General features: G+C 62.3%; 225 protein-coding genes, 1 tRNA gene, 8 pseudogenes and 1 riboswitch (1 of these 235 cut by a window edge). Of the genes and pseudogenes, 119 read left to right on the top strand and 115 right to left on the bottom strand.

The window, feature by feature from the left end; all coding sequences use genetic code 11:
- Both BC363_RS33280 and BC363_RS06300 read right to left on the bottom strand, forming a co-directional pair.
- A pseudogene (locus BC363_RS33280) lies at positions 1–304 on the bottom strand (IS630 family transposase); its annotated part reaches 183 nt to the left of the window's first position; the annotation flags it as partial.
- Between the two features lie 893 nt (positions 305–1,197).
- Entirely contained in the window at positions 1,198–1,449 is a 252-nt protein-coding gene (locus tag BC363_RS06300) for a transcriptional regulator (protein WP_065784458.1), read from the bottom strand.
- Positions 1,450–2,102: 653 nt separating this feature from the next.
- Between BC363_RS06300 and ugpB the strand changes: the two genes are divergently transcribed.
- The 4 genes from ugpB to BC363_RS06280 all read left to right on the top strand — a co-directional run bounded on the left by ugpB (position 2,103) and on the right by BC363_RS06280 (position 6,277).
- Positions 2,103–3,413 carry a sn-glycerol-3-phosphate ABC transporter substrate-binding protein UgpB gene (ugpB, locus tag BC363_RS06295; RefSeq protein WP_244519813.1) on the top strand — a complete coding sequence of 437 codons (1,311 nt, stop codon included), beginning with the start codon at positions 2,103–2,105 and terminating at the stop codon, positions 3,411–3,413.
- A 72-nt stretch (positions 3,414–3,485) separates the two neighbouring features.
- Positions 3,486–4,367, top strand: a complete 882-nt coding sequence (gene ugpA, locus BC363_RS06290) for a sn-glycerol-3-phosphate ABC transporter permease UgpA (protein ID WP_065784460.1) — start codon at positions 3,486–3,488, stop codon at positions 4,365–4,367.
- Positions 4,368–4,376: 9 nt separating this feature from the next.
- Entirely contained in the window at positions 4,377–5,225 is an 849-nt protein-coding gene (gene ugpE / locus BC363_RS06285) for a sn-glycerol-3-phosphate ABC transporter permease UgpE (RefSeq protein ID WP_065784461.1), read from the top strand.
- Positions 5,225–6,277 (top strand): sn-glycerol-3-phosphate import ATP-binding protein UgpC, encoded by a 1,053-nt coding sequence (locus BC363_RS06280; RefSeq protein ID WP_065784462.1) that lies wholly within the window; start codon positions 5,225–5,227, stop codon positions 6,275–6,277. The genes ugpE (BC363_RS06285) and BC363_RS06280 overlap by 1 nt, the downstream gene beginning before the upstream one ends.
- 133 nt (positions 6,278–6,410) lie before the next feature.
- On the opposite strand, the gene BC363_RS06275 is transcribed toward BC363_RS06280, so the two are convergent.
- From BC363_RS06275 to BC363_RS35790, 10 genes and pseudogenes are all read right to left on the bottom strand, one after another.
- A complete protein-coding gene (locus BC363_RS06275) occupies positions 6,411–7,340 on the bottom strand; it encodes a nucleotidyltransferase and HEPN domain-containing protein (protein ID WP_065784495.1) in 930 nt (309 codons plus the stop codon).
- A gap of 151 nt (positions 7,341–7,491) precedes the next feature.
- Positions 7,492–8,493, bottom strand: a complete 1,002-nt coding sequence (locus BC363_RS06270) for a TRAP transporter substrate-binding protein (RefSeq protein ID WP_065784463.1) — start codon at positions 8,491–8,493, stop codon at positions 7,492–7,494.
- 21 nt (positions 8,494–8,514) lie between these two features.
- The gene (locus BC363_RS06265) at positions 8,515–10,398 is read right to left on the bottom strand and encodes a TRAP transporter large permease (protein WP_065784464.1); all 1,884 of its coding nucleotides are present in this window, start codon (positions 10,396–10,398) and stop codon (positions 8,515–8,517) included.
- Positions 10,388–11,197 carry a bifunctional hydroxymethylpyrimidine kinase/phosphomethylpyrimidine kinase gene (gene thiD, locus BC363_RS06260; protein ID WP_065784465.1) on the bottom strand — a complete coding sequence of 270 codons (810 nt, stop codon included), beginning with the start codon at positions 11,195–11,197 and terminating at the stop codon, positions 10,388–10,390. Before thiD ends, BC363_RS06265 begins: the two co-directional genes overlap by 11 nt.
- A complete protein-coding gene (gene thiE / locus BC363_RS06255; protein WP_065784466.1) occupies positions 11,194–11,856 on the bottom strand; it encodes a thiamine phosphate synthase in 663 nt (220 codons plus the stop codon). Before thiE ends, thiD begins: the two co-directional genes overlap by 4 nt.
- Positions 11,843–12,583, bottom strand: a complete 741-nt coding sequence (locus BC363_RS06250; protein ID WP_065784467.1) for a hydroxyethylthiazole kinase — start codon at positions 12,581–12,583, stop codon at positions 11,843–11,845. The genes thiE and BC363_RS06250 overlap by 14 nt, the downstream gene beginning before the upstream one ends.
- Positions 12,580–13,424: pseudogene (locus BC363_RS06245) on the bottom strand (ABC transporter substrate-binding protein). The gene BC363_RS06250 and the pseudogene BC363_RS06245 overlap by 4 nt, the downstream one beginning before the upstream one ends.
- A 121-nt stretch (positions 13,425–13,545) precedes the next feature.
- On the bottom strand, positions 13,546–14,289 hold the full coding sequence (locus BC363_RS06240) for an ABC transporter permease (protein ID WP_065784468.1): 744 nt from the start codon (positions 14,287–14,289) through the stop codon (positions 13,546–13,548).
- A 141-nt stretch (positions 14,290–14,430) separates the two neighbouring features.
- A riboswitch (TPP riboswitch) is annotated at positions 14,431–14,533 on the bottom strand.
- 721 nt (positions 14,534–15,254) lie between these two features.
- Positions 15,255–16,250, bottom strand: a pseudogene (locus BC363_RS06235) (IS110 family transposase).
- Positions 16,156–16,626 carry a lysozyme gene (locus BC363_RS35790; RefSeq protein WP_244519814.1) on the bottom strand — a complete coding sequence of 157 codons (471 nt, stop codon included), beginning with the start codon at positions 16,624–16,626 and terminating at the stop codon, positions 16,156–16,158. Before BC363_RS35790 ends, BC363_RS06235 begins: the two are co-directional and overlap by 95 nt.
- A gap of 72 nt (positions 16,627–16,698) precedes the next feature.
- Here BC363_RS35790 and BC363_RS35335 point away from each other — a divergent pair, with 72 nt between their 5' ends.
- Positions 16,699–16,851 carry a hypothetical protein gene (locus BC363_RS35335; RefSeq protein ID WP_202618544.1) on the top strand — a complete coding sequence of 51 codons (153 nt, stop codon included), beginning with the start codon at positions 16,699–16,701 and terminating at the stop codon, positions 16,849–16,851.
- 233 nt (positions 16,852–17,084) lie between these two features.
- Here BC363_RS35335 and BC363_RS06225 read toward each other — a convergent pair whose 3' ends face one another.
- Positions 17,085–18,278 carry a polysaccharide biosynthesis/export family protein gene (locus tag BC363_RS06225; protein ID WP_065784472.1) on the bottom strand — a complete coding sequence of 398 codons (1,194 nt, stop codon included), beginning with the start codon at positions 18,276–18,278 and terminating at the stop codon, positions 17,085–17,087.
- Positions 18,279–18,438: 160 nt separating this feature from the next.
- Here BC363_RS06225 and BC363_RS35055 point away from each other — a divergent pair, with 160 nt between their 5' ends.
- Complete coding sequence (locus BC363_RS35055; RefSeq protein WP_161952440.1) at positions 18,439–18,594, top strand: hypothetical protein; 156 nt, start codon at positions 18,439–18,441, stop codon at positions 18,592–18,594.
- Positions 18,595–18,708: 114 nt separating this feature from the next.
- Here the strand turns inward: BC363_RS35055 and BC363_RS36295 are convergent, their stop codons facing one another.
- Together BC363_RS36295 and BC363_RS36290 are read right to left on the bottom strand one after the other, a co-directional pair.
- Entirely contained in the window at positions 18,709–18,936 is a 228-nt protein-coding gene (locus BC363_RS36295; RefSeq protein WP_348272172.1) for a hypothetical protein, read from the bottom strand.
- A 53-nt stretch (positions 18,937–18,989) separates the two neighbouring features.
- A complete protein-coding gene (locus BC363_RS36290) occupies positions 18,990–19,277 on the bottom strand; it encodes a lysozyme (RefSeq protein ID WP_348272173.1) in 288 nt (95 codons plus the stop codon).
- 135 nt (positions 19,278–19,412) lie between these two features.
- Between BC363_RS36290 and BC363_RS35695 the strand changes: the two genes are divergently transcribed.
- Entirely contained in the window at positions 19,413–19,550 is a 138-nt protein-coding gene (locus BC363_RS35695; protein WP_210183661.1) for a hypothetical protein, read from the top strand.
- 426 nt (positions 19,551–19,976) lie between these two features.
- Here BC363_RS35695 and BC363_RS33270 read toward each other — a convergent pair.
- The 9 genes and pseudogenes from BC363_RS33270 to BC363_RS06180 all read right to left on the bottom strand — a co-directional run.
- Positions 19,977–20,165 (bottom strand): annotated as a pseudogene (locus BC363_RS33270) (transposase); the annotation flags it as partial.
- Between the two features lie 50 nt (positions 20,166–20,215).
- Positions 20,216–20,532: pseudogene (locus BC363_RS33265) on the bottom strand (GDP-mannose 4,6-dehydratase); the annotation flags it as partial.
- Between the two features lie 49 nt (positions 20,533–20,581).
- Positions 20,582–21,139, bottom strand: coding sequence for a dTDP-4-dehydrorhamnose 3,5-epimerase (gene rfbC, locus BC363_RS06210; RefSeq protein ID WP_065784475.1), 558 nt, complete (start codon positions 21,137–21,139; stop codon positions 20,582–20,584).
- A 173-nt stretch (positions 21,140–21,312) separates the two neighbouring features.
- Positions 21,313–22,338 carry a sulfate/molybdate ABC transporter ATP-binding protein gene (locus BC363_RS06205; protein WP_065784477.1) on the bottom strand — a complete coding sequence of 342 codons (1,026 nt, stop codon included), beginning with the start codon at positions 22,336–22,338 and terminating at the stop codon, positions 21,313–21,315.
- Positions 22,335–23,228 (bottom strand): sulfate ABC transporter permease subunit CysW, encoded by an 894-nt coding sequence (gene cysW, locus BC363_RS06200; protein WP_065784479.1) that lies wholly within the window; start codon positions 23,226–23,228, stop codon positions 22,335–22,337. Before cysW ends, BC363_RS06205 begins: the two co-directional genes overlap by 4 nt.
- Entirely contained in the window at positions 23,225–24,046 is an 822-nt protein-coding gene (gene cysT, locus BC363_RS06195; protein WP_065784481.1) for a sulfate ABC transporter permease subunit CysT, read from the bottom strand. The genes cysW and cysT overlap by 4 nt, the downstream gene beginning before the upstream one ends.
- 93 nt (positions 24,047–24,139) lie before the next feature.
- Positions 24,140–25,126 carry a sulfate ABC transporter substrate-binding protein gene (gene cysP, locus BC363_RS06190; protein WP_065784483.1) on the bottom strand — a complete coding sequence of 329 codons (987 nt, stop codon included), beginning with the start codon at positions 25,124–25,126 and terminating at the stop codon, positions 24,140–24,142.
- Between the two features lie 160 nt (positions 25,127–25,286).
- Positions 25,287–26,105: a sterol desaturase family protein gene (locus BC363_RS06185; RefSeq protein ID WP_083223562.1), complete on the bottom strand. Its 819-nt coding sequence runs from the start codon at positions 26,103–26,105 to the stop codon at positions 25,287–25,289.
- A 115-nt stretch (positions 26,106–26,220) separates the two neighbouring features.
- Positions 26,221–27,366, bottom strand: a complete 1,146-nt coding sequence (locus BC363_RS06180; RefSeq protein WP_065787367.1) for an ISAs1 family transposase — start codon at positions 27,364–27,366, stop codon at positions 26,221–26,223.
- A gap of 168 nt (positions 27,367–27,534) precedes the next feature.
- On the opposite strand from BC363_RS06180, the gene BC363_RS06175 reads away from it, so the two are divergent.
- A complete protein-coding gene (locus BC363_RS06175; protein ID WP_065783325.1) occupies positions 27,535–28,005 on the top strand; it encodes an aminoacyl-tRNA deacylase in 471 nt (156 codons plus the stop codon).
- A gap of 213 nt (positions 28,006–28,218) precedes the next feature.
- On the opposite strand, the gene BC363_RS06170 is transcribed toward BC363_RS06175, so the two are convergent.
- The 5 genes from BC363_RS06170 to BC363_RS06150 form a co-directional block, all read right to left on the bottom strand.
- Positions 28,219–28,295, bottom strand: a tRNA-Arg gene (locus BC363_RS06170).
- Between the two features lie 159 nt (positions 28,296–28,454).
- Entirely contained in the window at positions 28,455–29,936 is a 1,482-nt protein-coding gene (locus BC363_RS06165) for a HAMP domain-containing sensor histidine kinase (protein WP_065783324.1), read from the bottom strand.
- Between the two features lie 22 nt (positions 29,937–29,958).
- On the bottom strand, positions 29,959–31,383 hold the full coding sequence (locus tag BC363_RS06160) for an FAD-dependent oxidoreductase (protein ID WP_065783323.1): 1,425 nt from the start codon (positions 31,381–31,383) through the stop codon (positions 29,959–29,961).
- 16 nt (positions 31,384–31,399) lie between these two features.
- Positions 31,400–32,200 (bottom strand): TVP38/TMEM64 family protein, encoded by an 801-nt coding sequence (locus BC363_RS06155; RefSeq protein WP_065783322.1) that lies wholly within the window; start codon positions 32,198–32,200, stop codon positions 31,400–31,402.
- Positions 32,201–32,444: 244 nt separating this feature from the next.
- The gene (locus BC363_RS06150) at positions 32,445–34,448 is read right to left on the bottom strand and encodes a methyl-accepting chemotaxis protein (protein ID WP_065783321.1); all 2,004 of its coding nucleotides are present in this window, start codon (positions 34,446–34,448) and stop codon (positions 32,445–32,447) included.
- Positions 34,449–34,836: 388 nt separating this feature from the next.
- Here BC363_RS06150 and rpmH point away from each other — a divergent pair, with 388 nt between their 5' ends.
- The 5 genes from rpmH (at position 34,837) to BC363_RS06130 (ending at position 38,797) form a co-directional block, all read left to right on the top strand.
- Positions 34,837–34,971, top strand: coding sequence for a 50S ribosomal protein L34 (gene rpmH / locus BC363_RS33260; protein WP_012706673.1), 135 nt, complete (start codon positions 34,837–34,839; stop codon positions 34,969–34,971).
- Between the two features lie 20 nt (positions 34,972–34,991).
- Entirely contained in the window at positions 34,992–35,390 is a 399-nt protein-coding gene (gene rnpA, locus BC363_RS06145) for a ribonuclease P protein component (RefSeq protein ID WP_065783320.1), read from the top strand.
- Positions 35,390–37,186, top strand: coding sequence for a membrane protein insertase YidC (yidC, locus tag BC363_RS06140; RefSeq protein WP_065783319.1), 1,797 nt, complete (start codon positions 35,390–35,392; stop codon positions 37,184–37,186). Before rnpA ends, yidC begins: the two co-directional genes overlap by 1 nt.
- 194 nt (positions 37,187–37,380) lie before the next feature.
- A complete protein-coding gene (gene yihA / locus BC363_RS06135) occupies positions 37,381–38,034 on the top strand; it encodes a ribosome biogenesis GTP-binding protein YihA/YsxC (protein ID WP_065783318.1) in 654 nt (217 codons plus the stop codon).
- 223 nt (positions 38,035–38,257) lie between these two features.
- Positions 38,258–38,797, top strand: coding sequence for a DUF1269 domain-containing protein (locus BC363_RS06130; protein WP_053248837.1), 540 nt, complete (start codon positions 38,258–38,260; stop codon positions 38,795–38,797).
- 46 nt (positions 38,798–38,843) lie between these two features.
- Here BC363_RS06130 and msrB read toward each other — a convergent pair whose 3' ends face one another.
- From msrB to BC363_RS06110, 4 genes are all read right to left on the bottom strand, one after another.
- Positions 38,844–39,338: a peptide-methionine (R)-S-oxide reductase MsrB gene (msrB, locus tag BC363_RS06125; RefSeq protein WP_065783317.1), complete on the bottom strand. Its 495-nt coding sequence runs from the start codon at positions 39,336–39,338 to the stop codon at positions 38,844–38,846.
- A 217-nt stretch (positions 39,339–39,555) separates the two neighbouring features.
- The gene (locus BC363_RS06120; protein WP_244519812.1) at positions 39,556–40,080 is read right to left on the bottom strand and encodes a fasciclin domain-containing protein; all 525 of its coding nucleotides are present in this window, start codon (positions 40,078–40,080) and stop codon (positions 39,556–39,558) included.
- A 238-nt stretch (positions 40,081–40,318) separates the two neighbouring features.
- Positions 40,319–41,044 (bottom strand): anti-sigma factor, encoded by a 726-nt coding sequence (locus BC363_RS06115; RefSeq protein ID WP_065783315.1) that lies wholly within the window; start codon positions 41,042–41,044, stop codon positions 40,319–40,321.
- A complete protein-coding gene (locus tag BC363_RS06110) occupies positions 41,041–41,580 on the bottom strand; it encodes a sigma-70 family RNA polymerase sigma factor (RefSeq protein ID WP_065783314.1) in 540 nt (179 codons plus the stop codon). The genes BC363_RS06115 and BC363_RS06110 overlap by 4 nt, the downstream gene beginning before the upstream one ends.
- Before the next feature lie 156 nt (positions 41,581–41,736).
- On the opposite strand from BC363_RS06110, the gene argB reads away from it, so the two are divergent.
- Entirely contained in the window at positions 41,737–42,624 is an 888-nt protein-coding gene (gene argB, locus BC363_RS06105) for an acetylglutamate kinase (protein WP_053248842.1), read from the top strand.
- A 281-nt stretch (positions 42,625–42,905) separates the two neighbouring features.
- Here argB and BC363_RS06100 read toward each other — a convergent pair whose 3' ends face one another.
- From BC363_RS06100 to BC363_RS06085, 4 genes are all read right to left on the bottom strand, one after another.
- On the bottom strand, positions 42,906–43,673 hold the full coding sequence (locus BC363_RS06100; RefSeq protein WP_065783313.1) for an isocitrate lyase/phosphoenolpyruvate mutase family protein: 768 nt from the start codon (positions 43,671–43,673) through the stop codon (positions 42,906–42,908).
- Positions 43,670–44,749: a trifunctional transcriptional activator/DNA repair protein Ada/methylated-DNA--[protein]-cysteine S-methyltransferase gene (locus BC363_RS06095; RefSeq protein WP_065783312.1), complete on the bottom strand. Its 1,080-nt coding sequence runs from the start codon at positions 44,747–44,749 to the stop codon at positions 43,670–43,672. The genes BC363_RS06100 and BC363_RS06095 overlap by 4 nt, the downstream gene beginning before the upstream one ends.
- Positions 44,750–44,819: 70 nt before the next feature.
- Positions 44,820–45,734 carry a DMT family transporter gene (locus BC363_RS06090; RefSeq protein WP_065783311.1) on the bottom strand — a complete coding sequence of 305 codons (915 nt, stop codon included), beginning with the start codon at positions 45,732–45,734 and terminating at the stop codon, positions 44,820–44,822.
- 59 nt (positions 45,735–45,793) lie between these two features.
- Positions 45,794–46,585, bottom strand: coding sequence for a sterol desaturase family protein (locus BC363_RS06085; protein ID WP_065783310.1), 792 nt, complete (start codon positions 46,583–46,585; stop codon positions 45,794–45,796).
- A 156-nt stretch (positions 46,586–46,741) separates the two neighbouring features.
- Between BC363_RS06085 and BC363_RS06080 the strand changes: the two genes are divergently transcribed.
- Both BC363_RS06080 and BC363_RS06075 read left to right on the top strand, forming a co-directional pair.
- Positions 46,742–47,455, top strand: a complete 714-nt coding sequence (locus BC363_RS06080) for a pyrimidine 5'-nucleotidase (RefSeq protein ID WP_083222708.1) — start codon at positions 46,742–46,744, stop codon at positions 47,453–47,455.
- A gap of 128 nt (positions 47,456–47,583) precedes the next feature.
- Positions 47,584–48,105, top strand: a complete 522-nt coding sequence (locus tag BC363_RS06075) for an EF-hand domain-containing protein (protein WP_161952439.1) — start codon at positions 47,584–47,586, stop codon at positions 48,103–48,105.
- A 411-nt stretch (positions 48,106–48,516) separates the two neighbouring features.
- On the opposite strand, the gene BC363_RS06070 is transcribed toward BC363_RS06075, so the two are convergent.
- Positions 48,517–49,416: an LOG family protein gene (locus BC363_RS06070; RefSeq protein ID WP_065783307.1), complete on the bottom strand. Its 900-nt coding sequence runs from the start codon at positions 49,414–49,416 to the stop codon at positions 48,517–48,519.
- Between the two features lie 310 nt (positions 49,417–49,726).
- Between BC363_RS06070 and dapD the strand changes: the two genes are divergently transcribed.
- From dapD to BC363_RS06055, 3 genes are all read left to right on the top strand, one after another.
- The gene (gene dapD, locus BC363_RS06065) at positions 49,727–50,584 is read left to right on the top strand and encodes a 2,3,4,5-tetrahydropyridine-2,6-dicarboxylate N-succinyltransferase (RefSeq protein WP_065783306.1); all 858 of its coding nucleotides are present in this window, start codon (positions 49,727–49,729) and stop codon (positions 50,582–50,584) included.
- Between the two features lie 4 nt (positions 50,585–50,588).
- On the top strand, positions 50,589–50,972 hold the full coding sequence (locus tag BC363_RS06060) for a DUF805 domain-containing protein (protein WP_065783305.1): 384 nt from the start codon (positions 50,589–50,591) through the stop codon (positions 50,970–50,972).
- Positions 50,973–51,128: 156 nt separating this feature from the next.
- Positions 51,129–53,087, top strand: coding sequence for a DEAD/DEAH box helicase (locus tag BC363_RS06055; RefSeq protein ID WP_065783304.1), 1,959 nt, complete (start codon positions 51,129–51,131; stop codon positions 53,085–53,087).
- Positions 53,088–53,178: 91 nt separating this feature from the next.
- On the opposite strand, the gene BC363_RS06050 is transcribed toward BC363_RS06055, so the two are convergent.
- The gene (locus BC363_RS06050; protein WP_065783303.1) at positions 53,179–53,496 is read right to left on the bottom strand and encodes a multidrug efflux SMR transporter; all 318 of its coding nucleotides are present in this window, start codon (positions 53,494–53,496) and stop codon (positions 53,179–53,181) included.
- Between the two features lie 89 nt (positions 53,497–53,585).
- Between BC363_RS06050 and BC363_RS06045 the strand changes: the two genes are divergently transcribed.
- Positions 53,586–53,981, top strand: a complete 396-nt coding sequence (locus BC363_RS06045; protein WP_065783302.1) for a helix-turn-helix domain-containing protein — start codon at positions 53,586–53,588, stop codon at positions 53,979–53,981.
- A 2-nt stretch (positions 53,982–53,983) separates the two neighbouring features.
- Here BC363_RS06045 and BC363_RS06040 read toward each other — a convergent pair whose 3' ends face one another.
- Positions 53,984–54,895, bottom strand: coding sequence for a LysR family transcriptional regulator (locus BC363_RS06040; protein ID WP_065783301.1), 912 nt, complete (start codon positions 54,893–54,895; stop codon positions 53,984–53,986).
- Positions 54,896–55,035: 140 nt separating this feature from the next.
- Between BC363_RS06040 and BC363_RS06035 the strand changes: the two genes are divergently transcribed.
- The 5 genes from BC363_RS06035 (at position 55,036) to BC363_RS06015 (ending at position 62,438) form a co-directional block, all read left to right on the top strand.
- Complete coding sequence (locus BC363_RS06035; RefSeq protein ID WP_065783300.1) at positions 55,036–55,860, top strand: alpha/beta hydrolase; 825 nt, start codon at positions 55,036–55,038, stop codon at positions 55,858–55,860.
- 84 nt (positions 55,861–55,944) lie between these two features.
- Entirely contained in the window at positions 55,945–57,150 is a 1,206-nt protein-coding gene (locus tag BC363_RS06030; RefSeq protein WP_065783299.1) for an efflux RND transporter periplasmic adaptor subunit, read from the top strand.
- A gap of 139 nt (positions 57,151–57,289) precedes the next feature.
- Positions 57,290–60,475 (top strand): multidrug efflux RND transporter permease subunit, encoded by a 3,186-nt coding sequence (locus tag BC363_RS06025; RefSeq protein ID WP_065783298.1) that lies wholly within the window; start codon positions 57,290–57,292, stop codon positions 60,473–60,475.
- 186 nt (positions 60,476–60,661) lie between these two features.
- Complete coding sequence (gene dapE / locus BC363_RS06020; RefSeq protein ID WP_065783297.1) at positions 60,662–61,855, top strand: succinyl-diaminopimelate desuccinylase; 1,194 nt, start codon at positions 60,662–60,664, stop codon at positions 61,853–61,855.
- Positions 61,842–62,438 carry a hypothetical protein gene (locus BC363_RS06015; protein ID WP_065783296.1) on the top strand — a complete coding sequence of 199 codons (597 nt, stop codon included), beginning with the start codon at positions 61,842–61,844 and terminating at the stop codon, positions 62,436–62,438. Before dapE ends, BC363_RS06015 begins: the two co-directional genes overlap by 14 nt.
- Before the next feature lie 60 nt (positions 62,439–62,498).
- Here BC363_RS06015 and truA read toward each other — a convergent pair whose 3' ends face one another.
- From truA to def, 3 genes are all read right to left on the bottom strand, one after another.
- Positions 62,499–63,242 (bottom strand): tRNA pseudouridine(38-40) synthase TruA, encoded by a 744-nt coding sequence (truA, locus tag BC363_RS06010; RefSeq protein ID WP_065783295.1) that lies wholly within the window; start codon positions 63,240–63,242, stop codon positions 62,499–62,501.
- A complete protein-coding gene (gene fmt / locus BC363_RS06005; protein ID WP_065783294.1) occupies positions 63,242–64,177 on the bottom strand; it encodes a methionyl-tRNA formyltransferase in 936 nt (311 codons plus the stop codon). Before fmt ends, truA begins: the two co-directional genes overlap by 1 nt.
- Before the next feature lie 147 nt (positions 64,178–64,324).
- Positions 64,325–64,849, bottom strand: a complete 525-nt coding sequence (gene def / locus BC363_RS06000) for a peptide deformylase (RefSeq protein WP_065783293.1) — start codon at positions 64,847–64,849, stop codon at positions 64,325–64,327.
- Positions 64,850–65,000: 151 nt separating this feature from the next.
- On the opposite strand from def, the gene BC363_RS05995 reads away from it, so the two are divergent.
- The 3 genes from BC363_RS05995 (at position 65,001) to BC363_RS05985 (ending at position 70,135) form a co-directional block, all read left to right on the top strand.
- On the top strand, positions 65,001–66,194 hold the full coding sequence (locus tag BC363_RS05995) for a DNA recombination protein RmuC (protein ID WP_065783292.1): 1,194 nt from the start codon (positions 65,001–65,003) through the stop codon (positions 66,192–66,194).
- Between the two features lie 52 nt (positions 66,195–66,246).
- Positions 66,247–67,146, top strand: a complete 900-nt coding sequence (locus BC363_RS05990; protein WP_065793283.1) for a ribokinase — start codon at positions 66,247–66,249, stop codon at positions 67,144–67,146.
- A 592-nt stretch (positions 67,147–67,738) separates the two neighbouring features.
- A complete protein-coding gene (locus BC363_RS05985) occupies positions 67,739–70,135 on the top strand; it encodes a methyl-accepting chemotaxis protein (protein WP_065783290.1) in 2,397 nt (798 codons plus the stop codon).
- A 72-nt stretch (positions 70,136–70,207) separates the two neighbouring features.
- Here BC363_RS05985 and BC363_RS05980 read toward each other — a convergent pair whose 3' ends face one another.
- Complete coding sequence (locus tag BC363_RS05980) at positions 70,208–71,152, bottom strand: nucleoside hydrolase (RefSeq protein ID WP_065783289.1); 945 nt, start codon at positions 71,150–71,152, stop codon at positions 70,208–70,210.
- A gap of 158 nt (positions 71,153–71,310) precedes the next feature.
- Between BC363_RS05980 and BC363_RS05975 the strand changes: the two genes are divergently transcribed.
- Both BC363_RS05975 and BC363_RS05970 read left to right on the top strand, forming a co-directional pair.
- Positions 71,311–71,742 (top strand): Hsp20 family protein, encoded by a 432-nt coding sequence (locus BC363_RS05975; RefSeq protein ID WP_053248867.1) that lies wholly within the window; start codon positions 71,311–71,313, stop codon positions 71,740–71,742.
- 47 nt (positions 71,743–71,789) lie between these two features.
- Complete coding sequence (locus BC363_RS05970) at positions 71,790–72,047, top strand: DUF1150 family protein (RefSeq protein ID WP_065783288.1); 258 nt, start codon at positions 71,790–71,792, stop codon at positions 72,045–72,047.
- A gap of 118 nt (positions 72,048–72,165) precedes the next feature.
- Here BC363_RS05970 and trmB read toward each other — a convergent pair whose 3' ends face one another.
- From trmB to mutS, 17 genes are all read right to left on the bottom strand, one after another.
- The gene (trmB, locus tag BC363_RS05965) at positions 72,166–72,864 is read right to left on the bottom strand and encodes a tRNA (guanosine(46)-N7)-methyltransferase TrmB (protein WP_065783287.1); all 699 of its coding nucleotides are present in this window, start codon (positions 72,862–72,864) and stop codon (positions 72,166–72,168) included.
- Positions 72,865–72,961: 97 nt separating this feature from the next.
- On the bottom strand, positions 72,962–74,200 hold the full coding sequence (gene metK, locus BC363_RS05960) for a methionine adenosyltransferase (protein WP_065783286.1): 1,239 nt from the start codon (positions 74,198–74,200) through the stop codon (positions 72,962–72,964).
- 197 nt (positions 74,201–74,397) lie between these two features.
- A complete protein-coding gene (locus BC363_RS05955) occupies positions 74,398–74,814 on the bottom strand; it encodes a helix-turn-helix transcriptional regulator (RefSeq protein ID WP_065783285.1) in 417 nt (138 codons plus the stop codon).
- A gap of 146 nt (positions 74,815–74,960) precedes the next feature.
- Positions 74,961–76,556 carry an apolipoprotein N-acyltransferase gene (gene lnt / locus BC363_RS05950; RefSeq protein ID WP_065783284.1) on the bottom strand — a complete coding sequence of 532 codons (1,596 nt, stop codon included), beginning with the start codon at positions 76,554–76,556 and terminating at the stop codon, positions 74,961–74,963.
- Between the two features lie 230 nt (positions 76,557–76,786).
- Positions 76,787–77,950, bottom strand: a complete 1,164-nt coding sequence (locus BC363_RS05945; protein WP_065783283.1) for a hemolysin family protein — start codon at positions 77,948–77,950, stop codon at positions 76,787–76,789.
- An 11-nt stretch (positions 77,951–77,961) separates the two neighbouring features.
- Entirely contained in the window at positions 77,962–78,468 is a 507-nt protein-coding gene (ybeY, locus tag BC363_RS05940; RefSeq protein ID WP_065783282.1) for an rRNA maturation RNase YbeY, read from the bottom strand.
- 18 nt (positions 78,469–78,486) lie between these two features.
- Positions 78,487–79,542 carry a PhoH family protein gene (locus tag BC363_RS05935; RefSeq protein ID WP_065783281.1) on the bottom strand — a complete coding sequence of 352 codons (1,056 nt, stop codon included), beginning with the start codon at positions 79,540–79,542 and terminating at the stop codon, positions 78,487–78,489.
- 26 nt (positions 79,543–79,568) lie between these two features.
- On the bottom strand, positions 79,569–80,966 hold the full coding sequence (gene miaB, locus BC363_RS05930) for a tRNA (N6-isopentenyl adenosine(37)-C2)-methylthiotransferase MiaB (RefSeq protein WP_065783280.1): 1,398 nt from the start codon (positions 80,964–80,966) through the stop codon (positions 79,569–79,571).
- A 71-nt stretch (positions 80,967–81,037) separates the two neighbouring features.
- Positions 81,038–81,829: a lysophospholipid acyltransferase family protein gene (locus BC363_RS05925; RefSeq protein ID WP_065783279.1), complete on the bottom strand. Its 792-nt coding sequence runs from the start codon at positions 81,827–81,829 to the stop codon at positions 81,038–81,040.
- A gap of 93 nt (positions 81,830–81,922) precedes the next feature.
- Positions 81,923–82,420 carry an N-acetyltransferase gene (locus BC363_RS05920; RefSeq protein WP_065783278.1) on the bottom strand — a complete coding sequence of 166 codons (498 nt, stop codon included), beginning with the start codon at positions 82,418–82,420 and terminating at the stop codon, positions 81,923–81,925.
- Between the two features lie 6 nt (positions 82,421–82,426).
- The gene (tsaB, locus tag BC363_RS05915) at positions 82,427–83,086 is read right to left on the bottom strand and encodes a tRNA (adenosine(37)-N6)-threonylcarbamoyltransferase complex dimerization subunit type 1 TsaB (RefSeq protein ID WP_065783339.1); all 660 of its coding nucleotides are present in this window, start codon (positions 83,084–83,086) and stop codon (positions 82,427–82,429) included.
- A 122-nt stretch (positions 83,087–83,208) separates the two neighbouring features.
- Positions 83,209–83,775 (bottom strand): NifU family protein, encoded by a 567-nt coding sequence (locus tag BC363_RS05910; protein ID WP_065783277.1) that lies wholly within the window; start codon positions 83,773–83,775, stop codon positions 83,209–83,211.
- Positions 83,776–83,880: 105 nt separating this feature from the next.
- Positions 83,881–84,372 carry a universal stress protein gene (locus tag BC363_RS05905; RefSeq protein ID WP_065783276.1) on the bottom strand — a complete coding sequence of 164 codons (492 nt, stop codon included), beginning with the start codon at positions 84,370–84,372 and terminating at the stop codon, positions 83,881–83,883.
- 52 nt (positions 84,373–84,424) lie between these two features.
- Positions 84,425–85,489, bottom strand: a complete 1,065-nt coding sequence (trpS, locus tag BC363_RS05900) for a tryptophan--tRNA ligase (RefSeq protein WP_065783275.1) — start codon at positions 85,487–85,489, stop codon at positions 84,425–84,427.
- A gap of 243 nt (positions 85,490–85,732) precedes the next feature.
- Positions 85,733–87,337 (bottom strand): murein biosynthesis integral membrane protein MurJ, encoded by a 1,605-nt coding sequence (gene murJ, locus BC363_RS05895; protein WP_065783274.1) that lies wholly within the window; start codon positions 87,335–87,337, stop codon positions 85,733–85,735.
- Positions 87,334–90,177, bottom strand: coding sequence for a [protein-PII] uridylyltransferase (locus BC363_RS05890; RefSeq protein WP_083223489.1), 2,844 nt, complete (start codon positions 90,175–90,177; stop codon positions 87,334–87,336). The genes murJ and BC363_RS05890 overlap by 4 nt, the downstream gene beginning before the upstream one ends.
- Positions 90,178–90,379: 202 nt before the next feature.
- Positions 90,380–93,124 carry a DNA mismatch repair protein MutS gene (gene mutS / locus BC363_RS05885; RefSeq protein WP_065783273.1) on the bottom strand — a complete coding sequence of 915 codons (2,745 nt, stop codon included), beginning with the start codon at positions 93,122–93,124 and terminating at the stop codon, positions 90,380–90,382.
- A 103-nt stretch (positions 93,125–93,227) separates the two neighbouring features.
- On the opposite strand from mutS, the gene BC363_RS05880 reads away from it, so the two are divergent.
- A complete protein-coding gene (locus BC363_RS05880) occupies positions 93,228–95,513 on the top strand; it encodes an NADP-dependent malic enzyme (RefSeq protein ID WP_065783272.1) in 2,286 nt (761 codons plus the stop codon).
- An 80-nt stretch (positions 95,514–95,593) separates the two neighbouring features.
- The gene (locus tag BC363_RS35050) at positions 95,594–95,770 is read left to right on the top strand and encodes a hypothetical protein (RefSeq protein ID WP_161491392.1); all 177 of its coding nucleotides are present in this window, start codon (positions 95,594–95,596) and stop codon (positions 95,768–95,770) included.
- A 91-nt stretch (positions 95,771–95,861) separates the two neighbouring features.
- Here BC363_RS35050 and BC363_RS05875 read toward each other — a convergent pair whose 3' ends face one another.
- From BC363_RS05875 to BC363_RS05855, 5 genes are all read right to left on the bottom strand, one after another.
- Positions 95,862–96,752 (bottom strand): GNAT family N-acetyltransferase, encoded by an 891-nt coding sequence (locus BC363_RS05875; protein ID WP_065783271.1) that lies wholly within the window; start codon positions 96,750–96,752, stop codon positions 95,862–95,864.
- 120 nt (positions 96,753–96,872) lie between these two features.
- A complete protein-coding gene (locus tag BC363_RS05870; RefSeq protein WP_065783270.1) occupies positions 96,873–99,140 on the bottom strand; it encodes an ATP-binding protein in 2,268 nt (755 codons plus the stop codon).
- A 56-nt stretch (positions 99,141–99,196) separates the two neighbouring features.
- The gene (gene lspA, locus BC363_RS05865) at positions 99,197–99,688 is read right to left on the bottom strand and encodes a signal peptidase II (protein ID WP_065783269.1); all 492 of its coding nucleotides are present in this window, start codon (positions 99,686–99,688) and stop codon (positions 99,197–99,199) included.
- Entirely contained in the window at positions 99,685–100,545 is an 861-nt protein-coding gene (locus BC363_RS05860; protein WP_025425692.1) for an RNA methyltransferase, read from the bottom strand. The genes lspA and BC363_RS05860 overlap by 4 nt, the downstream gene beginning before the upstream one ends.
- Positions 100,542–101,696, bottom strand: a complete 1,155-nt coding sequence (locus tag BC363_RS05855; RefSeq protein ID WP_065783268.1) for a class I SAM-dependent rRNA methyltransferase — start codon at positions 101,694–101,696, stop codon at positions 100,542–100,544. Before BC363_RS05855 ends, BC363_RS05860 begins: the two co-directional genes overlap by 4 nt.
- Positions 101,697–102,012: 316 nt before the next feature.
- Here BC363_RS05855 and BC363_RS05850 point away from each other — a divergent pair, with 316 nt between their 5' ends.
- Positions 102,013–102,471: a carbon monoxide dehydrogenase subunit G gene (locus BC363_RS05850; protein WP_065783267.1), complete on the top strand. Its 459-nt coding sequence runs from the start codon at positions 102,013–102,015 to the stop codon at positions 102,469–102,471.
- Positions 102,472–102,598: 127 nt separating this feature from the next.
- Here the strand turns inward: BC363_RS05850 and BC363_RS05845 are convergent, their stop codons facing one another.
- From BC363_RS05845 to sppA, 3 genes are all read right to left on the bottom strand, one after another.
- Positions 102,599–102,943 (bottom strand): DUF1049 domain-containing protein, encoded by a 345-nt coding sequence (locus BC363_RS05845; protein ID WP_065783266.1) that lies wholly within the window; start codon positions 102,941–102,943, stop codon positions 102,599–102,601.
- 84 nt (positions 102,944–103,027) lie between these two features.
- Positions 103,028–103,330 carry an integration host factor subunit beta gene (locus BC363_RS05840; RefSeq protein WP_025425688.1) on the bottom strand — a complete coding sequence of 101 codons (303 nt, stop codon included), beginning with the start codon at positions 103,328–103,330 and terminating at the stop codon, positions 103,028–103,030.
- Positions 103,331–103,459: 129 nt separating this feature from the next.
- Positions 103,460–104,419 carry a signal peptide peptidase SppA gene (gene sppA / locus BC363_RS05835; protein WP_065783265.1) on the bottom strand — a complete coding sequence of 320 codons (960 nt, stop codon included), beginning with the start codon at positions 104,417–104,419 and terminating at the stop codon, positions 103,460–103,462.
- 261 nt (positions 104,420–104,680) lie between these two features.
- Between sppA and lptC the strand changes: the two genes are divergently transcribed.
- The 6 genes from lptC to ptsN all read left to right on the top strand — a co-directional run bounded on the left by lptC (position 104,681) and on the right by ptsN (position 109,956).
- Positions 104,681–105,349, top strand: a complete 669-nt coding sequence (gene lptC / locus BC363_RS05830; RefSeq protein ID WP_065783264.1) for an LPS export ABC transporter periplasmic protein LptC — start codon at positions 104,681–104,683, stop codon at positions 105,347–105,349.
- A 14-nt stretch (positions 105,350–105,363) separates the two neighbouring features.
- Positions 105,364–105,924 (top strand): LptA/OstA family protein, encoded by a 561-nt coding sequence (locus tag BC363_RS05825; protein WP_065783263.1) that lies wholly within the window; start codon positions 105,364–105,366, stop codon positions 105,922–105,924.
- Between the two features lie 13 nt (positions 105,925–105,937).
- Positions 105,938–106,756 (top strand): LPS export ABC transporter ATP-binding protein, encoded by an 819-nt coding sequence (lptB, locus tag BC363_RS05820; protein WP_065783262.1) that lies wholly within the window; start codon positions 105,938–105,940, stop codon positions 106,754–106,756.
- 143 nt (positions 106,757–106,899) lie between these two features.
- Positions 106,900–108,459 carry an RNA polymerase factor sigma-54 gene (gene rpoN, locus BC363_RS05815; protein ID WP_065783261.1) on the top strand — a complete coding sequence of 520 codons (1,560 nt, stop codon included), beginning with the start codon at positions 106,900–106,902 and terminating at the stop codon, positions 108,457–108,459.
- A 290-nt stretch (positions 108,460–108,749) separates the two neighbouring features.
- A complete protein-coding gene (gene raiA / locus BC363_RS05810; protein ID WP_065783260.1) occupies positions 108,750–109,319 on the top strand; it encodes a ribosome-associated translation inhibitor RaiA in 570 nt (189 codons plus the stop codon).
- 172 nt (positions 109,320–109,491) lie between these two features.
- Positions 109,492–109,956: a PTS IIA-like nitrogen regulatory protein PtsN gene (gene ptsN, locus BC363_RS05805; protein WP_053248898.1), complete on the top strand. Its 465-nt coding sequence runs from the start codon at positions 109,492–109,494 to the stop codon at positions 109,954–109,956.
- Positions 109,957–109,975: 19 nt separating this feature from the next.
- On the opposite strand, the gene BC363_RS05800 is transcribed toward ptsN, so the two are convergent.
- Positions 109,976–110,782: a LuxR family transcriptional regulator gene (locus BC363_RS05800; RefSeq protein ID WP_065783259.1), complete on the bottom strand. Its 807-nt coding sequence runs from the start codon at positions 110,780–110,782 to the stop codon at positions 109,976–109,978.
- A 239-nt stretch (positions 110,783–111,021) separates the two neighbouring features.
- Here BC363_RS05800 and BC363_RS05795 point away from each other — a divergent pair, with 239 nt between their 5' ends.
- Positions 111,022–111,789: an SDR family NAD(P)-dependent oxidoreductase gene (locus BC363_RS05795; protein ID WP_065783258.1), complete on the top strand. Its 768-nt coding sequence runs from the start codon at positions 111,022–111,024 to the stop codon at positions 111,787–111,789.
- A 13-nt stretch (positions 111,790–111,802) separates the two neighbouring features.
- On the top strand, positions 111,803–113,038 hold the full coding sequence (locus BC363_RS05790) for a D-arabinono-1,4-lactone oxidase (RefSeq protein WP_065783257.1): 1,236 nt from the start codon (positions 111,803–111,805) through the stop codon (positions 113,036–113,038).
- A 65-nt stretch (positions 113,039–113,103) separates the two neighbouring features.
- On the opposite strand, the gene grpE is transcribed toward BC363_RS05790, so the two are convergent.
- On the bottom strand, positions 113,104–113,715 hold the full coding sequence (grpE, locus tag BC363_RS05785) for a nucleotide exchange factor GrpE (RefSeq protein WP_065783256.1): 612 nt from the start codon (positions 113,713–113,715) through the stop codon (positions 113,104–113,106).
- A 164-nt stretch (positions 113,716–113,879) separates the two neighbouring features.
- Positions 113,880–114,959 carry a heat-inducible transcriptional repressor HrcA gene (gene hrcA / locus BC363_RS05780; protein ID WP_065783255.1) on the bottom strand — a complete coding sequence of 360 codons (1,080 nt, stop codon included), beginning with the start codon at positions 114,957–114,959 and terminating at the stop codon, positions 113,880–113,882.
- Positions 114,960–115,220: 261 nt separating this feature from the next.
- Between hrcA and rph the strand changes: the two genes are divergently transcribed.
- The 4 genes from rph (at position 115,221) to hemW (ending at position 118,366) form a co-directional block, all read left to right on the top strand.
- The gene (gene rph, locus BC363_RS05775) at positions 115,221–115,940 is read left to right on the top strand and encodes a ribonuclease PH (protein WP_065783254.1); all 720 of its coding nucleotides are present in this window, start codon (positions 115,221–115,223) and stop codon (positions 115,938–115,940) included.
- Positions 115,941–115,957: 17 nt separating this feature from the next.
- Positions 115,958–116,377, top strand: coding sequence for a VOC family protein (locus BC363_RS05770; protein ID WP_065783253.1), 420 nt, complete (start codon positions 115,958–115,960; stop codon positions 116,375–116,377).
- A gap of 40 nt (positions 116,378–116,417) precedes the next feature.
- Complete coding sequence (rdgB, locus tag BC363_RS05765) at positions 116,418–117,065, top strand: RdgB/HAM1 family non-canonical purine NTP pyrophosphatase (RefSeq protein ID WP_065783252.1); 648 nt, start codon at positions 116,418–116,420, stop codon at positions 117,063–117,065.
- 119 nt (positions 117,066–117,184) lie between these two features.
- Positions 117,185–118,366: a radical SAM family heme chaperone HemW gene (hemW, locus tag BC363_RS05760; RefSeq protein WP_065783251.1), complete on the top strand. Its 1,182-nt coding sequence runs from the start codon at positions 117,185–117,187 to the stop codon at positions 118,364–118,366.
- Positions 118,367–118,407: 41 nt separating this feature from the next.
- On the opposite strand, the gene BC363_RS05755 is transcribed toward hemW, so the two are convergent.
- From BC363_RS05755 to BC363_RS05720, 8 genes are all read right to left on the bottom strand, one after another.
- Positions 118,408–119,022 carry a glutathione S-transferase gene (locus tag BC363_RS05755; protein WP_065783250.1) on the bottom strand — a complete coding sequence of 205 codons (615 nt, stop codon included), beginning with the start codon at positions 119,020–119,022 and terminating at the stop codon, positions 118,408–118,410.
- A 113-nt stretch (positions 119,023–119,135) separates the two neighbouring features.
- Complete coding sequence (locus tag BC363_RS05750) at positions 119,136–119,504, bottom strand: DUF1801 domain-containing protein (RefSeq protein ID WP_065783249.1); 369 nt, start codon at positions 119,502–119,504, stop codon at positions 119,136–119,138.
- A 27-nt stretch (positions 119,505–119,531) separates the two neighbouring features.
- The gene (locus BC363_RS05745) at positions 119,532–119,945 is read right to left on the bottom strand and encodes a DoxX family protein (RefSeq protein WP_065783248.1); all 414 of its coding nucleotides are present in this window, start codon (positions 119,943–119,945) and stop codon (positions 119,532–119,534) included.
- A gap of 41 nt (positions 119,946–119,986) precedes the next feature.
- On the bottom strand, positions 119,987–120,853 hold the full coding sequence (locus BC363_RS05740; RefSeq protein WP_065783247.1) for a nuclear transport factor 2 family protein: 867 nt from the start codon (positions 120,851–120,853) through the stop codon (positions 119,987–119,989).
- A 63-nt stretch (positions 120,854–120,916) separates the two neighbouring features.
- Positions 120,917–121,399: an SRPBCC family protein gene (locus BC363_RS05735; RefSeq protein ID WP_065783246.1), complete on the bottom strand. Its 483-nt coding sequence runs from the start codon at positions 121,397–121,399 to the stop codon at positions 120,917–120,919.
- 77 nt (positions 121,400–121,476) lie between these two features.
- On the bottom strand, positions 121,477–122,751 hold the full coding sequence (locus tag BC363_RS05730; protein ID WP_065783245.1) for an RNA polymerase sigma factor: 1,275 nt from the start codon (positions 122,749–122,751) through the stop codon (positions 121,477–121,479).
- On the bottom strand, positions 122,748–123,122 hold the full coding sequence (locus tag BC363_RS05725; protein WP_065783244.1) for a YciI family protein: 375 nt from the start codon (positions 123,120–123,122) through the stop codon (positions 122,748–122,750). Before BC363_RS05725 ends, BC363_RS05730 begins: the two co-directional genes overlap by 4 nt.
- Before the next feature lie 199 nt (positions 123,123–123,321).
- A complete protein-coding gene (locus tag BC363_RS05720; RefSeq protein ID WP_065783243.1) occupies positions 123,322–124,284 on the bottom strand; it encodes a DMT family transporter in 963 nt (320 codons plus the stop codon).
- A 143-nt stretch (positions 124,285–124,427) separates the two neighbouring features.
- Between BC363_RS05720 and gcvA the strand changes: the two genes are divergently transcribed.
- Positions 124,428–125,312 carry a transcriptional regulator GcvA gene (gene gcvA / locus BC363_RS05715; protein ID WP_139110175.1) on the top strand — a complete coding sequence of 295 codons (885 nt, stop codon included), beginning with the start codon at positions 124,428–124,430 and terminating at the stop codon, positions 125,310–125,312.
- 57 nt (positions 125,313–125,369) lie between these two features.
- On the opposite strand, the gene dnaA is transcribed toward gcvA, so the two are convergent.
- The 4 genes from dnaA to mutM form a co-directional block, all read right to left on the bottom strand.
- Complete coding sequence (dnaA, locus tag BC363_RS05710) at positions 125,370–126,917, bottom strand: chromosomal replication initiator protein DnaA (RefSeq protein WP_083222711.1); 1,548 nt, start codon at positions 126,915–126,917, stop codon at positions 125,370–125,372.
- A 938-nt stretch (positions 126,918–127,855) separates the two neighbouring features.
- Positions 127,856–128,122, bottom strand: coding sequence for a 30S ribosomal protein S20 (rpsT, locus tag BC363_RS05705; RefSeq protein WP_053248916.1), 267 nt, complete (start codon positions 128,120–128,122; stop codon positions 127,856–127,858).
- Positions 128,123–128,314: 192 nt separating this feature from the next.
- Complete coding sequence (locus BC363_RS05700) at positions 128,315–129,088, bottom strand: enoyl-CoA hydratase (RefSeq protein ID WP_065783336.1); 774 nt, start codon at positions 129,086–129,088, stop codon at positions 128,315–128,317.
- A 53-nt stretch (positions 129,089–129,141) separates the two neighbouring features.
- Positions 129,142–130,032 carry a bifunctional DNA-formamidopyrimidine glycosylase/DNA-(apurinic or apyrimidinic site) lyase gene (gene mutM / locus BC363_RS05695; protein ID WP_065783241.1) on the bottom strand — a complete coding sequence of 297 codons (891 nt, stop codon included), beginning with the start codon at positions 130,030–130,032 and terminating at the stop codon, positions 129,142–129,144.
- Between the two features lie 173 nt (positions 130,033–130,205).
- Here mutM and ubiE point away from each other — a divergent pair, with 173 nt between their 5' ends.
- The 5 genes from ubiE (at position 130,206) to BC363_RS05670 (ending at position 134,788) form a co-directional block, all read left to right on the top strand.
- A complete protein-coding gene (gene ubiE, locus BC363_RS05690; RefSeq protein ID WP_065783240.1) occupies positions 130,206–130,982 on the top strand; it encodes a bifunctional demethylmenaquinone methyltransferase/2-methoxy-6-polyprenyl-1,4-benzoquinol methylase UbiE in 777 nt (258 codons plus the stop codon).
- Between the two features lie 4 nt (positions 130,983–130,986).
- On the top strand, positions 130,987–132,561 hold the full coding sequence (gene ubiB, locus BC363_RS05685) for a 2-polyprenylphenol 6-hydroxylase (protein ID WP_065783239.1): 1,575 nt from the start codon (positions 130,987–130,989) through the stop codon (positions 132,559–132,561).
- A gap of 224 nt (positions 132,562–132,785) precedes the next feature.
- Positions 132,786–133,295 (top strand): GNAT family N-acetyltransferase, encoded by a 510-nt coding sequence (locus tag BC363_RS05680; protein ID WP_065783238.1) that lies wholly within the window; start codon positions 132,786–132,788, stop codon positions 133,293–133,295.
- Between the two features lie 168 nt (positions 133,296–133,463).
- A complete protein-coding gene (locus tag BC363_RS05675; protein ID WP_065783237.1) occupies positions 133,464–133,721 on the top strand; it encodes a hypothetical protein in 258 nt (85 codons plus the stop codon).
- Between the two features lie 287 nt (positions 133,722–134,008).
- Positions 134,009–134,788: an SDR family oxidoreductase gene (locus BC363_RS05670; protein WP_065783236.1), complete on the top strand. Its 780-nt coding sequence runs from the start codon at positions 134,009–134,011 to the stop codon at positions 134,786–134,788.
- 9 nt (positions 134,789–134,797) lie between these two features.
- Here the strand turns inward: BC363_RS05670 and BC363_RS05665 are convergent, their stop codons facing one another.
- Positions 134,798–135,658 (bottom strand): LysR substrate-binding domain-containing protein, encoded by an 861-nt coding sequence (locus BC363_RS05665; RefSeq protein WP_065783235.1) that lies wholly within the window; start codon positions 135,656–135,658, stop codon positions 134,798–134,800.
- A gap of 131 nt (positions 135,659–135,789) precedes the next feature.
- On the opposite strand from BC363_RS05665, the gene BC363_RS05660 reads away from it, so the two are divergent.
- The 5 genes from BC363_RS05660 (at position 135,790) to BC363_RS05640 (ending at position 140,233) form a co-directional block, all read left to right on the top strand.
- Positions 135,790–136,278: a heme-binding protein gene (locus BC363_RS05660; RefSeq protein ID WP_065783234.1), complete on the top strand. Its 489-nt coding sequence runs from the start codon at positions 135,790–135,792 to the stop codon at positions 136,276–136,278.
- A gap of 260 nt (positions 136,279–136,538) precedes the next feature.
- Positions 136,539–137,132 carry an ankyrin repeat domain-containing protein gene (locus BC363_RS05655; RefSeq protein WP_065783335.1) on the top strand — a complete coding sequence of 198 codons (594 nt, stop codon included), beginning with the start codon at positions 136,539–136,541 and terminating at the stop codon, positions 137,130–137,132.
- Positions 137,133–137,146: 14 nt separating this feature from the next.
- Complete coding sequence (locus BC363_RS05650; RefSeq protein ID WP_065783233.1) at positions 137,147–137,617, top strand: nucleoside deaminase; 471 nt, start codon at positions 137,147–137,149, stop codon at positions 137,615–137,617.
- 206 nt (positions 137,618–137,823) lie between these two features.
- The gene (locus BC363_RS05645; protein WP_244519809.1) at positions 137,824–139,167 is read left to right on the top strand and encodes an MFS transporter; all 1,344 of its coding nucleotides are present in this window, start codon (positions 137,824–137,826) and stop codon (positions 139,165–139,167) included.
- 100 nt (positions 139,168–139,267) lie between these two features.
- Complete coding sequence (locus BC363_RS05640) at positions 139,268–140,233, top strand: cation transporter (protein ID WP_244519808.1); 966 nt, start codon at positions 139,268–139,270, stop codon at positions 140,231–140,233.
- Between the two features lie 37 nt (positions 140,234–140,270).
- On the opposite strand, the gene BC363_RS05635 is transcribed toward BC363_RS05640, so the two are convergent.
- The 3 genes from BC363_RS05635 to BC363_RS05630 all read right to left on the bottom strand — a co-directional run bounded on the left by BC363_RS05635 (position 140,271) and on the right by BC363_RS05630 (position 142,582).
- A complete protein-coding gene (locus BC363_RS05635; RefSeq protein WP_065783231.1) occupies positions 140,271–141,884 on the bottom strand; it encodes an ABC-F family ATP-binding cassette domain-containing protein in 1,614 nt (537 codons plus the stop codon).
- A 231-nt stretch (positions 141,885–142,115) separates the two neighbouring features.
- Positions 142,116–142,238 carry a hypothetical protein gene (locus BC363_RS36195; RefSeq protein ID WP_274533949.1) on the bottom strand — a complete coding sequence of 41 codons (123 nt, stop codon included), beginning with the start codon at positions 142,236–142,238 and terminating at the stop codon, positions 142,116–142,118.
- A gap of 164 nt (positions 142,239–142,402) precedes the next feature.
- The gene (locus BC363_RS05630; RefSeq protein WP_065783230.1) at positions 142,403–142,582 is read right to left on the bottom strand and encodes a hypothetical protein; all 180 of its coding nucleotides are present in this window, start codon (positions 142,580–142,582) and stop codon (positions 142,403–142,405) included.
- Between the two features lie 398 nt (positions 142,583–142,980).
- Here BC363_RS05630 and coaBC point away from each other — a divergent pair, with 398 nt between their 5' ends.
- On the top strand, positions 142,981–144,201 hold the full coding sequence (gene coaBC / locus BC363_RS05625; protein ID WP_065783229.1) for a bifunctional phosphopantothenoylcysteine decarboxylase/phosphopantothenate--cysteine ligase CoaBC: 1,221 nt from the start codon (positions 142,981–142,983) through the stop codon (positions 144,199–144,201).
- A gap of 212 nt (positions 144,202–144,413) precedes the next feature.
- Here coaBC and BC363_RS05620 read toward each other — a convergent pair whose 3' ends face one another.
- Positions 144,414–145,220, bottom strand: a complete 807-nt coding sequence (locus BC363_RS05620) for a class II glutamine amidotransferase (protein ID WP_065783228.1) — start codon at positions 145,218–145,220, stop codon at positions 144,414–144,416.
- A gap of 275 nt (positions 145,221–145,495) precedes the next feature.
- Between BC363_RS05620 and BC363_RS05615 the strand changes: the two genes are divergently transcribed.
- The 7 genes from BC363_RS05615 to BC363_RS05585 all read left to right on the top strand — a co-directional run bounded on the left by BC363_RS05615 (position 145,496) and on the right by BC363_RS05585 (position 154,393).
- A complete protein-coding gene (locus BC363_RS05615) occupies positions 145,496–146,626 on the top strand; it encodes a Gfo/Idh/MocA family oxidoreductase (RefSeq protein ID WP_065783227.1) in 1,131 nt (376 codons plus the stop codon).
- 116 nt (positions 146,627–146,742) lie between these two features.
- The gene (locus BC363_RS05610) at positions 146,743–147,606 is read left to right on the top strand and encodes a MurR/RpiR family transcriptional regulator (protein WP_065783226.1); all 864 of its coding nucleotides are present in this window, start codon (positions 146,743–146,745) and stop codon (positions 147,604–147,606) included.
- Between the two features lie 115 nt (positions 147,607–147,721).
- The gene (gene iolC, locus BC363_RS05605; protein ID WP_065783225.1) at positions 147,722–149,659 is read left to right on the top strand and encodes a 5-dehydro-2-deoxygluconokinase; all 1,938 of its coding nucleotides are present in this window, start codon (positions 147,722–147,724) and stop codon (positions 149,657–149,659) included.
- Positions 149,660–149,746: 87 nt separating this feature from the next.
- Entirely contained in the window at positions 149,747–151,600 is a 1,854-nt protein-coding gene (gene iolD / locus BC363_RS05600) for a 3D-(3,5/4)-trihydroxycyclohexane-1,2-dione acylhydrolase (decyclizing) (RefSeq protein WP_065783224.1), read from the top strand.
- A gap of 246 nt (positions 151,601–151,846) precedes the next feature.
- Complete coding sequence (gene iolE, locus BC363_RS05595; protein ID WP_065783223.1) at positions 151,847–152,746, top strand: myo-inosose-2 dehydratase; 900 nt, start codon at positions 151,847–151,849, stop codon at positions 152,744–152,746.
- Positions 152,747–153,064: 318 nt separating this feature from the next.
- Complete coding sequence (gene iolB / locus BC363_RS05590) at positions 153,065–153,865, top strand: 5-deoxy-glucuronate isomerase (RefSeq protein ID WP_065783222.1); 801 nt, start codon at positions 153,065–153,067, stop codon at positions 153,863–153,865.
- Between the two features lie 123 nt (positions 153,866–153,988).
- Entirely contained in the window at positions 153,989–154,393 is a 405-nt protein-coding gene (locus BC363_RS05585) for a GFA family protein (RefSeq protein WP_065783221.1), read from the top strand.
- Positions 154,394–154,399: 6 nt separating this feature from the next.
- On the opposite strand, the gene BC363_RS05580 is transcribed toward BC363_RS05585, so the two are convergent.
- Positions 154,400–155,104, bottom strand: coding sequence for a DUF2268 domain-containing putative Zn-dependent protease (locus BC363_RS05580; RefSeq protein ID WP_065783220.1), 705 nt, complete (start codon positions 155,102–155,104; stop codon positions 154,400–154,402).
- Between the two features lie 232 nt (positions 155,105–155,336).
- On the opposite strand from BC363_RS05580, the gene BC363_RS05575 reads away from it, so the two are divergent.
- The 4 genes from BC363_RS05575 to BC363_RS05560 all read left to right on the top strand — a co-directional run bounded on the left by BC363_RS05575 (position 155,337) and on the right by BC363_RS05560 (position 158,521).
- Positions 155,337–156,149 carry an AraC family transcriptional regulator gene (locus BC363_RS05575; RefSeq protein ID WP_065783219.1) on the top strand — a complete coding sequence of 271 codons (813 nt, stop codon included), beginning with the start codon at positions 155,337–155,339 and terminating at the stop codon, positions 156,147–156,149.
- A gap of 180 nt (positions 156,150–156,329) precedes the next feature.
- Positions 156,330–157,232 (top strand): DMT family transporter, encoded by a 903-nt coding sequence (locus tag BC363_RS05570; protein WP_065783218.1) that lies wholly within the window; start codon positions 156,330–156,332, stop codon positions 157,230–157,232.
- 34 nt (positions 157,233–157,266) lie between these two features.
- Complete coding sequence (locus tag BC363_RS05565) at positions 157,267–157,995, top strand: phenylalanine--tRNA ligase beta subunit-related protein (RefSeq protein WP_065783217.1); 729 nt, start codon at positions 157,267–157,269, stop codon at positions 157,993–157,995.
- A gap of 157 nt (positions 157,996–158,152) precedes the next feature.
- Positions 158,153–158,521, top strand: coding sequence for a hypothetical protein (locus tag BC363_RS05560; protein ID WP_141690229.1), 369 nt, complete (start codon positions 158,153–158,155; stop codon positions 158,519–158,521).
- 48 nt (positions 158,522–158,569) lie between these two features.
- Here the strand turns inward: BC363_RS05560 and BC363_RS05555 are convergent, their stop codons facing one another.
- Positions 158,570–160,153, bottom strand: coding sequence for a peptide chain release factor 3 (locus tag BC363_RS05555; RefSeq protein ID WP_065783215.1), 1,584 nt, complete (start codon positions 160,151–160,153; stop codon positions 158,570–158,572).
- Positions 160,154–160,243: 90 nt separating this feature from the next.
- Here BC363_RS05555 and dut point away from each other — a divergent pair, with 90 nt between their 5' ends.
- Positions 160,244–160,717, top strand: a complete 474-nt coding sequence (dut, locus tag BC363_RS05550; protein WP_065783214.1) for a dUTP diphosphatase — start codon at positions 160,244–160,246, stop codon at positions 160,715–160,717.
- 63 nt (positions 160,718–160,780) lie between these two features.
- Here the strand turns inward: dut and BC363_RS05545 are convergent, their stop codons facing one another.
- On the bottom strand, positions 160,781–161,218 hold the full coding sequence (locus BC363_RS05545; protein ID WP_065783213.1) for an Lrp/AsnC family transcriptional regulator: 438 nt from the start codon (positions 161,216–161,218) through the stop codon (positions 160,781–160,783).
- Positions 161,219–161,351: 133 nt separating this feature from the next.
- Here BC363_RS05545 and BC363_RS05540 point away from each other — a divergent pair, with 133 nt between their 5' ends.
- The gene (locus BC363_RS05540) at positions 161,352–162,266 is read left to right on the top strand and encodes a DMT family transporter (protein WP_065783212.1); all 915 of its coding nucleotides are present in this window, start codon (positions 161,352–161,354) and stop codon (positions 162,264–162,266) included.
- Entirely contained in the window at positions 162,263–162,568 is a 306-nt protein-coding gene (locus BC363_RS05535) for an NIPSNAP family protein (RefSeq protein ID WP_065783211.1), read from the top strand. The genes BC363_RS05540 and BC363_RS05535 overlap by 4 nt, the downstream gene beginning before the upstream one ends.
- A 79-nt stretch (positions 162,569–162,647) precedes the next feature.
- Here the strand turns inward: BC363_RS05535 and BC363_RS05530 are convergent, their stop codons facing one another.
- The gene (locus BC363_RS05530; RefSeq protein WP_065783210.1) at positions 162,648–163,280 is read right to left on the bottom strand and encodes a LysE family translocator; all 633 of its coding nucleotides are present in this window, start codon (positions 163,278–163,280) and stop codon (positions 162,648–162,650) included.
- Between the two features lie 277 nt (positions 163,281–163,557).
- Here BC363_RS05530 and BC363_RS05525 point away from each other — a divergent pair, with 277 nt between their 5' ends.
- Together BC363_RS05525 and cysK are read left to right on the top strand one after the other, a co-directional pair.
- Positions 163,558–164,175 (top strand): LysE family translocator, encoded by a 618-nt coding sequence (locus BC363_RS05525; protein WP_065783209.1) that lies wholly within the window; start codon positions 163,558–163,560, stop codon positions 164,173–164,175.
- Between the two features lie 138 nt (positions 164,176–164,313).
- The gene (gene cysK, locus BC363_RS05520) at positions 164,314–165,282 is read left to right on the top strand and encodes a cysteine synthase A (protein WP_065783208.1); all 969 of its coding nucleotides are present in this window, start codon (positions 164,314–164,316) and stop codon (positions 165,280–165,282) included.
- A gap of 90 nt (positions 165,283–165,372) precedes the next feature.
- Here the strand turns inward: cysK and BC363_RS05515 are convergent, their stop codons facing one another.
- From BC363_RS05515 to rsmI, 9 genes are all read right to left on the bottom strand, one after another.
- Positions 165,373–166,905, bottom strand: a complete 1,533-nt coding sequence (locus tag BC363_RS05515; RefSeq protein ID WP_065783207.1) for a YifB family Mg chelatase-like AAA ATPase — start codon at positions 166,903–166,905, stop codon at positions 165,373–165,375.
- Positions 166,906–167,092: 187 nt separating this feature from the next.
- The gene (gene gshB, locus BC363_RS05510; RefSeq protein ID WP_065783206.1) at positions 167,093–168,040 is read right to left on the bottom strand and encodes a glutathione synthase; all 948 of its coding nucleotides are present in this window, start codon (positions 168,038–168,040) and stop codon (positions 167,093–167,095) included.
- 289 nt (positions 168,041–168,329) lie between these two features.
- Entirely contained in the window at positions 168,330–169,322 is a 993-nt protein-coding gene (locus BC363_RS05505; protein ID WP_065783205.1) for an endonuclease, read from the bottom strand.
- Positions 169,319–170,434, bottom strand: coding sequence for a sn-glycerol-3-phosphate ABC transporter ATP-binding protein UgpC (ugpC, locus tag BC363_RS05500; RefSeq protein ID WP_065783204.1), 1,116 nt, complete (start codon positions 170,432–170,434; stop codon positions 169,319–169,321). The genes BC363_RS05505 and ugpC overlap by 4 nt, the downstream gene beginning before the upstream one ends.
- A 63-nt stretch (positions 170,435–170,497) precedes the next feature.
- On the bottom strand, positions 170,498–171,340 hold the full coding sequence (gene ugpE / locus BC363_RS05495) for a sn-glycerol-3-phosphate ABC transporter permease UgpE (RefSeq protein ID WP_065783203.1): 843 nt from the start codon (positions 171,338–171,340) through the stop codon (positions 170,498–170,500).
- Between the two features lie 10 nt (positions 171,341–171,350).
- Positions 171,351–172,346, bottom strand: a complete 996-nt coding sequence (locus tag BC363_RS05490; RefSeq protein WP_141690228.1) for an ABC transporter permease subunit — start codon at positions 172,344–172,346, stop codon at positions 171,351–171,353.
- A gap of 5 nt (positions 172,347–172,351) precedes the next feature.
- On the bottom strand, positions 172,352–173,650 hold the full coding sequence (locus BC363_RS05485) for an extracellular solute-binding protein (RefSeq protein WP_065783202.1): 1,299 nt from the start codon (positions 173,648–173,650) through the stop codon (positions 172,352–172,354).
- A gap of 159 nt (positions 173,651–173,809) precedes the next feature.
- The gene (locus tag BC363_RS05480) at positions 173,810–174,178 is read right to left on the bottom strand and encodes a YraN family protein (RefSeq protein WP_065783201.1); all 369 of its coding nucleotides are present in this window, start codon (positions 174,176–174,178) and stop codon (positions 173,810–173,812) included.
- Positions 174,168–175,097 (bottom strand): 16S rRNA (cytidine(1402)-2'-O)-methyltransferase, encoded by a 930-nt coding sequence (gene rsmI, locus BC363_RS05475; protein ID WP_065783200.1) that lies wholly within the window; start codon positions 175,095–175,097, stop codon positions 174,168–174,170. Before rsmI ends, BC363_RS05480 begins: the two co-directional genes overlap by 11 nt.
- Positions 175,098–175,352: 255 nt before the next feature.
- Between rsmI and dnaN the strand changes: the two genes are divergently transcribed.
- From dnaN to BC363_RS35330, 7 genes are all read left to right on the top strand, one after another.
- Entirely contained in the window at positions 175,353–176,471 is a 1,119-nt protein-coding gene (dnaN, locus tag BC363_RS05470) for a DNA polymerase III subunit beta (protein WP_065783199.1), read from the top strand.
- Positions 176,472–176,691: 220 nt separating this feature from the next.
- Positions 176,692–177,294: a phospholipid N-methyltransferase PmtA gene (gene pmtA, locus BC363_RS05465; protein ID WP_065783198.1), complete on the top strand. Its 603-nt coding sequence runs from the start codon at positions 176,692–176,694 to the stop codon at positions 177,292–177,294.
- Between the two features lie 12 nt (positions 177,295–177,306).
- The gene (locus tag BC363_RS05460) at positions 177,307–177,891 is read left to right on the top strand and encodes a histidine phosphatase family protein (protein WP_065783197.1); all 585 of its coding nucleotides are present in this window, start codon (positions 177,307–177,309) and stop codon (positions 177,889–177,891) included.
- A gap of 7 nt (positions 177,892–177,898) precedes the next feature.
- Entirely contained in the window at positions 177,899–178,603 is a 705-nt protein-coding gene (gene pyrF / locus BC363_RS05455) for an orotidine-5'-phosphate decarboxylase (RefSeq protein WP_065783196.1), read from the top strand.
- Between the two features lie 140 nt (positions 178,604–178,743).
- Positions 178,744–179,031, top strand: coding sequence for a DUF1330 domain-containing protein (locus BC363_RS05450; protein ID WP_065783195.1), 288 nt, complete (start codon positions 178,744–178,746; stop codon positions 179,029–179,031).
- A gap of 121 nt (positions 179,032–179,152) precedes the next feature.
- Positions 179,153–180,133: a complex I NDUFA9 subunit family protein gene (locus tag BC363_RS05445; RefSeq protein ID WP_065783194.1), complete on the top strand. Its 981-nt coding sequence runs from the start codon at positions 179,153–179,155 to the stop codon at positions 180,131–180,133.
- Between the two features lie 239 nt (positions 180,134–180,372).
- Entirely contained in the window at positions 180,373–180,534 is a 162-nt protein-coding gene (locus tag BC363_RS35330; RefSeq protein ID WP_115418676.1) for a hypothetical protein, read from the top strand.
- Between the two features lie 206 nt (positions 180,535–180,740).
- Here the strand turns inward: BC363_RS35330 and BC363_RS05440 are convergent, their stop codons facing one another.
- On the bottom strand, positions 180,741–181,547 hold the full coding sequence (locus tag BC363_RS05440) for an undecaprenyl-diphosphate phosphatase (RefSeq protein ID WP_065783193.1): 807 nt from the start codon (positions 181,545–181,547) through the stop codon (positions 180,741–180,743).
- A 162-nt stretch (positions 181,548–181,709) separates the two neighbouring features.
- Here BC363_RS05440 and BC363_RS05435 point away from each other — a divergent pair, with 162 nt between their 5' ends.
- The 10 genes from BC363_RS05435 (at position 181,710) to BC363_RS05390 (ending at position 193,297) form a co-directional block, all read left to right on the top strand.
- Positions 181,710–182,402 (top strand): glutathione S-transferase family protein, encoded by a 693-nt coding sequence (locus BC363_RS05435; protein ID WP_065783192.1) that lies wholly within the window; start codon positions 181,710–181,712, stop codon positions 182,400–182,402.
- An 11-nt stretch (positions 182,403–182,413) separates the two neighbouring features.
- Entirely contained in the window at positions 182,414–183,586 is a 1,173-nt protein-coding gene (gene queG, locus BC363_RS05430) for a tRNA epoxyqueuosine(34) reductase QueG (RefSeq protein WP_065783191.1), read from the top strand.
- A complete protein-coding gene (locus BC363_RS05425) occupies positions 183,574–184,449 on the top strand; it encodes an SDR family oxidoreductase (protein ID WP_065783190.1) in 876 nt (291 codons plus the stop codon). Before queG ends, BC363_RS05425 begins: the two co-directional genes overlap by 13 nt.
- A gap of 470 nt (positions 184,450–184,919) precedes the next feature.
- The gene (locus tag BC363_RS05420) at positions 184,920–185,294 is read left to right on the top strand and encodes a septal ring lytic transglycosylase RlpA family protein (RefSeq protein WP_065783189.1); all 375 of its coding nucleotides are present in this window, start codon (positions 184,920–184,922) and stop codon (positions 185,292–185,294) included.
- A 137-nt stretch (positions 185,295–185,431) separates the two neighbouring features.
- On the top strand, positions 185,432–186,721 hold the full coding sequence (locus BC363_RS05415) for an RsmB/NOP family class I SAM-dependent RNA methyltransferase (protein ID WP_065783188.1): 1,290 nt from the start codon (positions 185,432–185,434) through the stop codon (positions 186,719–186,721).
- A gap of 210 nt (positions 186,722–186,931) precedes the next feature.
- Positions 186,932–188,212 (top strand): imelysin family protein, encoded by a 1,281-nt coding sequence (locus BC363_RS05410; RefSeq protein ID WP_065783187.1) that lies wholly within the window; start codon positions 186,932–186,934, stop codon positions 188,210–188,212.
- Positions 188,213–188,260: 48 nt separating this feature from the next.
- Positions 188,261–189,802 carry a di-heme oxidoredictase family protein gene (locus BC363_RS05405; RefSeq protein WP_065783186.1) on the top strand — a complete coding sequence of 514 codons (1,542 nt, stop codon included), beginning with the start codon at positions 188,261–188,263 and terminating at the stop codon, positions 189,800–189,802.
- A complete protein-coding gene (locus BC363_RS05400; protein WP_065783185.1) occupies positions 189,802–190,926 on the top strand; it encodes an imelysin family protein in 1,125 nt (374 codons plus the stop codon). The genes BC363_RS05405 and BC363_RS05400 overlap by 1 nt, the downstream gene beginning before the upstream one ends.
- A gap of 206 nt (positions 190,927–191,132) precedes the next feature.
- The gene (locus BC363_RS05395) at positions 191,133–192,122 is read left to right on the top strand and encodes a magnesium transporter CorA family protein (protein ID WP_065783332.1); all 990 of its coding nucleotides are present in this window, start codon (positions 191,133–191,135) and stop codon (positions 192,120–192,122) included.
- Between the two features lie 83 nt (positions 192,123–192,205).
- On the top strand, positions 192,206–193,297 hold the full coding sequence (locus BC363_RS05390) for a DUF1513 domain-containing protein (protein ID WP_065783331.1): 1,092 nt from the start codon (positions 192,206–192,208) through the stop codon (positions 193,295–193,297).
- A gap of 9 nt (positions 193,298–193,306) precedes the next feature.
- On the opposite strand, the gene BC363_RS05385 is transcribed toward BC363_RS05390, so the two are convergent.
- Positions 193,307–193,861, bottom strand: a complete 555-nt coding sequence (locus tag BC363_RS05385; RefSeq protein ID WP_065783330.1) for a GNAT family N-acetyltransferase — start codon at positions 193,859–193,861, stop codon at positions 193,307–193,309.
- Between the two features lie 96 nt (positions 193,862–193,957).
- Between BC363_RS05385 and BC363_RS05380 the strand changes: the two genes are divergently transcribed.
- From BC363_RS05380 to BC363_RS05360, 5 genes are all read left to right on the top strand, one after another.
- On the top strand, positions 193,958–194,398 hold the full coding sequence (locus tag BC363_RS05380; protein WP_065783329.1) for a TspO/MBR family protein: 441 nt from the start codon (positions 193,958–193,960) through the stop codon (positions 194,396–194,398).
- A 90-nt stretch (positions 194,399–194,488) separates the two neighbouring features.
- Complete coding sequence (locus tag BC363_RS05375) at positions 194,489–194,941, top strand: PaaI family thioesterase (RefSeq protein ID WP_065783184.1); 453 nt, start codon at positions 194,489–194,491, stop codon at positions 194,939–194,941.
- Positions 194,938–195,576, top strand: a complete 639-nt coding sequence (locus tag BC363_RS05370) for a 5'-methylthioadenosine/S-adenosylhomocysteine nucleosidase (RefSeq protein WP_065783183.1) — start codon at positions 194,938–194,940, stop codon at positions 195,574–195,576. The genes BC363_RS05375 and BC363_RS05370 overlap by 4 nt, the downstream gene beginning before the upstream one ends.
- Before the next feature lie 94 nt (positions 195,577–195,670).
- Positions 195,671–197,233, top strand: a complete 1,563-nt coding sequence (gene guaA / locus BC363_RS05365; RefSeq protein ID WP_065783182.1) for a glutamine-hydrolyzing GMP synthase — start codon at positions 195,671–195,673, stop codon at positions 197,231–197,233.
- A gap of 13 nt (positions 197,234–197,246) precedes the next feature.
- A complete protein-coding gene (locus BC363_RS05360; RefSeq protein ID WP_065783181.1) occupies positions 197,247–197,993 on the top strand; it encodes a class I SAM-dependent methyltransferase in 747 nt (248 codons plus the stop codon).
- A gap of 93 nt (positions 197,994–198,086) precedes the next feature.
- On the opposite strand, the gene BC363_RS05355 is transcribed toward BC363_RS05360, so the two are convergent.
- Positions 198,087–198,692, bottom strand: a complete 606-nt coding sequence (locus tag BC363_RS05355) for a TetR/AcrR family transcriptional regulator (RefSeq protein WP_065783180.1) — start codon at positions 198,690–198,692, stop codon at positions 198,087–198,089.
- 110 nt (positions 198,693–198,802) lie between these two features.
- Between BC363_RS05355 and BC363_RS05350 the strand changes: the two genes are divergently transcribed.
- From BC363_RS05350 to BC363_RS05325, 6 genes are all read left to right on the top strand, one after another.
- Positions 198,803–199,858, top strand: coding sequence for an aldehyde reductase (locus BC363_RS05350; RefSeq protein ID WP_065783179.1), 1,056 nt, complete (start codon positions 198,803–198,805; stop codon positions 199,856–199,858).
- Positions 199,859–199,935: 77 nt separating this feature from the next.
- The gene (locus BC363_RS05345) at positions 199,936–200,346 is read left to right on the top strand and encodes a nuclear transport factor 2 family protein (protein WP_065783178.1); all 411 of its coding nucleotides are present in this window, start codon (positions 199,936–199,938) and stop codon (positions 200,344–200,346) included.
- 169 nt (positions 200,347–200,515) lie between these two features.
- Entirely contained in the window at positions 200,516–200,845 is a 330-nt protein-coding gene (locus tag BC363_RS05340) for a metalloregulator ArsR/SmtB family transcription factor (protein WP_065783177.1), read from the top strand.
- Entirely contained in the window at positions 200,842–201,306 is a 465-nt protein-coding gene (locus BC363_RS05335) for an SRPBCC domain-containing protein (protein WP_065783176.1), read from the top strand. Before BC363_RS05340 ends, BC363_RS05335 begins: the two co-directional genes overlap by 4 nt.
- Positions 201,307–201,483: 177 nt before the next feature.
- Positions 201,484–201,897 (top strand): GFA family protein, encoded by a 414-nt coding sequence (locus tag BC363_RS05330; protein WP_065783175.1) that lies wholly within the window; start codon positions 201,484–201,486, stop codon positions 201,895–201,897.
- A gap of 134 nt (positions 201,898–202,031) precedes the next feature.
- On the top strand, positions 202,032–202,607 hold the full coding sequence (locus BC363_RS05325) for a hypothetical protein (RefSeq protein ID WP_065783174.1): 576 nt from the start codon (positions 202,032–202,034) through the stop codon (positions 202,605–202,607).
- A gap of 192 nt (positions 202,608–202,799) precedes the next feature.
- Here the strand turns inward: BC363_RS05325 and BC363_RS35785 are convergent.
- Positions 202,800–202,916: pseudogene (locus BC363_RS35785) on the bottom strand (glutathione S-transferase family protein); the annotation flags it as partial.
- Between the two features lie 167 nt (positions 202,917–203,083).
- Between BC363_RS35785 and BC363_RS05320 the strand changes: the two are divergent.
- Positions 203,084–204,145: a succinylglutamate desuccinylase/aspartoacylase family protein gene (locus BC363_RS05320; RefSeq protein WP_065783173.1), complete on the top strand. Its 1,062-nt coding sequence runs from the start codon at positions 203,084–203,086 to the stop codon at positions 204,143–204,145.
- Positions 204,146–204,199: 54 nt separating this feature from the next.
- On the opposite strand, the gene BC363_RS05315 is transcribed toward BC363_RS05320, so the two are convergent.
- A complete protein-coding gene (locus BC363_RS05315) occupies positions 204,200–204,673 on the bottom strand; it encodes an Lrp/AsnC family transcriptional regulator (protein WP_065783172.1) in 474 nt (157 codons plus the stop codon).
- Positions 204,674–204,903: 230 nt separating this feature from the next.
- On the opposite strand from BC363_RS05315, the gene tatA reads away from it, so the two are divergent.
- The 5 genes from tatA to BC363_RS05290 all read left to right on the top strand — a co-directional run bounded on the left by tatA (position 204,904) and on the right by BC363_RS05290 (position 208,309).
- Positions 204,904–206,073 (top strand): tyrosine aminotransferase, encoded by a 1,170-nt coding sequence (tatA, locus tag BC363_RS05310; protein WP_065783171.1) that lies wholly within the window; start codon positions 204,904–204,906, stop codon positions 206,071–206,073.
- Positions 206,074–206,103: 30 nt separating this feature from the next.
- A complete protein-coding gene (locus BC363_RS05305) occupies positions 206,104–206,724 on the top strand; it encodes a YitT family protein (protein WP_141690226.1) in 621 nt (206 codons plus the stop codon).
- Between the two features lie 82 nt (positions 206,725–206,806).
- Positions 206,807–207,166 (top strand): ArsC family reductase, encoded by a 360-nt coding sequence (locus BC363_RS05300; RefSeq protein ID WP_065783169.1) that lies wholly within the window; start codon positions 206,807–206,809, stop codon positions 207,164–207,166.
- A 16-nt stretch (positions 207,167–207,182) separates the two neighbouring features.
- Positions 207,183–207,656, top strand: coding sequence for a Cys-tRNA(Pro) deacylase (ybaK, locus tag BC363_RS05295; protein ID WP_065783168.1), 474 nt, complete (start codon positions 207,183–207,185; stop codon positions 207,654–207,656).
- A gap of 68 nt (positions 207,657–207,724) precedes the next feature.
- Positions 207,725–208,309, top strand: a complete 585-nt coding sequence (locus BC363_RS05290; RefSeq protein WP_202618541.1) for a dual specificity protein phosphatase family protein — start codon at positions 207,725–207,727, stop codon at positions 208,307–208,309.
- Between the two features lie 108 nt (positions 208,310–208,417).
- On the opposite strand, the gene BC363_RS05285 is transcribed toward BC363_RS05290, so the two are convergent.
- Positions 208,418–208,873: a MarR family winged helix-turn-helix transcriptional regulator gene (locus tag BC363_RS05285; protein WP_065783327.1), complete on the bottom strand. Its 456-nt coding sequence runs from the start codon at positions 208,871–208,873 to the stop codon at positions 208,418–208,420.
- Positions 208,874–208,958: 85 nt separating this feature from the next.
- Between BC363_RS05285 and BC363_RS05280 the strand changes: the two genes are divergently transcribed.
- From BC363_RS05280 to BC363_RS05265, 4 genes are all read left to right on the top strand, one after another.
- Positions 208,959–209,633 carry a glutathione S-transferase family protein gene (locus BC363_RS05280; RefSeq protein ID WP_065783167.1) on the top strand — a complete coding sequence of 225 codons (675 nt, stop codon included), beginning with the start codon at positions 208,959–208,961 and terminating at the stop codon, positions 209,631–209,633.
- Positions 209,634–209,710: 77 nt separating this feature from the next.
- Positions 209,711–210,595 carry an MBL fold metallo-hydrolase gene (locus tag BC363_RS05275; RefSeq protein ID WP_065783166.1) on the top strand — a complete coding sequence of 295 codons (885 nt, stop codon included), beginning with the start codon at positions 209,711–209,713 and terminating at the stop codon, positions 210,593–210,595.
- An 80-nt stretch (positions 210,596–210,675) separates the two neighbouring features.
- Positions 210,676–211,929 (top strand): aminopeptidase, encoded by a 1,254-nt coding sequence (locus BC363_RS05270; protein ID WP_065783165.1) that lies wholly within the window; start codon positions 210,676–210,678, stop codon positions 211,927–211,929.
- Complete coding sequence (locus BC363_RS05265; protein WP_161952438.1) at positions 211,926–212,729, top strand: pyrroline-5-carboxylate reductase dimerization domain-containing protein; 804 nt, start codon at positions 211,926–211,928, stop codon at positions 212,727–212,729. Before BC363_RS05270 ends, BC363_RS05265 begins: the two co-directional genes overlap by 4 nt.
- Before the next feature lie 76 nt (positions 212,730–212,805).
- On the opposite strand, the gene BC363_RS05260 is transcribed toward BC363_RS05265, so the two are convergent.
- Positions 212,806–213,681, bottom strand: a complete 876-nt coding sequence (locus tag BC363_RS05260) for an EamA family transporter (protein WP_141690239.1) — start codon at positions 213,679–213,681, stop codon at positions 212,806–212,808.
- 101 nt (positions 213,682–213,782) lie between these two features.
- Here BC363_RS05260 and BC363_RS05255 point away from each other — a divergent pair, with 101 nt between their 5' ends.
- The gene (locus BC363_RS05255; protein ID WP_065783162.1) at positions 213,783–214,277 is read left to right on the top strand and encodes a MarR family transcriptional regulator; all 495 of its coding nucleotides are present in this window, start codon (positions 213,783–213,785) and stop codon (positions 214,275–214,277) included.
- Between the two features lie 9 nt (positions 214,278–214,286).
- Here the strand turns inward: BC363_RS05255 and BC363_RS05250 are convergent, their stop codons facing one another.
- Together BC363_RS05250 and xseA are read right to left on the bottom strand one after the other, a co-directional pair.
- A complete protein-coding gene (locus tag BC363_RS05250; protein ID WP_065783161.1) occupies positions 214,287–214,877 on the bottom strand; it encodes an NAD(P)H-dependent oxidoreductase in 591 nt (196 codons plus the stop codon).
- A 333-nt stretch (positions 214,878–215,210) separates the two neighbouring features.
- A complete protein-coding gene (gene xseA, locus BC363_RS05245) occupies positions 215,211–216,809 on the bottom strand; it encodes an exodeoxyribonuclease VII large subunit (RefSeq protein WP_065783160.1) in 1,599 nt (532 codons plus the stop codon).
- A 176-nt stretch (positions 216,810–216,985) separates the two neighbouring features.
- On the opposite strand from xseA, the gene BC363_RS05240 reads away from it, so the two are divergent.
- Positions 216,986–217,213, top strand: a complete 228-nt coding sequence (locus tag BC363_RS05240) for a hypothetical protein (RefSeq protein WP_065783159.1) — start codon at positions 216,986–216,988, stop codon at positions 217,211–217,213.
- Between the two features lie 122 nt (positions 217,214–217,335).
- Here the strand turns inward: BC363_RS05240 and BC363_RS05235 are convergent, their stop codons facing one another.
- Entirely contained in the window at positions 217,336–218,115 is a 780-nt protein-coding gene (locus BC363_RS05235; RefSeq protein ID WP_065783158.1) for a helix-turn-helix domain-containing protein, read from the bottom strand.
- A 128-nt stretch (positions 218,116–218,243) separates the two neighbouring features.
- On the opposite strand from BC363_RS05235, the gene BC363_RS05230 reads away from it, so the two are divergent.
- Positions 218,244–218,651: a hypothetical protein gene (locus BC363_RS05230; RefSeq protein WP_065783326.1), complete on the top strand. Its 408-nt coding sequence runs from the start codon at positions 218,244–218,246 to the stop codon at positions 218,649–218,651.
- Positions 218,652–218,936: 285 nt separating this feature from the next.
- Here BC363_RS05230 and BC363_RS05225 read toward each other — a convergent pair whose 3' ends face one another.
- The gene (locus BC363_RS05225) at positions 218,937–219,923 is read right to left on the bottom strand and encodes a Gfo/Idh/MocA family oxidoreductase (RefSeq protein ID WP_065783157.1); all 987 of its coding nucleotides are present in this window, start codon (positions 219,921–219,923) and stop codon (positions 218,937–218,939) included.
- Positions 219,924–220,201: 278 nt separating this feature from the next.
- Between BC363_RS05225 and BC363_RS05220 the strand changes: the two genes are divergently transcribed.
- Complete coding sequence (locus BC363_RS05220; RefSeq protein WP_065783156.1) at positions 220,202–221,152, top strand: aldo/keto reductase; 951 nt, start codon at positions 220,202–220,204, stop codon at positions 221,150–221,152.
- A 16-nt stretch (positions 221,153–221,168) separates the two neighbouring features.
- Positions 221,169–221,642: a GNAT family N-acetyltransferase gene (locus BC363_RS05215; RefSeq protein ID WP_065783155.1), complete on the top strand. Its 474-nt coding sequence runs from the start codon at positions 221,169–221,171 to the stop codon at positions 221,640–221,642.
- On the opposite strand, the gene BC363_RS05210 is transcribed toward BC363_RS05215, so the two are convergent.
- Entirely contained in the window at positions 221,594–222,229 is a 636-nt protein-coding gene (locus BC363_RS05210) for a hypothetical protein (protein ID WP_065783154.1), read from the bottom strand. The two genes, BC363_RS05215 and BC363_RS05210, sit on opposite strands and share 49 nt — an antisense overlap.
- Before the next feature lie 105 nt (positions 222,230–222,334).
- Positions 222,335–222,430, bottom strand: a pseudogene (locus tag BC363_RS34160) (LysR family transcriptional regulator); the annotation flags it as partial.
- On the opposite strand from BC363_RS34160, the pseudogene BC363_RS34155 reads away from it, so the two are divergent.
- The 3 genes and pseudogenes from BC363_RS34155 to BC363_RS05200 form a co-directional block, all read left to right on the top strand.
- Positions 222,426–222,581 (top strand): annotated as a pseudogene (locus BC363_RS34155) (aldo/keto reductase); the annotation flags it as partial. The pseudogenes BC363_RS34160 and BC363_RS34155 sit on opposite strands and share 5 nt — an antisense overlap.
- 105 nt (positions 222,582–222,686) lie before the next feature.
- Positions 222,687–223,046, top strand: coding sequence for a nuclear transport factor 2 family protein (locus BC363_RS05205; protein WP_065783153.1), 360 nt, complete (start codon positions 222,687–222,689; stop codon positions 223,044–223,046).
- 134 nt (positions 223,047–223,180) lie between these two features.
- Positions 223,181–224,530, top strand: a 1,350-nt coding sequence (locus BC363_RS05200) for an IS1182 family transposase (RefSeq protein ID WP_065793285.1), incomplete at its 3' end; no start/stop codon positions are given.

Here is a 224,530-nt window from a genome sequence, read left to right as displayed (position 1 = left end):
GGCATCCGGATAATGGGCATCGACGAGATCGCCCATGCAGTGGGCGAAGTCGTCGGCCGCGCGCCGTTCGGTGACTTTCACCTTGCGCCAGGATCGGTGTGCGTCGAGGAAGACAGACAGATTGGCAGTGCCGTTGCGCTTATACTACGCGGTCGTAGCGCTTCAACCTTCCCGGTACGGCCGGGATCGGCTGGCGCACCTCGCCGATAAGCTGGGTCGGGCTTTCGTCGAAGCACACCACCCGCCGCATTGGGTCGGTTGTCTCGGCATAGAAGTCGAGCACATCCTCCATGCGCGCGACATACTCGGTGTCAATGCCGACTGAAATTTCCCCAAAAGTGCCGAAGTAAAATTCCCCAATTATGCCGACGTGGACGGCATGGAGAATTGGGTATTTTTCGGCGGCCGACCTCTTGGGCGTGGCGGCGGGGCCGAACAAGACAATGGATCGCGGCAACCTCAAGGTGGCGCCTCGCGCCGGCTTGAACGGGCCTACAAGACGAAGTCAGGCCGACCCAATCGTGCGCGGCTCCCGCCGGCGCGCGATGTACTCACGTCGGTCATGCTGCACGAACCAGACAGGGATGAGCGTACCAGGCGGCGGCCGCATCGCGGCCAGAGCCCGTTCGCGCGCGGCTTGACCGGTTAAAAGGGTCGCCGCAGGAGGTCCAGCGAAAGCGCCGGCCGCAGGCCGGGGACCGGGACCGACTACCCCCGGCAAGCCGCTCCGCTTTCCCGAGGGATTCACCTTCTGCGACCAGGCGACCTCGCCCCGGCAGACACACGCTATTCTATTCGTAAATGTGCGCGTTAGAAGCACATCAAGGTCGACCTACTTGTCCGAAATGGCAGTTTTTTCGGAGATCGCCACTAGGTCGTCCATGAGCCTAACCGGCAGATCCATCCGCTCGTGCAGAATGCTCATGACACCCAGATCGCCGTTGTCCAGTCCGCGGAAGAACACATAGTGGCGCTCGTAACGGCTGAAATACGCGTCTCGTTTTAGATCCTCGGAAACTACCCGTCGCGGTGGCAGCTTCCACCAAATCAGCCGATCGTCGCATAACCGCTGAAAGTGGGTATGCAGGCCGGTAATATAAGGTCACTGCCTGCTGTTCGCCCCGCGTTTCGACAGTATCACGCCAAATCTTGTCCTGGGCGGCGTCCGCGCGGTGAAAAAACCGAAATGTACGCATATCAACGGCGTCGATTGCGGCGGATTACGTCCTCCGCGGTCACAGTGACAAACGCACTGTCATCAGCACGCATGGCCGGAGCCAGTTCCTTTTGTAAGGTTTCCCATGTTTCGTCACGAGTCTGCAAATCGCGACGGATAAGCGCGCGAATGTATTCGCTGGCGTTCTCATAGAGGCCGTCATCACCGATTTGCTGCTGCACATGAGCCTGCAATTGGCCACCAAACTTTACATGAATGCTTCCCGAAGCCATTGGCGTATCCTTTTCCTTGCCTTTGAGCGTAAGGCCCGTAGCACATATTGTCGATATTCATCACGGACACAAAAATTCAGCGTGCGTTGGCGGCACCATAGAGCGTGCCGGCCGCCACTTCGCCGCGCGCTGATTGTTCCCGAAAGCGAAATTCCCGCCGAACGCCAATCGATGAGAAAATCGCCAGACCGCTCTCAATGTCGGCAGCTGCAGGTATTTCGACCGGGCGCACGGCTTCATCCGAGGATGGAACGTGGTGACCAAGGACAATACGGCATCGACCGTCTGGGCCGACAGCGCCTAAGCGACTTGGAAGCTCTGTGCGCAAAGATCGAACGACGTTGTGAGAATGTTGCGCAGGCAGCTGACGATTTGGGGATCAACGCCAAGCTGGCCTTTTGTAGGTTGCGAACGAAACGGTAGGCCTCAGCCTGCACAGACCCACTGAAAGCATCCACAAGAACTGGGGCTGAGAAACACTCCCAGCGGTGGCCAGTGGAATGCGTGTTCTATTGTCATATTTTCGTTGCATATTCATTTCATTTCGTTTCTACTACTTTTTGGTTTCGCAGCGAAGGTTGTGCAAGCTTCGATCGAGGAGGATCGATTTCGCCGGGCGTGCCAAATGCCCTGCCTTTTGAGAAATGGGAGGAATCATGTTCAGAAATTTGAACTGGACCGTTGTGGTCGCGTCCGCATTTTCAACCGGCCTTGCTTCAAACGCATTGGCCGCCACCGAGCTTTCATGGTGGCATGCCATGACCGGCGCCAACAACGAAGTTGTCGACAAGCTCGCAAAGGAATTCAACGACAGTCAGACCGCCTACAAGGTGGTTCCGGTCTTCAAGGGCACCTACCCCGAAACGTTGAACGCCGGCATTGCCGCGTTCCGATCCAAGCAGGCGCCCGCCATCCTGCAGGTCTTTGATGCCGGTAGTGGCGTGATGCTCGGCGCCGAAGGCGCAATCCTGCCGGTGGTCGACGTGCTTCAGAAGGGCGGTTACGAATTCAACAAGGATCAGTACCTGCCCGGTATCGTCGCCTATTACTCGAAGGCTGACGGCACGATGCTGTCATTCCCCTACAATTCGTCGTCGCCGATCCTCTATTACAACAAGGACGCGTTCGCGAAAGCTGGGCTCGATGCCGAGAAACCGCCGAAGACCTGGCCGGAAGTGTTCGACGCAGCCAGGAAGATCAAGGCGAGCGGCGCTTCGGCCTGCGGCTTCACCTCCACCTGGCTGACCTGGATCCAGACCGAGAACTTTGCAGCCTGGAACAACGTGGCTTACGGCACCAACGAGAACGGCCTCGCCGGTCTCGACGTCGAACTGAAGATCGACGCGCCGCTGTTCGTCCAGCATTTCCAGGCGATTGCCGATCTCGCCAAGGACGGCACGTTCCGATATGGCGGCCGCACCTCGGAGGCCAAACAGCTCTTCATGTCGGGTGAATGCGCCATCTTAACCGAATCCTCCGGCGGCCTCGGCGACATCATCAAGTCCGGCATCAAATACGGCATCGGCCAGTTGCCCTATTACGATGGCAACGGCCCGCAGAATACGATTCCGGGTGGTGCAAGCCTCTGGGTGTTCGCCGGCAAGTCCGACGATGAATACAAGGGCATCGCCGAGTTTTTCAACTTCCTGTCGAAGACCGAAATCCAGGCACGCCTGCATCAGGTCTCGGGCTATCTGCCCGTCACGCTTGCAGCCTACGACGAAACCAAGAAGTCGGGTTTCTATGAAAAGAACCCGGGCCGTGAAACGCCGATCCTGCAGATGATGGGCAAGGCGCCGACGGAAAACTCCAAGGGTGTGCGGCTCGTCAATCTTCCCCAGGTGAGAGACATCCTCAACGAGGAATTCGAGGCGATGCTCGCCGGCCAGAAGGATGCGCAGGCGGCCCTGACCGAAGGTGCCAAAAAGGCGAATGCCGCAATCGCGGCTGCCATCGGAAACTAACGACGCAACAGCAGACCTGCCCCGGGTGCCACCCGGGGTGGGTCCTCTCCTCAAGCAAAGAAGGGGGTTGCTTTGCAGCCTGTCGTCTTTCCCAATAAAATCCTGCCTTATCTCCTGCTCGCACCGCAGATCGTGCTCACGGTCGTTTTCTTTTTCTGGCCAGCCAGCCAGGCACTTTACCAATCGGTGCTTCGCGAGGATCCGTTCGGCCTGAAATCCGGATTCGTCGGCCTCGCGAACTTTCGCGCTGTGCTCTCAAATCCGGACTACCTGCATTCCCTAGAAGTGACAGTGGTCTTCAGCCTGGCGACGGCGCTTCTGTCGATGGCCGTGGCCCTGCTGCTGGCAACGGCGGCCGACCGCGTCGTTCGCGCCCGAAACATCTACCGCACGCTTCTCATTTGGCCCTATGCGGTAGCGCCGGCCGTTGCCGGCATGCTGTGGCTGTTCATGTTCAATCCGGCGATGGGCACATTCGCCTACATCCTGCGGCGGAACGGTTTTGCCTGGGACCCGCTTCTGAACGGCGATCAGGCCATGGTCCTGGTCATCGTTGCGGCCGCCTGGAAGCAGATCAGCTACAATTTCCTCTTCTTCGTCGCCGGTCTGCAGGCGATCCCGAAATCGCTGATCGAGGCAGCATCGATCGATGGCGCGCGGGGCGCGCGGCGCTTCTGGACGATCGTCTTCCCGCTTCTGGCGCCGACGACCTTCTTCCTGCTCGTGGTCAACACGGTCTACGCCTTCTTCGACACATTCGGCATCATCCATGCCGTCACCGGCGGCGGCCCGGCAAAGGCGACTGAAACGCTCGTCTACAAGGTCTATAATGATGGCTTCGTCAATCTCGACCTCGGCAGTTCCGCGGCCCAGTCGGTCATCCTCATGGTCATCGTCGTCGCACTGACGGCGTTCCAGTTCCGCTTCGTCGAGAAGCGGGTTCACTACTCATGAGGCGCGCCGATGATTGAAAAACGTCCCATCGCCAATTTCATCGGTCACCTCGTGCTGATCATCGGTGTCATCATTGTCGCTTTTCCGATCTACTACACCTTTGTCGCCTCCAGCCGAACCTCGGTCGAGATCATCCGTCCACCGATGTCCTTGACCATCGGCGATCATCTGACCGAGAACTACACGGAGGCAATGTCCGGTGGGGTCGAGCGCGTGGTCGGCGTCAGCCTTGAACGGCTCTTGTTCAATTCGACCGTCGTTGCCATTGCGATCGCGGTCGGCAAGATCGTCATCTCGTTCCTGTCGGCTTTCGCGATCGTGTTCTTCCGCTTTCCGCTGAAGATGGTTTTCTTCTGGATGATCTTCATTACGCTGATGCTTCCGGTCGAGGTGCGCATCCTGCCCACATACAAGGTGATCGTCGACCTCGGCCTGATCGATACCTATGCCGGCCTGACGCTGCCGCTGATGGCGTCGGCGACCGCGACATTTCTCTTCCGGCAATTCTTTCTGACGATCCCGGGAGAGCTGGTGGAAGCGGCCCGCATAGACAATGCCGGACCCTTTCGCTTCATGCGCGACATCCTGCTTCCGCTTTCGAAAACCAACATCGCGGCACTGTTCGTCATCCTCTTCATCTATGGCTGGACCCAGTACCTCTGGCCGTTGTTGGTGACCAACGATGCCAAGATGAACACCATCATCATCGGCCTGCGTCGCATGGTCGATTTCACCGACGCCTCGACGCCTTGGAACTATGTGATGGTGACGGCGATCCTGGCGATCATCCCGCCAATTCTCGTTGTCGTTTTGATGCAGCGCTGGTTCGTCAAAGGCCTTGTGGAGACTGAGAAGTAATGGCTCAAATTACACTGAACAACGTCCGCAAGATCTATGGCGGCAACATCGAGGCGATCAAGGGCGTCTCGCTCCAGATCGACGATGGCGAATTGGTCGTTCTCGTCGGCCCTTCCGGATGCGGAAAGTCGACGCTTCTGCGCATGATTGCTGGGCTGGAAAGCATCAGTTCCGGCGAGATCGTCATCGGGGACAGGACAGTCAATGATCTGGAGCCGGCTGAACGCGACATTGCCATGGTGTTTCAGAACTACGCGCTCTACCCGCATATGACTGTTCATCAGAACCTTGCCTACGGACTGAAGAACCGCAACACCCCGAAGGAGGAGATCGAGCGTCGGATCGCGATTGCCGCCAAGACCCTGGAGATCGAGCAGTATCTACACCGCAAACCACGCCAGTTATCCGGCGGCCAGCGCCAGCGCGTGGCCATGGGACGGGCGATCGTGCGCGAACCGGCGGCGTTCCTGTTCGATGAGCCACTGTCAAATCTCGATGCCAAATTGAGGGGGCAGATGCGCATCGAAATCAAACGCTTGCAGCGGTCTCTTGGCACGACAAGTGTCTACGTCACGCATGACCAGATGGAGGCGATGACGCTTGCCGACAAGCTGGTGGTGGTCAACGGCGGACAGATCGAGCAGGTCGGATCGCCGATCGAACTCTACGAAAAACCGGCAACGACGTTTGTCGCAACGTTCATCGGTTCACCGTCGATGAACCTGCTCAAACATGCAGAAACCCTGGACGGGTGGTCAATCTCACCCAACGTGCCGAAACCAGCAGGCGCATTCACGATCGGCATCCGGCCGGAAGACCTGGCCGTCTGCGAAGTCAACGCAGCAGGGTTTGATTTCACCGCAAACGTTCGCATCGACAGCATCGAGCTTGTCGGAGCTGAAAGCTATGTCCATGGCAAGTTCGCCAATGGTCAGGATCTCGTGTTTCGCGTACCCGGTCGATCGGTGCGACAAATCGACGATCATGTCACCGTCGGGGCGATGGCCAAGGACCTGCATGTGTTCGATGAGAGGGGCCGGCGCGTGGCCTAAAACCAGCAGGACTTGGCGGGCGGAGTGGCCGGCTAAGGCCGCTTCACAGTGCTGTTTAGCGCCCTACCCGCGTTTCGATCGAAAAACTAACGAAGAATATCAAGATCACAGCACAACTATCTGATATCGCTTTCTATTCTCCCATCTTCCTGGCGCTTTCGATTTCTGCATTGAGTCTTTCCAGATGGTTACGGCAGGTTTTTTCTACAAGATCGATCAGCGTCTCCGTCAGGTCCAGTAGCCACACCAATGCTTCCTCGGTAATTTCATAATGCTGAGAATAACGTGCTTTTACATAGGCTTCGTTGACGATATTAAACCATGAAACGAAACGCTGCTGATCAGCCCTCCAGACCTCAGCCAACTCCCTGTGCTGCTCTTCTGCAAGACCGCGCAGGAATTTCAGATTGTGGGATGCCGGGCTGTGGTTCGTCAGTACCAGTAACACGGTGGCGTAGGCTTGCTCGATTGACTGATGCAACAGAAAGGAGGCCTCTTTCCACATGCTCGCCGTCGCCGCGGAACGAGAGAGCTGCAGAAAGTTAACCGCAGTAACTATCCGGGTTTCGTAATGCTCTTTCGCCACACGATGCGCATCTGCCGGTGTCAGCGGTTTCGGAATTGCTAAAGGCTCATCATCGAGTTCGTAGAGCACTACGCCGTCCCGCCGAATGTCGACAAAGAAGTACCGTCCGTCATAGAGAGCGGTATTCACTTCGCGGCGGGAGTGCACGATCAAGCTAACCGGTGTTTCAACTCCGGAGAGACGCAGCAATCGGTCCTGCGCCTTCGCCCAATAACGCCCGAAATCCGTCAACTTGCTGTTGTTCACAACAACAAGGATATCGTAGTCCGAGCGGTAACCCTTTTTCGTGTGCGGCTCATCCACCCAATTTCCACGCCCGTAAGAACCGAACAAAATGATCTTCAGTATGCGGCCGCGTTTCTTGAAGTCGGCGGAGCCGTCTTTCAGTGCATCCTCGAACTCCTCATGCAGTACCTCCACGACGCGAGCGAGTTCGCGCTGCTTACGCTCAGGAAGATGAGCGATGCTCGATTTCATCGGCGCGTGGTTGTGTTGTGGACCCTGCATTCGTCAACCTGTGGCATGCGATTCGCAACACTTTAAACCGGGGGCAACGGCGTGAGAACCCTAACAATATTATGAAACAGCAGGAGGATTTCAGTTTTAGCGCCTCACCAGCCAATCTATCTTAACCCGTTGCCTGCACGGCTTCGACCACCTCCATGCCACCCACTTTATCCGCGTACGCCGCCCATACATTTCGTGCGCCCGCGATCCACTGGTGTCGGTCCTCGGCGGCGTTGAAGCGCGCACCGGCAGCTTTCGCCAACTCGACCGAGGCCACCTCATCGGCAACGATCAGTTCGTTGAAATACCGTGCACCCTCGATGGCAGCATCCCGGAATGCCTCCCTTTCCTCAACCGTCAGGCCGCTCCAGAAGGGCTTGGCAAAAACGAGAGCACCGGATGCCCAGATGTGGCCGGTTTCGATCACGTCAGGCACGACTTCGTAGAGCTTGAAGCCGGCATAGGCGGATTTCGTCAAGTCCATCGCATCGACGACATCGGTCGCAAGCGCATTATAAGTTTCGGTGATCGGCATGCCGACCGGGACGGCGCCGAAACTCTCCCACAGCGTCGCATGTAGCGGGCTCTGGATGACGCGCAATCTCTTTCCAACCACGTCACCGGGACGCGTCAGTTGTTCCTTGGCAAGCAGATGCCGGGCACCGTAGTTGACATAATCTCCAACGATGAAACCCTCCCCTTCAAGCTTCGCTTTCAGCGCATCTCCGGGCTTCGAGGCGACCGTCGCGCGGACATGGTCGGCATCGCGGAAAAGAAATGGCATATCGAAGAGCTGGCTTTCGGGCGCCCAAGCAGACAAGGCGGAGAGAGTGGAGAGGCTCCCCTGGATGGCGCCGAGGCGCAGACCCTCGTTGACATCTTTCTCGGCCCCAAGGACCGCGTTCGGGACAATGTTGAAGGCAAACCGCCCCGGAAGTGCAGCTTCGACGAGGTCACGGATCTTGAGCCAGACCTTGGTTTCCGGCTTGTTTTCTCCCAGCAGCGAAGCGATGAGCACCGGACGTGCGGCCACGGCCCGACCCGTCAAAGCCGGGGCGGCAAATGCTGCGGCGCCGGTAGCAAGCAGGCTCAAATTGAACGCACGACGATTAAGGCGAAGCATTTCCAATCCCTCCCTAAGGGTTCAAAAACAGGCAACGAGTGCTGCGGAAAAACTGAGAAGTGCCAGCGCCGACAGCAGCGCAACCAGATAGGGCCGCGACGCGGCAAACAGCGCGACAACGGGGACACCGGAAGCATTGCCGACGGTCTGCACGAGGATTCCGACAGGTGGCGTCAATCCGCCGATCATCAGATTGACGACAAGGATGACGCCGAAATGGATAGAGCCGATACCGGCAGAGACTGCAACCGGCAGCGTGAGCGGCGCAAACAGCAGGATCGCCGCGCCGATATCGAGGAACAGTCCAACGCCGAGGAGCAACAGGTTGAGCGCGGCAATGACGAGAAACGGATTGGATCCGAGCCAAGCCGCCGCCGATGAAACCTGCGCCGCGATGCCATCGACCGCGATCAGGAACGCGAAGGGTGCTGCCGAACCGATCAGCAGCAGGATCGCGGCAGTTTCGCGCGCCGATTGCCGGAAGGCGGCAGCGATTTCTTGAACCGCTGTTCGCTTCAAGACGGCTGCAATCAGGGTGTAGGCGGCCGCAAGTGCTGCCGCTTCCGTCGGTGAGACCACGCCGGCGCGAATGCCGGCAACAACAATCATGCCGAAACCGAAGGCGGGTAGCGCGCGCACGCCAAAGCGCCAGCATTCAGAAGCTCCGGTCCTATCGGGGTTCGCTGTCGTCGCGCCGTACAGATGGATGGCGACCGCAAGCGTTGATGCCATGACCAGGCCTGCAACAAACCCTCCAGCCAGGAGCTTACCGGTCGACAGGTCCGCGGCGGCCGCCAGAATCAGAAAGGCGATCGATGGCGGGATAATATTGTCGAGCACCGAGACGGCGGCGATCAGGGCGCCAGCGCGCTCTGGAGGCGTCCCGCGGGCCGTCAGTTGCGGCATGAAAGCGGCTGTACCGAACGCCGCATTGGCGATCGACGATCCGGAGGCCCCCGAGAAAAGCACGCCGGTCAGCAGCACCGTTTGCCCGAGCCCGGCGCGCCGATGGCCAACAAGGGCGGAGGCAAAGCGAACCAGGTCGCTGGCGATCCCCGACGCTGTCAAAAGCGCACCTGCGACTAGAAAGAACGGAATGGCGGTGAGTAGATAACGCGCCAGGCCGGACAATGTGGCGGCCGCCATCGCTTCCTCCGGCATTGGCGCGCCGAAGGCGACGGCAACATAGGCCGCAGCGATGAAGGCATGGGGTAGCGGCGTTCCCGAGAATATTGCAGTAAGCGCAAAACAGCAAAGCATGACGCTGGGCGATGCCAGGACCAGGGCCGGCGCGGCGCCGACCGCCCAATGCAATCCGGTGGCAATCGCTAGCATCAAAATGAACGCAACAAGCAGCTTTTCTACGAGGTGGCGGAGCAGGATCGCGACGATCGCCAGCACTCCTCCAGTTCCCAGCATGGCCGGGCGCAGTCCTTCGGAGAGGCCGAGCGACGGCGAAACACCTCCAAGCTCCAGTGCGGCCGTGCCACTGCCGGATATCAGCACGACGCAAGCAAGCAGGGTGATGGCGCCGGAGAACAGCGCGCGCAGATCCCGGGCAGCGAAGCAGTGTTTTGATGAAAGCGGCTGGGTGCTTCCATGCCCAGACTTTAGCTTTCCGTTACGCAGAGTCGGCGCGTGACGATGACCGGAGTTCGATCGTCCGTCGAAGAGATCAAGTCGCAATCCCTTCGAAGTCGAGGCAAGCGGCAATCCGATTGAGACGAGGGCTACCAACAGCCAACTCGCCGCCTCTTCCGCGCCGGAAAAGCCGCTTGCCGCCGCATATCGGAGAACGACCGAGAGCGTGACTGTTGCGAGCAGGACCGCAAGCAAAAGTGCCCCGGCAAACTCGAGCGTTCGCTCCAACCGCAGCAATAGCACTTGGGCGATGCTAACGAGCATGAGGTTGCCACCAGCGATGGAAGTGATGGACCGGTCCCCGGCCCTGCCCGACTTTCAGATCGCCAGCCGCAACGATGGCACGATGCAGATAGTCTTTGGCCGCGATAACAGCCTGCGCGAGCGGCAATCCGTTTGCGAGCCCGGCAGCAATCGCTGCCGATAGAGTGCACCCCGTGCCGTGGTCATTCGTTGTTTCGATGCGCGGCGCCGTTAACCGAAGCGGGTCCCCGCCGTCGAAGAAGATATCCGTCGCCTCGGGGCCGCGTCCATGTCCGCCCTTGATCAGCACCGAACGCGCGCCGGCCCTCAGAATGATCTCGGCCTGGTGGGTCATCTCTGCCTCATCCGTTGCGATCGCGCGCCCAGTCAGCAATGCCGCCTCCGGCAGGTTAGGCGTGGCGATCAGCGCCAACGGCAGCAGTTGCTCTCTCAGCGCCGCAATGGCATCCGGACGCAGCAGCGTGTCACCGGATGTGGCGACCATCACAGGATCGAGCACGGCCATCTTGCCGTATCGGCGAAGTCCGTCGGCTATGACCGCGATCGTCTCTCCGCGAGACACCATGCCGATCTTTGCGGCGCCAACAGCAAGATCCGAAAACACCGCGTCAATCTGAGCCTGGACGACCGCTGGCGAGATATCCTCGACCGCCGTTACGCCTCTGGTGTTCTGCGCCGTGATCGCAGTGATCACGCTTGCTCCATAGGCACCGAGAGCGGAAAAGGTCTTCAGGTCTGCCTGGATGCCCGCCCCGCCGCCGGAATCCGAGCCCGCAATGGTGACTGCAATAGCGGTCATCGCGAAGCCTCCCTCAGAGCTAAGTCGACACCAGCGCGCAACTCACGCGTGGCCGCTGCCGGGTCCAAAGCGGCGAAGATCGTGGAAATGACTGCGACGCAATCGGCTCCGACGGCAACGACGTCAGCGGCGCGCTGCACATTGATGCCTGCAATGGCTCCGACAGGCAGATCCGGCTTAGCCGCCAGAAGCGTCGCACGAAGCCTGGCGAATCCTTCCAGGCCGACCGGCGGATCGGGGTTATGCTTCGACAGCGTCTCATAGACCCCACCGATGCAGGCATAGTCGATCGACGAGGCGATCGCGGCCCGTGCGTCCTCTTCGTTCTTAACCGTCAGACCGATGATCGCAGCATCGCCCATAATCGAGCGAGCCTTTATCGCATCCATATCGTCCCGGCCGAGATGCACGCCATTAGCGCCCGCCGCGAGCGCCACATCGACGCGATCATTGATGACGAATGGCACGCCGGTTCCGGCAAGGGCATCGCCGATTGCCCGCGCCTGTTCGATCATCTCGCGTGTCGAGTTCGTCTTGTCGCGATACTGGATCAGCGTCGCGCCATTGAGGGCGGCGATACGCGCCAGATCAGCCAAGTGCGCCTTGTCTCCAAGGCGCGCATCGACGAGGGCATTCAGGCGATAATCAACCTTCGGCATGGGAAATCCTGGCATTCGCAATGATATCCTCGGGGCGGAGCGCTGCGAGCGCATCGCGGAAGAGTGCTTCGAACGTGCCTGGGCCACTCGACCTTTCCGCCGCGATTTCGGCGGCAATGCCGCTCGTCAGCAACGCGCCTGTCGCGGCCTTCAGCCGATCCGGCTCGACGGCCATGAAGGCTGCAATCAAGGCACCCGACAGGCAGCCCGTTCCCGTCACTTGAGCCATGAGAGGGTGGCCGTTCTCAACCCGGATCGTGTGCCGATCCAGCGTAAGTTCGTCGATCGGCCCGGTCTTGATCTTCAGCACACCATCGACCTCACCGATGATCTCCATCTCGCTGGCATTGCCGCGAACACCGGAAGGTCCAGAGGCGATGAGCTCCCGGGCGAAGGCAAGCCGCGACGGCGAATAATCGCAATGCACGGGATCGACGATCCACGGCTTGTCGACATCACGCGCAACGGCGGTCGCCAGGCGGATCGCCGTTCGCCGCACTTCATCAAGCGTACCGAGGTTGACGACGAGCGAATCGGCGCGCCGGGCAAAGGCCTCTACCTCTTCGGGGGCCGATGTCATCGAGGGGACCGCGGCCACAGCCGCCAGGCCATCAGCGACGAACTTCTGCACCACCGTGTTCATCAGGCAATGCACACGGGGACGGCGCTGCCGAACAAGCGCCAGCGATGTAGCAGCATTTTCGACAAAGTGCGCTGTGTCCGTCATCGAATTTCCACCGCGATATCGTCGACATCAGGTGCCTGGCTAATCAGCCCGCTTTCAGCAAGGAATTTACCAAACCGCTCATAGCGACCGCGATCGAGCGCGGCCGGCCGCTTGGCGAAGCGCGGCAGCGTGTCCGTGAATGCGCTGCGGTTGAGTTCGTCGTCAAGATTTGGATAGGCTTTGACAAACAGCTTCCACGCTTCTTCAGGGTGATCGCCCCCTGCTCCACCGCGGCCAGGAATGGCCGCAATCGCTTGTCGGCGACCTTCGCCTTGTCGGTGACGAAGACGAGCTCGTCATAAACAGGCACGCCGTGTTCCTCAGGGAAGAACGATCTGCCCTCGTGCCCTTCAAGACGCATCTGCGTCAGCTCAAAATTCCTAAACCCCCCGATCGTCGCATCGACCTTGCCGGCGATCAGCGACGGCGACAGGGCGAAATTGACGTTGACGAGCTCGACATCTTCCTTCTTGAGGCCGGCCGAGGCGAGCATCCGACCGAGCATCGCGTCCTCGAAACCGGAGACGGAAAAGCCGATTTTCTTGCCCTTCAGATCGGCAAGGTCGCGGATCGGACCATCGTCAAGGACGGTGACGGTGTTGAGCGGTGTCTCGACCAGCGTACCCACCCGAACGAGCGGCAAACCAGCGGCATGATCGAGATAGAGGTTTGGCTGATAGTGCACGCCGATATCGGCCTGCCCCGCTGCAACGAGACGCGGCACGCTCGAGGGATCCGCCGGGGGGATGAGTTCGACCTCGAGCCCCGCCTTGTCGAACAAGCCGAGCTGTTTGGCGACCACGATCGGCGCATGGTCGGGATTGACAAACCACTCCAGCATCACCGTGAGCTTCTCGGCAGACGCCGAGCCGGCCGAAAAGACGACGCCTAGAGCAAAGCTGGCGGAAAGCAGAAGTTTGCGGGCCATGATTATGCGAACGCTCCCAATTGATCTTAGAAATTCAGGTTTCTCGCGCCCAGTGCGCGAGTGGACGGGTTGCCTCATCGACGAGAAGCCTAAGTGTGACCGCAAGCACGGCAAGAATCGCCATGGCAGCGAAGACGACGTCGGTCTGCATGCGGGCATTTGCCTGGACGATCACGAAGCCAAGCCCAGCAGATGCGCCGACCCATTCGCCGACGACAGCACCGAGCGGAGCCAACGGGGCTGCGACACGCAAGCCAGACACGAGCCCCGGCAGCGCCAGCGGTAACCGCACAAACCGCAACGCCTGCCAGTGACTCGCTTTGGTCAGCGCGACGGCATCAAGGATCTGCGCATCTGTACGGCGCAGGCCATCAGCGAATGCGGAAACAATCGGAAAGAAGATGATGATGGCCGCCATCACGATCTTCGAGGCCATGCCGAAGCCCAACCACAGCACCAATAAAGGCGCGATCACGAAGACGGGAAAGGCTTGAAGGACGAGTACGAAGGGCCAGACAAGCTTTCCGAGCCGCGGAAAAGCTGCGAGCCCGATAGCCGTCGCAGCGCCGAACGCCGTGCCAACCGCGAGGCCGGCCAGCATTTCGGCAATCGTCACCAAGCTTTGATCGAGAAGAAATGCCGGCTGCCGCACAAAGACGGCAAGTACCTCGAGGGGCGTCGGCAACAGATAGCGCGGCAGGGCGAAAACAAGCACCGCCAGTTGCCAGAAGACAGTAAGGACAGCAAGGCTGCGAACAAATGTGAACGCCAGGCGCATCGCCGGTCAGCCGACGCAACAACCCGGACGAAATGCAACCCCGCCATCCGGCGGCAACTTGGCAAAAGACAGCATCGATCGATCTCCAGACAAAACATCACGGAGACCCAGGTGAAAGCGAAGACGCGATTAGTTTGCCGAAAGCGGCTCTTTTCCCGTTCCTACGCCGGCATGACCCGGATCAGGTTCAAGGGTCCGGCTCACCGCCATCTCAGCACTGTAAAGTGCTCCCCTCGGAATACTTGAATCAATGGGAGAAATTCGAATGACTGTCAACGGCACTTCTGAGAAATTGGTCTTCCTAGACCGCTAAAACCCCCGAAACGTCAATGCTGTTGTCAATTTTTTCGCCGAATCCAGTCATCGGCGACGCCTGCATCACTCAAATAATAAAAAACACGAAAATGGACCATCCGCAATAAGCATTCGAGAGAACAAAATCATTTCCAGTACTACAAGAATTAACTCCAATATCACTATATAACTATAAATTAAATTTACGCTTTAATTCATCGAAGCGCGCTGTCATTCGATATCTATCACGAGATATACAATGAAGATCTACACACAAAAACGTGGAGAAAGCCATTATTTCTTCATAAATATCCCGAAGCGCCTAAGGCGCAACACTGGGAAAACCTCGATACGACAAATGAGGATGTGGCACGCCGAAAAGTCCTGGATCGGCTTGGTTAGTGGAGAGGCAGATTCGCGACTGCAGACATACCGAGCTCGGCGCAAATCACGTTTCCCGTGATGAAGGAAACGGCGAAGAGCCACGCGGATGGTTGTCAAGCTTAACATCCTTGCCGGGGTCATGGTCCTTTCCGAGGTCGTTGCCTCATGATGATGTTCGGGCCGGGCGCTTCAACGTGTGCAACGGCGTGCCTGTTTGGCCACCAGCCGATTGACCGAAGTCACCGCAACCACCGTCCCGGCGGGGACATCGCAGACCCGCTTGGGGCCTACAAACTCGTAGAGAAAGTCAGGCTCCTTTTCCCGGAACTCCATTCAAATGTAGTGCCATCCACCCAGATGCAATGAAGGATGACGGCAAGCTTCCGAGCAACAGCGACTTGCGCCTTTTTCATCCCAATGCGTTTCGCAAGCCGCAGCCCCCATGCCTTCAACGAGCACCATTTCTTGGTGCGATGTAGTAGGACTGACGCAGCTTCGAACAGATAGGTCCGTAAAAGGCGATCGCCCCATTTTGAGGTCTTTCCGTTGGTGTCGGTCTCCCCCGATTGTTTTCGCCTGGGCGTCAGACCAAGATAAGCACCAATCGTCGTGGCCGATCTGAACCGACTAGGATCATCGATGGTGTGGCGGAATGTCAGCGCCGTAATCGCGCCGATGCCGGGCACAGTCATCAGCCGGCGGATTGTTTCATCGGTGCGAGCAAGTCCTGCCATCCGTTTATCGAGCTTTTCCTGTTCACGACAAACTTGCTCATGAATGGAAAGCAGCGGTTCGATGACATCCCGAAGAACATGGCCGGTATCAACTAATTCTACGACCTTACGCCGGAACATCGATCCGATAGCACGCTCGAAGAGCAGGCCATACTCCTTTAGCATCGCCCGGATCTTATTTTCCAAATCACGTCTTATTTGGATCAAGCGCGAGCGGGTCACGAGCAGAGATCGAACCTGCTGACTTTCAGCGCTCTTGACCTTCACCTCCCTGTACCAACCGATACGAACCAGTTCAGCCAGACCGCGGGCATCGTTCTCGTCACTCTTGTTCATGCGCACCGACAATGCCGCTTTCGCATGCCGTGCGTCGATGCAGACGACGGGAAGATCTATGCGCGTGAGCTCATGCCACAATCAACTCGACATGGCGCCGGTCTCAAAGCCGATGCGTTCAGCGCAAGGGGCCCTCTTTCTGATCAGTTCTGCCAAGGCTCCAGGATTTGACTTCGCCCTGCCTTCGAAGATCATTCGGCCGGTCTCGTCCACGACACAAACGGCAGTTTCTCGCTGCGATACATCCAGGCCAACATAGTGTTTCATACGGTGGTCTCCGTCGAAAAATGGTGCTCAGATATTGAGCGTTACCCGAAGGACGAAGGCGAGCAATTACGTCATCGTGTCCAAAATTCTTGACCAGGCCCGACACCCGCTCCTCGAACATGGCGAGGTCGGCCAGCAGGATCTCTTCCGCCTTGGCCTCCGTGATAACTATGGTCGGCGTGACCGTCGGCGCGCCGGCCGCGCTTGTGTGGCCGTAGCCGATGGTCCAGATGCCACCGACATCTTGATAGGCTTTGGTCTTCAGGCCTTCCCATTGTTTGACGAGCGCAAGGCCCGCCGCGTTGATGCGTCGGTTGTTCATAAGCTTTTCCTTTTTGTTAAAAGGCATGGCCGATCATCACCGCAACGGCATGAAGCCGCTGGAGTGGAGCAGATGGGCTATGATTGGGATGGCGCGCGCTGGCGCCGGATGAAGGTGGCGAGATATGGAACCGCCGTCGCCTTGGCGGGTCTACTGGTCGCAGTCGCGACGCAGATCGTAACGCGGGCGCTCTCAGACGCAAAGGGCCCCTTCTCCTACGAATAGGTGAAGAGGCCCCGTCTGAGCGTTCGAATTCACAGACGCGCCGCTTATAACCGACGTGTTCAGGATTTCTAGTCCTACGCGCAAGGAATTACTTCCGATTCCCAAGCACGACTTCGAAAGCGACGGGAAGAGTTTCCCGAGCAATGTGTTGATCCTTATTTGTTTTTGGGAATAGAAAAACCCCGCTCGATGGCGGGGCTGCATGATCAGATTGGCAAGCGTTTGGCGTGGGTTTAGTCCGACGCCATGTCTGCGGCCTGATGGGCAACCGATACGCCCGAATTGGCTACCTGCAATGGTTGCCCTACGATACCCAGGAACTTCGCGATGTCCGTCGAGAGATGGCGCGACACGTAAATGATGTCTCGATGTTTCACCGGGAACTTCTGGCCGGCGAGCAAGCTATCCGGGCGGCCCATATCCAAGCGGTAGACCATTGGAACTCGACCAATTCTATCAGCGCGCAGCCCTTTCCGAAGCATCGCGTCATAGCGTGATCTGCCAAGAACAGCAGCGGCCACTTCGGGCTCTTCGTATCGGAACACGAAGAACCCCTTCTGGTCAGACGCATAGTCGCTGCCGCCACGTCCCAATCCTACAGCCTCGATCAGGCTGAGGTCGCGTGAACCGAATACCCCGCGTCCGCTTGCCGCAACGGCGCCCATGATGGTGAACTGTCTTGGATCCTGGACGAGTGTAATTTCGTCGCCCGGCTGGACCCAGATGTTTTCACCCGGGTTGTCGATGACCGCGCTCACTAGAGCCGTAGCAGACTTCTCCCCTCGGGTAATGGTGACGAAAGTGTCATACGCCTCACCACGAGGGCCGCCCGCTTTCGCGATGACATCGGTCAGCTTGTCGCCGGCCAGATTGAGTGGGATAACAGATGGGCGGTTGACGGCGCCTGTGACAATGGTTTTACGAGAGGCCGTGTCGGTGTTTTGGATGATCACGTCTGGCTCGATGGCCTTACCTTCGAGCGACCGAACGATCTCTTGCCTTGCTTGCTCGAGGGTGAGGCCAGCGAGCCGAAGAGCTCCAACGTAGGGAATCGACCCTTTTCCGTCTGGCTGGACGACGATCTCTATGTTTGCTGACTTCGACTTCGAAGTGGAGAAGAGTCCGTTTTCTCCTGCCTCGAAGATAGACACGATGAGTCGGTCGCCGACGCCGATGGTCGCGCGCGCAACACGCCCGCCGCCGAGACCAAACCTCCGATTGAGCGGGCCGCTCGTGTAAGCTGAAACAGTTTCAGCGGATTGGCTATCAACATCTACGATCTCGTAAACGGTTGCGCTCTCACGCTTTAGCTCAGCGGCAGACTTACCAGCATCTGAAAGGATTGAACCTGCCAGAGGCCCTTCGCCCGGAACTGCTTGGCAGGATGCGAGTGTCGAAACGAGCAACAAGACACAAATGCGATTCAAGATTTATCTCCTAGGAGGCCGTGCCGCAATTAGCACGCGACGTCGCAGCCCGGCAATGCCCCAGAGTCACACTCGCCGTTGTTGGCGCTAAGAACCTGACCTGATACTACAACGCTGGAAGAGAAGATTGTCGATAGGAGATACCCAAGGAACCCTTCACATGCAGAAGTACGACGACGCTGCCAGCGCCTATGCAGTGCAGGTGGGCGAGCACTCTCAGGCCGTCGACATTTGCGGGCTGCGAAGTCGCACAACCCGTCAGGGCAAGTGTCATAGTCAAAGCGAGAATCACCCGCTGAATGTGCCGCCGCATTGATCTGCCTCTCGAATGCATTTGTGATTGATCGGACGCCATCCTCGCGGATCTCAAGAACGGTCCAAGTGATGGCGGCGAGCACGAGCACGCCGCAGAGGATTTTCGGCCAGAGGATCATGCTGGATCGAGCCGCTTGCGGATGAATAGGAAAGCGCCGCCTGCAAACGACGCGACAATGATGCCGGCGAGCCAGCTGACGTTTTCCTTCGTCACGACGTCAGGCGCTTTGGCTGCGGCCAGCTGCGCGTTGGTCGGGAAAAACGCCCCCTTTGCCCACAAGCCTGCCTCGGCAGAGCGGCGGTTTACCAGCCCCTGCACCCGCTTTTGCCGGCGTTGACCCACTTCATCAGCTCGGCCGGCACGGCGTCATAGTCGCCAGCGTAGAGCCGCTTCAGTCACGTCGACTTGTGCAGCTTGCCGATGTTGAAGTCGAAAGAGACGAGAGCCGCGAACTGGTTATCGGCTAGGGGCACCTTGACCTGGCGCGGCAGCCGCTCCTCGAACATGGCGAGATCGGCCAGCAGGATCTCTTCAGCCTTGGCGTCGGTGATCACCATCGTCGGCGTCACAGTCGGCGCGCCGGCCGCGCTGGTATGGCCATAGCCGATGGTCCAGATGCCGGCGACGTCCTGATAGGCCTTCGTCTTCAGGATGGTTGGCCCAACATGGGTTCGACTGGTCACCACGTTGATCACTGCCAGGCTAAGAAATGCGGTTAGCTTCAAACCAATGATCGTAAGGCGTCACCCAATTGAGGTTGTTTTCGAGAGATTCGGGCGCTAAGAAAAACGCACAGGATTCGACTAAAGGTTTATTTAATGGATAATCAGCAACGCCAACGTGAACCCGAAGAGCGCGAAAAAGCAGACCCGCGGCAGGACGATCGACCGTTCGACCCTTGGGAGGAGGCGTTTAAGCGTGACTTTCAGAAACATGAACGCGAGTTCGACTTCTGAAGGCGGTCGATGCGATGGCACACGCCGAAGCGAAATGCGGACGTTCTGAACTAGCAAATTTGTCCTCTATTGAACTTGTCTCCGACGACCAGTATGCGATGGCGCTGATCGGTTACGAAATCGTTCTTGCGCAACCAGAAGCGTGTTTCCACATCTCCAGCATAACGCCACGCAGACACCAGAAGTCGACGCGGCCCACGCGATTGCCCGGCTGGTATACCTAGCAAAGTTTCACTGACGGGCTACGTCAGAGATTGACGGTACTCAGCCACATGACGTCAATCTGCTGATCAGTGAGGCCAAGCGCTGCGCCTACAGTCGCGCTCAGCGGATGCATTCGATTGAAGGCGGTCGCATATTCCCATTCGATCCGGGCCTTTTCCTTGTCAGCGCCATCCGGCAGAGCGTCGATCGCTGCCTCGACCAGGAGATGACGAGATTGACGTCGGTGAGGCCCCGGCGCGCTAAATCGCGCAGGAAAGAGGTCCAGAACGGTTCGGCTTTGGAAGGGCCGATGTGCAGGCCGACGATCTCCCTTTTCCCGTCCGAATTGGCCGCCACCGCAATTATCGCCGCCACCGAGACGATGCGACCGCCTTCGCGCACCTTCAGATAGATGGGGATGGCTAGGCGATACGCGCCTTACCGCATCTCAGCTCGTGTGATAACTGGGCCCAGTAGACTCGGGCACATTCGAGCATGTTGAATGTTCCAAGCACGTTGCTTTCCACAGTGGAGCGGTCCACGTGGCTCTCCGCAGCCAAATGCATTACCCGGTCGGGTGGGAAACTCGAGAAGGCCTGCGAAACCGCCTGACCATCATATATGTCAGCTTTAAGAAAGCGGTAGCTGGGAACTATGTAAGCGTCGCAGCATGGGTTAGCTTGTCGACGTTGAGCACCTCGTAACCTTTGTCCACAACGAGATGACGAACCAGTGCCGAGCCAAAAAAACCCGCTCCACGTGTGACCGAAACCCGCATATTTTGCCGATCTCGGAATTCCTTGTTGGTCCAATGCGTCTGCGCTTGCTCAGTACGCAAAGCTGACGCGGAGTTCGGTCAGTCTCGGTAACTTGAGATCCTTGTCAGAAAGGTTCGCAACATCCGCTGTCACCGGCCAATTGATCGCTACGTCTGGATCGTTCCACAACAGCCCACGGTCATGCTCAGGACTATAGTAATTGGTCACCTTGTAGCTGATGACAGTGTCCGGTTCTAATGTGCAAAATCCATGCGCAAAGCCTGGAGGAATCCATAGCTGTTTAGCGTTTTTCGCCGACAACTCCGCCGTCAGGAATTGCCCGTAGGTCGGCGAACCGATGCGGATATCCACTACCGCATCGAGAAGCGAACCAGCTACACAAGAAACGAGCTTCCCTTGCGCACGTGGATTGATCTGAAAATGCAGCCCACGAACGGTGCCCGATTGCGCAGAGTATGAACAGTTGTCTTGGACGAAGGCGAAAGAACCTACTTCTGCTTCGAATTCAGCTTGTCGATACGTTTCCATGAAGTAACCACGAGAATCGCCGATCTTTTTAGGCGTGATAATTACCACACCCTGAATTGCGGTCCGTTCGTAAAGCATGTTGTCTCTATCGTCATTGATCTAGGATAAGTGTGAACCACATCGGTCAGGTAAGCGCAATACGCGTGCGCGCGGCCGTCCATCGATCACGCGCTGTGGAGGCACCGAGGACGCCGCCTCGTGTTCGTTCACAGTGCTTTCCAAGGTCCCTACGCCACGACGTGCGCACGCGGTTAGATATCTCTCGGGAAAACCTGCGGGTTCCTAAGGATAATGCCAGCCCGCCGAGACAAATCGGGTTCAGCCTGATCAGGGCTTTCAAACTCCACTCGAACACCATCTTTGGTCGTGCCAACAACAGTCAATCCATCGGGTCGATGTAAGATACGCTCGATATCCACGGGAATACCGCCAGCATCCTTCTGCCAAATAGTATCTCTAGGTCTTACAAAGACGTCGACAGGACCACTTTCGGTAGACGCGATACCAGTTGCCGTCTCGCCAACAAAAACGAAACCGTCCCTTGCGACGCCTGGAAACTTGTTCACGTCCCCGAGAAACTGCGTAACAAATGGCGAGCCCGGATGTCGACAAACGTCCGCAGGAGTTCCCTGCTGTATGATCTTGCCTTCATTGAGGATGACTACACGGTCGGCAAGATCGAGCGCCTCCTCCTGGTCATGCGTCACGAACAGGGTCGTGATTCCGAGCTCATCGTGGATCTCGCGCAGCCAGCGGCGCAAGTCCCGGCGGACATTGGCATCGAGCGCGCCGAACGGTTCGTCGAGAAGTAGGACTTTCGGATCAACTGCCAGTGCGCGCGCGAGTGCTACGCGCTGACGCTGACCGCCCGAAATCTGGCCGGGGAAGCGCGCACCAAACCCTTCGAGCTTTACCAACCGCAGGAGTCGTGAGACACGTGTCGCGATCTCTGACTTGCTGCGCTTTGTTTTGGAGACCTTCATGCCGAAGGCGATGTTCTCGGCAACCGTCATATGCGGGAAGAGCGCGTAGTGCTGGAAAACGAAACCGACGCGGCGGTCGCGCACTGGGATATCGGTCGCGTCCTGGTCCCCGAAGTAGATGTGGCCGCCATCGGCATATTCGAGCCCGGCCACCATGCGCAGGATCGTCGTCTTGCCAGAGCCCGAAGGGCCGAGGAGCGCCACCAGTTGTCCGCTCTCGATATCGAGCGAAACGCCATGCACGGCGCGGAACGTGTCGAAGGTCTTTACGACCTGGTCGAGACGGATTTTCATGGGGGGGTTCCTGCATTGGGTTCGTTAGTCGCTGCGGCAAGCGCCGGCCGGCGACCGGCACCGCGGCGCTCCAGCGCAACCTTGGCAATGATGGTGACGACGGCGAGCGTCGCGAGGATCGAGGCGGCCGCAAAGGCGCCGGCCGCCTGGTAATCGTGATAGAGCAGCTCGATATGAAGCGGCAGCGTGTTGGTCTGGCCGCGAATATTGCCGGAGACCACCGAGACTGCGCCAAACTCGCCCATGACACGGGCGTTGCATAGAACGACACCGTAAAGCAGCGCCCATTTCACATTGGGAAGCGTGACGGAGAAAAACGTGCGCCAGCCTGAGGCTCCAAGCGAGGTCGCAGCCTCTTCGAGGTCCCTGCCCTGCGCCTGCATCAGCGGAATGAGCTCGCGCGCAACGAACGGCGCTGTCACAAACATCGAGGCAAGGACGATTCCCGGCAACGCGAAGAGGATCTTGATATCCGCCGCCTCAAGCATCGGGCCAAACAGCCCTTGCAGACCGTAGACGAAGAGATAGGCGACGCCGGCGACGATCGGCGATATCGAGAATGGGATCTCGATGACGACGAGCAGGGCCCGCCGTCCCCAGAAGTCGAACTTCGTGATCGCCCAGGCGGCAGCAAGACCAAAGGCAGTATTGACGGGAACGGCGATCAAGGCGGTTGCGACCGTCATGAAAATGGCGTGGCGGGTATCCGGATGAGCGATCGTGGCACCGTAGGCCCTCACACCCTGGCTGAAAGCTTCGACGGCAATCACAATCAGCGGCGCGAGCACTAAAATGGCGCCGAAAAACAGCGTCGTGCCAATCAGCACGCGCCGTATGATTGGTCCGTCACCGACGCGCGGCGGTTTGCGTCTGGTCGGCGTCATCGTCAAGACCTCGCGGTATAGCTCAAGGCACGGGCCTGCAGAAGATTGGTGGTGGCCAACATCAGGAAAGCGGTGATCAACAAGACGGAGGCGATCGCGGCGGCCGCCTGATAGTCGTATTCCTCAAGCCGGATGAAGGCGAGCAATGCAGTGATTTCCGTTTCCATCGGTTGGTTTCCGGCAATAAAGATGATCGCCCCGAACTCCCCCAGCGACCGGGCGAAGGACAGCGACAAGCCCGCAAGCAGCGCCGGCATCAACAACGGCAGGATGACGCGCACAAAGATAGCGCTATCCGAACCGCCAAGTGATTGCGCTGCCTCTTCCAGCGCAGGGTCGAGGTCTTCAAGCACCGGCTGCACGGTGCGAACGATGAAGGGCAGGCTGGTGAAGCACATCGCCACCATGATGCCGAGCGGCGTGTAGGCAACCTTGATGCCGAAGGGTGCGAGAAGCGCACCGAACCAGCCGTTCGATGCAAAAAGGGTCGTCAACGCGATGCCGGCAACGGCAGTCGGCAGGGCAAAGGGCAGATCGACGATCGCGTCGATGATCCGACGTCCGGGAAAGCGGTAGCGAACAAGCACCCAGGCAAGCGCCAGGCCGAACACGAGGTTGAAAGCGGTGGCGACAAGTGCCGAAAGCACGGTGACGCGGTAACTGGCAACAGCGCGCGGCGAAGAAACGATCGCCCAGTATTCCGAAGGTCCAAGGCTCGCCGCCTTGAAGGCAAGCGCCACCAAGGGCAACACGACTATCAGCGCGACATAAAAAAGGGTGATGCCCAGCGACAGAGGCAGGCCGGGCAGGACATTGCGTTTCAAGGGATCGCCTCCACGACGGCATGGCTTTCATTCATGGCAGGACCCGGCGAGCGGAACTCGCCGGGTAAAGTAGATTGGTCTTGCTTTCGCAGCTCAGCGATTGCCGTAGATCTGATCGAGCGCTGCACCCGAAGCGAAGTGTTCCTCCTTGATCTTGCCCCAACCGCCGAACACGTTTTCGACCGTCACGAGGCGGATCTCCGGAAACTGGTCCTTGAACTCCGCCGCCACTTTTTCGTTGTGGACGCGGTGGCCGTATTCAGCGGCAATCTTCTGGCCCTCCTCGGTGTAAAGGAAATCGAGATAGGACTTTGCCAGTTCACGCGAGCCGCGCTTGTCGGCCACCTTGTCGACAACGGCGACCGGGAATTCTGCCAGCAGGCTGACGGAAGGCACGACGCTTTCGAACTTGTCGGTGCCGTACTGCTTGGCGATCGAGCGGGTTTCCGCCTCGAAGGTGATGATCACGTCGCCGATCTCGCGCTCGACGAAGGTCGTCGTTGCTGCGCGGCCGCCGGTATCGAAGACCGGTACGTTGTCGAAGATCTTCTTGACGAACTCTGCGACCTTGGCCGGATCATCCTTGAAGGCTTCTTTCGCATAGGCCGTTGCCGCCAAATAGGTGTAGCGCGCATTGCCCGATGTCTTCGGGTTCGGGAAGACCACCTTCACATCGTCACGCGCAAGATCGCCCCAATCCTTGATGCCCTTTGGGTTGCCGGCACGCACCAGGAAGGACGGGAAGGAATAGAACGGCGAAGCGTTGTTCGGAAACTCCGTCTGCCATCCCTCAGCGACGAAGCCGTTCTTTGCCAGGAAGTCGATATCGGTCACCTGATTGAAAGTGACGACGTCCGCCTCCAGGCCCTCGACGATCGCGCGCGCCTGCTTCGAAGTGCCGGCATGGGACTGGTCGACGGTGATGCCCGGATGCGCCTTGATGAAGGCTTCGTTCTCGGCCGCAAAAACTTCCCGCGCAACGTCGTAGGAGGCATTGAGAAGGGTGGTCGGTGCTTCGGCAAGGGCCGGTCCGCTCAGGAGCGCGACAAAGGCGGCGCCCGCGATCAGCAGTTTCTTCATGGGTATCTCCGGTGGAATAGAGGCGGCAGGTTAAAACAAACCTATCGGCCGCTACAGGAGACGACGAGGCACCGTGATCTTAGGTTGTTTCTCGAACGGGAAAAATCACCTAACGAACTCGGATATCAGAGAAAATGGCTTTGCGGCTGTGGCCCAAAAACTAGCGATCCGAGGTTGGCGTCGCCTCTTGTGCAGGAGCTAACTGCGACGGCCGCTTGAGGCTGATGGCGGGCGCCTCTCCTTCGAACGTCTCCACCCTGCGGTCATAGACCGGCGAGATCGTGCCGAGAACGCGATCCCAGAAGGAGAAATAGTTGGCGTAGTTGTATTTGAACTCGGCGTGATGCTGGTCGTGATAGGTGGTGCACAGCAGTGGCCAGGGATAACGCGCCGTCGGCGAGGCAAAATATTCGAAACCCGCATGCCCGAACGTGCCGTTGATCTGGTCGAACAGCCGATGGGCCAGCAGGATCAGCGGCGGAAACGGCACCAGGAAGACGATCACAGCGTAAAAGCCCTGCGACAGCGCGGTATCGACGAGGCCAATCGAATCGTTGCTCCACACGGTCGGGGCGACGCTGCGGTGATGCAGCAGGTGATACTTGTAGAACAACTTTGTGTGCAGCAGCCGGTGCGCGAAATAGAACCAAGCGTCGAACAGCACCATGCACAGCAGGAAGAGCGGCACGGCCGTCCACCAGTTGAAGGCCCAGGGCGCGAATAAAGTCCAGCCCTGGTACTGGGCAAAAAGACCGATCGCCACCGACGTGCAGGTCACAAGGATCGACGCCATGCTCTGGCGGATCTCGACCGCTTTGCGTTTCTCGCCCCGCCGCCCCTTCTGGATGCGCCGCTCCGGATTACGATCATTGAGCCAGGTGATGCCGTAACCGAGCGCAAAATAGAGAAGCACCGTCGCGGCGTAGATAACTGCGAGAATGGCGAGAAAAGTCAGGGTGCCCTGGACGAACGCGTTCAAGTGGAGATCCGGTGCTGTAGCGTGGGAGACAGGCAGAATACCTGACTATACCGAGCAGGCGAGCCAAGGCAAGGGAAGCGCCTGACTTACCACGGCCCTGAATCCAGGTTAACGGTCAAGCTGCGATGATTTCGGCCATGTATTGAGGGTTTCGGCCGGCTTTGTTTCGTCTGAGCTTGATGCTGCGCTTGTCTTTATGGCTTCGAACCATGTTGATGGCGAAGTGGCGGACGATGGCCATGTTGGCGGGCCCATGTCCGGTTCGAGATCGGGCGGCGTCCTCGTTGAAGGTGACGTCGAGCACCCAGTGCAGCGAGTTCTCGATGGCCCAATGGCCGCGGATGGCCTCGGCGAACTGGAGCGCGGTCATCGAGCGCGAGGAGATATAGAAGCGGACCTGGCTGCTTTTCCTGGACTTTTCATAGACTTGCGCTTGCACCTTGATGATGGTGGCGATGGACGGGAGGCGGTATTCGCCGGGAAAGCGCCTGTCGCCGGAGAGCCAGTCGATTTGCGTGGAGACGGTGACCCGCCGCTCTTCGACCCGGCCATGGCCCTTGTCGACTTCGATGACGGTTGAGGTGAGGTTTTCCGGAGCATCGGCAAAGAAGCGCTCGATCTCGCCCATCAGACCGGGCTGGTTGGCCTTGGCTGCCAGCAGGTAATCCGCGCCCGCATCGAGCACCGCCTGGGCGGTTTTGGCATTGCAGGCAATGGCGTCAATGGTCACGAGTGCGCCCTTCAGGCGATCCTTCTCGGCCAGCCGTTCCAGCAGCAAGGGGATGGTGTCCTGCTCGCAGCTTGCCGTCGCCACCGCCTCCTGTCCGAGAACCAGCCGTTCGCGGGTGGCGAAAGCCGAGACGAGATGCAGTGCCGCCCGGCCATTGGAGCGGTCATGGCTGCCGCGCGAGGTTTTTCCGTCAATCGCCACCAGCGCCGGAGCATCGGGGCGAAGCGTCGAAGCCCACGACATGAAGCAATCCGAAAAGAGCGCCGGATCGATCCGGTTGAGCAGGATGCGCAGCCAGCGCGAGCCGGGTATGCCATGGTGATAGGGCAGAAAACGCCGCAGGAACGGCAGGTTATCCTCGCCCCATTCGACAATCTCGTCGAAATCGTCACACGCCCCGATCGTGCCGCAGACCACCAGCAGAAGCACCTCCGGCAATGGATGGGCCACCCGCCATTGCTCCCGCTCATCCTCAACCAGCCCAAAATGGTCCAGCAAAACCCGCAGCCGCGGGCGATCATCTTCAATCATGTCGGCCTCCAGATCACCAACACTCTTGAATCAGACTCGTACGCTTCCCGAAATCCCCGTTAACCTGAGTTCAGGGCCGTGGTGGCCGCAGGCTCGTCGTTGACTTCGCAGGTGATGAGAGGAGAATGTCCCTTTATGCGTCACAACGTGAGACGAAGGGCGCCAACTATGACTATCGCAAGGAAACTTCAGGACTATATCGACGGCGAAGGGGTCGCCTACGACACCGTCGCCCATCATCGTACAGCGACAACCAGCCAGTCGGCGCGAGCTGCGCATATCCCGGGCAGCAGACTGGCCAAGTCAGTCGTCGTACACCACGAAATGGGGTACGTCCTCGCCGTTGTTCCGAGCACGCACCGGATCGAGCTCTCCACATTGCAGAGTGTTATGAACAAGCGCCTTGGCCTCGCCTCGGAGGAGGAGGTCAGTTCGCTTTTCGCCGATTGCGACATTGGCGCGGTGCCGCCGATCGGATCAGCCTACGATGTGCCGATGATCCTCGACGAAAGCCTCGGCGACGCCAGCGACGTCTATTTCGAAGGCGGCGACCACAAAACACTGGTGCATGTCACCGGGCCTAACTTTCGCAGCCTGATGAAGGATGCGCAGGTCGCTCGCTTCAGCCACCTACCGTAGACGCGACGATCCTGCATCGTGCGCCTCGCAGCGGTCGACGCGGAGTGGTGCCTGCGGGGGGCCCAGAGAGCGTGTTGGAAGCCACGCCTTCACCTGCGATCTTTAAAGTTCACGGAGGACTGAAAGACTGGCACAGAAGAACGCACCAAAACATAGGTGTGAACGTCTAGGGAATGCTGAGGAATGTGCCTTCAGTTAAGGCTTTGAAATTGTTGGCGCACCCGAAGAGATTCGAACTCCTGACCCCCAGATTCGTAGTCTGGTGCTCTATCCAGCTGAGCTACGGGTGCGTTCCGAAGCGGCGAACCGCTTGCGTGGCGATCCTCTAAAACGTCCTTCCGGGGATTGCAAGCGCCTTTCCCGAAAAAAGTTTCATTTTTACGACGGAAAGGTCTGAAGCTGTGGATTGGCAAGGCGATATCGGCGTCCGATATCGCCCGCAAACCCCTTTAATGGCGGGCTTTTGAGCGAAACGCATCGAGCGGCACCGGGCGATCCGGTAATTCTATGCGAAAAAGCGTTCCCGGCGTCGGCTTCTCGACCAGAGCGATCGTTCCACCATGGGCGAGCACCAGTTCGCGCGCAATCGCCAGGCCGAGGCCGGTGCCGCCGGAGCGTGCCGAGCCGCGGAAGGCGGCAAAAAGGTTCTCGCGCGCCTTCGGCGGCATGCCTGGGCCGGTATCGTCGACGGAAATGGTGACGACGCTGCCCATGCGCATCGCCGAAACGCTGACGACGCGTGGCCGGCCGTCCCCGGCCTCGTGATTCGTCAGGGCCTGGACGGCGTTGCGGCAGATATTGTGCACCACCCGGAACAATTGCTCGCTGTCGGCATCGACCTCAAGGTCGTCCTGCACCTGAATCTGGAACTCGATGCCGGATTGCGGATCGATCGAAAGCAACTCGGCGACATCGGAGACCAGCGGCCTGAGTGCGACGAAACGGCGATGCGGCTCGGCCTCGGTCGTGCGGCCGTAGGAGAGAACCTCGCGGGTATAGCCGACGGCGCGATCGATCGCCCGCAGCAGCGTCGGCGCGAAGCGCTTGACGACGGGATCGTCGACATCGGCGAGACGGTCGGAGATCAGCTGCGCGGACGACAGGATGTTGCGCATGTCGTGGTTGATCTTCGACACCGCCAGGCCAAGCTCGGCAAGGCTCTTCTGCTGCTTCAGCGTCTTCTGCAGCTCGCGCTGCATGCTGGCCAGATGCTGGCCGGCGACCGCCAGTTCGTCACGCCCCTCCGGCGGAACGAGCACGCGCGCCGGATTGGAGGGATCGTCGGAGAATTCCTGCATGCTCGCCGTCATCCGCCGGATCGGCACGATCAGCATCCGGTTGATGGCAAGAAAGATCAGGGTCGCGGTAATCAGCGAGATGATGATCGACAGGAAGAACACGTTGCGGGAATAGACGAGCATCGCCTTGTGCAGGCTGGCGTCCGCCATCACCAGTTCGATCACCGCGTCGCTTTCACCGAGCGGCCCATAGACGCGCACCACCCGGTCGCCACCGAAGAGCAGCGTATCGAACGCATCGCGGATCGCGGCAAAGGCAGTGAAATTGGCAGTGTCGTATTCGCCGTCGATCTCGGAGGGCATGTCGGCGGCGGCGATCATCCGCGAGGCATCCTTGCGGCGAATGACGATCGCTTTGGTGCCCGTCGCCATCAGCGTGTCATCCTGCACGTTGCGCGGCAGCTCGACATTCTGCAGGCCGTCGACGACGACGGCAGCGGCAGCGACGGTGTTCAACCGATCCTGCAGCCAGCGGATGCGCATGTTGGCAACCGAGGGCACGAAGATCAGCACCTCGGCCAGCATGACGAAAACGATCGTCAAAAGCAGCAGCTTGCCCGAAAGCCCGCGGAAGAAGCCCGCTGCGGCTCGCGGCGCTTCACTCACCGTCGTCGGCTGCGCCCCTTCGCTCATCGTCCCGAAAATTCCCTGTCCGTCAGCCGAAATACCGCAAGGCCCTGATGGCGGACCGTACGACGGCAGTCTTCGCCAAGGGCGCATAATAGGAGATGACCGCCTGTTTTCCAATCTCGGAAAGGGTCGGATAGGGTGCGACATAGCCGCGAACCTGCTTGAGCGTCATGCCGTTGGCGACCGCAAGCGACCACATGTTGATCAGCTCCCCTGCGCTGGCGGCGGCTATGCCAACACCGAGGATGCGTCCACGGCGGCCGACGACGATCTTGATCAGGCCCGCCTCGATCCCGTCGGTGCGGGCGCGATCGCTCGTGGCAAGATCGGTCCTGATGATGTCGACGGCGCCGAGTTTTTGCCGCGCCTCGGCCTCGCTCAATCCGACCTCGGCGATTTCCGGATCGGTATAGGTGACCCTCGGCACGATCGCCCTGTTTTCGCGCGCCGGCAGCCGAAACAGCATCTGCTGCAGCACGAGCCGTGCATGGTAGCTCGCCACATGCGTGAACTGCAGTCCGCCTGCAGCATCGCCGATCGCGTAGACCCGGCGATTGCTGGTCCTGAGATCCGGCCCGACCTCGATGCCCTTGTCGCTGTAGTCCACACCGGCCGCAGCAAGGCCGAGGGATGCATGGTTCGGACGACGGCCTGCTGCAATCAGGAGATCGCTGCCTTCAACTTGGAAAGCGCCGCTTCCGTTTTCGCACCGCAGAATGATCCGGCTACCGACGTGTTCGGCCGCCAGGATCGTCGTTGCCTCGTGCAGGACCACGCCCTCGTGCCGAAGCGCGGCAATGGCGATCGAGGCCAGCTCCGGATCGGCGTCCAAAAGCGCCCGTCGGCTTTCGATGACGGTGACGTCGGCACCGAGCCGGCGATGGGCCTGCGCCATCTCGATGCCGATCGGTCCCGCACCGACAATGACCAAATGAGCCGGAAGCCGGGTCAGATCGAACAGGGTCTCGTTGGTCAGGAACGGCACGGTTTCCAGGCCCGGAATGGGAGGGACGGCAGGCGAGGAGCCGGTGGCGATGACGAAACGCCGGGCACGGATAAGGTGATCGCCGGCAGCAACGGTGTTCTCATCGACGAACCGGGCGGAGGACTGCAGCACCTCGACGCCGAGCTCGGTAAAGCGCTCGACGCTGTCGTGCGGCGCGATGCCGGCGATGACCGCCTGGATGCGGGCATGAAGGCGCTTGTAATCGACGACGGGCTCGCTTGCGGTCAGGCCGAACCCACCCGCCATGCGGATCGCCTGCGCGTGCCTGGCGGCGGCGATCAGCGTCTTCGACGGCACGCATCCATGGTTCAGGCAATCGCCGCCCATCAGCCCGCGCTCGATCAGCACCACGGGAACGCCGAAGGCAGCGGCGCCCGCCGCCACGGAAAGTCCGGCGGCACCGCCACCGATCACGCAGATATCCGGATTAATGACCTTCGCCACGCCTGCCCCACGCCCGTCAAACAGCCTTGCGGCGCGACCATACTCGCTTGAAGACGAGTGGCAATGCCGCAATGAGCGCAAGTGCCACAAGCGCCAAAGTCAACTTCGGCGTGGCGAAATCCGAGAATGACAGCTCGCGACCGGCAGCGGTCGAGCGGGCAATCACCTCGTCGAGCCCGCCGCCGAGCCAGGCATAGGCGAAGGTGGCGGGAATGATGCCGATCAAGGTTGCCATCGCGAACGTCCTCAATCTCACCTCGAAAAAAGCCGGCGCGATGTTGACGATGAAGAAGGGAAAGACCGGCGCCAGCCGCAGGACGAGAAGATAGAGAAACGCATTGCGGCAGAACCCATCGGAAAAACGCGCGAGAAACGGCCCGGCGCGCCGCCGCAAGAGATCACCGAACACGCTGCGGGCCGCCAGAAACAACAGGCATGAGCCGAGCGTCGCGGCAGCAACGACGAGAAGACCGCCACCGGCATACCCGAAGAGAAAGCCGGCAAAGATCGTCAGAACCGAGGCGGCTGGGACCGAGAAGGCAACCACCGCGACATAGACGAGGAAAAACAGACCGGCCGCCTGAAGCGGATAGGCTTCGACATAGAGGCGCAACGCCTCGCGGTGATGGACGAGTGCGCTCAGCGAGAGATAACGCTGAAGACCGAAGGCGTAGGCGGCAAAACCGCCGGCGACAAGCAGGGCCAACAGCACCAGGCGCCACGCGATCTTGCCGCGGTCTTCGGGCGAGCCCCCGTCAAGCGCCTGCGGCGGCGTTGGGCGGGCATCCCCGGCTCTGTTGATGGCGCTTCGGTGCATGTGATTTCGTTTCTTGGAAAACTCTGTCCTTGCAGTATCGGGAATCCATACCGGGCACCAATAACGAATGGTCGCGTCGCAAAACGTCAGCGTGAACGGACCGACAAGACAACTCACGTTGCCGTGACACAACAGTCGCGGCGGCGGCACCCCTGCCTTGATCGCAGTTTTTCCAGGGAAAACGCCCGCGGAGACGTCAGTCGTCCGCGGGCGTCAATGGTTGCGATCCGTCAAACCGGTCGGATCAGAACTCTTCCCAGTTGTCCCTGGCGACGGCAGCCGAGGATCCGCCGCTGAAGGCGCGGGCGACGTTGCCCATCATCCGGCGCGCGGGCGATTCCACCGGACGGCTGGTTTCCCTGGCCGGCGCAATCGTGCGCGCCGCCGCAGCGCCATCGAGCTTGAAGTAGGCGATCAGGCTCGCCAGGTTGTTGGCTTCCGCCGACAGCTTGTGGGTCGCGGCATTGGCCTCTTCCACCATGGCGGCGTTCTGCTGAGTGACCTGGTCCATCTGGTTGACGGCGGTGCTGACTTCGCCGAGACCGGTCGACTGCTCGCGCGCAGCCGTGGCGATCGAGTGGATATGATCGTTGATCTTGAGCACGCGCTCCTCGATCTCGCCAAGCGCCGAGCCGGTCTCCTGCACGAGCCGGACGCCGGTTGCGACTTCCGAGCCAGACTTCGAGATCAGGGCCTTGATGTCCTTGGCGGCACTCGCCGCCCGCTGGGCCAGCTCGCGCACTTCCTGGGCGACGACGGCAAAGCCCTTGCCGGCATCACCGGCACGCGCCGCCTCGACGCCGGCGTTGAGCGCCAGCAGGTTGGTCTGGAAGGCGATCTCGTCGATGACGTTGGTGATCTGGCCGATCTCGCTCGATGCCTGCTCGATCCGGCCCATCGCCTCGACCGCATTGCGCACGACAGCGGCGGATTCGGCAGCGCTTTCCTTGGCTTCGTTGACCATCACGGTCGCTTCCTGCGCCCGCTCGGTCGAGCTCCTGACGGCCACGGTAATCTCGTCGAGAGCGGCGGACGTCTCTTCAAGGGCGGCGGCCTGCTGCTCGGTGCGCTTCGACAGATCATCGGCGGCAGAGCGAAGCTCGGACGAATTGCCGTTGATCGAGTCCGTGGTGACACGCACTTCGCGCAGCGTCTTCTGCAAGGTCGACAACGTTTCGTTGACGTTCTTCTGCAGCTCGGCGAAGGCGCCCTGGAAATGACCGTTCATGCTCTGTGTCAGGTCGCCGCCAGCAAGGCTGGCGATGACGCGGCGCGTTTCGGCAATGCCGGCATCGACGCTGCCGACAAGTTCGTTGACGCTCGACGCAAAGCGGTTGAGATCGTCGTTCTCGTAGTCCTTGCCGATGCGCTTGGTGAAGTCGCCGGCGGCCGCAGCCGAGACGACGACACCGATGCTCGTCTGCAGATCGGCGCTCTTTTCGCGCAGCGCCGCTTCCTGGGCGTTGAGATCGCGAACGGCAAGGCCGTTCTGCTTGAAGATCTGCACAGCCGCAGCCATTTCGCCGATTTCGTCCTTGCGATCGGCAAAGGGCACGTCGGCGGAAAGGTCGCCGCCGGCCAGCAGCTTCATCTTGCCGGTGAGGTCGAGGATCGGCCGACTCAGATGGTTGGTGCCGATGTAGAAGGCGGTGCCGATACCAACGGCAAGCCCGAGCCCGGCGATGCCGAGAATGATGACGATGACCGAACGCTCGAACGAGGCGATGTCAGCCTTGACGGTCTCGAGCGTTGCAAGGTTGGCTTCGACGACGGCGTCGATCTCGGCCTGGAACGCCTTGCGGTTGGCGCGGTTGGCATCGGTGTTGCCCTGTTCGTTGGCCGCCTTCGGAGAAACCTCCTGGCCGAGACGCGCTGTTTCGACGCGGAACGTCTTGAACTCCTCGGCGCGCTTGGTCAGCGCATCGAACGAGGCGAGCGTTTCGGCCGGCACGAGCGGGCGCCATTCCTTGAACAGCGTATCGATCTTTTCGAGGTTCTTCAGAATGCCCTCTGCAAAGGGCTTTGCTTTTTCGATGGTCGGCGCTGCGTAAATCCCGCGCGCTTCCATGACGACGCCGGTCACCAGTCGATTGAGGTGCTCGCCGTTGAAGGCGCGCTCCGAAGCGTTCTGATACTGATGGAACCGATTGTTGTATTGAGAAACGACCAGCAGCGACATGCCTGTCACCGCGATCGCCAGGAGGCTCATCACCCCGACGATCAGATTGATCTTACCACGTATTTTCATCCCTGCCTCCACGACACCGCAAGACTTGTCCGGTTATCGGAAGGGTCGCGGCCTCATTGCACCACAGCCACGCTAAAATATGCATGGTTAATAAAGATCGCCGTGGACAGCCGGCATTCTGGGGAGTGCCGGTTAGCGCTCTGTTTACCAGTCTGAGATAGCGCGTTGCGGGTTGCGCGTGCGAAATCGGCCCGCCACGGAGAACGGGATCCGATCACTTTTGCCCATCGAACGGGCCGCATGATTGACTTTCCGGGAAATTTGCCTTTATAAGCCGCGCACGTCCGGCCAAACCTGCCTGCCCGACAGGCGGAGCTATGTCTGGAACGTAAACGCTCCTTGCTACAGGCAAACCCAAGAAGGGCCGCACACCGCGGTATTAAAATAAATGAAGCGTACTTACCAACCGTCCAAGCTTGTTCGCAAGCGCCGTCACGGCTTCCGTGCACGCATGTCCACCAAGGGTGGCCAGAAGGTCCTCGCAGCCCGCCGGGCTCGTGGCCGCAAGCGTCTTTCGGCTTAAGCCGAAGTTGCCCGAAACCAGTGTCCGGGCACATGACGTCAGATAAAGACAAAACGACTGTCGGGCGGCTGAAAAGCCGTCCGCAGTTTTTGGCCGTTCGGGCAGGAGAAAGCCGTAGAGGCCCGCTGTTTCTCCTTGAAGTGCTCGACCGCAACGATCCGGAGGGCGAAGCCCGCGTCGGCTTCACCGTTACCAAGAAACACGGCAATGCCGTCGAGCGAAACCGGATGCGCCGACGCCTGAAAGAGGCGGTGCGGCTTTCCGCCGGGTTTGCAATGAAACCCGGACACGACTATGTGATTGTCGCGCGACGCGATCTCCTGAATGCCCCCTTTCACGCCTTGACCCGGGGGCTTGGCGAGCGCATCGAAAACAAGCCGAAACAGAAGCGGCCGCCGGCCGGTTCCAGGAAACAATGATGGAAAAAAACCGCAACTATTTCGTGGCGATTGGCCTGTCCGTGCTGATCCTCGTCGCCTGGCAGTTCCTTTACGTCAATCCGAAGATGGAAAAGGAACGCATCGCTGCGGAAGCGCTGCAGGCCCAGCAGGCTCAGCAGGCCCAATCGCAGCCGGGTACAACGGCCCAGCAGCCGGCGACCGGTCAGGCCCTGCCTGGCGGCACAGTTCCGGGAACGGGCGAAAACCGCGACCAGGCGCTGGCGAAGTCGGCCCGCGTTGCGATCGACACCCCGGCGGTTTCCGGTTCCATCAACCTGACCGGCGCACGCTTCGACGACCTCAAGCTCAAGGCCTACCACGAGACCGTCAGCAAGCAGAGCCCGATCATCACCCTGTTCAGCCCGGCCGAGACCACCGACGGCTACTTCACCGAAATCGGCTATGTCGGCGATGCGGCAAGCGGCAGCGTGCCCGGCCCGCAGACCGTCTGGACGCTTTCGGGCGGCGACAAGCTGACGCCTTCGACCCCGGTGACGCTCAGCTACACCAACGACAAGGGCATCACCTTCAACCGGACGATCTCGGTCGACGAACGCTACATGTTCCAGGTGGTCGACAGCATCAAGAACGGTACGACTGAGCCGGTGTCGCTGTCGTCCTACGGCCGCGTGACGCGCTTCAACAAGCCGACGACGCCGAGCGTCTACGTTCTGCATGAAGGCTTCATCGGCGTCATCGGCGATCATGGCCTGCAGGAAGTCGGCTACTCGAAGATCGAGGACGATAAGGCAATCGAGCCGGGCAAGGCGACCGGCGGCTGGCTCGGCATCACCGATAAATATTGGGCTGCAGCGGTCGTTCCGCCGCAGGCAACGCCTTACGAGACCCGTTTCTCGCACTTCACCGACGGCCGCGCCCGCTACCAGAGCGACTACAAGAGCGACGCAATCACGATTGCGGCCGGTCAGTCCTCGGAACTCAAGAACCTCGTTTTTGCCGGCGCCAAGGAAGTTCCCGTCGTCGACAACTATGAAGCCGCCTATTCTATCCCCAACTTCGACAAGCTGATCGACTGGGGCTGGTTCTACTTCATCACCAAGCCGATGTTCAAAATGATGGATTACTTCTTCCGTCTGTTCGGCAATTTCGGCATCGCCATCCTGACGACCACGATCGTCGTCAAGCTTCTGTTCTTCCCGCTCGCCAACAAGCAATACGCTTCGATGGCGAACATGAAGAAGGTTCAGCCGAAGATGGAAGAACTGAAGAAGAAGTTCGGCGACGACCGCATGGGCCTGCAGCAGGCGATGATGCAGCTCTACAAGGAAGAGAAGATCAACCCGCTCGCCGGCTGCTGGCCGATCCTCATCCAGATCCCGGTGTTCTTTGCGCTCTACAAGGTGATCTACATCACCATCGAGATGCGGCACGCGCCGTTCTTCGGCTGGATCCACGACCTGTCTGCGCCGGATCCGACGACGCTCTTCAACCTCTTCGGCCTCCTGCCGTTCGACGCACCGTCCTTCCTGCATCTCGGCGTCTGGCCGATCATCATGGGCGTCACCATGTTCGTGCAGATGCGCATGAACCCGACGCCTCCGGATCCGACCCAGGCGATGCTGTTTACCTGGATGCCCGTGGTCTTCACCTTCATGCTGGCATCGTTCCCGGCTGGTCTGGTGATCTACTGGGCCTGGAACAACACGCTTTCGGTGCTGCAGCAGTCGATCATCATGAAGCGCCAGGGCGTGAAGATCGAACTGTTCGACAATCTGAAGAACCTGTTCTCGAAGAAACCCAAGCCGGCGGAGTGACGCCGGCAAACCAAGCCTTCAAAAGGCCCCGGACCTTAAAGGTCCGGGGCCTTTTTGTTCGTCCCGCTGTTCTCATCGGCGAACGGCTGCCCCGGTAAATCCGGCCGGTTCGTTAGCTGCGCCGTGCCGAAAGCTTGACATCGCCGGCCAAAACCGTGAAGCCAAGGCCAATCTTGACGAAGGAATGAAGACCGATGGCCGACACAAAGACAAAAGACGACAAGCCGCTGTTCGGCCGGCCGTGGATTTTCATTCGCGGCGTCCCGGCGATGAAGTTCCTGCCGCCGGAAGGGCCGACCGAAATCGCCTTCGCGGGCCGCTCCAATGTCGGCAAGTCGTCACTGATCAATGCGCTGGTCGGCCAAAGGGGACTGGCGCGCACATCCAACACCCCCGGACGCACTCAGGAACTCAACTATTTCGTGCCCGACGGCTATTCCGGCGAAGCGGGCGACCTGCCGCCGATGGCGCTGGTCGACATGCCCGGCTACGGCTATGCCCAGGCACCGAAGGAGCAGGTGGATGCCTGGACCAAGCTGGTGTTCGACTACCTGCGCGGCCGCGCGACGCTGAAGCGCGTCTATGTGCTGATCGACTCCCGCCACGGCATCAAGAAGAACGACGAGGACGTGCTGTCGCTGCTCGACAAGGCAGCCGTCTCCTACCAGATCATCCTGACCAAGACGGACAAGATCAAGGCCGCCGGCGTGCCGCGGCTGGTTGCCGAGACGCTCGAGAAGATCAAGAAGCATCCCGCCGCGTTTCCCGAGGTGCTGTCGACCTCGTCGGAGAAGGGTGAAGGCATCGACGAGCTTCGCGCGACGATCGAGCTTGCGCTTTCGCGCTGAGAGCGACAATCGCCCTCCTGCATAATTCCTTAAATCGGAATCGATTTAAGGCGAAAATTATGCGGCACGGTTAAAGCGTTACAGCGTCCTTAGCGCGTCATGTTTGACGCGCGGCGCTGTAAAGTCTTTGATCTCCGTCACTACCCTGACATGCAAACCGCTCTATCTCTGCCGTGCAGTCGCGCGCTTCCTTGCGCGATAGCGTCAAGGATAGGAGAGACACATGTCCGATTTGATCGTTGTGGGATTCGATACGCCTGAAGAAGCCGACAAGGTTCTCGTCAAGCTCGCCGGCCTCAAGAAGGAATATCTGATCGATCTCGAGGACGCCGTCGTCGTCGTGCGAGACGCGGAAGGCAAGGTCCACCTCAAGCAAAGCCTCAACCTGACCGCGATCGGGGCGACCTCTGGCCTCTTGTCCGGCTCCATATGGGGCGGACTTGTCGGGTTGCTGTTCCTCAATCCGCTCGCCGGTTTTGCCATCGGCGGCGCGCTTGGCGCCGGTGCCGGCGCACTTTCCGGTTCGCTGACCGACTACGGCATCGACGACGAATTCATCAAATCGCTCGGCAACACCATCCCGAACAACTCGTCGGCGCTGTTCATCCTGGTGCGCAAGGTGCAGCCGGAAAAGGTTCTGGCCGAATTCTCGGGCCTGCGCGGCCGCGTTCTGAAAACATCGCTGTCACCCGAGCAGGAGCAGAAGCTCCAGGCGGCACTCTCCGACGCCCAGACGCCTTCGCCGCAAGCCGGCACGTTCTAAGTGCGACGTTCCTGCGGGCGCAGTTCTTTGCCCGCAGGAACCACTGTCAGGCGCTGGCCGGCACGAAGGTCAACGCGAAACCATTGATGCAATGGCGCTTGCCGGTCGGCGGCGGACCATCGTCGAAGATGTGACCGAGATGTCCGCCGCAACGATGGCAGTGACATTCCGTGCGCGTCATGAACAGTGACGTGTCCTCGCGTGTCGCCACGCCGCCGGGCAAGGACTGCCAGAAACTCGGCCAACCCGTGCCGCTGTCATATTTGGCTTCGGACGAATAGACCGGGAGCGCGCAGCCGGCGCATTGAAAGGTGCCCTTACGCTTTTCATTGTTGAGTGCGCTGGTAAACGGACGCTCGGTGCCCTCCCGGCGCAGGATCCGGTACTGCTGGTCTGTCAGGATCGCCCGCCATTCAGCGTCGGTCTTGGTGACCTCGAACGTTTCGCCGGAGGCAGCGCGCGCCGGAAGCGGAAGGCCCTTCGCCAGCGCGATCGCGCTCAGGGTTCCGCCGAAGATCAGAAAATTCCGCCGGTTCACGATCGAACCCTCCTTGTCATGCCCTTCGCGCCGCCGAGGTCGAAGATAGCCGCCGGCCGGTCACCCGGCAAAACAAGACCGATCAAAGCGCCGTGAAGGAGCAGAGTTGAAAAGGCCACCGATCGCAAGCGATCGATGGCAGGAGCGCCGGAGCCACGAGACCTCCGGCGGCGGATCGCCTGCGAATGTCCGCCGCGGCGATCCGGAGGAAGTGGAAGGGTCAACCCTTGGGCAGCAGCACCTTGTCGATCACGTGGATCACACCGTTCGACTGCTTGACGTCGGCGATGGTGACGGTGGCCGTGCCGCCGGTCTCGTCGGTGAGCGTGATCTTGCCGCCGTCATCCTTGGCTTTCAGAACGCAACCGCCGACCGTCTTGACGTCGTGTTCGCCGCCATCGTCCTTGACCATCTTGGCGATCGCCGACGACATCGCATCGGCGGAAACGACATGGCACGTGAGGACCTTGGTCAACTTGTCCTTGCTTTCCGGCTTCAGGAGCGTGTCGACCGTGCCGGCCGGGAGGGCGTCGAAGGCCTCGTTCGTCGGCGCAAACACCGTGAACGGGCCCTTGCCCTGCAGGGTCTCGACCAGGCCGGCAGCCTTGACCGCCGCAACCAGCGTGGTGTGATCCTTCGAGTTGACGGCGTTTTCGACGATATTCTTGTCCGCATACATCGCCGCGCCACCGACCATCGGGTTTTCGGCATGGGCGATTGCAGCACTCGCGGTCAGTATGGCCATGGCTGCGAATGAACGGATACCAAAGGGGAACATCTTAGTCTTCCTTCCTGTTGAACCTGTCAGGGAGGCGACACCCAGCCGCCTCGTTGAAACTGCCGTTCCCTCCTCGGGAACATGACAAGCAACGGAAGCCTTGGAAAAAGAGTTTCAGGAAATTTCGGATTGCCGATCGGTTTGGCGAAAAATCACGTTGGACGCGGCCGAGGCTACGGAAACGGGAAGGAGCGCGCGTGCTGATTTAGAGATCGCGGGCCTTGCCGAGTGCGATGATCGGGCCGGTGGCCGATCCGGTCGGCGAGCCGCCGAGCGGCTCGATGCTGACGGCAAGAACCGAGCCTCGCGAAAATTTCGCCCGCATGGCCGGGGCGATGATGATCTCGCCCTCACCGGTCTGGGGCAGCACCCCGAGGGAAACGGCCGGATTGTCGCCGTTGATGAGCCACAGTTCCAACGACTTCTGCTTCGCCTGCCGCGTGGCAACGGGCGTCACCCTCAGATGGCCGGAATCCCGATCGAAACGGGCGACGAGATCGACCGAAATACCTTTGCCGGTCATTTCGGCGACAAGCGGCCGGCCGCCGGAGGGCGGCGCAAACAGGCCCGCCATGGACGCGCCCATGATGGCGACCGCCGCGAGCGAGGCGAGTGCCAGGCCGCGCCACAGGGCAAGCGATTGCCAGAGACCCGCCCGCACCGGGACCGCGGTTGGCGACGACGCCGTTTCGAAAAGCCGGCGCTCGATCGCGGCGAACGTCCGTGCCGGCGGCACGACGGGATCATAGGCTTCGTCGAAGGAGGAAAGGTTGTTTTGCCAGCGCGTGACCATGGCGGCGAAGTGGCGGTCGGATGCAAGGCGAGCCTCGACCTTGCGGCGGTCGTCGGCGGACAGCACGCCCAGCACATATTCCCCGGCGATCACTTCGTCGCGGCGGAAATCTCCTTTGTCGGGGGTGGACGCTGTCATCGCTCCATGCACTCTCTCAACTTCAACAGGCTGCGCCTCAACCAAGTCCGCATCGTGTTCAGCGGCACAGCATATATTTCAGCCAGTTCCTGGTAACTCAGACCTTCGACATAGGCGCGCCGCACGGCGTCCGCCCGATCGTTCTCGAGCTCCTCCATGCATGCATCGATACGCCTGCCTTCTGCTCTGATCACTGCCGATTTTTCCGGATCGGCAGCAGGATCAGCCAAATCATAGGCTTCGTCAATCGCGTTGGCGATGGGTTTGCGCGCCCGGATCACGTCGATGGCGCGGTTGCGCGCAATTGCCGCCAACCAGGACATCGGCGTCGGCTGGCCGGGAGAAAAACGGTCGGCGTGCTGCCAGATTCTGACGTAGATTTCCTGCAGCGCTTCTTCCGCTTCACTCCGATCTCCAAGGATACGCAGACAAATGGCGAAAAGTTTCGGACTGGTCAGCCGGTAAAGTTCGGTAAAGGCCGCGCGATCCCTGAGCGAAACACGGCCGAGCAGTCCGGAAATTTCGTCGTCGATCATTGCCAACCCGACCCGATGCATTCCTGAGACAGGACATAGGGCACAAATCGCGATCCGCCAGCGTGCATCGTCATTGCTGTTTTATGTTGCTCGCCGATCATTCCATCGACCGGGAAGTTGCGCTAAACAGCAGCCGGTATTTTTCGAGGGTCCGCCATGTCCGCCAATGAAAGTGAAATCCAGGCACGCCTGCTTACCCAGGCCCTGCCCTACATGCAGCGTTACGAGAACAAGACGATCGTCGTGAAATACGGCGGCCACGCCATGGGCAATGCCGAACTCGGCCGGGCCTTTGCAAGCGACATCGCGCTGTTGAAGCAGTCGGGCGTCAACCCGATCGTCGTGCATGGCGGCGGCCCGCAGATCGGCGCGATGCTGACGAAGATGGGCATCGAATCGAAGTTCGAAGGCGGCCTGCGCGTCACCGACGAAAAGACCGTCGAGATCGTCGAGATGGTTCTGGCCGGCTCCATCAACAAGGAGATCGTCGCCCTCATCAACCAGACCGGCGAATGGGCGATCGGCCTTTGCGGCAAGGACGGCAACATGGTCTTCGCCGAAAAGGCGCGCAAGACCATCAAGGATCCGGATTCCAACATCGAGCGCGTGCTTGATCTCGGCTTCGTCGGCGAGGTGGTCGAGGTCGACCGCACGCTGATCGACCTGCTTGCCCGCTCGGAAATGATCCCGGTGATCGCGCCGGTAGCGCCCGGCCGTGACGGACACACCTACAACATCAACGCCGACACCTTTGCCGGCGCCATCGCCGGCGCGCTGAACGCCACCCGTCTCCTGTTCCTGACCGACGTTCCCGGCGTGCTCGACAAGGAAGGCAAGCTGATCAAGGAACTGTCCGTGGCCCAGGCACGGGCGCTGATCGCCGACGGCACGATTTCCGGCGGCATGATCCCGAAGGTCGAGACCTGCATCGAAGCGATCAAGGCCGGCGTCCAGGGCGTCGTCATCCTCAACGGCAAGACGGCGCATTCGGTGCTGCTCGAAATCTTCACCGAGCGCGGCGCCGGCACGCTGATCGTTCCCTGATCGACAGCACGACGAGAAGCATGGAAAAGCGGGATACGGTGTTCGGGCCGTGTCCCGCTTCCATTTTGGGCCGATTCTTTACAGCGCCGCGCGTCTATTTAGACGCGCAAAGGTCGCTGTAACACTTTGAGTTGCTGCATAATTTTGCCCTTAAATCGATTCCGACTTAAGGAATTATGCAGGAGTGCGTTTCCGGTCTAAGCTAGCCACAGAAGCGCTCTATCTCCTCGTTTCTGCGCACTTCCTGACGGAAATCCGCTTCGCGCATGTCCTGGAAATGCTCAGGCCTGGTAAACGGCCTGGGCTTCCTGCTTCAACTTTTCGATCATCGCCCGGTAGGGGAACGGGCCATAGCTGACGCGGGCGACGCCGGCGCCGGCCAGCGTCTTCAGATCCGGCGCGCCGGGCCGCATCATCACATTGACCGGCAGGCTCGAGGCGGCACAGACCTTGGCGATCAGCCCGGCATCGACCAGCCACGGCACGAAGAAGCCGCTGGCGCCGGCGTCGGCAAAAGCTTTTCCGCGTGCAATCGCCTCGTCGACGAGGCCGGCATGGCGGGCGGAATCGCTCTCTTGCAGGAACAGATCGGTGCGGGCATTGATGAAGAAAGGCACGCCGCGGCGGTCCGCCATCTCGCGGATCGCGCGGATGCGGGCGGCCTGCTTTTCGACCGCATGCACGCCTGATTTGCCGACCACCTGATCCTCGAAGTTGATGCCGATGGCACCGACGTCGATGAGACGCGAGACGTTGGCGGCCCCCGTTGCCGGATCGTCGGAATAGGCGCCCTCGAAATCGACCGTGACCGGCAGCTCCGTCGAGCAGACGATCAGCCGTGCGATATCGGCAAGCAGCGCGAGCGGAACCTTCTCGCCATCGCCGAACCCGTGCGCGGCGGCAATCGACCAGCTGCCGGTCGCGAGCGCCTTGGCTCCAGCTTCGGCGACGGCCTTGGCGCTGCCGGCGTCCCAGATGTTGTAGAGCACCACCGGATCGCCCTTGCGATGCAGAGCGGCGAATTCAGTGGCCTTTTCAGTCTGGTTCATTGCATTTCCTCCGCAAACAATCCCACAGGTTTCATCTTGCCTTCGTGCCGGAGCAGCCATTGCTTGCGCCACAACCCACCGCCGTATCCCGTCAGCGAGCCATCGGAGCCGATGCAGCGGTGGCAGGGAATGACGATGGCAATCTGGTTGGACCCGTTGGCTTTGGCGACGGCACGTACGGCCTGGATCGTATCGACCTCGCGCGCGATGTCACCATAGGAACGCGTTTCGCCGAGCGGAATTTTCACGAGCTTCGCCCAGACCGCGCGCTCGAAGGCGGTGCCGCCAAGCGCCAGCGGCGTGCGGAACTCTGCGAGTTCGCCCGAGAAATAGGCCTTCAGCTCCGCTTCCATCTGGTCGATCGGCGCGGTGCGGCCCGGCACGATCGCCGAGCGGGTCTTACGCTTCAGGTTCTCCAGCTCGGTCGGCAGCGCCTTGCGGTCATGAAATTCGAGGATATGCAGATGCGTCTTGTCGGCGACTACCACCATCGGTCCGAGCGGCGTATCGATGCGGTCGGCAAACAGAAGCTCGCGGCCCTGCGACATTGCCGGCGCTTCGCCGAGCAATTTGGCAAAGGCGGCGCGAAAGCCGCTCGGCGATTCGTATCCAGCGTCGATCTGCGCATCGATGACCCGGCCGCCCTCGGCGAGCTGCCTTGCGGCAAGGCCCAGGCGTCGATGTCGGGCCAGGTCGAGAAAGGTGATGCCGAGGTTGCGCTTGAAGGCACGGCGAACGGTCGAGGGATCGTGTCCGCGCCGAACCAGGTCGTCTTCGGTCCAACGGCGCTCGGGCGCTGACTCCAGCGCCTGCAGCAGGTCATCGACCAGCGGATCCTTGGCGCCGACGGTCGCGAGCGGTTTGCAGCGCTGACACGGGCGAAAACCGGTCTCGAGACAGGTGCCGATCGAGCCGACGAAGATTGTGTTCTCGCGCTTCGGCTTGCGGGCGGGACAGGAGAGGCGGCAGAAAATGCCCGTCGTCTTGACGCAGACGAAGGCTGCGCCCTCGTATTCGGTGCTGCGCGCAATCAGCGCATCGTAGAGCGTTTCGTCGGAAGGAAGGTCGAACAACATGCAGCCTTTCTACCATGCCTCCGACGGGGCGGGCGCCGGTTTTCGGGCGTCTATTTTTTCCGGCGACAGCTCAGAGAAGGATGAGCGTCACCACACCGAGCACGATCAGGAGGCAGCCGACGAGTTCGAGACGATTGATCCACTCGCGGAAGATGAAGAAGGACGAGGCGAATGTGAACAGCATCTCGATCTGCGCCACCACTTTCACGATCGCCGCCTGCTGCAGCGTCATCGCCATGAACCAGCCGAAGGAAGCGGAGGCGCCGACGAAACCGACGACGAAGGCAGGCTTCCACGCAGCGGCGATGCGCTTCAGCTCGGCCGGTTCGCGCAGCACGATCCAGATCAGCATGACAGCCGTCTGCAGCAGAATGACGAAGCCGAGCGTGAAGCTGGCCTGCATCATGTAGTCCGGCGCCGGCAGGCTGGGCGCCAGCGCCAGCGAGGCCGAACGATAGGAAACGGCCGAAAGCCCGAAGAACGTTCCAGAGAGAAGGCCGATGCCGGCGGTGCGGCTGAAAACCGAGGTGACCAGCGAGCGCGGGCTGAGCGTCGTGCGGGCAACCGAAATCAGCATCACGCCGACGACGGAGATGGCGATCGCCACCAGCGTGCCCTCGCTTGCCCTCTCCCCGAGAAAAATGAGGCCAAAGAGCGCTGCCTGGGCCGGCTCGGTGCGCGAATAGGCGGTTCCAACCGCGAAATTGCGGAAGGAGAACAGGTGCACGAGCAGGAAGGTCGCGGCGATCTGCGCCAGGCCGCCGACCACCGCCCAGAGAAAGAAGGTGCCGTTCGGCACCGGCAGCGGATGGCCCGCCACGCGCCAGAGCACGAAAAGATAGAGAAACGCAAAAGGCAGGCCGAAACCGAAACGCACGAAGGTGGCGCCGGTCGTGCCCATGACGCCCTTCAGATGTTTCTGCATGGCGGAGCGGACATTCTGAAGGAAGGCCGCAGCGACGGTGATGAGTACCCAGGATTCCATGGCTGCGAGCTAGCATGCGGGTCCGGATGTTGCCAAGAACTCAGTGCAGCCGCAGCGCTTCAGTCCAGCTTTTCCTCAGCCTCCACCAGTTGGGCGGGCTGACTGAATGTAAGCGGAGGCCCCTCCTCCTCGAATGTCTTCACGCGCTGGTCGTAGTGTGGCGAGATCGTGCCCAGCACGCGATCCCAGAAGGAGAAATAGTTGGCGTAGTTGTACCTGAAGCCGGAATGATGCTGGTCATGGAACGTCGTGCACAACAGAGGGGACGGATAACGCGCCGTCGACGAGGCGAAGTACTCGAACCCGCAGTGCCCGATCATGCCGTTGAAATGTTCGAACAGTCGGTGTCCGATGAGGATCGCTGGCGGAAACGGGACGACGAAAACGATGACGGCTGAAAAACTCTGCAAAAGGAAGTTGTCGAAGACATCCTCCGAATAGGTGCTCCAGATCGTCGGTGCGACGCTTCTGTGATGAAGGGCGTGCAGCGAATAGAGCCACTTGGTGTGCAGCAGCCGATGCATGAAATAGAACCAGGTATCGTAGAGGAACATGCACAGGATGAAGAGCGGCGCCGCCGCCCACCAATTGAAGGTCCAGGGTGCCGGCGCCCAGCCCTTTTGCTGGGCGTAGAGGCCGATCGTCAACGGCAGGCAGGCGCTGAACATCGACGCCAGGCTCTGGCGGATCTCCGCCTTGCGGCGCTTGTCAGAACCGCGTCCCTTCTGAATCTTTCTCTCTGGATTGCGCCCGTTGAACCAGGTGAGGCCGTAGCCGAGAGCGAAATAGGTAACGACTGTCGTGGCGTAAAACCCGAACAGAAACAGCAGATAGAACAGTTCGTCCGACATTGGCATCTGCCGTCCCAGGTCAAAAACCGCGCCGGCCGAAAGATGCCATGCCGTTTTGGCAAGTCAAAGTGGAAATGTGCACGTCGGCAGGACAACCCACGCTCGGACGTGCATTTTGTCGTTTGCCGCCATTCACCGCCATGTCATAAGGCGGTCATGAAAAAGCTCGACCGCCTGCCGACCCACGACGAATTCGCCCATGTCACCGACTGGGTCTTCGACCTGGACAACACGCTCTACCCGCATCACGTCAATCTGTTCTCGCAGATCGACCGCAACATGACGGCTTACGTTTCGGCGCTGCTGTCGCTCGAGCCGGCGGATGCGAAGAAGCTGCAGAAGGACTACTACCGCGACCACGGCACGACGCTCAAAGGCCTGATGATCCATCACGGCATCGACCCGAACGACTTCTTGGAAAAGGCGCATGCGATCGACTACAGCATCGTGCCGCCGGACCCGACGCTGGGTGAAGCCATCAAGGCGCTGCCGGGGCGCAAGTTCATCTTTACCAACGGCAGCGTCGCGCATGCGGAGATGACCGCCCGCGCGCTCGGCATTCTCGATCACTTCAGCGACATCTTCGATATCGTCGCTGCCGATTTCGTGCCGAAGCCGGCCGGCGAAACCTATGACAAGTTCATGAGCCTGCACCGGGTCGATACTCGAAATGCCGTGATGTTCGAGGACCTGCCGCGCAATCTCCTGGTTCCGAAAACGCTTGGGATGAAGACGGTACTATTGGTGCCGCGCAACTTCGAATACGAGTTCGCCGAATCCTGGGAGCAGTCCGGAGACGAGGACGAGCAGATCGATTACGTCACCGAGGATCTCGCCGGCTTCCTCAGGCGCGTGGTCGCCGACCTCTGACGTCGACACAATTTGGCCAGGGAAAAACCCCTTTCCGGCCAAAGACTTAAATTACCAAAGTTTAACTGGTGCCTGTCTTCCAGCGGCCTATCATTCGTTCAGGGATAACCCGATCGAAAGGAAGCATGATGCGGAACAGAACCCTGATCCTTGGCGTGACCGCCCTTGCCGTCGCCATCACCGGAATGGCTGCGCCATCATTTGCCGCCAGAGAAAAATTGACGCCCGAGCAGCGGGCCGAACGCATGATCAAGCGACTGGACACAAACAGCGATTCCAAGGTTTCGCTTGACGAGTTTCAGGCGCGCATGACCACGAACTTTAGGACCTTCGACACCAATGGCGATGGCCAGATCAGCGCCGACGAGATGAAGGCGAAGCGCCAGGCGTTCAGCGACGCCCGCAAGGCCTGGCATGAAGCCAAGGCCAAGGAAGGCAAGGAACGCGACGCGGCCCTTGCCCAGCTTAGGGAAGCACGACCGGCCATGGTCCCCGGTATGCGGCCCAAGGCCTTCAAGCGGGTCGACACCGACGGCAACGGTTCCTTAAGCGCTGCCGAAGTCGCAAGCGCGAGCGAGAAGATGTTCAAGCGCCGCGACAAGAATGGTGACGGCGTCATCGAGGCCGCCGACTTCAGCAAGAAGATCTAGAGCGCTTCTGGCTCAGACGGAGTCGCAGAAACGCTCTATCCCTTTGTTTTTACGCATTTCCTGACGGAAAGCCGCTTCGCACTTTTCCCGGAAATGCTCTACTGCATGATTCCTTAAATCGGAATCGATTTAAGGACAAAATTATGCAGCAACTCAAAGTGTTACAGCGACCTTTGCGCGTCTAAATAGACGCGCGGCGCTGTAACCCGGATGACGACACCATCCCCTGCCCGGTGGAGCGTGTCGTCTGCGTGGCGCCTCCCCCTCGCATCGGACGCGATTGCAAGGGGGAGGCGTGAATTGCCGCAAGTTCCCATCCTCCCGAAACGACAACGCCGCGCGTCAACTCGAGAACGCGCGGCGTTGTTTATGCATCGGACGAGTATTCCGCCCTCAGGCGGGTACGGCTTTCTATCGTCTTCCGTTTGCCATCGGCACAGCTTTGGAATCGACGGTTTGATAGAAGCTGGAGATAATCTCCCAGGCTTCTTCGGCAGTGTCTACGAACCGCAGCAAGTCCACATCATTCGGTGCGATCGTGCCGAACTCGGCGAGCGCCTCGAAATTGATGATGGTGCGCCAAAATTTCTCGCCGAAGAGGATCAACGGTACCAGAGCCATACGTCCGGTCTGCATCAGCGTCATCGTCTCGAACAGTTCGTCGAGCGTTCCGAACCCACCGGGGAAGACCACCACCGCCTTCGCGCGCAGCAGGAAATGCATCTTGCGGATAGCGAAATAGTGGAAATTGAACGACAGCTCGGGCGTGACGAAGCGGTTCGGCGCCTGCTCGTGCGGCAGCACGATGTTGAGGCCGATCGACGGAGCGCCGACGTCGTCTGCGCCGCGGTTACCCGCCTCCATCACACCCGGGCCACCGCCCGTGACAACCACGTATTCCTTATGGCGCAGCTTGGCGGAATGCTCAGAGCAAAGCCGCGCGAACTTGCGCGCCTCGGCGTAGTAGACCGAGGCAGCTTCGAGGTTCTTGCGCTGGGTATCGTTCTTGGCCGCCCAGGCATTGCCACCGGGCTCGGGAATGCGAGCGCCACCGAACATCACCACGGTCGAGTTGATGCCGTGCTCTTCCAGCATCATCTCGGTCTTCAACAGCTCGAGCTGCAAACGCACCGGGCGCAATTCTTCACGGCAGAGGAAGTCGTCGTCGATGTAGGCCAAACGATAGGCCGGCGAGGCCGATTGTGGCGTGAGCGGAACGGTCTGCGCCCGTTGCCGGCTCTGCGAGCTATCCGCCAGCGGATCCCAAACCCCATCCTTACGGCGCAGACTGCGCTTCTTCATGCGTGCCATGCTATCGTCTTTCCCGTCGCGTTCCGGACAATCGGCATCTCGGGCGGACGCGTTCTGTCCCGTTTCATCGGTCATGAATGCCCCTGATGCCGGAGTCGTCCGGGCTTGCCAAGCCCTGCCGGGACAGGCCGCGCCAAAAAGCAGTTCAACTTTTCCGGACCGGGCCTCGGGCGCCATGCATTCCAGCCGGTGTAGAACACCATGGCTGTTCATCGCGTCGCTGCTTAATTTTGTCCTTAAATCGATTCCGATTTGCGGAATTATGCAGTAGAGCTTTCGCAGGATAACCGCTGAACTTTAAGGAATTCCGATGACGAACCACAACCTCGCCGCCCTGTCGCAGACGATCGACACCGCCTTTGATGATCGCGATTCCGTAAACACCGGAACGCGCGGCGCGGTGCGCGACGCCGTGGAGACGGCACTGAACCTGCTCGACAGCGGCAAGGTGCGGGTGGCCGAGCGTGGCGCCGACGGTAACTGGACCGTCAATCAATGGCTGAAGAAAGCCGTGCTGCTCTCCTTCCGTCTCAACCCGATGGAAATCGTCCGGGGCGGCCCGGGCGAATCCGTGTGGTGGGACAAGGTCGCTTCCAAGTTCGACGGCTGGAGCGTCAACGAATTCGAGAAGGCCGGCTTCCGCGCCGTGCCGAACTGCGTCGTGCGCCGCTCGGCCTATATTGCGCCGAACGCGATCCTGATGCCGTCCTTCGTCAACCTCGGCGCCTATGTCGGCGAAGGCACGATGGTCGACACCTGGGCCACCGTCGGCTCCTGCGCCCAGATCGGCAAGAACGTGCATCTCTCCGGCGGCGTCGGCATCGGCGGCGTGCTGGAGCCGATGCAGGCCGGCCCGACGATCATCGAGGACAATTGCTTCATCGGCGCCCGCTCCGAGGTCGTCGAAGGCTGCATCGTGCGCGAGGGCTCGGTTCTCGGCATGGGCGTCTTCATCGGCAAGTCGACCAAGATCGTCGACCGCGCCACCGGCGAAGTGACCTATGGCGAAGTACCGCCCTACTCCGTCGTCGTCGCCGGCTCGATGCCCTCGGGCTCGACCATGGGCAACGGCCAGCCGGCTCCGAACCTCTATTGCGCCGTCATCGTCAAGCGCGTCGACGAGAAGACCCGCTCCAAGACCGGCATCAACGAACTGCTTCGAGACTGATCCGATGACACCGGAGGGGCGGCAGCCGAGCATGACCTGGCTGTTCTTCAGCCCCTCCGGTCGCATCACCCGCCTGCCGTTTTTCCTCTCCTGGCTTTTCTGGCTGCTGATCGGCGGCTTTGTCGTCGCGCAGATGTTCGCCAATGAGAGCCACAAGACCGCGCTGGCGCTCTGGACGCTGGCGCTGATCGTGTCCGGCATCGTTTCCACGCTTTCGATCGCCATGCTGGCAATCAAGCGGCTGCACGATATCGGCTACCCCGGACCACTCGCGCTCTGCTTGTTCATCCCGGTCTTGAGCCCCATCGTCTTCATTGCGCTCTGCCTCTGGCCGGGCATCCAAGGCCCGAACGAATTCGGCCAACGCAGCGACGAACCCGGCGCCTGAGCGGCGCACTGTACATTTCAGGCCCGAACGCGTATGTAGCGCGCCATGAACAGGCCGGCGACAAGATGCTGGCCGCGGCAATCGGCGCCTGATGACGACCTGATCCAAGGTCTTGTTCGTTTACCGGCGCGAAAACCGAAATCCGAAAGACGAGAGATGACAGAATTCGAAGGGATCGCGCCTGCGATCGCCGAGGCGTTGGCAAAACGCGGTTACAACGAGTTGACGCCGGTTCAAAAGGCGATGCGCGATCCGGATCTGGCGGGCAAGGATGCACTGGTGTCGGCCCAGACCGGCTCCGGCAAGACCGTCGCCTTCGGCCTGGCGCTGGCCCCGACCCTGCTTGGCGATCAACGCCGCTTCAGCGCGGCCGGCGCGCCGCTGGCGCTTGTCATCGCACCGACACGCGAACTGGCGCTGCAGGTCAAGCGCGAGCTCGAATGGCTCTATGAGCAGACCGGCGCGACGATCGCTTCGTGTGTCGGCGGCATGGACATGCGCACCGAAAAGCGCGCGCTGGAGCGCGGCGCCCACATCGTCGTCGGCACGCCCGGACGCCTTTGCGACCATATCCGCCGCAACTCGCTGGATATTTCTTCGTTGCGTGCCGTCGTGCTCGACGAGGCCGACGAGATGCTCGACCTCGGCTTCCGCGAGGATCTCGAGTTCATCCTCGAGGAATCCCCCGACGAACGCCGCACGCTGATGTTCTCGGCAACCGTGCCGCGCTCGATCGCGACGCTTGCCAAGAACTATCAGCGTGACGCCGTGCGCATCAGCACCGCTTCGGAGCAGAAGCAGCATGTCGATATCGAATATCGCGCGCTGACCGTTGCGTCGAACGATCGCGAAAACGCGATCATCAACGTCCTGCGCTACTACGAGGCGAAGAACGCCATCGTCTTCTGCTCGACCCGTGCGGCCGTCAATCATCTGACCGCCCGCTTCAACAACCGCGGCTTCTCGGTCGTGGCGCTGTCGGGCGAACTCAGCCAGAACGAACGCACGCACGCGCTGCAGGCCATGCGCGACGGACGCGCCCGCGTCTGCATCGCCACCGACGTGGCCGCCCGCGGCATCGACCTGCCCGGCCTGGAGCTGGTCATTCACGCCGACCTGCCGACCAACCCGGATACGCTTCTGCACCGCAGCGGACGCACCGGACGCGCCGGCCAGAAGGGTGTCAGCGCCTTGATCGTGCCGATCAACGCGCGCCGCAAGGCCGAGCGCCTGCTCGAAAACGCCCGCATCACCGCCAACTGGGCCCGCCCGCCGTCAGCCGACGAGGTCAGCCGCCGCGACGACGAGCGCCTGCTTGCCGACACGAGCTTTGCCGAACCGATCCGCGAAGACGAAGAAGAGATCGTGCGCGCCCTGATCGAGCTTCACGGCGCCGAACAGATGGCTGCCGCCTTCGTGCGCCAGTTCCGCTCGGGCCGGTCCGCCCCGGAAGACCTGATCGAGGTCGCCGTCGGCGACAGCCGCGCCAAGCCGCGCCGCGACGAGAAATCTGCGCCGCGCGAAGACTATGACGCGCCGCGCGCCGATTTCAGCGACGGCAGCTGGTTCTCGCTTTCGGTCGGCCGCAAGCAGAATGCCGAGCCGCGTTGGCTGATCCCGATGCTGTGCCGCCACGGCAAGCTGACCAAGCGCGACATCGGCGCGATCCGTATGCAGCAGGAAGAAACCTTCGTCGAGATGACGGCAGAGGGTGCCGAGCGCTTCCTGTCGGCGATCGGCAAGGAGGCCATGCTGGAGAAGGGCATCCGGGTGAAGACGCTCGCCGGCGCACCCGATCTGTCGCAGCAGCGCCAGGAGAAGCCGAGCTTCTCGAAGGACAAACCGAGCTTTTCCAAGGAGAAATCGGGCTTCGCCAAGAAGCGGCCGTACTCTGACGATGCCGCGCGGAGCGACGAGCGCGGCGACTTCAAGCCGAAGCGCAAGTTCGATAAGAAGCCGGGCTATTCCGCTGGCCCCGCCCACACCGAAGACCGGCCGCCCGAAAAGCGCGACGACAAGCCCTGGACCAAGAAAAAGGCCAAGCCGAATGCCGGCAAAGACGGCGGCTTCAAGCCCAAGCCCAAGGGCAGCAACGCCAAGAACCGCCAGAGCTAAGCTCGACGCGCACACGCCGTCACAGAACATCAAAAGCGCCGCGATCTGATCGCGGCGCTTTTTTTGTCCGGGATTGGGAAGGCTTGCCGCGTCAGGCTTCGAGGAAGCGAAGGCCGGCGACGGCGACGATGATCATGGCGATGCAGGTGATCCGCATCCAGGAGACGGGATCACCGAACAGCACGATGCCAAGCACGGTAATGCCGACGGAGCCGATGCCGGTCCAGGCGGCGTAGGCGGTGCCGGCCGGCAGGTCGCGCATGGCGATCGTCAGGAGGTAGACGCTGCCCAGAGCCGCCGCAATGCCGACGACGCTCGGCAGCAGTTTCGTCCAGCCTTCGGCATATTTGAGCGCCAGGCCCATGATGATTTCAATCAGGCTCGCCGCTATCAGGATGATCCATGCCATTACCGTCTCCATCAAAAATTTTCATCTGGAGAACAATCTGGTAAGACAGGCACCGAAGAGCAATTACGCACCTTTTGGTAACTATAGAAATGGCGACCGACCTGACTGAAGCGCCCTTTACCTCCATCCCGGATGTCTTCGACCCGGCTTGCTCCTCACGCCATGCGCTCGAGTTGATCGCCAGCAAATGGGCGATGCTGATCATCTCGGCGCTTGAGGAGGGGCCCATGCGCAACGCCGCATTGATGCGCCGCCTCGGCGATGTCTCGCAGAAGATGCTGACCCAGACGCTGAAGGAGCTCGAGCGCAATGGCCTCGTCATTCGCGAGGACAAGAAGACCGTGCCGCCGCACGTGGAATACAGCCTCAGCCCTGTCGGCCGTTCGCTCAGCGAAACCCTGCTGGTGCTTGATCGCTGGGCCGAAACGCATTTCGGCGCCCTCGATGCAGCGCGTGAACGCTACGACGCCGAGCGAGGAAAATAGTTCTATTCACCGTCGAGCTGCGACTGGGCGACGACTTTCACCACCCAATCGGCAAAGACCCGCAAGCGGCTGCTCAGGTGCCGGTTGGGCGGATAGACGAGATAGATCGGCTCCGGATCGATCTGCCAGTCGGCGAGCACCGGGACCATCGTACCGGCGCGCAGATCGTCGCGCACCATGAAGTGCGGCACCTGGATAACGCCCAGACCGGCGCGCGCGGCGGCAAGATAGGTGGTCGCCTCGTTTGCCGCGACGCTGTAACGACCCTGGATCTCCATCTCTTCGTTGCCGCGCCGGAAATGGTAAGGCATCTGCTGTCCGGTCTTCGACATGAAGTAGCCGACGACAGAGCAATTCTTTGCGAGGTCAGAAGGATGCTGCGGCATGGCGTGCCGCTTGAGATATTCCGGTGAGGCGCAGGTGATGAATTTCATCTCCGTGATGCGTCGGGCGATCAGCGACTGGTCCGTGAGCGCACCGCCACGGATGGCGCAATCGACATTCTCCGCCAGATAGTCGACCGTGCGGTCGGAAACGCCGAGATCGATCTGGATATCGGGATATTTTCTCTGAAACTCGGGAAGTGCTGGAACGATGATCAGGTTGGCGAAGGCACTCGCCGTCTCGACACGAAGCCGCCCCTTTGGCAGACCCTGGGCGATCGAGAGACTGCCGTCCAGTTCGTCGAGGTCGGAGAGCAGGCGGGCAGCGCGTTCGTAGTAGAGCGCGCCATCGGGCGTCACCAGAACCCGCCGCGTCGTACGGTTGAGCAGTTTGGTGCGCAGGTGCGCCTCCAATCCCTGGATGAGATTGGTGACGGTCGCCTTGGGCATATTGAGCGAAGCGGAAGCACGCGTGAAATTGCCGGTTTCGACAACGCGGAGAAACGCGCGCATGGCCGTGATCTGGTCCATTTTCAATAGCCGTGATTGTTCGAGATATTGAATAGTGTAGTCGGATTGGACGGACTATTCCAGACAGAAGACAATGTTATTCTCCCATCATGGCGGGTTGCCGCCTCATGTGGGATGGCCCCGTGGCAAAGGCAAGAGAGATGGGTGAACGCTTTACAGTAGAGACGATGCAGACGGGCAAAGGCTCGTGCCCGGCACGTGTCTATCGTGGCGAAACGCTGCTCAATCCGCCACCCGTGGTGTTGCACCTGCATGGCGGTTCCTTCGTCGGCAGTTCGATCGCCGCCGGCGAGCGGGTGGCCACGGCGCTTGCGGCAGCCGGGGCCATCGTCATCTCACCGGAGTATTCCTCGGCCTGCCTCAATCCGTTTCCTGCCGCACTCGACGTCACCTATTCCATGCTTTCCTCGATGCGCGCGCGGTGCCCGCAATTCGCGCACAAAAAGTCGATGCTGTTCATCGCCGGCGAGGAGGCGGGCGGCAACGTGGCGGCCGGTGTGGCGCTGATGGCCCGCGACCAGTTCCTCACCGACCTCAAGGGGCAGATCCTCCTGTCGCCGATGCTGGATCCATGCCTGGCGACCGCGTCGTTTCGCAAATACTGTCCTGAGGCTTCGGTGCAATCGATCGCCGAGGGCTGGCAACGGTATCTCGGCGAATGCGGTGGCTTCACGCATCCCTATGCGGCGCCCGCGCACTGTACGCGGTTGGCCGGCCTTGTTCCCTCGCTGATCCTGACCAGCGAGGAATGCCCGATGCGCGACGAGACTGCGGCCTATGCAGACCGCCTTCGCCAGGCGGGTGTGAGCGTTCAATCCCATATCCTTCCCGGTCGTGCCGGCTGGATACCGGAAAACACGGTGAGCACGGAAACCTGGGCATCCCAGGAAGAAACGATTACCGGCATCTTTTCCCGCTTCTTTCAACAGGCGGGGGCGAAGCCGGCGGAAATGACGATGCGTTAGGCGAGGACGACAGGGCCGCGAGCCTTTTCCCTTCGCCGAAGACAGCAGCAAAAAAGCCGGCTCCCAACCGGCAAGGAGAGAAAAATGACATCGACAGTGACCCGCCGGGCCCTTTGGGGCGCCGGCCTGAGCATCCTATTGTCCACCGCTGGCGCAGCCGCCGTTCTTTTGGGCCTGCCGCAGCATTTTGAAGCGGATGCCGCAACCGAAACGGCAGCCGCCCCGCCGCCGGCGGTGCCGGTTTCGGTGGCCAAGGCGCAGTCGCGCCGCATCACCACTTGGGAAGACTTTTCCGGGCGGCTCGAAGCGATCGAACGCGTCGAGGTTCGCCCCCGTGTCGGCGGCGCCATCCTCCAAGCCCACTTCCGCGAGGGCGCATTGGTGAAGAAGGGCGACCTGCTGCTTACCATCGACCCCGAGCCCTATGCCGCCGCCGTCGACCGGGCCGCAGCTGAGGTCGCAGCTGCCGAGGCGCGGGTGGCGCTCGCCAAGACCGAACTTGACCGCGGACGCAAACTCGTGACCACGAGCGCGATCCCGCAAAGCGGCGTCGACCAGCGGCTCAGCGCCTTCGACGAGGCGCAGGCAAGCGTACGCTCCGCCAAGGCGGCGTTGCGGACGGCCGAGCTCGACCTGGAATACACCCAGGTGAAAGCACCGATTTCCGGCCGCGTCGGCCGGTTGGAGGTGACCGCCGGCAATCTCGTTGCTGCCGGCTCCGCCTCGCCGGTGCTGACGACGCTTGTTTCGGTTGACCCGATCTATGCAAGCTTCAGCGCCAGCGAAGAGGTGGTCACCACTGCACTCGCCCGGCTCCAGGCTTCGGCCGGCGGCAGCGCGATCGAGCGCATCCCGGTCCAGATCGGCACCGCCGCCGACGAAGGCACGCCGATTTCCGGGCATATCCAGCTCATCAACAACGAGGTGGATGCGGCGACCGGCACGATCCGGGTTCGCGCCGCACTCGAGAATGCCGACGGGCGGCTGATCCCGGGCCAGTTCGTGCGCATTCGCATCGGCGAACCCGAGCCCGAAGAAAAGCTCGTGATCAGCGATCGCGCCATCGGCTCCGACCAGGACAAGAAGTTCGTGTTCGTCGTCGGCTCGGACAACAAGGTGGAATACCGCCAGGTGACGCTCGGCCCGAACTCCGACGGGCTGCGCATCGTCGAAAGCGGCCTGAAGACCGGCGAGAACATTGTCGTCAACGGCCTGCAGCGGGTGCGCCCGGGCGTGCTCGTGGCACCGCAGCAGGTGGAAGAAACGACGGCGTCGATCGCCACCAAATAGGACATGACGGCATCCACTTCGGCTGTCGCCGAAGTGGATGGGCCGCCCAGACATCACTCTGCAGATCCCGGCGCGTGGCGAGTATTCTCGCCGCGACGAAAGGAGATTTGCCTGAACTCGTCCCAAGGGGGATACGTCAATGAACTTCTCACGCTTCTTCGTCGACCGCCCGGTCTTCGCGGGCGTTCTCTCGGTCCTGATCTTCGTGGCCGGCCTGATCGGCATGACCGGTCTGCCGATCTCCGAATATCCCGAAGTCGTGCCGCCGCAGATCGTCGTGCGGGCGCAATATCCCGGCGCCAACCCGGCAGTCATCGCCGAAACCGTGGCAACGCCACTCGAGGAACAGATCAACGGCGTCGAAGGCATGCTCTACATGCAGAGCCAGGCGACGGCCGACGGTCTGATGACCCTGACCGTCACCTTCGAACTCGGCACCGATCCAGACCAGGCCCAGCAGCTGATCCAGAACCGCGTCGCGCAGGCCGAGCCGCGCCTGCCCGAGGAAGTGCGTCGTCTCGGCGTCACGACCGTCAAGAGCTCGCCGGACCTGACGCTCGTCGTGCACCTCTTGTCGCCCAACGGCCAGTACGACATCAACTACCTGCGCAACTACGGCGTCCTCAACGTCAAGGATCGGCTCGCCCGCATCGACGGTGTCGGCCAGGTGCAGATCTTCGGCGGCGGCGACTATTCGATGCGCATCTGGATCGACCCGCAGAAGGCTGCCGAACGCGGCCTTGCGGCGAGCGACGTGGCCAACGCCATCCGCGCGCAGAACGTCCAGGCGGCTGCCGGCGTCATCGGCGCCTCGCCGTCGGTTCCGGGGCTCGACCTGCAGCTCTCCGTCAATGCGCAGGGCCGCCTGCAGACGCCTGAGGATTTTGCCGACATCGTCGTCAAGTCGGGCGCCGGCGGCGAGGTCACGCGCCTCGGCGACGTCGCGCGTGTCGAGATGGGTGCTGCCGACTACTCGCTGCGCTCGCTGCTCGACAACAAGGCCGCGGTCGGCATGGGCGTCTTCCAGGCACCCGGCTCGAACGCGATCCAGATCTCGGAAAACGTGCACAAGGCGATGGCTGAGCTGAAGCTGACCATGCCTGACGGCGTCGACTACGAGATCGTCTACGACACCACCCAGTTCGTGCGCGCCTCGATCGAGTCCGTCATCCACACCCTGCTTGAAGCGATCGCGCTGGTCGTCATCGTCGTCATCGTCTTCCTGCAGACCTGGCGCGCCTCGATCATCCCGCTCGTGGCGGTTCCGGTGTCGATCGTCGGCACCTTCGCGGTGATGTATGTCTTCGGCTTCTCGATCAATGCGCTCAGCCTGTTCGGATTGGTGCTGGCGATCGGCATCGTCGTCGATGACGCCATCGTCGTGGTCGAAAACGTCGAGCGCAACATCGAGCAAGGTCTGTCGCCGATCCAGGCGACCTACCGGGCGATGCAGGAGGTTTCCGGACCGATCATCGCCATTGCGCTGGTGCTCGTCGCCGTGTTCGTGCCGCTTGCCTTCATCACCGGCCTGACCGGGCAGTTCTACCGCCAGTTCGCGCTGACGATCGCCATCTCGACGGTGATCTCCGCCATCAACTCGCTGACGCTTTCCCCGGCCTTGGCCGCCCTCCTCCTGCGCGATCACCACGCACCGAAGGATTGGCTGACCCGCGCCATGGACAAGGTGTTCGGCTGGTTCTTCCGCGGCTTCAACCGCTTCTTCGGCCGCAGCTCGGAAGCCTATGGCCGCGGCGTCGGCAGGATCCTGTCGCGCAAGTCGCTGATCATGGGCGTCTATGTCGTCCTGCTCGGCGTCACCTTCGTGCTGTTCCGCGCCGTTCCCGGCGGTTTCGTGCCGGCCCAGGACAAGCAGTATCTGATCGGTTTCGCGCAGTTGCCTGACGCAGCGACGCTCGACCGCTCGGAAGACGTCATCCGCCGCATGAGCGACATTGCGCTCAAGCATCCCGGCGTCGAAAACGCCATCGCCTTCCCCGGCCTGTCGATCAACGGCTTCACCAACTCGTCGAACTCCGGCATCGTCTTCGTGGCATTGAAGCCGTTCGAGGAGCGCACGACGCCCGAGCTTTCGGGCGGGGCGATCGCCATGCAGCTGAACCAGGAATTCGGCGCGATCCAGGACGCCTTCATCGCCATGTTCCCGCCGCCGCCCGTCCAGGGTCTCGGCACCACCGGCGGCTTCAAGCTGCAGATCGAGGACAAGAACGGCCTCGGCTACAAGGCGCTGGACGAAGCGGCCAAGGCCTTCCTCGCCAAGGCCTATCAGACGCCGGAGCTGGCCGGTCTCTATTCGAGCTACCAGATTAACGTGCCGCAGCTCTATGCCGATCTCGATCGCGTCAAGGCGCGCCAACTCGGCGTCGAGGTGACCGATGTCTTCGAGACACTGCAGATCTATCTGGGTTCGCTCTACGTCAACGACTTCAACGCCTTCGGCCGCACCTACAGCGTTCGCGTTCAGGCCGATGCGAATTACCGCAGCCACGCCGACGATATCGGCAAGCTGAAGGTGCGCTCGCAATCGGGCGAGATGATCCCGCTGTCGGCGCTGTTGAAGGTCGAGCAGACGGTCGGCGCCGAGCGGGCGATCCGCTACAACGGCTTCCTGTCGGCCGACATCAACGGCGGCCCGGCACCGGGCTTCTCCTCGGGCCAGGCCCAGGCCGCCATCGAGAAGATCGCTGCGGAAACGCTGCCGCCGGGCATCTCGTTCGAATGGACGGATCTGACCTACCAGCAGATTCTTGCCGGCAATTCGGGCATGCTCGTCTTCCCGCTGGCGCTGCTGCTCGTCTATCTCGTGCTCGCCGCCCAGTATGAGAGCCTGACCCTGCCGATCGCGATCATCCTGATCGTGCCGATGGGCATCATGGCAGCCCTTGCCGGCGTCTGGCTGACGGGAGGCGACAACAACGTCTTCACGCAGATCGGCTTGATCGTGCTTGTCGGGCTTTCCGCCAAAAACGCGATCCTGATCGTCGAGTTCGCCCGCGAACTGGAACTGTCCGGCAGCACCGCCGTCCAGGCGGCAATCGAGGCGAGTCGGCTGCGTCTGCGGCCGATCCTGATGACCTCGATGGCCTTCATCATGGGTGTCGTGCCCCTGGTGATCTCCACCGGCGCCGGCGCCGAAATGCGCTCGGCCATGGGCGTCGCGGTCTTTGCCGGCATGATCGGCGTCACCGCCTTCGGCATCTTCATGACGCCGGTGTTCTACGTGCTGATTCGCAAGCTTTCGGGCGAGCGGCCGTTGAAGCACGCCGGAGCGCATATTGAAGCACCTCATCTCGCGCCTGGAGAATGAGGTAACCCTGCCCCTATATGCGCTTCGAGCGGGCCGGATCTGATCCGGCCCGCTTACGTTGAAGACAGACGGATAGTCTCAGCCGCCGGCTGCACGTCCATCCTGCGTGACAGCCGCGCAACGATCGGATAAACCAGCACCCTCAATCCCATTGGCCCAAGCGCCACGGAGACGGCATATCGCTACATGACCTCGACCAATCCGATCGCCAATCTCGCCACTCTCATCCGTTGCCCCTCCGTTACGCCCGCCGAAGGCGGTGCGCTCTCGGCGCTCGAAGCCATGCTGAAGCCGCTCGGCTTCGTCGTCGACCGGGTGACCGCGAAGGACGTGGGCACGCCCGATATCGAGAACCTCTATGCCCGGCTTGGCAGCGATGGGCCGCATCTGATGTTTGCCGGCCACACCGACGTGGTGCCGGTCGGCGACGAAAGTGCGTGGACCCACGGCCCGTTTTCCGCCGACATCGCCGGCGGCGAAATGTATGGCCGCGGCGCCGTCGACATGAAGGGCGGCATCGCCTGTTTCGTGGCAGCGGTTGCCCGTCACATCGAAAAGCATGGAGCCCCGAAGGGTTCGGTTTCCCTTCTCATCACCGGCGACGAGGAAGGTCCTGCCATCAACGGCACGACGAAGCTTCTCGACTGGGCAGCCGCCAAGGGCGAGCGCTGGGATGCCTGCCTGGTCGGTGAACCGACCAATCCCGACCGGCTCGGCGACATGATCAAGATCGGCCGGCGTGGGTCGCTTTCGGGCCGGATCACCGTCAACGGCGTTCAGGGCCACGCGGCCTACCCGCATCTGGCGGACAATCCGGTGCGGGGCATCCTGCAACTGACGCAGGCGCTGATGGATCCGCCCTTCGACAACGGCACGGAAAACTTCCAGCCATCCAACCTGGAAGTGACGACGATCGACGTCGGCAACAGCGCCGTCAACGTCATTCCGGCAAAGGCGAGCGCCGCCTTCAATATCCGCTTCAACGATACCTGGACCGCCGAGAGCCTGATGGCGGAGATCGTCGCCCGGCTCGACCGCGCGGCGGCTGATGGCGCGCTGCGGGCGGGTCGCGATCCGGTCAGATACGAGATCACCTGGAACGAGCGCCCGAGCCACGTTTTCCTGACGCGCAACAATGCGCTGATCTCATCGCTGTCGGGCGCGGTCGAAGCGGTCACCGGCCAGCAGCCAAAGCTTTCGACCACCGGCGGCACCTCGGACGCGCGGTTCATCAAGGACTATTGCCCCGTCGTCGAATTCGGCCTCGTCGGCCAGACCATGCACATGGTCGACGAGCGCGTCGCCGTCGCCGACCTTGAAACGCTGACGGGCATCTACGAAACCTTCATCGCCCGATGGTTCGGCCATGCCGCCGCTTGAGGAGGTCCTGGCCTATATCAAGGGCCTCTGGCTGCTGGTCCAGGGCAATGGCGAGGGTTTCCGCTGGCTCGATTTCAGCGAGAGCGGATTGTGGCGCTCGTTTACGGCCATGCTCTGGTGCCTGCCGGCCATCGCCGTCACCTGGGCATCCTGGCGGCTTTATTATCTCTCGGCCATGCCGACCGGCACCACTGTTGGTTTCAGCTTCGTCTTCAAGCTGCTGGTCGTCGACCTCGTCAGCTGGTTGCTGCCGCTCGTCTTGATTTTCATCCTGGCGCGCCCGCTCGGCTTTGCCGCGGCCGTGGTGCCGATCGTTGTCACCACCAACTGGCTTTCCGTGCCGTTGTCCTATGCGATGGCGGTGCCGGCAGCGATCCGCCTGGTCATTCCCGGCAGCGAGGGGCTGACAAGCCTGATCTGGCTGGTGCTGCTCTTCGTCAGCATCGGCGTGCTCTTCCGGCTGCTGCGCATCATCACCGGAAACCAGGTCTTGCTCACCTCGGCGCTGACGGCGCTCTTCCTGCTGCCGTCGATGATGTTGGGCGAGGTGCTGCAGCAGTTCTTCGGCCTGATCCCGAGCTGACAAGCAACACGACAGCACCCGAAAAGTGTCGCGCGCCCTCTGCGCGCGACTGGCCATGTCTCAATAATCGACCTGCATGAAATAGAGCCCGTCAGGCGGCGCCACCGGGCCGCAGGCCTTGCGATCGCGTGCTTCGAGCACCGTCTGCAGCTCGTCCGGCGTCCACTTTCCCTCGCCCACCAGCTTCAGCGAGCCGGCGAAGGAGCGGATCTGATTGTGCAGGAAGCTCTGCGCGGTAGCGCGAATTTCGATCAGGTCGCCGGACCGGGTGACGTCGAGGCGGTCGAGCGTGCGCATCGGGCTTGTCGCCTGGCAATGGGCCGAGCGGAAGGTGGTGAAGTCGTGATGGCCGACGAGCCGCTGCGCGCCTTCATGCATCGCGTGGTGATCAAGCGGCTTCGGCACCCACCAGGCGCGCTTCGCCTCCAGCGCCAGCGGCGACTGTCGGCAGATGATCCGATAGAGGTAATGGCGGCGCAGCGCCGAAAACCGCGCGTCGAAGGCGTCGGGAACTTCCTGGGCTTCGAGGATCGAAACGCCCTCGCCGGCCATGCCCAGATGCGCATTCAGCGCATTGCGCAGCGTGTGGGGTTTCCACTGGCGCGTCAGGTCCGCATGCGCCACCTGCCCGACGGCATGCACGCCGGAATCGGTACGCCCGGCCCCGCGGATCGAGACGGTTTCGCCGGTCAGCGACAGGATCGCCTTTTCGATCGCGCCCTGAACGGAGGGGCCGTTGTCCTGCCGCTGCCAGCCGACATAGTTCGAGCCGTCATATTCGACGGTCAGTCGAAAGCGCGGCATCAGCCAACCCTCGTGCCGGCGGCGATCGGCGTGCCGCGCAGGAAATCGGCAACGGCAAGCGCCTTGCCACCCGCCCGCTGCAGCCGCGTCGGCCGGACGGCTCCTTCGCCGCAGGCAATGGTGAGATTATCGTCGAGCACGGTTCCGGCGGCCCCGTCACCGGTCACGCGCTCGGAATTCAGAACCTTGACCCGCTCCGGCTTGCCGGCGATGTCGAGCTCGAACCAGGCGCCCGGAAAGGGTGACAGGCCGCGAATGTGGTCGTGCACTTCGCGCCCCGTCCGGGCGAAATCGATGCGGGTCTCGGCCTTGCTGATCTTGGCGGCGTAGACGACGCCCGCCTCCGCCTGCTCGGTCAGCGGCAGATCATCCGCTTCGAGCTTGCCGATCGCTTCCTTCATCAGGTTAGCGCCGACCTGCATCAGCCGATCGTGAAGCTCGCCAGCCGTCATCGTCTCGCCGATCTGCACCGCCTTGGTGAGTGCGACCGGGCCGGTGTCCAGCCCCTTGTCCATCTTCATCACCATCATGCCGGTCTCATGGTCGCCGGCCATGATGGCGCGCTGGATCGGAGCCGCACCGCGCCAGCGCGGCAGGAGCGAAGCGTGGCCATTGTAGCAGCCGAGCCGCGTTCCGGTCAGGATCACCTCCGGCAGCAACAGGCCATAGGCGACGACGACGGCGACGTCGGCGTCGAACGCGCGGAAGGTCCGGCGATCGGCTTCATCCTTGAAATTGACGGGCGTGAGCACGGGAACGCCCAGCAGCTCGGCGGCCTGGTGCACCGGCGACTTCTGCAGATCGAGCCCCCGGCGTCCGCCGGGCCGCGGCGGCTGGGTGTAGACGGCAACGATCTCGTGGCCGGCTGCCGCGAGTGCGGCCAGCGTCGGCACGGAAAATTCCGGCGTACCCATGAAGATGATGCGAAGCGACAAGGCGGATACTCCGACCGTTTGAAATCAGGCCCCTTCAAACGGGTTTACGCGCCTCAAATCAAGCCCCTCGATCGCAAAGGGCTGCCGACGGCACCGTAAGGACGATCAGATCGCCTTAGAGGACGATCAGATCGCCTCGGAGGACGATCAGATCGCCTTGGCGCCGCGGGTCTTGGCGGCCTTGGTGAACTTGCGGATCACCATGTCGCGCTTGAGCTTGGAGATGTGGTCGATGAACAGCACGCCGTTCAGGTGATCGATCTCGTGCTGCAGGCAGGTCGCCAGCAGGCCATCGGCCTTGACGATCTGCTCCTTGCCGTCACGGTCGAGGTGCTTGACGGTGACCATCGCCGGGCGCTCCACTTCGGCGTAATAGTCCGGAATGGAGAGGCAGCCTTCCTCATAGACCGAGAACTCGTCGGAAGAAGCGACGATTTCGGGATTGATGAAGACGCGGGGGGTCTTCTCGTCCCCTTCCTTGGAGACGTCGAGCACCAGCATGCGCTTCGCTACGCCGATCTGGATGGCAGCGAGCCCGATGCCCGGGGCATCGTACATCGTTTCGAGCATATCGTCGGCCAGGCGACGGATGTCGGCATCGATGGTTTCGATCGGGGTCGAGACCTGACGCAGGACAGGATCGGGGAGAATGATAAGCGGCTTGATCGTCATGTTGCTCCCATAACCGATCTTTCCGTCCGGGTGCAAGAAAATTGGCGCGCACCCTGCAGACGTCCCGGCAATGTCGCCTCTCGTTAACCGCGCCGGATGAATGTTCTTGTTTTGATCTATCGTTGAAAAGAGAATCTGTTAGGCTTGCGGCATGGAACCTGCGCCAATTTCGTTCGATCAGCCCGTTTTTCTCATCGGCACCGTGCCGGTCACCGTCGCCCATCTCTGCATGGTTCTGGCCGTGCTGGCGGTCGGCTTCGTGTTGATGTCCGTTTCGCGGCGGCGGCGGGCTGGCGACGACGAGCGCCATGAACAGATGGCCATGCTTCTGGCGGCGCAAACGGAAATGCAGGGCCGCATCGCGGCGATGGCCGACGTGTTCGGCACCCGTCAGGCGGAACTGAACCAGACGCTGAGCCAGCGGATCGACGGCATGACGCACCGGATCGGCGCCTCGATCAGCGAGCAGACCAAGGCGACGCACGAAAACCTGCGGCGACTGCAGGAGCGTCTGGCGGTGATCGACACCGCCCAGAACAACATCCAGTCGCTGGCAAAGGACATGGCCGGGCTGCAAGCCATTCTTTCGAACAAGCAGACACGCGGCGCCTTTGGCCAGTCGCGCATGGAGACGATCGTCGCCGACGGCCTGCCGATGGGCGCCTTCGCCTTCCAGACGACGCTTTCCAACGGCGCCCGCCCGGACTGCACCATCCGCATGCCGAACGACCAGCCGCCACTGGTGATCGACGCGAAGTTTCCGCTCGAAGCCTGGAACGGCATGCGGGACGCGGCAACCCCGGAACGCCGCCAGCAGATGGCGCAACTCTTCCGCCGTGACATGGAGGTGCATGTCCGCGATATCGCCAGCAAATATCTGATCCCGGGTGAGACGCAGGAGACGGCATTTCTCTTCGTACCGTCCGAATCGATCTTCGCGGAGATCCACGAGCATTTCGAGGCGATCGTCCAGAAGGCGCACCGGCAGCGGATCGTCATCGTCTCGCCATCGCTGCTGCTCTTGTCGATCCAGGTGATCCAGGCGATCCTCAGGGACGCCCGCATGCGCGAGCAGGCGCACCTCATCCAGGGAGAAGTGGCGCGGCTGATGGAGGACCTGACGCGTCTCGACGAGCGGGTGCGCAAGCTGCAGGGACACTTCGCCATGAGCCAGAAGGATGTCGAAGAGATCCTCATCTCCTCGGGCAAGCTTGCGCGCCGCGGCGCCAAGATCGAAGCGCTGGAACTTGAGGCGGAAGGCGCGGCGCGGCCGGACGACGAACCGCGCCATGCCGTCGACAATCGCGTCGGGCAATTGCGCCTCAGGGTGGTTGACGAGGACTGACGGTCTCGGGCACTCTCCGGCCAAAATCAGCAATTCGACGGGACATCTTCACATGATCACTGTTTTTGGGTCCATCAACATGGACCTGATCGCCACGACCGCGCGCCTGCCGAAGCCCGGCGAAACCGTTGCCGGCTCTGGCTTTTCGACCGCCGCCGGCGGCAAGGGCGCCAACCAGGCGCTGGCCGCGCGGCGTGCCGGTGCCGCCGTTCACATGGCCGGCGCCGTCGGCTCGGACAGTTTTGCCGATGGCGCACTCGAATTGCTCCGGGAGGCCGGCGCCGACCTGTCGCTGACCAAGACTGTCGAGGAACCGACAGGCACGGCCCATATCCTCGTCGGTGGTGACGGCGAGAATGTCATCGTCGTCGTTGCCAGCGCCAACGCAACGGTCAATGAGGCCGATGCCGTTGCCGCCGTCGACGGCATGAACGCCGGCGATACCTTGATGCTGCAGCTGGAAATACCGGCGACCTCGGTCGAAAAGGCACTTGCCGAAGCCCGGCGCAAGGGCATCCGATCGGTCATCAATATCGCGCCCTTGACGCCGGAAGCGGCACGCCTCGGCCGGCTCGCCGATATCGTCATCGCCAACGAGACGGAGTTCGAACTGCTGGCCGGCAAGTCGGGCATCGAAGGTTCCGAGCGCGAAGAGGCGATGAAGAAGCTGCATGCCGAAACCGGGCATACGGTCATCGTCACGCTGGGGGCAGAAGGCGTCGTCGCAGTGCACGAGGGCGAGGTCCATCGCGCCCGGGGTCTCAAGATCGATCCGGTCGATACCGTCGGCGCCGGCGATACGTTCTGCGGCTACCTGGCCGCAAGCCTTGACGAGAAGCTGGCGTTTCACGACGCCCTCAGGCGTGCGGCGGTGGCGGGCTCGCTTGCCTGCCTCAAGCGTGGTGCGCAGCCTTCGATCCCACTTGCCTCAGAGGTAGAGCCACGCATCTGAAGTCGCGGCTTCGATCTTAAAGTGCGTTGCGATCTTTCGCTTACCGCACTTTACTGCATAATTCCTTAAATCGGAATCGATTTAAGGGCAAAATTATGCAGCAATTCAAAGTGTTACAGCGACCTTTGCGCGTCTAAATAGACGCGCGGCGCTGTAAGCTTTCGTTTTTACGCATGTCGTTATCGCAGAACCGCTGCACACTTTTGCACGACATGCCCTCACGCGCGTCATGTGAAAAAACATCGCGCGACGCGTGTTCCCTATCCTCGTCGTCCCGACGGCACAGCACGTCCGGGCGACAGCCTTGAATCAAGCCCATCGCCGGCCTTTGCGCAAACCCGACAGTCTTTGTCGCGGAGATGAAACTTCGTGCGCAGAATCTCCATCAGCGGGGCATGAATTAGCCATCGCGTTGGCCCTATCTTAAGATTTGGTCGTCTATTCAAGATCATGAGAAAGCCGGTTCCGAAGGGATGGGCAGCCTCCTTAATGCCGGTCGGCATCTGGTGCTCCATGATGGAGTTTCACCCACATTGTGAAATGCGTTCGCCGCAGGTTTCAGCCTGCGGACCTCCCAGCACGTGAGGATTTCATGTTCAAGTTCCAAGCCAAATCGCTGGCGACCAAGCTGATCGCGGTGACGGGCGGCACGATCGCGCTCGTGTTGCTCGCCTCGAACTTCGTTCTTATCTCCCAGACACAGGACCGCGTCGAAACGCTGGTGCTCGACCAGGCAAGCGGCGAAGCAAAGGCCATCGCCTCTGATATCGCCGGCGGCATCGGCGAGCTGGCAAGCGCTTCGCGCTCGATGGCCGGCATCCTTGGCCGCAGCCACGCAGAAAAATCGATGGAACGCGCCGGCGTGATCAACATCCTGCGGGCCAATCTCGAGCAGAACCCCTTCGCTTTCGGCAGCTGGTTCGCCGAAGAACCCAAGGCCTTCGACGGTCGCAAGGAGGAGGTGGCCAACAACAAGGAACTGGGCGCCAACGAGGATGGTATCTTCGCGCCCTATTGGTCCAAGAACCGCAACAACGAGATCCAGTTCTCGACCTTCCGCGCGGACTACGCTGCGGAATGGTACAGCCTTGCCGCAAAGAGCGGCAAGGGCGCGATCACCCCGCCCTATACCGCGCAGGACACCGACGTCCCGACGGCAATGAGTTCGATCGCCTATCCCGTCATGTCCAACGGCAAGCTGATCGGCGTCTCCGGCGTCGACATCTCGCTCGCCTCACTGGCGGACGGTCTTTCCAAGTTGAAGCCGTTCGATACCGGCCGCGTCTACCTGTTGTCGCAGACCGGCAAGTGGTTGGTCGCACCGATCCCGGAGCTTTTGCTCAAGGGTTATGACGGCGAAGGCAACGAGATCGTCAAGAACGCGCTGGCTTCCGGTACGTCGGGCGTCATCAAGAACCTGTCCTACGACGGCAACGAGCCGTTCGACCGCGTCGTCTATCCCTTCGCCGTTTCCGGCGTGAACACCAGCTGGATCGTGCTCGTCGACGTACCACGCAGCGCGATCAACGCTCCGGTTCGCGACCAGACCTATATGATGATCATCGGCGGCCTCGTCGTGCTCGGCGCGGTGCTGCTCGGCCTCTATTTCGCCGTCCGCGGTTTCGTTCAGAAGCCGCTCGCCGGCCTCGTCAAAGACGTCAAGAACCTCAGCGACGGCGACTACAGCAATTCGATCACCGGCCAGGACCGCTCCGACGAGACGGGCCAGGTCGCAAAGGCGCTCGAAGGTTTCCGCCACCGGCTGGCCGACACCAAGCGCCTGGAAGGCGAAGCCCGCCACGAACGCGAGCAGGCCGAGCACGAGCGCAGCCGTTCCGAGAGCGAGCGGGCCGAATCCAGCGCCCTTCAGCGCGACATCGTTGCCCGCCTCGGCAACGGACTGTCGCATCTCTCCTCCGGCGATCTCGCCTTCCGCATCACCGACGAGTTCCCCGGTGAATACGCCCAGCTGAAGCGCGACTTCAACGCGACGATGGACAGCCTCGAAGAGACAATCCGCACCGTCAACCACTCGGTCGTCAACATCGGCAACGGCACCAGCGAGATCAGCAGTGCCGCTAACGACCTGTCGCACCGCACCGAACAGCAGGCGGCAAGCCTGGAAGAGACGGCGGCGGCCCTCGACGAGCTGACCTCGCAGGTCAACGCCAGCGCCGAGAACGCCAAGGTCGCCGCCAAGTCGGTGGAAGTGGCCAGCAGCGATGCCGGGCAGTCGGGCGAGGTCGTGCAGAAGGCGATTGCCGCGATGAAGGGCATCGAGCAGTCGTCGCACGAGGTCAGCCGCATCATCGGCGTCATCGACGAGATCGCCTTCCAGACCAACCTGCTGGCGCTCAACGCCGGCGTCGAAGCTGCGCGCGCCGGTGACGCCGGCAAGGGCTTCGCCGTCGTCGCACAGGAGGTCCGCGAGCTCGCCCAACGCTCGGCAAACGCCGCCAAGGAGATCAAGACGCTGATCAACACCTCGGCGGGCCAGGTGCGTGAAGGCGTTGACCTCGTCGGTCGCGCCGGTGGCGCGCTTGAAAAGATCGCCGAGCAGGTGGTCCAGATCAACGGCCTCATCCGCCAGATCTCGAGCTCTGCCTCCGAGCAGGCCGTCGGCCTCAAGGAGATCAACTCGGCCGTCAACCAGATGGACCAGGTGACCCAGCAGAACGCCGCGATGGTGGAAGAAACCACCGCTGCCGGCATGGCGCTCAACGAGGAAGCACGCTCGCTCAGCACGCTGGTCGCCCGCTTCCGCGTCGCACAGCGTTCGACGCAGGCGGCCCAGCCGACCTCGTCGGAAATGCTGCGCGGCACCGCCGAACGCATGCGGGCGGCGGAACGCCCGGCACCCGCTCCTGCCCGCGACGCCCGTCCGGCGCCGAGTGCGGCACGCTCCGGCTATACACCGTCGACCCAGCGCGTCCTGACGCAGACGTCGGGTGCCAACGCGCTCGCCCAGGACAATTGGGAAGAGTTCTGATCCAGCAAGTCATCAAACAAAAAACGGCGCCTCGCGGGGCGCCGTTTTCGTCTGTGATTTTGGCTCGCGCGATCAGATGCGCGCCAGCCGCTCCGTCAACAGGTCGAAGAAGCCCTGATCGTCGATGAAACGCATGACCTTGGCATTGTGTTTGCGGCCCGTCACCTGCCACCAGTCGACCACCGTCATGCCCGTCGTCAGCGGCGACTGAACTTCGATCTCGACATTGCAGTCGCGACCTGTGAAGAGCTCGGGCCGCAGGAGGTAGGCGATGACGGTCGGATCGTGCAGCGGGCCGCCGTCCGTGCCGTATTTCTCGATGTCGAACCGCTCGAAGAATTCCAGCATCTCCGCCATGGCGATCGCCGGGGCGCTGCCGATCTCGCGGATCTTCGACACGCGCGCCTTGTGCGTCAGCACCCGGTGGGTGACGTCGAGCGGCATCATGACGATCGGAATGCCCGAACGGAAGACGATCTCGGCGGCTTCCGGGTCGACATAGATGTTGAACTCGGCGGCCGGCGTGACGTTGCCGCCCTCAAAGAAGCCGCCCCCCATCATCACCAGCTCGCGCGCCCTCGGCGCGATGTCCGGCGCCTTCTGAACGGCGAGAGCGACGTTGGTCAGCGGACCAAGCGTGCAGAGCGTGACCGTACCCGGCGCCTCAGCGCGCAGCGTCTCGATGATGAAGTCGACGCCATGTTGGGCCTCAAGCGCCATCTTCGGCTCGTCGAGTGTCGGACCGTCGAGACCGGTCTTGCCATGCACGTGCTCGGCGGTGACGAGCGGGCGGGCGATCGGCCGGTCGGCGCCGGCGAAAACCTTGACGTCGGTTCTGTTGCACAGTTCGCAGATGATGCGGGCGTTGCGCGCGGTCATTGCCAAGGGAACGTTGCCGGCTACTGTCGTGATCCCAAGAAGATCGATTTCTTCCGGACTGCCGAAAGCGAGCATGATGGCGGCGGCATCGTCCTGCCCGGGATCGGTGTCTATGATTATTTTTCTCGGCAAGGGCACGCTTGTGTTCCTCCTTGGATTCTCGCGCTGCGGACTATGATTTGCGTGCACGCCGGAGGCAAGCGGCTTGCACTCATTGCGCACAGCTACCATATTGAAAGCGGGATGCTGCTTGGCAGGTCCACAGAATGGTCGCTTGATCTTACAAGGACTTGGGAATGAGCAGAATTACGCCCTTCACGAGCCCACTGCTGCTGGGTTTCGACACGATGGAAAAGACCCTTGAGCGCATCGCCAAGGGAAATGACGGCTACCCGCCCTACAATATCGAGCGTATTCGCGGGGACGATTCGGTCGACGCGCCGGAGCGCTTGCGCATCACGCTCGCCGTCGCCGGCTTTTCCGAAGAAGATCTCGACGTGACGACCGAGGAAAACCAGCTCGTCATTCGCGGCCGCCAGGTCGACACCGGCGATCGCGACTACCTGCATCGCGGCATAGCCGCCCGGCAGTTCCAGCGTACATTCGTGCTTGCCGACGGGATGAAGGTCCTCGGCGCGGAATTGCGCAACGGCCTGCTCTCGGTCGATCTCGTTCGTCCGGAACCGGTGCGTATGGTAAAGAAAATTAACATTTCAGTCCCAGAGTAGGATAACCGGCGGGATTTTCCCCTGGCCGGCGACCACGGAGTACCACCATGGGACTGAAAGCCATCACCTCGTCATTGTCCAAGAACGACCTCGCGCATCTCGGCGAGGGCGAAGTCGGCTATATCAGAAAGATGCGCTCGGAAGAGGTTTCCCGCTGCTTCCCGGAAGCACCGGAAATGGGACCTGGCATTGATCTGTGGGCCCTGTTCGGTGCGGACGGCACGCCGATCCTGTTGACCGACAACCGTTCCAGCACCTTCTACAAGGCCGCTGAGGACGAATTGCGCACGGTCACCCTGCATTGATCGACCGTCGCGGCGAATGACGCCGACGGAACGCCACTGTGCCGCGCGTCAAATCTGACGCGCAACGGAGGCAGCAACGCTTCGAGTGTCCTGAATAATCTGTGCGGTAGACCGCCGCTTAAACACGGCGGAAGGTAAGATAGGCGGAACCCCGCCCTTCCCTGCGTGCCTTGGCCTCGTAGCGCGTGCTCGGCCAGCCCTTAAACGGCGTCAACCAGTCCGACGCCTGTCCGGCCGTCCATTCGAAGGCGGCATGGTCGCGGCAGTGCAGCAGCGTCCAGTTGACGTAGGTATCGATATCGGACGCAAAGCAGAAGAGACCGCCCGGCTTCAGTACGCGCGCAAAGCGGTCGAGATTGACGCTGGAGACGAAGCGACGCTTCCAGTGCTTGCGTTTCGGCCAGGGGTCTGGATAGAGCAGGTCGATCTGGTCGACGCAGGCGGCCGGCATCCAATCTAGCACCTGCGTGGCGTCGTCATTGTAGAGACGAACGTTGGAAACGCCCTTCTCTTCGATCTGCCCCACCAGCTTCGCCATCGAATTGACGAAGGGTTCGACGCCGATGAAACCGGTCGACGGATCTTCGGCCGCGCGATGGATCAGATGCTCGCCGCCACCAAAGCCGATTTCCATACGAATGCGATCGACTGGCTCGGGAAAGAGCGACTTCATGTCTTGCGGCGCGGCGGTACCGAGATCGAGCTTCAGCTTCGGCAGGATGTTTTCGAGATGGGCCGCCTGGCGCTCACGCAGGGGCTTGCCCTTGCGGCGTCCGAAGAAGGCTTCCGTGGCGCGGCTGCGGCGCGGTTCAGTCATGACAATCTTCCTTCAACGAGTAAGGCGGACACCCTTTTGGGGCATCCGCCTTTATCTTTAGCGGCCGGACGTTCTGTGTCCGGCAAATGTCGAAGCGTCAAGCCCCGATGGCTTCCTTGAGCGGCTTGACCAGATCAAGCTTCTCCCAGGAGAAGGAGCCGTCACGGCCGGCCTTGCGACCAAAGTGGCCATAGGCCGCGGTCTTGGCGTAGATCGGCTTGTTGAGGTCGAGGTGGCGACGGATGCCGGTCGGCGACAGGTCCATCGTCTTGCGGATCGCATCTTCCACCTGGTCCTCGGAGACCTTGCCGGTGCCGTGCAGGTCGACATAGACCGAGAGCGGCTGGGCAACGCCGATGGCGTAGGAAAGCTGGATCGTGCAACGGTCGGAAAGACCGGCAGCAACGACGTTCTTGGCGAGGTAACGGGCCGCGTAGGCAGCCGAGCGGTCGACCTTGGTCGTGTCCTTGCCCGAGAAGGCGCCGCCGCCATGCGGAGCTGCGCCACCATAGGTGTCGACGATGATCTTGCGGCCCGTCAGGCCGGCGTCACCATCGGGACCGCCGATGACGAACTTGCCGGTCGGGTTGATGTACCAGGTGCAATCGCTGGCGATCTTCAGATCGTCGAGAGCTTCGCGGATATAGGGCTCGACGACCGCACGAACCTTGGCCGAATCCCAGCTCTCGTCGAGATGCTGGGTGGACAGAACGATCGACACGACCTCAGCCGGCTTGCCGTCGACATAGCGCACGGTGACCTGGCTCTTGGCGTCCGGGCCGAGCTTGGCGACTTCGCCGTCGCCCTTCTTGCGGGCTGCGGCGAGCAGATGCAGAATGCGGTGCGAATAGTAAAGCGGCGCCGGCATCAGCTCCGAGGTCTCGCGGCAAGCGTAACCGAACATGATGCCCTGGTCGCCGGCACCCTCTTCACCCTGCTTGTCGGACGCGCTGTCGACGCCCTGGGCAATGTGTGCGGACTGGAAATGCAGGAGAACGTCGATCTTCGCCGTCTTCCAGTGGAAACCGTCCTGCTCGTAGCCGATGTCGCGGATTGCCTTACGTGCGGCAGACTTGAACTTCGAGGGGTTGATGACGTCGTTGCCGTCCTTGTCCTTCTTCAGAAGGCTCGGCGGCAGGCGGACTTCACCGGCGATCACAACGCGGTTCGTCGTTGCCAGCGTTTCGCAGGCAATGCGTACGCCCCAGGGATCGACACCGGTCTTGGCAGCTTCGCGATAGACCAGATCGACGATCTCGTCGGAGATACGGTCACACACTTTGTCCGGGTGGCCTTCGGCTACGGATTCACTCGTGAACAGGTAGTTTGCACGCATGCGGGAATTCCCCTCAAGAAGATAAGCGCTGGCATCGTGTTAGTGGTTTTGCGACCGAAAAACAAGCGAACAACGACATAAATATATCTTTATATCGACATCAGTGCCAATCACTTCGAATATCAGAGGAAAACAGCGCGCAAGAAAAAAGCGGCGCAAATGGCCGCTTTGTTTTCCAATTCCGGTGGGTCTTGGGACTATTCGCTTTCTGCTTCCGCAGCCAGCGCCTTAACGAGATCAACGAGTTTGCGGCGCACCTTCGGATCGTTGATCTTGACGAAAGCGCGATTGAGCTGGAGCCCTTCTGACGAGGAGAGGAAGTCGACGACGTAGTTCGAGCTCGAGGCTTCGGCCAGGCCGGAAGCGCCTGTGCTTTCGCCGGGAGCATCCTCGAAAAAGAACGAAACAGGGACGTTCAGGATGCTGGAAATGTTCTGCAACCGGCTGGCGCCAACGCGGTTCGTGCCTTTTTCATACTTCTGGATCTGCTGGAAGGTGATCCCCAGGCTTTCGCCGAGTTTTTCCTGGCTCATGCCAAGCATCGTGCGGCGAAGGCGAATCCGGCTACCGACGTGAATGTCGATCGGGTTCGGCTTCTTCTTATTTTCCATCATATCTGCATTCCTAAACACGCTGTTTCGTTCATCCACGGCTGGCGTGAGGACACCGCACACCGCTGCAACCGCAACGGTGACGGCAAAAGAGTCGCCACAGCACAAACCAATGGTTCGGACCACTATGCAATTTTAGGGGTTTTAGGTCAATTCTTCCTAATATTAAAACTAACGCGCGAGAAGACTGCAACCAGCAGGAGGAAAATTGCGCACAACCCAAAAATTCGGCTACGTGTGACCTCATCCGTGGGCGTAGGCATCCTTCCCGGCAGAATTGTGTCGACCACTCCCCTATAATTGTAGGCCAATCCTACCACTAAAACCCCACGTGCATCAACAATTGCTGATATACCATTATTGGCCGCACGGATAAGGGGTATTCCTCCCTCAACTGCACGCAATTGCGCCTGATGGAAGTGCTGGCGGGGGCCCGGCGTGTCGCCAAACCAGGCATCATTGGTGATGTTGAGCAGTGCATCGGCGATGCGCGCATCAGCCCCGATCTCATCGGGGAAGATCGCCTCGTAGCAAATGAGCGGGTAGAATGTGCGCCCGCCGGGCAAGGTCAGCAGGGAACGCGTCTTGGCGGCCGAGAACCCGCCCGGCATGGCGGCTGCAACCGAGTTCAGCCCCCAGGTCGAGAGCAAGTCCTCGAACGGCAGATACTCGCCGAAAGGAACGAGGTGCACTTTGTCGGCAGCGCCGATGATCTGCCCGCGTCCATCGATGACGTAGATCGAGTTGTAATAGCGTGGCGGCAGGCCGGCGCCGGCATCTTCCGCCCGCACCGCGCCTGCAATGAGGATCTGCCCGTCGTCGAGCACTTCGGCAATGCGCGCGAGCGCATCTGGACTGTCGGTGAGGATGAACGGGATCGAGGTTTCCGGCCAGACGACGATATCGGCCTTCTTGGCTCCGCCTTCGGCTGGCGTCGCGGTCAAAGCGAGATGCTCCTCGAAGATGGCCCCGCGCTCGCCATCATCGAGCTTCTTTGCCTGATCGATAACCGGCTGGACGAGGCGAACGGCAAGCGGCTGATCCGGCCCGGAGGGTGCCGGCATGGCAAGCCGATAAAAGCCGAAGCCGATATGTGCCGCACAAAGAGCGACGGCAAGGCTGAGACCAATACGACTGCCCTTGCCTGTCGCGATCAGGGCGGGTGCTGCAAAGACGAAGACCGCCAGCATGTTGATGGTCGCGAGGCTGACGACGCTTGCCGACTGCATCATCAGCGGCATCGGCATCGCCGCATAGCCGATCGCATTCCAAGGAAACCCGGTGAAGATGACGGAGCGCAGCCATTCGGCGAGGCCAAAGGCCAACGCCAGTGCCGCGATCCGGCCCACGCCATCCGACCAGAGGATGCGGGCAATCAGCGCGGCGAGCGCGTAGAACAGGGCCAGGAACGCCGGAAGCCCGACAACGGCAAGCGGCAACGCCCAGGCGAAGCTGTCGGCCTCCACCAGCAGCGCGTTGCCAAGCCACCAGAGGCCGCCGAGGAAATAGCCGAAGCCGAACGCCCAGCCGATTGAGATCGCCGGCCAGAGCCGCCGGATCAGGCCGCTGTCCGGGTGGCCGGTTGCGCCGTCGAGCAGCCAGACGAGGATCGGAAAGGAGAGGAAGGCGGCCGCAAAGATGCCGAACGGCGGCTGTGTGAGAACAGCCAGGAGCCCCGCGACAAATGCGAGAAACAGCCGGGGCGCGCCCGACAGAAGCATGGTCCTGCCAGCCAGTCTTTCCATGCAGCCTCCTGTTGGCGCAGGCCGCAGAACACGGGCGCCGCGCGGGAAGAACAACCGAATCAGTTGCCGGCAGTCTTCCAAAAAAGTGGCTGCTTGTCCCCTTTACAGCGCCGCGCGTCTATTTAGACGCGCAACGGTCGATGTAACACTTTAAACTGACTGCATAATTTTCTCCTTAAATCGATTCCGATTTAAGGAATTATGCAGTGAGCATTCGGTTCACGGAAAGCCTATTGCTCGCTGGCCGCCGCCTGCTGCGGCTCGGTGCCATTGCCGCGATTGGCGGGCGCCTGTTCCTGTGCCAGTTCGCTTTCGGAGCGCACCACGCGGCGACGCGCCGGCGGACGCTTGCGCATGATGCGCACGCGCTTGACGCGTCGAGGATCGGCGTCGAGGATCTGGAACTCGAAGCCAGGCAGCGCCTGCACCACCTCGCCCCGGACCGGGATCCGCCCCAGCGACGCGAAGATCAGTCCGCCGAGCGTATCGACATCCTCAAGCTGTTCGCGGACGTCGAAATCGGAGCCGATCGCCGCGGCGATCTCCTCCAGTTCAACACGGGCATCGGCGACAAAAACATCCTCGGAGGTCTTGGCGAACATGACCTCGTCGTCGTCGTGCTCGTCCTCGATGTCGCCGACGACCATCTCGACGATGTCTTCCAGCGAAACGAGACCATCCGTGCCGCCATACTCGTCGATGACAAGCGCCATCTGGATGCGGGCGGCCTGCATGCGCTGCATCAGGTCCGAGGCGAGCATCGACGGCGGCACGAACAGGAGCTGGCGGATAATGCCCGCTTCCTCCAGCGACTTGCCGAGATCGACACGCGACAGATCAAAGGTCGCCTTCGGCGACCTTGGGGCCTTCTCAGTCGAGGTGGACGCGCTGGCTGCCTGCGCCTTGCCGGTGCGGCGGCGGTTGCGGGCCTGCTTGGTCACATAGGCGAGCAGGTCGCGAATATGGACCATGCCGCGCGGATCATCGAGGCCTTCGTTGTACACCGGCATGCGCGAGCGGCCGGACTCCTCGAAGATCACCATCAGCTCGCCGATGGTGATGCTCTGGTCGACCGCCTCGATATCGGCGCGCGGAACCATCACGTCTTCGACGCGGACTTCGCGGAAGCGCAGGATGTTGTTGAGCATCGCCCGTTCTTCGGGGGAAAATGCCGTGTTGCTGTCGGCGTCCGTCAGCAGCGCGTCAGCAAGGTCCTCGCGCAAGCTCGAAGGATTTGCGCCGCGCAGAATGCGCGCGGCTCGGCTCCAGAAGGACGATGTGGATTTGGTGCCCTCTTGTCGAGTGGCGGTGCTACTACTGCCCGCCTCCGCCTCTCCGGAGGCATCGGCCTCCTCGGTCGCCAGTGCGACGGGCTGTGTTTTAAAGTCGCTCATTGGTCCAACTGTTAATCCGGGGATCGGTCCCCGTAGGGATCAGATAAGCCAAGACGCGCCAAAATGCGAGTCTCCAGGCTTTCCATTCTTTCGGCTTCATCATCTACCATATGATCATAACCGAAAAGATGCAGGAATCCATGCACGAGAAGATGCGTCAGATGCGCGTCGAACGACTTCTCCAATTCCTGCGCTTCCCGCTCCAGCGTCTCGCGCGCCACGATGATGTCGCCAAGCATCGGCCCCGGCATCTTGCCGGGGGTCACGGGAAAGGCCGGGAAGGACAGAACGTTGGTCGGCTTGTCCTGCTTGCGCCACTCGGCATTGATCGACCGCATGGAAGCATCGTCGGTGAAAACCAGGGACACTTCGGGCGGCATCTTCGGAAGCGGCTGGCCTTCTTGCGCGACGAGGAAAGCTGCCGCAGCCTCGAGCACCGGCGACGAAAGGGCGAGAAGCGTCTCTTCGTCGGGCCAATTGCCCTCTTCGACGCTGATCTGGATATCCAATGCGGTCATGATCGCGACAACCGCCGATCAGCGGTCGCCCTGCTCGCTTTCATCGTGCACGGCCGTCTGTGCCTCGTAGGCCCGGACGATGCGCGCCACCATCGGGTGGCGCACGACGTCGACGTCCTTGAACCGGACGACCGAGACACCCTCGACGCCGCGCAGGATCTGCAAGGCTTCGACCAGCCCGGATTTGACGCCGCGCGGCAGGTCGACCTGGCTCGGGTCACCCGTCACGATCATCCGGCCGTTTTCGCCGAGACGGGTCAGGAACATCTTCATCTGCATCGATGTGGTGTTCTGGGCCTCGTCGAGGATGACGGCGGCATTGGCGAGCGTGCGACCGCGCATGAAGGCCAGCGGCGCGATTTCGATGACGCCTGCCGTGATGGCGCGCTCGACCTTGTCGCCCGGCATCATGTCATAGAGCGCATCGTAGAGGGGCCTCAGATAGGGATCGACCTTCTCCTTCATGTCGCCCGGCAGGAAGCCAAGGCGTTCGCCGGCTTCGACGGCCGGACGGGAGAGCACGATGCGGTCAACCGCGCCACGCTCCAGAAGCTGTGCCGCATGCGCAACGGCGAGATAGGTCTTGCCGGTACCGGCCGGGCCGACGCCGAAGACGAGTTCGGCACGCTCCAGCGCGCGGATATAGGCATCCTGCGTCGGCGTGCGGGCGACGATCGTCTTCTTGCGCGTTGAAATCTGCGCCATCGTCAATTTGGCTTTGCGCTCCATGGTCGGCAATTGCAGTTGGTCGTCGGCTGCGACCGCCATGCGGATCGCGCCTTCCACATCCGACGTATCGATCGTTCCGCCGCTCTGCAACCGTCCATATAGAAAATCGAGTGCGCGACGCGCCTGATTGGTGGCGACGACATCGCCGGAGATCGCAACGGAATTGCCGCGGGGGTGCGCTTCGATCCGGAGCCGCTCCTCAAGGAGCTTCAGATTCTGGTCGAACTGCCCGAAGAGTTCGCTGGCGAACCGGTTGTTCTCGAAAGTGAGCACGAAGTGATTGGCGTCTGTCGCAGTTGTTTTCGACTGGCGCGATGATGAAGAAATCAGTTCGTGTCCGTTCAAGCGGTTCAGGCTCCTGTTTTCGGTCCTTACCCGATCATCTCGGCAAACAGACTGTTCGGCCCGGCCTTGATGATTCGCACCTTGATAATGTCACCGATTTGCGATGCTTTTGCATCAACATTCACAGGCTGAAGCCAGGGGGACCGGCCGACGAGCTGCCCGGGCATGCGGCCCGGCTTCTCCAAAAGCAGGTCGATTTCGCGCCCGACACAGGATTCGGCAAAGGCGCGCTGCTGCGAAATCAGCAAAGCCTGCAATCTTTCCAGACGCTTGGCCTTGACGTCCTCGGGAACCTGATCGTCGAGCTCCGCGCCGGGCGTGCCCGGACGGGTCGAATATTTGAACGAAAATGCCTGTGCATAACCCACGGCCTCGACCAACCTTATGGTCGCTTCGAAGTCTTCGTCGGTCTCGCCGGGGAAGCCGACGATGAAATCGCCCGACAAAGCGAGGTCCGGCTGCACGGCGCGGATGCGCTCGATCAGCACCAGATACTCGGCGGCCGTATGCCGCCTGTTCATCGCCTTGAGGATGCGGTCGGAGCCTGCCTGCACCGGCAGGTGCAGATAGGGCATCAGCTTCGGCATCGATCGATGCGCCTCGATGAGGCTGTCGTCCATGTCGCGCGGATGGCTGGTGGTGTAACGCAGCCGCGCCAACCCCTCGATGTCGCCGAGACACTGCAGGAGATCACCAAGCCCCCATTCGCGGCCGTCGGGACCGAGGCCATGCCAGGCGTTGACGTTCTGGCCGAGCAGGGTGATCTCGCGCACGCCGGCCTCGACCAGCTTCTCCGCTTCCGAAACGATCTGTGCGACGGGACGGGAGACTTCCGATCCGCGCGTATAGGGAACGACACAGAAGGTGCAGAACTTGTCGCAGCCTTCCTGCACGGTCAGGAACGCCGTGACGCCGCGCGCACGGGTCCTGGCCTTGTCGGGTGCCGGCAGATGCTCGAACTTGTCCTCGACGGCGTAGTCGGTCTGGACGACGCGCTCGCCGTTGCGCGCGCGCTTCAGGGCTTCCGGCAGCCGGTGATAGGTGGTCGGTCCGATGACGAGGTCGACGGCCGGCGCGCGGCGCAGGATCTCGTTGCCCTCCGCCTGGGCAACGCAGCCGGCGACGCCGATCACCATCTCGCGGCCCTCGAGCGCCTTCGCCTTCTTCAGATCGCGCAGCCGGCCAAGCTCGGAATAGACCTTCTCTGCCGCCTTTTCGCGGATATGACAGGTGTTGAGCAAGACGAAATCGGCATCTTCCAGCACATCCGTCGAGACATAGCCGTCACGCGTCAACGCATCCGACATGCGGTCGGAATCGTAGACATTCATCTGACAGCCATAGGTTTTTACGAAAACCTTGCGGGCCGGCGTGCGTTCGTCGCCCGTTGCGGGCGTCGTCAGAAGAGCTGTTTCCTGGGTCATGCCGGTTCTTTAGTGCAAAGCGGCCCAAAGTTGAAGTATTTTCGCCTGTTGGCTTTCACGCGCCGACAGCGTCAGGCCCGTCCGCGCAGGCGGTCCGACAGCATCGAACGAATGCGCTGCTCGATCACGCGGCTGACTTCCTTGCGGTTGGTATGGTGGTCGTAATCAACGGCCTCGCCGAAATCGACATCGACCTCGATCGCGCCTTCCCGCAGGATGCCGAGCAGATGCGGCGCCAGGCCGGTATCGCCCGGCCAGGCGGCGATCGGCCGGTTGAAGCGTCCCATCGGCATTCCGTGGATACCCGTATAGGAGATCGCGACCGGCTGGACGTGAACCATGCCCGTCGGCGAATGCGGCACGGCAGACGCGGCTGCGCCGAACAGCGACGTCTTGATCTCGAGCAGGCGGTTGCCGTCCGAGGTCGTGCCTTCCGGAAAGAGCACGACGATCTCGCCGTCGGCGAGCCGCTGACCGATTTCGCTGACCTGCTTTCCCGTCGCGCGCTTCTGCTCGCGCACAACGAAGATCGACGCCTGCAACCGCGCCAGAATGCCGAAGACCGGCCATTCCTTGACCTCGGACTTGGCGACGAAGACGACGTCGGCGACCGAAGACAATACCAGGATATCTTTCCACGACGCGTGATTGGCGCACAGAAGCAGCGGTCGGCGGCGTTCCGCCATGCCATGGACGCGCACCTTGATGCCGAGCAGGTAGCAGGCCATGTGGTGCCAGTAGCGCGGCAACAGGCGCCGCGGCTTCAGATCCAGCCAAAGGCAGACAATCTGGATCGGCATCAGCACGAGCGAGGCCAGCGCCAGCACCAACGCGAACAATGCGATCCGCAGCCAATTGATCATCGAAAAGGATTTCCTGCGCCGGTCACCCGCCACTCCGCATGGTTGCGCGAGGGTCCGGCTCATCCGGGGCGTGCCAAACCAATCCGGTTCGAACTAGCGAAGATCGAGCCGCATGACAAGCGCGGCAGTGCGCTGTCCTGCCTTGTCCTGGTAATAGGCACGGCGTTCGCCGACCTTGAGGAAGCCGAGCTTGCGGTAAAGCCCGATTGCAGCCTGATTGGTCTCGTCCACTTCGAGGAAAAGCGTGTCCGATCCCTTGACCGACGCTTCGCGCATCGCGGCCTGCATCAGCCGCCAGCCGAGGCCGGAACGGGCATAACGCGGATCGACGCCGATCGTCAGGATTTCGGCCTCGCCGGCCACGGCACGCGACAGCACGAAGCCGCCAAGGGCAGGCCGAAACGATCCGTTGGTCTGGCGAGCGACAAAACCGAACACCGTTTCCTGGACGAGAAGCGCGTGGATTTCGCCATCGCTCCAGGGGGCCGCAAAACGCTGGCGATGGAGAGCGGCGGCAGCGATGAGATCCGGCTCTTCAAGCGGGAAGATGTCGAATTCGGTGCGGCGCGTGAAGTAGTCGGTGAAGCTCATCGGTGTCTATGCTCGGGCAACGGCAAAGCCCGCTTGCGGCTTGGCATCGGGCCCTCGAAGATATAGCGGCTTCGGCTTGGCCGAGGCTGGATCTGCGACGGCGCCAAGCCGCGCGACAACGGCGATATCGGCGAGATCGGAAGTCCTGACCGGCGTTGCCGCGGTGACGAACCCAGCGCCCGAACCGGCGATGCACCCCTCGAAGCCGGCAAACCGGTCGCGGGCGGCCGTGACCGACAGCGCCTCCGGCTCGGTGACGGGATGGCCTGCTGCGTCGAATGCCTGGACGTAAACCTCGTCGCGCTTGGCGTCGATTGCGACCAGCACCGATTTGCCCGGTGCCGCGGCGCGGGCTTCCTCCGCAATAACGTGAAGCGAGGAAACACCGACCGTGGGCTTGCCGAGCGCAAGCGCCAAGCCGCGCGCGGTCGCGACCCCGACACGGATGCCGGTGAACGATCCCGGACCAATGGTCACGGCGATGCGATCGATATCGCCAAGCGGGCGATCGGCGGCTTCGAGCGCCTCGTCAACGAACTCCATCAGCCGTTCGGCGTGGCCGCGGCCGATATCGGCTCCGGACTGTCCGAGAATGGACATCGAACCGCTGTCATAAATGGCAGCGGAACAGCCGGACCCTGATGTGTCGATGGCAAGTACGATCATTTCAGTTGCAGCGATTTCCAGACGCATCATCCCGCGAGGCCGGATCGGCTTCGCGGTTACGCTTACTCAGCCAAGAGATCGGCTGCAACCTCCGAAAGGCGCAGCCGCTCGCCATCGCGATATCAGACGGCTTCGACGGCTTCTACTTCGGGAACGAAATGCCGCAGCAGGTTCTGCACGCCATGCTTCAGGGTCGCCGTCGACGACGGGCAGCCCGAGCAGGCACCCTTCATGTTCAGGAACACGGTGCCGTCCTTGAAGCCGCGGAAGGTGATATCGCCGCCGTCCTGCGCCACGGCCGGTCGAACCCGGGTTTCGAGCAGTTCCTTGATGGTAGCGACAATAGTCTCGTCGCCCGGCTCGAAGAATTCGTCTTGCTGATCCAGCTGCTCGGCACGGCCGGCTCCGGCCATGATCGGCGCGCCGGACATGAAGTGCTCCATGATCGAGCCGAGGATCGCGGGCTTCAGGTGCTGCCACTCCTGCCCTTCCTTGCTGACGGTGATGAAGTCGTAGCCGAAGTAGACGCCGCTGACACCGGGGATCGAGAACAGGCGGGCAGCAAGCGGCGAACCGGCGCGCGCTTCTTCTTCGTCACGGAACTCGGCAGTGCCGTTTTCCAGAACCACCTTGCCCGGCAGGAACTTGAGCGTGGCCGGGTTCGGCGTGGCTTCGGTCTGGATGAACATGTCTCTCTCCGTCTTGCCGGGAAGGCTCTCGACCGGCTTTTTAGAATAATTCAAAAGAATATAAGGGCTTCGTTCCGCCCTCGCAAGGGCGCAAAGAGACGCAGCTCAGCTGAGCGCGTCGATTTCCTCGTCGGTCAGGAGGTCCGGGATGACCGTAACGGGGATCGGGAAGGCGGCCGCCTTGCCGGCGATCGATGAGACCAGCGGACCGGGACCTTCCTTTGCCGACCCTGCGGCCAGAACCAGGATGGCGATGTCGCGATCCTCTTCGATCGCCAAATGGATCTGCTCGGTTGCAGCCCCTTCGCGGATGACGATTTCGGGTTCAATCCCGATGCGCTCGCGGACGGATTGCGCCACCTTGGCAAGCGTCGCTTCCGCCTCTTCGCGCGCTTCGGCACGCATGATTTCCTCGACCCCCAGCCATTGCTGGAAGTCGCCGTCGGCGATGACATAGAGCAGGACGAGACCGCCATTGGAATTCTTGGCGCGCATGCCAGCATAGTGAACAGCGCGGCCGCATTCCGGGGTATCGTCGATCACCGCCATGAATTTGCGGCGGTGACCTTCAAGTCGTGAGAGTCGGGTCGAGACCATACGGCGAACATTACATTCCAGATAAACCGCCGCAAGGTCTCATTTTCGCCTTTTACTGCAGAAACCCGATGATTTCGCGAACCTCGGCCATCGTCTTTTCCGCACGCGCCCGGGCACGCTCGCCGCCGTTGCGAAGGATCGCGTCGATGTGAGCCGTGTCGCCCATCAGGCGGCGCATTTCGCCGGTGATCGGCGACAGAACTTCGACCGCCAGGTCCACCAGCGCCGGCTTGAACACCGAGAACTGCTGGCCACCGAATTCGCCCAGCACCGCTTCCTTGGTCTTGTCGGAAAGTGCTGCATAGATGCCGACGAGGTTTTCCGCCTCGGGGCGTCCCTTGAGGCCGTCGAGTTCGCTCGGAAGCGCATCCGGGTCGGTCTTGGCCTTGCGGATCTTCTTCGAGATCGTCTCGGCGTCATCCATCAGGTTGATGCGCGAAAGATCCGACGGATCGGACTTCGACATCTTCTTGGTGCCATCACGCAGCGACATGACGCGCGGCGTTGCGCCACCGATCAGCGGCTCCACCGGCGGGAAATAGGCATGGATCGGCTCTTCGCCGACGACCATATCGACGCCGTATCCACCACGACGGATGTGCTCCATGAAGTCGATGTTGAACTTCTGGGCGATGTCACGCGTCAATTCGAGATGCTGCTTCTGATCGTCGCCGACCGGAACATGGGTGGCGCGATAGACGAGGATGTCGGCGGCCATCAGACTCGGATAGGCAAGCAGGCCCAGCGAGGCGTTCTCGCGGTCCTTGCCGGCCTTGTCCTTGAACTGGGTCATCCGGTTCATCCAGCCGATGCGGGCGACGCAGTTGAAGATCCAGGCGAGTTCCGCATGCTGCGGCACGGCCGACTGGTTGAAGACGATATGCTTTTCCGGATCGATGCCGGACGCGATGAAGGCGGCGGCGATCGAGCGGATCTGCCCCTTCAGGTCCTCGTGCACGAGCTGCGCGGTGAGCGAATGCAGGTCGACGACGCAATAGATGCAATCGTTGTTTTCCTGCAGAGCCACGAACTTGCGGATCGCGCCGAGATAATTGCCAAGATGGAGGTTGCCCGTCGGCTGAACGCCGGAAAATACGAGCGGCTTGAATTCGTTCATGTCGTCCTCAATAGGCTGGTGGAGGGCCTACTGCATGTTTCCTTAAATCGGGACCGACTTAAGGATAAAAACATGCAGCCATTCAAAGTGACAGCGACCTTGGCGCGTCCGACAGGACGCGCGGCGCTGTCGGGCTGATCGCCCATGTTGCTAACGGCATGGCTTATGCACGGCGGGCGGGGCGCAATCAAGTAGCGCGACGGCGGTTCGCAACGCCGATTGAAATCGGCGTAGCGGCTTCGATCAGGCGTCCGCGTCCGGTATCGTCGACGGTTCAGCTTTGGCCTTTGCCTTGCGCTTCAGATTGCGGCGGATCATGCCGAGGTTGGCGCCGCCGATACCGAAGGCGATCGCGAAATAGATTACCATGGCAACGGCCACCAGACCGCAAAGCGTGGTTGCGCGCACGATCAGCGGTGCTGCCGACGACAGTTCGTAAGTCAGCCATTGAAGGGCGAAATGCAGTGCGGCGGCCATGCCGGCCGCGGCGATGACGAGTCGGGGAATACGGGTCAGCAGCGGGACGTCACGGCCCCAATGGCCGCGCCAGACGAGCATGCCGAACAGGAGGACGGCATTCACCCAGCCGGCAACGATTTCCGCGGTTGCGATGCCGCTTGCGCCCAGCCGCGGAAACAGCGTCAGGGCCAGTGACACGTTCACGGCAACCGAAATACCGGCAAAGATCATCGGCGTGCGGGTATCCTCGCGGGCAAAGAAGCCGGGGATGAACGCCTTGATCAGCACGAAGGCCGGAAGACCGAGCCCGTAGATTGCCAGGATATGGCCGACGACCACCGTCGACGACGCCTGGAACTCGCCACGCTCGAACAGGAGCCGGACGATCGGCTCCGACATCACGAGCAATGCTGCCGCCGCCGGCAATGTCAGGAACAGGGTGAACTCAACCGAACGGTTCTGCAGGTTCGACGCCTCGTTGACGTTGCCGGAGCGCAGCGCGCGCGCCAATTCCGGCAGCAGCACCGTCGCCACCGCAATGCCGACGACGCCGAGCGGAAGTTGGTAGATGCGGTCGGCATAGACAAGCGAGGATACCGCGCCTTCCTGCGCCGAGGCGATGTTGGTGTTTATCAGGAGGTTGATCTGGGTGATGCCGCCGGTGATCGCGGCCGGCAGCGCCAGCACCAGCAGCCGCCTGACATTGGCCGTCAGCCGCGGGCGGCGGAAGCCGATCTTGATACCGGCGTCGCGCACTGCGAGCCAGACGATCGCCAGCTGCACGAGACCGGCGGCCATCACGCCCCAGGAGAGGCCGTAGCCGACGGCGATCGGATCCTGGCCGATATACCAGGCATAGCCGAGGATGCCGATCAGAATGATGTTGAGGAACACCGGCGCGATCGCCGCGGCGAAGTAGCGGTGCAGCGAATTCAGCATGCCGGCCATCATCGCGGCGAGCGACATGCAGGCGAGATAGGGGAACATGATCGTCGCGAAGACGATGGTATTGCCGAGCTTTGCCGGATCGTTGGCAAAGCCGGGCGCGATCAGGTTGCTGACGATGAAGGGCATCGCCAGTTCCATCGCCACCGTCAGGAACAAAAGCACGGTGAAGAGAACGCCGAAGACTTCCTCGGAGAAGCGCCGCGCCCCTTCCATGCCGTTCGCCTCGATCTCCTTGGCAAAGAGCGGCACGAAAGCGGAATTGAAGGCGCCCTCGGCAAAGAGCCGGCGAAAGGTGTTGGGCAGGCGGAATGCGGTGTTGAAGGCATCGGCGACCGGACCGGTGCCAAGTGCTGCGGCCATGAAGGTTTCGCGGATGAAGCCGAACAGACGGCTGCCGAGCGTGGCGCCGCCGACGGTTGCAAATTTCTTGACCAGACTCATGTTTCGGCTTTTGTCGTTCTTTGAGCGGAGGGCGTGCCCGCGGCAGGCGCGATGATGCCCGATGGCATCCGATCTCGAACCTCGTCGGCCTCGTCGGCCATGACGGCCTTGAGGCGGGCGGCGATGTTCATCTGGCGGTTCTCGCTGGTGACCTTCTGGCCGACGAGATCGGTGATGTAGAAGGTGTCGATGACCTTCTCGCCGAAAGTGGTGATGTGCGCCGAGGCAATGTCGAGCGAAAGATCCGACAGGACGGCGGTGATCTCCGACAACAGGCCGGGGCGGTCGAGGCCCTCGACCTCGATGACCGTGAACTTGTTCGACAGCGTGTTGCTGATCGTCACTTCCGGCGTGACGGTGAAGGCCTTGTTGCGCTTCTTGACCTTGGTGCGGCTGGCGATCACCTCGGGCAGACGCTTGCGGCCGGACAGCACATCCTCGATCAGCTTGCCGATGCTGGCCGCCCGGCGCGTCTCGTCGCCGTCGACGGAAAACTCGCGGTTGACCAGGATCGTATCGAGCGCACGGCCGTCCGAGGTGGTGAAGATCTGCGCGTCGACGATGTTGGCGCCGGCCGCCGCACAGGCGCCGGCGATGACGGTCAACAGCCGCGGATGGTCGGGCGACAAGACGGTGATTTCGGTGATCGCATGGAACTGGTGCGTGCGCACCATGGTCGACAGCGCCTTGCCGGCGACATCGGCCTCGCGGATGAAGCGGGCGTGACGGACCTGATCCTCGAGCGCCACCGTCAGTAGATAGGGCTGATAGTGCAGCCGCACATAGGCCTCGCGCTCGCTTGCCGGCCAGTCGGTCAGCGCGTCACACAGCATCGTCGCCGCATGCGCCGCGCGCTCCTTGCGCGACAGCTCGGAGAAGCCGCCCGAAAGCAGGAGCTCCGTTTCATAATAGAGCGTACGGAGCAGTTGCCCCTTCCAGCCGTTCCACACACCCGGGCCGACGGCGCGGATGTCGCATACGGTGAGGATCAGCAGCATCTTCAACCGGTCGAGCGATTGCACCCGCTCGGCGAAATCGACGATGGTCTTGCGATCGTTGAGGTCGCGGGTCTGGGCGACCATCGACATTGTCAGGTGCTCGTCGATCAACCAGGCGACAAGCTCGGTCTGCTTCGGCGTCAGGCCGAAACGCGGGCAGAGCCGGCGCGCCACCTTGGCACCGGCGGCCGAATGGTCCTCCGGCCGCCCCTTGGCGATGTCGTGCAGAAGCACGGCGACATAGAGCACCTCGCGGTCCTCGATGCCGGGCATCAGCTTGGCGACCAGCGGATGGGCGTCCTCCTCGATGCCGCGTTCGACGCGCGAGAGAACATCGACCGCCCGCAGCAGATGCTCGTCCACCGTGTAGTGGTGGTACATGTTGAACTGCATCATCGAGACGATCTTGCCGAAATCCGGAATGAAGCGGCCGAGCACGCCCGCTTCGTTCATGCGGCGAAGGATGAGTTCCGGCTTGCGGCGCGAGGTCAGGATCGACAGGAACAGCCTGTTCGCCTCCTCGTTCTCGCGCAACTGCGGCTTGATCAAGCCGAGCGAGCGCGTCACCTGGCGCAGGGCTGCCGGGTGGAACTCGAGATTGTTGATGTCGGCGATATGGAAGAAGCGCAGAAGGTTGACCGGATCGCGCTTGAACACATCGGGGCTCGCCAGCGCGATGCGCCCGCCGTCATCGACGAAATCGAGCGTGCCGGCGATCTTGCGGCTGCGATGGGTGAAACGGCCGATGATGCCGGAAAGGCCCGGCGCGTCCTTGGCCTGCTGATCTTCGAGCGCGGCACAGAAGATGCGGGTGAGATCGCCGACGTCCTTGGCCACCAGGAAGTAGTGCTTCATGAAGCGCTCGACCGCCGAAAGGCCGGGGTGGTCGTGATAGCCGAGCGCTTCGGCGATCTCGCGCTGGATATCGAAGGACAGGCGTTCCTCGGCCTTGCCGGTCAGGAAATGCATGTGGCAGCGGACGGTCCAGAGGAAATCCTCGGCCTTCTGGAACAGCTTGTACTCCTGCCTTGAGAGAACGCCGAGCTTCACAAGGTCGGCCGAATCCTTGACCCGATAGAAATACTTGGCGATCCAGAACAGCGTGTGCAGGTCGCGAAGCCCGCCCTTGCCTTCCTTGACGTTGGGCTCGACGAGATAGCGCGTGTCGCCGGCCTTGCGATGGCGCTCGTCGCGCTCGGCCAGCTTGGCGGCAATGAAATCCGGTCCGGTGTTGCGCACGATCTCGTGGTCGAAACGGGTCTCGAGTTCGGCGGCCAGCGTTTCGGAACCGCAGATGTAGCGGGTTTCAAGGATTGCCGTGCGGATCGTCATGTCGGCGCGCGAGAGCCGGATGCACTCGTCGATCGTGCGCGTGGCGTGGCCGACCTTGAAGCCCAGATCCCACAGAATGTAGAGCATGAATTCGATCGCCGGCTCTGCCCAGACGGCCTTCTTCACCGGAAGCAGAAAGAGCAGGTCGATGTCCGAGCCCGGTGCCAACGTGCCACGGCCGTAGCCGCCGACGGCCGTCACGGCGATGCGGCTTGCCGGCGGTGCATTGGCCGCGTCGAAGACTTCGTTCAGCACGAAATCATGCAGCACGGTGATCAGCTGATCCTGCAGCCAGGAAATGCGTTCGGCGCAGAGAATCCCGCCGCCGTCGCCCGAAAGCAGTTCGCGCGCCTTGGCCCGGCCGGCAAGATTTGCCTGCTTGAAGGCGGCAAGCAGGGCCTGGCGCATCGGATCGCGTTGCTCGGCATGCGCCGCAGCAATGAAATCGCATTTCGCCCGGAGCGCTGCGACATCGAGAATTTCGGGAAAGGAAGTTTCTTGTCTGCCCATGAAGTGCCGAGGGGCGTCCTGTCCGACTGGTTGCGTGGTCCGCTGCATGAAGAGCGCTCCTGCATGCTCCCATCCGATCAAGGCCGAACCGGGACCGTGCAGCATTTCAAATTACTACCGGCTCATCGCCACGCCCTTTGAAGGCGCGCGGCGCTGTATAGCCTTTTTCGCCGGCACATGCACAGGAAAAACGGAACGCCCGTCAACGGGCACTCAGTTCCTTCTTCAAAGCGTAAAGTGCATCCAGCGCCTCGCGCGGCGTCATATCATCCGGGTTGAGCGCCTTCAGCGCCTCGTCAACCCTGGAGTTCCCAGCGGGTTTGGCCTCTTCGCGCCGGATCGCCACCTGGAACAACGGCAAATCGTCGATCAGCTGGCTTGCCGGATTCTTGCGATCGGCATCCTCGAGCTTGGCCAGCACGTCCTTGGCACGGGCGACCACCGAAGCCGGCAGGCCGGCGAGACGGGCGACCTGAATGCCATAGGACCGGTCTGCAGCCCCCGGCCCGACCTCGTGCAGGAAGATGACGTCGCCGTGCCACTCCTTGACGCGCATGGTCGCATTCGAGAGCCGGCCGAGTTTCTCCGAAAGTACGGTCAGCTCGTGGAAATGGGTCGCGAACAGTCCGCGGCAGCGGTTCGCCTCGTGCAGGTGCTCGACGGCTGCCCAGGCGATGGAGAGACCGTCGAAGGTGGCGGTGCCGCGACCGATCTCGTCGAGGATCACCAGCGAGCGATCGGTCGCCTGATTGAGGATCGCCGCCGTTTCGACCATCTCGACCATGAAGGTCGATCGGCCGCGGGCGAGATCGTCGGAGGCGCCCACGCGGGAAAAGAGGCGATCGACAATGCCGATATGGGCGCTTGCGGCGGGTACGAAGGTGCCCATCTGCGCCATGATCGCGATCAGCGCGTTCTGCCTGAGGAAGGTCGACTTACCGCCCATGTTCGGACCGGTCAGAAGCCAGATCGCCCCCCCCTCTTCGCCCGCCGGCGGCGAGAGATCACAGCCATTGGCGACGAAGGCGTTGGCCGCCTGCCGCTTTAGCGCCTGCTCGACGACGGGATGGCGGCCGCCTTCGATGGCGAACATGCGCGACTGGTCGACGACGGGGCGGGCATAGTTCTGCTCTTCGGCAAGCGTCGCGAGGCCAGCCGAAACGTCGACGGTCGCCAGCGCCAGGGCCGCCGCCTTGATGACCTCGGCCGCCGCCACGACGTCCGCCGTCATCGCCTCAAAGGCGGCGAGTTCGATCGACAGCGCCCGATCGGCCGCGTTGGCGATCTTGCTCTCAAGCTCGGCAAGCGCTGTCGTGGTGAAGCGCATCGCATTCGCCATCGTCTGGCGGTGGATGAAGCGCGCGCGGCCGGCGTCCGTGTCGGTCATAGAGCCGGCATTGCCCGCCGTCACCTCGATGAAATAGCCGAGCACATTGTTGTGCTTGATCTTCAGCGACTTGATGCCGGTCTCTTCGGAATATTGCAGCTGCAGCCCGGCGATCACCCGGCGGGACTGGTCGCGCAGCCCCCGCACCTCGTCGAGGTCGGCATTTGCCCCCTCGCGCAGGAAGCCACCATCGCGCCTGAGCAGCGGCAGCTCGTCGGCGAGCATCGCATCGAGATGGTCGAGGACGGCCGAAGGCAAGGCGTCGATCGCCGCGCGTGCCTCGACAAGCTCCTGCGAAAGATTGCCCGAGGCCATCAGCCGCGAGATCGTTGCCGCTGCCCTCAAGCCCGCCTGGATGGCGCCGAGATCGCGCGGGCCGCCGCGGCCGAGCGCCAGTCGCGACAGCGCGCGCGGCATATCGGGCGCGCGCCGCAGCGAATCGCGCAGGTCGCCGACAAAGGACGGCTGGCCGGCCAAAAGTTCGATCGAATCCAGCCGCTGGTTGATGCGATCGGGATCGGTCAGCGGCGACATCAGCCGCTCGGCCAGAAGCCGCGCTCCGCCGCTCGTCACGGTTCGGTCGAGCGCCTTCAGAAGCGTGCCTTCGCGCGCACCCGACAGGGTCTTGACGAGTTCGAGATTGGCCCGCGTCGCCGGATCGATGAACAATGTCGAGGCCGCGCTCTCGCGCTCAGGCGTGCCGAGCGCCGGGCGTTCGGCAAGCTGGGTCTTTTCGACATAGGAGATGGCAGCGGATGCCGCCGCCAATTCGGCGCGCGAAAAGCTGCCGAAGCCATCGAGCGTCTTGACGCCGAAATAGCGGGCGATGCGGCCCTCGGCGGTGGCGCTGTCGAACAACACGGCCGGCTGCGGCACCGCCACCCGGCCGAGTACGTCGAACACGGCGCGAAGTTCCGGATCATGGAAAACGGTGTCGGCGAGGATCAGTTCGCGCGGCTCGATGCGCAGGATATCGGCAAGCAACCGGCTCTCGCCCGTTTCGGCAAGCCTGAAGATGCCGGTCGAGATATCGATCCAGGCGAGCGCATAGGCCGGTTCGGAGCCGCTCTTGATGCGGGCGAGCGCCATCAGGTAGTTGGTCTCCGATGGCGAAAGCAGCTTCTCCTCGGTGATCGTCCCTGGCGTCACCAGCCGGACGACGTCGCGGCGCACGACCGATTTGCTGCCGCGCTTCTTGGCTTCGGCCGGATCCTCGACCTGCTCGCAGACCGCGACGCGAAAGCCGAGACCGATCAGTTTCTGCAGATAATCGTCGGCCGCATGGACCGGCACGCCGCACATCGGGATTTCCTGCCCCATGTGCTGGCCGCGCTTCGTCAGCGTGATGCCGAGCGCCCGCGAGGCTTCGACGGCGTCCTGGAAGAACAGCTCGTAGAAGTCGCCCATGCGGTAGAAAAGCAGCGAATCCGGGTTGTTCGCCTTGATCTCGATGAACTGCTCCATCATCGGCGTCGCCGAGGAACGGCTCTCCTCGGTCGCCAGATCGGCTGCAGAAAACACCTCGCCGGAGCGGCTCGATTGGTCTGTGACGAAATTCATGATTGTCCCGAAAAAAGAGATGGCACACTATCCGCAAGCAATTATAGACGACAACCATAAAGAGGCGCCCCGATAGGGTCGCCCACAGGAGGATAGAGGAAACATGCCGGCCACCGACAAGACCGATCGCACAATGACGAGCGTCACCGCGCAGGAAGCACTCGATTTTCACTCGCAGGGTCGTCCCGGAAAGCTGGAGATTTCCCCCACCAAGGCCATGGCCACGCAGCGCGACCTGTCGCTTGCCTATTCGCCCGGCGTTGCCGTACCGGTCAAGGCGATCGCCGACGACCCCGCCACCGCTTACGACTACACGACGCGCGGCAACATGGTCGCGGTCATTTCCAACGGCACCGCCATCCTCGGCCTCGGCAATCTCGGGGCGCTCGCCTCGAAGCCGGTCATGGAAGGCAAGGCGGTGCTGTTCAAGCGCTTCGCCGACGTCGACTCGATCGACCTTGAGGTCGACACCGAAAACGTCGACGAGTTCATCAACTGCGTGCGCTTCCTCGGCCCCTCCTTCGGCGGCATCAACCTCGAGGACATCAAGGCGCCGGACTGTTTCATCATCGAGCAGAAGCTGCGCGAGGTCATGGACATTCCGGTGTTCCATGACGACCAGCACGGCACCGCGATCATCGCCGCTGCCGGCCTCATCAACGCGCTGGCGCTGACCGGCCGCGACTTCAAGACCACCAAGCTCGTCTGCAACGGTGCCGGGGCTGCGGCCATCGCCTGCATCGAACTCATCAAGGCGATGGGCTTCAACCCGGAAAACGTCATCCTGTGCGACACCAAGGGCGTGATCTTCCAGGGCCGCACCGAAGGCATGAACCAGTGGAAATCGGCGCATGCCGTCAAGACCGACCGGCGCACGCTTGCCGAAGCGCTCGACGGCGCCGACGTGGTCTTTGGCCTTTCTGCCAAGGGCGCGCTGTCCGAGGACATGGTCCGCTCGATGGCGCCGCGGCCGATCATCTTCGCCATGGCCAACCCGGACCCGGAAATCACCCCGGAGGAGGTCGCCCGCATCCGTGACGACGCAATCGTCGCGACCGGCCGTTCGGACTACCCGAACCAGGTCAACAACGTGCTCGGCTTCCCCTACATCTTCCGCGGCGCGCTCGACGTGCGCGCCTCGACGATCAACGATGCGATGAAGATCGCCGCGGCAGAAGCGCTCGCAAGCCTTGCCAAGGAAGACGTGCCGGACGATGTCGCGGCGGCCTACCAGGGCAACCGGCCGCGCTTCGGGGCGCAGTACATCATCCCGGTTCCCTTCGATCCGCGGCTGATCTCGGCGATCCCGATGGCTGTCGCCAAGGCGGCGATGGAAACCGGCGTCGCGCGCAAGCCGATCACCGATCTCGAAGCCTATGGCCGCCAGCTCTCCGCCCGCCGCGACCCGATCGCCTCGACCCTGCAGCGGATCTATGAGCGCGTGCGGCGCCAGCCGAAGCGCATCGTCTTTGCCGAAGGCGAAGAAGTGCAGGTCATGCGCTCGGCGATCTCCTATGCCAACCAGCAGCTCGGCACCGCGATCCTGCTCGGCCGCGAGGAGCGGATGCGCGACACGGCGGAGCGCGAGGGCATCGATCTCGACCGCCCCGGCATCCAGATCGTCAACGCCCGGCTTTCCAAGCGGGTCGGCGCCTATACCGACTATCTCTACGCAAGGCTGCAGCGAAAGGGCTACCTGTTCCGCGATGCCCAGCGCCTGATCAACAACGACCGCAACCACTTCGCCGCCTGCATGGTCGCGCTTGGGGATGCCGACGGCATGGTCACGGGCATCACCCGCAACTATTCGACGGCGCTCGAGGACGTGCGCCGCTGCATCGATCCGAAGCCGGGCCACCGGGTCATCGGCGTGTCAATCGCGCTCTGCCGCGGCCGCACCGTGCTGGTGGCCGACACGGCCGTACACGACATGCCGTCTTCCGAAGAACTCGCCGATATCGCCGAGGAAGCAGCCGGTCTCGCCAAGCGCCTCGGCTACGTGCCGCGGGTGGCGATGCTGGCCTATTCGACCTTCGGCCACCCCTCGGGCGAACGCTCCGAGCGGGTCCGCGAGGCGGTCAACATTCTCGACAAGCGCCGCGTCGACTTCGAATATGACGGCGAGATGGCCGCCGACGTGGCGCTCAATTCGCGGGTAATGGAACAGTATCCGTTCTGCCGGCTTTCGGGCACGGCCAACGTGCTCGTCATGCCGGCGTTCCACTCCGCGTCGATCTCGACCAAGATGCTGCAGGAGCTCGGCGGCTCGACCGTTATCGGGCCACTGCTCGTCGGCTTCGACAAATCGGTGCAGATCGTTTCGATGTCGGCGAAGGATTCCGACATCGTCAACATGGCGGCAATCGCCGCCTACAACGCCGGAATGTAAATTCGGCAGCCGCTGTCCGATTTCGGGACACACCCTGCTCCATCGGCGAACAGGGTGTGTCGAGCCGATGCAGAAACCGCATGGATCTGCGCACAAAAGAAGAGCTCGACACCCTTGGGAAAGGGGGCGAGCTCAATACACAATGGAAGAATTACTTCCACTGCGATGAAAACAATATGGAGATAGAGCGCAATATACGCCAATCTCATATGAAGCTGGCGGTTCTCTCCGTTATTTATTCTACTCTTTCGTCATGAAACCAAAATACTTCTTGGCAAGACTATCCGCTCTTTCAGGATCGAAAGTCAAACCCATCCTTAATATCTGGTTAACTGCGTCGAGCGCCTGTCAGGATACCGATGTGGCAAACCGCCCGGCATCCGCACCGTAGTAATTGAGGTAGCGGCCGGAGATATTGCTGATCGGCAGAACGATGAGAACGTCGGTGGTGCGGAATGCATGGTCGACCACGGCGCCGTCGCCGACCATGGCCCCGAGACGCATGTAGCCCTTGATCAGCGGCGGCAAGGCAGCCAGCGCCTTTTTCGGATTGATGGCCTCGACCGGCATCATGTCCATGGTCCGGTGCAGTTCGGCACGGGCGCTGACGGCCCATTCGTCGCGCGCCCGGATATTGTGGTGAAGGAAGGAAAGCGCCAGCGCATGCTCGGCCGGCACGACGCCCGGGAACGAGCCGCAGCCGAACATGGCATCGACGCCGTATCTGAGCGCGTAGGCCCAATTGCCCTGCCAAAGCAGCTCCACCGTACGCTTCGTGCGGTAATCCGGCAGCACGCAGGAGCGACCGAGCTCCATGAAGCGCTTGCTCGGATGGCGGGAAAGAAGCGCGCCGACATCGAATTCCGAAGCGGAGTAGAAGCCGCCGGCGCGCTCGGCCACATCCTGGCGCAGCAGGCGATAGGTGCCGACGATCTGGTCCTCCGGATCACCCTCGATCGCCGTGTCGAGCACAAGCAGATGGTCGCAGATCGCATCCCAGCTGTCGACATCGCGCTTGCGGCGATCAAGGTCAGGGCCGACCTGCGCCTGCATTTCCTCGACGAAGACCCTGTAGCGCACCGCCTGCGCCGCATCGATCTCCGATGCGCTGCGTGCAAGCCGGGTCTCAAGATTGGCTATTCGGCCGAGAACGTCGGTCGCCGGAGCGGTCATTGTCTTGCCGACGCAAGCCTGAGAAGTGTCTACCACGCTCGTCGAATCCAGAAGCTCGATCGTCATCCGCGTCATCCCGAATCATTCATATCTGCCGGGCTTAGACCACGTTTCTGCAACAACATAGTGACATGAAAACGGCATACAACCCCTGCTCGGGCGTTGACACCGTTACGACTTGAGTGCTTACCGTATCTTGAGAAGGCGGCCGATTTCCGCCATCAGCCGCTGCGGATCGGCCGGCTTCGGCAACACGACGTCAGCACCGGCCGCGACGAGCCTGTCTTTGATCTCCAGGCGCGCATCCGATGTCAGCACGACCACCGGAAGACGTCGTTCCGATCCCCTCGCCTCGTTCTCACGCAGGCGTTTCAGCATCGAAAACCCGTCGCCGCCCGGCATGTTGAGATCGGTGACGATCAGTTCCGGTATCGGCTGGGCCTGATCGCCGGCCCCGGAAAGGATCTGATCGACGGCGCCAAAATCGGTCACCAACCGGACGGTCTGTCCCGCGCGCTCCAAGACGGTGCGTACGATCAGCGCATTCACCGGATCGTCCTCCGCCAACAGGATGCCGCGCGGGCTCGACTTGACCGGAGCAATCGTCGGCTCCTCGCGAAGGATCGGCCGGTTGTCATTGATGGCGTCGCGCTTCTCGATGCCCTTCAATCGCCCGAGCAGCACTTCGACCAGCGACTTCTCGCGCAAGGGGCGGATCAGCCAGGCCTCGTAACCGTCCATCTGGTCGACCGGGTGGGTGTTCCGCTCCTCCGGGTTGATCAGATAGGTCCGGCGGACATCGAGGCGGGCGACGGCCGGCTGCAGGGCGAGAAGCTGCTTGAACTGGTCGGCGTGGCGATGGTCGACAATGATGTCGGTCAATGGCGCACCGCCGGAGAGAACATCCGAGATGACATTCTGCGCGGCCGCCAGCGTCGTTGCCCGGTGGCAGCGTCCGCCGAGCGTGGCGATGGTGGCAGAGAGCGCTGCGGACGCCGGCCCATCCGGCGCCATCACCAGCACGTGCGATCGGGCGAGCCTCAGGCGTCGTTCCGGCGTTACCCGCTCGACTTCGGCAAGCGGCAGGCGAATCTCGAAGCGGCTGCCGCGGCCGGGCGCGCTCGACGCCGTCAGGCTGCCGCCGCAGGCCTGCATGATCCGGCGCGAGATCGCCAGTCCGAGCCCGGTGCCCTTGGCGCGCTGCTCGTCATTGCCGGCCTGCTCGAACTCGTCGAAGATGCGCCTCAGTTCGTCGCCCGACATGCCCGGACCGGTGTCGTCGATGAGGATGCGCACACAATCCTCGACGAGGTCGGCACTGACGAAGACGCCGCCGACCTCCGTGAACTTCACCGCATTGCCGATGACATTGAACAGCACCTGGCGCAGGCGCGCTGCGTCGAACTCCATCAACGCCGGCACGTCGGCCGTCACGGTTGCCCCGATCTCGATGCCCTTTTCATGCGCGCGATTGGAGAGCATCTCGACGACGCTCTCGATGACGCCGCGCGGATCCTGTCGCGAAGGACGGAACTGGAACCGCCCGGCCGACAGCGACGAGAAATCGATCAGGTCCTCGACAAGCTGTACCAGGGCATGGCCGGATTGCTGCATGCCGGCCAGATAGTTCTTCTGCTCGCTCGACAGCCGGGTCTGGCCGAGCAGGTGGCTCATGCCGAGAATGCCGGAAAGCGGTGTGCGGATCTCATGGCTGACGGTTGCGAGCAAGCGCGATTTCGCCTGGCTTGCCTCTTCGGCGCGGCGCCGCGCGTCTTCGCGTTCACGCGCGGCACGGGCCTCCTCCGTCACGTCGCGCGCGATGCTGTGGCGCATCAGCCGTCCGCTGGCCGGATCCCGGGCGATGACGTCGTGCCAATCGTAGAGGCGGAGGCCCTCGGGCGCGGTGATCCGCACGAGGTAGTGATTGGGTTCGATCTTCGGCTCAAAGTTCAGGCCGATGGCGGCGCAGGTGAGCCCCCTGGCATCGTCGAGGCCGCAGGCCCGATGAAAGGCCGCATTGGCATGGACAATCTTGCCATCCATGCCACGCATGATCGCAAGGTCTCCGAGCGCATCATGAATGGTCGAAAGCAGGGTCGAGGTTTCCAGGCGATCCCAGTCGCCGTCCTGCCTGGCTTCCACGCTCAGCCTGTCGCCGTCGATTGCCCTGATGCCATCGGCAATCAGGAGCAGCACGCCCGCAAGGCCGGCCGCCGCAACCGCCGCGGAAAACAGGTAGAGACCGGCGGCAATACCGAGCGCAAGCACGAGGCCGGAGGCGATTACGCCGAGAGATGCCAGCGACAGGCGGCGCAAGGAGTATGCCGACGCCGCGGGCTTCGACATCGCCGTTGTGCCATCCGCCATGCCGGCGACAGGTATCGCACCACTGGCTCGGGCTCCCGCACCGAAACCGGATTCGATCTGCTCTAGCAATCGTGACGGCTCGCTCATGCCATCCGGGCTAACATGGCAAGCGTTCCGAATGGCTTCAGCGCATCGATAAAATCTTAAGCGTCGGCCTTTTTCGCCTGCAAAAGCTCGTCGAGAATTATCGCGCCGGCGCCAACGGTGATGAAACTGTCGGCCAGGTTGAAGACGGCGAAGGACCACGTCTGCGTATGGAAGAGGATGTAGTCGATGACGTAACCGAAGATCAGCCGGTCGACGAGGTTGCCGAGCGCGCCGGCTATGATCAAGGCATAGCCGAAATGCGCGAAGAACCTGTCCTTCGGCGTACGCCGCCATAGCCACAGAACGAAGGCAACGACGACAAGGCGCATGCCGACGATGAACCAGCCTTCCATGCCCGACAGCATCGAGAAGGCAACGCCGTAATTATAGGTGCGGTAGAGCGCCAGCATCGGCACGACAGGAACCGCTTCATTGAACGGTAGATAGGCTTCGACCAGGTACTTGATCAGTTGGTCGGCGGCGAGCGCGAGGACGATGAACACCGCGATCGGCAGCGGCCGGGAAAACAACACCTGCTTTTCGGTCATGCGCCGGCATCCAGCGCCAGCAGATGGCGTCGCGCCTCAAACAGCATGATGCCGGTGGCGATCGCCAGATTGAGGGAATCGGCGCGGCCTGCCTGCGGAATGCGGGCAAGCGCTCCGGCTTCACGGGCAAGCTCTTCGGGAAGGCCGGCCTGCTCGTTACCCATCAGAAGCACGACCGGCTTCGACTTGTAGTCGATCGTCCGGTAGTCGACCGAACCGGCCAGATGCGTGGCCACGACCTTGACGCCGGCCTGCTTCTGCCATTTGACGAAATCGTCGGCGCTGGCGCGCACGACCGGCATGGCGAAAACCGAACCCATGGTCGCACGCACCGTCTCGAGCGAGAACGGATCCGTGGTTTCGCCGACGAGAATGATGCCGGAGGCACCGGCCGCGTCAGCCGTGCGGATGATCGTGCCGAGATTGCCCGGATCGCGCACGCGATCGAGCGCCACATAGGTCTCGCCGAGCTGCGGGCGGATCTCCTTCAGCGCCCGATAGCGCTGTTCGAAGATGCCGACGACCATCTGCGGATTATCTCGCCGGGTGATCGTCGAAAGCACCTTTTCGCTGACTTCCAGCACCAGTCCGCCGCGGGCAAAGGTCTTTGCCGCCACCTGCTCCACATGCGGCTTGCCCTTGGCTGCCTTGGCGTAGATCAGCGTCTTGATCTTCCAGCCGAGATCGAGCGCATCGATCACCAGCTTCAAGCCTTCGGCCATGAAGGACCGTGTCTCGTCGCGGTGCTTCTTCTGCGCCAGCAACTTGATGTCCTTGATGATCGGATTGGTGAGGCTGGTGACTTCCTTCACCTGCCCGACCCGGCCTGCGCCGTGTTCGCTTCTGTCATTGCTCATTGCGGCACCCAGCGGCTGAAGAGAGATGTCGAAAGCGCCCTTCCCGGCTCCCTGCCGTCAAGGCCGCCTTCGCGGATGATGAGTTCGCCCGATTCCACCCGGCCACCGCGGCCGCGCATCGTCTCGCGCATCAGTTCATGGATCGAATAGAAGCTGGCACGGATCGAATAGGCCGTCAGCACCAGGCCCCGTGCCTCGGGCGACAGGATTTCGCGGCAGATGTCGAGCATCGCGGCCAGGTGATCGAAAAGCTGCCAGACCTCGCCGTTCGGGCCGCGTCCGAACTTCGGCGGATCGGTCAGGATGATGTCATAGCGGCTGCCGCGACGTTCCTCGCGCTGGATGAACTTCATGGCGTCGTCGCAGATCCAGCGGATCGGCAGTTTTTCCGCGCGCGCCAACGCCTGGTTTTCCCGGGCCCAGCCGATCGCCTTCTTCGAGGCGTCGACATGCGTGACCTCGGCGCCGGCCTTGGCCGCGATCAGCGAGGCGACCCCGGTGTAACCGAAGAGGTTGAGGACCTTCAGGGGGCGGCGGGACGCCTCCACCTGATCCTTCACCCAGCTCCAGTGGGCAAGCTGCTCGGGGAACACGCCGACATGGCGGAAGGAGGTGAAACGGCCGTGGAAGTCCGTCCCCAGAAGCTGCATCGGCCAGGTCTCGCCAAGAACGGCACCGGGAAAGCGCCAGCGTCCCATGCCGTCCTCGTCGGTATCGCCGGTGAAGATCGCGTCGGCGTTCTCCCAGACGCTGTCGGGCAGGTTTCGCGGCCAGAGCGCCTGCGCCTCAGGGCGCACGATGCGATAGGGTCCGTACTGCTCGAGCTTTTCGCCGGCACCGCTGTCGATCAGATGATATCCGGAAACGCCTGAAGTCTCGAGAATGAGCGGGACGCGTTCGCCCGGCTTGTCGCCGGAGCGCCGCGGGATGACGCGAACCGGAGCCTCGCTCTCGGGTTGCGCGCGTGGGGCCTTCTCGCGCGGCACTGCGGCTCTCGCCGTCGCCTGGCCGGCGGCGCGTTCTTTGAATTCGCCTGACTTGGCAAAAGGCGGACGCTTCTTTTCATGGCGGCCACCGCCGCGCGCCTCGGCTCCACGGCCCTTAGCCGTCGTCACGGAGGCATTCTTCGACCGCCGATCCTTTTCCTTCACGCTGAGATCCCTGGGCTTAGTTTTGTCACGAGGCGCCCGCCCTCCCCGAATATCGGATATGAATGAGCCGGCACCATGAGGTATGCCGCCGCACCCCGGATTTCGAGGCGTGGCGTCTTCTGTTGGTGCAAATAGCACCGCTCATGCTCTTGGCAAAGCCGTTTCCGATTTGCCAAGATCAGTGCGGGAGCGACACTGGCAAAATTGCATCGGTCGGAAGTGACTTCAGAATAAAATTATGCAGTCAGTTTAAAGTGTTACATCGACCGTTGCGCGTCCAGGTCGACGCGCGGCACCGTCAAGGGGAGGAATGCGCATGGACATGACCGGCGAAGAACGCATCTCGGCACCGCGCGATGCCGTTTGGCGTGGTCTCAACGACCCGGAAATCTTGAAGCGATGCATCCCGGGCTGTCAGTCGATCGAGATGAAATCTCCGACCGAGCTTTCGGCCGTGGTCAAGATCAAGATCGGCCCGGTCTCGGCCTCGTTTACCGGCGACGTCATCCTGTCGAACCTCAATCCGCCCGAGAGCTACACGATCTCCGGAGAGGGCAAGGGCGGCATTGCCGGATTTGCCAAGGGCGGTGCGGATGTATCCCTGGTCGACGACGGTGCGGAGACCGTGCTGCGCTACGACGTCAAGGCGCAGATCGGTGGAAAGCTGGCGCAGCTCGGCTCGCGGCTGATCGATTCGACCGCCAGGAAGCTGGCGCAGCAGTTCTTTACGGATTTCGGCGCCGCAGTCGGTGGCCCGGCGGAAGCGGCCGGCTGAAGAGCATAGCCGCTCTGGCCTTCAGTTAGAGCGTTTCCAGCTTACACAATGCCACAGAAACGCTCTATCTCTTTATTTCCAAGCATTTCCTGACGGAAAACCGCTTCACACTTTTCCTGGAAATGCTTTAGTTCTGCGGAGCGGTGAGTGTTGCCTGAGTGGCCAGCTTCTCCGCCTGGCTGCGGTGCTTTTCAGCTTCGCGGTGCCATTTCAGCGCCTCGGTCGCCTCATTGCGGGCGCGGCGACGGTATTTTCCCTGGCTGAACCAGGTGGCGGCGGCCCCGAGGATCAAACCAACGACGACCGCGAGAAACAGGAAAACAAAGAACGGCGCGCTGACGGACAGGACGCTGTCTTCGGGACGGAACGGATTGAGGGCCAGCGTGACGCTCTGGCGATTGGCGACGCTGAGCACGATCAGGATGACGCCGACCGGAATGAGAACAACAATGTTGACCAGTTTCTTGAGCATTCAGCCGCTCCAGTTTTCCGGATCATCGCACAGGCCATGGCGGCGATGAGGACAATCCGGATTCATGACGATCGGGCGGGATGATCAGTCTTCATCGTCCCCGTTCATGCCCGGGTTCAGCCGCTCGCGCAACTCCTTGCCGGTCTTGAAGAACGGCACCCACTTTTCCTCGACGAAAACGGAATCGCCGGTGCGCGGGTTGCGACCGGAGCGCGACGGTCGGTTCTTGACCGAGAAAGCGCCAAAACCGCGCAGTTCGACACGGTTTCCGGCAGCCAGCGCGTCTGTGATCTCATCGAGCACCGCGTTGACGATGTTTTCGACGTCGCGGTGGTAGAGATGCGGATTGCGAGCTGCAACAATCTGCACCAGTTCTGACTTGATCACTATCGCCCCCTTAAATTCTTGTTTGTTTTGCTTTTTCGGTCTGCATTGTGATTGCCGCAAGAATATGGCCGACGCTCACCGGGCGCAGGCGGTCATGTCACGGATCAGGCTGGGCATATGCTGCCATCCTCATTGAGCATCAACCTGCCAAACCGAAACAAGACCGTCAAGAAACAACTTGTCACCCGCGATTTTTTCGAGGCCTTTCATGGCCGGAAAAGCGTCATATCCCAACATCTTGACCCACTCGGAGACGGCCGATCCGAGGCCGAAAGGCAGGGTGTGGCGCGGCGCCTCCCAATCAACCACAGGAAGGTCCTTCGACACTTTCTTGTCGGCGAGGAAGGTGCGGATCTCGTCATCGCCACCAAGCTTGTCGACAAGCTTGAGGCCCAGCGCCTGGCGGCCGGTGAAAATCCGCCCGTCGGCAAGCAGGAGCGCTTCGGCGCGCGGCAGCTTGCGGCGCTCGGCCACCAGATCGACGAACCAGCTGTAGCTGTCGTCGATCATCGCCTGGATCATCGCCTTGGCGTCATCGCTCGGCGGATGGAAGGGGGACGGCTCGGCCTTCAGCGGCTTGGACTTGATTGATTCCAGCGAAACGCCAAGCTTGTCCATCAGCTCCTTGACCTGGGGATACTGGAAGATGACGCCGATCGAGCCGGTGATCGAGCTTTCGCCGGCAATGATCATATCGCCGGCAAGCGCGATCATGTAACCGGCTGAGGCGGCCAGCGTGCGCATATCAGAAACGACCGGCTTCTTGGCAGCGACCTTGCGGATCGCCTTGTAGATAACCTCGCCGCCATAGGTGGTGCCGCCGGGCGACGAGATAGTGACCACCAGCGCCTTGACGGCATCGTTATCCTCGATCCGCTGCAGCCGCTCCAGCAGCTCGCGATCGTCCTGGATCAATCCGGAGATCTTCACGCGGGCGACATGATCACGGGCGCGCCCTGCGGCATCGGCCCAACCCGACCAGGACAGGATGACCAGAGCCACGACTGCGAGCAGGCCGGCGACGATCCAGCGCCAGAAGCTCAGCTTCCTGCGCAGGCTGCGACGATCGGCGATGGCAAGTTCATCCATGTGGGTTCTCCCGAATTTGTTGGCGCAGCTCCTGTCAGTTTCCGATGGAACATGCTATCTGCGCGGCAAGCGGCATATTCAATAGACGCGGCCGGTCACGGTTAAAAGCCGTGACCGCCGTTTTCGTGTCTTCATCAAGTTTTTTGCGGCGCCATTGTGCAGCGGCAAAAAATATCCATATTTGCGACGACTTACACGAATGTATGTAAAATGCGGTTCTCGCGGGTCCGCGGGAAAGCAACGGAACCAACAGGTCTTCACATGCTAGATCATGCGCCAGCCCCCGGCTTCTTTGCCGATACGGGTGCGAGCTCGTCGGACGCCTATGCGCTCGCCGCGCGGCATTCGGCGCGCGTCAAACGGCTGAAGATCATCCTGCCTGTGGTCGCCGGTATCATCGCAGCAGTCTTTGCGGTCATTTCCTTCGTGCGCGCCTTCATGCCGGTCGATCTGCAACTCGATAGCGCAACGATCGAGGACGGCAAGATCGTCATGCAGAACCCTGCGATTGCCGGGCGCAACAAGCAGGGCATCAGCTATTCGATGAAGGCGCAGCGCGCGCTGCAGGATATCGCCAATCCCGATCTCATCACGCTGCAGACGATCCATGCGGAAATGCCGGTGAACGAAAAGCTGATCGCCACGGTGGATGCGACCAATGGCATCTACGACCGCGGCGCCAACACGCTCGATATGAACGCCCCGTTCACGATTACAATGAATAATGGCGTCAACGCCGACTTCCAGTCGGCCTATCTGGACATCAATGCCGGCGAAATGGAAACGAAACAACCGATTGCGATCAGCATGAAGGGCGGTTCGATCATTGCGCAGCGGCTGCGAATGACGGATAAGGGACGCATAGTAACATTTGAGGGCATGGTGAGGGTCAATCTCGAACCCACCGCCATTCGCAAGAACACGAATTAGGATCTGGTGCATCCATGTCGGTTAGACCCGCTATTTTTTTCAGGATTTCAGCCAGCCTGGCCGTTGCCGGCATCGGCGCATTGATGATTGTTTCGGGCGCTGCCGCCCAGGCCACATCGAGCAAGATGAAGGGCCTCGAATTGTCGAACGACAAGCCGATCCAGATCGAAAGCGACAAGCTTGAAATCAAGGATCCGGAAAGCAAGGCGATCTTCACCGGCAACGTCAAGGTCGTGCAAGGCACGACGACGCTCCAGGCCGGCAGCATGACGGTCTTCTACAAGTCCGGCGCCGGCTCGGTTTCGAGCGGCGACGCCGACATCGACCGCATCGAAGTCAGCCAGCGCGTCTTCCTCAGCTCCGGCACCCAGCAGGCAACCGCCGACAGCGGCGAGTTCGACATGACCAAGCAGACCTTCGTGCTGAAGGGCGACAAGGTCGTTCTGTCGGAAGGCAAGAACGTGTTCGTCGGTTGCCAGTTGAATGTGCAGATGAACACGGGCGAAGCGCAGCTCGAAGCCTGTGGCGGTCGGGTGCAGATCCAGCTCGACCCGAAGTCGCAGAAAAAGAACTGACGTAGACCCGCTCGTGCAACTCCCCTTCCTTCACAAGCGCAAGCGCGTCCGCAAGCCGTCGGCGGCCACACCTGGCGCAGCCGGTCACGCGGTCGACAAGGCGCGCTATGACGGCACGCTGATCGCCCGCGGCCTTACCAAGGCCTACCGTGAGCGGCGTGTGGTCAACGGCGTGTCGCTGGTCGTTCGCCGGGGCGAAGCCGTTGGCCTGCTCGGACCGAACGGCGCCGGCAAGACCACCTGCTTCTACATGATCACCGGCCTGGTGCCGGTCGACGAAGGCTCGATCGAGATCAACGGCAACGACGTGACGACGATGCCGATGTATCGCCGTGCCCGCCTCGGCGTCGGATACCTGCCGCAGGAAGCCTCGATCTTTCGTGGCCTGACGGTGGAAGAAAACATCCGCGCCGTGCTCGAAGTGCACGACAAGAACCTCGAACGGCGCGAGAGCAAGCTCAACGACCTGCTCGGCGAGTTCAACATCACGCACCTGCGCAAATCGCCGGCGATTGCCCTTTCCGGCGGCGAGCGGCGACGTCTCGAAATTGCCCGCGCGCTTGCCACCGACCCGACCTTCATGCTGCTCGACGAGCCCTTTGCCGGCGTCGACCCCATTTCCGTCGCCGACATTCAGGCACTGGTGCGGCACCTGACGTCGCGCGGCATCGGCGTACTCATCACCGACCACAACGTGCGCGAGACCCTCGGCCTGATCGACCGGGCCTATATCATCCATGCCGGCGAGGTGCTGACCCACGGCCGCGCCAACGATATCGTCACCAATCCGGACGTGCGCCGGCTCTATCTCGGCGATAATTTCAGCCTTTGACGCGATCCGCGGGCGAATCCGGCACCTCGCCCCGCGGTCGCGCTTGACCAAACCCCTGCAATAAGCAATTTTTGGGCCAAATGAAAAACCGGCCCGTGCAATGACGCGACCGGTGGAGATCTCATCGGGAGTTTGACGTCCGCATGGCATTGTCGGCCAGCCTTCATCTGCGCCAGTCACAGTCGCTGGTCATGACCCCGCAGCTGATGCAATCGATTCAGCTGCTGCAGATGACGCATCTCGAACTCAATCAGTTCATCGCGCAGGAAGTCGAGAAGAATCCGCTGCTCGAGCTTCACGGCAATGACGACGAGTTCGGTGCGAGCTCCGAGGACGGCAGCCGCGACGAAGCGGGACAAACATCCGGTGAAGACTTGGGCGGAACGGATGACACGCCCGGCCAGCGCGATCTCTACGACAACGCCATGGCGACCGGCGGCGAGCGGCTCAACGAACAGCTCGATGCGGATTTCGGCAATGTCTACCAGGACGACACGGCGCCGCAACGCGCCGACGCGCCGGAGCTGCTCGGCCAATGGAAATCGATGCCGGGCAGCGGCGAAGGCGGCGACTACGATTTCGATGACTTCGTTGCCGGCCGCAAGAGCCTGCGCGAGACGCTTCTGGAGCAATTGCCCTTTGCGCTGTCTGCCGCATCCGACCGGCTGATTGCCCAGAACCTGATCGACCAACTCGATGAGGCCGGCTATCTTCACGCCGACCTGGACGAGGTCGCCGAACGCCTCGGCGCATCCGGCGCCGACGTTACGCGCGTCCTCCTCACGCTGCAGCAGTTCGACCCGCCGGGCGTCTTTGCACGCACACTCAGCGAATGTCTCGCCATTCAGCTGCGCCTTCGCGATCGCCTCGATCCGGCGATGGAGGCCCTCGTCGCCAATCTCGAGCTGCTGGCGCGGCGCGATTTCGCCAGCCTCAAGAAGATCTGCGGCGTCGACGAAGAAGACCTGATCGACATGCTCGCCGAGATCCGCAAGCTCGACCCGAAACCGGGAACGAGCTTCGAGACCAGCGTCAGCGAGGCGATCGTTCCCGATATCGTCGTGCGGGCGGCGCCTGACGGAACCTGGCTCATAGAGCTCAACCCCGACGCTTTACCGCGCGTCCTCGTCAATCAGGCCTATTTCACCACGGTGTCACGCGGCACCGAGAAGAACAGCGCCGACCAGGCGTTTCTCAACGAATGCCTGCAGAACGCCAACTGGCTGACCCGCAGCCTTGATCAGCGCGCCAGGACGATCATGAAGGTCGCGACCGAAATCGTTCGCCAGCAGGACGCATTCCTCGTCCATGGCGTCGGGCATCTGCGGCCGCTGAACCTGAAAACCGTTGCCGATGCGATCAAGATGCACGAGTCGACGGTGAGCCGCGTCACCTCGAACAAGTACATGCTGACCCCGCGTGGGCTGTTTGAACTGAAGTATTTCTTCACCGTTTCGATCGGTTCGGCCGAGGGCGGCGACAGCCATTCCGCCGAGTCCGTGCGTCATCGCATCCGCACGATGATCCAGCAGGAAAGGGCCGACGCGGTGCTTTCCGACGACGATATCGTCGACAGCCTCAAGCAGGCCGGCGTCGATATCGCGCGGCGCACGGTAGCGAAATATCGCGAGGCGATGAACATCCCCTCCTCGGTGCAGCGACGCCGCGAAAAGCGGGCACTGGCCAAGGCATCGGGCTTCTAAAGCCTCTCGCGCAAAAGTGTTCAGCGGTTTTGCGATAACGACATGCGAAAGAAAAAGAGCCAAAAGCGGCGCGCCAGATTAAGACACGTTAACTTTTTTGCGACCTACGATTGACTCTCCGCGACGCAGGGGATATGAGCCCGCCGCAATTGCCGAGGACACGGTCTTCCTCGGGCGGCCGGCACGGCCGTAGGTGCGACAGAGAGGTTCCTGCAAGCGTGAAAGGCTTGGATGACGGGACCGCTTGGAATAGACTGGCTACGCAAATCACGAACGAGAGAGGAAACTCCATGAGTGTGCGTGTATCCGGTAAACAGATGGAAATCGGCGATTCGTTCCGCGCCCGCATTGGCGACCAGATCGAGCAGGCCGTTACCAAATATTTCGACGGAGGATATTCAAGCCAGGTCACTGTGGAAAAGTCTGGGCCGCGCTTTAGCGCCGACTGCAAGCTTCATCTCGATACGGGCGTGGTTATGCAGGCGAGCGGACAGGCCAACGACCCTCAGGCTGCCTTTGACGCAGCGTCGGAGCGCATCGAAAAGCGCCTTCGCCGCTACAAGCGCAAGCTCAAGGACCACCACAACGGTAACGGTCAAGGTACCGAGGTGGCTTACACAGTGATGGACTCGGTGCCATTCGAGGATGACGAGGTCCCCGAGGATTACGCACCGACGATCGTCGCCGAAAGCTCGAAACAATTGAGGACGATGTCTGTCGCGGGCGCTGTGATGGCGCTCGACATGACGGATGAGCCCGTCCTCATGTTCCGGACTCCCGGCAAGGCAGAGCTGAATATCGTCTACAGACGCAACGACGGAAATATTGGCTGGATTGACGCTGCCAATATCAAGGGATGAGTGGAAAAGGGGAGTGCCGGCGTGCCAGCGCTCCCTCCACTTGGATCAGCGGACAGGCCGGAAAATACGACTTTTCTGTGCATGGCACCCGCCAAGACAAAGATGGTTAGAGCCATTGCGACGCATTTGTGATGATGTTGTCCGGCTCTAACCGGCGAACGAGGACAAAAGAATGGCATTGGCAGGTTTACTGCACCAAAATGCGATCATCCCGGCCATGAGGGCCAACTCGAAAAAACAGCTCCTTCAGGAATTAGCGGCTAAAGCGGCAAAGATCACCGGGCTTCCGGAACGCGAAATCTTCGATGTCATCCTGCAGCGTGAACGGCTGGGCTCCACGGGCGTGGGCAATGGCATTGCCATCCCGCACGGCAAGCTGAACAACCTGCCTTCGATCATCGGGATCTTTGCGCGACTGGACACGCCGGTCGATTTCGAAGCCCTCGACGACCAGCCGGTTGATCTCGTCTTCCTGCTGCTCGCGCCCGAAGGCGCCGGCGCTGACCATCTCAAGGCATTGTCGCGCATCGCCCGCGTATTGCGCGACCACGACATGGTGGTAAAGATCCGATCGAGCGATTCCGCCAGCGCGATCTACACGCTGCTCAACGAGGACACGACCTCTCACGCCGCCTGAAGCGGCCCTCAACCGGCTGTCAGTAGAGCTGACGCCGGTTCAAATGATCAATGAAAATCCGAAACAGTGCGCCCTGGCTCGAAATGTCGAGCCGGCGATAGATGTTCTTGCGGTGAATGCGGACGGTTCCTTCGGCGATGTTCATCGTCTTGCCGATCGACAGGTTGCTGTGTCCCCGCAGGATCAGCCGCACGATGTTGCGTTGCTGCCGGGTCAGGCGATCGGCACAGAGGCTGTCGAACGCGGTCTCGATCGCGTCGTCATCCCTCGGTGGTGCCGGGGCGGCGTGGTTTTGCTGGCGCCAGTTCGAGCGCACGGCCTCTCGCACGATCGGCTCGTAGATCCTCAGGCGTTCCAGTTCCTCGTCGCTGAATGGCGAGCCGCCGCGGCCGCGCATCAGGGAATAGGTGGCCTGCACGCCGTCATCGAGCGGAATGACGAAACCGATCTCCTCGACCAGGACCCCGCTTTCCATCGAGACGCAGGGATGCACCTCGGCCGAGCTTGAAAAATCCGAATGGAAGAACTGGTCGGGCGCCAACTCACGCATGCGCCACAGTCCCGGCGGCTGATCGCCGCTGCAGGCGACATAGAACGGGTCGAGCAGATAGGCACCGCCGAGATAGGCGGAAAGCGCGCTGGCGGACACCTTGGCGGTATAGCCGTCATGCAGCACGATCGGCCTGTTGTCATAGGGATAGGCGAAGGCGACCGAAAGGTCGAAGCTTGCGACCGAGCGCAGCATGCGGTCGAGCGCTCCGCCGAAATCCTGCGTTCCGATCAATCCGATCATGGCCGAAATATCGGCCGATTCCCGAGCCAGCATCCGCGTCGAACTCTCCCCTTCCCCGTATCCCCCATGGGATATCGACAGCCGCCACTTCGTCAACAATAATTCATCCGATGAGGGACCGAGATCGTCGCACCGCATTACAGCGCCGCGCGTCAAATATGACGCGTAAAGGACGCTGTAACGCTTAAACCTGCTGCATGATTTTCTCCTTAAATCGATTCCGATTTAAGGAATTGTGCGGTAGGCGCGGCGCTTGAGCGCAGGAGGATGCGATGGCAGGCAGGCTTTCCGGAAAAGTGGCTTTGATCAGCGGTGGCGCCGGCGGCTGTGGGCTTGCCGCATCCGAACTCTTTGCCCGTGAGGGGGCGAAGGTCGGCATCGTCGATCTGCCGCGCAGCAAGGGCGAAGAAGTTGCCGCCGCCATCCGTGCAAACGGTGGCGAGGCGGTCTTTGCGCCCGCCGACGTCTCGATTTCTGCGGAGGTAAGCGCGGCCGTCAAGGCGGTCGAGGCGGCCTTCGGCGCGATCACCGTACTCTTCAACCACGCCGGCATCCTGGCGGTCGGGCCCTTCCTCGAAACGGAAGAGGACGAGTGGGACCGGCTGATGGCCGTCAACGTGCGCAGCATGTTCCTGATGACCAAGGCGGTGCTTCCGGGCATGCTGGCCGCCGGCGGCGGCAGCATCGTCTGCACCTCGTCGATCTCGGCGGTGGCGGCGACACCGATGGAGGTGCTCTACGACACGACCAAGGGCGCCTGCCATATGTTCGCCCGGGCGATCGCCGTCGAATTCCGCGACCGGGGCATCCGCTGCAACGCCGTCTGCCCCGGCTTCATCGCCACCGACCACGGCAAGCGCGAACTCGTCGGTCTCAGCAAATACGGCGTCGACGTGTCGGAAGCGGCGATCGCCGCCCAGCAAGGACGGATGTGCGACCCGAAAGAGGTCGCCAATGCCGCGCTGTTTCTCGCCAGCGACGAGGCAAGCTTCGTCAACGGCACGCATCTGTTCGTCGACAATTGCTTCACAGCGGTCTGAGAGGGGGAAAGATATGCTTCAGGCGGGCGGCCACTGGCGCAACTGGGTCGGAAACCAATCCTGCATCGTGCGCCATCGCGGCGCGCCCGAGAGCGAAGCGGCGCTCGCCGAGATGGTCCGCGAGGCGACGTCGCAGGGGCTCAATGTGCGCTGCGCCGGCTCTGGCCATTCCTTCACGCCGGTGGCGCTGACCAGCGGGCTGCAGCTGACGCTCTCCAGCATGCAGGGCGTGGTCGACATCGACCAGGCGCGCAAGCGCGTCGCGGTCCGGGCGGGAACGACGATCAACCAATTGGGCAAGGTGCTGAAGTCGAACGGCCTCTCCCTGATCAACCAGGGCGATATCGACAGCCAGGCGCTGGCGGGGGCGCTGACCACCGGCACGCACGGCACCGGTGCCGCGCTCGGCAACATGGCCTCGCAGATCGTCGGCATGCGGCTGGTAGAGCCGGACGGCAGCATTCTCGTCGTCGATGAGACGACGCCGGATCTGCTGGAGGCGGCCCGCGTTTCGGTCGGCATGCTCGGCGTCATCTCCGAGATCACGCTGCAGGCGATGGATAGCTACAATCTGCACGAAAAGCTGTGGCGCTGCGACTTCGACGAATGCATGGAGCAGCACGACGAACTCGCCGCCAAACACCGGCATTTCGGCTTCTTCTGGTGCCCGGTTCCCGAAAGCCGGCACTGCTACTGCCTGCCGGACACGTCCTCGGTCTCCACGACAACGAAGATCGCCGATGTCTGCGAGATGAAGGTGATCGACATCACCGACCGGCCGCCGATGGAACAGGGCTTCGAGAAGATCGCCTATTCCTCCGAAATCTATCCGATCGAATATGTGCCGAACTTCCACGAGCTCGAATATGCGGTGCCCGTCGCCCATGGCAAGGATGCCGTGAGAGCGGTGCGCAAGCTGATGCTGGAAAAGCACCCCACCTGCATCTACCCGATCGAATACCGCTTCACGGCCGGCGACACCGGCTGGATCAGCCCGTTCTACGAGCAGGATTCGATCACGCTTTCCGTCTCCGGTGAGCCGGGCACGGACTACTGGGAGTATCTCAGGGATGTCGATACGATCCTGCGCCAGTACGGCTCGCGGCCGCATTGGGGAAAGCTGCATTTCCTCGGCGCCGAGGACGTGACCGCGCTTTATCCACGGTCCGGCGACTTCCGGGCATTGAGGGCAAAGGTGGATCCGGAAGGGCGCTTCCTCAACGATCACCTGCGGCAGCTGTTCGGTTGATCAGCTAAACGAAAACGCCGCGCGTCCGGATGGACGCGCGGCGTTGAAATGGATCAGACCGCTACTCAGGCGGCGGGGCTATCGCCTTCCGCAACGGCCGCCTTCGGGCCGCCCTTGGAAACGCCGACCATGGCCGGGCGCAGGACGCGATCGCCGATGGTGTAACCGGCCTGAACGACCTGCAGCACTGTGTTGTTCGGCACATCGGCGTTCGGGATCTCGAACATTGCCTGGTGGAAGTTCGGGTCGAACTTCTGGCCTTCCGGCTCCAGCTTCTTCACGCCATGACGCTCCAGCGCCGACAGCATGGCGCGCTCGGTCATCTCGACGCCTTCGATTAGCGTGGTGAGGCCCGCTTCGCCGGCCTCCTTCGCTTCGGCCGGGATCGCATCGAGCGCACGGCGCAGATTGTCGGAGACGGCGAGCATGTCGCGGGCGAAACCGGCAACCGAATAGGACTTGGCATCCTTGACGTCGCGCTCGGTGCGGCGGCGCAGGTTGTCCATCTCGGCTGCGAGCCTGAGGTACTTGTCGCGCAGGTCGTTGTTCTCCGCCCTGGCAAGTTCCAGCGGATCGGGTTCGGCAACCGGCGCCGCTTCCACAGCCTCGGGCGTAGCGTTGACTGCCTCGTCGATCGCGGCAGCTTCGTGTCCGTGCTTGTTTGTCTCGTCGGTCATGACGTTCTCCGGTGTATCGTCTGTCTTTTCTTTCGCATTTTCACGCCCGCGCGCAACGATGGCCGGATGGCGTAAAAATGCCAGTGACTGGATTTGATGCCGATATCGAGGTTTAGGGCCGAAAAATCAAGGGTTCAATGCTGTCTGTGGCCAAAAGCGCTGCTTCAGCGCGAAAGCCGCGACATCAACTGCGCGGTATAATCGACCATCGGCACGATGCGCGAGTAATTGAGCCGCGTCGGACCGATGACACCGACGGCGCCGACGATCCGATCTTCGCTGTCGCGATAGGGCGCAACGATCAGCGACGAACCGGACAATGAAAACAACTTGTTCTCCGAACCGATAAAGATCCTGACACCCGGGCCGCTCTCGGCGAGATCGAGCAGTTCGATCAGGCTATCCTTTTTTTCCAGGTCGTCGAAGAGCATGCGCAGGCGGTCGATATCTTCGGTTCCCTCCAGACCCTCGAGCAGGTTCGCGCGACCGCGAACGATCAATCGTGCCGGCTTTTCATCACCCTCATTGCCGGACCAGATCGCCAGCCCGCGCTCGACCAGATCCTGCGACAGGGCATCGAGTTCGCTGCGGACCGTCTGCTTGACCGTTTCAAGCTGCGAGCGCACCTCGCCGATGGTCTGGCCGGCCAGATGGGCGTTCAGGAAATTCGCCGCTTCCGTCAATTGTGAGCTCGTCACACCGGCGGGAAGCTCGATGATGCGGTTTTCGACCTGATCATGCTCGCCGACGAGCACGGCAAGCGCCTTGGTGGGCGCCAGCCGGATGAACTCCACATGCTTGAGCACCGGATCGTTCTTGGCCGTGATGACGAGACCGGCGCCGCGCGACATGCCCGACAGCATCTGGCTCGCCTCTGCCAGCAGCGCATCGACCGGCTGGGCATGGTCGCTCAGCCGCACGTGCCGATCGATCGAGGCACGATCCTCCGGCGAGAGATTGCCGACCTGCATGAAGGCGTCGACGAAGAAGCGCAGGCCCGTCTGCGTCGGCAGGCGGCCGGCGCTGATGTGCGGCGAGTAGATCAGCCCCAGATCTTCCAGGTCGCTCATCACATTGCGCACGGAGGCCGGCGACAACGACATCGGCAACAACCGCGAAAGGTTGCGTGAGCCGAGAGGTTCTCCGCTGTTCAAATAGGTTTCGACGATGCGACGGAAGATTTCACCGGAACGCTCGTCCAGCGCCGCCGCGATATCGGTCACTCCGGGATTGCGCAGTACCATGTCGCTCCATGTTCGCAGGCCAATCCTGCCGCCGGAAATATAGTGATCCCGGCGTCCGATAGCAAAAGGGAAAAATCGCCCCGATCGCCCGCCATCCACCGGTTCCCCTTGGCTGCGCCATGCTCTACAGCGCCGCGCGTCCCTAAGGCGCGCAAAGGTGGCTGTGGCACTTTGAACTGCTGCATAATTTTGTCCCTAAATCGATTCCGATTCAGGGAATTATGCAGTAGAAGGCTCACCAGATACGATAGGAGTTTGATGATGCGGCCATCCGGCAGAAAAATCGACCAAATGCGCAAGGTTTCGTTCGAGCGCAATTTCTCCAAGCACGCGGAAGGCTCCTGTCTGGTGCGGTTCGGCGATACGCACGTGCTGTGCACCGCCAGCCTTGAGGAAAAGGTTCCGGCCTGGCTTCGCAATGGCGGCAAGGGTTGGGTGACGGCCGAATACGGCATGTTGCCGCGCGCCACCGGCGAGCGCATGCGTCGCGAAGCCTCAAGCGGCAAGCAGAGCGGCCGTACGCAGGAGATCCAGCGTCTGATCGGCCGGTCGCTGCGCGCCGTCGTCGACCTGCCCGCACTCGGCGAACGCCAGATCTCGATCGACTGCGACGTTATTCAGGCTGATGGCGGCACGCGCACGGCCTCGATCACCGGCGCCTGGGTGGCGCTGCACGACTGTCTGAAGTGGATGGAAGCCCGCAACATGGTGAAGGTCGAGAAGGTCCTGAAGGACCATGTCGCCGCCATCTCCTGCGGCATCTTCGCCAGCCAGTCGATCATCGACCTCGACTATCTCGAAGATTCCGCCGCCGAGACCGACGCGAATTTCGTCATGACCGGAACCGGCGGTATTGTCGAAATCCAGGGCACGGCCGAAGGCAAGCCCTTCTCGGAAGAAGAATTCGCAAGCCTGCTGGGACTTGCAAAGACCGGCATTGCCGATCTTGTCGCGCTGCAGAAGCAGGCGATCGCCGGCTGACGAGAAGGACGCGGACGATGGCCCCGGCGCTGGAAGGTATTCTTGAAACCGCCCTCTATGCGGAAGATATCGACGGCGCCGAGGCCTTCTACGGCGGTGTGCTCGGGCTGGAAAAGATCACGCGCGCCGGCAACCGGCATGTGTTCTTCCGCTGCGGCCCAGGCGTTCTCCTGATTTTCAATCCGGCGGAAACGGTCAAGCCGCCTTCGCCGGATGCCCCCCTGCCGGTGCCGCCGCATGGCTCCACCGGCCAGGGACACATGTGCTTTCGCGTTTCCGCTGAGGCGCTCGGCGTGTGGAAGGAAAAGCTGGAAACGGCAGGTGTCGTGATCGAAGCCGATGTTCGCTGGCCGAACGGCGCGCGCTCCTTCTACTTCCGCGATCCGGCCGGCAACAGTCTGGAATGCGCGGAACCGGGCCTCTGGTCCATCGAATGAACCGCGGCCCCGGCGCCGCTCCTTTAAGAGACGACACATCATGCGCACACTGGATGACAAGACGCTCGTCGTCGCCAGCCACAATGCCGGCAAGATCCGCGAGATCCGCGACCTGATCGGGCCGCTCGGCTTCGAGGCCAAATCGGCAGCCGACCTCAACTTCGTCGAGCCGGACGAAACCGGCACGACCTTTGAAGAAAACGCGACGATCAAGGCGCTTGCCTCCGCCAAGGCTTCGGGCCTGCCGGCGCTTTCCGACGATTCCGGCCTGGCGATCGACGCGCTTGGCGGCGCGCCGGGCGTCTACACCGCCAACTGGGCCGAGCGCGAAGACGGCAGCCGCGACTTTGCCATGGCGATGCAGAAAGTCGAGGACGCGCTTCAGGACAAGGGCGCATGCGCCCCTGAAAAACGCACGGCCCGGTTCGTCTCCGTGCTCTGCCTTGCCTGGCCAGACGGCCATGTCGAGCTCTTCCGCGGTGAGGTCGAAGGCCATGTCGTGTGGCCGCCGCGCGGCGACAAGGGATTTGGCTACGATCCGGTCTTCCAGCCGCTCGGTTACGACACCACATTCGGCGAGATGAGCGCAGACGAGAAACACGGTTGGAAACCGGGCGACGCCCAAGCCCTGTCGCACCGTGCCCGCGCCTTCAAAATGTTCGCCGAAACCTGCCTTGGAGCGGGCTGAGGAAACGTGTATGGGGTTTTCCGCAACATCCCGCTCCAATTTATTAGAAGCGATCACGTTCGTGACTTCGGGTCGATCGGCCTAAAGTCATCGTGTTCTACCGCATGAGAGACGCAACGATGCAGACGGCCACGCTATCGGCACTCGGTGACGGCATGGATCCCGGCTTCGGGATCTATGTGCACTGGCCGTTCTGCGCGGCCAAATGCCCCTATTGCGACTTCAACAGCCATGTGCGCCACCAGCCGATCGACCAGCCGCGTTTCGTCGCCGCCTTCCTGAAGGAAATGGCGGAGGCCCGAGAACTCTCCGGTCCACGCACGGTCACCAGCATCTTCATGGGCGGCGGCACGCCATCGCTGATGGATCCCGCCACCGTCGACGCGATCCTCTCGGGCATCGCCGGTGAATGGCACGTGCCCGATGGCATCGAGATTACCATGGAGGCAAACCCTTCGAGCGTCGAGGCAACGCGCTTCCACGGCTACCGCGCCGCCGGCGTCAACCGCGTGTCGCTCGGCGTCCAGGCGCTGAACGACCGCGACCTGAAATTTCTCGGCCGGTTGCACAATGTCGAGGATGCGCTGAAAGCGATCCGGCTGGCGCGCGACATCTTCCCCCGCATGTCCTTCGACCTGATCTATGCCCGCCCCAACCAGACCGTCGAGGAATGGGAGCGTGAACTCAAGGAGGCTGTCTCCTATGCCGTCGATCACCTGTCGCTCTACCAGCTGACGATCGAGGAAGGCACGCCCTTCTTCGGCCTGCACAAGGCCGGCAAGCTGATCGTTCCGGACGGTGAACAATCGGCGGTCCTCTACGAGGCGACCCAGGACATCACCGCGGCGATCGGCATGCCCGCCTACGAGGTCTCCAACCATGCCCGCCCCGGCGCCGAAAGCCGGCACAACCTCACCTATTGGCGCTATGGCGATTATGCCGGCATCGGGCCGGGCGCCCATGGCCGCCTCAGCGTCGGCGGCGCCAAGGTGGCGACGGCAACCGAACGCAAGCCGGAGGAATGGCTGCGACTGGTCGAAACCTACGGCCACGGCATGGTCGAGCGCGAAGTGCTCGATCTCGAGGCCCAGTCGGACGAATTGCTGCTGATGGGCCTGCGCCTCAAGGAAGGCGTCGATCTCGCCCGCTGGCAGACGCTCTCCGGCCGCGACCCCGATCCGGACCGCGAACAGTTCCTGATCGACCACGGGTTCATTGAGCGGCTTGGCAATTCGCGCCTGCGCTGCACGCCTTCCGGCATGCTGATCCTCGACGCCGTCGTCGCCGACCTCGCCTGCTAGCAACCTGCTTTTCTACCATCAAGCGCGATGTGGCCGGAGGCTCAATCGTGGGTCGCGCCGGAAAGCGGCGTCGCGCGCATGGATGGCCGGTGCTCGAAGGCATCGAACCAGGCGCTCAGCTTCGTCCTATCCCGGAACGGCGGCAGGTCACGGAACGCCATCCAGGACAGCGCCGTGGCGATAGCGATGTGGCCGATGTCGAGCGGCGCGTCGACATTAAGGGTCTGCTCCAGCCAGTCATAGGTCTGCTCGATCTTTTCAGCATAGCCGTCGGCAAGGGCCGGATAGCGCAGGGCTTCCAGGCGTCGTTCGGTTTCCCAACGCAGCCCGATCCCCGCCTGCGCCAACCCTTGCGCCACGGCTTGCAATCTCAAGGCGCACCAGCGCGCCTCGCCGCTCTCGGGGATCAGCCGGCGGCCACCATGCAGCGTATCGAAATAGGCGCAGATGACGTCGGAATCGAAGATCGCCTCATCACCGGGGCGCAGCAGCACCGGCACCTTGCCGAGTGGATTTTCGGCATGAACCTCATCATTGCGCAGCGTCGGGCTGGTCTCATGGTGGATCACCTGCAATCGCTCGGCGATCCCCACCTCGTGGGCGAAGACGAGCGCCTTGCGGGCAAAGGGCGAATGGGTTTGATAGTAGAGGATCATCGTGCCTCGCGGGGGGGTTGGAAGGAAATTATCCGATCCCGCGAAGATGTATTGCATCCGGAACGAGAAAGGCGCTCTGTTTCTGAGCGCCCTTTGCAAGTTTGTTTCGTCGTTCAAGATTTGAACGGATCGCCCTTCTCGGCGTTGAGGGCTATGCCCCTGGCCACAAGCCGCGCCAACTGAACGCCATCGACCTCGCCGGTCGCCTTCACCTTGATATAGGCCATGTCGCCCTTGCCGCCGCCCTTGGCCAGACGCGGATCGAGATCGAGCATATCGGCCCCACGCCAGAAGCCAAGCGTCACGTGGTCCTTGGCAGCCTTGATCAGGCAGACCGGTCCGCCGGCCTCGTAGATCGGGTGGCCCCATTTCACGCTATCCCTGGTGCCGCCGGCGGCGAGGATGGCGCCGTGCAACTCCTTCGCCACATCAGCCGGAGCACCGGAAAGACCAGCAATGTAATCGTCAACCGTTTTACTCATGGTACAAGGTCTCCTTGTCGGCCGTGTTTAGTTCTTGAATGGGATCAGGTCGCGCACGCGACGGTCTCTCAGCCACAGACCGGCCCAGGCGATGACGCCGACATAGAACCCGAACAACAAGTGGGTGAAAACAGGGCTATCCGCACGCAGATGGGTCGCCATGGCGCCGCCGAGATAACCGGTCAGCAGAATGGCGCCGAGGACCGAGGTTCTCGGGATCGCATAAAGCAGGGCGCACAGAAGCGTGAGTACGCCGAGCAGACGGGCAAGACCGACGTCGGCGGGATAACCGAGCACCGCCAGCGTCTCGGTCACCACCTCCAATGGCACAAGCTTGATTGCTCCGTCGAAGGCCAGGAACGCAACAACCAGACCGCTCAACACGCGGCCGAGAATCACCATTCTTCCGGCCGGAGCCGTCATAACAAGGGCAGTGTTCATTCGGGGAGGTCTCCTCGTTTCCCGTTGTCGCTAATCGTTTTTCAGTCTGTCTTCTTGGCCGGGCCGACGATGCCCCAGCGGATGCCGAAGGGGTCGCGCAGCTGGCCGTAGAGATCGCCCCAGAAGGCGACCGCAAGCGGCATCGTCACCTCGGCGCCGGCGGCAACCGCGCGGTCCCACCAGAATTGCGCGTCCTCGACCACCAGATGCAGGACGACACCCTGCGGCGCGGCATAGGCCATGCCGTGTTCCGGGAAGGGATCGTTGAGCATCAAGGCACCGCCGTTGATCGTCAGCTGGCAATGCATCAGCCGTTTGCCATCTTCGGCCACCATGCGGCCGGCATCGATTGCGGCAAAGGCGCGGATGTAGAAATCGGCGGTCGCATTCGCGTCCTCGACGCAGAGATAGGCGATGGCGCCCGGCATCGGCGGCGGCGCCGGCGCTTGCCAGTCGACCGACGATTTCGGGTTGAGATCGACAGCCGCCTTGAAGCTGCCATCCATGTAGAACGGTACGGACTCATGCTGGTGTGCAATCTTCCAACCGGCCGCAGTGCGTTTCAGTCCAAGGGTCTGGCGAAACCAGACCGATATTTTGCCGGCATCGATCTTCTCGCCGGAAAGCTCGGTGAGCATGCTGACGAAGGCGACGTCGCCGCCAACCGAGATATCGAGGTCCTCGAAGCGGTAACCGAGCGGTCCGCGCCAGGTGGAAAACCACTGTTCGAGCCCGCCTTCGCCGGCATCGGACGTCTTCAACGGCGGCGCCAGCGAAAAGAGGACACAATCCGGTGCCCCGTGGCCGATGACGCGCCTTGCATCCTTTGCCCGCATGGCATCCGCCCAATCGTCAATCACCGCACGGATTTCGGCGACGGCGGCACTCTTGTTGTCGATCACGGACATGGTGGGTCTCCTTTCCCTATGGAGGCGGGCACGAGAGCGGCGGCCCTCGAGTCCTGAGCCTGATCAGAGTTGCCTGGCGGTACCTTCGAGCTGGCTGGCGCATTGGCCCCAGCCCTGATGAAAGCCCATCTTCTCGTGGACCTCGCGATCCTCGACGGACCAGTGGCGAACGCGGGCCGTGTAGCGGGTCTTGGCCCCGACATCCTCGAAGGTAATGGTCACGACCATGAACGGCTTGTCGGATGGCGCCCACGCATCGGTGAAGGCATCGGTGAAGACCAGCTTCTCGTTCGGCACCACTTCGAGATAGACGCCGAGATTGGGATAGTCCTCGCCCTCGGGCGAACGCATGACGATGCGGTTTGCGCCGCCGGCGCGAACGTCGAGCTTTGCCTCCGGCGTCGTCCAGGGAGAAGGCGCGAACCACTTCTTCAGCAGTTCGCCGTCCGTCCAGCAGCGGTAGACGAGTTCACGGGGCGCATCGATCAGGCGGGTGATGACCAGTTCGCGGTCGTCGGCAGCTTTGATCTCGGTGACAACGGTCATTGTTTGCTTCTCCGTCAGCGGGTTCAATCCAAGGACGAAGCTGCAGCCACAGTTCCGACAACCGCCGACAGGTTTTTTTATCTTTCTTCTTTTGCCAGGTCTTTTTCACCCGCGTCCTTGCTCAAATGATCGAGCTGCATGCGGATGTGGGAAGCTTCCGCCGCATTGGTGGCAAGGGCGATCGCACGGTCGAAAGCGATGCGCGCCTCGCGGACCCGGCCAGCCTGCTTCAACAAGGCGCCGTTCAACCCGTGGAAGTAGAAGTAACCTGCGAGTTTTTCGGCAAGCGGCTCTATCAGCGCGAGTGCTGCTTCCGGTCCGTCCCGCTTCGACACGGCGACGGCGCGGTTGAGGGTGATGACCGGCGACGGCTGCAGCCGCTCCAGCGCCTGATAGAGCAGATCGATCTCTTCCCAGTCGGTTTCTTCGGGGCGTGTAGCGCGCGCATGCAGTGCCGCGATCGCCGCCTGGATCTGATAGGGGCCCGGCTGGCGATGGCGCACGGCCTTGTCGATCATGGCCAGGGCCTCGATGATCAGCGGCTTCTTCCAGAGACTGCGATCCTGGTCGTCGAGCAGGATGATGCCGCCATCGGCATCGAAGCGTGCACGCGAGCGCGAGTGCTGCAGCAGAAGCAGGGCCGTCAGCCCCATCATCTCCGGCTCGGAGGGAAACAGCCGCAAGAGTAGCCGCGCGAGCCGGATCGCTTCTTCGCAAAGGTCGGCCGAGACGCTGTCCGGCCCGTTCATCGCCGAATAGCCTTCGTTGAAAACGAGGTAGATCATGGTTGCCACCGCCGCCAGCCGCATCGACCGATCGGCGGCGTCAGGCGTTTCGAAGGCGATGCCGGCGGCAGCGACACGAGCCTTCGCCCGCGTGATGCGCTGCTCCATCGCCGCCTCGCCGACGAGAAAGGCACGGGCAATCTGCTTGACCGAAAGGCCGGAGACGATCCGCAGCGCCAGCGCGATCTGCTGCGTTGCCGGAAGGACCGGATTGCTGCAGACAAACAGAAGCTTGAGGATATCGTCACGATAGTGGGAGCCGTCCAGCCGGTCGGCAAGATCGCTCTCCTGATCTTCGAGGTCGGAGAGCAACTCTTCCGGCGGCAGCGCGGTCTCGCGGGACTGTCGGCGCACCTTGTCGATGCCGCTGTTGCGACCGACGAAGATCAGCCAGGCGGCGGGATCGCGCGGCGGGCCACTTTTCGGCCACGTCTTCAATGCCCGGATACAGGCCTCCTGAAATGCTTCCTCGGCCGTATCCAGATTGCGGAAATAGCGCAGAAGCGCGCCCATTGCCTGCGGCCGAGCGGAAACAAGTGCGAGGTCGATCCAGGTCGTGTCTGTCATGCGGGAAACTCACTTGGCTTGTAGATGGCAAGGGGACGAATTTCATAGGAACCATCAGCCGGATTGGCTGCACTCAACTCGCGGGCGAAATCGAGCGCTTCGTCCAGCGAAGCACAATCGACGACATAGAAGCCGAGCAGCTGCTCCTTCGTTTCGGCGAACGGACCATCAATGACGACGGTTTCGCCAACGCTGTGGCGGAGCGTCGTTGCTGCGGTGGTCGGCAGCAACCGCGCCACCGGTCCAAGCTTGCCGGCATCGCCATACTTGCGTTGGACGGCCGCAAGGTCGCGCATGACCTTGTCGTCCTCCTCCTTCGTCCAGTTGGCGGTGACGTCTTCCTGGTTGTAGCAAAACACGGCGTAAAGCATTGGAACTCTCCTGCTCCTGTCACAAGGACGATCTGAAGAAGAGATAGCCGACGAGACCGACAAAAAAAATAGCTGGCAATCACGGGTTCAAATACGAAGACCGCGGCAGGTGCCTGCGCACCGCCGCGATCGCCTTTGGCGCCGCGCGTCTTGTCAGACGCGCAAAGGTCGCTGTAGCATTTTGAATTGCTGCATGTTTTCAGATGTTCTCGCCGCAGGCGAGATCGGGGTCGACCGGTGCCTTGCGACGGAAACGCCGGAGCAGGCGGCCGTCGATGGCGGCAAGGCCGGCAGCGATCAGCGCCATGCCGAAGAAATGCTTCGGCTCGAGGCTTTCGCCGAGGAACAGGGCGCCGAGCAGAATGGCGCTGACCGGGATCAGAAACGTCACCAGCATCAGATTGGTGACCCCCGCCGTTTCGAGGATGCGGAAGAAGAGCACATAGGCAAGCGCGGTCGAGATCAAGGCGATGCCGATGATCGCGCCCCACACCTCAAGGCCCGGCACGGTCAAAGCCCAGGGGCGATCGACGAGAAGCGCGATCGGCACCAGCATGAGGCTCGATGCGCTGACCTGCCCCGTCGCGGTGACGATGGGCGCCACACCCATCCGCTTGAAACGGCGAGCGAAAACGCCGGCAAAGGCATAGGAAAGAGCGGCCCCCAGGACGGCGAACTGCGCCAGCACGTTCGAGCCGAGGCCACCGAGCGCTGCCGGACCGATCATCACCGCCACGCCGAGAAAGCCGATCAGCACGCCGGAGAGCTTGTTGACGGTCAGCTTTTCGTCGTCGGTCAGCAGGTGGGCGACGACGACGCCGAAGAGCGGTGTCGTCGCATTGAGAATGGAAGCAAGGCCGCTGGCGATATGGGTCTGGCCCCAGACGATCAGCGAAAACGGGATCAGGTTGTTGAGCAGGCCCATGCCGAAGAAGGCAAGCCAGATGCGAGGGTCGCGCGGCATCGAGCGCCCGGTGAAACGCAGGAAGATCAAAAGTGCCGCGGCTGCGAGGCTGACCCGCAATGCGACGATGGTGAACGGCGGCAGCGCCTTGACGGCGACGCCGACGAAGAAAAACGAGCCGCCCCACAGCAGGGACAGGGCGATCAGCATGGCCCACTCGCCGGCACCCATCACCTTTGCATTCGCCGGTCCAGACATCTTCGCACCCCTTCGGTGATTTAATTTTTCACTCATCACTCCGTGATGTTGTAATCACTCACGGAATTTACATTAATATTGTCAGTATGTTATGATTTATTCAAACGAGCATTTCTCTCTCAATGATTGAGTCTAGCTAAATCATTATGACCTCGCTTCCCTCCCTCGCGGCCCTCAGAGCCTTCGAAGCCGCCGCCCGGCATTTGAGCGTGACGCTGGCCGCGCGCGAACTGAGCGTCACGCCAGGTGCCGTCAGTCTGCAGGTGCGTGAACTGGAGCAGACGCTGGGCGTCACGTTGTTCGAACGACGGCCGCGGCAGCTCGTTTTGACCGAGGAAGGGAGCAGTTATTTTTCGACGCTGCGCCGCGCCTTCCGCATGATGCGGGAGGCGACCGAGGAACTGACGGCGCGAAATCGCGTGCCGGTGCTGACGGTGAGCTGCACCCCAACCTTTGCGGCGCAATGGCTGGTACCACGGCTTTGCGATTTCGAGCAGCGCCTCACTGGCATCGACATCCGCATCAGCGCCTCCAACCGGCTGGCGGACTTTGTGTCCGATGGCGTCGACATCGCCATCCGCCACGGCTTCGGGCGCTACGAGGGCCTGGCGAGCGAGCGGCTGATCGATGACGACCTGGTGCCGGTCGTCAATGCGGCGCTCGCCCGCAAGCATCCGCTCTCCACGCCGGCCGATCTTTCCGCCCATGTGTTGCTGCATGACGTTCAAAGGCTGGACTGGCAGCTCTGGCTTGAGGCCGTCGGCGCCGAAGGCGTCGAGACCACGCGCGGCCCGGTCTTCGTCAACAGCAATGGCGCCATCGAGGCTGCAAAGGCTGGCGATGGTGTCGCTCTCGTTCGCCTGTCGCTGGTTTCACGCGAGCTTGCCGAGGGCGTGCTGATCGCGCCGTTCCCGGTCGGCATCGCCACCGACCTCGCCTATCACCTGGTCTACCCGCCATCGGCGCTCGACCGGCCGGCCGTCGCCGCGTTCCGTGCCTGGATCGTGGAGCAGGCACGCAGCGCCTGAAACGAAAAAAGCCCGGTTTCCCGGGCCTTTCGCGTAATCAGAGAGCAAATCCGTCGCCTATTCGTTGATCAGGCGCTTCAGAAGCTCGATCTCGTGGCTGAGCTTGGTATCGCCGGAGATCAACTCCTCGATCTTGCGGACGGCATGCAGAACGGTCGTGTGGTCGCGGCCACCGAAGCGACGGCCGATTTCCGGGAAGGACCGCGGCGTCAGCGTCTTCGACAGATACATGGCGATCTGGCGCGGCTTGACGATGACGCGGGTACGGCGGTTCGAAACCAGTTCCTGGCGCGAAACATTGTAGTGCTTGGCGACGACGCGCTGGATGTCCTCGATGCGGACGCGGCGCGGCTCGCCGGCGTTGACGAGATGGCCGAGCAGTTCGTCGACCCGTTCGATCGACAGCTGCGGCTCGAACGACCGACGGAAAAGCAGCTGGTTGAAGGCGCCTTCGAGTTCGCGGCCGCTGGCCGTGATGTTGCGCGCAACATGGCTCAGGATATCGCCGGGAATGTCAAGCGAGGTGTCGTCCTGACGGGCAGAGTCGAGGCGACGCTTCAGCATTTCGAGGCGCATGTCGTAGTCCGGGCCGTCCATTTCGATGGCGACACCACCCTGGAGACGCGAACGAACGCGGCTATCGAGCGATTCCAGCTCCCAAGGGGCGCGGTCGGCGGCGACGACGACCTGCTTGGCCGAGTCGAGCAGCATGTTGAGCAGGTGGCAGAACTCGTGCTGGATCGACTTGCCCTGCAGGAACTGCATGTCGTCGATAACAAGCAGATCGATGTTGCGCAGCGATTCCTTCAGCGACAGCGCGTCGTTGTCGCGGATCGCGGTGGCAAAGCGCCACATGAAGTATTCGGCCGTCAGATAGACGACGCGCGGCGCCCGGGCGCTCTGCAGCGCCTGGATGGCGATCGCCTGCAGGAGGTGGGTCTTGCCGAGCCCGACGCTCGAATGAATGAACAGCGGGTTGAAGCGCACAGCACCGGCGCCGGCCTCGGCGATCGTGCGGGCGGCTGCAAGGGCAACACGGTTGGAAGAACCTTCGACGAAGCTGTCGAAGGTATAGCGCTGATCAAGCGGAGAGCCGAAAAGCGGCGCCTGGGTCGGCCGTTGAACGCTGGCGACCGTGGCGGCTGCGACCGAGGCGACGGACTGAGCCGCGGCCGGGCGCCGTGCCGGCGCTGCAGGAGCCGTTTCAGTCGCCTGCGGCAGCGTCTCTTCCTGTGAAGCCGGACGGGCGCCACGGGTGGCGGTACGCACCAGGATCTCCACCTTCAAGATTTCGCCGTCTTCCTGCTGGAAGATCTGGGTGATGAGATCGAGATAGCGGTTGTTGATCCACGATTTCAGGAATGTCGTGGGCACCGAGAGACGCACGACGCTCTTGGATACCGAATGCAGCTTCAGACGCCCAAACCAGCTAGCGAAGACATCGGGACCGACCTGGGCTTTCAAACGCGCACTTACCCGCTCGAACAGTGCGTCATGCCTCATGTCGTGCTTATCTCCCGCCGCCTGAGATAGATTGCTTCCGGCTTGAAATGAATCGCCGTCCTTTTGAAATGCGCCCGCCGCCGTCGCCAAATTCATCTGCATGTTGCCGCCTTCCAATTATGTTCAGACGCCGTCATCTCTGCCGGCCCCATCTCGTATGCCCGGCACCCCCGGCTTCCTCATCGAGGACATGCCGCTTCACCGAACGTCACAGTCGCAGTCCAACCGGGCTCCTCATCTCCCGACCGGCTGCGCGCTACGCGCATCTGCCAGACCTCATCGGCCGGCTGATGTCCCCTCACGCCTCATCGTCAACAAATCCCCCGGTCCGCCCTGGACCGTGCCGGATCCTCCTCATCGTCAACAACTGTCTCGCACCCTCGTACGAAGCGGACAGCCGAGCGCTGGATTCCACCTCTCGTCAGGCACCGCTTGCACCTGACTTTGAGGAGCGGCACCGCCGGCAACCAAAGGTCGAAAGGTCCTCGTCCGGAATGGCTGATCCATCCGGTTTTTCGTTCTCGACTTGTCTGATTGAACGACGTGGAGCCGCCCTGATACAGGGAACAGAAAGCCTGAAACCATCTCGTTGAAATGGCCTCCGCACTTCCCTTTACAGATATGGTCCGTGTCCCCTGTGGAGGGCATTTAGGCAGGATCGATGGGCAAGATCAATCGCGATTTTTACGCAACCTTAAGCGCTGCCCGTTGACTCTCATGCCGCCTTTTGCTTGCCGCAATCCGAGTCCGGGAAGAATCGCTTTTGAATCAAGGGTTTTGATTTTCAGCTCTTTGATTAGCTGGCGAAAAAGAAAAAAAATAAAAATTCGCTTGACTCATTACGGGCCCAGAAGACCCCCAGCCAGAGACGTGCCTTTGCCAAGGACCTCTCGTAAGCGATTGAAATAGCTAGAGAAACTCTGTCATCGCATTGACACGAGAAAGGTCGCGCAAGTTAACCATCGCCATGACACATGTATGAATCGGAAAAGCCCGGCGCAAGGGCCGGGCTCTCAATTAACAGATTTTTATTAGCCGGATTAGGCCGACAGCGCCTTCACGCGCTGTGCAAGGCGCGAAACCTTACGCGAAGCGGTGTTGGAATGCAGCACGCCCTTGGTGGCAGCGCGCATCAGCTCGGGCTGAGCGGCCTTCAGAGCGGCGGCTGCGACTGCCTGATCGCCGGTTGCGATCGCTTCTTCGACCTTGCGGACGAAGTTACGGACGCGCGAACGACGGGCTTTGTTCACTGCAGTGCGGCGTGCGATCTTGCGGGTCGCCTTTTTCGCCGAAGTTGTATTGGCCATTGATGCCTCTCTTCGAAAACTGACATGAACTCCGCCCTCGCCGTGCCGGGTCACTGCGACCTGTCATCAAAGCAATTCGGGAGCATTATCGGAAAGCCCAGATTTGGCGTTCCAAACTGAGGGCGGCATATAGCGAGAAACGGCCGCCCCGTCAACGCGCAATTTGGAGAAAACTGCGCGTCGCCCCTTGATCTACCTGTGTTTGAACTCCGCCTTGCGCTTCGCCGCAAAGGCGGCCATGCCTTCCTTCTGGTCTTCAGTGGCAAAGAGCGAATGGAAAAGCCGGCGTTCGAACCGCAGGCCTTCGGCAAGCGTAACCTCCAGCGAGCGATTGACCGCCTCCTTGGCCATCATCACCGCCGGCAGCGAGAACGATGCGATCTTCTCGGCCGCGGCCAGCGCCTCCTCCATCAATTTCTCCGGCGCGACCACACGCGAAACGAGTCCTGCGCGTTCCGCCTCGGTCGCGTCCATCATCCGTCCGGTCAGCACCAGATCCATCGCTTTCGCCTTGCCGACGGCACGGGTGAGACGCTGCGACCCGCCCATGCCCGGGATGGCGCCGAGGGTGATTTCCGGCTGACCGAACTTTGCCGTCTCGGAGGCGATGATGAAGTCGCACATCATGGCCAGTTCGCACCCGCCGCCGAGCGCATAGCCGGAAACGGCCGCAATGACCGGCTTGCGGGCGGCCGCCACCTGATCCCAGCCGCCGATGAAATCGCCGAGATAGCTTTCGACGAATTCGAGCGTCTGCATTTCCTTGATGTCGGCGCCGGCAGCAAAGGCCTTCTGCGAACCGGTGATGACGACGGCGCCGATCTCCTTGTCGGCATCGAATGCCTTCAGCACAGCGGCGAGCTCGCGCATAACGGTCGAGTTCAACGCATTCAGCGCCTGCGGGCGATTGAGCGTGACCAGGCCCACGCGTCCATGCGTCTCGACCAGCAGCGTCTCGTAACTCATTGTCGTCTCCTCCGAATTCGTGTCAGCGACCGGGCCCGGCAGGACCCGGATGTTCATTTCTGGCAGCGCGGGCAATGGAACGTCGAGCGTCCCGCCTGCACGATGCGGGCGACCGTACCGCCGCAACCCGGCGTGCGGCAAGCCTCCCCTTCCCGGTCGTAGACGGAAAAGGAATGCTGGAAATAGCCGAGCGACCCGTCGGCCTGGATATGATCCTTGAGCGACGAGCCGCCCGCGGCGATGGCGTCGGCAATGACCTCGCGGATTGCGACGGTCAGGCCCTGCAGCTCCGGCTTGGCCCCACCTTGGCTGTCGACGAGCGCGCCGGCCGGCTTCAGCGGCGACAATCGCGAGCGCCAGAGCGCCTCGCACACATATATATTGCCGAGGCCGGCAATATTCTTCTGGTCGAGCAGCGCTGCCTTCAGCGGCTGCGCCTTGCCGGCGAAGCGCCCGGCGAGATAGGCGGCGTCGAGCGCATTGCCGGTCGGCTCCTCCCCGAGCGCGCGGAAGAAGGCATGGGCGGCGACCGTGTCGCGGCGGGCCAGATCCATGAAACCGAAACGGCGCGGATCGTTATAGATGACGCGGGCCGGGCCGGCGGCACCTTCGAGATGGAAGATCACATGATCGTGTTTTTCATCCTTGCCGCGCGGATGGTGAAACTCGCCCGGCGTGGCCGGCAGCGCACCCTGTTCGATGCGGAACGAGCCCGACATGCCGAGATGGGCAATGATGACGTCGCCGGCTTCGAGATCGATCATCAGGTATTTCGCTCGGCGCGACAGCGAGACGATGCGCTGGCCGGTAACGGTTGCCGTAAAATTGGCTGGAAAGGGAAAACGCAGGTCTGGCCGACGCAGCTCGGCATTGACGATAGACGCCCCTTCCATCGTCGGCGCCAGACCCCGCTTGACCGTTTCGACCTCCGGCAATTCCGGCATGCGTCGTCTCCTTCTTTCTTAACCACCACAAGCCCGGCGGTTGGCATTTCCTTGGCGGCCTACTTATCCTATAGGGTGCGCTATGCCGCAGCCATGGCCCCGTCCCCGAGATAGCGCGGGCCGGGCGATTTCGCTATGGTGCCGGCAAAATTGGTTCAGGTGGAGTTCTTCGTATGACGGATCAGCGGGTATCGGCCAATGGCGGCATGGAAACCTCCTTCGGTTTCCGCAACGTCGGTACGGGCGAAAAGCAGCCGCTCGTCAACGACGTCTTCCACAAGGTGGCCAAGCGCTACGACATCATGAACGACGTGATGTCGGCCGGGCTGCACCGCGCCTGGAAGGATGCGATGATCGCCGCGCTCAATCCGCCGCGCCGCGAGGGCTACAGAACGCTCGACGTTGCCGGCGGCACCGGCGATATCGCCTTCCGCATCATCGAAGCCTCCGACCGCAAGGCGCATTCGACCGTTCTCGACATCAACGGCTCGATGCTCGCCGTCGGTGCAGAGCGGGCAGAAAAGAAGAAGCTCTCGGCCAACCTCGATTTCGTCGAGGCCAATGCCGAAGAACTGCCGTTCGAGGCGAATTCCTTCGACGCCTATACCATCGCCTTCGGCATCCGCAACGTGCCGCGCATCGATGTCGCGCTGAAGGAAGCCTATCGTGTGCTGAAGCGCGGCGGCCGTCTGCTGGTGCTCGAATTCTCCGAAGTGGAGATGCCGCTTCTCGACCGCTTCTACGACGCCTGGTCGTTCAACGCGATCCCGAAGTTCGGCAAGCTCATCACCGGCGACGAGGCGCCCTATCAGTATCTGGTGGAATCGATCCGCAAGTTCCCGAACCAGCGCGATTTTGCCGCCATGATCAAGGAGGCCGGCTTCTCCCGTGTCTCCTTCACCAATTACACCGGCGGCATCGCAGCGCTGCATTCCGGCTGGAAAATCTGATCTTATGAGTACAGCTGGAGCATATGTCCGCCTGACGCGGATCGGCTGGGTTCTTGTGCGCGAAGGCGTCGTCTCCGCGATCCCGGCCGAACACCTGCCGCCCTTTGCCCGCTTCGCCCAGAAGGCAGCTGGACTTTTCGCCCGCCGCAAGGTGGCCGGCGAGGAGCGCAGCGACCGGCTGTCGCGCGCCGTTGCCCGTCTCGGGCCCTCCTATGTGAAGATCGGCCAGTTCCTGGCAACCCGTCCCGACGTGGTCGGCGCGGAGTTTGCCGCCGACCTGTCGCTTCTGCAGGACCGCATGGCGACCTTCCCGCAAAGCGCGGCCAAGGCCGCGATCGAAGGGTCGCTCGGCCGTAAGGTCGACGACCTCTACGCTGAATTTTCCGAGCCGATGGCGGCCGCCTCGATCGCCCAGGTGCATCCCGCCGTCGTCATGCGCGACGGCAAGCCCGAGAAGGTCGCAGTCAAGGTCATCCGTCCCGGCATTCGTCAGCGCTTCGCCTCCGACATCGAGGCGATGTATCTCGTCAGCCACATGCAGGAGCGTTTCCTGCCCTATACGCGGCGACTGAAGCCGGTCGAAGTCACCAAGACGATCGAGCAGACGACCAAAGTCGAAATGGATCTTCGGCTCGAGGCGGCAGCGCTTTCCGAGCTTGGCGAGAACACCAAGGACGATTCCGGCTTCCGCGTGCCGAAGGTCGACTGGGAACGAACCGGCCGCGATGTCGTCACCATGGAATGGATCGACGGCGTCAAGATGTCGGACATCGACGGACTGAAAGCCGCCGGCCACAACCTCAATACGCTGGCCGAAACGCTCATCCAGTCGTTCCTGCGCCACACGCTACGCGACGGCTTTTTCCATGCCGACATGCACCAGGGCAACCTTTTCGTCGACGATGCCGGCCATATCGTTGCCGTCGACATGGGCATCGTCGGCCGCCTCGGCAGGAAGGAACGCCGTTTCCTCGCGGAAATCCTGTTCGGCTTCATCACCCGGGACTACCAGCGCGTCGCCGATGTGCATTTCGAGGCGGGCTACGTGCCCGCGCATCACGACGCGGCAAGCTTCGCCCAGGCGATCCGCGCCATCGGCGAGCCGATCCACGGCCAGCCGGCGGAAACCATTTCGATGGCGAAGCTGCTGACCCTGCTGTTCGAAGTGACCGAACTCTTCGACATGCAGACACGGCCGGAGCTCGTCATGCTGCAAAAGACCATGGTCGTCGTCGAGGGCGTCGCCCGCACGCTCAATCCGCGTTTCAACATGTGGAAGGCCTCCGAGCCCGTCGTCGGCAAGTGGATCCGCGACAATCTCGGGCCGAAGCGCATCGTCACCGATCTGCGCGACGGCCTGCATGCGGCGCTTCGGCTGGCGGAAGCGGTGCCGGAAATCGCTGCCCGCACGGAAAAATTCTCCAGCGAAATCATGGCCATGGGCGAAAACGGCCTGCGCTTCGATGCCGAGACGGCGCATGCCATCGGCAAGGCCGAGGCACGCCACACGCGTTCCGGCCGTGTGGCGCTGTGGTTGATCGCCGCCACGCTGATCTACATCGCCTGGCAGGTGACCTGAGCGCCATCTGCATTCGGGTCGCGAAACCGGCTTGCAATTCCACTCCCGCTTGTTATCGTTCCGGCATGGACAATCGTTCGATGCTCGCATTGGTGCTTTGCACGCATACCCTGGGGTGTGCGGGAGACCACGTGCGTTAAGCGGACTGTCCCCCGACCAACCCTGCCGAGGCGAGCAGGGTTTGGTCCTGTTTCCTCGGAGGCCCAAGAGCCAGAGAGGAAACAATGACCGAAGCCAACACCTCCCCGATACTCAAGATCCGAGCGGCGCGCATCGTCGATTGGGAAGCGATCGCCGCGCTGATGAGCCAGCCGGGCATCCGCTCCGGCACGCTCAGACTGCCCTATTCGACCCCGGAGCAGACACGCAAGTGGATGGAGGGCCTGTCGGAGGACGACACGGTGATCGTTGCCGAGCGCGACGGCCGAATTGTCGGCATGGCCGGTCTCCATCGCAACAAGGGGCGCAGGCGTCACTCCGCCATGCTCGGGATCAGCGTCGATGACAACCATCGTGGCGAAGGCATCGGTAAGGCGTTGCTTACATCGCTGATCGATGCTGCCGACAACTGGCTCGGCATCAGCCGCATCGAGCTGACCGTCTTCACCGACAACGAGGCGGCGATCGCGCTATATCGCAAGACCGGCTTCGAACCCGAAGGCACGCACAGGGCCTATGCGCTGCGCAACGGCGTGCTTGCCGACGTCCTGGCGATGGCCCGCATTCGTGCCTGACCGCGACCGGACGGTGCGTCCAAGTGGTGAGCAGGCGGCAGCAGAACTTGCAATTCTGCCGCCGCCTGCAACCCATGTTCCATTCGGAACTGCGAATATGTCGGCCCCATGCGATCTTCTCCTCATGGATGACGGGAGTTCATCCCAATCACCGGAGGAGAGAACACCATGCGCAAGATCATCATCGCAGCGGCCGTCGCAATCACCGCAGCCGTTTCCTTTGCCGCGCCATCGCAGGCTGGCGGCGTAACGATCGGCTTCAGCAACGGCTACTACGGCCATGGCTGGCGCGGCCAGATCGGTTATGTCGACGGCTATTATGGCGGCGGCTACTACGAGTATCGGCCCTATTGCTTCATCAAGAAGGTCAGGCGTTACGATCATTACGGCAACGTCTATTACGAGCGTATCCGCGTCTGCCGCTAACGGCGGCAAGGGGCAAGGGGCGAGGGGCACGAAGCCCGGTTGGTTTCCGGCCGGGCTTTTTACTGCATAATTCCTTAAATCGGAATCGATTTAAGGATCAAATTATGCAGCAAGTTTAAAGTGTTACAGCGTCCTTAGCGCGTCATGTTTGACGCGCGGCGCTGTAACGTCCGGTCCTCGTCATCTTCCCTCCGATTTGCCGCCCCCCATCCACCTACCCCATTGACGCCGCGTCGCCGCCGGGCTCCAAAAGCAACAACGGAAATCGCATGGGAAGGAACACAGCCATGGACCTCGGCATCACAGGGAAAAAGGCACTCGTGCTCGGCGGCAGCAAGGGGCTTGGACGCGGCATTGCCGAAGCGCTCGCGGCCGAAGGCGTTGCCGTCGCTCTGACCGGTCGCGACAGTGCCTCCGCCGAAAAGGTCTCGGCCGAGATCAGCCCGAGCGCCCGCGGTTTTGCACTCGATCTCTCCAGACCCGAGAGCCTTGATGCGTTGCTCGATCGGCTCGCAACCGATTTCGGCGCGATCGACATTCTCGTCCTCAACGGCGGCGGACCGCCGCCGTCGCTTGCGTCGGCGATCGAACCGGATTTCTGGCGGACGCAGTTCGAGACCATGGTTCTGGCCGGCATGCGCATCACCGGCCGGGTCCTGCCCGGCATGAGGGAGCGTGGTTTTGGCCGCATCATCGCCGTCGCCTCGACCAGCATCCGCGAACCGATCCCGGGCCTGACCGCCTCCAACGCGCTTCGAAGTGCCGTTGCCGGCTGGCTGAAGACACTTGCCGGCGAAGTCGCGGCCGATGGCGTGACCGTCAACATGCTGTTGCCGGGGCGGCTGGCGACCGACCGTACCTTGAGCTTCGACCGCATGGATGCCGAGAGCGAAGGGGTCGACATCGCGACGATTGCCGCGCGCAGCCAGGCGGATATTCCGATCGGCCGCTACGGAACGCCGGCGGAATTCGGCGCTGCCGCTGCATTTCTGGCTGGCAGGCCCGCGGCCTATGTCACCGGCGTGGCGCTTCCCGTCGACGGCGGCCTCAGCCGCTCGATGCTCTGAGGCACGGCATCAACCGCCTTCGCCGATCAGTTTTGCGAGATCGCTCGCCAGCGCGATCACCAGCGGACCCGCCTCCGGACGATGATGGAGTGCGATCTCCATCGTCTCGATCGCCGGAAGTCCGTCCTTCGGCTTGACGATGCGGTGGCGATCGTTGACGACGCGCGACGGCAGCAGGCTGACGCCGAGGCCATCGGCGACAGCCGCCTGGATGCTGGCGAGGCTGGAGCTGGTATAGCTGATGCGCCAACGCCGGCCGCCTGCTTCCAGCGCCGCAACCATGTCGTCCCGGTAAAGACCGCGCGGCGGAAAGACGACGAGCGGCAAGGGCTCGGCATCAAGCGTCGGATAGGCGGCGCTGTCGATCCAGCACAGGGTTTCGGCCCAGCGCCTGACGGCTTCGCCGGTGCTGCGGCGCTGCTTGACGACGACGACATCCAGCTCGCCGCGCTCATAGAGTGCCCGCAGATCGCGACTGAGGCCGCTCGTCACTTCGAGCTTCACATCGCCATGCACCCGGGCAAAATCCGCCAGCATGCGGGTCGTTCGCCCTGCGGCAAAGTCCTCCGGCAGGCCAAGGCGCAAGGCGGCGGCCACCGAGGCACCGGAAAGAAGCTCCTGTGCCTCCGCGTTCAATGCCAGCATGCGCCTGGCATAGCCGATCAATTGTTCGCCGGCCTCCGTCAGGCGCACCTGCCGGTGGCTGCGCTCGAACAGACGGTGGCCTGCCAGATCCTCGAGGCGCAACACCTTCTGACTGACTGTCGATTGCGTGGAATGCAGCCTTGCGGCCGCGGCCGTGAACCCTTGGCAATCGGCCACCACCACAAAGGCGCGCAGCAGATCCAGATCGAAAAGAGAACTATTCATAATTCGACTTATTAGCATCCATACATTTAATTTCCAGATGGAAAGTCGACCCCCTATGGTCCGCGCCGAAGAGGGGACCATGCCGGGCGCGGGACACGTCCGGCGACATGCCACATCGGAAGGACCCGATCATGAAATACCAGACCACCCTTGCCTTTGCCGCCGTACTTGGCCTTGCCGCTCCGGCCGCAGCCGACCTGCTGCAGGAGCGCAACATGCCGCTCGATCTCGCCGTTTCGATCGCCAGCCACGCGGTCGAAGCCTGCGCGGCCGACAAGTACAACGTGACGGCAGCCGTGGTCGACCGCGCCGGTGTCCTGCGCGCCCTGCAGCGCGCCGATCGCGCCGGCCCGCACACCGTCGATGCCGCCCGTGCCAAGGCCTTCACGTCCGCCTCGTCGCGCACGCCGACCAGCAAGATGGCCGAGAACATCCAGAAGAACCCGGCTGCCGCCGAACTCACCTCGATCGACGGTTTCCTGGTGCTTGCAGGCGGCGTGCCGATCAAGGCCGGCGACGAGACGATCGGCGCCATCGGCGTCGGCGGCGCGCCGGGCGGCAACCTCGATGAGGCCTGCGCCCTTTCGGCCCTTGAAAAGGTCAAGGATCAGCTCAAGTAACGGTTGAGACCGGAATCCGCTGCAGCGCCCCCGCGTCGGTCATGACGCGCGAAGGGCGCTGTCGCGCCTGAAACCTGCTGCATAATCTTGTGCCTGGGTCGGCGCCGATCTCAGGAACTATGCACTTCGGTCGGTCGGGCAACATGCGCCTGGCCGACCGCACGAACGGAACGAGGACCATGAAACCACCATCGATCGGGTGGCTGCTCGGGGCTGCACTGTTCGCCTCAGCCCTTCTTCCCGCCTCTGCTGGAGCCGCCATGCTTGAAAAGGAAATGATTGCCGCTGCCGAAGCCGGCAATGCCGCCGAACTGCGTGAATTGATCAAGCGCGGAGCAACGCTCGACGCGCGCGACGAAAACGGCGCGACCGCCTTGCTCATCGCCACGCATGAGAACCACATCGACGCGGCACGCGCGCTCATCGACGCCGGCGCAGATGTCAATGCGAAGGACAGGATCCAGGACAGTCCATACCTTTATGCCGGCGCGCGCGGCCATCTCGAAATCCTGAAACTGACGCTTGCCAGCGGCGCCGACCTGAAAAGCACCAACCGTTACGGCGGCACGGCGCTGATCCCCGCGGCCGAACGCGGCCACGTCGAGACCGTGAAGACGCTGATCGAGGCCGGCGTCGATGTCGATCACGTCAATCGGCTCGGCTGGACGGCGCTGATCGAGGCCATCATCCTGGGTACCGGCGGCGAAAAGCACACGGAGATCGTCCGGTTGCTGATCGACGCTGGCGCGAACGTCAATCTTGCCGATGGCGAGGGCGTTAGCCCGCTCAACCACGCCCGGCAGCGCGGCTACGGCGGAATCGAAAAGCTGCTCGTCGCCGCCGGCGCCCGTTGAAAACCGGAGGGGACATGGAAAAGGAAAAACGTTTTCTCCGCGAGGCCGTCGCCCTTGCCCGCGCCAACATCGAAAACGGTGGCCGCCCCTTCGGCGCGGTCGCCGTTCGAAACGGCGAGGTGATCGCTGGCGGCGTCAACCAGATACTTGAAACCGGCGACCCGACATCGCATGCCGAGATGAACGCTCTTCGCCTGGCGGCAAAGCGCCTCGGCTCTCCCCGTCTTGACGGCGTTGCGATCTATGCCAGCGGCCAGCCCTGCCCGATGTGCCTTGCGGCCATGCGCATGGCCGGCATCACCGAGATCGCCTACGCCCACTCGAATGCCGACGCCGAACCCTACGGCCTGTCGACGGCGGCGATCTATGCCGAACTGGCAAAACCGTTGGACGAGCAGTCCATGCGCTTCCGCCACGTGCCGGTCGACGAGACCGATGCGACACCGCTCTATGGGGCATGGCAGCAACAGCAGAAAAAGGACTGACCGGCGGCCGATACCGATCAGCTCGGCCACCTACTGTCAGACCCCTGCGGCGGCCAGGGCAGTGGCCGCCGTTGATATTTTCCGCCGGGCGAACCGGCGCGGCAGAGGCGAATGGGATATCAGGACAAACCGTCTGCTCACGCCGGACGATGGTTGCCCGACAACCACGCTCTTGCCGCGCACACGCGACGGCTGTAATCGCCAAGGTGAGATTTCCCTCCCTCTTTGCCGCCCAGCGTTCCACATCGAACATCGGCGGCTCCAGCCTGCAGGTGTCTTCGATGAATGCCTATTCCGAACGCGCGGGCCGTCTGATTGCGCTGCTTCTCATCGCCGGTTCCGGCGTGGTGACCATCGCCAAGGGCATGAGTCTCACCTTCCTCGCGATCCGCCTGCAGCGCGATTTCGGCTTGGGTCCGGCAGGCATCGGCGCCTTGATTGGCGCCGGCCCGCTGCTCGGTGCGATCGTCAGTCCGTTTGCCGGAACCCTCTCCGATCGGATCGGTCGAAAGGGCGTGCTGACCGCAGCGCTTTTCATGGCCGGACTGGCACTGGCCGGGCTCGGACTGGCACAGTCGATTTCCGCCTTCGCGCTGGCGCATATCGTCTCTGCCGTCGCGGCCGCCGTCTATGAGCCGGTTTCGCGCGCATTGATGAGCGATGCCGCGCCGGCGCATCTGCGCCTGCGCGTGTTTTCCTGGCGCTATCTCGCGATCAATGCCGGTTGGGCCATCGGGCCGTTGATTGGCGTATGGGTCGGCACCGCCTATTCGACGCTGTTCGTCATTGCCGGCATGATGCACGCCGCCTTCGGCCTCGTGCTGTTCTTCACTGTGCCCGAAGCAAGCAGCAGGCAGGTAGAAGAGACTGGTGCGGCATCGCGTGCTGCCGGCGACTGGCGCGGGCTTGTCGCCGCCCTGCGCGACCGCCGACTGGTCTTCTTCGTCATCGGCGGTACCCTGCTTTTGGCCGTGCACGGTCAGTGGTCGGTGACCTTGTCGCAATACCTCAACACCGGCTTCGAAGATGGCGTCACCCTCTTCGCCCTCCTTGTCTCGACCAACGCCGCAACGGTGCTGATTGCCAGCACGCCTGCCCGCTTCGTGATCGAAAGGATCGGCGCACTGCGGGCGCTATCGCTCGGCTGCCTGCTGTTCCTGCTGGGTGAAATCGGGTTTGCAGTTTCGTCCGGCATGGAAATGCTGGTCGCCTCGATGATCCTCTTCACGATCGGCGAGGTGCTCGTCGTGCCCTCAGAATATGTGCTGGTCGACGGTATTTCGAACGCCGGCAACCGCGGCACCTATTTCGGCGCGCATTCGCTGTCTTCGGTCGGCAATTTCCTCGGGCCGCTCATCGGCGGCCTTGCGCTTGGTGCGATCGGCGGCACCGGCATGTTCCTGCTGTTCGCACTGCTTTCCGCGGCAAGCGCGCTTCTGTTTGCGATCGGCAATTCCATGCCGCCGCCTCGCCCGCAAGCAGCACGTGCCGACGCGCTTGACGGCAGCGCCATCAGCGAGGATCTCCTACGCCTCGGTCAATTCGCTTAAGGCCGGAAGGCGACACTGACCCACGCAAGCGGCGGCATTCCCGTTCGTAGTCGTCCACGCGTGGGCTGCTCTATCGCGTCCCTGGCGCCAGACAAGGTGAGTGCAGGGCGGCGCTCCCGTCGCTTTTGCTTCCCAGCCGGAAGCGCTACCATCCCGCATCTGCGTGATCACCGTCACCGAACAAACAGTCCTCAAGCGATCGATCGCCGCAACCATCGTCGTCGGTGCGACAGGCGTGCTCTTCGGCCTGTTGTCCGGATCGGTGTCGATCGTGTTTGACGGGGTGTTTTCTGCCGTCGACGCGGCCATGACGCTGCTCGCGCTGGGCGTCACAAGGCTGATCCCGAGGGAAAGCAGCCGCTTTCAGATGGGCTTCTGGCATATCGAGCCGATGGTCCTGCTGTTCAACGCCGGCCTGCTCGCCACGCTCTCTTTCTATGCGCTGATCAACGCCGTCGACTCGCTGCTGTCGGGCGGTCGCGAACTCGCCTTCGACTGGGCGATCGCCTATGCCGCCGTGGTCGTCGTCATCTGCGTCGTGATGTTCCTCTACGGTCGGCGGGCAAACCGTTCGATCGGCTCGGCGTTCCTGGCTCTGGACGTGCGCGCCTGGGCGATGTCGGGCACGATCACCGCAGCCCTGCTCGTCGCCTTTGTGGTCGCCGCAATGCTGAAGGGTACCGCCTATGAAGGCTGGACGCCCTATGCCGACCCGGCAATCCTGGTCGTCCTGACGCTTTGCCTGATCCCGCTTCCGCTGAAGACGGTCTATGCCGCATTGAAGGAAATCTTCCTGGTCGCCCCGGCCGAGCTGGACGAAAAGGTGCGCGAAGCCGCACGCAACGCCGCCACCCGCCACGGCTTTTCCGATTACCGCACCTATGTCGCCAAGGTCGGCAGGGCACGGCTGATCGAGATCCACCTGATCGGATCGGCCGAAACCCGGGTGGACACACTTTCCAGCCTCGATGCGATCCGCGCCGAGATCGGCGCGGAAATCGGCGAAGCGGGACGCGACCGCTGGCTGACGATCGCCTTCACCGGCGACGTCAAATGGGCGCAGTAACCCCCACCATCGGCATGCCGCCCGAAACCGTCTCTTTCTAACGCGCCGTCGAGCGACGGCCTTTCGACGGCTCGGACAGATCGACCCGGCGCGTTATCCCGATCGCCTCCAGAAACGCCTCGTCGTGGCTGACGACAATGAGCGCACCGTCAAAGGCCCGCAGCCCCGCCTCCACCGCCTCGATGGAATCGATGTCGAGATGGTTGGTCGGCTCGTCGAGGATCAGGAGCGCTGGCGGGCTTTCGCCGCCGATGACGCAGGCAAGACCGGCCCGCAGCATCTGCCCGCCGCTGAGACTGGAAACGCGCTGAAGGGCAGCGTCGGCGCGGAACATGAACCGCGCGAGCGCCGCCCGGCAGGCATTTTCGCCTGCTCCGGGATTGAGCCGGCGGAAGTTGTCGCGGATCGAGACCTCCGGATCGAGCAGGCTCACCTGCTGATCCAGCATGGTGAAATCAGCCAGAACCCGCACCTGGCCCGACCAGGGAGCGAGCTTGCCTGACATCAGCGACAGAAACGTCGTCTTGCCCGAGCCGTTGCGCCCGGTGATCGCCATCCGCTCCGGGCCGGCGATCGTCAGGGACAGGTTGGCGAGTACAGGGCGGCCCGGGACATAGCCGGCGCTGACATCATCGACCTGCAGAACGATGCGGCCGGGCGGCAGCCCGGTCGAAGGCAGCCGGACCGAAAACGGCTGGGGGACCTCGATGCGCTCACGGGCTGTGGCGAGATCGCCGAGCGCCTGGTCACGTCGACGTTCGGCAAGGCGCGCATTGTCGCCGCCCGTCTTTTCGCTGCGTTCCTTCTTTGCATCCAGCAACAGTAGCGGCTGGTCGCCCTTGGCGCGTTTCCGGCGGCCGGCGCTATCCTTGCGGGCCTTTCGCTCCGCGGTCTCCTGCGTGTTGCGGTCGACCTCGGCAAGGCGCCGCTCCGCGTCGGCAAGATCATGCCGGGCGGAGGCGAGCTCGATCGCCTTGCGCTCGCGATAGTGGCTCCAGTTGCCGCCATAGCTGGTGGCGCCGAGAGAGGTGAGTTCCACGATCGAATCCATCCTGTCCAGCAACTCGCGGTCATGGCTGACGACGACGGCACCGCCACGCCAGTTCGCCATCAGCTCGATCACCGCCTCGCGTCCGGCGCGATCGAGATTGTTGGTGGGTTCGTCGAGCAGAATGAAATCGGGATCAGCAATAACCAGCGCCGCCAGCTTGGTGCGGGTCAGCTGCCCGCCGGAAAGCGAAGAAAGCAGCGTCTGTGCCTCCGCCTCCAACCCGAGGCGGGCGAGTGCGGCGGCCAGCCGCGCCTCCAGCGTCCAGTCGGCGATCGACAACTCATCAATGCTGGCGCTGCCTTCCTCCGCGCGGCGCAACAGTGCCAGGGCATCGGCAATGCCGAAGAGTTCGGCGATGGTCTCCTGTTCGCCGACCTGCACCGTCTGGCGCAGAATGCCGAGGCTGCCGCCGAGCGAGACGGTGCCGGCCTGCGGCCGGAGCGTGCCGGCAATCAGTTTCAGCAGCGTGCTTTTGCCGACGCCATTGCGCCCGACAAGGCCAGAGCGGCCAGGGCCGAACGTCAGGTTCAGATCGGAAAAGAGGCCGCGGCCGTCAGGCGTGGACCAGCTGAGATGGGAGAGTGAGATCGAAACAGGCATGGATACGGATTTCCCCGATGGCAAAATGAGTGGGCTTTGCTGTCAGGTGGAAATCCATCGATGCGTGTATCCTGCCGTAATTTCTATCGGCGCGAAGATAGCACCGATCGTGTTTTCTTCAAGGCAAGGCGTTCGGCTCTGGCCGATTGGAGAGGGGACTGGAAAGAACGGCGTGGACGGCCCGCCCGCGTGAGCGCCCCGTCACGGGTGGGTTGCGCCGCCTTTGGGCGACTACCACACGAGGCCGTGCAGCGTGATCAGCGCGATCATCAGCAGGGACAGGACGAGCGACATCTTGATTGCCGCGAGCGTGTAGTCATGGCGGCGAATACACCTTGCGAAGGTATGAAGCATGGCATTCTCCCTGGCGTCGAAATGTCGAACGGCCATTGGAGCCGTGGCCACGCGATCGCCTGCGTGTCGTCTTGTGAGGTGCGCTGTGCCGGCCGTGCACAAATCCGCAGCGGCTCCTACGGCGCGCTTTGACGGTTGAGGATGCCAGATCCGAAGACCACTCCCTACAGCCGACTTTCAATACAGCTGTGGTGCAAGTCCATGAGCCGGGCCAGGATCGCCTCGCCCTCTTCGCGGTCGAGCGCCGGGTATCGCACCCGAGCGGCATCGCGAAACACATCGGCAATCATCGGGAATTCCTTGGGAAGGATCGGTCGCCCCCGAAATCCATCGATGGGGTGCATCACGCGATCTCCTCTGTTGGGGCGAAAGCGTAACGATCTCTCAGCCACCGACGCCCGTTCGATCGGTCGATGATGCCGGTACTATGCGCCTTCGGCTACGAGATACCAAGGGATATTCGCCGCTCGAAGCGAACGCAGCCAGCGCGCCATCGGGATTGCATGATCTGCCGCCACCGTGCAATGCTTGCCCCATGCCTCGCCGTGCATGCGGCGTCCTCGCTGCCACGCCCGTTATTGCCGGGTTCGGCCAGACACGTTGCGCCCGATGAAGCGCTCAAGTAGGGTCGCGGCCAACCGTGTCCCTCCGCCGGCGAGCCCGTCGGAAAGGATGCCGTCGAACAACATGGCTGGACCGGAAAAAGCTCCGGCGAAGAAGGCGGCCGCAGGGCCGAAACGCGATGACACTGTCGGGCAAGCGCATTCTCCTGATCATCTCCGGCGGCATCGCGGCCTATAAGAGCCTTGACCTCATCCGCCGCCTGCGCGAGCGCGGCGCCAGCATCCGCCCCGTCATGACGGCCGGCGCACAGCAGTTCGTGACGCCGCTTGCCGTCGGTGCGCTTTCCGCCTCGCATGTCTATCTCGACCTGTTTTCGCGCGAGGACGAGCAGGACGTCGGCCATATCCGGCTGGCGCGCGAATGCGATCTCATCGTCGTCGCCCCGGCTACTGCCGACCTGATGGCGAAGATGGCGAACGGCCATGCCGACGATCTTGCCTCGACCATCCTGCTGGCGACCGACCGTCCGGTGCTGGTCGCGCCGGCCATGAACCCGAAGATGTGGGCGCATCCGGCGACCCGGCGCAACCGCGCGACGCTCGCCTCAGACGGCATCCGCTTCATCGGCCCGGAAGCTGGCGAAATGGCGGAAAGCGGCGAAGCCGGAGATGGTCGGATGAGCGAGCCGCTGGCGATCGTCGCTGCCGTCGAAGGCCTGCTTTCCGGCGGCCCGAAGCCGCTTGCCGGCCGCAAGGCGGTCGTTACATCGGGCCCGACGCATGAGCCGATCGACCCGGTACGCTACATCGCCAACCGCTCCTCGGGTAAACAAGGCCACGCCATTGCCACGGCACTTGCCAAGCTGGGTGCGGAGGTGACGCTGGTTTCCGGCCCGGTGACGATCCCCGACCCATCGGGGGTGAAGGTGGTCCATGTGGAGCGCGCCGAGGAAATGCGTGACGCGGTGCTCGCCGCCCTTCCCGCCGACGTCGCGGTGATGGTGGCGGCCGTTGCCGATTGGCGGGTGGCAAGTGCCGCCGGCAACAAGATCAAGAAGAAGCCGGGCGAAGCGCCGCCGCCGCTCCAACTGGCCGAGAACCCCGACATCCTCAAGACCGTTGGCCACCATGCCGACCGGCCGAAGCTGGTGGTCGGCTTTGCCGCCGAGACGGAAAATGTCGCCGACAACGGTCGCTCCAAGCTCGAACGCAAGGGCGCCGACTATATTCTCGCCAACGACGTTTCGCCGGCGACCGGCATCATGGGCGGCGATCGCAACCGGGTGAAGCTGATCTCGGCCGACGGCAACGACGACTGGCCGGAGATGGACAAGGAAGCGGTTGCCGAAAAGCTGGCGGCGCTGATCGCCGCCGAGCTGGAGCGAAAAGAACGGGGCTGATCGAACGCCCAATTGGGCAAAAGCCCCTCACCCTAACCCTCTCCCCGCAAGCGGGGCGAGGGGACTTGCCCTGCGAGAGCGAAGCATTCGCAGCAAACAGATAGGAGCGGGTGAGTGCAGCGTCGTTCCTTCTCCCCGTCAAAACGGGGAGAAGGTGGCGGCAGCCGGATGAGGGGCTGGTCACTGCTCAGCGATATCCGGAAAGCAACAGCTCAGGCCGAACGATGCTTGCGCACCGGCGTCCCTTGAGTCGAGAACAGCCGAACGTCGACGCCGTTTTCGCCGACGATCACCGCCGTGCCGTCAGGGATCTCGACCCAGGCGCTGTCGTCGTCGTTGAGCGGTTCGGAGACAAGACAGTAGCCGCCGCTCGGACCCATCGGCGCCGCATAGAGCGTCGGCGCCTTCCAGTCCGAGGCATAGCGCACCGCATAGAGATCGTGGCCGTCGGAAAAGGCGGCAGTGAAGCGCACCAGAACCTGGCGCTCCAGATGCGATGCCAATTGTTCGACGAAGGCGAGCGCCTCGGCAATCGCGCCGAGCGGATTGTGGTCGAGGCCAAACTGCATGGCGAGCAGGAACAAAAGTTCGGAATCCGTCGTGCCGGTGCGTGCCGAGTAGAGATCGTTGTCGAGCATGCTCTCCATCGGCCGGCGCAAATGCTCGAAGTCGCCGATCTGGCCGTTGTGCATGAAGGACCAGCGGCCGAAGACGAAGGGATGACAGTTGTCGCGTCGCGTGCCGCCGCCGGTCGCGGCGCGCACATGGGCAAGGAACAGCGGCGAGCGGATCTGCCGGGCGATGCTCTTCAGGTTGCAGTCGGACCAGGCGGGAAGAATGTCGCGGTAGCGCCCGGGTTCGGGGTGATCGCCGTACCAGGCGATGCCGAAGCCGTCGCCGTTGGTCGCCGTCTTTGCGCGGGTGGCGCAATGGGACTGCTCGATCAGCGAGTGCGCCGGAGAGGTCACCAGTTCCTCGAGATAGAGCGGCTCCCCGCGATAGGCTGCCCAGCGGCACATGCTGAAATCACTCCGGCTTCGCCCCGTTCATACGGATGCGATTCGTTAACCATGAGGGATGTTCCGACGAAACATGGTAAAAATGCGTTAACAAATTCATCCAGGGTCTACGGGCACGCTAATCCGACCGACCGACCGAACGACTTCGACCGACACATAGGCCAAAGGCGTTCAGGGCCTCGATGGCTTTTCGAACAAATATTCCATATTGACAAATGTTGCACATTTCATTTCATTCTGCGCCACAACACAGGTCATTGACCCGGAGGAATGGCATGAGCAGCAAGAAAAAACTGGGCGTCGGCCTGATCGGCACGGGCTTCATGGGCAAGGCGCACGCGCTCGGCTTCACCATCGCCGCGCGGGTGTTCGACCTGCCCTTCGAGCTCGACCTGGTTTCGGTTGCCGACGTGACCACCGAAAGCGCGGAAAACGCGCGCCGGCGTCTCGGCTTTCGCAAGGCGACGACGGACTGGCGCGAACTGTTGACCGATCCCGACATCGACATCATCGACATCACCACGCCGAACCTGCTGCACAAGGAGATGGCGCTGGCGGCCATCGCCCATGGCAAACATGTCTATTGCGAAAAGCCGCTGGCACCGACGGTCGCTGATTGCGCCGAGATGGTCGCGGCTGCGGAAAAGGCCGGCGTCATCACCCAGGTCGGTTTCAACTACCTGAAGAACCCGCTGATCTTCCTTGCCAAGGACATCATCGAAAGCGGCGAGATCGGCGAGATCCGCTCCATGCGCGGCGTCCATGCCGAAGACTTCATGGCCGATGCCTCCGTGCCGTGGGGCTGGCGGCTGAACCCGGCAAGCGGCGGCGGAGCACTTGCCGATATCGGCAGCCACATTATCGCCTCCATGCGTCATCTGGTCGGGCCGATCAGGTCGGTGCTGGCCGAAACCATCATCCAGATCCCGCAACGTCCCGTCTCGCGCGGAGCAACCGAGATGCATGCCGTCGAGGTCGACGACATCACCCGCGCCTTCGTGCGCTTCGAAAACGGCGCGACCGGCAGCTTCGAAGCAAACTGGATCGCCACCGGCCGCAAGATGCAGCATGATTTCGAGATCTACGGCTCCAAGGGCAGCATCGTCTTCACCCAGGAGCGCCTGAACGAGATCCGCGTCTATTACACCGGCGACGATATCCGCACCCGCGGTTTCCGCACCATCTGGGCCGGGCCCGAGCATCCGCCCTATGGCGCCTTCTGCGTGGCACCCGGCCACCAGATCGGCTTCAACGATCTGAAGGCCATCGAGGTCAACGAGTTCCTGGAGGCGATCGCCAAGGGCAAATCGCCATCGACCGATTTCCGCGAGGGCTTTGAGGTACAGAAGGTCCTCTCGGCCACCTATCAGTCGGCAAAGACCAACGAATGGGTCCAGATCGGCTGACCAAAGGGCGGAATGGAAAAGACGGCAGAAAATGGAACGCCTGTTCTATGCCAGCGGTCGCTAATCGATTAATGTGAGGTCATAACGCAACACGATCAGACTGGAGACGGACAAGAATGGCAACGCCTGAAACGACGACGGAGGTCCCGCAGGATTTCGAAGCGCTGAAGGCGGTTATTCTGGAGCGGAAGGCACAACTGCCGAAACGGTTGAAGCAGGTCGCCGCCTATTCGCTCGACAATCCCGACGAGATCGCCTTCGGCACCGCCGCAAGCATCGCCACCTCGGCCGACGTCCAGCCGTCGACCCTGGTGCGCTTTGCCCAGCACTTCGGCTTCGAGGGTTTCTCCAGCCTGCAGCAGATTTTCCGTGCCCGCCTGCGCGAGCGCACGCCCGGCTACGAGGACCGGCTGAAGGCGCTCAGCGAGAACGAACACAGCAAACTCGAGAGCGGCTCGATCTTCAACGGTTTCGTGGCCGCCGCCCACCGATCGCTCGACAACATCGCAACCTCGGTCGACCCGGAAGCCTTTGAGCGGGCCGTCGATATCCTCGCCAAGGCCGAGACGATCTATCTGATCGCCAAGCGCCGCTCCTATCCGATCTCCAGCTACATGGCCTATGCCTTCGGCAAGCTGAGGGTGAAGTATCAGCTGGTCGGCACCGCCGCCGGCATCGACGACGACATGCTGGCGATGGCCGGCAAGAACGACGCCGCGTTTGCGGTCAGCTTCTCGCCCTATGCCTCCGAAAGTGCCGCCCAAGCGCGGCTGCTCGCCGAGCGCAAGGTGCCGGTGGTGTCGCTGACCGATTCGGCGTTCTCGCCGCTGGCCGAATCCTCAAAGGTCTGGTTCGAACTGGTCGAGGCGGACCATGCCGGCTTCCGCTCGCTTTCCGCCAGCATGGCCTTCGCCATGGCGCTGACGGTCGCCATTGCCGAGAAGCGACACCGCCTGATCGACGAGGCCAAGGCGGAATAGAACTGATAGAATGAAAATTCCATATTGACGAAGTGTCGGAATTTATGTTTCATGTCTGCATCACCCACAGAACGAGAATGATCGGGGCCGCAAAGGCGTCCGCGGGGAGGAAGCAGTGAGCCAGAACGTTTCGTCACAGGGAGCAAAGCCGCTCGACCTCATTACCATAGGCCGGGCCTCGGTCGACCTTTACGGCCAGCAGATCGGCACCCGGCTCGAGGACGTGGCGAGCTTTGCCAAATCGGTCGGCGGCTGCCCCTGCAACATCTCCGTCGGCACGGCGCGCCTCGGGCTGAAGTCGGCGCTTTTAACCCGCGTCGGCGACGAGCAGATGGGCCGTTTCATCCGTGAGCAATTGACCCGCGAGGGCGTTGAAACCCGCGGCATGGTCACCGACCCGGAGCGCCTGACGGCGCTTGCCATCCTCGCGGTCGAGAACGACAAATCCTTCCCGCTCCTGTTCTACCGCGACAACTGCGCCGACAATGCGCTATGCGAAGACGACGTTGCGGAGGAGTTCATTCGCTCGGCACGGGCGATCCTGGTTTCCGGCACGCACTTTTCCAAGCCGAACACCGATGCGGCCCAGCGCAAGGCGATGCGCCTTGCCAAGGAAAATGGCGCGAAGATCGTCTTCGACATCGACTATCGCCCGAACCTCTGGGGTCTGGCCGGTCATGACGCCGGCGAAAGCCGCTACATCGCTTCCGACCGCGTCTCGGCTCACCTCAAGACCGTTCTTGCAGACTGCGACCTGATCGTCGGCACGGAGGAGGAGGTGCTGATCGCATCGGGCGAAAGCGACCTGCTGCAGGCGCTGAAGACGATCCGGGCGCTGTCGCAGGCGACGATCGTGTTGAAGCGCGGCCCGATGGGCTGCATCGTCTATGACGGCCCGATCTCCGACAATCTCGAGGACGGCATCGTCGGCAAGGGTTTTCCGATCGAAGTCTACAACGTGCTCGGTGCCGGCGACGCCTTCATGTCCGGTTTCCTGCGCGGCTGGCTGAAGAACGAACCGCACGCGACCTCGGCCACCTGGGCGAATGCCTGCGGCGCGTTCGCCGTTTCCCGGCTGCTCTGCGCGCCGGAAATCCCGACCTGGACCGAACTGCAGTTCTTCCTGGAAAAAGGCAGCAAGGAGCGGGCGCTGCGCAAGGACGAAGCGATCAACCACGTGCACTGGGCAACGACCCGTCGCCGCGAGATCCCGCTTCTCATGGCGCTGGCGATCGATCACCGCAGCCAGCTGGAAGATGCGGCCGCCGGCAATCCGGAACTGCTTGCCCGCATCCCGGCCTTCAAGGTGCTGGCGGTCAAGGCCGCGGCGCAGGTGGCCGCCGGCCGTTCCGGCTTCGGCATGCTGATCGACGACAAGTACGGCCGCGACGCGCTTTATGCCGCCGGCGCCCACCGCGACTTCTGGATCGGCAAGCCGATCGAGCTTCCGGGCTCGCGGCCGCTGCAGTTCGAGTTCAGCCAGGATCTCGGCAGCCGCCTGATCGACTGGCCCGTCGACCACTGCATCAAGGTGCTGTCCTTCTACCATCCGGACGACCCGGCCGAGATGAAGGCGACGCAGGTTGCCAAGCTCCGTTCGGCCTTCGAGGCGGCGCGTAAGGTCGGCCGCGAGATCCTGATCGAGATCATCGCCGGCAAACACGGCAAACTCGACGACCAGACCATCCCGCGCGCGCTCAACGAGCTTTACGACGCCGGCCTCAAGCCCGACTGGTGGAAGCTCGAGCCGCAGGCAAGTCGTGGCGCCTGGACGGCAATCGATGCCGTCATCGAACAGCGCGATCCGCTCTGCCGTGGTGTCGTGCTGCTCGGCCTCGAAGCGCCCTATGAGGCGCTGAAGGACGGTTTTGCGGCGGCCCGCACGTCGAAGACGGTGAAGGGTTTTGCCGTTGGCCGCACGATCTTTGCCGATGCCAGCAAGGCCTGGCTCGGCGGCACCATGACCGACGAGCAGGCGATCGCCGACATGGCAGGAAAATTCAAGGCGCTGGTGGATCTCTGGCTGCAGCTGGGCGCAACCAAGGCGGCATAGGATTGGCGGGTTGTTGGCCCGAATCCGATCTAAGGAAATATGCAGTGGGCGAAACGGGATGATTTCGCCACGAGGAGGAAACAGACTATGAGCCAGAAGACCGTGCGCCTGACCATGGCACAGGCCGTGGCGCGGTTCCTGACCCGCCAGATGACCGTCATCGACGGCAACAAGGTGCCGATCTTCGGCGGCGTCTTTGCTATTTTCGGCCACGGCAATGTCGCCGGCGTCGGCGAGGCGTTGCACGGCATCAAGGACACGCTGCAGACCTACCGCGGGCAGAACGAGCAGGGCATGGCCAATGCCGCGATCGCCTTTGCCAAGGCGAGCTTCCGCCGCCGCTTCATGGCCTGCACCACCTCGATCGGCCCGGGCGCCCTCAACATGGTGACATCAGCAGCCCTTGCCCACGTCAACCGCCTGCCGGTGCTGTTCCTGCCCGGCGATGTCTTCGCCAACAGAAGGCCCGATCCGGTGCTGCAGCAGGTGGAAGGTTTTGCCGACGGCACGATCTCGGCCAACGACTGCTTCCGTCCGGTCTCGCGCTATTTCGACCGCATCACCCGGCCGGAACAGATCATCCCGGCGCTGCGTCGGGCCATGCAGGTTTTGACGGATCCGGCCGATTGCGGCCCGGTTACGCTCTCGCTTTGCCAGGACGTGCAGGCGGAAGCCTATGACTATCCGGAAGCCTTCTTCGACGAGAAGGTCTGGTCTTCGCGCCGCATCGAGCCCGATGCCGACGAACTGGCGGCAGCGATCGCGGCGGTGAAGGCGGCCAAGAAGCCGGTGATCATTGCCGGCGGCGGCGTGCTCTATTCGGAAGCCAGCAAGGCGCTTGCCACCTTTGCGGAAAAGCACGGCATTCCGGTTGTCGAGACGCAGGCCGGCAAGTCCTCCCTGCCGCACAGTCATCCGCTCAACATGGGTTCGGTCGGCGTGACCGGCACGTCTGCCTCTAACCAGCTGGCGGAAACGGCCGACGTCGTGCTCGCCGTCGGCTCGCGGCTGCAGGATTTCACCACCGGCTCCTGGGCGCTGTTCAAGAACGAGGGGCTGAAGATCGTCGGCCTCAATGTCCAGCCGTTCGATGCGGCCAAGCATGAGGCGCTGCCGCTGGTGGCGGACGCGCGCATCGGTCTCGAACGGATTTCCGCCGGCCTCGGCAATCACAAGGTCGATGCCGCCTGGACCGACAAGGCCAGGGCCGGCAAGGCCGAGTGGCTGAAGGCCGCCGACAAGGCAACGGCGACGAGCAATGCGGCGCTGCCGTCGGACGCGCAGGTGATCGGCGCCGTGCAGCGTGCGCGCGGCGGAGCCGAGACGGTCCTCGTCTGCGCCGCGGGCGGTCTGCCCGGCGAGCTGCACAAGCTCTGGCAGGCGGAGACGCCCGGCGGCTACCACATGGAATACGGCTTTTCGACCATGGGTTATGAAGTCGCCGGCGGCCTCGGCGCCAAGCTCGCCCGTCCTGACAGCGACGTCATCGTCATGGTCGGCGACGGCAGCTACATGATGCTGAACTCCGAGATCGCCTCGTCGATCATGCTCGGCGCCAAGATCACCATCGTGCTGCTCGACAATGCCGGCTACGGCTGCATCAACCGGCTGCAGATGGCAACCGGCGGCGCCAACTTCAACAACCTCCTGCGCGACACGCATCATGTCGAACTGCCGGCGATCGATTTCGCCGCCCATGCCGCAGCGATGGGCGCCCTCACCCGCAAGGTCGGCTCGATTTCCGAACTGGAATCGGCGCTGAAGGAAACGGCCGGCGAAGCCCGCACCACCGTGATCGTCATCGACACCGATCCGCTTGTTACCACCGACGAGGGCGGTCACTGGTGGGATGTCGCCGTCCCCGAGGTTTCGGGACGAAAGGAAGTCAACGAGGCCCGCAAGGGCTACGAAAAGGCTCTCACCTCCCAGCGCTTCGGCTGAGAACAAGCAATCCGGCGCCTGCGATCCATCGCAGGCGCTTTTCTGCGAACGAGCCCCTCACCCTAGCCCTCTCCCCGCGAGCGGGGAGAGGGGATTTCGCAGGGCGCGGCACATCCCTTCTCCCCGTAAGCGGGGAGAAGGTGGCGGCAGCCGGATGAGGGGCCTTGGTCGCCCCCCCCTTGCCGCACGAGTAGGACACAACAAACCTTCCGCCCCAAGCGGACGACGCAAGAGAAAGTGAAAGACATGATCCGCTACGGAACCAATCCGATCGCCTGGAGCAACGACGACGATCATTCGATCGGCGCGCATCTGACGCTCGAGGATTGCCTCTCCGATTGCCAGAAGATCGGCTTCGACGGCATCGAGAAGGGCCACAAGATGCCGAGCGATCCGGAAGCGCTGAAGGCAAAGCTTGCCTCCTACGACCTCGTCTTCGTCTCCGGCTGGCACTCGACCAACCTGCTCACTCATGACGTCGAAGCGGAGAAGAAGGCGATCCAGCCGCATCTCGACCTCCTGAAGCACAATGGCTGCAAGGTGGCGATCGTCTGCGAAACCTCGAACGCCATCCATGGCGACGACACGAAATCGGTGGCCAACGACAAGCCGGTGCTGCCGGCGGACCAGTGGAAGAAATTCGGCGCCGACCTCGAAGCGATTGCGCAATATTGCGCCGATCAGGGCATCGATCTCGCCTACCATCACCACATGGGCACGATCGTCCAGACCGGCGCGGAAATCGACCTGTTGATGCAGAACACCGGTCCGGCGACCAAACTTTTGCTCGACACCGGCCATGCCTGGTTCGGCGGTTCCGACCCGGCCGAAGTCGCGAAGAAATACATGCACCGCGTCCGCCATATCCATTGCAAGAACGTGCGCACCGCGGTGCGCAAGGTCGTCGAGGGTGAAGGCCTCTCCTTTCTTGAAGGCGTGCGCCGCGGCGTCTTCACCGTCCCAGGCGATAACGAAGGCGGCGTCGATTTCCTCTCCGTCCTGAAAATCGCCGCCGAGCACAACTACGATGGCTGGCTGGTGATCGAGGCGGAACAGGATTCGGCCGTGCGCAATCCCTTCGAGTACCAGTCGCTGGGGCTGAAATCGCTGAAGGCGTTTGCCAGGGAAGCCGGGCTCGATAAGTAAGCGCCTATCGACCGTTGGCGGCCCCTCATCCGGCTGCCGCCACCTTCTCCCCGCTTGCGGGGGGAAGGGATATGCGGCTACTGCATAATTCCTTAAATCGGAATCGATTTAAGGACAAAATTATGCAGCAACTCAAAGTGTTACAGCGACCTTTGCGCGTCTAAATAGACGCGCGGCGCTGTAACGCCCTGCCCCATGATTTGAGGCGGATTGCGTTCAGCAAACTCCACAGTCCCCTCTCCCCGCAAGCGGGGAGAGGGTTAGGGTGAGGGGCAGGCCACGCTCTCGGCGCCCCGGAAAAAAATCAGGAGACCATCGATGTCCAAACTGCTCGTCAAACCCAAGGGTGCCTCCGGGCTGATGCAGAACGTCACGCCGGAAAGTGCCGGATGGACCTATGTTGGCTTCGCGCTCAATCGGCTGAAGCCGGGCGAAAAAACGGCGGGTGAGGCCGGCGACAAGGAAATCTGCCTTGTGCTGGTTTCAGGCAAGGCGAAGGTTTCGGTCGATGGCGAGGATTTCGGCGAGCTCGGCGAGCGTATGACGCCGTTCGAGGGGCAGCCTTATGCCGTCTACGTGCCGAAAGGCAGCCGCTGGCAGGCGACTGCGACGACCGATCTCGACCTTGCGATCTGCTCGGCCCCCGGCGGCGAAGGTTTCAAGGCCAAGGTGATCCGGCCGGGGACGCACCCGCAGATGACCCGCGGCAAGGGCACCAACACCCGCTATGTCACCAACATCATGCCCGAGGACGACAGCTCCGCCCAGTCGCTGCTGGTGGTCGAAGTGATCACGCCCGGCGGGCACACCTCCTCCTATCCGCCGCACAAGCATGACCAGGATGACTTGCCTGATGAGAGCTACCTGGAAGAGACCTATTATCACCGCCTGAACCCGCCGCAGGGTTTTGCCATGCAGCGCGTCTACACCGACGATCGTTCGCTGGACGAGACCATGGCGGTGGAGGACGGCGACGTGACGCTGGTGCCTAGGGGATATCACCCGGTTGCTGCCGTGCATGGTTACGACGTCTACTACCTCAACGTCATGGCCGGACCGAAGCGGGTGTGGAAATTCCACAATGCCCCCGAACACGAGTGGCTGTTTACCGGCGTTTAGAAGCGATACCGCGCACCCGGCCGCCAGACCTTGGGTGTGCGCCGATCGCCCCGGCATGTTGGATCATCGATGGACGGATGCGTCTGACCGCCCTATTTTACGGCCTCTCAGGGAGGCTGTGCCATGCGGATCGACGGACAATGCCATTGCGGCTTCGTGACCTATGAGGCGGACATCGATCCGGACGATGTTTCCGTCTGCCACTGCACCGATTGCCAACGACTGACGGGATCAGCCTACCGGGTGACGGCGGCCACGGCGCGCAAGAATTTGCGGCTGACCGGCGGCGAGCCAAAACTTTACATCAAGACGGCGGAGAACGGCCGCAAGCGCCTGCAGTTCTTCTGCCCGAATTGCGGTTCGCCTGTTTACACCACCGGCACGGACGAGGATGCCGAGGAGGTCGGCATCCGCTTTGGCACGATCAACCAGCGCCGCGAGCTTGCGCCGAAATCACAGATCTGGCGCTCTTCCGCCCTGCCTTGGATCAGCGACGTCGGCGCGCTGCCCGGTCACGACAGGGATTAAATCCCGCTAGGCTGCGGCCGTTATCCTGGCTTTCAGACGTGCCCAGGCCTGGCCGATCACCTCGGGCGCCGGGGTTCCCGTCATCTGCGACGGACGGGCGTCGGGGTTCGCCGCCAAATAGGTTTTGACCAGATGATAGCCTATGGAATAGCCGGCCCAGCGCGGAAGCTGGTTGCCAGGGCTGTTCCGACCGAAGAACCAGGTGCTGTGGTTATAAGCATCAGCCCAAAGTTCCAGCTCGGCTTGCTCGATAACCCCCAACCAATCTTCGGCAGCGATGGCATGGTTCCACGGATTGCCATCGCCACCATTGATCTCCGCATCGAATGCGTCGGCCAGCCCCTCGGTGACCAAGACTTCTCCCAGCCTGAAACCATAACCGCACGTCGCGTGGCGGAAAGAATGGTGAAGTTCGTGCGTGAGCGTCCTTCGCAGCTCGCCCCTGGCGAGGTTGGTGTCGAAGTTGAGGTTGTCCGGATCCAGCGTGACCGTCACGAGCCCACGGCGGTAGCAGGCCCCCGACAACCCAAGCTCAGGGATTGTTTCACCCGGCCGACGCTCGACGATGACGTCGACGGGCGTAGCCCCGTCGGCTGCGGAAACGCTGCCACCGACACGCTCTGCCGTCGACTGCACGTCGGCGAGAATTTGTTCACGCCACGGTGCAAGTGATCCATCGGCTTCGAGGAAGTGAACGCGCAGGTCCAGCATTCGGCAGATCTCCGGTCGTCATCGTCAATCGACGCCGGAATTTAAGCATACGGCCACCGATTGCAACGCCGGACGGACGAAAGCATCAGCCCATGCGAGCGCCCTTTGTCGCACCCCAAGGAATGCTTGCGTGACAGGTCGTGTCCTCGATGCCCATGGCCGGAAAGCCGTGACCGTTGTAAGAGAGAGCAGAAACATCCGACGGGCCACCAGTGTCCGGACAGGCGAGGCGATGGCAAAGGGCCGGTTCACGATATTCCCCTGCCGCCTTGGCGGCGTCGAAGCGGTTGAGGCCGCGTCGGGGCACGTGTTCGCACGCCACACGCACGAGCAATTCGGCATCGGCCTCATCCATCAGGGCGCCCAGAAATCGCTGAGCGGTCGCGGCATGGCGGAAGCCGGCGCCGGCGACATGATCACGGTCAACCCCGGCGAGGTCCATGACGGCACGCCGATCGGCGATGCCGGACGGTCCTGGCGGATGCTCTATTTCGAGCCTTCCGTGATCGGCGACGCCATGGAGGACATCAGCCAGGGCAGGACGCGGATTGCGGAATTCACCGCGCCCGTCTTCCATGATGTGCGAACGTCGAAGCACTTTCAGGCTCTCTTCGGCACGATCACCGCACCCGATGGCGATCGGAGCGGGATGCACGGCGAGGCGTGCGTCCTGACGCTGCTTGCCGATGTCATGCGCGCGCATGACGGGCAAACGCATGGCGGACATGTGCCGTCAGCGATGCACAGAGCGCAAAGTCTGATCGACGACGATCCGACCGCAGCTGTCACCCTGTCCGACCTTGCTCGGGCGGCGGGCCTCAGCCGGTTTCAGGTGGTGCGCGGTTTTTCGAAAAGCTTCGGGCTGACGCCGCATGCCTACCTCGTGCAACGCCGCATCGACCTTGCGCGACGGCTGATTGCGCGTGGCGTCCCGCTCGCCGAAGCGGCGGCGGAAGGTGGGTTTGCCGACCAGAGTCACATGACCCGGATCTTCGTGCGCAAGTATGGCATTTCGCCGGGCGCCTACGCCGAAGCATTCCACTGACCTGAAAGCGCGTCGCGATCATTCAAGATCGTCTTTTGCCTTTTAAGCTATTGTTCTTACACATTTCTTTATCGAAAATCCGCTTCACACTTTTGCGCAACCTGCATTGACGACTGCAATTCCGTTCAAGACCGAAAGGCCGGAATGAGGTCTGTTGCGCGCCAACGCAGGAGTGACCGCGTGACGGAAAAAATTCAGGGATACCTCTATCTCTCACTGGCGATGATCATGGTCGGCAGCACGGTGATCGCCAGCAAATTGATCGCCTCGGGCCTGCCGCCCTTTGCCGCAACCGCCTTGCGCTTCGCGATCGCCTTTCCGCTGTTCTTCGCCTTGATGCGACTGACGCGAACGCCTTGGCCACGGCTTGAACGGCGCGACTGGCTGATCCTCACGCTGCAGGCAGGCGCCGGCAGCGTCGGTTACACGACGCTTCTGATTGCCGGTCTGCGCTTCAGTTCGGCAACGGATGCCGGCGTCGTCATCGGCACTCTCCCCGTCGTCTCCGCCGGTATCGCCATCCTGCTGCTCGGTGAACGGCCCGACCGCTCGACCCTGATTGCGATCGGGCTGGCCGCAACAGGCGTTTTGACCATCGTGCTGCGGCCCGACGACGGTGCGCCCCATTCGTCGCTCGGCATCGCACTCGTCTTCGGTGCGGTGATCTGCGAAGGGCTGTTCATCCTGATCAACAAGCGCATCCGAACGCCGATCGCTCCTCTGGCGCTCTCCACCATCATGGCCGGCATGGGCGTTGCCGTGGCCATCGTGCCCGCTCTCGTCGAGGCCCCCTCGATGCAAGACGTCACGATGCAGTCGCTGGCGGCCGTGCTTTATTATGCCCTGGTCCCGACCGTCGCCGGCTTCATACTCTGGTACGCGGGCTCGGCCAGGGTGAGCGGAACGGAAGCCTCGGTCTTCACCGCGCTTGCGCCCGTCTCCGCCGTGCTGCTGGCCTTCGTCCTGCTCGGCGAACCCATCAGCATCAACCAGCTCGCCGGTATCGGCTGCGTACTTGTCGCCGTCCTCAGTCTTGCCATGCCGCATTTCTGGTCAAAGACTGCCGGTCAAACCCAGATCTGACGACGTCGTCATCCCCTCCATTTCGAGGCATCCCATGCACTTCCAGCATTCAGACAGCATCTGGCGCGATTTTCCCGAGCTTGCGGCCGGCGCGCTCCATGTCGAGGGCATCCGCGGTGACGTTTCGGTCGCCGACACGGTTGACCGGTTTCAGGCCATTGCCAGGGATGTTCTTGCAGCAAGCCCGGAAGGCGAGCTTGCGGAAATTCAGGCATGGCGCCGAACCTTCGCCAGGATGGGATTGAAACCGACGCAGTACCGCTGCGCATCGGAAGCCTTGCTGCGCCGGTTCAGGAAAGAAGGCGACCTGCCGTCGATCCATCCGCTGATGGACCTCTGCAACGCCGTCTCGCTCGCCTTTGCCATCCCCATTGCCGTCTTCGACCTTTCGCGCATCTCCGGCGATCTCGAAGTGACCCGCGCGGGCGGACACGAGGTCTACGCGACCTTCTCCGGCGAAACGGAACACCCCGTGCCTGATGAAGTGATCTTTCGCGACGCGGAGGGACGCGCCCACGCACGCCGCTGGACAAACCGGCAAAGCGGCCATTCGGCGATCCGCCCGCAGACCACCTCGGCATTGATTGTTTGCGAGGCGCTGCACGAGACCGCCGCGAGGGATGTGGCCGAACTCGTTACGGCATTGCAGGAAGCGATCGGCGCCACCTGGCATGTTCGCCCGGCATCAGCGCTCATCAGCCGATCGGCGCCGCGCTTTGTCTTTGCGGCACATGAACATGCCGCTCGCACCGAAAGTCTTTGACCCTGGGCCAAGCGGACATACTATCCCAGCCTCTCGGCAGGCCACAGCGTCGCGCGGCAGACATGGCGCGCGACGCTGCCGTTCTTTAAATTTGCCGCATAGTTCCGCCTCTAAATCGATCCCGATTTAAGGATTATGCGGTGCGCAAGAGGTAGTGATGACAGACGGCACACGATCAAAACTCGGCCTGGCGCGGCGAATGCTGTTCGACAATGGCGGGCTCGAAGAAATCTTTCGCCACGTGCGTAATCTGGTGGTCGCAACCTTGGTGATCGCCGCCGGCATGCATGCGATCGAGAACGGTCGAAGCCTGGAGATCAAGGGGCTGCCGAACACTGCCCTGGCGGGTTACATCGTCTCCGCCATCGGCATCGCCCTGTTTCTGCTCAATCTGGCGGATGGACTGCACAGGCTGTCGAAGGTGCGGCGGCATCTGGCGCTGCAGATCCTGCTGCTGGCGATCTATGCCTTCGTAACCCTCAGGGTGACGCAGCTGGTGCTGGCATTGCGCATGTCGACGCTCTGAACGGCCGACGGCCAGCCGGCGGGCACAGCCGGCTGACGTCATCATCGCTTACGCCGCTTTGGCGACGTGGTACTCCTTGATCGCCACCATCTTGATCGCCGGATAACGCTCGGCCTCGTAGCGCAGCGAAAAACTGTCCTGCGCCAGGAACACCGGGTCGCCGTCGAGATCGCGGGCGATATCGCCGCGACGGGCGGTGACGAACTTGTCAAGGTCAGCAGGCTGGTCGGCCGAAATCCAGCGGCAGACGGAGAAGCGCGACATTTCGAAGGACACCGGCAGGCCGTATTCCGCCTGCAGGCGCTCCTTCAGAACGTCGAGCTGCAGCGCGCCGACAACGCCAACGATCGCCGGCGAGCCGTCTTCGGGCGAGAACAGCTGCACGACGCCCTCTTCCGCCATCTGCTGCAGGGCTTCCTTCAGCTTCTTGGCCTTCATCGCATCTTCCAGACGCACGCGGCGCAGGATTTCCGGCGAGAAATTCGGCACACCCTGGAAGACCAGATTTTCACCTTCCGTCAGCGTGTCGCCAATGCGCAATGTGCCGTGGTTCGGGATGCCGACGACGTCGCCGGCATAGGCCGTGTCGGCCAACTGGCGCTGCGAGGCGAAGAAGAACTGCGGAGCGCTCAGACCCAGCTGCTTGCCGGTACGCGAAAGCCGCGCCTTCATGCCCCGCTCCAGCTTGCCGGAGCAGACGCGCGCAAAGGCGATACGGTCGCGGTGGTTCGGGTCCATGTTCGCCTGGATCTTGAAGACGAAGGCGGTCATCTTGTCGTCGGTCGCATGCACGGTTCTGCTGTCGGCAACCTGGTCGCGCGGCGGCGGGGCGATCTCGCCGAGCGCATTGATCAGGTCGCGCACACCGTAGTTGCGCAGGGCCGAGCCGAAGAAGACCGGCGTCAGGTGACCTTCAAGGAAGGCTTTCTTGTCGAACGGCTTGCAGGCCTCGATCGCCAGTGACGTTTCCTCGATGAAGGCGTCGCGCTCGTTTTCCGGCAGGCGGTGGGCCGCCATTTCCGGGTCGCTGACCTTGGTCAGCACCTCCTGCGTGTCGGCGCCACGCACGGTGTTGTCGGCGAGATGGTAGGAACCGCAGAAGGTCTTCGAACGGCCGATCGGCCAGGTCACCGGCGCGCAATCGAGCGCCAGCTTTTCCTCGACCTCGTCGAGGATCTCGAAGGGATCGCGGCTCTCGCGGTCCATCTTGTTGACGAAAGTGATGATCGGAATGTCGCGCATGCGGCAGACTTCGAAGAGCTTCAGCGTCCGCGGCTCGATACCCTTTGCCGCGTCGATGACCATGACCGCGGCATCGACCGCCGTCAGCGTGCGGTAGGTATCGTCGGCGAAGTCTTCGTGGCCGGGCGTGTCGAGAATGTTGAAGACATTGCCGCCATACTCAAAGGTCATCACCGAGGTGACGACCGAGATACCGCGCTCGCGCTCGATCTTCATCCAGTCCGAACGGGTCTGGATGCGGTCCTTCTTGGCCTTGACTTCGCCGGCGAGCTGGATGGCGCCGCCGAACAGCAGCAGCTTTTCGGTGAGCGTGGTCTTACCCGCGTCCGGGTGGGCGATGATCGCAAATGTGCGGCGGCGGGAGACCGCCTCGGCGAGACTTTCGGCCATATCGTAGAATCCTGTGAGTTGCGGCGTCTTTACAGGCTCGGCCCTCATTATGCAATTGACCGGTACAAGCAGCGCCCGGCTTATGAATGGATGACCATGCACACGCCCCAGACAAAACCCGCCTTGACCCTCATTCGGCTGCCACATGCCGAGGCATTGGACCTGCCGGCCTATGAGACAGAGGGCGCCGCCGGCATGGACCTGCGCGCAGCCGTGGCAGCCGGCGAGCCGATGACCCTTGCGCCGGGAAAACGGGCACTGGTTCCGACCGGCTTCATTTTCGAGATTCCGGCCGGTTACGAGGCACAGATCCGCCCGCGCTCCGGCCTAGCCTTCAAACATGGCATCACCTGCCTCAACACCCCGGGCACGATCGACAGCGATTATCGCGGCGAAGTAAAGGTTCTGCTGATCAATCTCGGCGACGAGGACTTCGTCATCGAGCGCGGCATGCGCATTGCGCAGATGGTGATCGCGCCGGTGACGCAGGTGAGCGTTCGCGAGGCCGACAGCGCCAGCGAGACCATACGCGGCGCCGGCGGCTTCGGCTCGACCGGCGTCTGATCTGGAATTACGCAATCCCGGACGGAAAACCGCTGCACACTTTTCCTGGAATTGCTCTTACGATCAGATAAGCGGTGGCAAGCGCCGCTTGACCGGCGTCGACTTGACGATCGACGTATTGGTCTGCGCCTTCTCGGCGATGCGATCGAGCAACGTGTCCAGCTGCCCCATGTCACGCACGAACAGCTTGGCGATGAAGCAATCGTCACCGGTAACCTTGTCGCATTCGACGATCTCCGGCGTCTCCTGAATCAATTTCTCGACGATATGCAGCATGCCCGGCATTGGCCGCACGCGGATGATCGCCTGCAGGGGATAACCGAGCTTCACCGGATTGATGGCGATGGTGAAACCGTCGAGGACGCCGCGCTCTTCAAGCTTGCGCAGGCGGTCGGCAGCGCTTGGCGACGAGAGGCCCGCCTCCTGCGCCAGTTCCTTCAGCGAGACACGCGCATTTGCCGCCAAAATATCCAGAATGCGGCGATCGAGTTCATCGAGCATCGGCAGCCTCATAAGCCAAAACATCGAAACTATCTTCTACGATTAGGAATAATAGCAAAAATGCCTGCGATCTTCCATATAAACCGCCGCGGACGCCGATTAATCTTGGGCCATCAACCGAGGAGCGATCGCCATGGGCGCAGACATTAAACGAGGCAGTGCCGAGATGACGGCGGCCATGCTGATATCGGGCACGATCGGCTGGTTCGTGCTGATGTCGGGCCAGCCGGTGACGAGCGTCGTCTTCTGGCGCTGCGTGTTCGGCGCAGTGACGCTGGTCGCGATCGCGGCCATGCTCGGTCTGCTCGACCGGCGCCATTTCACCCGGCGGGCCGTGCTCCTGTCGATTGCTGGCGGTATCGCCATCGTCGTCAACTGGCTGCTGCTGTTCGCGGCCTATTCGCATGCCTCGATCTCGATCGCGACGATGGTCTACAACACCCAGCCGTTCATGCTTTTGGGGCTCGGCGCGCTGTTTCTCGGCGAAAAGATCACCACGACCAAGGTCTTCTGGCTTTCGATCTCCTTTGCCGGCATGCTGGCGATCATCTCGGCTAAGCCCGGCGGCGGGTTTGCGCCGCAGGATTATCTGATCGGCATCGCCCTTGCGATCGGCGCGGCCTTCTTCTACGCGATCGCGGCGCTGTTGACGAAGCTGCTCAGGGGAACGCCGCCGCACCTGATCGCGCTGATCCAGGTGGTCACCGGCACGCTGATGCTGGCGCCGATTGCCCTCGCCGCCCCAGCCCCTTCCGGCGCCGAACAATGGTCGATCCTGATCGCGGTCGGCGTCATTCATACGGGCATCATGTATGTGCTGCTCTACGGCGCGATCCAGCGGCTGCCGACACACATGACCGGGGCTTTGTCCTTCATCTATCCGATCGCCGCCATCGTCGTCGACCGGCTGGCCTTCGGCCATGCGCTGCAGCCGATTCAGATCTTCGGCTCGATCGCCATTCTGCTCGCCGCGGCCGGCATGAATCTCGGCTGGAAACTTCGCCTGCCCTCGCCTATCAAGCGGAGACGCGAAGGGAGAACCGCATGATCACCTGCTATCTGAAATACGTCATCGACCCCTACAAGCTGGCCGAGTTCGAACATTACGCCAAGCTCTGGATTCCGCTCGTCAATCGGCTCGGCGGCACCCATCACGGCTATTTTATGCCGCACGAGGGCGCCAACAACATCGCGCTGGCGCTCTTCACCTTTCCGAGCCTGGCCGAATACGAGATCTATCGCGAGAAAATGGCCAAGGACCCGGAATGCCTGGAGGCCTTCGCCCTTGCCGAAAAGACGCGCTGCATCTTCAGCTACGAGCGCAGCTTCATGCGGCCGGTATTCGAGTAGGAAAGACGCGGTCGCGCGACACCGCAAAGGCGCGCGCGACAGCAAGCGACGCGTTCCGGAGCTATAGCGGCACGTTCTTCTAGCGGCGCGCTTCCGCGGCCATGCTGAGGGCGAAGCCGAAAAGGGCCGTTCCCATGGCCCAGCGCTGTACCACCATGAACAAGGGACGCCCGGCCAGAAAGGCAGCGATCGAGCTTGCCGCCAGCGCGATCATGGCGTTGACCGAGACACTGGTGGCGATCTGGATCGAGCCGAAGATCATCGACTGCGCCAGCACGTTGCCCGCCTCAGGACGGATGAACTGCGGCAAGAGCGAGAGATAGAGCACGGCGACCTTGGGGTTCAAGAGGCTGGTGAGGAAGCCCATCAGGAACAGCTTGCGCGGGCCGTCCGTCGGCAGGTTCTTGACCTGGAAGGGCGAGCGGCCGCCGGGCCTGATCGCCTGCCAGGCGAGATAGACGAGATAGCCGGCACCGGCCAGGCGCAAAGCATCGTAGGCAAAAGGCACGGCAAACAGCAGCGCGGTGATGCCGAGCGCCGCCGAGACCATGTAGACGACGAAACCGAGCGCGACGCCGCCGAGCGAGATCAGCCCCGCGGCCGGCCCCTGGCTGATCGACCGGGAGATCAGGTAGATCATGTTCGGCCCGGGCGTCAGCACCATGCCGAGGGCAATGAGGGCAAAGCCGATGAGGTTTTGTATCTCGGGCATGACGCGCGCCTTTGTTGCGGATTTCCTACAGCGCCGCGCGTCCTATCAGACGCGCAAAGGTCGCTGTAGCGCTTTGAATTGCTGCATGGTTTTATCCTTAGAGCGGCTAGGATCTAAGGAAACATGCAGCAGAGCTCTACGCATCTGCCGGTTCCGGGCAATGCCAGACTTGTCACCCGATCAATTTTATCGCGAAATTGCCGTCTGCATGACGATCCGGATTTCCATTTCAGACCCTCTGCGCTAAGAAACGGCGTCGCCACCGGAAGGAACGATCATGACGCTTGCAGCCCTGCTTGCCTATAGCGGCGCTCTCTTCATCGCAGCCATCATTCCCGGTCCCGGCGTCACCGCCCTCGTCGCGCGGGCGCTCGGCTCCGGCTTTCGCGAGACATTCTTCATGGGTCTCGGCCTGATCCTCGGCGACATGGTTTATCTGACCGCCGTGGTGCTCGGCCTGGCGCTGATCGCCCAGACTTTCACCACCGTTTTCCTGATCGTCAAGTTCGCCGGCGTGCTCTATCTCGGCTACATCGCCTGGAAGCTCTGGACGGCTGGCCTCCTGCCGCAGGACATCAAGGCGAAGACGTCGACAAACGCGTCGATGTCGTTTCTTTCGGGCCTGCTGGTCACGCTCGGCAATCCCAAGACGATGCTGTTTTACGTGGCGCTCGTGCCGACGCTGATCGACATCGCCGCGATCGGGCCGCGCGAATACGGACTGTTGCTGATGGCCACATTCCTCGTGCTGCTGACCGTGCTCCTGCCCTATATCTTGCTTGCGGCACGGGCGCGCACGCTGCTCAAACAGCCGAAGGCTTTGCAGGCGCTGAACCGCGTCGCCGCAGGCGTGCTCGCCGGTACCGCCGCCTATATCGCCACCCGCGCCGCCTGAAAAAACATTCCCCGGACAGCGCTTGCGCCGGTGGTTTTTCCTCCGGCGGATCGGCGCGTCGCGTTTACCGTTCTGGAATAGAACGGGCATTGTCCCTATTGTCACAACCAAACGGTTCAAATCCAAGGGAGAAACTTAATGTCTGACACGCGCAAGCCCGGCCGCGGCCGCGTCTATTCCTCGATCACGGAAACGATCGGCGACACTCCCATCGTGCGGCTGGACAAGCTTGCCAAGGAGAAGGGCGTCAAGGCCAATCTTCTCGCCAAGCTCGAATTCTTCAACCCAATCGCCTCGGTCAAGGATCGTATCGGCGTTGCCATGATTGAAGCCCTGGAAGCGCAGGGCAAGATCGTACCCGGCCGCACCACGCTGGTCGAGCCGACCTCGGGCAACACGGGCATTGCGCTTGCCTTCGTCGCCGCTGCCAAGGGCTACAAGCTGATCCTCACCATGCCGGAAACCATGTCGGTCGAGCGCCGCAAGATGCTGGCGTTGCTCGGCGCCGAGCTGGTGCTGACCGAAGGCGCCAAGGGCATGAAGGGCGCCATCGCCAAGGCACAGGAACTGGTCGACACCCTGCCCGACGCGATCATTCCGCAGCAGTTCGAAAACCCGGCAAACCCGGAAATCCATCGCAAGACGACGGCCGAGGAAATCTGGAACGACACCGACGGCAGCGTCGACATTCTCGTCTCGGGCATCGGCACCGGCGGCACCATCACCGGCGCCGGCCAGGTGCTGAAGGCACGCAAGCCGTCGATCAAGGTGATCGCGGTCGAGCCGGAGGAATCGCCGGTGCTTTCGGGCGGAAACCCCGGCCCGCACAAGATCCAGGGCATCGGCGCCGGCTTCGCGCCCGCGATCCTCGACACCGGCATTTATGACGAGATCGTCACCGTCAACAGCGGCGAGTCCGTCGAGATCGCCCGGCTCGTCGCCAGGCTCGAAGGCGTGCCGGTCGGCATTTCCTCGGGTGCAGCGCTCACTGCCGCCATCGAGGTCGGCCAGCGACCGGAGAACGCCGGCAAGAACATCGTCGTCATCATTCCGTCCTTTGCCGAACGGTATCTTTCGACGGTTCTGTTCGAAGGTCTTGGTGCGTAAGTAGCCGCCACCTCCGCAAATTGCCGGAAGGGCGTCATTGGCGCCCTTCTGTTCTGCCCATCAATTAGCCAGACCCACTTCAGACGAGCGCTACGCGGCCGCCTGCAGGCGCTCGCCGGCGATGCGGTAGGAGATCGCTTCGGCGAGATGCAGCCGGCCGACGGTTGCGGCTCCGTCGAGATCGGCGAGCGTTCGCGCAACCTTCAGGACGCGGTGATAGCCGCGTGCTGAAAACTTCAGCTTCTCCGCAGCGTCGCGCAGCAATTGCAGCCCCGAAGCGTCGGGCTCGGCGATCCGCTCGATCATCGCCGTCGAGCAGCGGGCGTTGCTGGCCGGTTCGCGACTGCCGAGCGCCATAAAACGATCGATCTGCAATTCGCGGGCGCGGGCGACACGTCTTGCCACCGCAGCACTTGCCTCTGCTGCCATCGGCCGGATCAGGTCCGCGGCGCTGACGGCCGGCACGTCGATGCGCAGATCGATCCGGTCCATCAGCGGGCCGGAGATGCGGGCCTGGTAATCGGTCAGGCAGCGCGGGCCACGGGCGCAGCTGCGGCCGGGCTCGCCCGCCATGCCGCAGCGGCACGGGTTCATGGCCGCCACCAGCTGGATCGCGGCGGGATAGCTGACCCGGTGATTGGCACGGGCGATGATGCATTCGGCCGTTTCCAGCGGCTGACGCAGCGCATCGAGCACCTGTGGCGAGAACTCCGGAAACTCGTCGAGAAACAGGACGCCGTTATGGGCAAGCGATGCCTCGCCGGGTCTTGCCCGCACACCGCCGCCGATCATCGCCGCCATGGTGGCGGAATGATGCGGGGTGCGGAACGGCCGCCGGTCGGACAGCTTGCCGCCCGGCAGTTGCCCGGCGATCGAGTGGATCATTGAAACTTCGAGCAGCTCGGCCGGCGTCAACGGCGGCAGGATCGACGGCAGGCGCGCCGCCAGCATTGATTTGCCCGAGCCTGGCGGGCCGACCATCAGCAGATTGTGGTTGCCGGCGGCGGCGACTTCGAGCGCCCGCTTGGCACTTTCCTGCCCCTTGATATCGGCGAGATCAGGCAGATCGGCATCACCGGCACGAATGGCCGGTTCCGGCCGGGAGAGAACCTGCGTCCCTCTGAAATGATTGGCGATGGCGATCAGGCTGCGGGGTGCGAGAATATCGATCTCGGCACCGGCCCAGGCTGCCTCCGGCCCGCTTTCGGCCGGGCAGATCAGCCCCTTTCCGAGCGCGTTGGCGCCTATCGCCGCCGGCAGCGCGCCGGCGACAGCCGCGACCGTGCCGTCGAGATTGAGCTCGCCGATCACGACATAGCCGTTCAGCGCATCGCCGGGAATGGCGCCGAGCGCGGCCATCAAACCGAGGGCGATTGCCAGATCGAAATGGCTGCCTTCCTTCGGCAGATCCGCGGGCGCGAGATTGACGGTGACTTTCTTGGCCGGCAGCGCCAGGCCTGACGCATGAAGGGCGGCCTGCACACGCTCGCGGCTCTCGGCGACCGCCTTGTCAGGCAGGCCGACGATCTGCATGCCGACCCGTCCGGGCGCGACCATGACCTGGACGTCGACCGGGACACCCTCTATCCCCTGGAAAGCAACCGTACTGACACGCGCAACCATGACCGCCTCTTCGACCAGGGCGGCCCGCCGTGCCGCCGCAACCCCTCTCGGTTGCAGCGAAAAATCTTGCACGGATCACGCACAAAAACAAGAACAATAATAGAACATCGCCGTCGCAGGCGATCGGTTGCTATCAGTCTCCGGAGCCCGGCAACGGGAGAACCGGATCGCAACCCATCGCTGTGCCTCAGGCGCGCTTGCGCTCGATCGCGTCCCACAGCAGGCTGGCGACGTCGGCGCCGCCGAATTTCTTGACCTCGCGGATACCGGTCGGCGACGTCACATTGATCTCGGTCATGTAGTCGCCGATGACATCGATGCCGACGAAGAGGAAGCCGCGTTCCTTCAGCGCCGGGGCGATGCGGGCGCAGATTTCCTTCTCGCGCGCCGTCAGTTCGGTCGGCTCCGGCCGGCCGCCGGCATGCATGTTGGAGCGGGCGTCATCTTCGGCCGGCACGCGGTTGATGGCGCCGACCGGCTCGCCGTCGACGAGCAGGATGCGCTTGTCGCCCTTGCGCACCGCCGGCAAATATTCCTGCGCGATGAAGGGTTCGCGGAACATCTGGCCGAACATTTCAAGCAGCGACGACAGGTTGCGGTCGTCGCGCGTGGAGTGGAATACGCCGGCGCCGCCATTGCCGTAGAGCGGCTTCAGGATGATGTCGCCCATTTCCTCACGGAAACGCGCGATCTCGGCGGCATCGCGGGTAATCAGCGTCTTCGGCATCAGATCGGCAAATTCGGTGACGAAGATCTTTTCCGGCGAGTTGCGCACCCAGGCCGGGTCGTTGACCACCAACGTCTTCGGATGCAGGCGCTCGAGCAGATGCGTCGAGGTGATGTAGGCCATGTCGAAGGGCGGGTCCTGACGCAGCATGATCACGTCCATGGTCGAAAGATCCAGCCGCTCCGGCTCGCCGAGCGTGAAGTGATCGCCCTTGACGTCGCGCAGTGTCATCTGCTGCGCTGTCGCGAAAACCTTGCCGTCACGCAAGGACAGCTTCTCGGGCGTGTAGTGGAAGAGGCGATAGCCGCGTGTCTGCGCCTCGAGACTCATCGCGAAGGTGGAATCACCCGCGATGTTGATGCCCGAAACATGGTCCATCTGGACCCCGACATTGACGATTTTCGCCATCTTCCCGTCCCTGTTGGATCAGTTGATGATTTTGGGTCGATCGACCCAAAATCATGAACATGATCGATTTTAATACGTTCGAGCGGAATATGGGCGGAAAACCGCGCGCACTTTTCCTCATCCCGCTCTACTGCATGTTTCCTTAAATCCTATCCGATTTAAGGATAAAAACATGCAGCAATTCAAAGTGCTACGGCGACCTTTGCGCGTCTGGTAAGCCGCGCGGCGCTGTAGAAAAGCCCGCAACATGTAGAGTGCGGGCGCGCCTTAGGCAAGGAGAGGGGCCGGCCTATTCAAAACCCTCGACCGTGCAGGTGATGAGATCGTGGTCGGAGAGCGGACGACCGGTCGCGTCGAGCGATGGAATGATGCGGCTTTCGCCGATCTTCAGCCCGCGCGTGAGGAACCAGTCGAGCTTCATCGCCCGCTCCGGCCAGCGCGTGATCAGGCTTGGTCGGGTCGTCATCAGCTCGATCGGTCCGCCATGGCGGGTGAAGCCGCGCGCGGCACTCATGGCGAACAGCCCTTCCGCCTCGAAGTCACCGCCGGCATGGTTGCCGGTGTTGAGATCGCCGCCGATCAGAACAGGCATGGCCGGGAAGGCTTCATCGAGCGCATCGATGAGTTCCTTGACCTGGCGCTCGCGATAGGGCGCCGTCGTCGCGCTTTCGAGATGGGTGGAAACGGCGACGAAGGGCCCCGCTTCCGTCTCGATCAGGGCACCGATGGCAAAACGCTCGCCGACGCGCGGCTGGTCGCCGCCATCCATGAACCAGAGCCGCTCGCCCCAGAGGCGGATCATGAACGGCTGGCTGAGCGCTACTTTGGCCATCACGGCATTGCCGTGGAAGCCCTTCTCGTTGACATCGTCCTTGCAGAATTCCAGTTCCGTATCGGAGCCGAGGCCAAGCTCGATGAACTCGACGCCGTAGGCGTATTGCATCCGAAGCGTGGCTGCGACCTCGGCGGTCGGGTGGCGTTGGCCAGTGCGGGCCATGCCATTGTCCATTTCCGAAAGCAGCACGACCGGCGCGGCGGTTGCCGCCAGGTGCGTGGCGCTTTCCGGCGCAAACAGGCAGCGTTCCAGGTTCCAGGCGGCGACGGCAAACGGGAAGGCAAGCGGCTCGTTCGATGACGGCTCGCCGCCGATCTCGATGCTGTTCATCTCGGGAAGCGCCGCCATCACGGCGTCATGGGCAGCGATCGAACTTTCGATCGTCGTGAAACCGGCGCGGGTTTCCTGCGACGGCACGGAGAGGATGCTGACAGACTTTTCGATCATAGTGCCGGCTCCAGGCCGAGGGGGCGAGCGCTTTCATCAATAGTGGCGAAAGACGCGCCGCGCTCCAGTCGCTTGCCGTTCTCGGTCGAGAAGAAATGCAGGCGGTCGGTCGCGATCGTCACGGCGAGATCGCCGGACAAGGGGATTTCGGGAGAAAGCGCCACCGTCAGTGCCTGATCTTCGATGGTGCCGTGGACGAGGCGTTGCGCCCCGAGCTCCTCGACATAGTCGACCTGGAACAGCATCGCGTCCTCGCCGACGCCGGCAAGCCGCAGATCCTCGGCGCGCAGACCGACGGTAACCGGCCCTTCGACCGGAGCACGCTCGCCAAGCTCGATCATGTAGGTGCCGACATTGAGGCGCGTGCCATCGATGCGGCCCTTGATCAGGTTCATGGCCGGCGAGCCGATGAAGCTGGCAACAAAGGTGGAGGCCGGACGATGGTAGACATCGAGCGGGCGACCGATCTGCTCGATCCGGCCACCGTTCAGCACCACGAGCCGGTCGGCCAGCGTCATCGCCTCGAGCTGGTCGTGGGTGACGTAGAGCGATGTGGTGCCGAGGCGCTTCTGCAGCCGCTTGATCTCGCCGCGCATGGAGACGCGCAGCTTGGCGTCGAGGTTGGACAGCGGCTCGTCGAAGAGGAAGGCGGCCGGCTTGCGCACGATGGCGCGGCCCATGGCCACGCGCTGCCGCTGGCCACCGGAAAGCGCGCGCGGCTTGCGGTCGAGATAGGGCCCGATCTCCAGCATGCGCGCCGCTTCCGCGACGCGGGCGTCGATCTCGGCCTTCGGCGTCTTGCGGTTCTTCAGGCCGTAGGCGAGGTTCTGGTAGACCGTCATATGCGGATAGAGCGCATAGTTCTGGAAGACCATGGCGATATCGCGCTCGGCCGGGTCGACCTCGTTGATGATGCGCGGGCCGATCTTGACCGCGCCCTTCGAGATAGATTCGAGGCCGGCGACCATGCGCAGGAGCGTGGACTTGCCGCAGCCGGACGGGCCGACCAGCACGATGAATTCGCCGTCTTCGATATCGATCGAGACGGACTTCACCGCTTCGACATTGCCGGTATAGATTTTCGAGACCTCGGCGATGGTGATGGCCGCCATGGCTGCCTCCGTTGGTAAATTGCGTTTGAGGGAGCGGCGAAGACGGCTTCGCCTCTCCGTTGTCTACTTGTCGCTTTCCGTCAGGCCCTTGATGAACCAGCGCTGGAAGATCACCACGATCAGGACCGGCGGCAGCATGGCAAGGATCGCGAGCGCAAAGGCCTCATTGTAATCGGGGATGTTCGAGCCGACCCAGACGAGCAGGATCTGCTTGATGCCACGCACCAGCGTGAAGAAGCCTTCATCCGTGGTCATCAATGTCGGCCAGAGATACTGGTTCCAGCCATAGACGAACATGATGATGAAGATCGCCGCCATCATCGTGCGCGACAGTGGCACCAGCACGTCGATGAAGAACTTGAACGGGCCGGCGCCATCGATGCGCGCCGCCTCGAGCAGCTCGTCCGGCACAGACTTGAAGAACTGCCGGAAATAGAAAGTGCCCGTCGCCGACGCGAGCAGCGGCACGATCAGGCCGGTATAGGTGTTGGTCAGCTTCAGCGTGTTCATCACCTCGTAGGAGGGAAGAATGCGCACTTCGAGCGGCAAGAGCAGCGTCGTGAAGATGATCCAGAAGAAGAAGGTCGCGAGCCGGAAGCGGAAATAGACGATCGCGTAGGCGGCCAGCATCGACAGGATGATCTTGCCGAGCGCGAAGCCAAGGCCAAGGATCATCGAGTTCATCATCATGTTGAGGCCGGTGATCTTGCCGGTGAAACCGCCCTTGCGGGTGAGCACGGTCTCGTAGGTCTCGACGAAATGGCCGCCCCAGGTCAGGTTGAGGCCGTTGCGGTGGATATCCGCCGCCTCGTGCGTCGACGTCATGAACGCGACCACGACCGGCGCAACCATGATGAAGACGCCGATGAGAAGGATGACGTGGTCGAAAAACTTGGTGCGATACATCGGCCCCGCCTCAGTTGTAGTGCACGCGCCGCTCGATGAAGCGGAACTGGAAGATGGTGAGCACGAAGACGATGAGCATCAGGATGACCGACTGGGCCGAGGAGCCGCCGAGGTCGTTGCCGCGGAAACCATCCATGTAGACCTTGTAGACAAGGGTGATCGGATTGTTCGCCGCCTTGTCCTTCACCATGACGTCGATGACGCCGAAGGTGTCGAACAGCGCATAGGTGACGTTGATGATCAGCAGGAAGAAGGCGGTCGGCGCCAGAAGCGGCAGGATCACCGTCCAGAAACGGCGGAAGCCGGAGCGGCAATCGATCGCCGCCGCCTCGCGCACCGCCACCGGAATGCCCTGCAGGCCGGAGAGGAAAAAGATGAAATTGTAGGGGATCTGCTTCCAGACCGAGACGACGATCATCGAGAAAGCGGTATCGAAATAGTTGAGGCCAACCTTGATGTCCCAGCCGAACCAGCGCGCAAGCTCGACGATCGGGCCGATGTGCTGGTCGAAGAACATCATGCCGATGAGGCCGGCAACCGGTGGCGCGATCGCATAGACCCAGATGAGCAGCGTCTTGTAGGTGGCGTTGCCGCGGATGACGCCATCCGCCTTGACGGCGAGTAGCAGGCCGATCGACAGCGCAAAGAAGGTGACGAGCGTGGTGAAGATCGCCGTGAAGCGCGCGATGCCCAGATATTCGCCGGACTTCAGCACGTCGGTGTAGTTCGTCATACCGACGAAGGTCGAGCCGAAACCGAACGGGTCCTCGAGGTAGAAGGACGACTGGATCGCCTGGATCGACGGCCAGTAGAAGAACACGAAGATGATCGCCAGCTGTGGCGCCAGAAAGAGGTAAGGCAGGTAAGGCGAAGAGAACTGCACGCGCTTGGCCGCTTCTTCGCTGCCCTTCGCCTTGCCGCCAAACAGCCGGAGGGCGCCGAAGCGACGCCCGTCCGTTCCCGTCCCTCCCCGCGGCGCGGGGAGGAGTTCCGTTCCCGATGTCATCGAGATCAGCCGGCAGTCTTGGCGAAGCGGGCGAGCAGGTCGTTGCCTTCCTTCTCGATGGTGTCGAAGGCGTCCTTGACCGTCGTTTCACCGGAGAAGATGCGGCCGTATTCGCGCTCCATGATCTCGCGGATCTGCGGGTAGAAGCCGAGGCGGTAGCCCTTCGACCAGTCGCCGGCCGGCAGCATCAGCTGCTTGATGCCGACTTCTGCCACCGGCTTTTCCTTGTAGTAGCCGTCCTTCTGGGCAAGCTCGTAGGCTGCCTTGGTGATCGCCACGTAGCCGGTTGCCTTGTGGTAGAAATACTGGATCTCGGGCGAGGTCAGGAACTGGAAGAAGTCGGCGACGCACTTGTTTTCCTCGTCCGACTTGCCCGACATGGCAAACAGTGCCGCGCCGCCGATGAAGGAGTTGGTGCCGGCACCTTCGATCGCGTTCCAATAGGGCAGGAAGGTTGCCGAGAACGGCATCTGCGCCGTCTTCTGCAGGCCGCCGAACGAACCGGACGAACCGATCCAGAATGCAGCCTTGCCTTCTTCGAAGACCTTCTGGTTGTCGTTCCAGCCGGCGCCGTAGAAGGCGAAGTAGCCTTCGTCCTTCCAGGCCTTGAGCTTGTCGAACATCATGACCAGGTTCGGGTCGGTGACCTTCAGCTTCGTGTCGGCAACGCTGTCATAGCCGTTATTGTTGGTCGCGAACTGGATGTTGTTGCGCGAGAAGAAGTTTTCCGTGAACTGCCAGGTGAGCTGCGACTGGGCAAGCGGAATGTAACCGGCGGCCTTCAGCTTCGGGGCTGCGGCCTCGAACTCTTCCCAGGTCTTCGGCGCTTCGACGCCGGCCTTCTTCAGGGCTTCGTCGTTGATGTACATGATCGGGGCCGACGAGTTGAACGGCATGCCGACGAACTTGCCTTCGCTATCGGCGTAGAAATAACGCACGCCGTCGATGAAGGCGTTGCGGTCGAAGCTGTGGCCGGCCTTGATGATCAGGTCTTCGGCGGGAACGACGGCGCCCTTGGCGTTGATGATGGTCGCTGCACCGGCGTCGAAGACCTGCAGGATGTTCGGCTGCTCGCCCGAACGGAAGGCGGCGATGCCGGAAGCGAGCGCTTCCTCATAGGTGCCCTTCGAAACCGGGGTCAGCGCGCAGGCGCTCTGGGCTTCGTTGAACTTCTGCGAGATCTCGTTGATGACTTCGCCATTGCGGCCGGCCATGCCGTGCCACCAGGTAATATTGGTTGCGGCAAGCGACGAGGTTGCCGAAAATGCAAGGGTGAAAGCTGCGAGTGAAATTTTCTTGAACATGACTGGTCCTCTCCACCGGGTTGCGGATGGCAGTGGACTAGTGGCCTTCCATGACAGGCCGGTAACGCTTTTATGTCGGGATGATTACAAATCGTCGAATATGATCGACGCGGATGCGGGCGGAAAACCGCGCACACTTTCCTCATCCCGCGTCCGTATTCAGAACGCGTCGGCCAAGTGGCGCGGCCAGCCCCAGGGTGTCACGGTGATAATGTCGTAACGCACGGAAAGCCTGGCGAAATCGGGCTGACGCCCGAGCCAGAGATCGCTTGCCGCGCGGATGCGGCGTTGGGCCGTTCCGGTGACGGCGAAGACGCCGTCGTCGGCAGAACGCCGGGCCTTGACCTCGACGCAGGCGATGAGATCGCCCCGGCGCGCGATGATGTCGATTTCGCCCAGCCTGGTGCGATGGCGCATCGCGACGATCCGGTAGCCCTTCAACATCAGGCAAAGTGCTGCGCGATACTCGGCAAACCGCCCGCGCCTCTCAGCCTTGAGCTTGCGCCGATCGGGCCCGTCAGTCGCCATGGCGATCCTTGAGCTCGAGCAGACGGTCGTAGAGCTCCTTGCGCGGAAGACCGGTCTGGCGGGCGGCTTCGGTCGCTGCCTTGCCGGTCGACATATCGGCGATGAGCCGGGTCAGCAGCGCATCGACGTCTGCTGCTTCCGGCTCCGGCGGCGCGTCCGGCGGGCCGATGACGAAAACAATCTCGCCCTTGACCGCGCCGCACCCCTCGTAGAACGCCTTGAGCTCGCCGAGCGTGCCGCGGCGAAACTCTTCAAAGGTCTTGGTCAGTTCGCGGCAGACCGCCGCCTTCCTGTTTTCGCCAAGCACCGCTGCGGCAGCCGCGACGGTGGCGGCGATCCGATGCGGCGATTCGAAAAAGAGCAGCGTCGAGGGCACCGTCGCCAGCTCTTGCAGCCGGTCACGCTTGGCCTTGTCCTTGGTCGGCAGGAAGCCGGCGAAGAGAAAGGCGTCGTTTGGAAGGCCGGAACCGACCAGCGCGGCAAGCGGGGCGGAAGCACCGGGAATCGGCACGACGCGATAGCCGGCCTCGATCGCCAGCTGTGCCAGGCGGTAACCGGGATCGGAAACCAGCGGCGTACCGGCATCGGAGACGAGTGCCACCGACTTGCCCTCGCCAAGCGCTGCCAGCAGCCGTGGGCCGACCTCGTCGGCATTATGCTCGTGGTAGGCATAGGGGCGATTGACGATGCCATAGCGGTCGAGCAGCACGCGTGTGACGCGCGTGTCCTCGCAGGCGAGCACGTCCGCGCCGGCAAGCGTTTCCAGCGCGCGCAGGGTGATGTCGCCGAGATTGCCGATCGGCGTCGCCACGAGATAGAGCGCGACGTCGAGCGGACGCGCGGGAATGCTGGCATTGTGCAGGCGGTAGCTGCGCTGCTTCTGCCCGTCCGTGGCCTCCGACGTCTTATGTTTTTCCAACTGCAGCTTCCTGATGGCAATGCCGGCGCACCGGTTTTAGCCTTTATGAGTGAGCCGACATGGCAGGGCAAGGGCGTCAAGCGGCCGGCCCGCGTGTCATCTGGGGACAGCGCCAGTCAAACCCCTTGCTTTTCAGGCGCTGTTTCTGCCATTTTGCCGGTCCACATCCTTCCGGTCGGTTGGCCGGGACACTCGCAGTTGACGCTGCGGCGGGAGCCTCGCCCGCCGGGCAACGGTTGAAAGCGGTAGCATCCCATGCGCATTACTCTCGAGCGGTCCAATCTTCTGAAGTCGCTGAACCACGTGCATCGCGTGGTCGAACGGCGAAACACGATCCCGATCCTCTCGAACGTTCTTTTGCGCTCCGACGGTGCGAGCCTCGAAATGAAGGCGACCGACCTCGACCTCGAGATCACCGAGGCGACGCCGGCGCAAGTGGAACAGGCCGGCGCGACCACGGTTCCGGCACACCTGCTCTACGACATCGTGCGCAAGCTTCCCGACGGCTCGGAAGTGCTGCTGGCGACCAACGCCGAAGGCACGGCGATGACGGTCGCCTCCGGCCGGTCGAAATTCTCGCTGCAGTGCCTGCCGCAATCCGACTTCCCCGACCTGACGGCCGGCAGCTTCTCGCACACCTTCCGCCTCAAGGCGACCGACCTGAAGATGCTGATCGACCGGACGCAATTCGCGATCTCGACCGAGGAAACCCGCTACTACCTCAACGGCATCTTCGTGCACACGGTCGAGAGCAAGGGCGACCTGAAGCTGCGCGCCGTGGCAACCGACGGCCACCGCCTTGCGCGCGCCGACGTCGAAGCGCCGTCCGGCTCCGAGGGCATGCCGGGCATCATCATCCCGCGCAAGACCGTCAGCGAATTGCAGAAGCTGCTCGACAATCCCGATCTCGTCGTCACGCTCGAAGTATCGGACGCAAAAATCCGCCTGACAATCGGCTCGATCGTGATGACCTCGAAGCTGATCGACGGCACCTTCCCGGATTACCAGCGCGTCATCCCGGCCAACAACGACAAGGAGCTGCGCGTCGATTGCCAGTCCTTCGCCCAGGCCGTCGACCGCGTTTCGACGATTTCCTCCGAACGCGGGCGCGCCGTGAAGTTGGCACTGACCGACGGCCAGATGACGCTGACGGTCAACAACCCGGATTCGGGCAGCGCCACGGAAGAGCTGCCGGTCGGCTACGATCACGACCCGCTCGAAATCGGCTTCAACGCAAAATACCTGCTCGACATCACCTCGCAGCTGACCGGAACCGACGCCATCTTCATGCTGGCGGACCCGGGTTCGCCGACGCTGGTGCGCGATCTGGCGGCCGAAGACGCGCTCTACGTGCTGATGCCGATGCGGGTTTAGTCGCCCGTGCCGCAATGAAAATGCGACCCGTCACGCCGCGCGTGGCGGGTTTTTTGTTTGTGCTGATATTCGCGTGCTGTTGATAAGACGACGCCTTTAGGCGCAGACAGACTTGTTTTTGCCGCAGATGAGAGCACATTATATCCGCAATGTCCGCGCCCCGCTCGAATCAGCGAGACCGGACGATCCGTATGAGAGGACGACGGTTTTGAGGGGTTCAATGAATTTGCGCGTGAAGGTGAAGGAACGGCTTGGCCGGAAATTCGACGAGGAGATCCGTTTCTTCAAAGGGTGGATGAGCAATGCGAAGGCGGTCGGGGCAATCTTGCCGACGTCGTCCGTCACCGCCCGCCGCATGGCGAGCGTCATCAATCCCCATTCCGGACTGCCGGTTCTTGAACTCGGCCCTGGAACCGGCGTCATCACCAAGGCGATCCTGGAGCGTGGTATCGCGCCGGAGGATCTGGTGTCCGTCGAGTACTCCACCGACTTCTACCAGCAGCTCAAGGCGAACTTTGCCGACGTCAACTTCATCAATGGCGACGCGTTCGATCTCGAGCAGACGCTTGGTGCGATGAAGGACCGGACCTTCGACAGCGTCGTCTCCGCCGTGCCGTTGCTCAATTTCCCAATGCACCGTCGCGTCGAGCTGATCGAGGATCTCTTGTCTCGCATCCCGGTCGGTCGCCCCGTCGTGCAGATTTCCTATGGCCCGCTGTCTCCGGTCGTTGCCATGCCCGACCGCTACAGCATCCAGCATCTCGACTTCGTCGTGCGCAACATTCCCCCGGCGCAGCTCTGGGTCTATCGCAAAGCGCACTGACGGAGCGCGCCAGTGCTCGGCCTCTATATCACGCACCCGCAGGTGCAGGTCGATCCGGCAGTTCCGGTACCGAAATGGGGACTGTCGGAGATCGGACGCGCACGCGCGGAAGCGACGGCGCTGCAGCCTTGGGTTCGAACGCTCGGGCGGATCGTTTCGAGCGACGAGACCAAGGCGACCGAAACCGCGAGCCTTCTGGCCGCGGCTGCCGGCGTCGTTGTCGAAACCGACGACACGACGGGCGAAAACGACCGCTCGGCCACCGGCTTCCTGCCGCCTCCGGAATTCGAGAAGGCGGCGGACTGGTTCTTTGCCAATCCGACAGAAAGCTTCAACGGCTGGGAGCGCGCCGTCGACGCGCAGGCCCGCATCTCGGCTGCCGTCTTTCGCATCCTTGACGAACACGACCCAAAAGTTCCCATCGCATTCGTCGGCCATGGTGGCGTCGGCACCCTGCTGAAGTGCAGGCTGGGCGGCACCGCCATCAGCCGCAGCGCCGACCAGAAGGGCGGCGGCGGCGGCAATCTCTTCGCGTTCCGCCTTGCGGATCGCGCCCTCACATGCGACTGGACCCCGATGGAATTCTGGCAGGGGTGACCGCGACATGACCAAAACCGCACGCGACCGACTGATCGTCGGCCTGGATCTTCCGACAATCGCAGAGGCCGAAAAGATCGTCACCACGCTCGGTGACGACGTGGCTTTCTACAAGATCGGCTACCAGCTGGTGTTTGCCGGCGGCCTCGAGTTCGCGCGCGATCTGGCGGCAGGCGGCAAGAAGGTCTTCCTCGACATGAAGCTGCTCGACATCGACAACACGGTGGCCAAGGGCGTCGAGAACATCGTGAAGATGGGCATGTCGATGCTGACATTGCACGCCTACCCCAAAGCGATGAAGGCAGCCGTCGAAGCAGCCAGGGGATCGGACCTCTGCCTGCTCGGCGTCACCGTGCTGACCTCAATGGACGAGCAGGACGTGATCGACGCCGGCTACGAATACGACCCGCACACGCTGGTGCTGCGACGGGCCGAACAGGCCCGTGCTGCCGGCATGGGCGGCATCGTCTGCTCGGCGGAAGAATCCTCGGCGGTGCGCAAGATCATCGGCCCTAACATGGCGCTGGTGACCCCGGGCATCCGCCCGGCCGGCGCCGAGAAGGGCGACCAGAAGCGCGTCATGACGCCCGCCGATGCATTGAAGGCCGGATCGAGCCATCTCGTCGTCGCGCGCCCAATCGTCGCAGCCAGCGACCCGCTTGTCGCCGCTCGCGGCATTCTCAAGGAGATGAACGACGCGCTTTCGCGCTGATCGTGACACCCGCGTGCAACAGGTCGGCGTTGAGCACCATACATCGCCGCCGGTTGCCACCGTTGTGCTTGACCTCGGTCGGAATTTGCCGGAAGTAACACTCCCGTCTGCTTTTATTGCCTGAAGACGAGGAGGTCAGCATGGCCAAAGGATACTGGATCGCACGGGTCGATGTGCGGGACCTGGAACGCTACAAGGACTACGTGGCGGCCGCAAAGCCGGCGTTCGAGAAATACGGCGCCAATTTCCTGGCACGCGGCGGTGAGTTCGAGCGTCTGGAAGGTGCCGTTCGCGCCCGAAACGTCATCATCGAGTTTCCCTCGCTGCAGGCCGCCGTCGACTGTTATAATTCCCCCGAGTACCAGATTGCCGCCGCGATCCGCCAGCAGGTGGCAGACGCCGAGATGGTGGTCGTCGAGGGCATCTGACACGCGGAACACTGCCAAGCTGCGGCGCCGCCGCCGGCCGCGAGGATTGGCCTTCACCTCTCGCGGCTGTTGGGCTATGTAGCAACCAATTCGTCCAAATGAGATCAGGAGTGCGTTTCCCATGACCTTGTCCAACCTTCCGCCGCTGGTGACGATTTTCGGCGGATCCGGGTTCGTCGGCCGTCATGTCGTGCGCGCGCTTGCCAAGCGTGGCTATCGCATCCGCGTCGCCGTTCGCCGCCCGGACCTTGCAGGCCACCTGCAGCCGCTCGGCAATGTCGGCCAGATCTCTTTCGTCCAGGCCAACCTGCGCTATCGCAAGTCGGTCGACCGCGCCGTCGAAGGCTCCGACCACGTCATCAACTGCGTCGGCGTGCTGTTCGAGAGCGGCCGCAACACCTTTGACGCCGTGCAGGATTTCGGCGCCCGGGCGGTTGCGGAAGCCGCCCGCAATGTCGGCGCAAAGCTGACGCACATCTCGGCGATCGGCGCGGACGCCAAGTCGGAATCGAGCTATGCCCGCACCAAGGGCCGGGCGGAAGCCGCGATCCTCGAAACGCTGCCGGATGCGATCATCCTGCGCCCGTCGATCATCTTCGGACCCGAAGACGGCTTCTTCAACAAGTTCGCCAGCATGGCCCGGTTCGCACCGGCGCTGCCGCTGATCGGCGGCGGCAACACCAAGTTCCAGCCGGTCTATGTCACCGATGTCGCCGAGGCTGTTGCCCGCTCGGTCGATGGCCAGCTGTCGGCCGGCACGATCTACGAGCTCGGCGGGCCTGAAGTGCTCACCTTCCGCCAATGTCTTGAGATCATGCTCAAGACGATCGATCGCAAGCGCTCGCTGGTATCGGTGCCCTTCGGCCTCGCCTCGCTGATGGGCAGCATCGCGTCGATGATCCCCTTCATCACGCCGCCGGTGACGGCCGATCAGGTAGTGTTGCTGAAATCCGACAATATCGTCTCGACCAAGGCCGAATCCGAAGACCGGACGCTTCGCGGCATCGGCATCACTCCGACGATGCTGGAATCGATCCTGTCGACCTATCTCGTGCGCTATCGCCCGCGGGGCCAGTATACGCGCGGCGGTCGCGCCGCCTAAGGCAGCGTCCCACGACGCCTTCTTTGACCGCCGCCGGCCTTGCCGGCGGCTTTTTTGCTGTGTCGTTCAGGCAACAGCGTTGCAGTTCTGCCGCAGTCACAAAAGCGAATGGCATTTACCGCAGATTCAACATGTCCTGATATTGATCAAGACATATCCAACGCATAAAAACCGCCCCGCGCCCCGATCGCAAGAAAGTCTCGGCGGCGACAGCATCACTCTCGAAAGGCATGGCGTCCATGGGCAAGTCGATCGCAATCTTTTTTGCGTGTGCGGCACTGATCATTCTGGCTGGCTCATTCGTCGCGCCGAACACGGTCGCGAGCAGCCGCAAGGGCTGCACGCCCGCCTATGGTGTCGACCCGTGCACGACGGCGTCGATCGACCTTTCCGGCAAGTAAGCCGGCGCCCTTGGGGCGATAGATCTCAAGTTTTTGGCGGGGGCCAGGGACCGCGTGCGTTTCATCTGAAACGCACGCGGTTTTGTTTTTACAGCGCCGCGCGTCTATTTAGACGCGCAAAGGTCGCTGTAACACTTTGAGTTGCTGCATAATTTTGTCCTTAAATCGATTCCGATTTAAGGAATTATGCAGTGAAGTAGCGACCCTCAGCCAAGCATCCAGAGACCGACGAGGCCGGCGGTGCCGACGACGATGCGCCAGATGGCAAAAGGCGTGAAGCCGCGGCGCGAGACGAAGTCCAGCAGCGAGCGGACGACGAAGATGCCGGCGACGAACGCCGCGATGAAGCCAACGGCGATCACGGTGAAATCGTCGAACGACAGCGCATCACGGTTCTTGTAGAGGTCGAGCGTGAACGCGCCGAGCATCGTCGGCATGGCGAGGAAGAACGAGAATTCCGCCGCCGACCGCTTGTCCGTTCCCATCAGCAGAGCGCCGGCAATCGTCGCGCCGGAGCGGGACGTACCCGGAATCATCGCCAGGCACTGGAACAGGCCGATCTTCAGCGCCAGCGACGGCGGATAGTCCATGACGTCGGTGTAGCGCGGCGTCAGCGGCAGGCGATCGATCGCCAGAAGGATGAGGCCGCCGATGATCAGCACGACACAGATCAGGATCGGCGTTTCGAACAGCACGGTCTTGATGAAGTCATGGGCGATGGCGCCGATGACGGCGGCCGGCAGGAAGGCGAACAGCACCGAGACGACGAAGCGGCGAGCCTTGACGCTCGTCGGCAGCGCCAGCGCGATCGACAGAAGCCTTTGGAAATAGACGAGCAGGATCGCCAGGATGGCACCGAGCTGTATCAGAACCGCAAAAGTGTTGCCCGGCGATCTGAAGCCGAGGAAATGCCCGGCGAGGAGAACATGCGCCGTCGACGATACGGGTATGAATTCCGTCAGCCCCTCGATGAGGCCGAGGACGAGCGCGCTGATGATCGATTGATCCGCCATATATAAGATTTTCCTGACAAGTTTTGGAGTGGGAGGAAAAGGCTGATTCGCTTGTGTTTGCCACCACAAGTTCCTATAGCTTTTTCTGATGAGCCGTGGCCAGACGCATGCGCCGCCACGCTGACGTCCCCTGAAAAAAGACCATAAGAAGCCAGATCATCGATGCCGACACTGTACCATCACCCCATGTCCTCCGCTTCGCGGTTCGTGCGCCTTATCCTTTCGGAATACGGCTACCAGACGGAATTGACCGAGGAACAGCCGTGGGAAAACCGGCGAGACTTTCTGGCGCTGAATCCGGCCGGGACGCTACCGGTCTATGTTGACGACAGTATGAGGGCGCTCTGTGGCGCCACGATCATCTCGGAATATCTCGACGAGACGAACGGCATCATGAAACGAGATCGGCGGCTTCTGGCCGAGGATCCGTTCCAGCGCGCCGAAATCCGTCGCCTGGCCGAATGGTTCCTGCACAAGATGGAAGCCGACGTGACGCGGCCGCTGGTGCGCGAGCGTATCTTCAAGCTGCAGATGACGCCCGACCAGGGCGGCGGCGCACCGGATAGCAAGGTGCTGCGCACGTCGCGCGCCAATATCCGTCAGCACATGAAGTACCTGTCGTGGCTTGCCGGCTCGCGCCCCTGGCTTGCCGGCGACCGGATTTCCTATGCCGATCTCGCCGCGGCCGCGACCGTGTCCGTGCTAGACTATCTCGGCGAGATCGACTGGTCGGATGCCCCGAGCGCCAAGGAGTGGTACCAGCGGCTGAAGTCCCGCCCCTCCTTCCGCCCGCTGCTCTCCGAACGCGTGCGTGGCGTGACCCCGGTTCCGCACTATGCGGATCTTGACTTCTGAGGACTGAGACCGTGCCCGGCATTGCTGCCAAGGCTGACAATGGGGATCGACGGCGGCTGAAGCTGACCGAGTTCCTGAAGGCCGAGGCGGCTGACAAGGGCTTCGATCTCTGTCGCATCACAAGGCCGGATGCCATTCCCGAGGCGCCGGCCCGGCTCCAGGATTTTCTCGACGAAGGCTTCCACGGCACGATGGAATGGCTCGCCGAGACCGCCGCGCGCCGCGCCGATCCGCGGGTGCTGTGGAGCGAAGTGCGCTCCGTCGTCATGTTCGCGATGAACTATGGGCCGGACGATGACCCGCGCGCGATTCTCGCAAAGGCTGATCGCGGCGCGATCTCTGTCTATGCCCAGAACCGCGATTATCACAACATCATCAAGGGCAAGCTCAAGGAAGTTGCGACCCGATTTGCCGCCCGCGCCGGCGAGGACGTCAAGGTCTTCGTCGATACGGCCCCGGTCATGGAAAAGCCGCTGGCGGAAAAGGCCGGGCTCGGCTGGCAGGGCAAGCACACCAATCTGGTCAGCCGCGAATTCGGCTCCTGGGTGTTTCTCGGAAGCCTGTTTACCACGGCCGACCTCGTCGTTGACAAGCCGGAGCGCGATCACTGCGGTTCCTGCCGCGCCTGCCTCGATGCCTGCCCGACCGGCGCGTTTCCGGCGCCCTACCAGATCGACGCACGGCGCTGCATCTCCTACCTGACGATCGAACACAAGGGGCCGATCGACCCGGAACTCAGGCCGCTGATCGGCAACCGCATCTATGGCTGCGACGACTGTCTTGCCGCCTGTCCCTGGAACAAGTTCGCGCGGGCCGCCTCTGAAATGAAGCTGAAAGCGCGCGATGACCTGAAGGCGCCAGCGCTCGACAGTTTGCTCGAACTTGATGACCCGGCTTTCCGTGGCCTGTTTTCGGGCTCGCCGGTCAAGCGCATCGGCCGCGATCGCTTTGTGAGGAACGTGCTGATCGCCGCTGGCAATTCCGGCGACCCGGCGCTCGTGCCCGCAGTCAAGGCACGCATTGATGACGCCTCGCCGGTGGTGCGGGCGATGGCGGTCTGGGCGCTGTCGCGATTGGTCGCGCCGGCGGCGCTTGCGGAATTTGCCGAACAATGCGAGCCAGAGACGGACGAAGACGTCCTGAACGAATGGCAAATGGCGGGAGTGAGCCGATGCATGTCCTGATCCTTGGCGCCGGTTACTCCGGCATGGCAATCGCGCGGGCAATGGCTCCGAAGGCGACAAGCGTTGTCGGCACCACCCGTACCGAGGAGAAGGCGGCGAAGCTCGAAAAGGTCGGCATCCGCCCGATCCTTTTCGACGGCGAAACGATCTCCGACGCGCTCGTTGCTGCGCTTGGTCAGGCAACGCACCTGATTCAGTCGATCGCGCCCGGTCGCGACGGCGATCCGATGTTCCGCACCTCGAGCCCGGATCTCGCTCGGCTCGCACCGAATCTCAAGTGGATCGGCTATCTCTCGACTGTCGGCGTCTATGGCGACCATGGTGGAGAATGGGTCACTGAAGACATGCTGCGCAAGCCGGTCTCGGCCCGTTCGGTCGAGCGGGTGGAGGCCGAAGACGCCTGGATCGCCTTCGGCGCCAGGCAGAACGTTCCGGTCGCCGTGCTCCGGCTCGCCGGCATCTACGGGCCGGGCCGCAACGCCTTCTGCAATCTCGCCAACGGCACCGCCCGGCGCCTGATCAAGCCGGGGCAGGTGTTCAACCGCATCCGCGTCGAGGACATCGGCGCGGCGGCCCTTTTCCTCGCCGACAAGGGTCTAGCCGGGGTATTCAACATCACCGACAACGAGCCGGCGCCGCCGCAGGACATCGTTGCCGAGGCCGCACGGTTGATGGGCGTCGAGCCGCCGCCCGAAACGCCGTTCGAAACCGCCGAGCTTTCGCCGATGGCCCGTTCCTTCTATGGCGAGAACAAACGCGTCTCGAATGCACGCATGCGGGAAACCGGCTTCGAATTCGCCTATCCCGACTATCGCGTTTCGCTTGCGCAAATGTGGCAGGCGGACAGCTGGCGCGGAGAATGAACAATTGCTGCGCGAACCGGTCAACATATCCCGCTCGCAATGGAACAAACCCGATAGCATGATCGTTAGTAATGGCGATCTCACGGGCCGCTGAATTGTGACCCTCCTGAGATATTCATTCTATACTCTGCGAATTGAATGCAACCACAGCGGTAGTAGCGTGTTTTGAACCATCCGGATTCCGGACATTTCGTTCAATTCGAAATTTTTAATGATTTTTTTCGTTAAGCCATATCTCGGCTCGCGTGCGTGCCGCGGTTCACGTTCAACCGCTGATTCCAAAGAACTTCCTGGTCTCGCTTAAACTATTTCAAACAATCTTCGATTTTTAATTTTCGTCCTTTTTTAACAATTCCTAATAGAACGTAAATGGTTGAAGCACGTTTTCGCCATTTTTCGCCCCAATTAGCGATCTTCGACAGAATTAACCAAGAGCTCCAGCCCAAGGGCTCTAACCGGGGGTCGCCAGTTTGACGCCAGCGAAAATCAAGACTGTTGCCGCGGCAGCGCTGTTCACCGCCGGGATCGGCCTCGTTTCCGTTTCCGATAGCCAGGCAGCAGGCGCCGGCTGCGGCGGCGCGTCCTGGTATGCGCTGACCTCCAAGACGGCTTCCGGCGAACGCATGAACGCCGCCCGCCTCACCGCCGCCCACCGCAGTCTGAAATTCGGCACCAAGGTGCAGGTGGTCAACAAGCGCAACGGCAAGACCGTCGTTGTTCGCATCAACGATCGTGGTCCGTTCATCCGCGGCCGCGTACTCGACCTTTCCAAGGCAGCCGCCTCGCAGATCGGCATGGTCAGTTCCGGCACCGCCAGCATCTGTTATCGCGTCGTCAATTCTTGATCGCAGTTTACTTCCGTCCGGCATTCATTCCCGGCGGTTCTGCTTTGAGAAATACTGTTCCCCGCGTTTAATCCCGGCCAGCGTCTTGCTCTTCGATGCCATCGCCGCTACCACGGCGAAAAAGGAGTAGATCGAAGATGCGATTGGGCGGCAGGCTCGCAGGAGCCATCGAAGTTCTTGAGGATATCGAGAAGCGGAAGCGCCCGGTCGCCGACGCACTCAAGGACTGGGGCCTTTCCCATCGGTTCGCCGGTTCGGGCGATCGGTCGGCGATCGGCAACATCGTCTATGACGCGCTTCGCATGAAGCTCTCCCACGCCTATCTGATGGACAGCGACAGCGCCACCGCGCTTGGCCATGCCGTGATGTACCGCCAGTGGGGGTTTTCGCCCAAAACGCTGGCCGCCGAACTCGATGGCGACAAGTTCGCCCCCGAGATGCCGTCTGCCGAAATGGCGCAGGCTTTCGCGACACGCCGGCTCGAGGACGCCGCTGCCCACATCCAGGGCGACATTCCCGAGTGGGTCCAGGCATCCTTCGAAGAAAACTTCTCCGAGGATTGGCTCGACGAAGCCAAGGCACTCGCCGGGCGTCCCACGCTCGACCTGCGTGCCAACACGCTCAAGGCAACACGCGCCAAGGTTCTGAAGGCACTGGAGCGCAGCGGCGCCGAGCCGGCGACGATCGCGCGCAACGGCATCCGCATTCCAGCCGGCGAAGGCGCCTCGCGTCTGCCGAACGTCACCGCCGAACTTTCGTTCCAGAAAGGCTGGTTCGAAGTTCAGGACGAGGGATCGCAGATCGTTGCCGATCTCGCCTTCCCGCAGGAAGGCGAACAGGTGCTCGACTATTGCGCCGGCGGCGGCGGCAAGACGCTCGCCATGTCGGCAGCCATGAACAACAAGGGTCAGGTGCACGCCTACGACACCGACCGCAAGCGCCTGGCGCCGATCATCGAACGGCTGAAGCGCGCGGGAACGCGCAATGTCCAGGTGCACGAATCCGCCGACAGCCTGGCGCCGCTTGCCGGCCGCTTCGACCGAGTTCTCGTCGATGCGCCCTGCACCGGCACCGGAACCTGGCGTCGTCGCCCCGATACCAAGTGGCGGCTGAACCAGAAGAACCTCGAGGAGCGCATCTCCCAGCAGGAAGAGGCGCTGGCGAGCGCCGCACAGTTCGTGCGGCCGGGCGGACACCTGATCTATGTCACCTGCTCGGTCCTTCCCGAGGAGAACGAAGCGCAGGTTTACGGCTTCTGCGAGGACAATCCGGAGTTCGAGATCCTGTCGGCCGCCGACATCTGGGCCGGGCTGTTCGGCACAGACAAGCCGCAGCCGTGGTCTGCCGACATGAAGACGGTGACGCTGACGCCTGCCTCGACCGGTACGGACGGCTTCTTCTTCTGCCTCATGCAGCGCAGGGCCTGAACGCCTCGCCGGCGGCTTCGGCACATCGTCAAACCGCCGGCATCAGATTGAAAACGTTCTAAACTATACACTTTGACACCAGTTTACTTTTGGTTCATGACAAGTCGGCTCCGGCGGGTCTGCGGGGGATTTCCGACGACCCTTGCCGAGCGATGACGCCGTCCCGCGGTGTCCGTTCCGGTCCCGCCGGGAAAAGAACAGGAGAGGGTCATGACCAAGAATTTCATCCGCGCCGCGGCGCTGGCGCTCATGACGGCAACGTCGGCGCTGGCCCTGCAGCCGGCCCAGGCGGCCACCGATGCAGCCGCCGTGGTAAAGCACTACACCGTCGTTGCGCACGCCAAGTTCGAAGATGCGCTGATCACCGCAGAGGCGCTCGACAAGGCGATCGACGCGCTGATCGCCACCCCCAGCGAAGCAACGCTGAAGGCGGCGCGCGAGGCGTGGCTCAAGGCCCGCAACCCCTATCAGGAAACGGAAGTCTACCGCTTCGGCAACGCCATCGTTGACGAGTGGGAAGGCAAGGTCAACGCCTGGCCGCTGGACGAAGGCCTGATCGATTATGTTGATCCGAGCTACGGCAGCGAGAGCGACGAAAACGGCCTCTTCACCGCCAACGTGATCGCCAACAAGACGATCAAGATCGACGGCAAGGATGTCGACGCCACCAACATCACGCCTGAACTGCTGGCGGGTACCCTTCAGGAAGCTGGCGGCGTCGAGGCGAACGTCGCCACCGGATATCACGCCATCGAATTCCTGCTCTGGGGCCAGGACCTGAACGGCACCGGCCCGGGTGCCGGCAAACGCCCCTACACGGACTTCGACGCCAAGGCCTGCACCGGCGGCAATTGCGACCGCCGTGCCGCCTATCTGAAGGCTGCTTCCGAGCTGCTCGTCTCGGACCTGAAAGAAATGGCCGCCAATTGGACGCCGGATGGCGCGGCGAGCAAGGCCGTGGAAGCCGATCCGAAAGCTGGCCTCACCGCCATCCTGACCGGGATGGGGTCGCTCTCCTACGGCGAACTGGCCGGCGAGCGCATGAAGCTCGGCATCCTGCTGCATGATCCGGAGGAAGAGCACGATTGCTTCTCCGACAACACCCACAACTCGCACCTGCACGACGCCATCGGCATCCAGTCGGCCTATACCGGCGAATATACCCGCGTCGACGGCACCAAGCTGACCGGCGCCTCGCTTTCGGAACTCGTTGCCGCCAAGGACGCGGCACTCGACAAGGAAATGACCAAGGATCTGGCCACCACGGTCGAGAAGATGCAGGCCATGGCCAAGCGCGCCGAAACCGTCGAGGCCTACGACCAAATGATCGGCGAAGGCAATGCCGAGGGCAATGCCACGGTTCAAGCCGCCATTGATGGCCTCGTTGCCCAGGCCAAGACCGTACAACGCGTCATTGCATCGCTCGATCTTGGAACAATTGAGCTTGAAGGTTCCGACAGCTTGGATAATCCTAACGCTGTGTTCCAATGAGTTGAAAAGGCGGGCCGCGTCGCAACAACGCGGCCCGATCTTCGATCGATGAATGCACGGATTGTCCAATCCCTGTCGCGACAGCTCGCAGCGCTGCTCTGCCTGCTTGCAACAGCTGTTGCCGCGTCTGACGACGCCTCCAACCTGTCACGGACACGCGACGATCTTTCCGAATCCGACCGCAGCCGCGTTGAAACCATCGTCCGACCGACGACCGACTTTTCCAAAGCCGAGCGGTACGAGGCAATGTCCGGTGGCGCCGGGACCTCGATCGCCCCTGTCGACCAGGACAGCTTCACGCTGTTTTCCGCCAACCTTGCCTTCTCGGACGAGGAGGCCTTCAAGCTGGGCGATGCGCTCTTCGAGAAACTCTGGGTGTCGTCGCCCTCCTCGACCCAGGCGTCGGATGGATTGGGACCGCTCTACAACGCCCGGGCCTGCGAAAGCTGTCATCCGCGCGATGGGCGCGGCCGCCCGCCGGAAGGCTCGCCTGACGCCACATCGATGCTCTACCGTCTGGCGCGCGCGCCGCACAATGATCGCGAGCGCGAGATGCTGGCCAACTACGATCTGCTGAACTTTCCCGATCCTGTGTACGGTGGTCAGTTGCAGGATAGCGCCGTTCCAGGACTTGCTGCGGAAGGCCATATGAAGATGACCTACTCCGAGCTGCCGGTCACATTGGCCGACGGCGAACTCGTGTTCCTGCGCAAGCCGTCCTACACCGTCACCGACCTCGGTTATGGCGATCTCGACCCGACAACGACGCTCTCTCCTCGCGTAGCACCGCAGATGATCGGTCTCGGGCTGATCGAAGCCATTCACGAGGCCGACATTCTGGCGGGCGCCGATCCCGACGATCACGACGGCAATGGCATCAGCGGACGCGCGGCCCTCGCCCGCGACCGCAACACCGGCAACATCGTGCTCGGACGCTTCGGCTGGAAGGCCCAAAACCCGACGGTCCGACAGCAGACGGCGGATGCCTTCGCTGCCGACATCGGCCTGTCGACGCCGGATGCCGATCGCAGCTACGGTGACTGTACCCAAGCCCAGGCCGCCTGCCTTGCAATGCCCACCGGCGTGCAGGCGCGCCTTGGCGCGGTCGAGGCGCCCGATCCGGTGCTTGGTCTCGTGGCCTTCTACACCGCCAACCTCGCCGTCCCTGCCCGCCGCCAGGCGAGCTTTCCGAAGACACTGCGCGGCAAGCAGGTGTTCTACGAAATCGGCTGCACGGCCTGCCATACGCCGAAATTCGTGACCCGCCGGGATGCCAGCCGCAAGGCCCAGGCGTTTCAGTTGATCTGGCCCTACTCCGATTTCCTGTTGCACGACATGGGCGAAGGCCTTGCCGATGGCCAGGCCGTGGGCAGCGCGAACGGCAGCGAGTGGCGCACGCCGCCGCTCTGGGGCATCGGCCTGACGAAAACCATCAGCGCTCACACATATCTGCTTCATGACGGGCGCGCCCGCAATTTGACGGAAGCCATTCTATGGCACGGCGGCGAGGGCCAGGCTGCCCGCGATGCCTTCGCCCGTCTTTCCACGCGCGACCGCCGTGACCTCATCGCATTTCTGGAGTCCCTTTGATGCCTCACATGCCCACGCTCGCCCTAGGCCTTTTCCTGGCGGCGATAGCGCCGCCTGCCATGGCGCAGGAGGGGAGCCCCTTGTCGCCGCGTGTCGTCAATGAAGCGGCCGTGCCGGCCGTGATGGCAAAGGCCGTCGACGATTTCATCATCCCCGGCTATCGCAATCTGTCAGATAAGACGGCACTCCTGACCAAGGCTTCGGCAGCCCTTTGTGAAACCCCTTCGGCGGTGTCGCAGGACAATGCGCGAGCGGCATTTTCCGAGCTGGTGCGGGCCTGGTCGACGGTCGAAATCATCCGTCTTGGGCCGGCGCTCGAGCAGAACCGCTTCGAGCGCTTTCTGTTCTACCCCGACCGCAAGAGCACCGGCCTGAAGCAGGTGCAGGCCATTCTTGCCAAGGGCGACGAGACGGCGACCGACGTCGCATCGCTCAACGGCAAGAGCGTCGCGGCGCAAGGGCTGGGCGCGCTGGAATACGTGCTCTATGGCAACGGTTCCGAGGCGCTTGCGAGCAAGGAGGGCGACTTCCGTTGCCGCTATGGCGTGGCGATCGCGCAGAACCTCGACACCATCGCTCACGAATTCCTGGCGGAGTGGCAAAAGCCCGACGGTATCCAATCCGCCTGGAAGAAGCCCGGCCCTGGAAATCCTCAGTTTCGCGACAGCAAGGAAGCGGCAACCGAGCTGCTCGGCATTTTCGTGCACGGCGTCGAGATGGTGAAAGACCAGCGGCTGAAGCCGTTCTATGCCAGAACGGTCGACGGCAGGCAGGACAAGGGGCATCCGAAGCTGGCGATCTACTGGCGATCGGAAAACACCATGCCCTCGATCGCCGCCAACTTCCGCGGCCTGCAGACCCTGTTCAAGGTGGCGGACATGGAAAGCCTGCTTCCGGAAGACAGCCGCTCCGTCGCCGGATCGGCAGACTTCGTCTTCAAGTCGGTCATCGCCATCTCGCAGAACATCGACGGCCCGATCGGCGAGGCGATTGCCGACGACAAGAGCCGCGCCAAGCTCGACTTCCTCACGCTCAACACCGCCGATCTTCTCGACCGGCTGAACAAGGATTTCGGCGGCGCCATCGGCCTTGGCGCCGGCTTCTCCTTTGCCGACGGCGACTGAACAGGCAGCCACCAGCCAAGGTGTTGACAATCCCTCCGTTTGGGCGCAAAGCGCTCTCGTGTCCGCTCTCGCGGGCACGTTTCACCACAAGGATCAACTTGCAATGAACCCCGACAGTCGAAGTCGAGCCTTCATGCTCACGACCGCTCGGTCCTGATTGATCAGGGCTTCGTGGCGGTCGGATGACTCGCCCTATGGAGCCCAAAATGCTGCGCATCTACAAAAGCCAGAACAGCCACCTCGTGCTCGTCGATATGCTCGACAGCCTTGCCTCTCCGACGCCGGTTATCTGGTTCGATCTGCTCAATCCCTCCGTTGAGGAGACCCGACTGGTCGAAGGCCAACTCGGCATCGAAATCCCGACCCGCGACGAGATGCAGGAAATCGAGCTGTCCGACCGGCTCTATCAGGAAGACGGCGCGCAGTTCATGACCATGACGGCCGTCGCCAAGCTCGACAGCGACTATCCGGTCAAGGTCCCCGTGACCTTCATCGTCAAGGGCGTGACGCTCGTGACCGTTCGCCATGCCGACCCGAAGCCGTTCCAGACCTATGCCAACCGGCTGCAGAAGGCCAACGGCCAGGGCTGTGAAACGGGTGAACTGGCCATGCTGGGGCTTCTCGAAGCGATGATCGACCGCACCGCCGACGCGCTGGAGCGGGCCGGCAGCGAGGTCGACGGCATTTCGCGCGAAGTGTTCCGCAAGACCAATGCCAGCGCCACGAAGAAGACGCGCGACCTGCAGTCGCTGATCGAGCAGATCGGCCAGAAGGGCGACCTTCTAACGATCATCCGCGAAAGCCTGGTCAGCATCGGTCGGCTCGTCGCCTATCATGTGGCGCTCGAAGGCATCGGCCCGCGCAAAGCGGCAAAGGAAAGCCGGCAGCGGATCAAGCTGATCCAGCGTGATGCGACGTCGCTCGGCGACCACGCGCTGTTCCTGTCGAACAAGATCAACTTCCTGCTCGACGCGACGCTCGGCCTGATCAATCTGGAGCAGAACCAGATCATCAAGATCTTCTCGGTCGCTGCCGTGGTGTTCCTGCCGCCGACGCTGGTCGCCTCGATCTACGGCATGAACTTCGAGATCATGCCCGAGCTGCAATGGCGGTTCGGATACCCCTATGCCCTGGCACTGATGGTGCTTTCGGCGATCGTGCCTTTCCTCTACTTCAAGCGGCGGGGCTGGCTCTGAAAGAGCAATCTGCTACATCGTAGCGACAAGGACCGGCGGCGGAATTCTGCTGCCGGTCCGACAAAATGGCAGGCGAGAATGGCATGCGCGCCACCACGGGTCTGATCGACCGACGCAATTTCATCAAGATGGCCGGCGCCGCCTGGGTGGCGACGCTCGGCGCTCGCGGCGCCTTTGCCCTTGAGCGCGCCGACGCGGTCTTTGCCTCCGCTTTCATGGCGCCGGACGGAAGCTATGGCGTTGCGACGCTGACGGAGGCCGGCGAGATCGTCGAGCGCACGGCGCTGCCGGCACGCGCGCACGGCATGGCGTATTCCGCGGCCAGCAAACGGATGGTGGCCTTCGCCCGCCGCCCCGGCACCTATGCGATGATCCTAGCGACCGACGGCCGCGCCGAGCCGGTGGTCATTGCCGCCGCCGACGGCCGGCACTTCTATGGCCATGGCTGCTTTTCCGCCGACGGCCGCCTGCTCTACGCAACCGAAAACGACTTTGCCGCCAATCGAGGCATGATCGGCATCTACGACGGCACCAGGCGCTTTGCCCGCATCGGTGAATTTCCGACCTACGGCATCGGCCCGCACGACATGACGCTTTCCGCCAATGGACGGATGCTCGTCATCGCCAATGGCGGCATCGAGACCCATCCGGATTTCGGCCGTACCAAGCTCAATCTCGACCATATGGAACCGAGCCTGACGCTGGTCGATACCGAGACCGGCGCCCTGATCCAGAAGCACACGCTGCCTGGCGAGCTCAGCCGGCTTTCCACCCGCCACGTCGATATCGGCCCGAAAGGCGAGATCTGGTTTGCCTGCCAGTACGAGGGGGCGCGCGACGACCTGCCGCCGCTCGTCGGTCATTTCTCGCATGGCGAAGATCTCGCCTTCGTGTCGCTGCCCGAAAGCACGACGGAGGCGCTCGCCAACTATGTCGGCGCCATCGCCGTCAACCGCCAAGAGGGACTGATCGGCCTCACCTCGCCCAAGGGCGGCATCGCCGTGACACTCGATGCCCGCACCGGCGCAGTGCTAAAGGAACAGCGCGTTGCCGATGCTGCCGGCGTCGCCGCCGCCGATCACGGTTTTGCCGTGTCGTCCTATGACGGCCGCTTCAAGGGTCACCCGAACCGGGTCGCCTGGGACCAGCATATCGTCCGGCTCGCTCGCAGCTGACAGTAGGTCTCAGGCTGAAAACCGGCCCTCGCCGGCGAGCTTTGCCAGATTGTCCCATCGATAGGCGGTCTGGTCGTGGTTCTCCCCGCCGAGGCTCACCTGCCCCTGGCCGACCGCGACGGCGCCCAGACGCTCGTAAAACGCCCTGTTCGGGTTGGTGGAAAGCACCCAGGCAAACAGCGACGCCCCGCCCAGCTCCCGGCAATGGGCCGCGACGCTCCGCACGAGCGCCGAGCCGATGCCCGCGCCTTGAAAGTCCTTGAGGATATAGAGCGCATAGAGCTCGCGATCGAAACGCGGCGGCATCGAGCGGGCTTTTCCATAATTGGCAAAGCCGATCACCCTGTTGGTGCCCATGTCGACGGCAACCAGATGGAAGACGTCGGCAACGCGCATGCGCCTGGCATGGCGCAGCGCCTGTTCCTCGATGCTCATGGCATCGAGATAGGCATCGGAGATCAGCCCGCGAAAGGTCGATCGCCAGGTTTCGACGATGACGGAGGCGATCATCATGATGTCGTCCGGTTCGGCTGGCCGGATGTCGATGCGGCGAAAGCTTTTCATGGCAGAGATATAGGTGGCACATGGGCGCTTCGAAACAGCCATCCCCGCTGGAAAGCACTCAAGGGCGCTCTATCTGCCGATGCCAAGAACAAAACCATCGTATACGCGGTCTTCATCGCCGCCGTTCACGGTCTCGGCCTTCTCATCGACTACAACAACATCCCCGGCGAATGGTATCAGTCGCTGGCAAAACCGGCCTTCAATCCACCCAACTGGGTCTTCGCCCCGGTCTGGTCGATCCTCTACGTGATGATCGGCATTGTCGGCGCCCGCCTGTTTCTCAACCACCGCCGCACCGCCGCGATGCGATTGTGGCTCGCACAGATGATCCTCAACTTCCTGTGGTCGCCGCTGTTCTTCGGCATGCAGGACATCTCGTCGGCATTGATCGTCATCATCGTGCTTTTGATCGCGATCGCCGGCGTCATCGCCGCAAGCTGGCACAGGGACCGCGCTTCTGCTCTGCTGTTCCTGCCCTATCTCGCCTGGGTGGCGTTCGCGACGGTGCTCAACGGCTCGATTTTCCTCATGAATTGAGCTTGTCGCACCGGTGCCGCCGTGCCACTGTCCGTCGATCGATAGGGCAGGCAATCGGGCCTGCCGCGACAACCAAGGCCGTGTTGACTGATGGACGAGAGCGATCCCCCAGATTTCCGCAGACGCATAAGGGAAAGCTTCGCACGACAGGCGGCCATGGAAACGATCGGCGCGGAATTGACGCTGGTCGAGCAGGGCACGGTCGAGATCGAACTGCCCTTCGACGAGAAGCTGACGCAGCAGCACGGTTTCCTGCATGCGGGCGTGATCTCCGCAGCGCTCGATTCGGCCGGCACCTACGCCGCCTATTCCGTCATCGATCCCGACGCCTCGATCCTGACGATCGAATTCAAGGTCAACCTTTTGTCGCCGGGGCGCGGCGAGCGCTTCCTGTTTCGCGGCGAGGTCACCAAGCCGGGCACGACCATCATCGTCTCCGACGGGCGCGGCTACGCGATCCGCTCCGACGGGCCGGCCAAGCTGATCGCCTCGATGACCGGCACGATGATGGTCATCCGCGGACGCGAGGGTATCGAAGGATGAATTTTGAAATGAAGGACGTCGCCGGCCGCAAGGTTCTCTATGTCATGGCGGTCGATGCCGAATACGGCCCTCATCTGAAGGCGCGGATCGCACCGTTGATGACCGGCGTCGGACCGGTCGAGGCCGCCGTCACCCTGACGAAGGCGCTGGCCGGCCTTGCCGCCAAAGACAGCCTTCCCGATCTCGTCGTCTCGCTCGGCTCGGCGGGTGCCGCCAAACTCGAGCAGACCGAAGTCTATCAGGCGATATCGGTCGGCTACCGCGACATGGACGCCTCGGCGCTCGGCTTCGAGAAGGGAGCAACGCCGTTTCTCGATCTTCCCGCCGTCGTTTCGCTGCCGCACCGCATTCCCGGGATCAAGGAGGCCAAGCTCTCGACCGGCGCCAACATTGTCTCGGGCACCGCCTATGACGGCATCGACGCCGACATGGTCGAGATGGAGACCTATGCGGTGTTGCGCGCCTGCCAATCCTTTGGCGTGCCGCTCATTGCGCTTCGCGGTATTTCCGACGGCAAGGCGGAGCTCAAGCACGTCAACGACTGGACGGAGTATCTTCACGTCATCGACGAGAAGCTTGCTGGCGTCATCGACAGCCTTGAGACCGCGATCGGCACCGGAGAAGTCCGGCTCTGAAAGCCCGGGATTGTCCGGGTGCAATCTAATCGTTGCGCAAAAGACGGGCTTTCATTAAAGGCTCGCCATGATCAAGCTTGTTTGAAGGCCCGACATGACCCAGACAGCCCATCCCGACACCGTTCTCATCGTCGATTTCGGCAGCCAGGTGACGCAGCTCATCGCCCGGCGCGTGCGCGAATCCGGTGTCTATTGCGAAATCGTGCCGTTCCAGTCGGCGGAAGAAGGTTTTCAGCGGCTGAAGCCGAAGGCCGTCATCCTCTCCGGCAGCCCGGCCTCCACCCTCGACATCGGCTCGCCGCGCGCTCCGTCGGTGATCTTCGATTCCGGCCTGCCGGTCTTCGGCATCTGTTACGGCCAGCAGACCATGTGCGCCCAGCTCGGCGGCAAGGTCGAAAGCGGCCACCACCGCGAATTCGGCCGCGCCTTCCTCGAGGTCGAAAAGGACTGCGCACTGTTCGACGGCGTCTGGTCCCTTGGCTCGCGCCACCAGGTCTGGATGTCGCATGGCGACCGCGTGACGGCGATCCCCGAGGGCTTTGAGGTCGTGGCGACCTCCGCCAACGCCCCCTTCGCCTTCATTGCCGACGAGGCGCGCAAATACTACGCCGTGCAGTTCCACCCGGAAGTGGTGCACACGCCCGACGGCGCCAAGCTGATCGCCAACTTCGTGCACAAGATCGCCGGCATCAAGGGCGACTGGTCGATGTCGGCCTACCGCGCCAAGGCGGTTGACGCGATCCGCAAACAGGTCGGCGACAAGAAGGTGATCTGCGCGCTTTCGGGCGGCGTCGACAGCTCGGTCGCGGCCCTCCTCATCCACGAGGCGGTCGGCGATCAGCTGACCTGCATCCTCGTCGACCATGGCCTGATGCGCAAGGACGAGGCGAAGAACGTCGTTTCGATGTTCCAGGAGCACTACAACCTGCACCTCCTGCACGTCGATGCCTCCGACCGCTTTATCGGCGAACTGGAAGGCGTCAGCGACCCCGAAACCAAGCGCAAGATCATCGGCCGGCTGTTCATCGAGGTGTTCGAGGAAGAGGCAAAGAAGCTCGGCGGCGCGGATTTCCTCGCCCAGGGCACGCTTTACCCCGACGTCATCGAAAGCGTTTCCTTCACCGGCGGTCCGTCGGTGACGATCAAGTCGCACCACAATGTCGGCGGCCTGCCGGAACGCATGAACATGCAGCTGGTCGAGCCATTGCGCGAGCTGTTCAAGGACGAAGTCCGCGTGCTCGGCCGCGAACTCGGCCTGCCCGACAGCTTCATCGGCCGCCATCCCTTCCCGGGACCGGGCCTCGCCATCCGCTGCCCGGGCGGCATCAGCCGCGAGAAGCTCGAGATCCTGCGCGAAGCCGACGCGATCTATCTCGATGAGATCCGCAAGGCCGGCCTTTACGACGCCATCTGGCAGGCCTTCGCCGTGCTGCTGCCGGTCCAGACGGTCGGCGTGATGGGCGACGGCCGCACCTACGAGTTCGTCTGTGCGCTGCGCGCCGTCACCTCGGTCGACGGCATGACGGCGGACTTCTACCACTACGACATGGAATTCCTCGGCCGCGCGGCAACGCGCATCATCAACGAGGTCCGTGGCATCAACCGCGTGGTCTACGACGTGACCTCGAAGCCGCCTGGCACGATCGAGTGGGAGTAATCCAGTCATCTCGATGCCGGCAGACAAACTCTATAACGATCCAAGCCTTGTAGAGTTCTACGACATCGAGAACGGCTGGACCGCCGATTCCGAGTATCTCAAGACCATGGCCGCAAGCCGCACCTCGATCCTCGATCTTGGGTGCGGCACCGGTCTCTTGGCAGCCGCGCTAACGCAACAAGGCGGAAAACGTGTGGTCGGCGTCGATCCGGCCGCCCCAATGCTGGATGTCGCAAAGAAAAGACCCTATGGCGACCGGGTACTCTGGGTCGAAAGCGATGCACGAACGGTCCGTCTGAACGAGACCTTCGACCTGGTGGTGCTCAGCGGCCATGCCTTTCAGGTCTTCCTCACCAGGGAAGACCAGCTGGCCACTCTGAAGACCATAGTCGCACATCTCTCCCCGCAAGGGCGCTTCATCTTCGACAGCCGAAACCCGCGGGTCGAGGAATGGAAAGAGTGGACGCCGGCCGAATCCGGGCGAGCTATCGTTCATCCTGTGCTGGGCGAGGTGCTTGCGTGGAACGACGTGCGGCATGACCCCGATACCGGCAACGTGGAGTATGATACGTTTTACCGGATCGCCGCCGACGAACGCACCTATTCAGCACAGTCGAAAATCTCTTTCCCGTCATACGAAGACCTCGCCGCGATGATGGACGAAGCGGGCCTCGACGTCGAACAGTGGCTCGGCGGCTGGGATGGCAGACCGTTCGCGGCAATGGCACCCGAAATCATTCCGATCGGTCACCGACGTTAGCCTGACAGTTCCGCAATGCGGTCGAGCTCCAATCCAACAACCACGGCTTCACCGTATGTCAGCTTCTGCCCGCGAACGCCTGAGCGCGGTTCGTTAGGCGAGCTCGCCAGCGATCTGACGCGGTGCCACCGCCGCCCGCAAGAGCCGCATGAACAGCCTGGTGTCGTTTCCAAGACCCGGCTCCACCCCGCGCATTTCCTTGATGCCGCTCATTGCTGCGAGAATTATTCCTGCTAAGTCGGCGGGCTGGGCTTCGACGACGCCAAGGTCGATTTCCCCCTTGGCTGCAGCCTCGCGCAAAGCCAGCGACAACAGATCGAGAAGCCGCGCCCGCGTCTCGAGCGTAATATCGGCGGCCAGCGCCATATTGACCTCGAACAGTTCCCTTGCATCCGCACTTGCGCCCAAGGGGGCGATCAGTCCGCGCTGGAAGGTGGCGATCGCCGCTTCGATGCGATCAAAGACACTGCCCCGCCCCTTCAGCGCCAGCTCGACCTCGGCCATCGTTTGCCGGTGCGCGCGCGCCGAACCGGCTCGAAACAGGTCTTCCTTGCTGTTGAAGCTCAGATAGAGCGAGGCCCGCGAGATTCCGGCAGCGCGCGCAATGTCGGCCATCGTCGCCTTGCGAAAGCCAAAGCGCACGAACACCGGCAACGCGGCATCGAGGATGTGCGTCGTTTTCTGATCAGTCGATATCATGCAGACACATTGACACTTCGAGCCCACAGTGTCAAAAGACGATTAGACATATTGAGTCCATTTGTCTAATTCGAAGGACCGCCATTCCGGCATGGCCAGAAGGAGCCGTGATGCGCATTGCCGAAACAAAGGGCCAGGATGACACCGTGCTGGTCACGGGCATTGCCGGTTTCCTCGCAGGCCACGTTTCCCTGCAGTTGCTGAGGCGGGGCTATCGGGTTCGAGGCAGCCTGCGGAACACGGGAAAGTGTGAGGCCATCAGAAGCCAGCTTGGCGCGCACGCGCCTGGCGAGTTGCAGCGGCTGAGCTTCGTGCAGGCCGATCTGGATGCAGATGACGGCTGGCGTGAGGCCGTCGAAGGGTGCCGCTACGTCATTCACACGGCATCACCGTTTCCTCCGGGCTTTCCCGAGAATGAACGAGCATTGATTGAGACGGCGCGCGACGGTGCGTTGCGCGTCCTCAGCGCCGCACACCGCGCACGCGTCGAGCGGGTCGTTCTGACCTCGTCGGTTGCCGCCACCAACCATGGCGACGGACAGGCGCCGTTTACCGAAGCGAACTGGACCGACCCGGAAAGCCCGCGGGCGACGCCCTACTACAGGTCCAAGACCCTCACCGAGCGCGCCGCCTGGACATTTGCGCACGAGGCCGGCCTCGATCTCGCCGTCATCAATCCGAGCGTCGTCCTCGGCCCATTGCTCGGGCGCGATTTCGGGACGTCCGTCGGATTGATCTACCATCTGATGACAGGCCGCTTCGAAGGTATCCCGCGCTTCGGCTTTTCGGTTGTGGACGTGCGCGACGTCGCCGATGCCCATATTAGGGCGATGACCAATCCTGATGCCGGCGGCCATCGCTTCATCGTCGGCGGTCGATTTTTCTGGCTCAAGGAACTGGTGGCCCTCCTTGCCCGCACCTTTCCCGAGCATGCCGCGCAACTGCCGGTCGGCGAAGTCCCGGACGAGATCATCAGGGCGATGGCATCAACCGATCCCAACGCCCGCACGATCGTTCACGAGCTTGGCCGCAACCTGAGCATCGACGCTTCGAAAGCCAGGCGCATGCTGAACTGGCACTCACGCCCTGAGGACGAGTGCATCTGCGCCAGCGCGCAAAGCCTCATCGCCCTGGGATTGGTGCCTGCCGTTTCCGTCGGCAGATAGGGTCAACCCATAGCGGCGAACGTTCCCGACATATGGGAGATCAAGCGATCTCTCATCCCCTCAGATGGAGAATACCGATGACGCCGGCAGCAACCGATACCACACGACAGACACAAGAGGCCGAGATCCTGCGGGAGACGGAGCGCGCCCGGCTTTCCGCTCTGGTCAGCGCCGATGTCGCGCTGGCACGCCCGTTTCACGCTCCCGACTTCCAGTTGATAACACCGATTGGCGCATCGCTATCAAGAGACGAGTATCTGGGGGCAATCGCGGCCGGCCGGATCAGGTACCTGGCCTGGGAGCCTGGCGATATTGCGGTGCGCCTCTATGACGGGGCCGCGCTTATGCGCTATCGCGCCCAGCTCGAAGTCGTCTTTGACGGGCACAACGTTCCCCGCAGCGATTACTGGCACACCGATGCATACGAATATCGCGACGACCGATGGATGGTCGTGTGGTCGCAGGCGACAGCGATCCACCAGCTGTAAGGTCGGCAGGCGCTTTACCTGTTTGCCAAACATCGTTCGAAAAACTCTGACGGGGCGTGCGTGGCATGCCCCTTTTGCGTTTCCGTGCCAGCCAGCCGCTGCAGCCATCCATCCCATATCAAAAACAATAGCATTGACTAATCAATCAGTATGGACTAATGCTTTCATCATGATTGAAGCAGCACCCGTTACCACCCTCATGCGCGCACTTGCCGATCCGACCCGGCGCGCCGTGTTCGAGCGCATTGCCAATGCCGACGAGATCACGGTGGTCGAACTGACGCGCGGCAGCGGCGTGACGCAGGGCGCCATTTCGCAGCACCTCAAATCGTTGAAGCAGGCGGGTCTCGTCACCGAGCGCCCCGAAGGCCGCAACGTCTACTATCGCGCCCAACCCGAGGGCCTCGAGCCGCTGGTCGACTGGATGAGCCATTACGGCGTCTTCTGGCGGGAACGGTTTGCAAACCTGCGCACTCTCTTGAAGGAGATCGATCCATGAATGAAGTAGCGTTGCAGCCCCACACGCAGGACATCGTGGTCGACGAGGTCTTCCCCCACGCCCCGGAGACGATCTGGAAAACGCTAACAAGCGGTGCGTTGATGAGCCGCTGGATGATGGTTCCGACAGGCTTCGAGCCGGTCGAGGGCAGTCGTTTCACCTTTCAGACGACACCGGCCGGCGCCTGGGACGGTGTCATCCACTGCCAGGTGTTGGAGGTGCTGCCAAACGAACGGTTCGTCTACGCCTGGAAGGGCGGACACGAAGGCAACGCCGGCTATGGCTCGCGGCTGAACACCGTCGTCACCTGGACGCTAGCCAGGGTCGACAACGGAACGCACCTTCGCCTCGTCCATTCCGGCTTTGTGACGCCGAGAAACGACACGGCCTACAGGAACATGAGCGAAGGCTGGAAGAAGGTTCTGCGGCAGATCGGTACCGTGACCGAAGGGCAGGACTGAGACCACGCCCAAAGCCTGACGCGGGCGCCGTGCCCGCGTCCGGACGCGTCCTATTCGGCGCGGGGCGTTGCGGCGCCCGTCTGAACAGCAGCGAAACAACCGTCTGCGATGCCCGACCATCGAGCGCGCTCGATGCCACGCGCGCATTCCCGACCCCAGAGCGCAAGGAGCAATGACATGAGCAAGCCCTACACCGGTGGATGCGCCTGCGGCGCGATCCGCTATGAAATCTCCGGCGAACCCGTCGTCTCCAGCGACTGCCAATGCCGCGATTGCCAGCGCGAGAGCGGCACCGGCCATGGCTCCCACCTCACCTTTCGCCGCGAAGGGGTGAAACTTGAAGGCGAAGCGGCACAGTGGGACATGGTCGCCGACAGCGGCAATGTGAAGACCAGGGCCTTCTGCCCCACCTGCGGCTCGCCTGTTTACATGACCCTGGCGGCAAAGCCCGAGTTCTTCGTCATCCGCGCGGCGAGCCTCGACGATCCTGCCCGGTACAAGCCGCAGGTGGTGTTTTACAGCAGCCGCGGCTACGCCTGGGATCAACTTGACCCGGCGCTGCCGAAATTCGAGAAGATGCCGCCGATGTAGTGTGCCGGGGAAAAGGGCATCGAAGTTTTCGCGGGCGTGCCTTAGCATGCCCCTCCTCCATCCCCATCTGCTAGCGACCGGCCAAAAGAAACGACGTGACATGACCAATCGACTTGCCGTTGATGGAGGGTCGCATGCCGATCGACCAGTTTTCCCTGGACCTGGGGCCGCCGTCACCACGACGGTCCCTCGACCTGCTTTATTTCGCCATACTCCCTGGCGCTGCCGCCGCCGACACGGCTTTGCACTTGGCGCGAGACGATCAGGAGAGGCACGGGGCTACGGGCCAGATCTACGATCCCGACCGGCTGCACGTCTCGCTCCACCGGGTCTGGAAAGGGCTCGGATTGCCGAATGAGGCCGTCCACTACGCCACGCGCCTCGGCGCACGTGTCGATGCGGCATCCTTCGACATCCGGTTCGATCGGCTCGTCAGTATCGACCAGGGTCGCCAATACCCAAGGATATTGACGTGCGGAAGCGGAAGCCAGTTGCTCGATGAGCTGGTGAGCCAACTTTCCGATGGCAAGGCTCCGGGAGGCGAGGTCGTCCCGCATATGACGCTCTATTACGGCGATCGCTTCGCGCCCTACACCGACTTGGGAACGCCCATCACCTGGACGGCGCTCGACTTTGCACTGGTCCACACGCGCAAGGGCCTCAGCGAAACCAAGGTTCTCCGACGCTGGCCGCTTTCGAGGCGGACATGAACCAGTACGGTTGAGACGTGTTCGGAATTGCCGAACGGTAAGTCCGCCTTCCGGCGGCTAGTGCGAACAGCAGGCGACTGTCATCTTCTCTCCATCGAAACACCTTTCGGCACACGCCGACAAACAGGAGAGGCCAATGCTTCGTTTCCTCATCACCGGCGCAACAATCGCCTTCGCCGTCCCGGCGCTCGCTCTGTCCGCATCGCCGAAGGAGGACCAGGGGCGGTGCGCGAAATCCATGTCGTAGAGGGTCAGCGCGATGCCGACACGGCGGACAAAGGGGGAATCCTATTGGCCGATCAGGATCATGTGCGGGTTCCCGTCTGGTGCGCGCGCCACCAGAAGACGGCGACCGCACGGTAAAAGTCAAAGCCTTGCTCCGCCGCCGCCAAGGTCTGCGCCCCCCGTTTCTAGCCACTTGCAGAGCGTATCGGGAATGCCGATAAGCCTACGAAACGAGACAAGCGGGGGAGACCATGGACATCTCGGAAATCATCATCGCCGGCGACACCGCAGGCATCGAATGGCGCCTGCCGGTCTTCCGTTTCAAGGGCAAGAACCCCGACGCGCCGAAAACCTATATTCAAGCGGCGCTGCACGCCAACGAACTGCCGGGGACGGCACTCGCTCATTTCCTCCTGCAGATGCTTGCCGAGGCAGAGAAGAACGGCGCCATTCTCGGCGACATCACCGTCGTGCCGCAGGCAAACCCCATTGGTACTGCGCAATCGCATTTCGGCGAGTTGCAGGGCCGGTTCGATCTCGGTTCGCGCACCAATTTCAACCGTGATTTCCCGCTGATCGCGCTCGGCGAGCGCGACAGCCTTCTGAGCGATCTCGAGCGCCACTCGGCGACGGATCGCCTGAAACGGCAATTGCTGCACATGGCGCTCGGCGCCGAGCTGATGCTCGACCTGCACTGCGACGACGAAGCGCTGCAATATGCCTATATCGATGACGCCTTCTGGCCGGAAGCCGCCGACCTCGCCACGGCGCTCGACATGGAAGCGGTGTTTCTTTCCGATGGCGAAAGCTCCGCCTTCGAAGAGGCTGTCGCCTACGCCTGGAAATATGAGACGGCGGATCAGAAGAAGACGAGCCTGCCCGGGCGGCTTTCCGTCACGGTCGAGCTTCGCGGCACACGCGACGTCTATCCTGAGATGGCACGCAAGGACGCCGAGGGCGTCTTGCGCTTCCTCGTTGCGCGCGGCGTTGTCGCCGGCGACAGGGCAGCACTTCCCGCGTTCAGTGGCATCGTCGCACCGCTCGACAACATCGAAATGATCCGCGCCCCGGAATCCGGCGCCATTCTCTTCCACCGCGACATTGGCGACAAGGTGAAGGCCGGCGATCTGCTCGTGACGATCCTTAATCGTCCCGGCCGGCCGGACGGCGCCATCGAAGTCCGCGCCCCGCAGGACGGGTTGATCGTTACCCGGGTATCGACAAGGCTCGCCCGTCGGCGCTCGGACCTGATGAAGATTGCCTGCGCAACCGCCTCCAGCGCCGCACGCAAGCCGGGGCCGCTGGAAGCTTAAAGGAAACGCCGCACCGTGGCTTTTATCCGGAACGTCCGCAGGGCGTTCCGGTGTTCACGGCGCCATCGTGGCGGTCATCTTCGGACTGTCGAGAAGGATGGTCGAGCGCAGCGTCTTGATCTCGCCGATCTGCTCGAACTCGCTCCACAGCAGCCGCTTGTAGTCGGCGACATCGCGCACGGCGATCTTCAGCAGGAAGTCGAAATCGCCGGCAACCGTGTGGCACTCCACCACCTCGGGCATGCGCGACACCAGTTCGATAAAGCGTTGCCCGACCTTGCTTGCGGTTCGCTCCAGCGTCACTTCCAGAAAAGCCTGAAAGCCCACCCCTGCCGCCTTGGGGTCGACGACGACCGTTTGCCGGATAACACCTGCCGAATAGAGCCGCGCCAACCGGCGCGAAAGCGGTGCCGGCGATAGGCCGACGCGCGCCGCAAGCTCGTTGTTGCTTCGCGACGCATCCTCGACAAGCAACCGGATGATCCGCCTGTCGATCGCGTCGAGTTCGGTCGTGCCACGCTCGGCCATCGGTCAGCCCTTCCCTCGCATTTTCCAGGGTCTGCGCAAATCAGCAAAAGAAATGCACCGATCTACGCAATTCGATCTAGGCGAATATTGTCCCCGTGGCAAATCCGGCGTCGATTTTGCGCGGTCATTGCCTTAATGAAGAAGCCTGTCGGGCAGCCGGAGGGCTGGCTACCCGCACGACCTTCTCGACCGCTATCGCTATTCTGTCACTGCCAAGGGGGAATTCCGGCATGTTCGACGCTCTGACCCGCCAACCCGACGATCCGTTGCTGGCCCTGATCGGGCTCTATCGCAGGGATGAGCGCCCCGGAAAGGTCGATCTCGGCGTCGGCGTCTATCGCGACGAAACCGGCCACACGCCGATTTTCCGCGCGGTCAAGGAAGCGGAAAAGCGGCTTCTCGAAACGCAGGACAGCAAGGCCTATGTCGGCCCCGAGGGCGATCTCGTCTTCGTCGATCATCTCTGGACGCTGGTCGGCGGCGACACGATCAACCGAAGCCATCTTGCCGGCGTGCAGACGCCGGGCGGCTCCGGCGCGCTCCGGCTTGCGGCCGACCTCATCCGCCAGATGGGCGGCAAGCGCATCTGGATCGGCCTGCCGAGCTGGCCGAACCATGCCAGCATCTTTAGGGCTGCGGGCCTCGAGACAGCCGGCTATCCGTTCTTCGACGTGCCGTCCCAGACCGTGCTCTTCGACAATCTGATGAGCGCGCTCGAGGGTGCCTCGGCCGGCGACGCCGTGCTGCTGCATGCCGGCTGCCACAATCCGACGGGCGGCGTGATCACCGAGGCGCAGTGGCTGGAGATCGCGGCGGTTGCCGCCGAGCGCGGCCTGCTGCCGCTGATCGACCTTGCCTATCAGGGCTTCGGCCGCGGACTGAACGAGGACGTTGCCGGCCTTCGCCACCTCATCGGCATCGTGCCGGAAACCCTGATTGCCGTCTCCTGCTCGAAGTCGTTCGGGCTCTACCGCGAGCGCACCGGCGCCATCTTTGCCGTGACCACCTCGCCTTCGTCGGCCGACACGGTTCGCTCCAACCTCGCCGGTCTGGCGCGCACCAGCTACTCGATGCCGCCGGATCATGGTGCTGCCATCGTGCGCACCATCCTGTCGGACGCTGACCTCGCGCGCGACTGGAGAGAAGAGCTCGAAACCATGCGCCAGCGCATTACAGGCATTCGCCGGTCGCTTGCCGAAGGCTTGCGCGACCGCTGGCAGGCGCTCGGCGCCATTGCCGGCCAGGAGGGCATGTTCTCGCTGCTGCCGCTTATGGAAGCGGATGTCATGCGGCTCAGGAACGAGCACGGCATCTACATGCCGGGCTCCGGTCGCATCAACATTGCCGGGCTGAAAACGGCCGAAGTCGATGACGTCATCGGCAAGTTCAAGAACCTCTAAGGACTGACGAAGACGATGAAGGCCGAGCGAATGATCGATGCAAACGAGGTGCCCGCCGAGCGCCACCGCCTCTACGAGGATGCGCTGGCGATCCTGACGGGCACGCTGATCATGTCGCTCGGCGTCATCATCTACAGCAAGGCGATGCTGCTGACGGGCAGCACCTCGGGCCTCGCGCTTCTCTTGCAATATGCGACCGGCGCGCAGTTCTGGCTGGTGTTCTCGCTCATCAATCTGCCGTTCTACATCCTGGCGATCAAACGGCTCGGCTGGATGTTTGCGCTGCGCACCTTTCTGGCGGTCACCCTGGTGGCGCTGTTTTCGAAATTGACGGCGGGATGGGTGGAATTCGCCAGGCTGGATCCGATCTATGCGACCATTGTCGGCGGCGGGCTGATGGGCACCGGCCTGCTGATCCTCTTTCGCCATCGCACCGGGCTCGGCGGCATCAATATTCTGGCGATCTATCTGCAGGAGAAATTCGGCATCCGCGCCGGCTATTTCCAGCTGGCCGTGGACCTTGCAATCCTTGCCGCGGCCTTCTTCGTGCTGCCGCCGGCCAACCTGGTTCTGTCGGTGGTGGGCGCCGCCGTCGTCAACATGACGCTCGCCATCAACCACAGGCCGGGCCGCTACGTCGGCGTCACCTGAGACATCGAAGGCCTTCCCTCTCTCCGAGAGGGAGGCTATCACTCCCGGCACGAATTTGCCGCAAGGCAGGAAAGGCATGGGAATGACGGTCACGATCTACGGCATCAAAAACTGCGACACGATGAAAAAGGCGCGCACCTGGCTCGATGGCCAGGGCATTGCCTATCGCTTCCACGACTACAAGGCCGAAGGGATCGACCGCGCCCGTCTCGAGCGCTGGTGCACGGAGGCAGGCTGGGAGATCGTGCTCAACCGCGCCGGCACCACTTTCCGCAACCTGGCCGATGCCGACAAACAGAACCTCGATGCCGACAAGGCAATCGCGCTGATGCTGGCGCAACCGTCGATGATCAAGCGCCCGGTGCTCGAAGCCAACGGCAATCTGCTGATCGGCTTCAAGCCGGAGCTCTACGAAACCCTGCTCGACAGGGCGAACGCCTGACGCCTGGAGAGGCACGATGTCCAAGACCACCCGCGCGACGCAGACGCTTGCCAAGGCCGGCGTTGCCTTCACCGTCCACACCTACGACTACGACCCGAACGCCGAACGCGTCGGCCTGCAGGCGGCGGAAGCGCTCGGCGAGGATCCGAGCCGGGTGTTGAAGACGCTGATGGCCGAGGTCGACGGCAAGCCGGTCTGCTGTGTCGTGCCGTCCGATCGCGAAGTCAGCATGAAGAAGCTGGCCGCAGCCTTCGGCGGCAAGTCGGCAGCGATGATGAAGCCGGCCGATGCCGAACGTCTGACCGGGTATCATGTCGGCGGCATCAGTCCGTTCGGACAGAAGAAGCTGGTGCCGACCGCGATCGAAGAGGCTGCCCTTTCCGAAACGCGGGTCTACATCAACGGCGGTCAGCGCGGCCTTCAGGTGCGGCTTGCGCCCGGCGACGCAAGGGCCGCGCTGAAGGCCGTGGCGGCGTCGCTGATCGCCTGACGCTCGCCATCAAAACATCATGGACGCCGGCTAGACCTCAGATCCTCGAAGTCCTTGAAAGCCCGTCCATGCTGTCCGGATTGATCCTGCGCCCAAAGCGTATCGCCCGCCGCCTCACCATTGCGATCGCGGTCGTCGCGACAGCCACCGTGCTTTATCTGGTCGCGCTGCAATGGACGGGCAACTTCCATACGCTCGTTGCTGGCGAAGTCTACCGGTCGGCCCAGCCGAGTTCGAGTTCGATTGCCGCCTATTCCAAGAGCTACGGCATCCGCACCATTCTCAACCTGCGCGGCGAGAGCAATGCACGCTGGTATCGCGACGAAGCGGCCGCCGCCGAGCGCAACGGCATCCGCCTCATCAATTTCCCGATGTCGTCGTCATCAGCAATCAGCCTCCAGGAAACCGAGACGCTGATGGCGATCCTGCGCGATGCGCCGAAACCGCTCCTGATCCATTGCAAGGCCGGTGCGGACCGGACGGGCCTGGTCTCGACGATCTACCTGCAGCAGATCGCCGGTGTGGATGAAGAAACGGCCGAATGGCAGCTATCGCCGATCTACGGCCATGTGGCGCTGCCCTATCTCTCCTCGACCTTTGCCATGGATGAAACCTGGGAGGCGCTGGAGAAATCCTTCGGCCTCGACAGTTAAAGCGCGTAGCGATCCTTCAGACTCGCCTACTGCGCTTTAAGCTCTTGTTTTTGCGCATGTCGTTATCGCAAAACCGCTGCACACTTTTGCGCGACATGCCTTAGAGTTCTACCGGAGTTTGGTGAGTAGGCTCGCCAGTTGCAGCGCTTCGTCCGCACTCAGTTTCGCGCCGACATGGGCTTCTATCGAGCCGGAGTAGATCTGCCACATGCGCGCGCGCATCGCGCGCCCCTCGTCGGTGACGACCACCCAGTGTCCGCGCCCATCGGCATCGAAAGCCTCGCGACGGACAAGCCCTTCCCGCTCCAGGCGATCAATCAACCGCGAGAGATTGTATTGGGCAAGCAAGGTGCGGGACTCGATCTCGAAGGGGCGCAGCTTGCCGCCTTCCGCCTGCACCAGTTCCCAGAGCACGTCATACCAGCCGAGCGGCGGCAGGTCGGCCCTCTTGAAGTCGACTTCGATCGCCCAAAGCACGCGCCGCTGCGCGCGCATGAGGCCGACCCAGGCCTGCGTGACGGCCGGTGTCGGCCGCGGCGCTGTGTTTTTTGGAACATCGCTCATAGATGCAATTACATCGATCTTGAAACTATTGGCAAGCGCACATACATGCAAATGCATATACTTCAGCCAACCCAGGAGATCGCCCATGAGCAATACCCTCACCTTGATCAGCCATCATCTCTGCCCCTATGTGCAGCGGGCCGCGATCGCGCTTGCCGAAAAAGGCGCCGCCTTCGACCGCGTCAACATCGATCTGGCCGCCAAGCCGGACTGGTTCCTGAAAATCTCGCCGCTCGGCAAGGTGCCGTTGCTGCAGATCCCGCACGAGACGGGCGAGGCTGTCCTGTTCGAAAGCTCGGTGATCTGCGAGTACCTCGAAGAGACGCAGGCCGGTGTCAGGCTGCATCCGACCGATGCCCTGGAACGGGCGCGCCACCGCGGCTGGATGGAATACGGCTCATCAATCCTCTCGGACCTCTGGGGTTTTGAGACCACCGGGGATGCCGAAACCTTCGAGCAGAAGCGCCAGGCGGTCGCCGCAAAATTCGCAACGGTCGAAACCGTGCTCGGCGATGGCCCGTATTTCGCTGGAACGGACTTCTCTCTGGTCGACGCCGTCTTTGCGCCGATCTTCCGCTATTTCGACCTCTTCGACACGCTGGTCGACCACGGGATCTTCAACGGCCTTGACCGCGTTTCCGCCTGGCGGCAGTCGCTGGCGGAACGGCCGAGCGTCAGGAAAGCGGTGACCGCTGATTACGGCGAGCGCCTGATGACTTTCCTGAAGCAGCACGACGCCTATCTGCTGCGCGCGCAATAGAGCATCGTGCCGGCCCTTCTTTTTCGGCACGCGCCGTCCTATGACGGTGGCAAACCTGCGGGAGGAGCAAGCGCGCCATGCCAGAGACGTCGACCCTGATGATATTGCAGCCCTATCCCGGCATCTTCGCCTATTACGACGGGCGGATCGCCGGGACCCGGCTGCACTCCGAAGGGCCAAACTGGCTTGACGACGGTGCCTATGCACTCGGCGTCGCTTCCTATGCCATCGTCGATGGCGGCGAGGCGCTCGTCTACGACACCCACATCTCCGTGCCTCACGCCGAGGCCATTCGGGGCCACCTCGAAGGCCTCGGCGTGACCTCGATCCGGGTCGTGCTCAGCCATTGGCACAAGGACCACGTGGCCGGAAACGCCGCCTTTGCCGATTGCGAGATCATCGCATTGGCGTTGACGGCGGCACGGCTGGCGGAAAACCGCGAAAAGATTGAAACGGCGACGCCGCCGATCCATCCCCTCGTCATGCCCAACCGCCTGTTTGAGGGCCGGCTTGACCTGAAGGTCGGGCAGCGGAAGGTGGAACTGCATCATTTCGCCATTCACAGCGCCGATGGCAATGTCCTCTGGTTGCCTGAAGAACAGCTGCTGCTGGCCGGGGACACGGTGGAAGACTGCGCCACCTTTATCGCCGAAGCCGAACAGGTCGCCACGCATATCGCCGAACTGAAGCGCCTGCGCGACTGGCCGATCGCCCGCATCCTGCCAAGCCATGGCGATCGCGATCGCATTGCCGGTGGCGGCTATGACAGGGCTTTGATCGACGCGAACCGACGCTATCTCGAACGTTTGATGGACGCGGCCGCAGGCGGAACGCCGATCGGATCGCTCAAGGACTTCGCCGCCGATGAGATCGCTGTCGGCTCGATCCTTTATTTCGAACCCTATGAAGAGGTCCACGACAGCAATGTCGGCAGAATGCGCGCGGCAGCCAGACGCATCTGACCTTTGCCATCACCAGCCTTCATTTTCGCCGCAAACAGCATTAAACCTTCTCACATCGAATTCATAAAGACAGGCAGATCATGACCTATCCCGCCAACACCCCCACCCCGATCGACCCGGTCAAACTCGACAAGCTCGCGGAAGTCGCCATCAAGGTCGGCCTGCAGTTGCAGAAGGGCCAGGACCTGGTGATGACGGCGCCGATCGCCGCCATGCCGCTCGTGCGCGATATCACCAAGCATGCCTATAAGGCCGGCGCGGGTCTGGTGACGACCTTCTATTCCGACGAGGAAACGACGCTTGCGCGTTATGCCTATGCCCCCGACGAGAGCTTCGATCGAGCCAGCGACTGGCTCTACGAAGGCATGGCCAAGGCCTTTGCCGGCGGCGCTGCTCGTCTCGCCATCTCCGGCGACAACCCGATGATGCTGTCCGCCCAGGACCCGAGCAAGGTCGCGCGCGCCAACAAGGCCAATTCCATCGCCTACAAGCCGGCGCTCGAAAAGATCTCGAACTTCGACATCAACTGGAACATCGTCTCCTATCCCAACCCCTCCTGGGCGCGGCTGGTGTTCCCGAACGATCCCGAGCCGATCGCTGTGGAAAAGCTGGCCAACGCCATCTTTGCAGCGTCGCGCGTCGATCTCGACGATCCCGTCGCCGCGTGGAACGCGCACAATGCCAACCTGGCGCGACGCTCCGCGTGGCTCAACGGCGAACGTTTCGCCTCGCTGCATTTCACCGGCCCCGGCACCGACCTCGTCGTTGGGCTGGCCGATGGACATCTCTGGTGCGGCGGCGCGTCGGAAGCGAAAAACGGCGTCATCTGCAATCCCAACATCCCGACCGAAGAGGTCTTCACGACGCCACACGCGCTGCGCGTCGAGGGGTACGTCTCCAGCACCAAGCCGCTGTCGCATCAGGGTACGCTGATCGACAACATCCAGGTCCGGTTCGAAGGCGGGCGCATCGTCGAGGCGAAGGCATCGCGCGGCGAGGAAGTGCTGAACAAGGTGCTCGACACCGACGAAGGCGCGCGACGGCTCGGCGAAGTGGCGCTTGTGCCGCATTCCTCGCCGATCTCGGCGAGCGGCATCCTGTTCTACAACACCCTGTTCGACGAAAACGCCTCGTGCCACATCGCGCTCGGCCAGTGCTACTCGGGCTGCTTCGTCGACGACACCAGTCTGACGCCGGAACAGATCCGCGCCCAAGGCGGCAATTCCAGCCTGATCCACATCGACTGGATGATCGGCTCCGGCCAGGTCGATATCGACGGTCTGCGCGCCGACGGCAGCCGCGTGCCGGTCATGCGTCAGGGCGAGTGGGCTTGACGCAGTTTGGTGTCATCGGTGGCGGCGGCTGGCTGGGCAAGGCCCTGCTGCTGCCGGCGCTTGCCGATGGCGTGATCGCCGAGGAGGCGGTGACCGTCTCCTCGCGCAGCGGCGCTGTGCCGGGCTTCGAGCCCTGGCCGCGTGTCAGCCAGACAAAAAGCAACACAGCGCTCGCCGCCGATGCGGATGTGGTGATGCTGTCCGTGCGCCCCCAGGATCTCGACGCCATCGCGCTCGATCTCTCGGGCAAGCTGGTCATTTCGGTGATGGCGATGGTTTCGCTTGCCGACCTTGCCGACCGCTTCAACGCCCGTCGCATCATCAGGGCGATGCCGAACGCTGCGGCCGAAAGGCGGCTGTCCTTCACGCCATGGCTTGCGAGCCCCGATGCCACGGATGCGGACTGCGCTTTCGCCGAACGACTTTTCCAAGCGTCCGGCAAGGCGCAAAGGATCGCGACGGAAGCGGAGCTCGACTATTTCACGGGGCTGACCGGCTCCGGCCCCGCCTTTCTTGCCGCCTTTGCCGATGCAATGATCTGCGATGCCGTGACGAAAGGCATCGAGCGAGGCATCGCCGAGCGCGCCGTGCGCCAACTCTTCCTCGGCGGCAGCAGCTTGCTCTTCGAGAGTGAGCAGACGCCCGCCGAAATCGTGCAAATCTTTCTAGACTACGCCGGCACGACCGCATCCGGGCTCAAGGCAATGGCTGCGGCCGATATCCGCACGCCGATCGCCCGGGGTTTGGCGGCCGCCGCGGCAAGGGCGGCGGCTGGTCCCGGCGACCGAGACCTCGGGTAGGTCTTTCCGCAGGTCGCCTGCCTTGCCCAACCTCAGCGCTTGCCTGGACAGGTGGAGCGAACTGCAGGCTCACCGTTTACGCACGGGCCGGCCGAACCCGGGGCGCCAATTGCGCCCGCTGACTCAGCCAGACGCTGACGAGCACGACGAGAATGCCCATGGCCTGGACCGGTGTCAGGCGCTCATCGAGCACACCCCAGCCGAGCAGGATCGCGACGACCGGGCTCAGGAAGCCGAGCGGCGCCACGGCCGAGGGCTCGAGACGCGACAGACCCCGGAACCACAGCAGATAGGTGAAGGCGGCGCCGATCAGACCGAGATAGGCGAAGCCCGCGACGTTCGCCGCCGTCAGGGTCGTCAAGGCCGGCTCGAAGAACAGAGCCATGGGCACCAGCAGCAACCCGCCGGCGGCGAGCTGCCAGGCGGTGAAGGTCAATGGCGGCACCGGCGGCGCCCAATGGCGGCTCAGAACCGTGCCGAAGGCCATGGAAACGGCACCGGCAAGACCGGCGACGACGCCGAGCGGATCGAGCGTTGCACCCGGCGTCAGCACGAGCAGGCCGACGCCGACGATGCCGGCGACGCCGGCGACGATGCTGAGCGCGCGGATCGGCGAGCCGAGAAAGACGCGCGACAACAGGATGACGATCAGCGGCTGGATCGCGCCGACGGTGGCGGCGACACCTCCGGGCAACCGGTAGGCGGATACGAACAGCATCGCCCAGAAGAACGAGAAATTGAGCGCGCCGAGCAGGATCGTGCGCGGCCACCAGATGCCTGAAGGCAGCCGGCGGACGATGAGGAGGAGCAGGAGCCCCGCCGGCAGGGCGCGCAACATGGCGACCGTCAAGGGATAGCCCGGAGGCAACAGTTCGGTCGTGACCAGATAGGTGCTGCCCCAGATGGCAGGCGCCAGCGCGGTCAGGGCAAGGTCGGCGTTGCGGTTGGCGATCATGTCTCTTCCTCAAGTATCTCTACATCAAGATATCTCCGTTATAGCCGATATTATCTTGACGTCAAGATATCGTAGCCCTAGGGATTTCGAACGAACGGATGGAGGTTGGGATGGATCACGTCGACAGGATTCTGGCGCAGTGGCAGCGCGAAAGGCCGGACCTGGATGTCTCGGCCATGGGTCTTCTCGGCCGGTTCACGCGGCTGCGCAACCATATCGGGCGCGAGATCGAAAAGACCTTCGCCGAACGCGGATTGACGTCGGCCAGCTTCGACGTGCTTGCGGCCCTGCGGCGCTCCGGACCGCCCTTTCAGCTCTCGCCCGGCGACCTGCTGGCGACCACCATGGTCAGCTCCGGGACGATGACGAACCGCATCGACCAGCTGGAAAAGCAGGGGCTCGTCCAGCGCCTCGACAACCCGGACGACCGCCGCGGCGTGATCATAGCGCTGACGCCGGAAGGTTTGAAACGCGTGGATGAGGCTGCGACGGCCCATGTCGCCAACCAGCACCGCGTCGTTGCAAGCCTTGCGGCCGACGAGCGCGAAGCGCTCGATACGCTGCTGCGAAAGCTGCTGAAGGCCTATGAATAGGCCCACCGTTCAGATGCGCGCGACCAGCTGCCGCACGCGCGCCAGGTGACGCTTGCGCTTCCCGTCGTCGGCCCGGTCCATATCGTGCAGGCTGAGCATGCGGAAATCGAGGTCTTTAGCGCAAAAGGCGGCGATGCCGCGCTTCAACAGTCGCCGCACCGGGTTACCCATATAGAGATGGACCACCCACCACGGCGATCCCGTTGTCGTCAGCGCCCAGAAGAGCCTGATGTTCTTCAGCCGCGGGATGATCCGGCCACCGGCCGGATCGTTGTCGAAGGCGACGCCCGGCACGAAGACCCGATCGAAGAAGCCCTTGAGGATCGCCGGGAAATTGAACCACCATTGCGGAAAGACCAGGACGATCCCGTCCGCCGCCTGCAGCCGAGCGATCAACCCGGCCGTTGAGGCGACATCGTAGCTGTCGGTAAAATAACTGCCGCGCTCCGCCTTGCTCAATCTCGGATCGAAGTCCTCGCGATAAAGATCGAGCAGATCGACGGAATGGCCGCCGGCAACAAGCGCCTGCTGCGCTTCGCGGGCGACGCTGGCGGCAAAGCTGTCCTCAAGCGGGTGGGCAAGCACGAGCAGAATACGCATCCGTTGTTCCTACTGCAGAAGACTTGGAATCAAGATCGATCGACGGAAAAAATGATCTAAGGAATCAATCCATTACAATGACATTCGTTGGAGCCGCGGCGCTCGCCCCGAAACCAAGGTTTGGCTGCGAAAAGTGGACGTTCCACTGCTGGAGGCGCCATGAATGAAGATAATCTTGGCTCGTTCGACCATGTCTGACTTCCATCCCGCAGAATGCCGTTGCCGGTGGCGTTATGCCGCCTCTATGACAACGAAATGAAGACTGGCACTGCCGAAACCGCTTGGCCCCCTTCGTATTGAACGGCTTTGGTGATCGAAGGTCGCAAACCCCGTCTAGAACAGGCTCCCCTGCTTCGACGGGTCGCCGCCAGGACCGCCGGTTTTCGGTTGCTTCTTCCTGGCGGCCGCCTGGGCGGGCGGCTCCCCACCCTCGCCGGCGATCGCCGAAACGCTGCCGTCGGCAAATTCCAGCGACAACGCCATGCCGGGCGCAACGGCAGCGGCCTGGCGAACGGGCCCGCCCTCCCCGTCGCGCACCAGCACAAAGCCGCGCTGCAGGACGTTGCGATAGGACAGCGATTGCAGGACGCGGTCCTGCGCTGCGATGACACCGGTCAAGCGGCGGATATCCGTGCGGATCGCCGCGTCGGAGCGCGCGACGAGGCCGGCAACACGATCCGTCGAGCGGTGGATCTGAGCGAGCAGACGTGACGGCAGCGCGCGCAGCGACGCATCCGCCGCCGATACGCGCGACTGTCCGCGATGAACCTGTCGCTCGATGACGCGCTCCGCCCGGTTCATCGCATCGTTTATCCGTTGCCGGCGATCGCCGAGCCTTGCCTTGAGCAGATCCGGCCGCAGCTCGGCGGAGGCGCGCTCGAACAGCCGGCGCTTGTTCGCAGTGTTCATCATCAAGCCGCGGCCGAGACCGAGGGCAGCCTCGTCGAAACGGCGGCGCGGCAGCGCCAGCAACTGATCGAGCGACGGCAGCGCGCGCGCCAGCGACCGCACGGCCTGGCGGCGATTTTCCATCTGCCTTGCCATGCCGGCTTTCAGTCGCGCCGAAAGGCCCGACACTTCCGCTTCCAGATCGGCCTTAACAGGCACGGCCATTTCCGCCGCTCCTGTCGGCGTCGGTGCACGCTGGTCGGCGGCATAGTCGATCAGTGTCCAGTCGGTCTCATGACCGACAGCCGAAATCAGCGGGATGGCAGAGGCCGCCGCCGCGCGCACGACCGCCTCGTCGTTGAAGCCCCACAGATCTTCGAGGCTGCCGCCGCCGCGCGCGACGATCAACACGTCGGGCCGGGCGATCGGCCCACCGGGTTCACATTCGTTGAAGCCGCGAATGGCCGCCGCCACCTCGTCTCCGGAACCCTCACCCTGAACCCGCACCGGCCACACGACGACATGCACGGGGAACCGGTCGGCGATGCGGTGGAGAATATCGCGAATGACGGCGCCGGTCGGCGAGGTGACCACGCCGATCACGCTGGGCATATAGGGCAGTGGCCGCTTGCGCCCGGCGTCGAACAGTCCCTCGGCCGCAAGCTTGCGCTTGCGTTCCTCCAGCAGCGCCATCAGTGCGCCGGCACCGGCCGGCTCCAGCGTCTCGATGACGATCTGGTATTTCGACGAACCGGGGAAGGTCGTGACCTTGCCGGTGGCGATCACTTCCATGCCCTCTTCGGGACGGAAGCGCAGGCGCGAGAACGTGCCCTTCCAGATCACCGCATCGATGCGCGCCCGGTCGTCCTTGAGCGCGAAATAGGCGTGCCCGGAGGAGTGCGGACCACGATAGCCCGAGATCTCGCCGCGCACGCGGACCTGATCGAAGGCCTGCTCGACCGTTCGCTTGATCGAACCGGAAAGCTCGGACACCGAATACTCGGTGAGATTGCTCGGAGAATCGTTGTCGAAGATGGAGCTCATGATTCCAGTTTGCCGCCAGCGCCTGTCGAAGGCCAGCCTTTGGCGCCACGCTCAACAGACCTTTTGCCCTTCCGGAACGGCTGAGGACGCAAAAGGCCAGAGTTTGCCGCGCCGGTTAAACGAAATTTAGCGCCGTTGCGACAGGATGGTCGGCATCCTTTCCGGAACGGAATTCCATGATCGTCATCGCCGCCTTCGTTCTTGGCATCACCGCCTGCTGTCTGCGCTCCGCACTTGCATGCGTGCTCATTGCCGTGGTGCTGGCGGCAGCGGGCGCGCTGTCCGGCTCGATCGCCGGAACCGACAATTCGCTGGAGATTGCGGCAGCGATCGGTGGTTACAACATGGGTGTCGCTCTCGCACTTTGCGGCGCCATCGCTGTCGGCCTGCCAAACGGCCGCTAGGGTCAGGGCCTACTGCACCTATCCTTAAATCCTATCCGATTTAAGGATGAAAACATGGAGCAATTCAAAGTACTGCAGCGACCTTTGCGCGTCTGATAGGACGCGCGGCGCTGTAGGCTCGTTCAGCCCTTTCGTTCGAAGAACGCTTTCGTTTCCTCATTGGCCGGAAAGAAGGATTCGATCAGCACGCCCTCCACCAAAGCGTCCTGTGTCGAGCCGAAGGTCTGGAGCGTGGTGATGAAGCTCAGATTGACAGACCCGACGCGCAGCTCGACCGGCAAGACCGGCAGCCGATCGGTATCCGGATAATTTTCGACCGCGCGCTTGACGGCGGGATCGGCTGCGAGTTTCTCCAGCCGCTTGCCAAGGCGGCTCCTTGGCCCCTGCAGCCAGGCTTCGGTGCGAACGCGCTGGACGAGATCGGCGGCGGCGGCCTCCCAGTTGACAACGAGGGAGCGGACATTTCCTGAGGAGAGAAAGGCATCGAGAAAATTCTGACCGGGGTTGAAGGGCACATCAGTCGAAACGGCCAGCGCCGCCAGCGCGGGATTGACGATCAGCAGCGTGTATTCGTGATCGAGCACAAGGCCCGGATAGGGATCGTGTCGGGCAAGGATGAGCCGGATGGCATTGGCCACGGCCGGCGGCATGGCATCAAGCCCCGACGCCGGACGCGTCGTCATGCGCGGACGGTAGCCGGCCGCTGAGAACAGGGTGCCCTGGTCGCGCGCCGGAATGTCGAGCACCGAGGCAAGGCGCAGGATCATGCCTTCCGACGGCTTCGAGCGGCCAGTCTCGAGAAAGGAGAGATGCCGCGTCGAGATGCCGGCAGCGACCGCCAGGTCAAGCTGGCTCATGCGGCGATGCCCGCGCCATTCCTTCAGGTGATTGCCGAATTCCATCGATGCCGATCTCCGTTGCGCCGGCAGATTGGCGCAGGCGCTGCGCAAAATCCATTACCCCGGAGGTAATTGGCTTCATGATCCCAAGGCGGCAGCATCCGGCCATCGACAAACCAACGGAGCCGAAAATGTTGACCCTTTCCAACCGCAGCCTGCTCAACAAGACCTTCCTCGCCGACGGCACATTTTCCCTCTTCGTCGGCGCCGTCCTCATCCTCGATGCTGCCGCACTCGCCGCCCTCATAAGCCCCGCTGCCACACCGCTGATGATGAAGCTGCTCGGCGTCGGACTTCTCGCCTGGGGGATCTTCCATCTCTCGGCGGCCCGCAATGGTGGCCCGGTGTCGGCAGCCGCCCGCGTCAGCATCGCCGGCGACATCCTCTGGCAGGTCGCAAGCCTCGCACTGCTTGCGGCAGCCTATGGCTCGCTCACGGCAATCGGCACAGGGCTGGTGATCGTCGGCATGATTGGCGTCGCCGACTTCCTGTTCTTCAAGGTGAAAGGCTTTGCCAGGGAGCGGGCAGCCCTCGCCTGATCCAGCGAAAACGAAATGCCCACCGGCTTGCGCCGACGAGCATAGACCGTTGACGCAATCCCGCTCGCGGCAACGCTGGTCGCCAACAACTCCACTCTCTGCGTCATGCTCGGGCTCGACCCGAGCATCCAGCGCCCTCAAGCCCTTGCGCAATCGGGACAGGGCTGGATCCTCGGGTCGAGCCCGAGGATGACGACGAAGGGGGCGATCCGCGAGATCAGTTTTGTCACGATATCTAGCCGCTGAAGCCGCTTTGCACTTTTCCTGGAAATGCGTTTAGCCGGATCAGATCTTTTCCCAGCCGTCCTTGTCGCTGGCGCGATAAATCGCGTCGATGAGCTTCTGATTGAGCCGCGAATTTTCAAGCGTCACCACCTCCTCCTGCTGGCCCTTGGCAGCACGGGCAAACGCTTCGGCCTGCAGCTTGTATTGGCGTGCATCCTGGAACCGGAAGAGTTGTGACTGGGCGTGGTTCTGGTTGGTCAGTTCCACTTCCTCGCGGCCGTAGCGATCGGCATTGAACGGCGACTTCACCTCAATGAAACCCTTGTCGCCGTGGAAAACCATGACCTGGCGGGCGGCAAGCTGCGTGGAGATGTAGAAGCTGAGTTCGAAATCACCGAAGTCGGCGCGCACACTCGAATAGATGTCGGTGCCGAATTCCGGGTCGCGATCGGTGCTCGCCTGCACGCGCACCGGCTCCTTGGCCGTTACGAAGCGCGTGGTGATCGTCGGATAGACGCCGATATCCGGCAGGCCACCGCCGCCAAGCGCCGGAATGTTGCGCATATTGCTAGGGTCGCGGTTGAAATAGGTGAAAGCACCCTGCACATGCCGCAGGCGGCCAATCGCGCCATCGGCCAGCAACGAGCGGACCTTGCGCCAGACGGGGCTGTAGGTGACCATGAAGGCCTCGGCGATCAGCACCTTGTTGCGGTCGCGTGCGGCAATCAGCGCATCGATCTCGGATGCCCGAAGCGCAATCGGCTTCTCGCAGAGCACATGCTTGCCGGCATTGGCGGCCTTGACCGTCCATTCCACATGCTGCGACGTCGGCAGCGGGATATAGACCGCATCGATCGTGTCGGAGGCGAGCATTTCCTCATAGGAGCCAAAGGCATGCGGCGCGGAAAAGCGGTCAGCCATGGCGCGCGCCTTTGAAAGGTCGCGGCTGGCGACTGCCGAAACGACGCAGTTCTCGGCGTCCTGGATGGCGGGCACGACGAGATCGCGGCCGATCTTGGCCGTGGACAGAATTCCAAAACGAAACATGGCGGGGCTCCCTGATTTGGAGACAGAGACTACTGCATGATTCCTTAAATCGGAATCGAATTACTGAGAAAACCATGCAGCAGATTTAGGCGTTACAGTGCCCGGCGCGTCATATCTGACGCGTGGCGCTGTAGCGGCGAGGTACGTACCTATCAAGCGGCGACAGACGATAAAAAAACCAGGCGGCAGGTGACAAGCTTTGTTCGCTTGCCTTATGTTCCTGCCGGCAATCCTCCCGATCGCGCACTTGCTTTCATCCAGTCCAATGGAGCGAAACCATGGAAAAACGCAGACTTGGCCGCACCGACCTTTCAATCGCGCCGCTCGTCTTCGGCGGCAATGTCTTCGGCTGGACGGCGGACGAAAAGACGTCCTTCGCCCTGCTCGACGCCTTCTTCGAAGCCGGCCTCAATGCCATCGATACCGCCGACGTCTACTCCTCCTGGGCGCCAGGAAACCAGGGCGGCGAATCCGAGACGATCATCGGCAAGTGGCTGAAACAGCCCGGTCGCAGCCGCGACCAGGCCGTGATCGTCACCAAGGTCGGCTCGGAGCTTGCGCCGGACCGCAAGGGCCTGTCGCGCCGCTGGATCCTGCAGGCGGTCGAGGATTCGCTGAAGCGTCTGCAGACTGATTATATCGACCTTTACCTCTCGCACTGGCCCGATCCCGAAACCCCTTACGAAGAAACGCTTGCCGCCTACGACCAGCTGCTGTCTGAGGGCAAGGTGCGCGCCGTCGGCGCTTCGAACCTGAACTCGCTGCAGCTGCGCGAAGCGCTCGATGTCGCCGCCAATGGCGGCCTGCCGCGCTATGCGGTGCTGCAGCCGGAATACAATCTCTATGATCGCGACAGCTTCGACGGGCCGCTGCGCGATCTCTGCATCGGCGAGGAGATCGGCGTCATCAGCTATTTCGGGCTGGCGCGTGGCTTCCTCTCGGGCAAGTACCGCACCCACAAGGACCTGGAGGGCTCGGCGCGCGGCTCGGGCGTCGAAAAATATCTTGATGGCCGCGGCATGCGCATCCTCGGCGTGCTCGATGAAATCGCCGAGGAGATCGGAGCGACACAGGCCGAGATTGCGCTCGCCTGGGTGCGAAGCCGCAAGGGCATCACCGCGCCCATCGCCAGCGCCACCAATCTCGACCAATTGGCAAGCCTCATTCGTTCGACCCGGCTGACTTTGAGCGACGAAGCGATGCGCCAGCTCAACGACGTCAGCGAATAGGAGCAAGGCAAGGACCATGGCATTGAGCATACGGGCGGCGACCGCCGGCGATGAAACGCATTGGCGCCGCCTGTGGGCCGGCTATGTCGCCTTCTCCGGCACGGAGCTGGCGGAGGATATCATCAGCCTGACCTGGAGCCGCCTCATCGACCCCGCAGCACCGCTCTTTGCCCGGCTGGCGATCCTCGGTGGCGAACCGGTCGGTTTCGCCATCTGCCAGGAACAGCTCGCAACCTTCTTTCGGCGTCCCATCTGCTACATCGAGGATCTCTATGTCGATCCGTCGGCGCGCGGCCGGGGCGTCGCCCGTGCCATGATCGACGACCTGATCGCGCTCTGCCGGACATCGGACTGGGACCGGCTCTATTGGTATACGGAACGCGACAATGCGGCGGCGCGGCGGCTCTATGACCGTTACTCGGCGACCGACGACCACGTGCGTTACAAGGTGAATTTCGGCGCGCCCGCCGGCTCGGGGAAGAGCGCATAGAACGCATCGTGGCTACCATGATGGTTTGCCATGCCCGGCTTGGTCAGCATGCCACGCGGCTCGGCAAAGCTTCGGATGCGGCGCGCCGGGCGCTCGTGCCACTGGATGTTGAAAGCCCAGAGTTTCGGAAAGAAGCAGAGCGACGAATAGGGTAGATGGTCGTGGATCCACCAGGCGATCGACTGCCATCCGCCGATCTCTCCGCGACGGTCCCAGACCCAGGGGATGACGATGCAGGCGGACGCACCGATGCAGCCGTCTGCATCGCGCATGTCCCAGATGTGATCGGCCGCCGAGGCGGCATTGCTCGAGTAGTTGAGGCCATGGGCATTGCCAAAGCCGTTGACCGCTCGGTTTCGGTAGCCGGAGCGGATGGTCAAACGGCCGAAGGTCGCCTCCAGCGGCTCCAGCAGCTCTTCACATAATCGCCGACCCGCCTCGATCGCGAGTTCGGGATCATCGGGTATGTTCGGGATGCGATGGAAATCGGCAATCTCCGAATGCAGGAATTCGCGCAGGAAGAAGTTTTTCGACAGCCGCACGCGCCCGAGATCTTCCAGCGCCTTCATCGAACCGGGTTTCTTCACTGCGCTTCCCCTCATGACATTCCGCGTGAGCACGACTGTGCAGGGCCGACAGGCAATTGCAAGTCCGATGCAAACTCCAACAGGCGATGAAGCCCGCCAATCGACCTAGCCAACCTGCTTGAAGAAATCGATGAAGGCGCGAAGAGCCGAACGCATCTGGCGCCGGCTGGGGTAATAGAGAAACGGGCCGGCATAGGGCGCGCGCAAGCTCAACCACCTGGAACAGAATGCGGCCGCGGCCGATATCGTGCTGACCGTCGACGAACTCGTGCGGCTCGGCGATGCACTGTCGCCGGCGCTGGTTGCCGGCAAGCGGTATACGGATGCGTCGCTGGCGCTCACCAATCGTTGAATGCACATGCCCCGCCTCCTTGCCGACGCGGGGCATCTCCCCATCGAATTTTCCGCCGCCCGCACTACCTCTCCTGTCGTGACCAACAATTCCGGAGGATCGGGAATGTCCGACGAGCAGGCGATCAGCGCGGTGGTGCATCTCTATGTCGACGGCATGGCCTTTGCCAACGAAGGTGCGTTGCGCAAGGCGTTTCACCCAGACGCGGCGATCATCGGCAATTACAGAGGCGCGCTGGAATGGATGACGCGCGACGGCTTCATCAAGGCGGTTCTGGACCAGGGGAGCGCGCCGCCCGGAACCCAGCCGGATATGGACGTGGAGATGACCGACATCAGCGGCGACGCGGCGACCGTCAAGGTGGTCGACAGCTTCGCCGGCGAGCGCTTTTCCGACTATCTGTCGCTGGTCAAGATCGACGGACGCTGGGTCATCGTCAACAAGATCTATCACCTTCACGCCTGATGACGGGATCGAGCGGTGGCCTCGATCCGATACAGCGCTAGTCGGACGCCGCATGAAAAAGGCCGCTGCGAGCAGCGGCCTCAGACCGCTGACAAACCCCTGGCACCGTCCAGGGGTTTATGATTCATTGGGACATGTTGAAGAAACCCGTTCCCGAACAGACAGCGCTCGAGATGGTGACGCTCGATAGCCTGGTTCCGAAGGATCACCTGCTTCGCAAGATCGATGCGGTGATCGACTTTTCCTTCATCCATGACCGGGTTGCCGGACTTTATTGCGCCGACAACGGCCGACCGCCGCTCGATCCGACCTTGATGTTCAAGGCTTTGTTCATTGGCTACCTGTTCGGCATCCGCTCCGAGCGGCAATTGGTGCGCGAGATCGAGGTCAACGTCGCCTATCGCTGGTTCTTGCGGATGAAGCTCACGGATGGTGTGTTTGACGCCTCGACGCTGTCCCAGAACCGCCGCCGGCGTTTCAATGACACCTCGGTCGCCCAGGACATTTTTGACCATATCGTCGAGCAGGCAATCGGCCACGGGCTGGTCGATGGTACGGTGCTTTATACCGACTCGACCCACCTGAAGGCGAACGCCAACAAGGGCAAATACGATCTGCACATGATCGCGAAGTCGCGGTCCGACTACTGGGCCGATCTCGACCGGGCGATCGAGGCCGAGCGGGCGCTGCATGGCCAAAAGCCCTTGAAGCAAAAAGAGCGCGAGCCGGAGGTGAAGGAAACCAAGGTGTCGCGCAGCGATCCCGACAGCGGCTACATGGTGCGCGACGGCAAGCCGAAGGGCTTCTTCGATCTCGACCACCGCACGGTCGACGGCCGGCACGCCATCATCACCGATACGTTCACGACGCCGGCCAACGTGCATGACAGTGTCGTCTATCTCGACCGGCTGGACCGCCAGCGCCAACGCTTCTCCTTCGACGTCAAGGCGGTCGGGCTCGATGCCGGCTATGCCACATCCGGCATTGCGAAGGGACTTGAGCAACGCGACATCCTCGGCGTCACCGGCTATCGCAATCCCACCCCGCCCAAACCCGGCATGATGCGCAAGTCGACGTTCGCCTACGACGGCGAGGTTGACGGCTACCGCTGCCCGCAAGGCCAACTCCTGACCTATGCCACCACCGACCGCAACGGCTATCGCCACTACCGCTCCGATCCGGCCCTCTGCCACGACTGCCCGTTGCTGGCCTCCTGCACCGCCAATGCCAAGGATGAACGCACCATCACCCGCCATGTCTGGCAGGACGCCCGCGAGCGTACCGACGCCCACCGCAAGACGCCTTGGGGCAAGGCGATCTACAAGCGGCGAAAGGAGACCGTCGAACGCTCGTTTGCCGATGCCAAGCAACTGCACGGGCATCGCTATGCCAGGTTCCGAAGTCTCACCCGCGTCGCATGCCAGTGCCTACTGGCCGCCGCCGCGCAGAATATCAAGAAGATAGCAATGGCGCTCACCAGAGGG

This window comes from Ensifer sp. LC384, from assembly GCF_001695865.1.
Classification (GTDB): Bacteria; Pseudomonadota; Alphaproteobacteria; order Rhizobiales; family Rhizobiaceae; genus Ensifer.
Note: the sequence above shows the minus strand (reverse complement) of the source record. Positions and strands in the feature narration are given on the sequence as shown.

What these genes read in the sequence shown, in the direction of transcription:
- BC363_RS06300 (WP_065784458.1), bottom strand. Translation starts at nt 1,449, where the DNA reads ATGGCTTCGGGAAGCATTCATGTAAAGTTTGGTGGCCAATTGCAGGCT.
- ugpE (WP_065784461.1), top strand. Translation starts at nt 4,377, where the DNA reads ATGATTGAAAAACGTCCCATCGCCAATTTCATCGGTCACCTCGTGCTG.
- BC363_RS06280 (WP_065784462.1), top strand. Translation starts at nt 5,225, where the DNA reads ATGGCTCAAATTACACTGAACAACGTCCGCAAGATCTATGGCGGCAAC.
- BC363_RS06275 (WP_065784495.1), bottom strand. Translation starts at nt 7,340, where the DNA reads ATGAAATCGAGCATCGCTCATCTTCCTGAGCGTAAGCAGCGCGAACTC.
- BC363_RS06270 (WP_065784463.1), bottom strand. Translation starts at nt 8,493, where the DNA reads ATGCTTCGCCTTAATCGTCGTGCGTTCAATTTGAGCCTGCTTGCTACC.
- BC363_RS06265 (WP_065784464.1), bottom strand. Translation starts at nt 10,398, where the DNA reads ATGCTCGTTAGCATCGCCCAAGTGCTATTGCTGCGGTTGGAGCGAACG.
- thiD (WP_065784465.1), bottom strand. Translation starts at nt 11,197, where the DNA reads ATGACCGCTATTGCAGTCACCATTGCGGGCTCGGATTCCGGCGGCGGG.
- thiE (WP_065784466.1), bottom strand. Translation starts at nt 11,856, where the DNA reads ATGCCGAAGGTTGATTATCGCCTGAATGCCCTCGTCGATGCGCGCCTT.
- BC363_RS06250 (WP_065784467.1), bottom strand. Translation starts at nt 12,583, where the DNA reads ATGACGGACACAGCGCACTTTGTCGAAAATGCTGCTACATCGCTGGCG.
- BC363_RS06240 (WP_065784468.1), bottom strand. Translation starts at nt 14,289, where the DNA reads ATGCGCCTGGCGTTCACATTTGTTCGCAGCCTTGCTGTCCTTACTGTC.
- BC363_RS35790 (WP_244519814.1), bottom strand. Translation starts at nt 16,626, where the DNA reads ATGAACAACCGACGCATCAACGCGGCGGGCCTTGCGCTCGTCAAACAA.
- BC363_RS35335 (WP_202618544.1), top strand. Translation starts at nt 16,699, where the DNA reads ATGGGCTATGATTGGGATGGCGCGCGCTGGCGCCGGATGAAGGTGGCG.
- BC363_RS35055 (WP_161952440.1), top strand. Translation starts at nt 18,439, where the DNA reads ATGCAGAAGTACGACGACGCTGCCAGCGCCTATGCAGTGCAGGTGGGC.
- BC363_RS35695 (WP_210183661.1), top strand. Translation starts at nt 19,413, where the DNA reads ATGGATAATCAGCAACGCCAACGTGAACCCGAAGAGCGCGAAAAAGCA.
- rfbC (WP_065784475.1), bottom strand. Translation starts at nt 21,139, where the DNA reads ATGCTTTACGAACGGACCGCAATTCAGGGTGTGGTAATTATCACGCCT.
- BC363_RS06205 (WP_065784477.1), bottom strand. Translation starts at nt 22,338, where the DNA reads ATGAAAATCCGTCTCGACCAGGTCGTAAAGACCTTCGACACGTTCCGC.
- cysP (WP_065784483.1), bottom strand. Translation starts at nt 25,126, where the DNA reads ATGAAGAAACTGCTGATCGCGGGCGCCGCCTTTGTCGCGCTCCTGAGC.
- BC363_RS06180 (WP_065787367.1), bottom strand. Translation starts at nt 27,366, where the DNA reads ATGATTGAAGATGATCGCCCGCGGCTGCGGGTTTTGCTGGACCATTTT.
- BC363_RS06175 (WP_065783325.1), top strand. Translation starts at nt 27,535, where the DNA reads ATGACTATCGCAAGGAAACTTCAGGACTATATCGACGGCGAAGGGGTC.
- BC363_RS06165 (WP_065783324.1), bottom strand. Translation starts at nt 29,936, where the DNA reads ATGAGCGAAGGGGCGCAGCCGACGACGGTGAGTGAAGCGCCGCGAGCC.
- BC363_RS06155 (WP_065783322.1), bottom strand. Translation starts at nt 32,200, where the DNA reads ATGCACCGAAGCGCCATCAACAGAGCCGGGGATGCCCGCCCAACGCCG.
- BC363_RS06150 (WP_065783321.1), bottom strand. Translation starts at nt 34,448, where the DNA reads ATGAAAATACGTGGTAAGATCAATCTGATCGTCGGGGTGATGAGCCTC.
- rpmH (WP_012706673.1), top strand. Translation starts at nt 34,837, where the DNA reads ATGAAGCGTACTTACCAACCGTCCAAGCTTGTTCGCAAGCGCCGTCAC.
- yidC (WP_065783319.1), top strand. Translation starts at nt 35,390, where the DNA reads ATGGAAAAAAACCGCAACTATTTCGTGGCGATTGGCCTGTCCGTGCTG.
- yihA (WP_065783318.1), top strand. Translation starts at nt 37,381, where the DNA reads ATGGCCGACACAAAGACAAAAGACGACAAGCCGCTGTTCGGCCGGCCG.
- BC363_RS06130 (WP_053248837.1), top strand. Translation starts at nt 38,258, where the DNA reads ATGTCCGATTTGATCGTTGTGGGATTCGATACGCCTGAAGAAGCCGAC.
- BC363_RS06120 (WP_244519812.1), bottom strand. Translation starts at nt 40,080, where the DNA reads ATGGCCATACTGACCGCGAGTGCTGCAATCGCCCATGCCGAAAACCCG.
- BC363_RS06115 (WP_065783315.1), bottom strand. Translation starts at nt 41,044, where the DNA reads ATGACAGCGTCCACCCCCGACAAAGGAGATTTCCGCCGCGACGAAGTG.
- BC363_RS06110 (WP_065783314.1), bottom strand. Translation starts at nt 41,580, where the DNA reads ATGATCGACGACGAAATTTCCGGACTGCTCGGCCGTGTTTCGCTCAGG.
- argB (WP_053248842.1), top strand. Translation starts at nt 41,737, where the DNA reads ATGTCCGCCAATGAAAGTGAAATCCAGGCACGCCTGCTTACCCAGGCC.
- BC363_RS06100 (WP_065783313.1), bottom strand. Translation starts at nt 43,673, where the DNA reads ATGAACCAGACTGAAAAGGCCACTGAATTCGCCGCTCTGCATCGCAAG.
- BC363_RS06095 (WP_065783312.1), bottom strand. Translation starts at nt 44,749, where the DNA reads ATGTTGTTCGACCTTCCTTCCGACGAAACGCTCTACGATGCGCTGATT.
- BC363_RS06090 (WP_065783311.1), bottom strand. Translation starts at nt 45,734, where the DNA reads ATGGAATCCTGGGTACTCATCACCGTCGCTGCGGCCTTCCTTCAGAAT.
- BC363_RS06085 (WP_065783310.1), bottom strand. Translation starts at nt 46,585, where the DNA reads ATGTCGGACGAACTGTTCTATCTGCTGTTTCTGTTCGGGTTTTACGCC.
- BC363_RS06080 (WP_083222708.1), top strand. Translation starts at nt 46,742, where the DNA reads ATGAAAAAGCTCGACCGCCTGCCGACCCACGACGAATTCGCCCATGTC.
- BC363_RS06075 (WP_161952439.1), top strand. Translation starts at nt 47,584, where the DNA reads ATGCGGAACAGAACCCTGATCCTTGGCGTGACCGCCCTTGCCGTCGCC.
- BC363_RS06070 (WP_065783307.1), bottom strand. Translation starts at nt 49,416, where the DNA reads ATGGCACGCATGAAGAAGCGCAGTCTGCGCCGTAAGGATGGGGTTTGG.
- dapD (WP_065783306.1), top strand. Translation starts at nt 49,727, where the DNA reads ATGACGAACCACAACCTCGCCGCCCTGTCGCAGACGATCGACACCGCC.
- BC363_RS06060 (WP_065783305.1), top strand. Translation starts at nt 50,589, where the DNA reads ATGACACCGGAGGGGCGGCAGCCGAGCATGACCTGGCTGTTCTTCAGC.
- BC363_RS06055 (WP_065783304.1), top strand. Translation starts at nt 51,129, where the DNA reads ATGACAGAATTCGAAGGGATCGCGCCTGCGATCGCCGAGGCGTTGGCA.
- BC363_RS06050 (WP_065783303.1), bottom strand. Translation starts at nt 53,496, where the DNA reads ATGGCATGGATCATCCTGATAGCGGCGAGCCTGATTGAAATCATCATG.
- BC363_RS06045 (WP_065783302.1), top strand. Translation starts at nt 53,586, where the DNA reads ATGGCGACCGACCTGACTGAAGCGCCCTTTACCTCCATCCCGGATGTC.
- BC363_RS06040 (WP_065783301.1), bottom strand. Translation starts at nt 54,895, where the DNA reads ATGGACCAGATCACGGCCATGCGCGCGTTTCTCCGCGTTGTCGAAACC.
- BC363_RS06035 (WP_065783300.1), top strand. Translation starts at nt 55,036, where the DNA reads ATGGGTGAACGCTTTACAGTAGAGACGATGCAGACGGGCAAAGGCTCG.
- BC363_RS06030 (WP_065783299.1), top strand. Translation starts at nt 55,945, where the DNA reads ATGACATCGACAGTGACCCGCCGGGCCCTTTGGGGCGCCGGCCTGAGC.
- BC363_RS06025 (WP_065783298.1), top strand. Translation starts at nt 57,290, where the DNA reads ATGAACTTCTCACGCTTCTTCGTCGACCGCCCGGTCTTCGCGGGCGTT.
- dapE (WP_065783297.1), top strand. Translation starts at nt 60,662, where the DNA reads ATGACCTCGACCAATCCGATCGCCAATCTCGCCACTCTCATCCGTTGC.
- BC363_RS06015 (WP_065783296.1), top strand. Translation starts at nt 61,842, where the DNA reads ATGCCGCCGCTTGAGGAGGTCCTGGCCTATATCAAGGGCCTCTGGCTG.
- truA (WP_065783295.1), bottom strand. Translation starts at nt 63,242, where the DNA reads ATGCCGCGCTTTCGACTGACCGTCGAATATGACGGCTCGAACTATGTC.
- def (WP_065783293.1), bottom strand. Translation starts at nt 64,849, where the DNA reads ATGACGATCAAGCCGCTTATCATTCTCCCCGATCCTGTCCTGCGTCAG.
- BC363_RS05995 (WP_065783292.1), top strand. Translation starts at nt 65,001, where the DNA reads ATGGAACCTGCGCCAATTTCGTTCGATCAGCCCGTTTTTCTCATCGGC.
- BC363_RS05990 (WP_065793283.1), top strand. Translation starts at nt 66,247, where the DNA reads ATGATCACTGTTTTTGGGTCCATCAACATGGACCTGATCGCCACGACC.
- BC363_RS05985 (WP_065783290.1), top strand. Translation starts at nt 67,739, where the DNA reads ATGTTCAAGTTCCAAGCCAAATCGCTGGCGACCAAGCTGATCGCGGTG.
- BC363_RS05975 (WP_053248867.1), top strand. Translation starts at nt 71,311, where the DNA reads ATGAGCAGAATTACGCCCTTCACGAGCCCACTGCTGCTGGGTTTCGAC.
- BC363_RS05970 (WP_065783288.1), top strand. Translation starts at nt 71,790, where the DNA reads ATGGGACTGAAAGCCATCACCTCGTCATTGTCCAAGAACGACCTCGCG.
- trmB (WP_065783287.1), bottom strand. Translation starts at nt 72,864, where the DNA reads ATGACTGAACCGCGCCGCAGCCGCGCCACGGAAGCCTTCTTCGGACGC.
- metK (WP_065783286.1), bottom strand. Translation starts at nt 74,200, where the DNA reads ATGCGTGCAAACTACCTGTTCACGAGTGAATCCGTAGCCGAAGGCCAC.
- BC363_RS05955 (WP_065783285.1), bottom strand. Translation starts at nt 74,814, where the DNA reads ATGATGGAAAATAAGAAGAAGCCGAACCCGATCGACATTCACGTCGGT.
- lnt (WP_065783284.1), bottom strand. Translation starts at nt 76,556, where the DNA reads ATGGAAAGACTGGCTGGCAGGACCATGCTTCTGTCGGGCGCGCCCCGG.
- BC363_RS05945 (WP_065783283.1), bottom strand. Translation starts at nt 77,950, where the DNA reads ATGAGCGACTTTAAAACACAGCCCGTCGCACTGGCGACCGAGGAGGCC.
- ybeY (WP_065783282.1), bottom strand. Translation starts at nt 78,468, where the DNA reads ATGACCGCATTGGATATCCAGATCAGCGTCGAAGAGGGCAATTGGCCC.
- miaB (WP_065783280.1), bottom strand. Translation starts at nt 80,966, where the DNA reads ATGACCCAGGAAACAGCTCTTCTGACGACGCCCGCAACGGGCGACGAA.
- BC363_RS05925 (WP_065783279.1), bottom strand. Translation starts at nt 81,829, where the DNA reads ATGATCAATTGGCTGCGGATCGCATTGTTCGCGTTGGTGCTGGCGCTG.
- BC363_RS05920 (WP_065783278.1), bottom strand. Translation starts at nt 82,420, where the DNA reads ATGAGCTTCACCGACTACTTCACGCGCCGCACCGAATTCGACATCTTC.
- tsaB (WP_065783339.1), bottom strand. Translation starts at nt 83,086, where the DNA reads ATGATCGTACTTGCCATCGACACATCAGGGTCCGGCTGTTCCGCTGCC.
- BC363_RS05910 (WP_065783277.1), bottom strand. Translation starts at nt 83,775, where the DNA reads ATGTTCATCCAGACCGAAGCCACGCCGAACCCGGCCACGCTCAAGTTC.
- BC363_RS05905 (WP_065783276.1), bottom strand. Translation starts at nt 84,372, where the DNA reads ATGGTCTCGACCCGACTCTCACGACTTGAAGGTCACCGCCGCAAATTC.
- trpS (WP_065783275.1), bottom strand. Translation starts at nt 85,489, where the DNA reads ATGAACGAATTCAAGCCGCTCGTATTTTCCGGCGTTCAGCCGACGGGC.
- murJ (WP_065783274.1), bottom strand. Translation starts at nt 87,337, where the DNA reads ATGAGTCTGGTCAAGAAATTTGCAACCGTCGGCGGCGCCACGCTCGGC.
- BC363_RS05890 (WP_083223489.1), bottom strand. Translation starts at nt 90,177, where the DNA reads ATGGGCAGACAAGAAACTTCCTTTCCCGAAATTCTCGATGTCGCAGCG.
- mutS (WP_065783273.1), bottom strand. Translation starts at nt 93,124, where the DNA reads ATGAATTTCGTCACAGACCAATCGAGCCGCTCCGGCGAGGTGTTTTCT.
- BC363_RS05880 (WP_065783272.1), top strand. Translation starts at nt 93,228, where the DNA reads ATGCCGGCCACCGACAAGACCGATCGCACAATGACGAGCGTCACCGCG.
- BC363_RS35050 (WP_161491392.1), top strand. Translation starts at nt 95,594, where the DNA reads ATGGATCTGCGCACAAAAGAAGAGCTCGACACCCTTGGGAAAGGGGGC.
- BC363_RS05875 (WP_065783271.1), bottom strand. Translation starts at nt 96,752, where the DNA reads ATGACGATCGAGCTTCTGGATTCGACGAGCGTGGTAGACACTTCTCAG.
- BC363_RS05870 (WP_065783270.1), bottom strand. Translation starts at nt 99,140, where the DNA reads ATGAGCGAGCCGTCACGATTGCTAGAGCAGATCGAATCCGGTTTCGGT.
- lspA (WP_065783269.1), bottom strand. Translation starts at nt 99,688, where the DNA reads ATGACCGAAAAGCAGGTGTTGTTTTCCCGGCCGCTGCCGATCGCGGTG.
- BC363_RS05860 (WP_025425692.1), bottom strand. Translation starts at nt 100,545, where the DNA reads ATGAGCAATGACAGAAGCGAACACGGCGCAGGCCGGGTCGGGCAGGTG.
- BC363_RS05850 (WP_065783267.1), top strand. Translation starts at nt 102,013, where the DNA reads ATGGACATGACCGGCGAAGAACGCATCTCGGCACCGCGCGATGCCGTT.
- BC363_RS05845 (WP_065783266.1), bottom strand. Translation starts at nt 102,943, where the DNA reads ATGCTCAAGAAACTGGTCAACATTGTTGTTCTCATTCCGGTCGGCGTC.
- sppA (WP_065783265.1), bottom strand. Translation starts at nt 104,419, where the DNA reads ATGGATGAACTTGCCATCGCCGATCGTCGCAGCCTGCGCAGGAAGCTG.
- lptC (WP_065783264.1), top strand. Translation starts at nt 104,681, where the DNA reads ATGCTAGATCATGCGCCAGCCCCCGGCTTCTTTGCCGATACGGGTGCG.
- BC363_RS05825 (WP_065783263.1), top strand. Translation starts at nt 105,364, where the DNA reads ATGTCGGTTAGACCCGCTATTTTTTTCAGGATTTCAGCCAGCCTGGCC.
- rpoN (WP_065783261.1), top strand. Translation starts at nt 106,900, where the DNA reads ATGGCATTGTCGGCCAGCCTTCATCTGCGCCAGTCACAGTCGCTGGTC.
- raiA (WP_065783260.1), top strand. Translation starts at nt 108,750, where the DNA reads ATGAGTGTGCGTGTATCCGGTAAACAGATGGAAATCGGCGATTCGTTC.
- ptsN (WP_053248898.1), top strand. Translation starts at nt 109,492, where the DNA reads ATGGCATTGGCAGGTTTACTGCACCAAAATGCGATCATCCCGGCCATG.
- BC363_RS05800 (WP_065783259.1), bottom strand. Translation starts at nt 110,782, where the DNA reads ATGCTGGCTCGGGAATCGGCCGATATTTCGGCCATGATCGGATTGATC.
- BC363_RS05795 (WP_065783258.1), top strand. Translation starts at nt 111,022, where the DNA reads ATGGCAGGCAGGCTTTCCGGAAAAGTGGCTTTGATCAGCGGTGGCGCC.
- BC363_RS05790 (WP_065783257.1), top strand. Translation starts at nt 111,803, where the DNA reads ATGCTTCAGGCGGGCGGCCACTGGCGCAACTGGGTCGGAAACCAATCC.
- grpE (WP_065783256.1), bottom strand. Translation starts at nt 113,715, where the DNA reads ATGACCGACGAGACAAACAAGCACGGACACGAAGCTGCCGCGATCGAC.
- hrcA (WP_065783255.1), bottom strand. Translation starts at nt 114,959, where the DNA reads ATGGTACTGCGCAATCCCGGAGTGACCGATATCGCGGCGGCGCTGGAC.
- rph (WP_065783254.1), top strand. Translation starts at nt 115,221, where the DNA reads ATGCGGCCATCCGGCAGAAAAATCGACCAAATGCGCAAGGTTTCGTTC.
- BC363_RS05770 (WP_065783253.1), top strand. Translation starts at nt 115,958, where the DNA reads ATGGCCCCGGCGCTGGAAGGTATTCTTGAAACCGCCCTCTATGCGGAA.
- rdgB (WP_065783252.1), top strand. Translation starts at nt 116,418, where the DNA reads ATGCGCACACTGGATGACAAGACGCTCGTCGTCGCCAGCCACAATGCC.
- hemW (WP_065783251.1), top strand. Translation starts at nt 117,185, where the DNA reads ATGCAGACGGCCACGCTATCGGCACTCGGTGACGGCATGGATCCCGGC.
- BC363_RS05755 (WP_065783250.1), bottom strand. Translation starts at nt 119,022, where the DNA reads ATGATCCTCTACTATCAAACCCATTCGCCCTTTGCCCGCAAGGCGCTC.
- BC363_RS05750 (WP_065783249.1), bottom strand. Translation starts at nt 119,504, where the DNA reads ATGAGTAAAACGGTTGACGATTACATTGCTGGTCTTTCCGGTGCTCCG.
- BC363_RS05745 (WP_065783248.1), bottom strand. Translation starts at nt 119,945, where the DNA reads ATGAACACTGCCCTTGTTATGACGGCTCCGGCCGGAAGAATGGTGATT.
- BC363_RS05740 (WP_065783247.1), bottom strand. Translation starts at nt 120,853, where the DNA reads ATGTCCGTGATCGACAACAAGAGTGCCGCCGTCGCCGAAATCCGTGCG.
- BC363_RS05735 (WP_065783246.1), bottom strand. Translation starts at nt 121,399, where the DNA reads ATGACCGTTGTCACCGAGATCAAAGCTGCCGACGACCGCGAACTGGTC.
- BC363_RS05730 (WP_065783245.1), bottom strand. Translation starts at nt 122,751, where the DNA reads ATGACAGACACGACCTGGATCGACCTCGCACTTGTTTCCGCTCGGCCG.
- BC363_RS05725 (WP_065783244.1), bottom strand. Translation starts at nt 123,122, where the DNA reads ATGCTTTACGCCGTGTTTTGCTACAACCAGGAAGACGTCACCGCCAAC.
- BC363_RS05720 (WP_065783243.1), bottom strand. Translation starts at nt 124,284, where the DNA reads ATGTCTGGACCGGCGAATGCAAAGGTGATGGGTGCCGGCGAGTGGGCC.
- dnaA (WP_083222711.1), bottom strand. Translation starts at nt 126,917, where the DNA reads ATGCAGATGAATTTGGCGACGGCGGCGGGCGCATTTCAAAAGGACGGC.
- rpsT (WP_053248916.1), bottom strand. Translation starts at nt 128,122, where the DNA reads ATGGCCAATACAACTTCGGCGAAAAAGGCGACCCGCAAGATCGCACGC.
- BC363_RS05700 (WP_065783336.1), bottom strand. Translation starts at nt 129,088, where the DNA reads ATGAGTTACGAGACGCTGCTGGTCGAGACGCATGGACGCGTGGGCCTG.
- mutM (WP_065783241.1), bottom strand. Translation starts at nt 130,032, where the DNA reads ATGCCGGAATTGCCGGAGGTCGAAACGGTCAAGCGGGGTCTGGCGCCG.
- ubiE (WP_065783240.1), top strand. Translation starts at nt 130,206, where the DNA reads ATGACGGATCAGCGGGTATCGGCCAATGGCGGCATGGAAACCTCCTTC.
- ubiB (WP_065783239.1), top strand. Translation starts at nt 130,987, where the DNA reads ATGAGTACAGCTGGAGCATATGTCCGCCTGACGCGGATCGGCTGGGTT.
- BC363_RS05680 (WP_065783238.1), top strand. Translation starts at nt 132,786, where the DNA reads ATGACCGAAGCCAACACCTCCCCGATACTCAAGATCCGAGCGGCGCGC.
- BC363_RS05675 (WP_065783237.1), top strand. Translation starts at nt 133,464, where the DNA reads ATGCGCAAGATCATCATCGCAGCGGCCGTCGCAATCACCGCAGCCGTT.
- BC363_RS05670 (WP_065783236.1), top strand. Translation starts at nt 134,009, where the DNA reads ATGGACCTCGGCATCACAGGGAAAAAGGCACTCGTGCTCGGCGGCAGC.
- BC363_RS05665 (WP_065783235.1), bottom strand. Translation starts at nt 135,658, where the DNA reads ATGAATAGTTCTCTTTTCGATCTGGATCTGCTGCGCGCCTTTGTGGTG.
- BC363_RS05660 (WP_065783234.1), top strand. Translation starts at nt 135,790, where the DNA reads ATGAAATACCAGACCACCCTTGCCTTTGCCGCCGTACTTGGCCTTGCC.
- BC363_RS05655 (WP_065783335.1), top strand. Translation starts at nt 136,539, where the DNA reads ATGCTTGAAAAGGAAATGATTGCCGCTGCCGAAGCCGGCAATGCCGCC.
- BC363_RS05650 (WP_065783233.1), top strand. Translation starts at nt 137,147, where the DNA reads ATGGAAAAGGAAAAACGTTTTCTCCGCGAGGCCGTCGCCCTTGCCCGC.
- BC363_RS05635 (WP_065783231.1), bottom strand. Translation starts at nt 141,884, where the DNA reads ATGCCTGTTTCGATCTCACTCTCCCATCTCAGCTGGTCCACGCCTGAC.
- BC363_RS36195 (WP_274533949.1), bottom strand. Translation starts at nt 142,238, where the DNA reads ATGCTTCATACCTTCGCAAGGTGTATTCGCCGCCATGACTACACGCTC.
- BC363_RS05630 (WP_065783230.1), bottom strand. Translation starts at nt 142,582, where the DNA reads ATGCACCCCATCGATGGATTTCGGGGGCGACCGATCCTTCCCAAGGAA.
- coaBC (WP_065783229.1), top strand. Translation starts at nt 142,981, where the DNA reads ATGACACTGTCGGGCAAGCGCATTCTCCTGATCATCTCCGGCGGCATC.
- BC363_RS05620 (WP_065783228.1), bottom strand. Translation starts at nt 145,220, where the DNA reads ATGTGCCGCTGGGCAGCCTATCGCGGGGAGCCGCTCTATCTCGAGGAA.
- BC363_RS05615 (WP_065783227.1), top strand. Translation starts at nt 145,496, where the DNA reads ATGAGCAGCAAGAAAAAACTGGGCGTCGGCCTGATCGGCACGGGCTTC.
- BC363_RS05610 (WP_065783226.1), top strand. Translation starts at nt 146,743, where the DNA reads ATGGCAACGCCTGAAACGACGACGGAGGTCCCGCAGGATTTCGAAGCG.
- iolD (WP_065783224.1), top strand. Translation starts at nt 149,747, where the DNA reads ATGAGCCAGAAGACCGTGCGCCTGACCATGGCACAGGCCGTGGCGCGG.
- iolE (WP_065783223.1), top strand. Translation starts at nt 151,847, where the DNA reads ATGATCCGCTACGGAACCAATCCGATCGCCTGGAGCAACGACGACGAT.
- iolB (WP_065783222.1), top strand. Translation starts at nt 153,065, where the DNA reads ATGTCCAAACTGCTCGTCAAACCCAAGGGTGCCTCCGGGCTGATGCAG.
- BC363_RS05585 (WP_065783221.1), top strand. Translation starts at nt 153,989, where the DNA reads ATGCGGATCGACGGACAATGCCATTGCGGCTTCGTGACCTATGAGGCG.
- BC363_RS05580 (WP_065783220.1), bottom strand. Translation starts at nt 155,104, where the DNA reads ATGCTGGACCTGCGCGTTCACTTCCTCGAAGCCGATGGATCACTTGCA.
- BC363_RS05575 (WP_065783219.1), top strand. Translation starts at nt 155,337, where the DNA reads ATGGCAAAGGGCCGGTTCACGATATTCCCCTGCCGCCTTGGCGGCGTC.
- BC363_RS05565 (WP_065783217.1), top strand. Translation starts at nt 157,267, where the DNA reads ATGCACTTCCAGCATTCAGACAGCATCTGGCGCGATTTTCCCGAGCTT.
- BC363_RS05560 (WP_141690229.1), top strand. Translation starts at nt 158,153, where the DNA reads ATGACAGACGGCACACGATCAAAACTCGGCCTGGCGCGGCGAATGCTG.
- BC363_RS05555 (WP_065783215.1), bottom strand. Translation starts at nt 160,153, where the DNA reads ATGGCCGAAAGTCTCGCCGAGGCGGTCTCCCGCCGCCGCACATTTGCG.
- dut (WP_065783214.1), top strand. Translation starts at nt 160,244, where the DNA reads ATGACCATGCACACGCCCCAGACAAAACCCGCCTTGACCCTCATTCGG.
- BC363_RS05545 (WP_065783213.1), bottom strand. Translation starts at nt 161,218, where the DNA reads ATGCTCGATGAACTCGATCGCCGCATTCTGGATATTTTGGCGGCAAAT.
- BC363_RS05540 (WP_065783212.1), top strand. Translation starts at nt 161,352, where the DNA reads ATGGGCGCAGACATTAAACGAGGCAGTGCCGAGATGACGGCGGCCATG.
- BC363_RS05535 (WP_065783211.1), top strand. Translation starts at nt 162,263, where the DNA reads ATGATCACCTGCTATCTGAAATACGTCATCGACCCCTACAAGCTGGCC.
- BC363_RS05530 (WP_065783210.1), bottom strand. Translation starts at nt 163,280, where the DNA reads ATGCCCGAGATACAAAACCTCATCGGCTTTGCCCTCATTGCCCTCGGC.
- BC363_RS05525 (WP_065783209.1), top strand. Translation starts at nt 163,558, where the DNA reads ATGACGCTTGCAGCCCTGCTTGCCTATAGCGGCGCTCTCTTCATCGCA.
- cysK (WP_065783208.1), top strand. Translation starts at nt 164,314, where the DNA reads ATGTCTGACACGCGCAAGCCCGGCCGCGGCCGCGTCTATTCCTCGATC.
- BC363_RS05515 (WP_065783207.1), bottom strand. Translation starts at nt 166,905, where the DNA reads ATGGTTGCGCGTGTCAGTACGGTTGCTTTCCAGGGGATAGAGGGTGTC.
- gshB (WP_065783206.1), bottom strand. Translation starts at nt 168,040, where the DNA reads ATGGCGAAAATCGTCAATGTCGGGGTCCAGATGGACCATGTTTCGGGC.
- BC363_RS05505 (WP_065783205.1), bottom strand. Translation starts at nt 169,322, where the DNA reads ATGATCGAAAAGTCTGTCAGCATCCTCTCCGTGCCGTCGCAGGAAACC.
- ugpC (WP_065783204.1), bottom strand. Translation starts at nt 170,434, where the DNA reads ATGGCGGCCATCACCATCGCCGAGGTCTCGAAAATCTATACCGGCAAT.
- ugpE (WP_065783203.1), bottom strand. Translation starts at nt 171,340, where the DNA reads ATGTATCGCACCAAGTTTTTCGACCACGTCATCCTTCTCATCGGCGTC.
- BC363_RS05490 (WP_141690228.1), bottom strand. Translation starts at nt 172,346, where the DNA reads ATGACATCGGGAACGGAACTCCTCCCCGCGCCGCGGGGAGGGACGGGA.
- BC363_RS05485 (WP_065783202.1), bottom strand. Translation starts at nt 173,650, where the DNA reads ATGTTCAAGAAAATTTCACTCGCAGCTTTCACCCTTGCATTTTCGGCA.
- BC363_RS05480 (WP_065783201.1), bottom strand. Translation starts at nt 174,178, where the DNA reads ATGGCGACTGACGGGCCCGATCGGCGCAAGCTCAAGGCTGAGAGGCGC.
- dnaN (WP_065783199.1), top strand. Translation starts at nt 175,353, where the DNA reads ATGCGCATTACTCTCGAGCGGTCCAATCTTCTGAAGTCGCTGAACCAC.
- pmtA (WP_065783198.1), top strand. Translation starts at nt 176,692, where the DNA reads ATGAATTTGCGCGTGAAGGTGAAGGAACGGCTTGGCCGGAAATTCGAC.
- pyrF (WP_065783196.1), top strand. Translation starts at nt 177,899, where the DNA reads ATGACCAAAACCGCACGCGACCGACTGATCGTCGGCCTGGATCTTCCG.
- BC363_RS05450 (WP_065783195.1), top strand. Translation starts at nt 178,744, where the DNA reads ATGGCCAAAGGATACTGGATCGCACGGGTCGATGTGCGGGACCTGGAA.
- BC363_RS05445 (WP_065783194.1), top strand. Translation starts at nt 179,153, where the DNA reads ATGACCTTGTCCAACCTTCCGCCGCTGGTGACGATTTTCGGCGGATCC.
- BC363_RS35330 (WP_115418676.1), top strand. Translation starts at nt 180,373, where the DNA reads ATGGGCAAGTCGATCGCAATCTTTTTTGCGTGTGCGGCACTGATCATT.
- BC363_RS05440 (WP_065783193.1), bottom strand. Translation starts at nt 181,547, where the DNA reads ATGGCGGATCAATCGATCATCAGCGCGCTCGTCCTCGGCCTCATCGAG.
- BC363_RS05435 (WP_065783192.1), top strand. Translation starts at nt 181,710, where the DNA reads ATGCCGACACTGTACCATCACCCCATGTCCTCCGCTTCGCGGTTCGTG.
- BC363_RS05425 (WP_065783190.1), top strand. Translation starts at nt 183,574, where the DNA reads ATGCATGTCCTGATCCTTGGCGCCGGTTACTCCGGCATGGCAATCGCG.
- BC363_RS05415 (WP_065783188.1), top strand. Translation starts at nt 185,432, where the DNA reads ATGCGATTGGGCGGCAGGCTCGCAGGAGCCATCGAAGTTCTTGAGGAT.
- BC363_RS05410 (WP_065783187.1), top strand. Translation starts at nt 186,932, where the DNA reads ATGACCAAGAATTTCATCCGCGCCGCGGCGCTGGCGCTCATGACGGCA.
- BC363_RS05405 (WP_065783186.1), top strand. Translation starts at nt 188,261, where the DNA reads ATGAATGCACGGATTGTCCAATCCCTGTCGCGACAGCTCGCAGCGCTG.
- BC363_RS05400 (WP_065783185.1), top strand. Translation starts at nt 189,802, where the DNA reads ATGCCTCACATGCCCACGCTCGCCCTAGGCCTTTTCCTGGCGGCGATA.
- BC363_RS05395 (WP_065783332.1), top strand. Translation starts at nt 191,133, where the DNA reads ATGCTGCGCATCTACAAAAGCCAGAACAGCCACCTCGTGCTCGTCGAT.
- BC363_RS05390 (WP_065783331.1), top strand. Translation starts at nt 192,206, where the DNA reads ATGCGCGCCACCACGGGTCTGATCGACCGACGCAATTTCATCAAGATG.
- BC363_RS05385 (WP_065783330.1), bottom strand. Translation starts at nt 193,861, where the DNA reads ATGAAAAGCTTTCGCCGCATCGACATCCGGCCAGCCGAACCGGACGAC.
- BC363_RS05375 (WP_065783184.1), top strand. Translation starts at nt 194,489, where the DNA reads ATGGACGAGAGCGATCCCCCAGATTTCCGCAGACGCATAAGGGAAAGC.
- BC363_RS05370 (WP_065783183.1), top strand. Translation starts at nt 194,938, where the DNA reads ATGAATTTTGAAATGAAGGACGTCGCCGGCCGCAAGGTTCTCTATGTC.
- guaA (WP_065783182.1), top strand. Translation starts at nt 195,671, where the DNA reads ATGACCCAGACAGCCCATCCCGACACCGTTCTCATCGTCGATTTCGGC.
- BC363_RS05360 (WP_065783181.1), top strand. Translation starts at nt 197,247, where the DNA reads ATGCCGGCAGACAAACTCTATAACGATCCAAGCCTTGTAGAGTTCTAC.
- BC363_RS05355 (WP_065783180.1), bottom strand. Translation starts at nt 198,692, where the DNA reads ATGATATCGACTGATCAGAAAACGACGCACATCCTCGATGCCGCGTTG.
- BC363_RS05350 (WP_065783179.1), top strand. Translation starts at nt 198,803, where the DNA reads ATGCGCATTGCCGAAACAAAGGGCCAGGATGACACCGTGCTGGTCACG.
- BC363_RS05345 (WP_065783178.1), top strand. Translation starts at nt 199,936, where the DNA reads ATGACGCCGGCAGCAACCGATACCACACGACAGACACAAGAGGCCGAG.
- BC363_RS05340 (WP_065783177.1), top strand. Translation starts at nt 200,516, where the DNA reads ATGATTGAAGCAGCACCCGTTACCACCCTCATGCGCGCACTTGCCGAT.
- BC363_RS05335 (WP_065783176.1), top strand. Translation starts at nt 200,842, where the DNA reads ATGAATGAAGTAGCGTTGCAGCCCCACACGCAGGACATCGTGGTCGAC.
- BC363_RS05330 (WP_065783175.1), top strand. Translation starts at nt 201,484, where the DNA reads ATGAGCAAGCCCTACACCGGTGGATGCGCCTGCGGCGCGATCCGCTAT.
- BC363_RS05325 (WP_065783174.1), top strand. Translation starts at nt 202,032, where the DNA reads ATGCCGATCGACCAGTTTTCCCTGGACCTGGGGCCGCCGTCACCACGA.
- BC363_RS05320 (WP_065783173.1), top strand. Translation starts at nt 203,084, where the DNA reads ATGGACATCTCGGAAATCATCATCGCCGGCGACACCGCAGGCATCGAA.
- BC363_RS05315 (WP_065783172.1), bottom strand. Translation starts at nt 204,673, where the DNA reads ATGGCCGAGCGTGGCACGACCGAACTCGACGCGATCGACAGGCGGATC.
- tatA (WP_065783171.1), top strand. Translation starts at nt 204,904, where the DNA reads ATGTTCGACGCTCTGACCCGCCAACCCGACGATCCGTTGCTGGCCCTG.
- BC363_RS05305 (WP_141690226.1), top strand. Translation starts at nt 206,104, where the DNA reads ATGATCGATGCAAACGAGGTGCCCGCCGAGCGCCACCGCCTCTACGAG.
- BC363_RS05300 (WP_065783169.1), top strand. Translation starts at nt 206,807, where the DNA reads ATGACGGTCACGATCTACGGCATCAAAAACTGCGACACGATGAAAAAG.
- ybaK (WP_065783168.1), top strand. Translation starts at nt 207,183, where the DNA reads ATGTCCAAGACCACCCGCGCGACGCAGACGCTTGCCAAGGCCGGCGTT.
- BC363_RS05290 (WP_202618541.1), top strand. Translation starts at nt 207,725, where the DNA reads ATGCTGTCCGGATTGATCCTGCGCCCAAAGCGTATCGCCCGCCGCCTC.
- BC363_RS05285 (WP_065783327.1), bottom strand. Translation starts at nt 208,873, where the DNA reads ATGAGCGATGTTCCAAAAAACACAGCGCCGCGGCCGACACCGGCCGTC.
- BC363_RS05280 (WP_065783167.1), top strand. Translation starts at nt 208,959, where the DNA reads ATGAGCAATACCCTCACCTTGATCAGCCATCATCTCTGCCCCTATGTG.
- BC363_RS05275 (WP_065783166.1), top strand. Translation starts at nt 209,711, where the DNA reads ATGCCAGAGACGTCGACCCTGATGATATTGCAGCCCTATCCCGGCATC.
- BC363_RS05270 (WP_065783165.1), top strand. Translation starts at nt 210,676, where the DNA reads ATGACCTATCCCGCCAACACCCCCACCCCGATCGACCCGGTCAAACTC.
- BC363_RS05255 (WP_065783162.1), top strand. Translation starts at nt 213,783, where the DNA reads ATGGAGGTTGGGATGGATCACGTCGACAGGATTCTGGCGCAGTGGCAG.
- BC363_RS05250 (WP_065783161.1), bottom strand. Translation starts at nt 214,877, where the DNA reads ATGCGTATTCTGCTCGTGCTTGCCCACCCGCTTGAGGACAGCTTTGCC.
- xseA (WP_065783160.1), bottom strand. Translation starts at nt 216,809, where the DNA reads ATGAGCTCCATCTTCGACAACGATTCTCCGAGCAATCTCACCGAGTAT.
- BC363_RS05240 (WP_065783159.1), top strand. Translation starts at nt 216,986, where the DNA reads ATGATCGTCATCGCCGCCTTCGTTCTTGGCATCACCGCCTGCTGTCTG.
- BC363_RS05235 (WP_065783158.1), bottom strand. Translation starts at nt 218,115, where the DNA reads ATGGAATTCGGCAATCACCTGAAGGAATGGCGCGGGCATCGCCGCATG.
- BC363_RS05230 (WP_065783326.1), top strand. Translation starts at nt 218,244, where the DNA reads ATGTTGACCCTTTCCAACCGCAGCCTGCTCAACAAGACCTTCCTCGCC.
- BC363_RS05225 (WP_065783157.1), bottom strand. Translation starts at nt 219,923, where the DNA reads ATGTTTCGTTTTGGAATTCTGTCCACGGCCAAGATCGGCCGCGATCTC.
- BC363_RS05220 (WP_065783156.1), top strand. Translation starts at nt 220,202, where the DNA reads ATGGAAAAACGCAGACTTGGCCGCACCGACCTTTCAATCGCGCCGCTC.
- BC363_RS05215 (WP_065783155.1), top strand. Translation starts at nt 221,169, where the DNA reads ATGGCATTGAGCATACGGGCGGCGACCGCCGGCGATGAAACGCATTGG.
- BC363_RS05205 (WP_065783153.1), top strand. Translation starts at nt 222,687, where the DNA reads ATGTCCGACGAGCAGGCGATCAGCGCGGTGGTGCATCTCTATGTCGAC.